At 68.9% G+C, this 225,725-nt stretch carries 214 protein-coding genes and 2 pseudogenes (2 of these 216 only partly in view); 135 read left to right on the forward strand and 81 right to left on the reverse strand.

Features of this window, described 5'->3' with window-relative positions; translation table 11 throughout:
* The 20 genes from ABMQ42_RS01695 to ABMQ42_RS01790 all read left to right on the forward strand — a co-directional run.
* Positions 1-156 carry the 3' portion of a hypothetical protein gene (locus ABMQ42_RS01695; protein ID WP_349720945.1) on the forward strand. The gene continues 36 nt to the left of window position 1, outside the view, so the window shows 156 of its 192 coding nt (coding positions 37-192); its start codon lies beyond the left edge, outside the window; the stop codon is at positions 154-156.
* A 101-nt stretch (positions 157-257) separates the two neighbouring features.
* Positions 258-857: a signal peptidase I gene (locus ABMQ42_RS01700; RefSeq protein WP_349720946.1), complete on the forward strand. Its 600-nt coding sequence runs from the start codon at positions 258-260 to the stop codon at positions 855-857.
* 19 nt (positions 858-876) lie between these two features.
* Entirely contained in the window at positions 877-1,356 is a 480-nt protein-coding gene (locus tag ABMQ42_RS01705; protein WP_349720948.1) for a hypothetical protein, read from the forward strand.
* 62 nt (positions 1,357-1,418) lie between these two features.
* Positions 1,419-2,288, forward strand: coding sequence for a hypothetical protein (locus tag ABMQ42_RS01710; RefSeq protein ID WP_349720949.1), 870 nt, complete (start codon positions 1,419-1,421; stop codon positions 2,286-2,288).
* Between the two features lie 211 nt (positions 2,289-2,499).
* Positions 2,500-2,649 carry a hypothetical protein gene (locus ABMQ42_RS01715; RefSeq protein WP_349720951.1) on the forward strand — a complete coding sequence of 50 codons (150 nt, stop codon included), beginning with the start codon at positions 2,500-2,502 and terminating at the stop codon, positions 2,647-2,649.
* Positions 2,639-2,863 (forward strand): hypothetical protein, encoded by a 225-nt coding sequence (locus tag ABMQ42_RS01720; protein WP_349720952.1) that lies wholly within the window; start codon positions 2,639-2,641, stop codon positions 2,861-2,863. The genes ABMQ42_RS01715 and ABMQ42_RS01720 overlap by 11 nt, the downstream gene beginning before the upstream one ends.
* A 180-nt stretch (positions 2,864-3,043) precedes the next feature.
* On the forward strand, positions 3,044-3,745 hold the full coding sequence (locus tag ABMQ42_RS01725) for a recombinase family protein (RefSeq protein WP_349720953.1): 702 nt from the start codon (positions 3,044-3,046) through the stop codon (positions 3,743-3,745).
* A 58-nt stretch (positions 3,746-3,803) separates the two neighbouring features.
* Positions 3,804-4,136 (forward strand): hypothetical protein, encoded by a 333-nt coding sequence (locus tag ABMQ42_RS01730; RefSeq protein WP_349720954.1) that lies wholly within the window; start codon positions 3,804-3,806, stop codon positions 4,134-4,136.
* Positions 4,137-4,147: 11 nt separating this feature from the next.
* Positions 4,148-4,315, forward strand: a complete 168-nt coding sequence (locus ABMQ42_RS01735) for a hypothetical protein (protein WP_349720955.1) — start codon at positions 4,148-4,150, stop codon at positions 4,313-4,315.
* 59 nt (positions 4,316-4,374) lie between these two features.
* Positions 4,375-4,536: a hypothetical protein gene (locus ABMQ42_RS01740; protein ID WP_349720956.1), complete on the forward strand. Its 162-nt coding sequence runs from the start codon at positions 4,375-4,377 to the stop codon at positions 4,534-4,536.
* Complete coding sequence (locus tag ABMQ42_RS01745; protein ID WP_349720957.1) at positions 4,533-4,733, forward strand: hypothetical protein; 201 nt, start codon at positions 4,533-4,535, stop codon at positions 4,731-4,733. The genes ABMQ42_RS01740 and ABMQ42_RS01745 overlap by 4 nt, the downstream gene beginning before the upstream one ends.
* 517 nt (positions 4,734-5,250) lie before the next feature.
* Positions 5,251-5,943, forward strand: coding sequence for a S24/S26 family peptidase (locus ABMQ42_RS01750; protein WP_349720958.1), 693 nt, complete (start codon positions 5,251-5,253; stop codon positions 5,941-5,943).
* Between the two features lie 49 nt (positions 5,944-5,992).
* Complete coding sequence (locus ABMQ42_RS01755; protein ID WP_349720959.1) at positions 5,993-6,709, forward strand: hypothetical protein; 717 nt, start codon at positions 5,993-5,995, stop codon at positions 6,707-6,709.
* Between the two features lie 26 nt (positions 6,710-6,735).
* A complete protein-coding gene (locus tag ABMQ42_RS01760; protein WP_349720960.1) occupies positions 6,736-7,461 on the forward strand; it encodes a hypothetical protein in 726 nt (241 codons plus the stop codon).
* A gap of 17 nt (positions 7,462-7,478) precedes the next feature.
* Complete coding sequence (locus ABMQ42_RS01765) at positions 7,479-8,216, forward strand: hypothetical protein (protein ID WP_349720961.1); 738 nt, start codon at positions 7,479-7,481, stop codon at positions 8,214-8,216.
* Between the two features lie 275 nt (positions 8,217-8,491).
* A complete protein-coding gene (locus tag ABMQ42_RS01770) occupies positions 8,492-10,315 on the forward strand; it encodes a hypothetical protein (RefSeq protein WP_349720962.1) in 1,824 nt (607 codons plus the stop codon).
* A gap of 101 nt (positions 10,316-10,416) precedes the next feature.
* Positions 10,417-11,124, forward strand: a complete 708-nt coding sequence (locus tag ABMQ42_RS01775) for a hypothetical protein (protein WP_349720963.1) — start codon at positions 10,417-10,419, stop codon at positions 11,122-11,124.
* Between the two features lie 106 nt (positions 11,125-11,230).
* Positions 11,231-12,358 carry a S24/S26 family peptidase gene (locus ABMQ42_RS01780; protein WP_349720964.1) on the forward strand — a complete coding sequence of 376 codons (1,128 nt, stop codon included), beginning with the start codon at positions 11,231-11,233 and terminating at the stop codon, positions 12,356-12,358.
* A 61-nt stretch (positions 12,359-12,419) separates the two neighbouring features.
* Positions 12,420-13,079 carry a hypothetical protein gene (locus ABMQ42_RS01785; protein WP_349720965.1) on the forward strand — a complete coding sequence of 220 codons (660 nt, stop codon included), beginning with the start codon at positions 12,420-12,422 and terminating at the stop codon, positions 13,077-13,079.
* Positions 13,079-13,513 (forward strand): hypothetical protein, encoded by a 435-nt coding sequence (locus ABMQ42_RS01790; protein WP_349720966.1) that lies wholly within the window; start codon positions 13,079-13,081, stop codon positions 13,511-13,513. Before ABMQ42_RS01785 ends, ABMQ42_RS01790 begins: the two co-directional genes overlap by 1 nt.
* Positions 13,514-13,683: 170 nt before the next feature.
* Here the strand turns inward: ABMQ42_RS01790 and ABMQ42_RS01795 are convergent, their stop codons facing one another.
* A complete protein-coding gene (locus ABMQ42_RS01795; RefSeq protein WP_349720967.1) occupies positions 13,684-13,977 on the reverse strand; it encodes a hypothetical protein in 294 nt (97 codons plus the stop codon).
* 149 nt (positions 13,978-14,126) lie between these two features.
* On the opposite strand from ABMQ42_RS01795, the gene ABMQ42_RS01800 reads away from it, so the two are divergent.
* From ABMQ42_RS01800 to ABMQ42_RS01810, 3 genes are all read left to right on the forward strand, one after another.
* Complete coding sequence (locus tag ABMQ42_RS01800; protein WP_349720968.1) at positions 14,127-14,381, forward strand: hypothetical protein; 255 nt, start codon at positions 14,127-14,129, stop codon at positions 14,379-14,381.
* 85 nt (positions 14,382-14,466) lie between these two features.
* The gene (locus ABMQ42_RS01805; protein ID WP_349720969.1) at positions 14,467-14,664 is read left to right on the forward strand and encodes a DUF4314 domain-containing protein; all 198 of its coding nucleotides are present in this window, start codon (positions 14,467-14,469) and stop codon (positions 14,662-14,664) included.
* Positions 14,665-14,720: 56 nt separating this feature from the next.
* The gene (locus ABMQ42_RS01810; RefSeq protein WP_349720970.1) at positions 14,721-15,521 is read left to right on the forward strand and encodes a hypothetical protein; all 801 of its coding nucleotides are present in this window, start codon (positions 14,721-14,723) and stop codon (positions 15,519-15,521) included.
* 2 nt (positions 15,522-15,523) lie between these two features.
* Here ABMQ42_RS01810 and ABMQ42_RS01815 read toward each other — a convergent pair whose 3' ends face one another.
* The 3 genes from ABMQ42_RS01815 to ABMQ42_RS01825 all read right to left on the reverse strand — a co-directional run bounded on the left by ABMQ42_RS01815 (position 15,524) and on the right by ABMQ42_RS01825 (position 16,995).
* Positions 15,524-15,805: a hypothetical protein gene (locus ABMQ42_RS01815; protein ID WP_349720971.1), complete on the reverse strand. Its 282-nt coding sequence runs from the start codon at positions 15,803-15,805 to the stop codon at positions 15,524-15,526.
* Positions 15,806-15,838: 33 nt separating this feature from the next.
* Positions 15,839-16,321 carry a hypothetical protein gene (locus ABMQ42_RS01820; protein ID WP_349720972.1) on the reverse strand — a complete coding sequence of 161 codons (483 nt, stop codon included), beginning with the start codon at positions 16,319-16,321 and terminating at the stop codon, positions 15,839-15,841.
* 287 nt (positions 16,322-16,608) lie between these two features.
* Positions 16,609-16,995: an Lsr2 dimerization domain-containing protein gene (locus ABMQ42_RS01825; RefSeq protein WP_349720973.1), complete on the reverse strand. Its 387-nt coding sequence runs from the start codon at positions 16,993-16,995 to the stop codon at positions 16,609-16,611.
* Positions 16,996-17,360: 365 nt separating this feature from the next.
* Here ABMQ42_RS01825 and ABMQ42_RS01830 point away from each other — a divergent pair, with 365 nt between their 5' ends.
* Entirely contained in the window at positions 17,361-17,789 is a 429-nt protein-coding gene (locus ABMQ42_RS01830; RefSeq protein WP_349720974.1) for a hypothetical protein, read from the forward strand.
* 328 nt (positions 17,790-18,117) lie between these two features.
* Positions 18,118-18,444 carry a hypothetical protein gene (locus ABMQ42_RS01835; RefSeq protein ID WP_349720975.1) on the forward strand — a complete coding sequence of 109 codons (327 nt, stop codon included), beginning with the start codon at positions 18,118-18,120 and terminating at the stop codon, positions 18,442-18,444.
* 76 nt (positions 18,445-18,520) lie between these two features.
* Here ABMQ42_RS01835 and ABMQ42_RS01840 read toward each other — a convergent pair whose 3' ends face one another.
* Together ABMQ42_RS01840 and ABMQ42_RS01845 are read right to left on the reverse strand one after the other, a co-directional pair.
* Positions 18,521-19,621, reverse strand: coding sequence for an HNH endonuclease family protein (locus ABMQ42_RS01840; protein WP_349720976.1), 1,101 nt, complete (start codon positions 19,619-19,621; stop codon positions 18,521-18,523).
* A gap of 2 nt (positions 19,622-19,623) precedes the next feature.
* Positions 19,624-20,649, reverse strand: coding sequence for an adenine-specific methyltransferase EcoRI family protein (locus ABMQ42_RS01845; RefSeq protein WP_349720977.1), 1,026 nt, complete (start codon positions 20,647-20,649; stop codon positions 19,624-19,626).
* Between the two features lie 124 nt (positions 20,650-20,773).
* Between ABMQ42_RS01845 and ABMQ42_RS01850 the strand changes: the two genes are divergently transcribed.
* Complete coding sequence (locus ABMQ42_RS01850; RefSeq protein WP_349720978.1) at positions 20,774-22,981, forward strand: AAA family ATPase; 2,208 nt, start codon at positions 20,774-20,776, stop codon at positions 22,979-22,981.
* A gap of 23 nt (positions 22,982-23,004) precedes the next feature.
* Here ABMQ42_RS01850 and nucS read toward each other — a convergent pair whose 3' ends face one another.
* Together nucS and ABMQ42_RS01860 are read right to left on the reverse strand one after the other, a co-directional pair.
* Positions 23,005-23,694 (reverse strand): endonuclease NucS, encoded by a 690-nt coding sequence (gene nucS / locus ABMQ42_RS01855; protein WP_349720979.1) that lies wholly within the window; start codon positions 23,692-23,694, stop codon positions 23,005-23,007.
* A 203-nt stretch (positions 23,695-23,897) separates the two neighbouring features.
* Positions 23,898-24,047: pseudogene (locus tag ABMQ42_RS01860) on the reverse strand (endonuclease NucS); the annotation flags it as partial.
* Between the two features lie 83 nt (positions 24,048-24,130).
* Between ABMQ42_RS01860 and ABMQ42_RS01865 the strand changes: the two are divergent.
* Positions 24,131-25,525 carry an MFS transporter gene (locus ABMQ42_RS01865; protein WP_349720980.1) on the forward strand — a complete coding sequence of 465 codons (1,395 nt, stop codon included), beginning with the start codon at positions 24,131-24,133 and terminating at the stop codon, positions 25,523-25,525.
* A gap of 199 nt (positions 25,526-25,724) precedes the next feature.
* On the opposite strand, the gene ABMQ42_RS01870 is transcribed toward ABMQ42_RS01865, so the two are convergent.
* Entirely contained in the window at positions 25,725-26,993 is a 1,269-nt protein-coding gene (locus ABMQ42_RS01870; RefSeq protein WP_349720981.1) for an MFS transporter, read from the reverse strand.
* A gap of 59 nt (positions 26,994-27,052) precedes the next feature.
* Between ABMQ42_RS01870 and ABMQ42_RS01875 the strand changes: the two genes are divergently transcribed.
* From ABMQ42_RS01875 to mnhG, 7 genes are all read left to right on the forward strand, one after another.
* On the forward strand, positions 27,053-28,093 hold the full coding sequence (locus tag ABMQ42_RS01875) for a LacI family DNA-binding transcriptional regulator (RefSeq protein WP_349720983.1): 1,041 nt from the start codon (positions 27,053-27,055) through the stop codon (positions 28,091-28,093).
* Between the two features lie 591 nt (positions 28,094-28,684).
* Entirely contained in the window at positions 28,685-31,573 is a 2,889-nt protein-coding gene (locus ABMQ42_RS01880; RefSeq protein ID WP_349720985.1) for a Na+/H+ antiporter subunit A, read from the forward strand.
* Entirely contained in the window at positions 31,570-32,136 is a 567-nt protein-coding gene (locus ABMQ42_RS01885; protein WP_349720986.1) for a Na(+)/H(+) antiporter subunit C, read from the forward strand. The genes ABMQ42_RS01880 and ABMQ42_RS01885 overlap by 4 nt, the downstream gene beginning before the upstream one ends.
* Positions 32,133-33,701: a Na+/H+ antiporter subunit D gene (locus tag ABMQ42_RS01890; RefSeq protein ID WP_349720988.1), complete on the forward strand. Its 1,569-nt coding sequence runs from the start codon at positions 32,133-32,135 to the stop codon at positions 33,699-33,701. The genes ABMQ42_RS01885 and ABMQ42_RS01890 overlap by 4 nt, the downstream gene beginning before the upstream one ends.
* On the forward strand, positions 33,698-34,303 hold the full coding sequence (locus tag ABMQ42_RS01895) for a Na+/H+ antiporter subunit E (protein ID WP_349720989.1): 606 nt from the start codon (positions 33,698-33,700) through the stop codon (positions 34,301-34,303). Before ABMQ42_RS01890 ends, ABMQ42_RS01895 begins: the two co-directional genes overlap by 4 nt.
* Positions 34,300-34,563 carry an MrpF/PhaF family protein gene (locus ABMQ42_RS01900; protein ID WP_349720990.1) on the forward strand — a complete coding sequence of 88 codons (264 nt, stop codon included), beginning with the start codon at positions 34,300-34,302 and terminating at the stop codon, positions 34,561-34,563. Before ABMQ42_RS01895 ends, ABMQ42_RS01900 begins: the two co-directional genes overlap by 4 nt.
* Positions 34,563-34,940 carry a monovalent cation/H(+) antiporter subunit G gene (gene mnhG / locus ABMQ42_RS01905; protein WP_349721504.1) on the forward strand — a complete coding sequence of 126 codons (378 nt, stop codon included), beginning with the start codon at positions 34,563-34,565 and terminating at the stop codon, positions 34,938-34,940. Before ABMQ42_RS01900 ends, mnhG begins: the two co-directional genes overlap by 1 nt.
* Before the next feature lie 126 nt (positions 34,941-35,066).
* On the opposite strand, the gene ABMQ42_RS01910 is transcribed toward mnhG, so the two are convergent.
* Positions 35,067-35,894, reverse strand: coding sequence for an aggregation-promoting factor C-terminal-like domain-containing protein (locus tag ABMQ42_RS01910; protein WP_349720991.1), 828 nt, complete (start codon positions 35,892-35,894; stop codon positions 35,067-35,069).
* A gap of 354 nt (positions 35,895-36,248) precedes the next feature.
* On the opposite strand from ABMQ42_RS01910, the gene ABMQ42_RS01915 reads away from it, so the two are divergent.
* From ABMQ42_RS01915 to ABMQ42_RS01935, 5 genes are all read left to right on the forward strand, one after another.
* On the forward strand, positions 36,249-36,737 hold the full coding sequence (locus tag ABMQ42_RS01915) for a hypothetical protein (RefSeq protein ID WP_349720993.1): 489 nt from the start codon (positions 36,249-36,251) through the stop codon (positions 36,735-36,737).
* Between the two features lie 217 nt (positions 36,738-36,954).
* The gene (locus tag ABMQ42_RS01920) at positions 36,955-37,485 is read left to right on the forward strand and encodes an RNA polymerase sigma factor (RefSeq protein WP_349720994.1); all 531 of its coding nucleotides are present in this window, start codon (positions 36,955-36,957) and stop codon (positions 37,483-37,485) included.
* A complete protein-coding gene (locus tag ABMQ42_RS01925; protein WP_349720996.1) occupies positions 37,482-38,111 on the forward strand; it encodes a hypothetical protein in 630 nt (209 codons plus the stop codon). Before ABMQ42_RS01920 ends, ABMQ42_RS01925 begins: the two co-directional genes overlap by 4 nt.
* Positions 38,108-40,948 carry a hypothetical protein gene (locus tag ABMQ42_RS01930; protein WP_349720997.1) on the forward strand — a complete coding sequence of 947 codons (2,841 nt, stop codon included), beginning with the start codon at positions 38,108-38,110 and terminating at the stop codon, positions 40,946-40,948. Before ABMQ42_RS01925 ends, ABMQ42_RS01930 begins: the two co-directional genes overlap by 4 nt.
* A complete protein-coding gene (locus tag ABMQ42_RS01935; RefSeq protein WP_349720998.1) occupies positions 40,945-41,643 on the forward strand; it encodes an ABC transporter ATP-binding protein in 699 nt (232 codons plus the stop codon). Before ABMQ42_RS01930 ends, ABMQ42_RS01935 begins: the two co-directional genes overlap by 4 nt.
* A gap of 97 nt (positions 41,644-41,740) precedes the next feature.
* On the opposite strand, the gene ABMQ42_RS01940 is transcribed toward ABMQ42_RS01935, so the two are convergent.
* Positions 41,741-44,383: a penicillin acylase family protein gene (locus ABMQ42_RS01940; RefSeq protein WP_349720999.1), complete on the reverse strand. Its 2,643-nt coding sequence runs from the start codon at positions 44,381-44,383 to the stop codon at positions 41,741-41,743.
* A gap of 300 nt (positions 44,384-44,683) precedes the next feature.
* Here ABMQ42_RS01940 and ABMQ42_RS01945 point away from each other — a divergent pair, with 300 nt between their 5' ends.
* From ABMQ42_RS01945 to ABMQ42_RS01955, 3 genes are all read left to right on the forward strand, one after another.
* Positions 44,684-44,926: a PLD nuclease N-terminal domain-containing protein gene (locus tag ABMQ42_RS01945; RefSeq protein WP_349721001.1), complete on the forward strand. Its 243-nt coding sequence runs from the start codon at positions 44,684-44,686 to the stop codon at positions 44,924-44,926.
* A gap of 187 nt (positions 44,927-45,113) precedes the next feature.
* Positions 45,114-45,473 carry a hypothetical protein gene (locus ABMQ42_RS01950; protein WP_349721002.1) on the forward strand — a complete coding sequence of 120 codons (360 nt, stop codon included), beginning with the start codon at positions 45,114-45,116 and terminating at the stop codon, positions 45,471-45,473.
* Positions 45,474-45,502: 29 nt separating this feature from the next.
* Complete coding sequence (locus ABMQ42_RS01955; protein WP_349721003.1) at positions 45,503-45,931, forward strand: hypothetical protein; 429 nt, start codon at positions 45,503-45,505, stop codon at positions 45,929-45,931.
* A gap of 125 nt (positions 45,932-46,056) precedes the next feature.
* Here ABMQ42_RS01955 and argG read toward each other — a convergent pair whose 3' ends face one another.
* From argG to ABMQ42_RS01970, 3 genes are read right to left on the reverse strand one after another with little or no spacing between them, the layout of a single operon-like run.
* Entirely contained in the window at positions 46,057-47,487 is a 1,431-nt protein-coding gene (gene argG / locus ABMQ42_RS01960) for an argininosuccinate synthase (RefSeq protein ID WP_349721004.1), read from the reverse strand.
* 60 nt (positions 47,488-47,547) lie between these two features.
* Complete coding sequence (locus ABMQ42_RS01965) at positions 47,548-47,886, reverse strand: DUF202 domain-containing protein (RefSeq protein ID WP_349721005.1); 339 nt, start codon at positions 47,884-47,886, stop codon at positions 47,548-47,550.
* A complete protein-coding gene (locus ABMQ42_RS01970; RefSeq protein WP_349721006.1) occupies positions 47,883-48,263 on the reverse strand; it encodes a YidH family protein in 381 nt (126 codons plus the stop codon). The genes ABMQ42_RS01965 and ABMQ42_RS01970 overlap by 4 nt, the downstream gene beginning before the upstream one ends.
* 88 nt (positions 48,264-48,351) lie before the next feature.
* On the opposite strand from ABMQ42_RS01970, the gene ABMQ42_RS01975 reads away from it, so the two are divergent.
* Both ABMQ42_RS01975 and ABMQ42_RS01980 read left to right on the forward strand, forming a co-directional pair.
* A complete protein-coding gene (locus ABMQ42_RS01975; RefSeq protein ID WP_349721008.1) occupies positions 48,352-49,635 on the forward strand; it encodes an adenylosuccinate synthase in 1,284 nt (427 codons plus the stop codon).
* Positions 49,636-49,682: 47 nt separating this feature from the next.
* Positions 49,683-50,927 carry a lactonase family protein gene (locus ABMQ42_RS01980; RefSeq protein WP_349721009.1) on the forward strand — a complete coding sequence of 415 codons (1,245 nt, stop codon included), beginning with the start codon at positions 49,683-49,685 and terminating at the stop codon, positions 50,925-50,927.
* A gap of 40 nt (positions 50,928-50,967) precedes the next feature.
* Here the strand turns inward: ABMQ42_RS01980 and ABMQ42_RS01985 are convergent, their stop codons facing one another.
* Positions 50,968-51,714 carry a hypothetical protein gene (locus tag ABMQ42_RS01985; protein ID WP_349721011.1) on the reverse strand — a complete coding sequence of 249 codons (747 nt, stop codon included), beginning with the start codon at positions 51,712-51,714 and terminating at the stop codon, positions 50,968-50,970.
* Between the two features lie 164 nt (positions 51,715-51,878).
* On the reverse strand, positions 51,879-53,075 hold the full coding sequence (locus ABMQ42_RS01990) for an AI-2E family transporter (RefSeq protein WP_349721012.1): 1,197 nt from the start codon (positions 53,073-53,075) through the stop codon (positions 51,879-51,881).
* A 97-nt stretch (positions 53,076-53,172) separates the two neighbouring features.
* Here ABMQ42_RS01990 and ABMQ42_RS01995 point away from each other — a divergent pair, with 97 nt between their 5' ends.
* Complete coding sequence (locus ABMQ42_RS01995; RefSeq protein WP_349721014.1) at positions 53,173-53,475, forward strand: chorismate mutase; 303 nt, start codon at positions 53,173-53,175, stop codon at positions 53,473-53,475.
* 55 nt (positions 53,476-53,530) lie between these two features.
* Here ABMQ42_RS01995 and ABMQ42_RS02000 read toward each other — a convergent pair whose 3' ends face one another.
* Genes ABMQ42_RS02000 through ABMQ42_RS02010 form a run of 3 tightly spaced genes read right to left on the reverse strand, consistent with a single transcriptional unit; the run spans position 53,531 to position 55,538 of the window.
* Positions 53,531-54,253, reverse strand: a complete 723-nt coding sequence (locus ABMQ42_RS02000; protein WP_349721016.1) for a hypothetical protein — start codon at positions 54,251-54,253, stop codon at positions 53,531-53,533.
* On the reverse strand, positions 54,250-55,155 hold the full coding sequence (locus ABMQ42_RS02005) for an ABC transporter ATP-binding protein (protein WP_349721018.1): 906 nt from the start codon (positions 55,153-55,155) through the stop codon (positions 54,250-54,252). The genes ABMQ42_RS02000 and ABMQ42_RS02005 overlap by 4 nt, the downstream gene beginning before the upstream one ends.
* Positions 55,152-55,538, reverse strand: a complete 387-nt coding sequence (locus tag ABMQ42_RS02010) for a GntR family transcriptional regulator (protein ID WP_349721020.1) — start codon at positions 55,536-55,538, stop codon at positions 55,152-55,154. The genes ABMQ42_RS02005 and ABMQ42_RS02010 overlap by 4 nt, the downstream gene beginning before the upstream one ends.
* Before the next feature lie 578 nt (positions 55,539-56,116).
* On the opposite strand from ABMQ42_RS02010, the gene ABMQ42_RS02015 reads away from it, so the two are divergent.
* The 3 genes from ABMQ42_RS02015 (at position 56,117) to ABMQ42_RS02025 (ending at position 59,353) form a co-directional block, all read left to right on the forward strand.
* Positions 56,117-57,436 carry a quaternary amine ABC transporter ATP-binding protein gene (locus ABMQ42_RS02015; RefSeq protein ID WP_349721022.1) on the forward strand — a complete coding sequence of 440 codons (1,320 nt, stop codon included), beginning with the start codon at positions 56,117-56,119 and terminating at the stop codon, positions 57,434-57,436.
* Entirely contained in the window at positions 57,436-58,347 is a 912-nt protein-coding gene (locus ABMQ42_RS02020) for an ABC transporter permease (protein ID WP_349721024.1), read from the forward strand. The genes ABMQ42_RS02015 and ABMQ42_RS02020 overlap by 1 nt, the downstream gene beginning before the upstream one ends.
* Positions 58,348-58,447: 100 nt before the next feature.
* Positions 58,448-59,353 carry a glycine betaine ABC transporter substrate-binding protein gene (locus tag ABMQ42_RS02025; protein ID WP_349721026.1) on the forward strand — a complete coding sequence of 302 codons (906 nt, stop codon included), beginning with the start codon at positions 58,448-58,450 and terminating at the stop codon, positions 59,351-59,353.
* A 99-nt stretch (positions 59,354-59,452) separates the two neighbouring features.
* Here the strand turns inward: ABMQ42_RS02025 and ABMQ42_RS02030 are convergent, their stop codons facing one another.
* Positions 59,453-60,079, reverse strand: a complete 627-nt coding sequence (locus ABMQ42_RS02030; RefSeq protein ID WP_349721028.1) for a TetR/AcrR family transcriptional regulator — start codon at positions 60,077-60,079, stop codon at positions 59,453-59,455.
* Positions 60,080-60,199: 120 nt separating this feature from the next.
* On the opposite strand from ABMQ42_RS02030, the gene ABMQ42_RS02035 reads away from it, so the two are divergent.
* From ABMQ42_RS02035 to ABMQ42_RS02065, 7 genes are all read left to right on the forward strand, one after another.
* Complete coding sequence (locus ABMQ42_RS02035) at positions 60,200-61,165, forward strand: phosphotriesterase family protein (RefSeq protein WP_349721030.1); 966 nt, start codon at positions 60,200-60,202, stop codon at positions 61,163-61,165.
* A 1-nt stretch (position 61,166) separates the two neighbouring features.
* On the forward strand, positions 61,167-62,120 hold the full coding sequence (locus ABMQ42_RS02040) for a phosphotriesterase family protein (protein WP_349721032.1): 954 nt from the start codon (positions 61,167-61,169) through the stop codon (positions 62,118-62,120).
* A 99-nt stretch (positions 62,121-62,219) separates the two neighbouring features.
* Positions 62,220-63,335, forward strand: coding sequence for an FAD-dependent oxidoreductase (locus tag ABMQ42_RS02045; protein WP_349721034.1), 1,116 nt, complete (start codon positions 62,220-62,222; stop codon positions 63,333-63,335).
* Positions 63,336-63,337: 2 nt separating this feature from the next.
* Positions 63,338-64,258: an alpha/beta hydrolase gene (locus ABMQ42_RS02050; protein WP_349721035.1), complete on the forward strand. Its 921-nt coding sequence runs from the start codon at positions 63,338-63,340 to the stop codon at positions 64,256-64,258.
* Complete coding sequence (locus ABMQ42_RS02055; RefSeq protein WP_349721037.1) at positions 64,255-65,166, forward strand: MBL fold metallo-hydrolase; 912 nt, start codon at positions 64,255-64,257, stop codon at positions 65,164-65,166. The genes ABMQ42_RS02050 and ABMQ42_RS02055 overlap by 4 nt, the downstream gene beginning before the upstream one ends.
* Positions 65,163-66,881, forward strand: coding sequence for a CocE/NonD family hydrolase (locus tag ABMQ42_RS02060; RefSeq protein WP_349721038.1), 1,719 nt, complete (start codon positions 65,163-65,165; stop codon positions 66,879-66,881). Before ABMQ42_RS02055 ends, ABMQ42_RS02060 begins: the two co-directional genes overlap by 4 nt.
* Before the next feature lie 3 nt (positions 66,882-66,884).
* Positions 66,885-67,895, forward strand: a complete 1,011-nt coding sequence (locus ABMQ42_RS02065) for an AraC family transcriptional regulator (protein ID WP_349721040.1) — start codon at positions 66,885-66,887, stop codon at positions 67,893-67,895.
* Here the strand turns inward: ABMQ42_RS02065 and ABMQ42_RS02070 are convergent.
* Positions 67,828-69,684, reverse strand: coding sequence for an FAD-dependent oxidoreductase (locus ABMQ42_RS02070; protein WP_349721042.1), 1,857 nt, complete (start codon positions 69,682-69,684; stop codon positions 67,828-67,830). The genes ABMQ42_RS02065 and ABMQ42_RS02070 overlap by 68 nt on opposite strands.
* A 247-nt stretch (positions 69,685-69,931) precedes the next feature.
* Here ABMQ42_RS02070 and ABMQ42_RS02075 point away from each other — a divergent pair, with 247 nt between their 5' ends.
* Positions 69,932-71,647, forward strand: coding sequence for an MFS transporter (locus ABMQ42_RS02075; protein ID WP_349721044.1), 1,716 nt, complete (start codon positions 69,932-69,934; stop codon positions 71,645-71,647).
* A 393-nt stretch (positions 71,648-72,040) separates the two neighbouring features.
* On the opposite strand, the gene ABMQ42_RS02080 is transcribed toward ABMQ42_RS02075, so the two are convergent.
* Genes ABMQ42_RS02080 through purL form a run of 3 tightly spaced genes read right to left on the reverse strand, consistent with a single transcriptional unit; the run spans position 72,041 to position 75,280 of the window.
* Entirely contained in the window at positions 72,041-72,769 is a 729-nt protein-coding gene (locus ABMQ42_RS02080) for a hypothetical protein (protein ID WP_349721045.1), read from the reverse strand.
* A gap of 42 nt (positions 72,770-72,811) precedes the next feature.
* Positions 72,812-72,946, reverse strand: coding sequence for a hypothetical protein (locus ABMQ42_RS02085; protein WP_349721046.1), 135 nt, complete (start codon positions 72,944-72,946; stop codon positions 72,812-72,814).
* A 27-nt stretch (positions 72,947-72,973) separates the two neighbouring features.
* On the reverse strand, positions 72,974-75,280 hold the full coding sequence (gene purL / locus ABMQ42_RS02090) for a phosphoribosylformylglycinamidine synthase subunit PurL (protein ID WP_349721047.1): 2,307 nt from the start codon (positions 75,278-75,280) through the stop codon (positions 72,974-72,976).
* Positions 75,281-75,440: 160 nt separating this feature from the next.
* Here purL and ABMQ42_RS02095 point away from each other — a divergent pair, with 160 nt between their 5' ends.
* Positions 75,441-75,998, forward strand: a complete 558-nt coding sequence (locus ABMQ42_RS02095) for a hypothetical protein (protein ID WP_349721049.1) — start codon at positions 75,441-75,443, stop codon at positions 75,996-75,998.
* 59 nt (positions 75,999-76,057) lie between these two features.
* Here the strand turns inward: ABMQ42_RS02095 and sufU are convergent, their stop codons facing one another.
* Complete coding sequence (gene sufU, locus ABMQ42_RS02100; RefSeq protein ID WP_349721051.1) at positions 76,058-76,504, reverse strand: Fe-S cluster assembly sulfur transfer protein SufU; 447 nt, start codon at positions 76,502-76,504, stop codon at positions 76,058-76,060.
* Positions 76,501-77,769 carry an aminotransferase class V-fold PLP-dependent enzyme gene (locus ABMQ42_RS02105; protein WP_349721052.1) on the reverse strand — a complete coding sequence of 423 codons (1,269 nt, stop codon included), beginning with the start codon at positions 77,767-77,769 and terminating at the stop codon, positions 76,501-76,503. Before ABMQ42_RS02105 ends, sufU begins: the two co-directional genes overlap by 4 nt.
* 105 nt (positions 77,770-77,874) lie before the next feature.
* Here ABMQ42_RS02105 and ABMQ42_RS02110 point away from each other — a divergent pair, with 105 nt between their 5' ends.
* The 6 genes from ABMQ42_RS02110 to ABMQ42_RS02135 all read left to right on the forward strand — a co-directional run bounded on the left by ABMQ42_RS02110 (position 77,875) and on the right by ABMQ42_RS02135 (position 81,853).
* Positions 77,875-78,801, forward strand: a complete 927-nt coding sequence (locus tag ABMQ42_RS02110; protein ID WP_349721054.1) for an alpha/beta hydrolase — start codon at positions 77,875-77,877, stop codon at positions 78,799-78,801.
* Between the two features lie 129 nt (positions 78,802-78,930).
* Positions 78,931-79,293 (forward strand): YbaB/EbfC family nucleoid-associated protein, encoded by a 363-nt coding sequence (locus ABMQ42_RS02115; protein ID WP_349721055.1) that lies wholly within the window; start codon positions 78,931-78,933, stop codon positions 79,291-79,293.
* Entirely contained in the window at positions 79,290-79,604 is a 315-nt protein-coding gene (locus tag ABMQ42_RS02120; RefSeq protein WP_349721056.1) for a hypothetical protein, read from the forward strand. The genes ABMQ42_RS02115 and ABMQ42_RS02120 overlap by 4 nt, the downstream gene beginning before the upstream one ends.
* On the forward strand, positions 79,601-80,887 hold the full coding sequence (locus tag ABMQ42_RS02125) for a hypothetical protein (protein WP_349721057.1): 1,287 nt from the start codon (positions 79,601-79,603) through the stop codon (positions 80,885-80,887). The genes ABMQ42_RS02120 and ABMQ42_RS02125 overlap by 4 nt, the downstream gene beginning before the upstream one ends.
* A 32-nt stretch (positions 80,888-80,919) precedes the next feature.
* A complete protein-coding gene (locus tag ABMQ42_RS02130) occupies positions 80,920-81,318 on the forward strand; it encodes a hypothetical protein (RefSeq protein WP_349721058.1) in 399 nt (132 codons plus the stop codon).
* Complete coding sequence (locus tag ABMQ42_RS02135; protein ID WP_349721059.1) at positions 81,311-81,853, forward strand: RNA 2'-phosphotransferase; 543 nt, start codon at positions 81,311-81,313, stop codon at positions 81,851-81,853. Before ABMQ42_RS02130 ends, ABMQ42_RS02135 begins: the two co-directional genes overlap by 8 nt.
* On the opposite strand, the gene ABMQ42_RS02140 is transcribed toward ABMQ42_RS02135, so the two are convergent.
* Complete coding sequence (locus ABMQ42_RS02140; RefSeq protein WP_349721061.1) at positions 81,837-82,322, reverse strand: GNAT family N-acetyltransferase; 486 nt, start codon at positions 82,320-82,322, stop codon at positions 81,837-81,839. The two genes, ABMQ42_RS02135 and ABMQ42_RS02140, sit on opposite strands and share 17 nt — an antisense overlap.
* A gap of 270 nt (positions 82,323-82,592) precedes the next feature.
* Between ABMQ42_RS02140 and ABMQ42_RS02145 the strand changes: the two genes are divergently transcribed.
* The 6 genes from ABMQ42_RS02145 to ABMQ42_RS02170 all read left to right on the forward strand — a co-directional run bounded on the left by ABMQ42_RS02145 (position 82,593) and on the right by ABMQ42_RS02170 (position 89,873).
* Positions 82,593-84,050, forward strand: a complete 1,458-nt coding sequence (locus tag ABMQ42_RS02145) for an HNH endonuclease (protein ID WP_349721063.1) — start codon at positions 82,593-82,595, stop codon at positions 84,048-84,050.
* 448 nt (positions 84,051-84,498) lie between these two features.
* Positions 84,499-84,837: an ArsR/SmtB family transcription factor gene (locus ABMQ42_RS02150; protein WP_349721065.1), complete on the forward strand. Its 339-nt coding sequence runs from the start codon at positions 84,499-84,501 to the stop codon at positions 84,835-84,837.
* A gap of 27 nt (positions 84,838-84,864) precedes the next feature.
* Positions 84,865-85,836, forward strand: a complete 972-nt coding sequence (locus tag ABMQ42_RS02155; protein WP_349721067.1) for an SRPBCC family protein — start codon at positions 84,865-84,867, stop codon at positions 85,834-85,836.
* Between the two features lie 43 nt (positions 85,837-85,879).
* Positions 85,880-86,758, forward strand: a complete 879-nt coding sequence (locus ABMQ42_RS02160; RefSeq protein WP_349721069.1) for an alpha/beta fold hydrolase — start codon at positions 85,880-85,882, stop codon at positions 86,756-86,758.
* Between the two features lie 114 nt (positions 86,759-86,872).
* Complete coding sequence (locus ABMQ42_RS02165) at positions 86,873-88,774, forward strand: glycerophosphodiester phosphodiesterase family protein (protein ID WP_349721070.1); 1,902 nt, start codon at positions 86,873-86,875, stop codon at positions 88,772-88,774.
* 28 nt (positions 88,775-88,802) lie between these two features.
* The gene (locus tag ABMQ42_RS02170) at positions 88,803-89,873 is read left to right on the forward strand and encodes a VanZ family protein (RefSeq protein ID WP_349721072.1); all 1,071 of its coding nucleotides are present in this window, start codon (positions 88,803-88,805) and stop codon (positions 89,871-89,873) included.
* Positions 89,874-89,913: 40 nt separating this feature from the next.
* Here the strand turns inward: ABMQ42_RS02170 and ABMQ42_RS02175 are convergent, their stop codons facing one another.
* Together ABMQ42_RS02175 and ABMQ42_RS02180 are read right to left on the reverse strand one after the other, a co-directional pair.
* The gene (locus ABMQ42_RS02175) at positions 89,914-90,882 is read right to left on the reverse strand and encodes a hypothetical protein (RefSeq protein WP_349721073.1); all 969 of its coding nucleotides are present in this window, start codon (positions 90,880-90,882) and stop codon (positions 89,914-89,916) included.
* A gap of 159 nt (positions 90,883-91,041) precedes the next feature.
* Positions 91,042-91,998, reverse strand: coding sequence for an NADP-dependent oxidoreductase (locus ABMQ42_RS02180; RefSeq protein ID WP_349721074.1), 957 nt, complete (start codon positions 91,996-91,998; stop codon positions 91,042-91,044).
* A gap of 111 nt (positions 91,999-92,109) precedes the next feature.
* On the opposite strand from ABMQ42_RS02180, the gene ABMQ42_RS02185 reads away from it, so the two are divergent.
* Positions 92,110-92,505, forward strand: coding sequence for a winged helix-turn-helix transcriptional regulator (locus ABMQ42_RS02185; RefSeq protein ID WP_349721075.1), 396 nt, complete (start codon positions 92,110-92,112; stop codon positions 92,503-92,505).
* A gap of 79 nt (positions 92,506-92,584) precedes the next feature.
* Here ABMQ42_RS02185 and ABMQ42_RS02190 read toward each other — a convergent pair whose 3' ends face one another.
* Positions 92,585-93,595 carry a LacI family DNA-binding transcriptional regulator gene (locus tag ABMQ42_RS02190; RefSeq protein ID WP_349721076.1) on the reverse strand — a complete coding sequence of 337 codons (1,011 nt, stop codon included), beginning with the start codon at positions 93,593-93,595 and terminating at the stop codon, positions 92,585-92,587.
* Positions 93,596-93,634: 39 nt separating this feature from the next.
* Positions 93,635-95,314, reverse strand: coding sequence for a glycoside hydrolase family 13 protein (locus ABMQ42_RS02195; protein WP_349721078.1), 1,680 nt, complete (start codon positions 95,312-95,314; stop codon positions 93,635-93,637).
* 79 nt (positions 95,315-95,393) lie between these two features.
* Between ABMQ42_RS02195 and ABMQ42_RS02200 the strand changes: the two genes are divergently transcribed.
* Complete coding sequence (locus tag ABMQ42_RS02200; RefSeq protein ID WP_349721079.1) at positions 95,394-95,912, forward strand: adenine phosphoribosyltransferase; 519 nt, start codon at positions 95,394-95,396, stop codon at positions 95,910-95,912.
* Positions 95,913-95,928: 16 nt separating this feature from the next.
* On the opposite strand, the gene ABMQ42_RS02205 is transcribed toward ABMQ42_RS02200, so the two are convergent.
* The 4 genes from ABMQ42_RS02205 to purS form a co-directional block, all read right to left on the reverse strand.
* On the reverse strand, positions 95,929-96,852 hold the full coding sequence (locus tag ABMQ42_RS02205; RefSeq protein WP_349721081.1) for a 2-hydroxyacid dehydrogenase: 924 nt from the start codon (positions 96,850-96,852) through the stop codon (positions 95,929-95,931).
* Between the two features lie 16 nt (positions 96,853-96,868).
* The gene (locus ABMQ42_RS02210) at positions 96,869-97,204 is read right to left on the reverse strand and encodes a cupin domain-containing protein (RefSeq protein ID WP_349721082.1); all 336 of its coding nucleotides are present in this window, start codon (positions 97,202-97,204) and stop codon (positions 96,869-96,871) included.
* A gap of 192 nt (positions 97,205-97,396) precedes the next feature.
* On the reverse strand, positions 97,397-98,104 hold the full coding sequence (gene purQ, locus ABMQ42_RS02215; RefSeq protein WP_349721084.1) for a phosphoribosylformylglycinamidine synthase subunit PurQ: 708 nt from the start codon (positions 98,102-98,104) through the stop codon (positions 97,397-97,399).
* Entirely contained in the window at positions 98,101-98,349 is a 249-nt protein-coding gene (gene purS, locus ABMQ42_RS02220) for a phosphoribosylformylglycinamidine synthase subunit PurS (protein ID WP_349721086.1), read from the reverse strand. Before purS ends, purQ begins: the two co-directional genes overlap by 4 nt.
* 518 nt (positions 98,350-98,867) lie before the next feature.
* Between purS and ABMQ42_RS02225 the strand changes: the two genes are divergently transcribed.
* From ABMQ42_RS02225 to ABMQ42_RS02245, 5 genes are all read left to right on the forward strand, one after another.
* Positions 98,868-100,139 carry an ABC transporter substrate-binding protein gene (locus ABMQ42_RS02225; RefSeq protein ID WP_502884596.1) on the forward strand — a complete coding sequence of 424 codons (1,272 nt, stop codon included), beginning with the start codon at positions 98,868-98,870 and terminating at the stop codon, positions 100,137-100,139.
* A gap of 84 nt (positions 100,140-100,223) precedes the next feature.
* The gene (locus ABMQ42_RS02230) at positions 100,224-101,309 is read left to right on the forward strand and encodes a carbohydrate ABC transporter permease (RefSeq protein ID WP_349721088.1); all 1,086 of its coding nucleotides are present in this window, start codon (positions 100,224-100,226) and stop codon (positions 101,307-101,309) included.
* Positions 101,306-102,199 (forward strand): carbohydrate ABC transporter permease, encoded by an 894-nt coding sequence (locus tag ABMQ42_RS02235; RefSeq protein ID WP_349721089.1) that lies wholly within the window; start codon positions 101,306-101,308, stop codon positions 102,197-102,199. Before ABMQ42_RS02230 ends, ABMQ42_RS02235 begins: the two co-directional genes overlap by 4 nt.
* A gap of 48 nt (positions 102,200-102,247) precedes the next feature.
* The gene (locus ABMQ42_RS02240; RefSeq protein WP_349721090.1) at positions 102,248-103,702 is read left to right on the forward strand and encodes a GH1 family beta-glucosidase; all 1,455 of its coding nucleotides are present in this window, start codon (positions 102,248-102,250) and stop codon (positions 103,700-103,702) included.
* A 22-nt stretch (positions 103,703-103,724) separates the two neighbouring features.
* A complete protein-coding gene (locus ABMQ42_RS02245; RefSeq protein WP_349721505.1) occupies positions 103,725-104,726 on the forward strand; it encodes a LacI family DNA-binding transcriptional regulator in 1,002 nt (333 codons plus the stop codon).
* A 236-nt stretch (positions 104,727-104,962) separates the two neighbouring features.
* On the opposite strand, the gene ABMQ42_RS02250 is transcribed toward ABMQ42_RS02245, so the two are convergent.
* Entirely contained in the window at positions 104,963-105,415 is a 453-nt protein-coding gene (locus ABMQ42_RS02250) for a DUF1801 domain-containing protein (protein ID WP_349721091.1), read from the reverse strand.
* Positions 105,416-105,420: 5 nt separating this feature from the next.
* The gene (locus ABMQ42_RS02255) at positions 105,421-106,359 is read right to left on the reverse strand and encodes a LysR family transcriptional regulator (protein ID WP_349721092.1); all 939 of its coding nucleotides are present in this window, start codon (positions 106,357-106,359) and stop codon (positions 105,421-105,423) included.
* A 127-nt stretch (positions 106,360-106,486) separates the two neighbouring features.
* Here ABMQ42_RS02255 and ABMQ42_RS02260 point away from each other — a divergent pair, with 127 nt between their 5' ends.
* The 3 genes from ABMQ42_RS02260 to ABMQ42_RS02270 are packed head-to-tail and all read left to right on the forward strand — an operon-like array spanning position 106,487 to position 107,734.
* Positions 106,487-106,963, forward strand: coding sequence for a carboxymuconolactone decarboxylase family protein (locus tag ABMQ42_RS02260; RefSeq protein ID WP_349721093.1), 477 nt, complete (start codon positions 106,487-106,489; stop codon positions 106,961-106,963).
* Between the two features lie 46 nt (positions 106,964-107,009).
* Positions 107,010-107,300 (forward strand): hypothetical protein, encoded by a 291-nt coding sequence (locus ABMQ42_RS02265; protein WP_349721095.1) that lies wholly within the window; start codon positions 107,010-107,012, stop codon positions 107,298-107,300.
* 38 nt (positions 107,301-107,338) lie between these two features.
* Positions 107,339-107,734, forward strand: coding sequence for a DUF1801 domain-containing protein (locus ABMQ42_RS02270; RefSeq protein ID WP_349721096.1), 396 nt, complete (start codon positions 107,339-107,341; stop codon positions 107,732-107,734).
* A gap of 51 nt (positions 107,735-107,785) precedes the next feature.
* Here the strand turns inward: ABMQ42_RS02270 and ABMQ42_RS02275 are convergent, their stop codons facing one another.
* The gene (locus ABMQ42_RS02275; protein WP_349721097.1) at positions 107,786-108,985 is read right to left on the reverse strand and encodes a Bcr/CflA family efflux MFS transporter; all 1,200 of its coding nucleotides are present in this window, start codon (positions 108,983-108,985) and stop codon (positions 107,786-107,788) included.
* Positions 108,986-109,094: 109 nt separating this feature from the next.
* On the opposite strand from ABMQ42_RS02275, the gene ABMQ42_RS02280 reads away from it, so the two are divergent.
* Positions 109,095-110,831, forward strand: a complete 1,737-nt coding sequence (locus ABMQ42_RS02280) for an FAD-dependent monooxygenase (RefSeq protein ID WP_349721098.1) — start codon at positions 109,095-109,097, stop codon at positions 110,829-110,831.
* Positions 110,832-110,861: 30 nt separating this feature from the next.
* Here ABMQ42_RS02280 and ABMQ42_RS02285 read toward each other — a convergent pair whose 3' ends face one another.
* On the reverse strand, positions 110,862-111,788 hold the full coding sequence (locus ABMQ42_RS02285) for an AraC family transcriptional regulator (protein ID WP_349721099.1): 927 nt from the start codon (positions 111,786-111,788) through the stop codon (positions 110,862-110,864).
* Between the two features lie 106 nt (positions 111,789-111,894).
* Here ABMQ42_RS02285 and ABMQ42_RS02290 point away from each other — a divergent pair, with 106 nt between their 5' ends.
* Positions 111,895-113,637, forward strand: coding sequence for an FAD-dependent monooxygenase (locus tag ABMQ42_RS02290; protein ID WP_349721101.1), 1,743 nt, complete (start codon positions 111,895-111,897; stop codon positions 113,635-113,637).
* Between the two features lie 11 nt (positions 113,638-113,648).
* Here ABMQ42_RS02290 and ABMQ42_RS02295 read toward each other — a convergent pair whose 3' ends face one another.
* The 5 genes from ABMQ42_RS02295 to ABMQ42_RS02315 are packed head-to-tail and all read right to left on the reverse strand — an operon-like array spanning position 113,649 to position 117,430.
* Positions 113,649-114,038: a RidA family protein gene (locus tag ABMQ42_RS02295; RefSeq protein WP_349721102.1), complete on the reverse strand. Its 390-nt coding sequence runs from the start codon at positions 114,036-114,038 to the stop codon at positions 113,649-113,651.
* A gap of 5 nt (positions 114,039-114,043) precedes the next feature.
* Entirely contained in the window at positions 114,044-114,901 is an 858-nt protein-coding gene (locus ABMQ42_RS02300; RefSeq protein WP_349721103.1) for a fumarylacetoacetate hydrolase family protein, read from the reverse strand.
* A complete protein-coding gene (locus ABMQ42_RS02305; RefSeq protein ID WP_349721104.1) occupies positions 114,898-115,353 on the reverse strand; it encodes a YybH family protein in 456 nt (151 codons plus the stop codon). Before ABMQ42_RS02305 ends, ABMQ42_RS02300 begins: the two co-directional genes overlap by 4 nt.
* The gene (locus ABMQ42_RS02310; RefSeq protein WP_349721105.1) at positions 115,350-116,648 is read right to left on the reverse strand and encodes an FAD-dependent monooxygenase; all 1,299 of its coding nucleotides are present in this window, start codon (positions 116,646-116,648) and stop codon (positions 115,350-115,352) included. Before ABMQ42_RS02310 ends, ABMQ42_RS02305 begins: the two co-directional genes overlap by 4 nt.
* A gap of 41 nt (positions 116,649-116,689) precedes the next feature.
* Positions 116,690-117,430: a dienelactone hydrolase family protein gene (locus ABMQ42_RS02315; RefSeq protein ID WP_349721106.1), complete on the reverse strand. Its 741-nt coding sequence runs from the start codon at positions 117,428-117,430 to the stop codon at positions 116,690-116,692.
* Positions 117,431-117,720: 290 nt separating this feature from the next.
* On the opposite strand from ABMQ42_RS02315, the gene ABMQ42_RS02320 reads away from it, so the two are divergent.
* The 6 genes from ABMQ42_RS02320 to ABMQ42_RS02345 all read left to right on the forward strand — a co-directional run bounded on the left by ABMQ42_RS02320 (position 117,721) and on the right by ABMQ42_RS02345 (position 125,244).
* The gene (locus tag ABMQ42_RS02320) at positions 117,721-118,764 is read left to right on the forward strand and encodes an ABC transporter permease (RefSeq protein ID WP_349721108.1); all 1,044 of its coding nucleotides are present in this window, start codon (positions 117,721-117,723) and stop codon (positions 118,762-118,764) included.
* 48 nt (positions 118,765-118,812) lie between these two features.
* On the forward strand, positions 118,813-119,976 hold the full coding sequence (locus ABMQ42_RS02325) for a sugar ABC transporter substrate-binding protein (protein ID WP_349721109.1): 1,164 nt from the start codon (positions 118,813-118,815) through the stop codon (positions 119,974-119,976).
* Entirely contained in the window at positions 119,973-121,571 is a 1,599-nt protein-coding gene (locus ABMQ42_RS02330) for a sugar ABC transporter ATP-binding protein (RefSeq protein WP_349721110.1), read from the forward strand. Before ABMQ42_RS02325 ends, ABMQ42_RS02330 begins: the two co-directional genes overlap by 4 nt.
* A gap of 30 nt (positions 121,572-121,601) precedes the next feature.
* Complete coding sequence (locus ABMQ42_RS02335; protein WP_349721111.1) at positions 121,602-122,648, forward strand: amidohydrolase family protein; 1,047 nt, start codon at positions 121,602-121,604, stop codon at positions 122,646-122,648.
* Positions 122,649-122,650: 2 nt separating this feature from the next.
* A complete protein-coding gene (locus ABMQ42_RS02340; protein WP_349721112.1) occupies positions 122,651-123,961 on the forward strand; it encodes a DUF3500 domain-containing protein in 1,311 nt (436 codons plus the stop codon).
* Positions 123,962-124,068: 107 nt separating this feature from the next.
* Positions 124,069-125,244: a sugar ABC transporter substrate-binding protein gene (locus tag ABMQ42_RS02345; protein WP_349721114.1), complete on the forward strand. Its 1,176-nt coding sequence runs from the start codon at positions 124,069-124,071 to the stop codon at positions 125,242-125,244.
* Positions 125,245-125,583: 339 nt separating this feature from the next.
* Here the strand turns inward: ABMQ42_RS02345 and ABMQ42_RS02350 are convergent, their stop codons facing one another.
* Together ABMQ42_RS02350 and ABMQ42_RS02355 are read right to left on the reverse strand one after the other, a co-directional pair.
* Complete coding sequence (locus ABMQ42_RS02350) at positions 125,584-126,243, reverse strand: GntR family transcriptional regulator (RefSeq protein WP_349721116.1); 660 nt, start codon at positions 126,241-126,243, stop codon at positions 125,584-125,586.
* Between the two features lie 34 nt (positions 126,244-126,277).
* A complete protein-coding gene (locus ABMQ42_RS02355) occupies positions 126,278-127,219 on the reverse strand; it encodes a LysR family transcriptional regulator (protein WP_349721117.1) in 942 nt (313 codons plus the stop codon).
* A gap of 121 nt (positions 127,220-127,340) precedes the next feature.
* On the opposite strand from ABMQ42_RS02355, the gene hpaD reads away from it, so the two are divergent.
* Positions 127,341-128,336, forward strand: coding sequence for a 3,4-dihydroxyphenylacetate 2,3-dioxygenase (hpaD, locus tag ABMQ42_RS02360; protein WP_349721119.1), 996 nt, complete (start codon positions 127,341-127,343; stop codon positions 128,334-128,336).
* Positions 128,337-128,638: 302 nt separating this feature from the next.
* On the opposite strand, the gene ABMQ42_RS02365 is transcribed toward hpaD, so the two are convergent.
* Positions 128,639-129,994: a uracil-xanthine permease family protein gene (locus tag ABMQ42_RS02365; protein WP_349721121.1), complete on the reverse strand. Its 1,356-nt coding sequence runs from the start codon at positions 129,992-129,994 to the stop codon at positions 128,639-128,641.
* Between the two features lie 186 nt (positions 129,995-130,180).
* Between ABMQ42_RS02365 and ABMQ42_RS02370 the strand changes: the two genes are divergently transcribed.
* A complete protein-coding gene (locus ABMQ42_RS02370) occupies positions 130,181-130,420 on the forward strand; it encodes a DUF2249 domain-containing protein (RefSeq protein WP_349721123.1) in 240 nt (79 codons plus the stop codon).
* 49 nt (positions 130,421-130,469) lie between these two features.
* Here ABMQ42_RS02370 and ABMQ42_RS02375 read toward each other — a convergent pair whose 3' ends face one another.
* The 3 genes from ABMQ42_RS02375 to ABMQ42_RS02385 form a co-directional block, all read right to left on the reverse strand.
* Positions 130,470-131,255 carry an anaerobic ribonucleoside-triphosphate reductase activating protein gene (locus tag ABMQ42_RS02375; RefSeq protein WP_349721125.1) on the reverse strand — a complete coding sequence of 262 codons (786 nt, stop codon included), beginning with the start codon at positions 131,253-131,255 and terminating at the stop codon, positions 130,470-130,472.
* Entirely contained in the window at positions 131,252-133,072 is a 1,821-nt protein-coding gene (locus tag ABMQ42_RS02380; RefSeq protein WP_349721127.1) for a ribonucleoside triphosphate reductase, read from the reverse strand. Before ABMQ42_RS02380 ends, ABMQ42_RS02375 begins: the two co-directional genes overlap by 4 nt.
* A gap of 194 nt (positions 133,073-133,266) precedes the next feature.
* Positions 133,267-133,881 (reverse strand): TetR/AcrR family transcriptional regulator, encoded by a 615-nt coding sequence (locus ABMQ42_RS02385; protein ID WP_349721128.1) that lies wholly within the window; start codon positions 133,879-133,881, stop codon positions 133,267-133,269.
* A 102-nt stretch (positions 133,882-133,983) separates the two neighbouring features.
* Between ABMQ42_RS02385 and ABMQ42_RS02390 the strand changes: the two genes are divergently transcribed.
* Both ABMQ42_RS02390 and ABMQ42_RS02395 read left to right on the forward strand, forming a co-directional pair.
* Positions 133,984-134,964 carry an ABC transporter ATP-binding protein gene (locus tag ABMQ42_RS02390; protein ID WP_349721129.1) on the forward strand — a complete coding sequence of 327 codons (981 nt, stop codon included), beginning with the start codon at positions 133,984-133,986 and terminating at the stop codon, positions 134,962-134,964.
* A complete protein-coding gene (locus ABMQ42_RS02395) occupies positions 134,961-136,556 on the forward strand; it encodes an ABC transporter permease (protein ID WP_349721130.1) in 1,596 nt (531 codons plus the stop codon). The genes ABMQ42_RS02390 and ABMQ42_RS02395 overlap by 4 nt, the downstream gene beginning before the upstream one ends.
* A gap of 6 nt (positions 136,557-136,562) precedes the next feature.
* Here the strand turns inward: ABMQ42_RS02395 and ABMQ42_RS02400 are convergent, their stop codons facing one another.
* Complete coding sequence (locus tag ABMQ42_RS02400) at positions 136,563-137,462, reverse strand: phosphoribosylaminoimidazolesuccinocarboxamide synthase (protein WP_349721131.1); 900 nt, start codon at positions 137,460-137,462, stop codon at positions 136,563-136,565.
* Positions 137,463-137,579: 117 nt separating this feature from the next.
* Here ABMQ42_RS02400 and ABMQ42_RS02405 point away from each other — a divergent pair, with 117 nt between their 5' ends.
* Entirely contained in the window at positions 137,580-138,203 is a 624-nt protein-coding gene (locus ABMQ42_RS02405; protein WP_349721133.1) for a PadR family transcriptional regulator, read from the forward strand.
* A gap of 83 nt (positions 138,204-138,286) precedes the next feature.
* The gene (locus ABMQ42_RS02410; RefSeq protein WP_349721507.1) at positions 138,287-139,726 is read left to right on the forward strand and encodes a DHA2 family efflux MFS transporter permease subunit; all 1,440 of its coding nucleotides are present in this window, start codon (positions 138,287-138,289) and stop codon (positions 139,724-139,726) included.
* Positions 139,727-140,010: 284 nt separating this feature from the next.
* Here the strand turns inward: ABMQ42_RS02410 and ABMQ42_RS02415 are convergent, their stop codons facing one another.
* Together ABMQ42_RS02415 and ABMQ42_RS02420 are read right to left on the reverse strand one after the other, a co-directional pair.
* Positions 140,011-140,856 carry a siderophore-interacting protein gene (locus tag ABMQ42_RS02415; RefSeq protein WP_349721135.1) on the reverse strand — a complete coding sequence of 282 codons (846 nt, stop codon included), beginning with the start codon at positions 140,854-140,856 and terminating at the stop codon, positions 140,011-140,013.
* 74 nt (positions 140,857-140,930) lie between these two features.
* The gene (locus ABMQ42_RS02420; RefSeq protein ID WP_349721136.1) at positions 140,931-143,453 is read right to left on the reverse strand and encodes a CDP-glycerol glycerophosphotransferase family protein; all 2,523 of its coding nucleotides are present in this window, start codon (positions 143,451-143,453) and stop codon (positions 140,931-140,933) included.
* A gap of 136 nt (positions 143,454-143,589) precedes the next feature.
* Here ABMQ42_RS02420 and ABMQ42_RS02425 point away from each other — a divergent pair, with 136 nt between their 5' ends.
* Positions 143,590-144,423, forward strand: coding sequence for an LLM class F420-dependent oxidoreductase (locus ABMQ42_RS02425; RefSeq protein WP_349721138.1), 834 nt, complete (start codon positions 143,590-143,592; stop codon positions 144,421-144,423).
* Positions 144,424-144,440: 17 nt separating this feature from the next.
* Here the strand turns inward: ABMQ42_RS02425 and purD are convergent, their stop codons facing one another.
* The 3 genes from purD to ABMQ42_RS02440 all read right to left on the reverse strand — a co-directional run bounded on the left by purD (position 144,441) and on the right by ABMQ42_RS02440 (position 148,163).
* Positions 144,441-145,712 carry a phosphoribosylamine--glycine ligase gene (purD, locus tag ABMQ42_RS02430; protein ID WP_349721140.1) on the reverse strand — a complete coding sequence of 424 codons (1,272 nt, stop codon included), beginning with the start codon at positions 145,710-145,712 and terminating at the stop codon, positions 144,441-144,443.
* 22 nt (positions 145,713-145,734) lie between these two features.
* Positions 145,735-146,469 (reverse strand): hypothetical protein, encoded by a 735-nt coding sequence (locus tag ABMQ42_RS02435; protein ID WP_349721141.1) that lies wholly within the window; start codon positions 146,467-146,469, stop codon positions 145,735-145,737.
* A gap of 113 nt (positions 146,470-146,582) precedes the next feature.
* Positions 146,583-148,163, reverse strand: coding sequence for an HD domain-containing phosphohydrolase (locus ABMQ42_RS02440; protein WP_349721142.1), 1,581 nt, complete (start codon positions 148,161-148,163; stop codon positions 146,583-146,585).
* A gap of 183 nt (positions 148,164-148,346) precedes the next feature.
* Between ABMQ42_RS02440 and ABMQ42_RS02445 the strand changes: the two genes are divergently transcribed.
* Positions 148,347-149,426: a class I SAM-dependent methyltransferase gene (locus ABMQ42_RS02445; RefSeq protein ID WP_349721143.1), complete on the forward strand. Its 1,080-nt coding sequence runs from the start codon at positions 148,347-148,349 to the stop codon at positions 149,424-149,426.
* 60 nt (positions 149,427-149,486) lie between these two features.
* Here ABMQ42_RS02445 and ABMQ42_RS02450 read toward each other — a convergent pair whose 3' ends face one another.
* Entirely contained in the window at positions 149,487-149,843 is a 357-nt protein-coding gene (locus ABMQ42_RS02450) for a nuclear transport factor 2 family protein (protein ID WP_349721145.1), read from the reverse strand.
* Between the two features lie 116 nt (positions 149,844-149,959).
* Between ABMQ42_RS02450 and ABMQ42_RS02455 the strand changes: the two genes are divergently transcribed.
* A complete protein-coding gene (locus ABMQ42_RS02455; protein ID WP_349721146.1) occupies positions 149,960-150,313 on the forward strand; it encodes a sterol carrier family protein in 354 nt (117 codons plus the stop codon).
* 253 nt (positions 150,314-150,566) lie between these two features.
* On the opposite strand, the gene ABMQ42_RS02460 is transcribed toward ABMQ42_RS02455, so the two are convergent.
* Entirely contained in the window at positions 150,567-151,256 is a 690-nt protein-coding gene (locus ABMQ42_RS02460; protein WP_349721148.1) for a class F sortase, read from the reverse strand.
* A 168-nt stretch (positions 151,257-151,424) separates the two neighbouring features.
* Here ABMQ42_RS02460 and ABMQ42_RS02465 point away from each other — a divergent pair, with 168 nt between their 5' ends.
* The 5 genes from ABMQ42_RS02465 (at position 151,425) to ABMQ42_RS02485 (ending at position 157,510) form a co-directional block, all read left to right on the forward strand.
* A complete protein-coding gene (locus tag ABMQ42_RS02465) occupies positions 151,425-153,935 on the forward strand; it encodes an HtaA domain-containing protein (protein WP_349721149.1) in 2,511 nt (836 codons plus the stop codon).
* 64 nt (positions 153,936-153,999) lie between these two features.
* Positions 154,000-155,073, forward strand: coding sequence for a heme/hemin ABC transporter substrate-binding protein (locus ABMQ42_RS02470; RefSeq protein ID WP_349721150.1), 1,074 nt, complete (start codon positions 154,000-154,002; stop codon positions 155,071-155,073).
* Complete coding sequence (locus tag ABMQ42_RS02475) at positions 155,070-156,212, forward strand: FecCD family ABC transporter permease (protein ID WP_349721152.1); 1,143 nt, start codon at positions 155,070-155,072, stop codon at positions 156,210-156,212. Before ABMQ42_RS02470 ends, ABMQ42_RS02475 begins: the two co-directional genes overlap by 4 nt.
* Positions 156,209-157,063, forward strand: a complete 855-nt coding sequence (locus tag ABMQ42_RS02480; protein WP_349721154.1) for a heme ABC transporter ATP-binding protein — start codon at positions 156,209-156,211, stop codon at positions 157,061-157,063. The genes ABMQ42_RS02475 and ABMQ42_RS02480 overlap by 4 nt, the downstream gene beginning before the upstream one ends.
* 78 nt (positions 157,064-157,141) lie before the next feature.
* Positions 157,142-157,510 carry a potassium transporter Trk gene (locus ABMQ42_RS02485; protein WP_349721156.1) on the forward strand — a complete coding sequence of 123 codons (369 nt, stop codon included), beginning with the start codon at positions 157,142-157,144 and terminating at the stop codon, positions 157,508-157,510.
* Positions 157,511-157,546: 36 nt separating this feature from the next.
* Here ABMQ42_RS02485 and ABMQ42_RS02490 read toward each other — a convergent pair whose 3' ends face one another.
* The gene (locus ABMQ42_RS02490; RefSeq protein WP_349721158.1) at positions 157,547-158,152 is read right to left on the reverse strand and encodes a zinc-binding alcohol dehydrogenase; all 606 of its coding nucleotides are present in this window, start codon (positions 158,150-158,152) and stop codon (positions 157,547-157,549) included.
* A 118-nt stretch (positions 158,153-158,270) separates the two neighbouring features.
* Between ABMQ42_RS02490 and purM the strand changes: the two genes are divergently transcribed.
* From purM to ABMQ42_RS02505, 3 genes are all read left to right on the forward strand, one after another.
* The gene (gene purM, locus ABMQ42_RS02495; protein ID WP_349721159.1) at positions 158,271-159,392 is read left to right on the forward strand and encodes a phosphoribosylformylglycinamidine cyclo-ligase; all 1,122 of its coding nucleotides are present in this window, start codon (positions 158,271-158,273) and stop codon (positions 159,390-159,392) included.
* A gap of 6 nt (positions 159,393-159,398) precedes the next feature.
* Positions 159,399-160,859 (forward strand): amidophosphoribosyltransferase, encoded by a 1,461-nt coding sequence (purF, locus tag ABMQ42_RS02500; protein ID WP_349721160.1) that lies wholly within the window; start codon positions 159,399-159,401, stop codon positions 160,857-160,859.
* A gap of 106 nt (positions 160,860-160,965) precedes the next feature.
* The gene (locus ABMQ42_RS02505) at positions 160,966-161,352 is read left to right on the forward strand and encodes a TIGR02611 family protein (protein ID WP_349721162.1); all 387 of its coding nucleotides are present in this window, start codon (positions 160,966-160,968) and stop codon (positions 161,350-161,352) included.
* A 3-nt stretch (positions 161,353-161,355) separates the two neighbouring features.
* Here ABMQ42_RS02505 and ABMQ42_RS02510 read toward each other — a convergent pair whose 3' ends face one another.
* On the reverse strand, positions 161,356-161,916 hold the full coding sequence (locus tag ABMQ42_RS02510; RefSeq protein ID WP_349721163.1) for a DJ-1/PfpI family protein: 561 nt from the start codon (positions 161,914-161,916) through the stop codon (positions 161,356-161,358).
* Positions 161,917-162,041: 125 nt separating this feature from the next.
* On the opposite strand from ABMQ42_RS02510, the gene ABMQ42_RS02515 reads away from it, so the two are divergent.
* Positions 162,042-162,809, forward strand: a complete 768-nt coding sequence (locus tag ABMQ42_RS02515) for an IclR family transcriptional regulator (RefSeq protein WP_349721165.1) — start codon at positions 162,042-162,044, stop codon at positions 162,807-162,809.
* Between the two features lie 5 nt (positions 162,810-162,814).
* On the opposite strand, the gene ABMQ42_RS02520 is transcribed toward ABMQ42_RS02515, so the two are convergent.
* A complete protein-coding gene (locus tag ABMQ42_RS02520) occupies positions 162,815-163,027 on the reverse strand; it encodes a DUF3073 domain-containing protein (protein ID WP_349721166.1) in 213 nt (70 codons plus the stop codon).
* A gap of 163 nt (positions 163,028-163,190) precedes the next feature.
* Here ABMQ42_RS02520 and ABMQ42_RS02525 point away from each other — a divergent pair, with 163 nt between their 5' ends.
* On the forward strand, positions 163,191-163,727 hold the full coding sequence (locus ABMQ42_RS02525; protein ID WP_349721168.1) for a universal stress protein: 537 nt from the start codon (positions 163,191-163,193) through the stop codon (positions 163,725-163,727).
* Between the two features lie 3 nt (positions 163,728-163,730).
* On the opposite strand, the gene ABMQ42_RS02530 is transcribed toward ABMQ42_RS02525, so the two are convergent.
* Positions 163,731-164,342: a PadR family transcriptional regulator gene (locus ABMQ42_RS02530; protein WP_349721169.1), complete on the reverse strand. Its 612-nt coding sequence runs from the start codon at positions 164,340-164,342 to the stop codon at positions 163,731-163,733.
* Positions 164,342-165,223, reverse strand: a complete 882-nt coding sequence (locus ABMQ42_RS02535) for a DUF4097 family beta strand repeat-containing protein (RefSeq protein ID WP_349721170.1) — start codon at positions 165,221-165,223, stop codon at positions 164,342-164,344. The genes ABMQ42_RS02530 and ABMQ42_RS02535 overlap by 1 nt, the downstream gene beginning before the upstream one ends.
* 287 nt (positions 165,224-165,510) lie before the next feature.
* Here ABMQ42_RS02535 and ABMQ42_RS02540 point away from each other — a divergent pair, with 287 nt between their 5' ends.
* Positions 165,511-166,269 (forward strand): MerR family transcriptional regulator, encoded by a 759-nt coding sequence (locus tag ABMQ42_RS02540; RefSeq protein ID WP_349721172.1) that lies wholly within the window; start codon positions 165,511-165,513, stop codon positions 166,267-166,269.
* Between the two features lie 38 nt (positions 166,270-166,307).
* A complete protein-coding gene (locus tag ABMQ42_RS02545) occupies positions 166,308-166,529 on the forward strand; it encodes a hypothetical protein (protein WP_349721173.1) in 222 nt (73 codons plus the stop codon).
* Between the two features lie 62 nt (positions 166,530-166,591).
* Here ABMQ42_RS02545 and ABMQ42_RS02550 read toward each other — a convergent pair whose 3' ends face one another.
* The 3 genes from ABMQ42_RS02550 to ABMQ42_RS02560 are packed head-to-tail and all read right to left on the reverse strand — an operon-like array spanning position 166,592 to position 170,057.
* Positions 166,592-167,833: a CynX/NimT family MFS transporter gene (locus ABMQ42_RS02550; RefSeq protein ID WP_349721174.1), complete on the reverse strand. Its 1,242-nt coding sequence runs from the start codon at positions 167,831-167,833 to the stop codon at positions 166,592-166,594.
* A 37-nt stretch (positions 167,834-167,870) separates the two neighbouring features.
* Entirely contained in the window at positions 167,871-169,883 is a 2,013-nt protein-coding gene (locus ABMQ42_RS02555; protein WP_349721176.1) for a potassium transporter Kup, read from the reverse strand.
* A 9-nt stretch (positions 169,884-169,892) separates the two neighbouring features.
* Positions 169,893-170,057 (reverse strand): hypothetical protein, encoded by a 165-nt coding sequence (locus ABMQ42_RS02560; protein WP_349721177.1) that lies wholly within the window; start codon positions 170,055-170,057, stop codon positions 169,893-169,895.
* A 110-nt stretch (positions 170,058-170,167) separates the two neighbouring features.
* On the opposite strand from ABMQ42_RS02560, the gene ABMQ42_RS02565 reads away from it, so the two are divergent.
* Together ABMQ42_RS02565 and ABMQ42_RS02570 are read left to right on the forward strand one after the other, a co-directional pair.
* The gene (locus ABMQ42_RS02565) at positions 170,168-170,437 is read left to right on the forward strand and encodes a DUF7218 family protein (protein WP_349721178.1); all 270 of its coding nucleotides are present in this window, start codon (positions 170,168-170,170) and stop codon (positions 170,435-170,437) included.
* A gap of 108 nt (positions 170,438-170,545) precedes the next feature.
* The gene (locus ABMQ42_RS02570; protein WP_349721179.1) at positions 170,546-173,803 is read left to right on the forward strand and encodes an efflux RND transporter permease subunit; all 3,258 of its coding nucleotides are present in this window, start codon (positions 170,546-170,548) and stop codon (positions 173,801-173,803) included.
* Positions 173,804-173,973: 170 nt separating this feature from the next.
* On the opposite strand, the pseudogene ABMQ42_RS18165 reads toward ABMQ42_RS02570, so the two are convergent.
* A pseudogene (locus ABMQ42_RS18165) lies at positions 173,974-174,552 on the reverse strand (DUF998 domain-containing protein); the annotation flags it as partial.
* A gap of 397 nt (positions 174,553-174,949) precedes the next feature.
* On the opposite strand from ABMQ42_RS18165, the gene ABMQ42_RS02580 reads away from it, so the two are divergent.
* Entirely contained in the window at positions 174,950-177,148 is a 2,199-nt protein-coding gene (locus tag ABMQ42_RS02580) for a DEAD/DEAH box helicase (protein ID WP_349721181.1), read from the forward strand.
* On the opposite strand, the gene ABMQ42_RS02585 is transcribed toward ABMQ42_RS02580, so the two are convergent.
* The gene (locus ABMQ42_RS02585) at positions 177,127-178,434 is read right to left on the reverse strand and encodes a glycosyltransferase (RefSeq protein ID WP_349721183.1); all 1,308 of its coding nucleotides are present in this window, start codon (positions 178,432-178,434) and stop codon (positions 177,127-177,129) included. The genes ABMQ42_RS02580 and ABMQ42_RS02585 overlap by 22 nt on opposite strands.
* Positions 178,435-178,631: 197 nt before the next feature.
* Between ABMQ42_RS02585 and ABMQ42_RS02590 the strand changes: the two genes are divergently transcribed.
* The gene (locus tag ABMQ42_RS02590) at positions 178,632-180,437 is read left to right on the forward strand and encodes a glycosyl hydrolase family 18 protein (RefSeq protein WP_349721185.1); all 1,806 of its coding nucleotides are present in this window, start codon (positions 178,632-178,634) and stop codon (positions 180,435-180,437) included.
* Positions 180,438-180,562: 125 nt separating this feature from the next.
* Here the strand turns inward: ABMQ42_RS02590 and ABMQ42_RS02595 are convergent, their stop codons facing one another.
* Positions 180,563-182,371, reverse strand: coding sequence for an HNH endonuclease signature motif containing protein (locus tag ABMQ42_RS02595; protein ID WP_349721186.1), 1,809 nt, complete (start codon positions 182,369-182,371; stop codon positions 180,563-180,565).
* Positions 182,372-182,396: 25 nt separating this feature from the next.
* On the opposite strand from ABMQ42_RS02595, the gene ABMQ42_RS02600 reads away from it, so the two are divergent.
* Positions 182,397-182,702 carry a hypothetical protein gene (locus ABMQ42_RS02600; RefSeq protein ID WP_349721187.1) on the forward strand — a complete coding sequence of 102 codons (306 nt, stop codon included), beginning with the start codon at positions 182,397-182,399 and terminating at the stop codon, positions 182,700-182,702.
* A gap of 22 nt (positions 182,703-182,724) precedes the next feature.
* A complete protein-coding gene (locus ABMQ42_RS02605) occupies positions 182,725-183,477 on the forward strand; it encodes a phosphotransferase (protein ID WP_349721188.1) in 753 nt (250 codons plus the stop codon).
* Between the two features lie 13 nt (positions 183,478-183,490).
* Here ABMQ42_RS02605 and ABMQ42_RS02610 read toward each other — a convergent pair whose 3' ends face one another.
* Positions 183,491-184,615, reverse strand: a complete 1,125-nt coding sequence (locus ABMQ42_RS02610) for an Rv2578c family radical SAM protein (RefSeq protein WP_349721189.1) — start codon at positions 184,613-184,615, stop codon at positions 183,491-183,493.
* A 108-nt stretch (positions 184,616-184,723) separates the two neighbouring features.
* On the opposite strand from ABMQ42_RS02610, the gene ABMQ42_RS02615 reads away from it, so the two are divergent.
* From ABMQ42_RS02615 to ABMQ42_RS02650, 8 genes are all read left to right on the forward strand, one after another.
* Positions 184,724-186,079: a M15 family metallopeptidase gene (locus tag ABMQ42_RS02615; RefSeq protein ID WP_349721190.1), complete on the forward strand. Its 1,356-nt coding sequence runs from the start codon at positions 184,724-184,726 to the stop codon at positions 186,077-186,079.
* A 194-nt stretch (positions 186,080-186,273) separates the two neighbouring features.
* Positions 186,274-187,437, forward strand: a complete 1,164-nt coding sequence (locus tag ABMQ42_RS02620) for an acyl-CoA dehydrogenase family protein (RefSeq protein ID WP_349721192.1) — start codon at positions 186,274-186,276, stop codon at positions 187,435-187,437.
* Between the two features lie 187 nt (positions 187,438-187,624).
* Positions 187,625-190,303, forward strand: a complete 2,679-nt coding sequence (locus ABMQ42_RS02625; protein ID WP_349721193.1) for a helix-turn-helix transcriptional regulator — start codon at positions 187,625-187,627, stop codon at positions 190,301-190,303.
* Positions 190,304-190,400: 97 nt separating this feature from the next.
* Positions 190,401-190,712: a hypothetical protein gene (locus tag ABMQ42_RS02630; RefSeq protein WP_349721194.1), complete on the forward strand. Its 312-nt coding sequence runs from the start codon at positions 190,401-190,403 to the stop codon at positions 190,710-190,712.
* Between the two features lie 156 nt (positions 190,713-190,868).
* Positions 190,869-192,728 carry an ABC transporter substrate-binding protein gene (locus ABMQ42_RS02635; protein ID WP_349721195.1) on the forward strand — a complete coding sequence of 620 codons (1,860 nt, stop codon included), beginning with the start codon at positions 190,869-190,871 and terminating at the stop codon, positions 192,726-192,728.
* Between the two features lie 65 nt (positions 192,729-192,793).
* Entirely contained in the window at positions 192,794-193,738 is a 945-nt protein-coding gene (locus ABMQ42_RS02640; RefSeq protein WP_349721196.1) for an ABC transporter permease, read from the forward strand.
* A complete protein-coding gene (locus tag ABMQ42_RS02645; RefSeq protein WP_349721197.1) occupies positions 193,735-194,688 on the forward strand; it encodes an ABC transporter permease in 954 nt (317 codons plus the stop codon). The genes ABMQ42_RS02640 and ABMQ42_RS02645 overlap by 4 nt, the downstream gene beginning before the upstream one ends.
* A gap of 12 nt (positions 194,689-194,700) precedes the next feature.
* Positions 194,701-196,977, forward strand: coding sequence for an ABC transporter ATP-binding protein (locus ABMQ42_RS02650; RefSeq protein WP_349721198.1), 2,277 nt, complete (start codon positions 194,701-194,703; stop codon positions 196,975-196,977).
* Positions 196,978-197,152: 175 nt separating this feature from the next.
* Here ABMQ42_RS02650 and ABMQ42_RS02655 read toward each other — a convergent pair whose 3' ends face one another.
* The 6 genes from ABMQ42_RS02655 to ABMQ42_RS02680 are packed head-to-tail and all read right to left on the reverse strand — an operon-like array spanning position 197,153 to position 202,176.
* Complete coding sequence (locus ABMQ42_RS02655; RefSeq protein WP_349721199.1) at positions 197,153-197,941, reverse strand: energy-coupling factor transporter transmembrane component T family protein; 789 nt, start codon at positions 197,939-197,941, stop codon at positions 197,153-197,155.
* Positions 197,938-199,722, reverse strand: a complete 1,785-nt coding sequence (locus ABMQ42_RS02660; protein WP_349721200.1) for an ABC transporter ATP-binding protein — start codon at positions 199,720-199,722, stop codon at positions 197,938-197,940. Before ABMQ42_RS02660 ends, ABMQ42_RS02655 begins: the two co-directional genes overlap by 4 nt.
* Before the next feature lies 1 nt (position 199,723).
* Positions 199,724-200,278: an ECF transporter S component gene (locus ABMQ42_RS02665; RefSeq protein WP_349721201.1), complete on the reverse strand. Its 555-nt coding sequence runs from the start codon at positions 200,276-200,278 to the stop codon at positions 199,724-199,726.
* Between the two features lie 33 nt (positions 200,279-200,311).
* Positions 200,312-200,626, reverse strand: a complete 315-nt coding sequence (locus ABMQ42_RS02670) for a GNAT family N-acetyltransferase (RefSeq protein WP_349721202.1) — start codon at positions 200,624-200,626, stop codon at positions 200,312-200,314.
* On the reverse strand, positions 200,619-200,972 hold the full coding sequence (locus ABMQ42_RS02675) for a GNAT family N-acetyltransferase (protein WP_349721509.1): 354 nt from the start codon (positions 200,970-200,972) through the stop codon (positions 200,619-200,621). Before ABMQ42_RS02675 ends, ABMQ42_RS02670 begins: the two co-directional genes overlap by 8 nt.
* A gap of 34 nt (positions 200,973-201,006) precedes the next feature.
* On the reverse strand, positions 201,007-202,176 hold the full coding sequence (locus tag ABMQ42_RS02680) for a phosphoribosylaminoimidazolecarboxamide formyltransferase (RefSeq protein ID WP_349721203.1): 1,170 nt from the start codon (positions 202,174-202,176) through the stop codon (positions 201,007-201,009).
* A 115-nt stretch (positions 202,177-202,291) separates the two neighbouring features.
* Between ABMQ42_RS02680 and ABMQ42_RS02685 the strand changes: the two genes are divergently transcribed.
* Entirely contained in the window at positions 202,292-204,799 is a 2,508-nt protein-coding gene (locus ABMQ42_RS02685) for a DEAD/DEAH box helicase (RefSeq protein WP_349721205.1), read from the forward strand.
* 8 nt (positions 204,800-204,807) lie between these two features.
* On the opposite strand, the gene ABMQ42_RS02690 is transcribed toward ABMQ42_RS02685, so the two are convergent.
* Together ABMQ42_RS02690 and ABMQ42_RS02695 are read right to left on the reverse strand one after the other, a co-directional pair.
* Positions 204,808-205,329, reverse strand: a complete 522-nt coding sequence (locus ABMQ42_RS02690) for a DUF4262 domain-containing protein (protein ID WP_349721207.1) — start codon at positions 205,327-205,329, stop codon at positions 204,808-204,810.
* Positions 205,330-205,739: 410 nt separating this feature from the next.
* The gene (locus ABMQ42_RS02695; protein WP_349721208.1) at positions 205,740-206,609 is read right to left on the reverse strand and encodes an SDR family oxidoreductase; all 870 of its coding nucleotides are present in this window, start codon (positions 206,607-206,609) and stop codon (positions 205,740-205,742) included.
* Positions 206,610-206,753: 144 nt separating this feature from the next.
* Here ABMQ42_RS02695 and ABMQ42_RS02700 point away from each other — a divergent pair, with 144 nt between their 5' ends.
* A complete protein-coding gene (locus ABMQ42_RS02700) occupies positions 206,754-207,671 on the forward strand; it encodes a cation efflux transmembrane domain-containing protein (RefSeq protein ID WP_349721209.1) in 918 nt (305 codons plus the stop codon).
* A 92-nt stretch (positions 207,672-207,763) separates the two neighbouring features.
* Here the strand turns inward: ABMQ42_RS02700 and ABMQ42_RS02705 are convergent, their stop codons facing one another.
* Both ABMQ42_RS02705 and ABMQ42_RS02710 read right to left on the reverse strand, forming a co-directional pair.
* Positions 207,764-208,168, reverse strand: coding sequence for a VOC family protein (locus ABMQ42_RS02705; protein WP_349721210.1), 405 nt, complete (start codon positions 208,166-208,168; stop codon positions 207,764-207,766).
* 10 nt (positions 208,169-208,178) lie between these two features.
* Positions 208,179-208,592 carry a VOC family protein gene (locus tag ABMQ42_RS02710; RefSeq protein WP_349721212.1) on the reverse strand — a complete coding sequence of 138 codons (414 nt, stop codon included), beginning with the start codon at positions 208,590-208,592 and terminating at the stop codon, positions 208,179-208,181.
* 160 nt (positions 208,593-208,752) lie between these two features.
* Here ABMQ42_RS02710 and recQ point away from each other — a divergent pair, with 160 nt between their 5' ends.
* On the forward strand, positions 208,753-210,675 hold the full coding sequence (recQ, locus tag ABMQ42_RS02715; protein ID WP_502884598.1) for a DNA helicase RecQ: 1,923 nt from the start codon (positions 208,753-208,755) through the stop codon (positions 210,673-210,675).
* A 31-nt stretch (positions 210,676-210,706) separates the two neighbouring features.
* Here the strand turns inward: recQ and ABMQ42_RS02720 are convergent, their stop codons facing one another.
* Positions 210,707-212,299, reverse strand: coding sequence for an OmpA family protein (locus ABMQ42_RS02720; protein WP_349721216.1), 1,593 nt, complete (start codon positions 212,297-212,299; stop codon positions 210,707-210,709).
* Between the two features lie 196 nt (positions 212,300-212,495).
* Between ABMQ42_RS02720 and uxaC the strand changes: the two genes are divergently transcribed.
* The 10 genes from uxaC to ABMQ42_RS02770 all read left to right on the forward strand — a co-directional run.
* Positions 212,496-213,899 carry a glucuronate isomerase gene (uxaC, locus tag ABMQ42_RS02725; protein WP_349721218.1) on the forward strand — a complete coding sequence of 468 codons (1,404 nt, stop codon included), beginning with the start codon at positions 212,496-212,498 and terminating at the stop codon, positions 213,897-213,899.
* The gene (locus tag ABMQ42_RS02730; protein ID WP_502884580.1) at positions 213,896-215,479 is read left to right on the forward strand and encodes a mannitol dehydrogenase family protein; all 1,584 of its coding nucleotides are present in this window, start codon (positions 213,896-213,898) and stop codon (positions 215,477-215,479) included. The genes uxaC and ABMQ42_RS02730 overlap by 4 nt, the downstream gene beginning before the upstream one ends.
* Before the next feature lie 11 nt (positions 215,480-215,490).
* Positions 215,491-217,269, forward strand: coding sequence for a beta-glucuronidase (uidA, locus tag ABMQ42_RS02735; RefSeq protein WP_349721219.1), 1,779 nt, complete (start codon positions 215,491-215,493; stop codon positions 217,267-217,269).
* Between the two features lie 38 nt (positions 217,270-217,307).
* Complete coding sequence (uidB, locus tag ABMQ42_RS02740; protein ID WP_349721221.1) at positions 217,308-218,822, forward strand: glucuronide transporter; 1,515 nt, start codon at positions 217,308-217,310, stop codon at positions 218,820-218,822.
* A 24-nt stretch (positions 218,823-218,846) separates the two neighbouring features.
* Positions 218,847-220,085 carry a D-mannonate dehydratase ManD gene (gene manD / locus ABMQ42_RS02745; RefSeq protein WP_349721222.1) on the forward strand — a complete coding sequence of 413 codons (1,239 nt, stop codon included), beginning with the start codon at positions 218,847-218,849 and terminating at the stop codon, positions 220,083-220,085.
* The gene (locus ABMQ42_RS02750; protein WP_349721223.1) at positions 220,075-220,569 is read left to right on the forward strand and encodes a gluconokinase; all 495 of its coding nucleotides are present in this window, start codon (positions 220,075-220,077) and stop codon (positions 220,567-220,569) included. The genes manD and ABMQ42_RS02750 overlap by 11 nt, the downstream gene beginning before the upstream one ends.
* Positions 220,566-221,609: a LacI family DNA-binding transcriptional regulator gene (locus ABMQ42_RS02755; RefSeq protein ID WP_349721224.1), complete on the forward strand. Its 1,044-nt coding sequence runs from the start codon at positions 220,566-220,568 to the stop codon at positions 221,607-221,609. The genes ABMQ42_RS02750 and ABMQ42_RS02755 overlap by 4 nt, the downstream gene beginning before the upstream one ends.
* 311 nt (positions 221,610-221,920) lie before the next feature.
* Positions 221,921-223,450, forward strand: a complete 1,530-nt coding sequence (locus ABMQ42_RS02760; RefSeq protein ID WP_349721226.1) for an ABC transporter substrate-binding protein — start codon at positions 221,921-221,923, stop codon at positions 223,448-223,450.
* 54 nt (positions 223,451-223,504) lie between these two features.
* Positions 223,505-224,446: an ABC transporter permease gene (locus ABMQ42_RS02765; protein WP_349721227.1), complete on the forward strand. Its 942-nt coding sequence runs from the start codon at positions 223,505-223,507 to the stop codon at positions 224,444-224,446.
* Positions 224,443-225,725: the 5' portion of a dipeptide/oligopeptide/nickel ABC transporter permease/ATP-binding protein gene (locus ABMQ42_RS02770; RefSeq protein ID WP_349721228.1), read on the forward strand. 520 nt of this gene lie beyond the right edge of the window; 1,283 of the gene's 1,803 nt are visible here — the first part of the coding sequence; its start codon is at positions 224,443-224,445; the stop codon falls past the right edge of the window. Before ABMQ42_RS02765 ends, ABMQ42_RS02770 begins: the two co-directional genes overlap by 4 nt.

Below are 225,725 nucleotides of genomic sequence, written 5' to 3' on the forward strand. Positions count from 1 at the left end.
CTCGTCTCCGGCCTCGCCCTGGCACTCCTCACCAGTTTTGACTGGGACTTGGTTGCCCTAGGTACCTGGATCGTGGAGCCCATCACCGACCTGGTGACCTGGGTGGCTGACTGGCTCCTTGGGCTTCCACTCTTCCAGAAATTGGTGAGCCGCTGACCCTGGCGATATTCCAACCAGAAGCCCCGCAACGTTCGTCATAAAACTGCGGGGCTTCTTCTTTGCCCCAGCTTTCTCAGTGGCGAGTTAGAGACGCCTGTATGACGAACACAACCGCCCCTAAGCGCTTCCTTAAGAAAACGAAGTTCACCCTCTCGCTGATTCAGTGGCTCGCCCTAGGGCTGGTCGCGCTGGTGGCTATCCCCGTGGGTGCCTCAGCCGCCTTCGGGCTGGAGTTCAGCCGCGTGGTGAGTGGCTCCATGGAGCCCACCATCATGACCGACGACTTCGTAGTTCAGCGCGCCCCGGAACCAGGCGATCTTCAAGAAGGTGCCATCGTCACCTACCGCTACGGCTTCATCAGCGTTACTCACCGAGTGTTCGCAGTGCTCCCTGACGGCACCGCAATCATGAAGGGCGACAACAACCCCACCGCGGACAGAGCGCCGATCACTCAGGACGATCTGGTCGGCGTCGTCGTGACGCACATTCCTCAGCCGGCCGCTGGGTTCCTCCAGCAGTTCCTCAGCACCGATGAGTGGCGCGCTGACACCACCAAGGCGTTCATGGGTGACTGGAGTGAATTACCGAAGCAAGCGGAGGACGCACCGTGGGCTGCGATCATCGCTGCGCTGGTGCTCATCCTCTGTTGGACCATCGAGGGTTTCATCTCTCTCATCGAGCGGTGTCGTCGTGCGTGAGCTTCGTGCCGTGCCCTCCGTGGCACCCAAGCTCCTCGGCCTCGGCTTCTTCCTGGTGCTTGCGCTGGTGGGCTTCGGGCTGCTTCAGGGCGCTCAGGTTTCCACCGATGCTGCTGTCCCCACCCTCGCCGTCACCATCACCGGTGATGATGCGCTCATAGGCGACCTCGCCGCCCCCGCTCCGACTGTGAGCGAGTTCGTGGTGACCAACAGCGGCGACGTGCCTGGGGAGCTCGTCTTCTCAGTCGATCAGGCACGCCTGCCTGTCCTCGAGGCGAAGGAAACCCTCTGGGATGAGAGCACCGCCACCGTCCGCAGCGGCGACGAGAGCTGGAGCGGAACCGTTCGCGAAGTCCTCACCGGCAGCTTTCCCCTGGGGAACCTCGCACCGAACGAAAGCACTGAAGTTTCGGTAGAAGTACGTGGTCCGCAGAACCCCACGCACCGCATCGAGTTCAGCTTCCCGGTGAGCGTCACCGCAGATCAGCTCATCGAGTGACACCCCGATATTACAAACAAGCAGTCGGCGTCAGAAGAGACACCGACGAAGGAGAAGAAAAGATGGCAAAGTTCCATGTAACCAAGAACGGTAAGACTGAACCCTGTGGTGCGAGCGTGCGCGCTTGCCCGCTCGGAGAGGCGAACCACTTTGACTCGCTCGCTGATGCAGTCACCGCCTCCATGGCTGAGGAGACGCAGAGCCTCGTGGTCGATGCGGGGGCGGTTAAGGCCTCGCAGCGCGTGATGCTCAAAAGCCTGCTGAATCGCAACAAGGATCGTAAGCGCGCCGCAGCGATTCTCACCCCAGAGAACATCACGGTCAACGCTCACCGAATCTACGAGTTCCTGGAGGAAAACGACCTCGACGACGACAGCGCTGTGCGGGAGTCCGCTTTCCAGTACGCAATGGAAGCAACCGGGCGCGATTACGACGAGTTCTACGACGCTTGGCTTGAACAGAAGCCCCTCAACTCAGCTCCCGCCAACACAGCACTTGAGGAAGAGAAGAGCCGAGCTCGCGCCAACGCTATCGCGTGGCAAGGCTTCAGTGAAGAGCGCAAGGGTCGCGAGGACTTCTCCGCGGAAGCCCTCTCTGAGGGACTCAAGGGCTTCTATGATCCACAGGGTGGCCAGGGCCGAGGCGCTTTCGCCTCTCACGAAGCAGCGGACTGGCTGGAGCAGCAAGCCAGTCCGAAGCTTCCCGAAGGCGTATCAACGCGCTGGTTTGTCCAAGTCCCGCCCGCAGTTCGCGGCGACGTGCACTCCGCGCTCGAATCTCTGTATGACCCGAGGGAAGAGGAAGACCTTCGCGAGGTCAGAGAGTACAACTACTGGCAAACCGCACGCAGCTTCTACCCCGAGCTCTTCGGCCACATCGAGAGCAAGCTCGACGCGGTGGGCAACGACCGCCAGAAGTTCCTGAATAGCTGACAGGCCCGAAAGCCCCCGATGACACCTATCCCATCGGGGGCTCTCTTGTGCCCGTGAGCGGCGCTGGCTGCGAGTCTGAGCGAGTTGTAGGGGTGAGACGCACAATCACCAACCACTGCGAGCTGAACGCGGGGAGCGTCTCCTACCGAAAATGCGAGCTTCTGAGCTGAGCGTTTTAGAAACCCTTTCGCCTGACCAAGGAGAAGAACTCATGGCGAAGAGAACGTTCACCCAAACCCGCACACTAAAGCGCCTCTACCTCTACGACGACATGGAAGCCGTAGTCCTGGAGGACGCCGACCGCTACTTCCGGAAAGCAGAACGCTTCCGCCGAAACAAGGAGAACATCAATGATTACTGACGCCTGGTTCCACATAGACCCCAACAACGGAGACCCTCGGCTTTGCCGCGATCCTGAAACCTGCGGGTGGGCCGAAACAAAGGACCATCGCCGCACCGCTGTAGAGGCGAGCCGCCTTTACGAGGAGATGATGACTACGTTCAAGTGGGTGCGTTTCCACAAGAGAGGACCAGGCCGCCGCATCACCAAGGAAGTGCTGAAGCCGTTCCAGTGACTTTCAGCAGCGATTCTCAAAGGAGCCCCACTCGTGTTCACCACGCGAGTGGGGCTTTTTCGCGGCTTTCTGCGGCTCCCACGCGGTGATCTAAATCCATGAGTTCGTCATGACCTTTCGAGCATGACCTATACCGATATTCCATCGTGACGTAAATCAAACTTCACGAAGGAGCATCTAATGAACCCACTTCGCATCGGCTATCTGCGCCTATCTCGCGACGACGGCAAGGGTCAGAGCATCGAAAACCAAAAGAAGGCGTTGCTCGCCTACGACGACTCCATGACGCTTTTCACGGACAACGGCGTCAGTGGTGAGACGAACCTGACCGATCCGAACTCGGCGTGGTCGACGAAGCTCATTCCGTTCCTTCAGCAACACCCCACCGCTGAGCTTTGTGTCTACTCGCTTGACCGCCTGGGACGCAAGAAGGGCAAGGTCCTCTCCGCCATCGAAGACCTCATCGACAACGGCGGAACTTTGTATGTGGTCCGCGACAGGAAGCTTTACGACGACCCCGAGGACTTTTCACAGGGCGTCCAGCTCACCTTCGAGAGTCTTTCCAACGAGGCCTACCGCGTGGAGATTCAGAAGAAGACTAAACGGGCGCTCAGTGAACTACAAAAGGCAGGTGTCACTTTGGGACGTCGGCCAACCCTCACGGAGAAGGACATTGTCGAGATTCAAAAGCTTCGAGCTCGGGGACTCGGCTACACGAGCATCGGCAAAGTCGTTCGTACCAAGCGTGTGAAGGACGGCAAGGAACAGGACACGGCCCCTCGCACCATCAAAGCAGTGCTCACCGGGAGCTACATCAGCCGCGAAGAGTGGGAGCTAAAGAATGCTGAGGCTCGCCGTTCCATGAGAAGGCGACGAGCATGAGCTTTTCTCACGAGCGAGATAGAGAGAGAACCAGCAGCAGAAACAAGGAGAACTGACCATGACTTTGACTGTGACTCACGAAGTGACCTTCACCCAGAACGGCACCACCTACTACTTGAGGAAGGGGGTCGTCCACCTCGGTGGTGGCAAGTACAGCCGCAAGGTGGTCTACGAGCTCACCGGCTCAACCTCCCTCCACGGAGCCACCCGCGAAGACATTTCCGTGGTGCTTCAGAAAAAGTTCGAGCTGACCCGCCACGGAGCGGAGCGGATCCTCGATGCGCTGGACAACGCGGGCATGACGGAAGAAGCGCCTCGCCGTCGCGTGGACCCTGGAGCGCCGAAGATCGCCGGTGGCGGTCTCCCCACAAGACGACCCGGCACCAACTAAAGGAGAAGACCATGGCTGAGAAAAACGACCCCATCAAGAGCACCGGCAGCCGCAACGGCATGGCGGACTTACTCATCGCGCAGTTCGGCATGACACCCGGGGAGGCCTACGAGCTACTGGATCGACTCGACAACTCCCCCGTTCCCGGTTCCGTTCCTGGTTCTTCGTTCAAGAAGTGAGGGCTGCGAGCAGAGCCGTTTAGAGAGGTGTACAACCTCTCAACCAAGGAGCAGAGAAGATGACAAACCAACTCATTTCAATCGACCGGGAAGAGCAGTTGCGGCAGCTCGCTGAGGCGAAGCGTCAGTGGAACCACGGACTCCTCCGACACATCATGGCGACCTACGACCTGAGCTTCGAGGACGTCAACGAGTTCCTCCTCGAGGAGGCAGGGCGATGACCGTCGACAAGCTCTTCAGGAGCACCCTTCGCGGCGTCTACGGCTTCTCTGCTGGTGCCGTCCTCGGTTTCGCGCTGTTCTTCATCGCGTGTTTCGCCATGGGCTACTACTCCGCTGCTCATGGGCTCGCTGTGCCCCAGGTGAGCCAGCCCGAGCTTCAGTCCTTCCCCATAGTTGGAGGGCTGATCCATGAGTGACCTACTCTCCCCCGCTGAGGAGCTCTCCCTCACCAATCGCCTCCGCGGTGAGCTTCTGAGTGGTGAGGCGGATTGGCGCGCCGTACAGTTCATCGCGCTGCTCGAACGCTCGTTCTTCGCCTCTCACCCAGCCGACCCGGATCACTGCTTCCTCTGCCCCGAGCAGCACAGCACATCCACGCACTTTGCCTGGGCGCGCTCACGCTGATCTGACCAACCGCAAACAAGCCCCGCATCCTTTCGAGCGATGCGGGGCTTGTTCTTTGCCTCGGCACTATGTGCGACACGAAGCAGTTGGCGTCAGCAGCACCACTGAGAGCCGAAGCGGTAGCTGACAGTCTCCGCTTCAGAAACCAGGTGGTTGGTGATTATGCGTCTCGCCGCTACAACTCGCCCAGAAGCGCAGCTATGACCTCCTACGTGGCACCCCTCCTGAATCTCATCGAACAGGTCTCAACGGAAGCGCGAGCTTTTCTCAAAACGTTGTTAGAAACCTCTTCGAACCAAGGAGAAGGCAATGCTTGAAGCAACAACCGAAACAATCGCCGCTGAGAAGGAGTCTTCCGGCAGCTTCATCAAGGACGTGCTCAAGAGCACCGGCGAGCTCCTTCTCTCGGTCTTCCAGTTCGCCACCGTGGCGCTGGTGATCTTCTCGCTCATCCCGCTGCTCTTCAGCTTCTTCATGGGCGTGAGCTTCAACAAGGTGCTCACCGGCTCCATGGAACCCACCTACATGGTGGGCGATGTGCTGGTCACCGCACCTGCTGTCGGAGGAGACCTCGTAACGGGGAGTGTGGTCGGGGTGAACCTCGACGGGATTCGCTACACCCACCGCGTGAAAGAAGTTCACGAGGACGGGACCGCCACCACTCAGGGTGACGCCAACAATGTGGCTGACCTTTTCAAGCCGTCACAGAAGGACCTCTTCGGCGTGGTCGTAAACCACATTCCTCAGCCGTTCGCTTCCACCATCACCCTCTTCACCATCAACACGGAGTGGTGGGTCGATGCTTCCGAACTGGTGAGCGCTGGAGATTGGGGCAACCTCTCCAAGCTTCAGGCCGATGCGCCTTGGGGATTCTTCGTACTTCTCGGAGCAGTGCTCCTCCTCTTCTGGCTCATCCCTGATCTGGTCGCCTTCGCGGAGAAGCGCGCTGAGAGCAAGAAGAGCAAGCGTTCTTCGGCAGCAGTCGAAGAGCCGGCTAGCTGACGCTGGTCGATATTCCAATCAACAACCCCCAACTATCAAGGAGATAGCCATGACACAGAGCAATACCAAGAAGAAAGCACTAGCCGTAGGGCTAGCAGGAACGCTGGTGGCCGGTGGTCTTGTGCTTGGTGGCACGTTCGCCAACCTCGGGCAGACCATCACCGACCAGAACACCCACACCGTGAAGGTGGACAGCTTCAACTTCGCCTACAGCGAGAGCAGCGGCACCCTGAACGCGGACCTCACCCCAGGTGCCGATGCGTCCCACACCAAGCTCGAAGTGAACAACCTGGGAGCGCTTCCTGCGACCTTCGCTTTCACCATCACGGACCTCACCGGCAGCGATCTGCTCGCGCATCCAGTGGCGAAGGACACTCAGGTGACCATCGAGGTGAAGAACATGGCCGCACAGCAGATCCTCAAGTGGTCCGGAACCCTCGGAGACCTGCTCACCCACAGCATCGTGTCAAGCCAGCCGATCACGCCTTATGACCTCCTCACGGTGGACATCACCATGGAGACCCCGGTGGACGTGGACCCTGCCGAGTGGGAGCCCTTCATGGCGACCGCCGTGAACACATCCTTTAAGACCGCCTTCACCTTCAGCGCGTACCAGGACGGCACTTCGCCGCTCCTCGCCTTCGCACAGGCGAACACCGTGGCTGGCGAGACCGCCTTCGCTGGGGAGTCCGAGAACGGCGACAACTGGGACTACACCACCTACCTAATCCCGAACGCCGACGTCGCCACCGCGGCTGGGCTTTGAACAACTAACCGTCAAGGAGACAAACCATGAAAAACAACAACAAGAAGAAAGGGCTTGCCCTCGCGCTCAGCGGCTGCGTTGTCACCGTCGGACTACTGGTTGGTGGAGCAACTCTCGCCAACCTCGCCACAGTGATTCACGACCCGAACACGCACAGCATGTACAGCCAGACGTTCGAGTTCACCTGGCTCACCAGCGGTGAAACCCTGAGCTACAACCTCACCCCTGGAAACGGTGGCGAGAACGAGTTCAGCATCGAGAACACCGGTGAGCTCCCCGCACAGTGGGCGCTGGTTCCTCGCGTGGAGAACCCCGCACTCCTACAAGATCACCCGGTGCTCACCGACGCACTCGTGGAGCTCACCGTGGGAAAGAAGGGCGAGTCAGCAGCGTTCAAGTGGAAGGGCACTTTCGGTGACTTCCTGAATCACGCTTTCGTACCGTTCAACGGGCAGTCGAGCATCGTGGACGCCGGAAAGGAGCTCGTGACGGAGCTCTCCATCGCCACGCCGGTCGGCGTGGATGGTGAGAAGTGGGAGGAGGCCATCAAGAACACAGTCTCCGCCGACTTCCACGTGGACTACATCTTCAGCCACTCCACCGGCCCTGGTGATGACTCCCCGCTCGACGTATTCGCTCAGGCGAACGGTGAGCAGATCATCAACGACGAAACCTACTGGCCTGAGGGCTGGATGAACAGCGACGGCTACATTCTGCCCGCGACCGGACTACTCGAAGCCGCTGGCTTCTGAACCAAGGAGAAACAGACATGACAAACACAAACACCAAGAAGAAAGGACTTGCCTTCGGTCTCACCGCAGTGCTCGTCGCCGGTGGCCTCGCCCTCGGTGGAACTTTCGCAAACCTGGTTCAGACCATCACGGATCCGAACACCCACACGGTAGCCACAAAGAGCCTGGACTTCAGGCTGAGCTCTGGCCCGGTCACCGCGGTGAACCTGAGCCCTTCCAGCGACTACCGTCCTGGTGAATCAAACCAGGTGATGACCAACATCATCAACAGCGGGCAGCTCCCGGCTCACACGGCGTTCCGACCGGTACTGAGTGAGGGAGCGGAAACTCTCGCAGCTCACCCGGTGCTGAACGACGCGGTGGTTTCGCTGAAGATCGACAACGGACTGGCATGGCGAGGCACCCTCGGGAAGTTCCTCTCCAGCGCGTTCGTCTCAGCGAACCCCATCGCTGAGAACGGCTGGGCCACTGTGGTCTACGAGATTCAGACACCGATGAACGTAGACCCCGTGGAGTGGGAAGCCTGGAGGACCACAAAGCTGGACGTGAAGTTCTCCAACGACGTGGCGATTAGCCAGGTAGTGAAGGGTGACTCCCCTCTCCTCAGCTACGCGAAGTCCAACGGAGAGAAGATCACGCAGCTTGCTGCTGATGCTCCTCAGCTTCCGTGGCCTAATGGGACCATGAACTCCACCGATGGCGCGGGCTACATCATCCCCGCTTCTTCATTGGAGGCGGTTGTCGGCCTTTCCTGATATTCCCTGACCAGAAGCCCCTGAACTCCCTAAGTCGGTTCGGGGGCTTCTTCTTTGCCTCGGCGCTATGTGACGCACGAAGCAGTTGGCGTCAGGAGCGCCACTGAGAACCGAAACGGTAGCTGACAGTCTCTGCCTCAGCTCTGTGGTGGTTGGTGATTATGCGTCTCACCGCTACAACTCCCGCAGAAACGCAGCTATGACCTCCTACATGGTGCTCCTGCCTTTTCTGCGCAGCGCGTTAGAGATAACTGTGTCCGTCGAGGAGAACCCCCATGAGAAAGTTTCTGAAAACCCGCATCCAGGCCTACCGCACCAAAACAGAAGAAGGAGTCGCGCTGCTGAGCGTGGTGATGGTTTCACTGGTGATCTTCATCCTCCTCGCAACCATCGCAGGAACCGTGCTCAGCTCCACCCTCACCCTTGCCAATGATCGAGGCACCACTGCGGCGGTCTCGAAGGTGGATTCTGGTCTTGACGCCGCGCTGGCGTCCGCGGTGATGAACCGCTGCGTGCGACACCGAGAAAGCACAGAGGTGGGGTACAGCTACAACATCTACAGGAGCGCTTCCGACGAGAAGCCCACCTCGGTGACAGCTCCAGGAGTGATGCCCGGCTGTCCACAGACTGGGGATAAGTATCTGGTGGTGGAAGCTTCCACCGACGACGGCGCACACCTCACGGTGGTGAACTCCTATCTCTGGGTGACTCGTGACCTCTCAGGTAGGGATGGGGCTGTCGTCTCCGGAGGCGGCACCTCCTTCAGCACCTCCGCTCTGGCGGTGCTCGGAGCGGACGGTGACCTCTTCCTGGCAGAGGGCAACCTGAACTGTAACAACTCCAGCACCTTCGACGGGGACGTCTTCGTTCTCCAGGGAAATGTCACGCTCTCCAACGCCTGCTTTATTGGTGGCTCTCTCTACGCCTCCGGCAGCGTCGCCATCTCCAACAACGCGGTGGGGGTGGCGGGTGATGTTTACAGTCTCGGAAACTTCTCCATGAGCACGGGCGCCACCATCGGTCGAGACGTGCGAACCAGGGGAACTCTCACTGTGAACAGCGGTGCGAAGATCAACGGCAGCGCCACCGGAACCAGAACAACCCTCGGGAACACCATCATCGGCGGGTCTGTGAGTGCCAGTGGTCCCCTCAGCTTGAACGTGGACACACGCATCCACGGGAGCGTGCTCACCAGCGACGGCGGCGCAGTACAGGTCTACGGGAGCACCATCGGTGGCGATCTCTTCGTGAACGGGTACTTCTCGCAGCTCCAGGTGAGCTCCGTTGGCGGCAACGTCACGGCGGCTGCTACGGGGCGCAGCAACTCCGTCGCGCCGAACGTCACCATCGGCGGGAACCTCACGCTCGCTGGAACCGTCTCCACTTGGGGCGCTGGTCCCTCGGTGACCGGCACGAGCCGTTACAACCGCTCGGTGACCTCGATCCTTCCCCCAAGCTTTGAGCTTCCAGAGCAGTTCGATGAGGGCTTCTTCGCCTGGCGGGACTACGACTACAAGGAAAGCGATTGGGTTTCCGCTGGCTACGAGCTGAAGACGCTCACCAGCTGCGACTTCCAGAACAACGCGCTACTCGTGGCGGAGGTGAACTCCCGAACCAGCCCCACCCTCTACGACCTGCGCGGCTGCTCTCCTCGTTTCTTCGCGGTGACCTTCGCGCTGCGCACCAACGTGGCTTTCATCTCCAATGGGTTCACGGACAGCAACAGACTCACCGTGAACAGCGCCGATGGCGAAGAGCACCAGATCAACTTCCTCACACCGGACGCCGTGAAGGATGGCGCACCCACCTGTGGCGTGGGGCAAGGGACGTCCAATTTGTACGAGTTCACCATGGGCGACGGCATAAGCGGTTCCCTCTACACCCCCTGTGTTCTCACCTTCGGTGGGAAGTCCACCATCAACGGGCAGCTCTACGCCGGAGCGGCCTCCTACTCAGGAAGCCAGAAGACTTCCCTCAACTACAGACCGATCTTCACTCCGGGCTTCCCCGTTGAGCTGGCAGCTCCTGTGAAGGCCGCCTACAACGCTGAGGACACGCACCGCGCGGTGCCGCTGCTTGTTCATCGCGAAGAGAGCTGATCCGGCTAGAGACCGCTCACTGATATTTGAAACGTCCCCGAACCATCGCGGTTCTGCCACCGGGAACACATAGAGGGGAAACCCAAACAAGGAGAAACAAAATGACATTTTACAACGTTCCTAAGAACAGAAAGCGTGTGATCGTGGTGGGCGCTATGGCGGCCATCCTCTCCACCGCACTCGTTGGTGGCACCTTCGCGGGGCTGAACGCCTCCGTGGAGCAGGAAGGCCACCAGATCCACGGTGACGCTATCTTCGGTCTTGAGTTCCTGGAGGGCTCTGGACTCATCAACGCCAACGTCTCACCGAACGCCGAGGAGCAAACCTTCGAGCTTCGCCTCAAGAACGGTGGAAACCTTCCTGGGACCGTCGCCTTCAAGGTGATCGACGGTGACAAGTTCGAGTTCTCTGACGCCATGCTCGATGAGACAAAGGTGACCATCCAGTTCAACGAGAGCTATGGCCAGATCGACACCACGCTTCGCGACTTCCTCACTACCGGCTACGTGGGCGTGGGTGAGGGGTACGTAATCACCCCTGGAACAGAGATGAACGTCGTCATCAAGTTCACTCCAACCAAGGACGCTACCGACTGGGACTCCGATGACCTCGGTGAGTTCTCAAACACCTTCCGCACGAAGTTCACGCTCTCGGCTTCCAACAGCGAAGGCGTCTCTGACCTCGCCGCTGCGGCCAAGGCGAACGGCACGCTGGTCTTCGATTACAGGGAGAACAAGCAGGTCTACGCCATCCCGGCTGCGGACATTGAGACCTACGCCGAAACAGGGATCACCGGCACCGCCGAATAACCCCTCAAAAAGCCCCCGATGACACCTATCCCATCGGGGGCTTTTTCGTGCCCGAAGTTTCTGAACGCTCTGTTTAGAGAGGAATACGACTAACAAGGAGCCAGCCATGATCGACACAGAAGCGGAACAGAGCACCGAAGGGTTCACCACCACCAGGGAGGAGGGCGATAGCGCGGAGCTGAAGTCCTTCAAGCGAAGGATCTTTTGGAAGCGTTCAGCATTCCGCGCAGGAGGGTTCGCACTTCTCGTGGCACAGATCGCCACCGTGATCGTCGCTGTGTTCGCAGCCATCCCCTTCGTGCTTTCCACCTTCTTGGGCTACAACTTCTCCACCGTGCTCACCGGCTCCATGAGCGGCACCGTGGAGGTGGGCGATGTAGTGGTGACTCAGGACTACCTCGGGCAGCAGCTCACCGTGGGCCAGGTGGTCGGTGTGGAGAACCCCGCTGGTCGCTTCCTCCACCGCATTGTCAGCGTGAACGAGGACGGGACGTACACCACCAAGGGTGACGCCAACGAGTCGGCGGACCTCTTCAAGCCAACAGGGGACGACTTCTGGGGCTTGCCGGTCACCTACTTCCATCAGCCCATGGCCACCTACCTCACCGCGTTCTCCCTGGACACCGTGTGGATGGACAGTTTCGGAAAGGCGCTCTCTGGCGGAAACATGGGCGCTGCGTTCTCCATGCTCGCCAGCGCGCCCTGGGGCTTCCTCGCGCTTCTCGGAGCGGTGATCTTCTTCTGGTGGCTTATCCCCGACTTCATCACATTCCTGCGCAACCGCGCGGAGATGAAGGACGAACTCGCACTCGAAACTCTGAAGCTGGCTGTAGCGGCCCACGAGGAGACCATCAGCACCCACGATGAGTCACTCGAAGAGATTGAGCCAGTTGTGGAAGAGCTCAAGCATGAGCACGAAGCGGCCAAGGCGGAAAAGGAGGCGGAGGTGGCCAGCGCCGTGGAGAAGCAGGAAGCATTCTTCAGCGCGCTCGCATCCATTGACCCGGAGAACCTCTACGACGAGGAGCCCACAACGGAAGAGGCGGTCACCGTTTCGAAGCCTCTGCTTCTCGCCAGCAACCCGTTCCTCAAGCTCAAGGAGACCACCGCGCCAGAGGCGCTACCGGCGCTTCTGAGCGAGTCTTCTGCACCTCAGGCACGAACACGCACCAAGGCGGCTCCAGTACAGAGAGTGACGGAGAGCGCCTTCGATCTGAGTGCGATTGACGACTGAGCTGAACAGTTCGTTCCGATATTCGGTATAAGACAGTTGGCGTCAGCAGAAGGAGAAGATGATGAAGTTTCATAAGACAGGAGACGGCTTTTGGCAGCGATGCCAGGCCACGGTGCGCGTCGGTCAAGGCGTCACCGATTGCCCCATCGAACTAGAAGGTGTGCCGCTTCGCCACACCATTGGGTTTCACGGGGTCGCGGAGGCCGGTGGTGGTGTGATCCGCCGTGCTGTGGAGGATGGCTACCGCGAAACGAAGATCATTCCCAACGGCGACGACACCTTCACCGCGGACACCGGAAAGCTGAAGCGCGTCTATGGCATGGACGGGAAACTCCTGAAGCTGAAGGACCGCAAGGAACTTGAGAAGCGCATCGCCCGTGACAACGACCTCCCGCAGCTTGACCGCCGTGAACTTCTTCGCGTGGATGAGGAGCTCGCACGGCTGGATGCTGAGGTGGCCAGCGCCTTGAAGAACTGGGACAAGAAGAGCGGCGCGGAGTTCCGCTCCAAACTTCTCGCTTTCGGTGAAGGCGTAAAGCATCACATCCACACGGAGGAGGGGATTGCTCTCATGCTCGTCGTCTCCGGTCACCAGTACCCGAAGGAGCTCGTACCCGTGATGGCTGGGTTCCGTGAGCAGATCACCGAGGACGCTGACCCCCGCAGCTTCCTGATCCAGCGCGCTCGGGAGAAGAAGGCGGCTGAGAAGGGTGGCTACTGATGGAGAAGGAGCTCACTGAGTATCTGGCACGCCAAGCCAAAGAGAAGCAGCAGCGTCGAGCACACAAGGTGGCCATGGCGGCAGCGAAGGAGTATCGAAAGGCTGACTATTGGGCCTACCGCTCTAGTGGACGCCTTCCGCTTGTTCACCCGGAGCTGGACCTCTCCAATGTGCTGGAGGACTTCTGGAGGAACGCCGAGGCGCTCCGAACAGCTTTGGTGCTCTCCATCATGACTCTGGTGGAGGCGAGCCCAGCGATCACCCTCGCGCTCCTCGAGGAAGACGAGTTCCTGAAACAGCTTGACGGTAAGCGGTTCACGTACATCCTGAGGTCTTTGCGAAGGCTGGACAAGCTCAGCGAAGAGCAAGAGCTGGAGCGATGGAAGCACTTCGAGCAACTCCAGGAGCAAGAGCCCGAGGAAGAGATTGACTGACGTTTCTGATATTCCTTTCAGCCCTTTCATGAATGAAGCTCCCTGTGTTGGACCGTCCAACACAGGGAGCTTTGCTTTGCCCTAGGAGGTCATAGCTGCGAGTCTGAGCGAGTTTCTCAGGCAGGACGAGTGATCGTGCGCCCTCCGTCCTGAGAAGCAGAGACTGTCAGCTACCGCGCCAAGAAGGCGTTCCCGCGGTAGAGGTCTCCCTCCACGTGGCTGATCACTTCTCCTGTTTTGGAGGTTCCCAACCAGAGGTAGTCACCTTCGCGGTACTCGATGTGCCAGCCAGCAGCCCTGAGGGATTCACCGAGTGTCTCATCGGCACCGCCAGGGAAGAAAGCATCTCCTGAGGAGGGCGGCTCGAACTCATCCAGGATCGCTTTCAACCCATCGAAGGTCTGTGGCTTTTCGCTCTCGATGCGCTTGAGAGTTCGGTCATATTTCTTCCAGTAGGCGTCCATGGCGATGACAATATCCTGAGCTCGTTTCGAAGGGAAATAGCTGGTCAGAAGAGATATTTGACTTTTGCTAGCTTCCCGTCATGATCGATCCAACGCCACATCCACAGAGGCTCAAAGCTCCACCGCCTCACTGAAAGAAAGGTGCCATCATGGCAACCCCGACGAAGAACATCGAGACCACCGCTGCTCCCAAGGAGGAGACCGCCGCTTCCAAGGAGGAGCGCTTCGAGCTCGACTCGAAGGAAGTGAGCCGAGTCCTCAGCGTGATTCGGTACCGCCTGAACGAAGCTGTGCGAGACGCCAATCGTCGTGCTCCCTTCCTCTCCAACAGCAAGAGTGAGGCACGCGCGAAGGCGACCGCAGCCTTCACCGTTCTCCGTGAGTTCTCGGAGCAGACGTTCTGACTCCCCCCAAGAGCCCCTGCTGATTCACCTCCAGTAGGGGCTCTTCTTCTCTCATCCCTTTCCTCATTCCAGAAAGCAGAACCCCATGGCCACCACCGTTCCCTCCATCGCTGTCGGCTCCCGTGTGCGACTGATCCAGACCTCCGACCCGCACACGCGCCTTCAGCCCGGAGAAGAAGGCACCGTCGCCTTCATCGACTCCCTCGGAACGTTCTTCATCGACTGGGAGAACGGTTCGTCGCTGGGGCTCATCCCTGGGGAAGACAGCTTCGAAGCGATCTGACCCGATATTCCGTAGGCAGTCGGCGTCAGAAGAGACACTGACGAAGGAGAAGGATCATGGCCAAGTTCCACGTCACCAAAGCTGGTAAGACCGAACCTTGCGGAGCCACAGTGCGCGCGTGCCCGCTCGGAGAGGCGAACCACTTCGCCTCTCTGGAAGAGGCGGTGGCACATTCCATGGCGGGAGAAGCGTCTTCCCCCTACAGCGAGTGGGATGTGGCGAACGCGCAGCAGCTCGTGAACGACTACGGCCTCTACGAGAATCGTCCGATTAGTGAGGAGCGCGTGATAGCTGTGGCTGGTCTTCACGGCGTTCCAGCTGAGCTCCTCCTCTCCGAGGTGGCGCGAGCCCAGGAAGCGGAGGCACGGGAGAGTCAAGAGTTTCAGGAACGCTACGACGAGCGCGTTGCGGAGGTGACGGCCACGACACCGGCGAAGCTGCGTCGCGGACTCGTGGTGGCTGTGAAGGACGGGGACAGCGCGCGACTCATGAAGATCGAGAGCGCACGAGCTGGCCATCTCTACGGTCCCTCCGTAGGCGATGGTGACCGCTTCGAGCCGATCTACTTCGACGGTGTTCCTGCGAGCAGCGTGCTTCGACCTGAACCGCAGCTCACCATGGACGAAAACTGGCACCGTGAGCCAGGGGAAGCACCGCTCAAGAAGCTTCGAGACAGCGAGGGCACGATCCGCGGCTCCGTTCAGCTTCGCGAAGGCGTCTACATTCTCGGGGCACGGGTGGAGTCCACTCGTCGGCTCATCCTCTTCGAGAAGAGCAACTTCGACACGGTGGAGGAAGCCATGAGCTACTTCCAGGCATGGAGTAAGGAGAACCCCACCGTGGTCACCACGGCCTGAGCTCAGCGCCGAGAAGACTTTGAGGAGCGCTTGGGCTCAGGTAGGTACCGGATTCGTTCTCGCTCACGGGACGCACGAGCCACCATGGCCTCATAGAGGAAGCGGTCGTACTCAGCCTCATCGTGGTACTCCTGAGGAGCATCTTCCGGTACCTCGTAGACGTCCGGCACCCGCTCCAGATAAAGCCCCCATCGGTCCTCATGGAGTCGGTCTAACTCGTCGTCGTCGCCGAGTGAGTAGGGATCACCATACTCCCGGGTGAGAGTCTTTATCTCTTCCGTCAAGTGACGCCAGGGTTGGCTACGCGAGACTTCTCTTCAGGTGTGCGCGGCGCTCGCAGCGGCCTTAGTTTGAGCGGTGCGAGCAGTTGCTTCTTTCGCCTCCTCGGCGAGAAGCTTCATGATTGCGTCCGGCACCGTAACCTCGGGGACACTCTCCACCCATTTTCCGAGCGCGCGGTAGGAGGTTGGGCTCACGAGCGCCTGAATCTCACTCACCCGCTCCTTGGAGTCCGCTTGGGCGAGGAGCTCAACCACGACGAGCTTGCGCGCGTCGAAAGTGTTGTTCCGCCAAGCATCGAAGTCTCGAAGGAGGCCAGTCATCTCCTGAACCAACTCGTCCGATGCTGAGGTTTTGTTCTTCGGGGAGGAAAGGTTCGCAACGATCTTCTGCTGAGTGTCCGTGTCCAGAGTGGCCCAACCTGGAGTCTGCTTCGCCTTCTCCTCGGCCGCAGCGTCCGTAGCAGTGGTCTTGTAGAGATGTTTCGGAGCGTTCTCGATGGCTTCCTTGAACACGGGCATGGTGGCTCCTTAGTGAGTGACTCTTCGGCGATAATAACGCACGCAAGTATGCTCTTCACCATGGACGACCTGGAGCGGCAACGAGAGCTTCGCCGTCTGCGCGATGAAGCGCTCAGCGTGCCGAACTGTCAGAACTGTCTTCACTCCATGGAAGCAGTAGAGGAGTCTGGAGACTACCTCTGGCGATGTGCGCAGTGTGGCCAGGAGCGGCGATAGCTGCGAGTCTGAGCGAGTTCCAGCGGCAAGACGGGTGATCGTTCGCCTGGTGACTCTCAGAGCAGAGAGCGTCAGCTGCTGAAGCCGTTGGCTTCCTCAAAGATCTTCAGGAAGTGCTCCTGGATCGGCCCACGCTTCGAAACGTCGTGCCCGTTTGCCGCGAGCCAACGCCGCGCGTCCCGCAGTTCGTAGGGGCGGTCCGCCACCATGGTCTTCAGTTCGTTAGTGGCCAGAGTGCTGTAAGACACTGCCGGTCCCTTGACGGGAGTCGGCACCACATCAGTCTTGCGCGCCACCGCGATGAACGGGGCAAGAGCCTGCGCGAGCTTCTCCTCATTCCGGCTGGAGAGTTCAAGGGCGTAGGCCTGCCCACGGAAGACGAACTCCACGGTGTCTCCCTCACCAGGGGCGACCGCGGTGCCGTCCAGGTCGTCAATCATCGTGCGTTCGAAGGCCATAAACACACCGTATCACTGTTTCAAACAGTTTGGGCGGTAGTTCGACACGCCCGGGAAACAAAGTTCGCAAAGATCTGCACAAACTTTTATTTGTGCTCTGATCTGGGAGTATCGCTTCTGAACCAAACTAGTTTTGGAAACGAGCTTGCGAAGTTAGTTTGATCGGAGTAACTTAGTTCTTGTCGGAAGGGAGCCGGAAGGGTTCAGAAAGTTTGAACCGCGCCGAGCGGAGCTATGGGCACTGATCCTTGAAAATCTAACAGTGTAGACAGAAAAACCTAGTGCAATCATGCCTAAGAAGTTTAACGAGAACTCAGCCAGAGTTTCGCCAACAACATCACATCAACCAAAACAAAGGAAGAACTATGAGCAGCAAGAACAAGACCAACAACAACAACAAGCGGCGCACATTGCTGTGGGTGGTGAGCTTCGCAGCCACGAACGTCGCGGCCCTGCTGACCGATGACGAGAGCGAGCGGGATGCGCTGTTGCCCACGATGACGGAGGTGACCCACATCGCGTATCAGGTGATCAAGCGTCATCGAACCACGATGGTCAGGGTCAACGCCATGGAGCTGCTGGAGGAAGCACTGCTCGTGGAGCTGCGGGATTTGGAGGGCAACGACTCATTGATTCGCGTGCCGTTCGCAGAAATTCCGCTGACCAAAGCTCGGCTGGAACGATGCGCGGACTTCCCGATGGAGGCGCTCATGAACCTCTGCGATTTGACCGACATGGTCGCTTTGTTTGCGTACAACCTCCTCACAATTGACCACTACAACCTCGCAGCTTGACACCAGACGCGGCAACCTGTGGCGCCTGGCCACATAGCAATACAACCAACCAACCAACGCTCTACGGAGCAGCGGGACGTCACCCGCGCCTGTTCTAGTAGTCAACGCAGAGGGACTCTGAACTGAAGTGTTCAACCGTACTGAGATAGGTGTCCGAAACCACCGACAAAGGGCCAAGATCAGAGGCCACTAGCTTGATAGCTAGTGGCCTCTTTTCGTTTTCCGCTCAAGCTTCAGAAAACGAGTCTGACCTGGTATTTGACTTCTACTAGCTTCCCGTGATGATTGTGCCATCGCCGCTCTCACCACCGGATCTAAGGAAACTGAAATGACTACGGACTTCGCCACATTCATCGCCAGCAGCATCAAGTCGCACCCCGCGGAAGCCACCATCGTTCGGAAGGTCTTCAAGGCGCTGAAGGAAGCAGGTAAGCCGGTCACCTCCGTTTGGGACGGCGAAGAGAACACCAAGGTAACCTCGCTCCAGGAAACAATGGAGCTCGTGTTCAACCTCGATGAAGCTTTCCTGAAGACCAGCGACGGAAGCTGGGTGCGCATCATCCTCGGCAACGAGTGGGACGCGCTCTCCGACTACACCGTGAACCTCGAAGATGCACTCGCGTCCGTGAACTCCTACATCGACACCAAGGGCTGAACCAGACAGAAGCCTCCTGATCCTGTGTCAGGAGGCTTCTTCTATGTGCGACACGAAGCAGTTGGCGTCAGCAGCGCTACTTGTTGCCCTTGCTGTTGTTGTCGAAGGAGCACAGCATCTGGAGGTTCTCAGGTACCGTCTTGCCGCCCTTACTCCAGGCCACGATGTGGTCGCCAGCCATCTCCTCGTAGGTGAAGGTCTTCTCGCAGACAGGACACACGCCGTTCTGTTTCTCAAACTGCGCACGCTTCTGGTTCTCAGTGAAGACGCGCAGCCCGAGGAACCGCTCGTCGCCGGTGAGCAGGTAGGCGTATATCCCCGGCTTCTTCTGAACCTCGTCGTCCTTCATGAGCGTGCTCACGCTGGCTTCTAGGTCTACCGAGTTTAGAGGCGCATCTTTGAACTGGTTATAGAGCAGTCCCCACTTCACCGACTTCATGGTGCTGCGGTAGTTCGGGAACACAGCCTTGACCCACGCGATCACTGCCTGGAAGTACTGCCAGAGCGGGGCGGCGTTCGCATCCTCCTGGTGGAGGCCCATGTACCCTTCCACGTCACCGTCATTGATCCACTGAATCACCTTCTCCAGGTAGTCCTGGCGGATCGGAGAACCAGTCACGTAGTCGGAACCGAGCTGATAGGCAGGGCAACCAGTCTTACTGAAGTAGCGCTTGGCGTCAGAGACCCAAGGTCCCGAGTAGATCGCGTTGAGGAGCTCTTGATCCGTGAGCTTCTCCCCTGCGGTGTTGATGACCTTGAACCAGTCGAGCTTCTCACTGGGTGTCCCCTCGCAGAGGTAGACCGTCACCTTATAGTTGCGCAGTCGCTCCTTCTCATCCTGCTGAAGGTTGTGGAAGTAGCGTTGCTCAGGCTTACCGAAGAGTGCCAGAGAGAACTCACCAGTGAGGTACTGACAGAGAGATATGGTGCGCTGCTGCCCGTCGATCACCTCGAAGTCGTCTTCGCCGTTCACCGCCCAGTACATGACATTGAGCGGGAAGTCCTTCGACGCGGTCTCGATCACAGCCTGACGCTGCTTACCGGTGTAGACGAACTCGCGCTGATACGGCGGCCTAATGTCGAGCTTGCCCCCGTAGGCACGCGCACCAAGCTCTGCGCTGTCCTCGAAGCTGTCCGCCAGGTCAGCTACCGTCAGCTGTAAGGGAGTGATCTTCACGGTTACTTCTTTCTGATGAGGAGTCGCGCGAAGGTGGACTTGAGCTTGCCATCGACCAGCAACGCGCCTCGACGGTTCAGGTCACCAGCGTTGGGGACCTCCGCTCGCGAGTAGGTCTTCGTCTTCAGGCCAGAGTTGTTGTCGCGGTCGGTGATACCAAGAATCTCGAACTGGTCAGGGTTGTAGCTATCCATGAACGTGATCGGCACCCCCATGGCTCCATCCCAATCCACCGGAATGTCTTTGAGACGGGCAATCTCGATAGCGTCGTAGTTGTCGTAATGCCTGTGAACCTCAGGATCGTAGGGCTTCCAGAGGATCAGCTCTTCGTGACGCTTCGCAATGTCGAGGTTCGTGAACCAGCTCACGTTGCGAAACTTCACAAGCCCCGTCTGGTCGTCGTAGACCCCCTTCGCGTACTCGCCGCTCTCGTGAGTGGTGGCGAAGTAGGCGTTGCCAGCCTGGAAGCCGTTCCCGAGCCAGATCTTGTTCTCACGGAACAGCGGGAAGAGCTCTTTGTAGGTGACAGCACCGGTAGGCCCGATGATGATGAACTTCTTCTCGTACTCCATGAGCTGTGCGACATACTCACGGAAGAGGGAGAACGGAGGGTTCGTCACCACAATGTCGGCCTGCTTGAGAAGCTCGATGCTCTCTGCGCTCCGGAAGTCGCCGTTCCCCTTGAAGTGGTTCACTCCAATCTCTTCGAGCTCAGGGACGCCGCTGCCGTTCTTGTCCCCCTCATACTCCAGCCAGACCGCCTGCTCGCTGTCCTCAGTGCTGAAGAGGTCAACTTCCTGACTCTTGTAGCAAGCAGCGATGAGCTTCTTGAGCCCGATTGCTTCGAAGTTGTAGCTGAAGTAGTGGAAGAAGTTTGAGACACGAGGGTCGTCACAGTTGAGGTAGACGGTCTTACCCTCGAAGTGCTTCCGGTAGTGGCGCATCTCTCGCTCAATGTCCGAGAGCTGAGTGTAGAACTCGTCAGACTTAGCGGCACGTGCCGCTACGAGGTTGCTGTTTTTCGCCATGAGTCTGACCCTATCGGGCGCCACGGACTCGCTGGACGTGTGACACAAAGCAGTTGGCGTCAGCAGCGCAGGGAGCACCGCATCGCGCCGGGCCATGTCCCACCGCACCACTATGGTTTGAGTCATGGAGACACTTAGAGTCGAGCTCACCAACTGCCATGGCGTGCGGGAGCTGAGTCACACCTTCTCGTTCGAGCGGGGAAACGCGCTTGCGATCTACGCGCCGAACGGGACGATGAAGTCGTCGTTTGCGCGAACGCTCTCGGACTTCGCCAAGGGCGAAGAGTCCAGGGACCACGTCTTTCCCGACCGCACGAGTAGCCGCTCGATTCTCGATCAGGACGGCAACGAGCCAGCCCAAGACGACGTTGCTGTGTTCCTCGCTTACGACGAGGAGTACGCCTCAAGCGAGTTTGCATCCACGCTCTTAGTCAACGCGGAGCTACGAACCGAGTTTGAGAAGATCCAAAAGCGGCTCATCGGGCTGGAACAGGGTCTGGTCAAGGCGCTGAAGACGACGGCTCGCACCAGAGTAGACGTGGCCTCGCTAATCTCCCAGATCGTCACTCAACAGGACGCGAACTTCTTCGGCGCGCTTGTGCGACTCGAATACGAGGTCAGCCAGCTTGAGGATGCGCCGTTCGCTGAGGTGCCGCACGATCTTCTGTTCAACTCAAGCGTGGACAAGGTTATACGCAACCCAGCGCTCCAAGCCGTTCTCGCAGAGTACGTGGTGCGTCTGAATGAGCTGCTCGATGACTCCACTTTCTTCAGTCGTGAGTCGTTCACCTACTACAACGCCGAGACAGTCAACAAGAGTCTGGCCAGCCAGGGCTTCTTCGAAGCCAACCACTCTCTACTACTGTCGGGCGACAGCACACCGCGACAGGTGACGAGCAAGGAAGAGCTCGAAGAGCTCATCACCGAAGAGAAGCAGCGCATCACAGAAGATCCAGCGTTGAGTAAGAAGCTGACGGCGCTAGAGAAGGCGATCACCAGCAATCAGGCGACGCGGGACTTCTTTGCGTACATTTCTGAGCATCAGGAGTTGCTCCCGCGCCTTGCGAACTTGGATCAGTTCCATCAGGAGGTCTGGAAGTCATATCTCAAGGTCAATGAAGACCTCTTCCTGCAAGCAGTCGAGGGTTACAAGGGTTCCGAGCAGCGCGAGAAAGAGATTAAGCAGCAGGCGGCTGCGGAGAAGACGAAGTGGGAGGGAGTCATCGACCTCTTCAACTCCCGTTTTCACGTTCCGTTCACGCTCGTACCTCGCAACCGAGAGAAGGTGGTGGTCGCTCAAGATGAGTTCCTGACGCTCGACTTCGAGTTCAAGGAGGGCGGCGAATCGAACCAGGTGGACCGGGAGCACCTCCTTAAGGTTCTCAGCACCGGGGAGAAGAAGGCTCTCTACATCCTCAACGTGCTGTTCGAAGTGGAGGCGCGGAGAGGCTCAGGCAAGAAGACTCTCTTCGTCATTGATGACATCGCCGATTCGTTCGATTACAAGAACAAGTACGCCATCATCCAGTACTTGAAAGAGATACGGGAACACGAGGAGTTTCGGCTCATCATCCTGACTCACAACTTCGATTTTCTGCGCACGATCTTTGGTCGTCAGGTCGTGGGCCACGGTTGCTGCTTCATGGCTGAGAAGAGTAAGGAACGAGTCAGCCTCAGCCCCATGGACGGGAGCACCATCACGAATCCGTTCACGAGGGACTTCCGGAAACACATCTTCAGCGATGGGATGAAGCGGATCGCGGCTATCCCGTTCGTTCGCAACCTTGTCGAGTACACCAAGGACACCTCCGACCCTGGTTACCAGACGCTGACCTCGCTCATTCATTGGAAGAAGGAGTCGCGAGCAATCACGCACGGCGACTTGGACGCTATTTTCACCGCCACCGTTGGTGGGACGACCGGATCGGCGTGGGATGACTCAACCGGTAGCGTTCTCGATCTGATCTTCAGTGAAGCTGATGCGGCCATCGACGCGGACGAAGGGGTCAACTTCGCGAACAAGATCGTCTTGTCCATCGCGATCCGCCTACTGGCCGAGTCCTACATGGTGAGTGCCATAGGGGACTCAACGTTCACCGACGCGATCACTTCGCATCAGACTCCGAAACTCTATAAGGAGCTGAAGAGGCGAGGAGTCGGAGACACCGCCTCGCACGAAACGCTCGACACCGTTCTGCTGATGACGCCTGAGAACATCCACATCAACTCCTTCATGTACGAGCCCATCCTCGATATGTCGGACGCTTCTCTGCGGGACCTGTACAAGCGCGTGAAGGCGTTGTCGGTCGAGCCAGAAGCGAGCATCGCGTAGAGGTCTGGTAGCGCAGCCCCAGCTCAGAAGAGGGTGTTCAGCCGTTCCATGCCACGCATCGCGTCGTAGTCGAGAACCACGCAACGAATACCGCGATCCTCCGCAAGCGTCCGAGCCTGCGGCTTAATCTCCTGCGCGGCGAGGACGCCTTGAACCGGAGCAAGCGCGGGGTTCCGATTCATGAGGTCGAGGTAGCGAGTGAGCTGTTCAACACCGTCAATGTCGCCACGGCGCTTCAGCTCCACGGCCACCGATGCTCCGTTCTCGTCGCGAGCGAGAATGTCCACCGGCCCAATCGCGGTCATGTACTCGCGGCGCACCAGCGAATAGCCCTCACCAAGAAGCTCGATCTGCTCTGCAAGCAGTTCCTGAAGGTGAGCCTCCACGCCGTCCTTCACTAGCCCAGGATCCACTCCGAGCTCATGGGAGGTGTCATGGAGTACCTCATAGATCGAGACCATGAGCCGGTCGTCGGTCTTAGCGTGGGTGACCTGCCACAGCTCTTGAATGCCAGCTTCCTGCTGCTCTTCGTCTGGCTCCAGAGAGGTCAGCGCGCAAGGAGGGCTCATCCAATTCAGCGATGAGTGCTTGGTGTCCGAGTGGACGAGAACCGTTCCATCGGCTTTGAGCATGAGGAGACGGGTGGCAAGCGGCAAGTGCGCAGAGAGTCGTCCGGCGTAGTCCACCGAACAGCGAGCGATCACGAGTCTCATTCAAACCAGCCTAACGGCGAGGGGTGGGGCATGGAACGTACGGAGCAGGTGGCCAGCGACGGCGTGTGCGAGCTTCCGGTGAAGGACGTATCGATGCGCGAGTTCAGCGCTGAGGGCGTCAGACCGTCAGCCAGCGCCGCGCCAGCACGCGGAATGACGCGGGCTGACCGCGATCCTCGCGACTTATTACGCTAAGCACTACACATCCAGTTCAGCGGCTTGTACGAGCCCCCGTCGGAGTGGATGAGCAGACTGCCGTCGCCCTTGTGCACGAGCAGGCGCAGGGCCGGGTCGAGATGGGCATTGAGCCGGCCGTGATAGTCGACGGCGCAGCGGGCGATGACGAGACGCACCCGAAGAGCCTACCTGCGGCGGAGGGATGCCGCGGTGCGCCGCCCGGTGCGACCGAGCCCCGCGCCGGTGCGAGGATCGAGGGGTGAGTTCAGAGGGAGTGGATGCCGCGCGCCGGCGCGTCGGCCTCACGGTCGCCGCTCTCTGCCTGGGCACGACCCTGAACCCGCTGAACTCGTCGATGATCGCGGTCGCGCTGCTGTCGCTGCAGCACGACTTCGCCCTGACGACCGCGCAGGTGACGTGGGTGATCACCCTCTTCTACATCGCCTCGACGGTGGGACAACCGCTGATGGGTCGGGTCATCGACGCACTCGGCGCGCGCCGCGTGTTCGTGGCGGGCATGGCCGTCGTGATCGTCGCCGGTGTCATAGCGCCGCTGGGCGGCTTCGCCCTCGTGCTCGTCTCGCGGGGCATCATGGCGCTGGGCACGTCGGTGGCCTTTCCCGCAGCGGTGGCGCTGGTCGGTCCGCTCGCCCGCGCGGGCGGGATGAGTCCGCCGCGGCTGCTCGCGCGCATCCAGATCGCGAACACGACCGCCGCCGCCCTCGGCCCGGTCGTCGGAGGTCTGCTGATCGCGGTGGCGGGGTGGCCGGCGATCTTCCTGGTGAATGTGCCGCTGGGCACCGCGGGGCTGGTCAGCGTGTGGATCCTCGCGCCGCGCGACAACCCGCGCGAAGCCGTGACCGGGCGGGCCATCGTGCGCGTGCTCGACCCGGCCGGCGTCATCTCGTTCGCGATCGCGGCGGTGGCGCTGCTGGTCGTGCTGCTCGACGCGGGTGGTGACGCGACCTGGCTGCTGGTGGGCGTCGGCATCGTGGCGCTGGGACTGTTCGTGTGGCGCGAGCTGCGCGCCCGCGCGCCGTTCATCGACGTGCGGATGCTCGCCGCCAACCGCGCCCTCACCCTCTCGTACCTCGGCTTCACGGTGTTCAGCGCACTGTATTACCTGGCGTTCTTCGGGCTGCCGCAGTTCCTCGAGGCGCACGCCGGGTACTCGACCGCGATCGTCGGCCTGCTGATGCTGCCGCTGTCGGGCATGACGATCGCCATCGCGCCGGTCGTCGCCCGCGCCATCGACCGGCGCGGGCTCGTGCCGGTGCTGCTGACCATGGCGGTCGTGCTGCTGATCTCGGCGGGGATGCTGGGCATCGGCGTCGTCACGACGAACCCGGTGTGGATGCTGCTCATGGCGGCGGTCATGGGCATCCCCTATTGCATGGGATCGCTCGTGATGACCGAGGCCGTGCGGCGCGCAGCCCCGCCCGATGCGGTGGGTGTGGCATCCGGCCTGCTGCAGTCGACCCGCTACCTCGGCGCCATCGTCGCGACCGTGGTGCTCGGGCGCCTCTTGGCGAGCGGGGTGGATGCCGCCGCCTGGGGTGCCGTCGTCATCGCCGCGGTCGCCACCGGCGTGGTGCATCTGACCGTGGCGCTGTTTCAGGCCGGCGCGCTGCGGCGCGCGGAGGCGCAGGGCTGACCGGGTGGCGGGTCTGGCCCGGCTGGCATCGCGCTTGCAGGTGCTCCGGCCGGCCAGGACCTTTTGTCGTGGCATCCCTGTTCAGAACTCCGTCGATCTGCGTGTGGGGCGCGCGGATCGGGCTGTTTTTGGCCTCGAGGGCGCCGGAATTGCGGAGTTCTGAACGGCGGTAGGTGGCGTCGCGCGGCGCCCGGCGGCCTCAGTCGCGCTCGGCGTGGGTCGGTTCGGCGCCGGCCGGCACGGGCTTGCCCGCACCGACCGTCGAGCCCGCGATGGGGCGGGCCGCGCCCGAGGCGAAGCCCGACAGCACGATCAGACCCAGGATGATGTACAGCGTGTTGAGCAGCCCGATGTGGTCGCTGATGAAGCCGAGCGCGGGCGGTCCGGCGAGGAACGCCACGTAGCCGATCGTCGAGGCGGCGCTCACGCGGGCCGCGGCCTTGGCGGGGTCGTCGGCGGCCGCCGACATCCCGAGCGGGAAGCCCAGTGACGCGCCGAGACCCCAGAGGGCCGCGCCCACGAAGACGAGCGGCAGGTTCGGCGCGAGGATGAACAGCAGCAGCCCGGCCCCGGCCAGCACCGACAGCACGCGCAGGGTGGCCACGCGTCCGAACCGGTCGACCAGCGGTCCGCCGAAGATGCGCGCCAGCGTCATGCACACCGAGAACGTCGCCAGAGCAGCGGCACCCATCGTCTCGGGGGCGGCGTGCCCGTCGACCACGCCCAGTGCGAGCCAGTCGTTCGCGCCCCCCTCGGCGAACGCCATGCCGAGCATGATCAGACCCAGTGCGTACGTGCGCGGCTCGCGCCAGGCCGACAGCGCGACGTGCAGCCGCTCGCGCCAGCCCTCCCGTTCTTCGGCGGGTGTGGCATCCATCGCCGTCTCACGGTTCGGCACAAACGCGATGCTGATCGCGCCGACGACGACGATGAGCACGGCCATGATCGGCAGGTGGATGCCGGGCACGAGGCCGAGCGTGATCGCGACGGCTCCCAGCCCCGCGCCGATGACGGTGCCGAAGCTGAAGAACGCGTGGAACAGCGGCATGATCGTCTTGCCGATCTGCTTTTCGATCGCCGCCGCCTCGACGTTCATGGTGACGTCGAGGCATCCGTTTCCGAAGCCCCACAGCACGAGCCCGGCAGTGACCAGCGGCCATGAACCGAACACGTCGGTGCCCAGGCCGATCACCGCGATCCCCGCGGCGAAGATCACCATGAGTGCGAGCATCGAGCGACGCGCGCCGAAGCGGGCCAGGATGACCGAGCTGACCGACAGGCCGATGATCGAGGCGATGCCGCCGATGAACAGCATGAGACCGACGTCGGTGCGGCTGATGCCGAGGGTGTCTCGGATCGCCGGAACCCGCGCCGACCAGGTGGCGATGCTCAGGCCGCTCGCGAGGAAGATCGCGAAGACGGCGTTGCGCCACCGGGTGACCTGGGTGCGGGTGAGGACGGGATCCATCCCGACAGCATATCGAATCGATTCGAAACGCGCATCGACGGGACAGGTAGCATCGAGGCGTGAGCGAGCGCAGAGCCACCATCGCCGATGTCGCCCGGGCGGCCGGCGTCGCGGCGTCGACCGCGTCGGTGGTCTTCAGCGGCAAGACCCCGGTGTCGGACGCCACCCGCGACCGCGTTCTGGCCGCCGCGGCCGAGCTGGGCTACACCGGTCCCGACCCGCGCGCAGCCTCGCTGCGGCGCGGGCGCAGCGGCATCGTCGGCGTGGTGTTCCAGGGGCAGCTGCGCACGGTCTTCCTGGACCCTGTGACCCGCATCATGATGGATGGCATCGCCGACGGCGTCGCCGATCTGGGCGCGGCGCTCCTGCTGCTGCGCGATGACGACGACCGCGAGCCCACGCTGACGACCGCCCCGCTGGATGCCGCGGTGCTCGTCGGCTGCAACGCGCAGATGCGCGACTCGCTCGCGGTGCTGCGCTCGCGCGGCATCCCGGTCGTGGTGATCGAGGGCGACGCCGGGGCCGGCGTGCCGCAGATCGACCTCGACAATCGCGACGCGCAACGCGAGATGGCGCAGCACGTGCGCACGCTCGGGCACGAACGTGTCGCTGCGGTGACCCTGTCTGCCGATGCGACGCGGCGGCGCGAGTGGATCCCCGCCGACCAGGTCTTCACGGTCGACGTCACGCGTGATCGCCTGGCGGGATTCCGCGACATCTTCCCCGATGCGGGTGCGCTCGCCGCCGCCGGCAGCTCGATCGACGAGGGGCTCATCGCCGGCCGCACGCTGTTCGCCGACCCCGCGCGCCGGCCCACCGCCGTGATCGCGCAGAGCGACATGCTCGCCGCCGGTGTGATCCGCGCCGCCGAGGAGGCGGGGCTGCGCGTCCCGCACGATGTCACCGTCACCGGGTTCGACGGAGTCAGCGTCGACGGGCTGGCGCCGTATCAGCTCACGACGATGGTGCAGCCGGCGGCCGACAAGGGGCGTGCGGCCGGGCAAGCCGTGACCGCGATGCTGCAGGGGCGGGATGCCGCATCCTTCCGCTTCACCTGCACCTTCCGTGCCGGCAACACGGCGGCCCCGCCCGCGGGCTGAGCCGCGGCATCCCGTCCCGTCCGCTCGCGGCATCCCGCCCGGCGCCCGCGGCATTCCGCGGCATCCCGCCCCGCCGTCCGCGTCCGCCCCGGCAAACTCACATGAACCCGTCCCGTGCACACCATTCCGCCGCCGGTTCGATGTGTGATGTCTCAGGACTTCGGTGACGGAACTGTGTCAGGACTTCGGTGACACTTCATGTGTCAGGACATCGGTAACAATCGGCTTGGTTGTGCGCGGAAGTGTATGGATCTGGACGGTAGCGAAGCGTCTTCCTGCCGGCGCGTCAGGTCCCTTTCGGAAGCTGCCGCGGGCGGGCAACGCCCGCCCTTGCCCTCGTCGACGTGGATGGCCTCGAAGGACGCTCCCCTGCTCGTTCGCTCCCTCAGAGAGAGCTGCGGTTTCACGGCAGAAGTGTCACCACCAAGACGCCCCGAAGCGTTACCGATGTCCTGAGGTAGAACTGTTACCGATGTCCTGCGACATAACAGCCGCCGGTTCGATGTGCACGAGACAAACTCATATGAATTTGGCGGACCCGCGGGAAAGTAGGATGGACGGCAGACCCCCGACCCGGTGAGGAGGCCGTTCGTGCTCATCCTCCTGGCGGCGTTCGCCCTGGTGCCGTTGCTGCTGCCGTGGGTGGTCCGCCTGGTCAGGGCTCGTGCGTTCTATGTCGCAGCGCTTCTGCCCGCGGTCGCGTTCGTGCACACCGTGCTGCAGGCGCCGGCGGTCTTCGGCGGACATATTCCGTTCGAGACATACGCCTGGATCCCGAGCCTCGAGATCCACCTGTCGATGCGGATGGACGTGCTCAGCTGGGTGCTGACACTCATCGTCACCGGCATCGGCGCCATCGTGCTGCTCTACTGCCGCTGGTACTTCGTCGGCCATCTCGAGGGCGTCGGCCAGTTCTCTGCCGTGCTGCTGGGCTTCGCCGGCGCGATGTACGGTCTCGTGCTCACCGACGACATCGTCGTGCTCGTGATGCTGTGGGAGGTCACGAGCGTCCTCAGCTACCTGCTCATCGGCTACTACCACCGCCGCGGCGCCAGCCGCCGTTCGGCGCTGCAGGCGCTGCTGGTCACTACGATCGGCGGCCTGGTCATGCTGATCGGCGTGGTGCTGCTGGTCATCCAGGCGGGCACGACGAGTCTCTCGGGCATCATCGCGCATCCGCCCACCGGCTCGGTCGTCGACGCGGCCGTCGTGCTGATCCTGGTCGGGGCGCTCAGCAAGTCGGCGATCTTCCCCTTCCACTTCTGGCTGCCGGGCGCCATGGCCGCGCCCACCCCGGTCAGCGCCTACCTGCACGCGGCGGCGATGGTCAAGGCCGGCATCTACCTCATCGCGCGCCTCGCACCCGCCTTCGCGACCGTCGGGCCGTGGCGGCCGATCCTGCTGGGACTCGGCGCCTTCACAATGCTGCTGGGCGGCTTCCAGGCACTGCGCGAGACCGACCTCAAGCGCATCCTCGCGTACGGCACGGTCAGCCAGCTCGGATTCCTCACCGTCGTGCTCGGCTACGGCACGCGCGACGCGGCCCTGGCGGGCATGGCGCTGCTCATCAGCCACGCGCTGTTCAAGTCGTGCCTGTTCCTCGTCGTGGGCGTCATCGACCGGCAGCTGGGCACGCGCGACATCCGCGAGCTGTCGGGGGTGGGCCGGCAGGCGCCCATCCTTGCCACGGCGTCGATCATCGCCGTGTGCTCGATGGCGGGCGTCATCCCGACGATGGGCTTCGTCGCGAAGGAGAGCGTGATCGGCGCCCTCCTGCACCCCGCCGACGGATGGGACACCGTCGGCCTCGTCGGCGTCGTCGTGGGCTCGGCCCTCACCGCCGCCTACGCGATCCGCTTCATCTGGGGTGCGTTCTGGCGCAAGAAGAACACCCCGGTCACGCCATGGCCGGTTCCCCGTGCGGGGTTCGCGGCGGCGCCGGTCGTGCTGGCGGCACTGTCACTGGGCGCCGGCTTCGCCGCGCCGGTGATGGATGCCGCGCTCGCCCGCTACGCCGACACGGTGCCGGGCGCGGGCCACGCGCACCTGGCCCTCTGGCACGGCTGGGCAGAGGCGGCCCTGTGGATCTCGCTGGCCACCCTTGTCACGGGCGCCGTGCTGTTCGCGATCGCCCGGGCGATCCGCTGGGACGAGCTGCGCCGCGTGCTGCCGTTCGGCGCCGGCGACGTGTACAACGGCGTGCTGCGCGGCATCGCGCGCCTGTCGGTGGCGGTCACCCGGGTCACCCAGCGCGGCTCGCTGCCGATCTACGTCGGCACGATCTTCGTGGTGTTCGTCGTCGCCGAGGGCACCGTGCTGCTGGCGACCCCGGAGTGGCGCGCCCAGCTGGAGGCCTGGCAGTCGCCCATGCAGCTGTTCGTGGCGCCCCTCATGATCATCGCGGGCCTGATCGCGGTGCGTGCGCGCAAGCGGTACACCGGCGTCGTGCTGGTCTCGGTCACCGGCCTCGGCATGATCCTGCTGTTCGCGACCAGCGGCGCCCCCGACCTCGCCCTCACCCAGGTGCTCGTCGAGACGGTGACGATGGTCGCGTTCGCTCTCGTGCTGCGGCGCATCCCCTCGCGCATGGGCACGCACAACGACTCGGTGTGGCCGGTCACCCGGGCGGCCATCGGCGGCGCCGTCGGCATCGTCATGGCGGCCGTGGCGATCATCGCGACGGGCGCGCGCGAGGCGGTGCCGATCTCGAAGGAGTTCCCCGAGCTCGCCTATCAACTCGGTCACGGCAAGAACGTCGTCAACGTCGCGCTGGTCGACCTGCGCGGGTGGGACACGATGGGCGAACTGTCGGTGCTGATCCTCGCGGCCACGGGCGTGGCATCCCTCGTCTTCGTCACCCACCGTGCCGATCTGCTCTCTTCCCTGTCGGCGCTGCCCGTGGGCGTGGGGCGCAGCCGCGAGGTGCTCATCGAGACCGCCGACGGGCTGCAGCGTCAGTCGGGCGAGGCGCAGGGGCAGCGTGCGTGGCTGGTCGGCGGTCGCCGCGTGCGGCCGGCGGAGCGCTCGATCATGCTCGAGGTGATCGTGCGCATCCTGTTCCACACGATCATGGTCGCGTCGATCTATCTGCTGTTCGCCGGCCACAACCTGCCCGGCGGCGGCTTCGCCGGGGGCCTGGTCGCCGGCATGGCCCTCGTGATGCGATACGTCGCCGGCGGACGCTACGAGCTCGGCGCCGCCGCCCCCGCCGACGCGGGCCGTCTGCTGGGCGCCGGCATGGTGCTCGCCGTGGTCACGGCCCTGGTGCCGCTGCTGTTCGGCGCGGCACCGTTGACCAGCGCGGTCTTCGAGGCCGACATCCCCGTGCTCGGGCACATCGAGTTCGTCACCTCGACGGTCTTCGACATCGGCGTGTACCTGGTGGTGATCGGGCTCGTCCTCGACGTGCTGCGCAGCCTCGGGGCCGAGGTCGACCGCCAGATGGCCGAGCAGGCCGAAGCCGCGGAGGTCGCCTCATGACCGCCAGCGGGGTGCTCATCGTCATCATGGCCGTGCTGTTCGCGTGCGGCGTCTACGCGATGCTCGAGCGCAGCCTCACCCGGGTGCTCATCGGCTTTCTGCTGCTGGGCAACGCCGCGAACCTGCTGCTGCTGATCGTCATGGGCGAGCCGGGACTGCCGGCGTTCTTCGGCGATGCGGACAAGGACGAGTTCAGCGACCCGCTGCCCCAGGCGCTGACCCTCACCGCGATCGTCATCACATTCGCGGTGTCGACGTTCCTGCTCGCGCTCATCTACCGCACCTGGCAGCTCGGTCAGGCCGACACCGTCGCCGACGACGAGGACGACGTCGCTCTGCGCGCCCCCGACCACGCCGCCGAAGAGGACGCCCTCGACGACGAGGTCGAGGTCGAAGACGCCGACGACGAGATCTCGTCGGACTTCATCGACGTCTCCACCTCGCCGATCACGGTGCTGCACCATGTCGACCACCCCGCGATCGACGACGACGCGCCGACCGACGCACCCGACGCACCCGACGCGCCCGGTGACGGCCCGAACGACAAGGGGACCGACGCATGAGCGCGCTGATCCCGCTCCTGGTGATGCTGCCCCTGCTGGGCGCGGCGGTGGCGCTCGTGGCCGGCCGCCGCCGACGCGTGCAGATCGCGGCATCCGTCACCACCCTCACGGCGGTCGTCGTGATCGCCTCGATCCTGCTGGGAGCGGTGGATGCCTCGGGCACACCCGTCGCCGTCTCGGTAGGCGGCTGGCCCATACCGTTCGGCATCGTGCTGTACGTCGACAGGCTCTCGGCGCTGCTCGTGGGCGTCTCGGCCGTCGTCCTGTTGGCGGTGCTGCTGTTCTCGGTCGGGCAGGGGTACGCCGACGGCGACGATGACACGCCGGTGACGATCTTCCACCCGACGTACCTGATCCTGTCGGCGGGCATCTTCACGGCGTTCATCGCCGGCGACCTGTTCAACATGTATGTCGGGTTCGAGATCCTGCTGGTCGCGTCGTACGTGCTGATCACGCTCGGCGGCACCGAGTCGCGCATCCGCACGGGCGTCGTGTACATCGTCGTGTCGCTGGTCTCGTCGATCCTGTTCCTGGCCGCGATCGCCATGATCTACGCCGCCGTCGGCACCGTGAACATGGCGCAGATCGCCGAGCGGATGGCGCAGCTGCCGGCATCCACTCAACTCGTCCTGCACCTCATGCTGCTGATCGCGTTCGCGATCAAGGCCGCCGTGTTCCCGCTGTCGTTCTGGCTGCCCGACTCGTACCCGACCGCGCCCGCGCCGGTCACCGCCGTGTTCGCGGGACTTCTGACGAAGGTCGGCGTGTACGCGATGATCCGCACCGAGACGCAGCTGTTCCCCTCGAGCGATGTGAACACGCTGCTGCTGATCGTGGGTCTGGCGACGATGATCATCGGCATCCTCGGCGCGCTGGCGCAGGCCGAGCTCAAGCGCATCCTGTCGTTCACGCTGGTCAGCCACATCGGCTACATGGTCTTCGGCCTGGCGATCGCCACGCCCGCGGGGCTCGGCGCCGTCGCGTACTACATCGTGCACCACATCGTCGTGCAGACGACGCTGTTCCTGGCGATCGGGCTCATCGAACGGCGTGCGGGGTCGACGTCGATCCTGAAGGTCAAGGGACTCATGCGGGCGGCACCGGTACTGGCCGTGCTGTTCTTCATCCCGGCGATCAACCTGGGCGGACTGCCGCCGTTCTCGGGCTTCATCGGCAAGTACGCGCTGTTCGACGCGGCGGCGCAGGTGGGCACGCCGCTCATGATCACGCTCATCGTCGGCGGCATCATCACGTCGCTGCTGACGCTCTACGTGCTCATGCGCGCCTGGAACCTCTCCTTCTGGCGCGAGGACGACGAGCCCGACGAGGCCGAGCTCGAGACGCTCGACCGGGTCGCGTATCTGAAGGGCGCGCCGGCGGCGGCCGTTCAGACCGAGCGCCGCGCGATACCCAAGATCATGACCGCCGCGACCGCCGGCATGGTCGCGGTCACCCTCGCGCTCACGGTGTTCGCCGGTCCGCTGTACGACCTGTGCGCGCGCATCGGCGAGGGCATCTCGCACCCGGTGCACCTCTCGCAGCTCGACGAGGAGGCCGGCCAGTGAACGCGCTGAAGACCGCCTGGCGTCAGCTGCCCTTCTTCGTCTGGCTGATCGCACTGTGGATGCTGCTGTGGGGCCAGTTCACGGTGCTCTCGGCCCTCACGGGCCTGGTCATCGCGCTGTTCGTCACGCGGGTGTTCCGCCTGCCGCCCGTCGAGCTGTCGGGGCGGGTGAACCTCTGGTGGGGGCTCGTGTACATCGTGACGTTCCTCGGAAACGTCGTGTGGGGCTCGCTCCTGGTCGCGTGGCAGACGGTCGACTGGCGCAGACAGCCCGAGACAGCGATCATCGCCGTCCCGCTGCGGACGGACGACGACCTGATCATGACGCACGTCGGGGTCACGGCATCCCTCATCCCCGGATCGCTGGTCGTGCACACCGATCGCGACCGGCGCATCATCTACCTGCACTTCATCGGCGTGCACTCGCTCGCCGACGTCGAGAAGCAGCGCCGCGGCGTGCAGCGCTGGGAGGCGCGCATCGTGCGCGCCGTCGGCTCGCGCGCGCAGGTCGAGGCGCTGAAGAGCCCGGCGCCCGAGTGGCCCGCCGCCGCGCGGGGCTCGGACGGCGCGGCGGGGCGCGCGTCGGGAGGGGACGACCGATGACCATCCTGATGTGGACGATCTACCTCGTGTTCGCGGCCGCGGCCATCGTGACGCTGTGGCGCATCGTGCGCGGGCCGTCGATCCTCGATCGCGCCGTGGCCGCCGACGTCCTGCTGACCGAGGTGCTCTGCGTGCTGGGCGCCGACATGGTGCTGAACCACCACACGCGCACGCTGCCGGTGCTGCTGATCATCGCGGCCGTCGGGGCGTTCGGGTCGATCACGATCGCCCGGTTCGTGGCGCGGAAGGACGGCCGATGATGGGTGCCGTGCTGGATGTCATCGCCGCGGTGCTGGTGCTCATCGGCGCGCTGCTGTGCCTGACCGCGGCGATCGGCGTGGTGCGGTTCAAGGACGTGCCGACCCGCCTGCACGCGGCGACGAAGCCCCAGGTGCTCGGCCTGATGATCATCTGCGTGGCGATCGCACTGGCGCTGCGCGCGTGGCCGGTCACGGCGTTCCTCGTGCCGGTGGTGTTCATCCAGCTCGCGACCGCGCCGCTGTCGGCGCACATGGTGGGCCGACAGGCCTACCGCAACGGCCGCATCGCCCGCGAGGACATGCTCGTGGACGAGCTCGGCGACGCCGGCGACGACCCGGCGCCGGACAGCCCGGACTCGCAGCCCCCGAAACGGTAAGACTGCAACTGCGCGGTGAGGGAGAGGGAAGTACCCGCTCTCTCACCGCGCAGTTGCAGTCTCACCGGTCGGAGAGGCCGACTCAGGCGTGCGAGGGGCGGGATGCCGCGGCATCCCGCCACCGCATCAGTACCAGCCGGTCGACTGCGAGTGGCTCCACGCACCGCACGGCGTGCCGTAGCGGCTCTTGATGTAGCCGAGGCCCCAGTTGACCTGGACGGTCGCGCTGCTCTGCCAGCCCGAGCCCATCTTCGAGCCGGGCAGGGCCTGCGGAATGCCGTAGGCACCCGAGGCGTTGGCGGCGTTCACGCGCCAGCCCGACTCGCGGTTCCACAGGTTGTTCAGGCAGGTGAACTGGTCGCTGCCCCAGCCGTACTTGCTGGCCATGACGCTGCGCGCATATGCACGGGCGGCCGACGGCGAATTGCCTCCCGACGCCGAGACGCTGGCGGCCTGCGGCTGCGACGACGAGCTGCTCGAGCTGCTCGAGGCGGCCTGCTCCTGCGCGGCCTGCTCCTGTGCGGCGCGCTCGGCGGCCTCCTTGCGGGCCTTCTCTTCGGCGGCCTTGCGGGCGGCCTCCTTGCGGGCCTGCTCCTTGTCGTACGCGACGACCTTGGTGGCCACCGACGCCGTCGTGGTGCGCAGTTCGGCGGTCATGGCCCGGACGGTGGCGGGCGAGGCGTCGGCCGACTCTTGGATGTCGGAGATCTGCGCCTTCAGCGAGGCGGTGCTGACCTTGCCGTGCGCGGCGTCTGCGGCGGCACGGGCGACGTTCGCGTAGTACGCGGCGTTCTCGTCGACGGGGCGCGGTCCGGTCTCTGCGACGACCGGGGTGTTGTCACGCGGCGGGGCACCCGCGGCACTTGCGGGCACTGCCACGACGCCGAGTGCGGCCGCTGCGGTGACGGCCAGGAGGAGGGACTTCTTCGGGTGGGTGAGAGTGCGAAGGCGCACGGGGCTCCGATGTTCATGCTGTCCCGTCGTGCGTGGCGCGACCCCTCTCAGGGCCGCGGGCTACGGGTGGCGTGTTCAGCGTGACGCCGCCCGGACGGGCTGGTCGCTCCGGCCTGGCATGTGCTCTGCGGCGCGGGCGTCGCGGGTCACGATCCGGCGCTGTGCCGGGGTACTGAGCCGTCGGCCGAGTGGCCGAACCGGGGCATCCATCGCCTCGATCGGGTGCCGGGGCGGGGACCGGACCACGCTAAGGGCGGATTCTGGACGCTTTCTGGGAAAACCCTGGCCGCAGCATCCATCGCTTTCGTATAACGATCGGGATGCCGCGGCTTGTGCGCCCCCGAGAATGAGGGCATGATGCGGCGCGTTCTGGGGGCCCTTGCGGTGTGCGCACTGGGATCGGCGGCGCTCGCCGGATGCGCGGGCGGCCCGTTCGGCGGAGGAGGGACGTGCGTCGACTGGGTCACCTTTTCGACACCCGCAGACGCGCTCGAAGATGCGTCATACGCGGTCATCGGCACGATCGCGGGGCAGGACGGCACCGCCGACCTGTACAGCTACGAGGTCAATGCGTGGACCGTACAGGTCGATCAGTGGGTCAAGGGCGCGGGCGACGACGAGCTGCGGGTGCTGTCGGCGCCCGAGACCTGCAGTGAGGGGTCGCCGTATCCGACCGGAGACCCCTTCGGCGCGGCATCCGGTCCGCAACTGATCCTGCTCACCGACATGGACGGCACGTGGACCTCGATCACCCCGTGGCAGGGGGTCGTGGCGGCACCCGGCGGCGCCGTGCCCGAGGCGTGGCCGCCCGGCACGATGGGGAGCCCCGAGGCTGAGGGGTAGTGGCCGGTTGCGCCCGCGGGGCGCCGTGCACGGTGTAGGGGATCGGCCGCGACATGCCGTGGGGATCGCGCGCGCCGCGGCGTGTCGGGGCGATTCCCCGACCGTGTGCACGGCGGGGGCGCGGCGGCGCAGCGCGGAGCATCGAAATCGCGTGTGTCATGATCGCCGCGCCCGCGACACTAGAGGGTGAAGGCACTTCCGCACACGACGAGGACGCATGTACGAGAACGACACCGACGGCGAGCTGATCCGGCTCGCGCTGCGCGGTGATCGCGGTGCGTTCAGCGCGATGTTCGCGCGGCACGGCAAAGCCGTGTACCTGTACGCGTGGGGCATGACCCGCGACGACCGCGATGCCGAAGACCTCACCCAAGACACGTTCGTGGTGGCGTGGCGGCGGCTGCGGGGCATCCGGTTGGTCGACGCGTCGGCGCTGCCCTGGCTGCTCGTGACCTGTCGCAACCTCACCCGCAATGCGTTGCGGGCGCGGCGCGGGCACCTCGCGCTCGACGAGTCGCTGCTTCCGGGTGATCGTACCCGGCAGGAGCGGGTCGAAGAGCTGACCTGGGTCCGCGAGGCGATCGGGCGGCTGGGCGGCATGGACCAGCGCGTCGTGCACCTCTGCCTGGTCGAGGGCTACTCGTACTCGGAGGCCGCCGAGCACCTGGGGCTGTCGACCTCGGCCGTGGCCAAGCGTCTCGAGCGGGCGCGCGCGAGTGTGCGCCGCGCGGTGCGGGGGGACGCATGAGCGCGCAGCCGAAGGAAGGGGCATATCTGGATGCTGCGCTCGCCGTCGTCGGCGAGCAGGTCGACGAACGCATCGATGAGCTGAGCCGTCGCCGGCACCGCCGCCGCGCCTGGGGGGTCGCGGGGCTGGTGTCGGCGACCGTGCTCAGCGGATCGGTCGCGGCCTACGCGTTGACGGCGGCGGGGACGAGCGGCGAGGCGTCGGCGCCCCCGGTCACGATGACCGCGCACAGCGTCGCGTGCGTCGACGGCTCCGACGCCGCCGCGGCGGCCTACTTCACCGCGCGGTACCGGGTGGCTGCGGGCGTCGAGGTCTCGCCCACCGCGATCTGCACGGCCGCGCGTGCGGTGGCAGACGCCGACGTGCGCGCGCTCAGCCCCGACGCGGCGCGTGCCCTCGCAGGGCGCCTCATCGCCGGCGCGGGCGATGAGCCGACCACTGCGGACGTGCGGGTGGATGCCGCGTCCTTCGCCGTCGCGTCGTCGCAGGCGGTCGGGGGTGTCGGCGTGTGCGAGGGCGATGACGGGTCGCTCATCGTGCTCGCCACCGGCGCGAAGGCCGATCGGGGCACCTGGGCGCTGCGCTGCGCGCGCGCCGGCTTGCAGCTGGCGGGAGCCGGGCGGTGACCCGCGTGGTTCCGGGGCCGCTGCGGCGCCTGGCGCGGCAGCCGCTGCGGGCGGTGGCCGTGATGCTTCTCGCCGGCGTCGCGCTCGCGGCATCCGGAATCCAATCCGCCGCCGCGACCGCGCTGCAATCGACGCTCGACGCGAACTGGAGGGGCGCCTACGACATCCTGGTGACCCCGCGCGACGGAATGCATGCCGTGAACGGAATGCTTCCGCCGAACACGCTGAACAGCACGCTGAGTGGCATGACTCTTGACGACCTGAAGAAGGTGCGCGCGGTCGCCGACGTCGACGTGGCGGCACCCATCGGGACGGTCCTCGTGCCCGGGCTCAAAGACAGCACCGTCACCCTGCATGTACCGGGCGACCTGGTGGGTGCATCGCGCGAACCGCAAGCCTTCCGCCTGACGGCGACGTACACGACGGACGACGGCCTGGGTGAGCGGGTCGTGTGGCGCGAGAGCATGCCCTTCGTGCTCGATGAGTCGCATCCCGACGACGCGGCCGCCTGCCCCGATGAGCAGGCGTACGGCGACTACACGTTCCGTTCGAGCGACTATCCGGCACTGGCAGCCTCACTCTGCGACGCATCATCGGGCAGCCGGCTGGTGTCGTACTGGGATGACATGCAGCTCGGGTACGCGGCAGACGGCGACGGGTACGGCCTGGCGCTGCCGGCGACGGCGCTGTCGAGCACACGCATCACCCTCGTTGACCCCGTAGCCGAGAAGGCGCTCTTGGGCGACTCCGGCGACTTTCTCGATCCACTCATCGCGCTGAAGCCCACCGGGGCAACCCGCGTCGCCGACATCGAGAAATGGGCGACTCGGGTGTCGGCCGGTGATGTGGTGTCGCAGATCGACCGCTACACGAGCGGTCTGGCCGGTGCGACGCCCGAGGCGCTGGCCGAGCTCAAGAAGCTCTATGCCGACAACGGGGCGGACTGGTCCGCGTCGATGGCGTCTTCCTGGGGCGGCGCCGTGCCCCTCATCGTCTCCCAGGCGCCCACCGCGGCGCTCTCGGTGAAGGTCGACATTGCCGCATTCGGTGCCGCAGGCGTCAACAGCGATCCCGACGACTTCCGTGACTACACGCTGCCGGCTGCGCTCACGTCCGGTGATGCGGGCACGTCTGTCGGATCGGTGTCGACCGATGTCTCGTCGGTGCTCAACCCGTTCGTGTCGTCGGGGGGAGAGTTGGCATGGCCGGGTCAGGAACAGTCCGCGCAGACCGACGTGGACGAAATGCCGCTCGAGCTGCGAGCAACCGGCCGCGCGGCGAGTACGGGCTACACGACCGCGGACGGGGTCGGTGTACGGCTTGACGCCGACGGGTATCGCAGCCCCGTGAGCCTCGCGGGGGACGGAGTGGCGCCGCTGACGGACGACGGCGACGCGATGAAGGTCGGCAGCGAGGCTTCGTATCAGCGATTACAGCAGACGTGGGCGGCAGGTGACGCTGCGGCGCCGATCGCGGTTCCGGTGGGTTCGTTCTCGGCGGATGCGGTCGACACGGGGCGGGGCGCTGTCGGCAGCGTCCCTCTCGGCGCGTACGACGCGGTGGATGCCACGGTCTCCGACGGCCCGCACGCAGGGGCCACGATGCAGCCGGCGATCAGCGGCACGGGCTTGGTGAGCACCCGCACTGCGGCCATCGCCTCGATCGCGAGCTCCTCGCTCTGGGAGGACGACGCGCCCATCGACGCGATCCGCGTGCGGGTGGCCGACGTCGGCGGGTACTCCCTCGCAGCGCAGAAGAAGATCATCGCGGTCGCTCAGGCGATCGAGAAGCTCGGGTTCGAGGCCACGGTCGTGGCGGGCTCGTCACCCACAGACGTGGCGTTCGACGTGACCGGCTATGCGTTCGGCACGATGGACCCGAACGGCACCCAGACCGTCGGCGACCTCGGCACCGTTACGCAGCGCTGGTCAGAGCTCGGCGCCGCGGCCCGCGTCGACCTCTCGGTGTCGACGGCGACGTATGCCATGCTCGGCATAGGCCTGGTCGCTGTGCTTCTGCTCATGGGCACGGTGCAGCTCGCGGCGATCCCCGGCCGTCGGATGCAGGCGCGCGCGATGCGCGACATCGGCTTCACCCGCGCGCGCATAGCGCGCTGGTATGCGGCGGAAGAGGTTCCGGGCTGGCTGATCGTCGCGCTCGTCGGGGGCGCGGCCATCGTGCTGGCGGCCGACCGCTTGCTCGCCGCGCTCGTCGTCGGTGCGGCGCTCGTCGTGATCGCCGTGGTCGGTGCCATATCGGTGACGGCGGGCTCGCGCTCGCGTATCGCCACGCGCCCTCGCGGCGCCACCTCGCGGCGTGTGGGCGCAGCATCCATCGTCGGATTCGGCGCGCGACAGGCACGCATCCACCCGCTGTCGTCGGTCGCGCACACGGTGGCGATCGTCGTGGTCGGTGTCGCCTGTGCGGGGCTCGTTGCCGTCGCGCTCACCGCGCGGACCGAGGCGGGTGACAGCCTGCTCGCCGGTCTGACCTGGGTGCGTATGCTGTGGCCGAAGCTCGCCCTGGGCATCGCCGGTGTCGGCGGTGGGCTACTGCTGGCGCGGCTTGTGCGACGCATCGACCTCGACCGCCGCGCAGGGCAATGGCGGGTGCTGCGCGCGGCCGGTTGGACGGCGGGCCAGCTGGCCGCCGCCCAGCGCGCCGAGGGGACCGTGGTCGCGCTGCCGGCGATCGTCCTCGCGGCGCTGGCGGCATGGGGCGGTGCCGTTGCGCTCGGTGTCGAACCCACCTGGCTCAGCGCGGTGATCGCGGCGGGTGCGGGCCTGGTCTGCGCCCTGCTCACTTTCACCGCCCGCGGAAGGGGACGTGACGCATGACCGACACGACGACGATGCAGGATGCCGCGGCAGCCGCATACGGCGGTGCTGCGGTCGAGCTGCAGTCGGTGACGATCCAGTTCGAGCGGCCCGGCGCCGACCCGCTGCAGATCGTCGACGACTACGACCTGACGCTCGAGCGCGGGCAGATGCACTGCCTCGCCGGGCGCAGCGGGTCGGGCAAGACGAGCATCCTGCGGGTGGCTGCGGGGCTCGTCCCGCCCGCGGCCGGCGCCGTGCGCTGGGAAGGGCTGGAGATCACCGGCCTGGCCGACGACGTCGTCACCGCGCGTCGCCGCACGCACATCGGCTACCTCGACCAGCGCGGCAGCCTCGTGCCCGGGCTCACGGCGCTGGAGAACGTGCTGCTGCCCGCGGTGCCCGACCGGCGCACCCGCGAGCTGTCGCGCCGCGCGCGCGACCTGCTGCACGGGCTCGGCGTGGGCGCGCGTGCCACGCACTACCCCGAGCGCCTGTCGGGCGGCGAGCGTCAGCGGGTCGCCTTCGCGCGGGCACTGCTGCTCGAGCCCGCGATCGTCATGGCCGACGAGCCGACGGCCAGCCTCGACCGCGAGACGGCGGATCAGCTGATCGGGCTGCTGGGCGAGCTCGTCGGCGACGGCATCGCCGTGCTCGTGGCATCCCACGATCCGCACCTCATCGCGGCTGCGGGGTCGCGCACGACGCTGAGCTGAGGCGCGTCGTTTCGTCTCGCTGCGCTCGCTCAACGACCGGGCGAGGGGTCGCCGGTCGCCCCGCGAGGCGGCGCAGCCGCCGAGTCGAAACGAGCCGCTACGGCGTCAGCACGAGCGTGTGCGTCGCGGCGGCCTTGACCGCTTTCGGCGAGAACGCCCAGGGGAGCGCCTCGACGTGCTGCCAAGCATCCACCTGATCGTTGTAGTTCGGGTGGAACGCGTGCCCGCTCTCGCCGGTGAGGTTGGTCCAGGTCGAGCGGTCGAAGTCCGACAGGTCGACGACCATCCGCATCGACGGAACCGTGTTCACATCGAAGCCGTCGCCGATCGACCAGCCCGTGGCATCCACCACACTCGATCCGCCGCCGACCGAGAACGGTCCCCGGTTGAAGAGCCACTCGATCGGGGCGATTCCGCTCGAGCCGAATGTCGAGCTGGTCAGCGTGAGGGTGTGCAGGCCGCCCCACGACCAGTTCTCGGGGTTCGATCCCTGCAGCTTCGACAGGCGATCGTACGCCTGCGTCGCGGCCTTCACGAGCATCGCGCGCTGTCCGCTCACGCCGATCTTGCCGTTGGTCCACCAGTCGGAGTCGGGGTTCTCGAGCAGGTTGTCGGCCACGAGGAAGACGCGGCTCTGGCTGCCCGTGGGCGCGGGCGCGTCGCGACGGGTGAACAGGTCTTGCGCGAGCTCGTCCCACACGACGTTGGCGTATGCCGCCGCGGCGGAGTCCGCGGAGTTCTGCCCGTCCCACAGATCGAAGAGGTCGAGCGCCTTCTGCACGTCTTCGTCGTCGACGGTGATGTCGGAGTAGGCGGTGATGAGCTTCTTGCCGATCCAGAAATCGGTGTCGGCCTGGATGTCGCGCATGTCCTGAACGGTCAGCTTGTGGTCCGCCGACTTGCGCGATATCAGGTCGGTGATGCGGGCCGCGCGCCACCCGTAGTCCCAGTCGTTCGTGAGGAAGTACTTGTAGTCGTCGTCGACGATCGCGTTGTTGGCGGTGACGATGTAGCCGCTGTCGGGGTTGTAGAGCACGGGCAGATCCTTGAACGGGATGAAGCCCTTCCAGTCGTAGCTCGAGTCCCAGCCGGGCTGGGGCATCGATCCGTCGCCCGCGCCGCGGATCGGCAGCTTCCCCGGCGCCTGGTAGCCGATGTTGCCCTCGACGTCGGCGTAGATGAGGTTCTGCGCGGGCACGTCGAACTGCGACGCCGCCGCGCGGAAGCCGGCGAAGTCGCGTGCGGTGTCGAGCGTGAAGATCGCCTCGGCCGTCGTGCCCGGGGTCAGGGCCGTCCATTTCAGGGCCACCGCGGTCTCGCCCTCGGGCATGTCGCCGGGCTCGGTCACCTTGTCGGTGCTGCCGGTTGCGGGTGTCTCGGCGATGGCTGCGTCGTCGTCGTTCACGCTCGAGATGATCGGACCGTTGTTCGTCGAGCGGATCTCGAGGTCGACATCCTTGCCGCCGGCGACCTTGATGGTCTCGTGCGAGATCTCGAGCGGCTCCAGCTTGCCGTCGCGCCAGTACTCGTCGCCCTTGACGCGCTCGAGATACAGGTCGGTCACGTCGGTGGTGAGGTTCGTGAAACCCCACGCGATCTTCTCGTTGTGTCCGATGACCACGCCCGGAACGCCCGAGAACCCGAAGCCGGCGACGTCGAACGGGCAGGCGTCCGAGACCTTCGTGCAGCGCAGCGTGATCTGGTGCCAGATGCTGGGCATCGCGGCGCCCAGGTGCGGGTCGTTCGACAGAAGCGGCAGACCGGTCTCGGTGAGGTCGCCCGAGACGACCCATGAGTTCGAGCCCACGCCCTCGCCGACCGGGCCGATCAGGGCGCTCGCCGCCTCGATGACGCCGTCGACCTGCTTCCAGTGGATGGACGACGATGGCTTCGTTTCGGCGCCCTTGTCGCTGTCGGCGGCGCCGTCGGTCGTGTCGCCACCGGTGTCGGTGCCCTTCTCATCGCCGACCGTCGACGCCTTTGCATCGGGCACGTCGGTGGAGATCTCAGGCACGATCACGGGGTTCTGGTCGAACGGGTACTTCGGGTACAGGTCGCTGATCTGGTCCTGCGTGTACCCCTCGCCGGCGAGCAGCGCACGGTCGGTCTCGTCTTCGAGGTTCGACCGGAGATCCCAGGCCATGGCCTTCAGCCAGGCCAGCGAGTCGGCGATGGTCCATTTCTCGATCTGGTAGTCGGGGTTCTGGAGCTTGAGGATGCCGTACTCCAACGACACCGCGGCGCCCTGGTGATCCTTCAGATAGGCGTTCACCCCGTCGGCGTAGGCCTGGTAGTAGGCCTTGGCGTCGTCGGAGAGCAGATCGACCTCCTGCTCGGCGACCTTGCGCCAGCCGAGCGTGCGCAGGAACTTGTCAGTCGCCAGCTGCGACTCGCCGAACAGCTCCGAGAGACGACCGCTGGTCACGTGCCGGCGGAAGTCCATCTCCCAGAACCGGTCCTGCGCGTGCACGTAGCCCTGCGCGAAGAACAGGTCGTGCGTGTTGTCGGCCTCGATGGTCGGGATGCCGAGATCGTCGCGTCTGACGGTGACGCTGTCTTCGAGCCCGGTGGCGGTGATCTGGCCGTCGACCGTGGGGAACGACCGCTGGATCGTGAACACGACGAAGCCGGCGGCGACCACGGCGATCACCACGACTCCGGCGAGCACGCTGAACAGGGTGATGCCGATCTTGCGACCGACGGACATCTTGGGCTTTGCGGGGTGGGGAGTTTCAGACACGTATGACTCTTCGGCGGTGAACGTCTTGCGGTGGTCGGTCCGTGCTTCGGGTGCGCGGACGTCCTCGCATCGTATCGCCCGGCGCGTGAAGAGCCGAACTCCCTTCGGTTTTCCGGTGCCCGCCTCCGCGATGAGGGGTGGATGCTTCGGCCTCGCCCGCGTGTTCGGCAGTCGCCTTCTGCGGCTCTTGGTTACCGGCGCCTGCAGTTTGCGACTGCTGAACGGCCTGCACGGGTCGGGATGTCGCGGCCGCATCGGGGCGGGCCGCTAGGGTGAGAACGATCAGGGGAGGTGACCGGGGTGGATCCGAATCCGCTTGTTCCCACGGGCTTCGACGTCGCGGCATCCCTTATCGTCGTCATCGTGATCGCGGCCACGATCGTCGCGCTGGTGTCGATCGTGCGCGCCGGCCGGGGCATCCGGCCCGCGGCCGCGCTGGTCTGGGCACTCATCGTGCTGTTCGTGCCCATGCTCGGCGCAGTGGCCTGGTTCGTCGCCGGCAAGCCGGCGAGGGCGCGGTCTGACGCCGGGGACCCTGCGTAGCCCGGGTTCGGTCGTCGCGGATGACGATTTCTGCGCCGTCGAACGGTCATACGTGACGACTGAACGACAGAGTGGATACCGCGGGCCGCGGCATCTCGCGTCTGCGGATGCCACTCGATACGGTGTTCATCACGAGCCCGAAGCACGACTGCGCGACAGGAGGCAGCATATGGTCAAGCAGGTATCCGTGTTCGCTGCGGACAGTGTGCCGACCGATCCCGACCAGCATCCCCGACTGAGCGAAGAACGACTGACGGCCGACGAGGCCGCGCGTGTCGCGGCCTACCTTGAGGCCGGCACCGTGGTGATGCACACGACAGCACGGGGGATCGACGTGCTGGACGAGAATCGACGGGTCGTGCCGCTCACGATCCGCACCGATGGTGACTATGTCTGGACCGGCCCCGTCGCCTATTACGTCAAGGCGTACGGCGTCGCGCCGGACGCCGAGTTCCTCGCCCACCTGCGCGCGCGCGATTTCCGGATGCGCGTGCCGACGGATGATGAGGTGCGCGAGGCGGCCGAGATGTTCGCGCCGCACGAGTGACGCGGGCGTCTACGGAAAGATAGTCTTCTGTGATCGTCTTCTCGGGTGTGCTGACGGTGCTGGCGGCGGTCCTCACCGCGGTGGGCTGGTCATCCCATGGGGTGGCGCTGGTGGTGGGGCCTTCGGTCGCCGGGCGATCTGTGCGGGGGAGAGCCCTGGCGGTGTCGGGCGACGCGAAGCTCGTCTGGGCGTGGGTGCTGCTGCTCGCGGTCGCCGGCGGGCTCTTCGCGTCAGAGCTCGGCACCGCGCCGAGCACTGTCATCGCCGTCTCGCTCGTCGCTGCGTACGCGTTCGTCTGGTGCGCCGGTGCGGCTCTGGTCGCCGCCGTGCGCAGCGCCCGCGGCGCCGGGGGCCGTTCGTATCGTCGGCGCACGTTGCTCGGTCGGCTCGGCGTCATGGCGGTGGCGCTGGCGGTCGGCGTGCTGCTGCTGGCATGGTGGATGTCGCTCGCGTGCTGAGCGCTGCGGCGCCGGTGCGTGGCGCGCGCTGAGCGCTGCGGCATCCCGCACCGCACGATCTCGTGAGAAAGCGTGCGACCTCGCGAGGAGGCGTGCGACCTCGCGAGGAGGCGTGCGACCTCGGCTCAGTCGGTGCCGGAGTCGAACGCGGCGCCCTCGCTGGCCTCGTCGACGGCGGCGGCCTCTTCGCGGGTCGCCTGTGAGCCCTCGGAGATCTCGTCGGCGGCACCCTGCTCGAGGGCGCCCACGAGATCCGCTGTCGCGCCGCCGATCAGGCCCATGCCGGCGTACTGCTCGAGGCGTCCGCGCGAGTCGGCGATGTCGAGGTTGCGCATGGTGAGCTGGCCGATGCGGTCGGTCGGGCCGAAGGCGGCGTCGCCGACGCGCTCCATCGAAAGCTTCTCGGGCGCATAGGAGAGGTGCGGGCTCGTCGTGTCGAGGATCGTGTAGTCCTCGCCGCGGCGCAGGCGCAGCGCGACCTCGCCGGTGATGGCCGACCCGACCCAGCGCTGGATCGACTCGCGCAGCATGAGCGACTGCGGCTCGAGCCAGCGGCCCTCGTACATCAGGCGACCCAGGCGCCGACCCTGCTCGTGGTAGGTCGCCAGGGTGTCTTCGTTCAGGATGCCGTTGACCAGGCGCTCGTACGCGATGAACAGCAGCGCCATGCCCGGAGCCTCGTAGATGCCGCGCGACTTGGCCTCGATGATGCGGTTCTCGATCTGGTCGCTCATGCCCAGACCGTGCCGGCCGCCGATGCGGTTGGCCTCGAACACGAGCTGCACCGGGTCGTCGAACGAGACGCCGTTGAGCGCGACCGGACGGCCGGCCTCGAAGGTGACGGTGACGTCTTCGGTCTCGATGGCGACCGACGGGTCCCAGAAGCGCACGCCCATGATCGGGTCGACGGTCTCGAGCGACACGTCGAGGTGCTCGAGGGTCTTGGCCTCGTGCGTCGCACCCCAGATGTTGGCGTCGGTCGAGTAGGCCTTCTCCGCCGAGTCGCGGTAGGGGAAGCCGTGGGCGACGAGCCACTCGCTCATCTCCTGACGGCCGCCGAGCTCGCCGACGAAGTCGGGGTCGAGCCACGGCTTGTAGATGCGCAGCGCGGGGTTGGCCAGCAGCCCGTAGCGGTAGAACCGCTCGATGTCATTGCCCTTGTAGGTCGAGCCGTCACCCCAGATGTCGACGCCGTCCTCCTTCATGGCGCGCACGAGCAGCGTGCCGGTGACGGCGCGGCCGATGGGCGTGGTGTTGAAGTAGGTGCGTCCGCCACTGCGGATGTGGAACGCGCCGCACGCCAGGGCGCCGAGTCCCTCTTCCACGAGCGCCCGCTTGCAGTCGACCAGGCGCGACACCTCGGCGCCGTACTGCGCGGCGCGACCGGGGATGGCGTCGATGTCGGTCTCGTCGGGCTGACCGAGGTCGCCGGTGTAGGTGCAGGGGATGGCGCCCTTATCGCGCATCCAGGCGACCGCGACGGAGGTGTCGAGCCCCCCGGAGAAGGCGATGCCGACGCGCTCGCCGACGGGGAGGGACTGCAGAACCTTCGTCATACCCCCAAGTCTACAAAGCGGCGGGATGCCGCACCCGCCGCGTGACCGCGGCGACCGGCCTCAGCCCACGACGATCGCGAGGACGAGCCCGAACAGGCCGATCGCCGCACTGCCGACCGCGATCGCGCAGAGGGGGCCGGCGCCGCCGATGCGCGGCGAGCCCGAAGCGGCGGCCCGCTCGACGAACGCATGGTGCCGGCGCCGCGACATCCACCACATCCACAGCGAAGCGAGCACACCCACGGCACCTGGAATCGCCCAGGCGAGCCCGCCCATGAGCTCGGGCAGCAGCCGCATCGCCACGAGCGAGCCGACGGCGATCGCGAGCCCCGTGCGGCGCCATGCGAGCGTCGTGCGTTCGATCTGCAGGCCGACGTCGACGGGACCCGGTGCGGTCATCGCAGCAGCACCGCCAACAGCACGAGAACGCCGGCCACCGTCAGCGTGACCGCAAGAACGGCCCCGACCGGCGGATGCGGCAGATGGCGGCCCTCGCGCATCGCGCGTTCAGTGTGCGCCCAGGCGACCCACGCGGCCAGCGGGAGCAGCGCGCCGACGACGATCAGGACGAGGGATGCCGCGAGCCGCAGCTGCGGCTGCAGATCGAGCCCGAGCGCCTCGAGGGCGACGCCGCCGGCGATCAGGGCGAGTGAGGTGCGGGTCCACGCGAGGAAGGTCCGCTCGTTGGCCAGCGAGAACCGCGCGTCGGGCTCGGTTCCGCGGGAGAAGACGGCCCGCGGGAAGCGGCGATCGACGGTGTCGCGGGACGGGACCATGACGTCATCGTACGGGCGACTGGGGCCGCGACGCGTGTCTCGATAGGATGGGGTGCAACCCGTCCTTCCATCACACCGGGGGTCACTCATGCCGGGAATCGTCATCGTCGGAGTGCAATGGGGTGACGAGGGCAAGGGCAAGGCCACTGATCTCCTCGCCGACCGCACCGACTGGGTCGTCAAGTTCAACGGCGGCAACAACGCCGGCCACACGGTGGTGGTGGGCGACGAGAAGTACGCGCTGCACCTGCTGCCCAGCGGCATCCTGACTCCCGGCGTCACCCCGGTGATCGGCAACGGCGTCGTCATCGACCTCGAGGTGCTCTTCAGCGAGCTCGAGGCGCTGACCGCCCGCGGCGTCGACGTGTCGCGACTGAAGGTGAGCGCGAACGCGCACATCATCACCCAGTACCACCGCACGCTCGACAAGGTGACCGAGCGCTTCCTCGGCAAGCGGCAGATCGGCACGACCGGTCGCGGCATCGGCCCGACCTACGCCGATAAGATCAACCGCGTCGGCATCCGCGTGCAGGATCTCTTCGACGAGGGCATCCTGCGGCAGAAGATCGAGGGCGCGCTCGACCAGAAGAACCATCTGCTGCTCAAGGTCTACAACCGCCGCGCGATCACGTGCGACGAGGTGCTCGAAGACCTGCTCTCGTACGCCGACCGGCTGCGCCCGATGGTCGCCGACACCGCGCTGCTGCTCGACCAGGCGCTCGACGCCGGCGACGTCGTCGTGTTCGAGGGCGGCCAGGCCACGATGCTCGACATCGACCACGGCACCTACCCGTTCGTGACCTCGTCGTCGGCCACGGCCGGCGGAGCGGCCACCGGCTCGGGCGTCGGTCCGAACCGCCTCGACCGCATCGTCGGCATCGTCAAGGCGTACACCACCCGCGTGGGCGCCGGTCCGTTCCCGACCGAGCTGTTCGACGAGTCGGGCGACTGGCTGCGCTCGCGGGGCTTCGAGTTCGGCACCACGACCGGTCGGCCCCGCCGCGTCGGCTGGTACGACGCGCCGGTCACCCGCTACGCCACGCGCATCAACGGCATCACCGACCTGGTGATGACCAAGCTCGACATCCTCACCGGGCTCGAGCAGATCCCCGTGTGCGTCGCGTACGACGTGGACGGACAGCGCTTCGACGAGGTGCCGGTCAACCAGACCGACTTCCACCACGCGACGCCGATCTACGAGTACTTCCCGGGCTGGAGCGAAGACATCTCGGGCGCCCGCACGTTCGACGAGCTGCCGCAGACCGCGCAGGACTATGTGCTCGCCCTCGAGAAGATGAGCAACACGCGCATCTCGGTGATCGGCGTGGGCGCGGCGCGCGACGCCGTCGTCGTGCGCCACGACCTCGTCTGACCCAGGGCGCCGAACGCCCGGCGGCGACGCCGCAGAAAGGGACCCCCATGCGCTTCTTCACCGGTGGTTACACCGCCGACATGGACGGCTCGGCCACCGGTATCGGCACGCTGCTCGCCGGCGGTGCGGATGACGCGCTCGCCGGCGGCCCGCTGGGCTTCGCGGGCGACGCCGTCGCCACCGGCGGATCGCCGTCGTGGATCGCCTGGCACCCGACCCGCGACGTGCTGTACGCGGCGCTCGAGGCGGACGGCGCCGTGCAGGCGTTCGCGCGCACGGGCGAGGCATCCTTCACCCGGCTCGGCGGGCCGGTCGCCGCAGGCGCGCTGACCTGTCACGTGGCGGTGGCGCCCGACGGCGCGTCGCTGCTGGCGGCGTGCTGGGGCGATGGACGCATCGTGCGGATGACGCTGGATGCCGCGGGCCGCCCGGGTTCGCCGGCGCTGGCCCCGGCGGCGGTCGACCCCTATGCCGAGCCCGACCTGGCCGCCGCGCTTGCCGCGGGCGAGGGCGTCGGCGCGGTCGACCTGACGGCCGCCGCCGACCTCTCCCGCCTCCTTTCGCCGAGAGAACAGCTGCTCGCCGAGGATGCGGGTATTACCCGTGCTCTCGGCGAGCAGCTGTTCTCTCGCGGTCAGGGAGAAGCCGGTGGTGCGACCGCGGAGGGTACGAGCAGCGAGTCCGAGCCCGACGCCCGGGTTTCGCGCACGCACCAGAGCGCGTATCTGCCGGGCGGTGTGATCGCGACGACCGACATGGGCCTCGACCTGGTCCGGTTCTGGCGGGATGCCGCAACCGGCCTCCGCGCGATCGGCCAGGTCGTGCTGCCGCGGGGGAGCGGCCCGCGCCACATGCGCTGGCACCCGAGCGGGCACCTCTACGTCATCACCGAGCTCTCGCGCGAGGTCTTCGTGCTCGCTCCCGAAGACTCGGGCGCCTGGCGGATCGTGGCGGGCACGCCGCTGGCCGCGGGACTGCTCGACGACGACACGGCCGCCGAGCTCGCGGCATCCCGCGACGGCGAGTTCCTCTACGCGGGCGTGCGCGGCTCGAACACGATCGCCGCGCTGCGCGTGCGGGGCGACGGCTCGGAGCTGCAGCCGGTCGCGCTCGTCGAGTCGGGCGTGAACTGGCCGCGCCATCACGTCGTCGTGCGCGACACGCTGCTGGTCGCCGGACAGCTCGGCGACGAGGTCGCCTCGCTCGGGCTCGACCCGCGCACCGGGGTGCCGGGCACGGTGCGTCACCGCACGGCTGTGCCGGCGCCGACCTGCCTGCTGCCCGCGCGCTGACCGTCGCCGGCAGACCCCGTCGCGCGCGGAACCGGCGCGCTCAGCCCTGCGAGGGCAGCGTCGACACCGTGAAGTCGACGTTCGCGTCGGCGGTCGGCAGGGCGGCCACCGTCACGGCATCGGCCGATCCGGCGAGGAGCGCCGTGTCGAACCCTGCGCTCACCGTGTAGACGCCCGGGTAGACGAGGTAGGTCAGCGGCCCCGTTCGCGGGTCGGGGTCGATGGGCTCCGTGAGCCCCCGGAGCGAGAACGCAGCCAGCTCGGTCTCGGCCTTCGACCGTGACGCGGTCACCGACAGTGCGACGGTGAGCGACTGCTGCAGCACCCACGTGTCGGCCTTGTCGTCCCAGTGCACGACCAGCGACGATGTGTGCCGCTTGCCGTCGAGGGCGAAGGAGAATCCGACGCGGCGCGTGTCGGCATCCGCCCCCGGCTCGGCCTCATCGCCGTCATCCGCGACGGGATCGGTGATCCGGCTGTCGGCGCCGGTGAGAACGGCGTCGGTGCGCAGCGTCGTGAGGTCGGGCGGGGTGTCCTTGCCCGTGGTGTCGTTCTCCGTCGCGACCGCGGCCGCATCCAGGGCTGTCGCCGTCGACGCGTCGCCGTCGGCGATGGCGTCGAGATACTGCTCCACCACCGTCTGCGGAGCGGGACGGCTGTCGTCGCCCGACGACGTAGAACAGCCGCTCAGCGCCGCCGCCGAAGCGATCAGTGCGACGGCGAGGCCGCCGACGGCGGCGCGGCTGACGTGGCGGGTGGGTTTCAGGGTCGTCGTGTCTGCGGGCACCGGGTCACCCTAACAGCGCACCGGTCTGCACCGGGCGCCGGTGTGCCGCGCCGCCGCGTCTGACGGTTGTTTTCGGTGTTCAATGCGCTTTTGAGATGCCCTCCGCCGAGGCGAGTGACGAGACGACCGCCGAGGCGACCGTCGAGATGCGCGGTGCGCGCCCGCTACACCTTCGCGTCTTGGCGGGGGATCACGACCTGTTTGATGATAAGCAGGACCGACGCCGTCACCGGAATCGCCACGAGCGCCCCGAGCAACCCGAGCAGGGTGCCTCCCACGAGAGCGCCGATGACGACGAGCGATCCGGGCACCGACACCGCCTTGTTCATGACGCGCGGCGTGAGCACGTACGCCTCGATCTGCATGTAGATGATGTAGACGATGGCGAAGATCAGCGCGGCGATCGGGCTGGAGAAGAGGGCCACGATCGAGCCGATGAACCAGAACAGCACCGAGCCGACCAGCGGGATCAGGGTGATCACGAACGAGACCACCGCGAGAAGCAGCGGGAAGGGCAGCCCGAGGATCAGGTAGAGGATGAACGTCACCACCGCGTTGAAGAACGCCAGCACGACCATGCCGCCCAGGTAGCCGCCGATCGAACTGGTGATCTGCTCGGTGAGCGAGGCGACCTTCGGCCGGTTGCGCGCGGGGGCCAGCGAGGTGAACGCCACCTTCACCGTGGGCAGCGACGCGAGGAAGTACAGGCTCAGCACAAGGATGATGATCAGGCCCGAGATCGTGGTGCCGATCGTCACGCCGACCTGCACCACGCCGCCGCCGATCGCCGCGATGTTGGCGGGATCGGAGAGGAACTTCTGGATCTGACCCAGAAGGTCGCCGACCTGATCGCCGAAGTTGCCCTGCAGCCACGCATAGAGGTCGGACGCCTGGAAGTCCGTCACCAGCTGCGGCACGTTCTTCACGAACGCGGTGATCTGCTCGATGACCGTCGGAATGATCAGCCAGAGGATCCCCACCAGCACCAGGGCGAACACGGTGTAGACGATGACGATCGACCACGAGCGCTGCACGTTGTGCCGCTCGAGCATGCTGACGAGCGGATTGAGTCCGAGGGCGGCGAACATCGCGAACACGACGTAGATGATCACCGTCGACAGGTTCGAGATCGCCAGCCCCAGCACAATCGCGACGAGGGCGCCGGCCGTGACGAAGAACCCGACCGCGAACGGGTGGTTCAGGCTCGCCCAAAAGGTGCGCGACGGCACGGCTTCGCCCGACTGCAGGGCGATGGCGTCGGTCGCGGGTCCGTCGGAGGTCGACGTGGATGCCGCGGCTGCGGCATCCACGGATTCCGTCCCCGTGCCGGCGTCGGGGGCATCGCCCGTCGTGTCTGTCATGGAGCACACTCTATGGGCACCGGGTCGTCACACGCAGCAGGCTCGCACATGCCGGGCGATAGGGTCGAAACGCACTGCACGCAGACGGAGAACCACCATGACCGAGGCCGAAGACCCCACCGAGACGCTGCGCCGCTTCCGTCACAGCATCGACAACATCGACGCCGCGCTCATCTATCTGCTGGCCGAGCGGTTCAAGTGCACGAAGCAGGTCGGCCGGCTCAAGGCCGAGTACAAGATGCCGCCGTCGGATCCCGCCCGCGAAGAGCAGCAGATCGCACGCCTGCGTGCGCTCGCCGAGCAGGCCGACCTCGATCCCGAGTTCGCGCACAAGTGGTTCTCGTTCGTGGTCGCCGAGGTCATCCGGCACCACGAGGCCGCCGCCGACGACGCCTCCTGACGCGACGATCCCCCCGCGCGCCGCGCGCACAGGGGGATCGGTGAGCGTCCCCCGGTCAGGGGACCAGGCGCCGCAGCATCCAGAACTCGGTCGCGCCGAGCACGACCACGATGCCCAGCACCACCAGTGACAGCGGCACCACGCCGAGGCTCGCGAGCCAGCCGAACACGGCGACCCACGCGTTCAGCCGTCCGATGACCCACAGCCCGGCGATCAGCAGGGCGCCGATGCCGACCAGCACGAGGGTCAGCCCCAGACCGCCGAAGCGCTTGTAGATCGTCGCGCCCCAGAACCCGGCGGTGAACGTGAGCATCGCCAGCGCGAGCACCGAGAGTGCCGCGCCCAGCGGGCCCGAGGCCCACGTCCAGGCGGTGTAGAACATCCAGCCGTTCAGACCCCAGCCGCCGGTCGCCGACTCGATGAAGCCGCCGACGGTCGTCACAACGGCCAGCAGCGCCGCGGTGGTCGCCGCCGTCAGATAGGTGCCGAAGAAGAACTCGCGGCGCGTCACGCTCATCGCCTGTGAGAACGGGAAGGTCAGCGTGAGCGACTGGATTCCGACGGCCAGCAGGTACCAGATGAGGGCCTGCGAACCTGCGGAGTACTTCGGTCCGCCGTAGGGGATCATCAGCCAGATGACCACCGAGAACACGAGCACCGCGCCGAGGATGAGCAGCGGGATCCACACGAAGGTCATCCGGTTGACGTACTGCATGCGGACGACGTTGAGAATGCGGCCGCGCGGCGTGGCGGGTGCGGCCGGCGAGATGGCGGTCATCGCAGGGCTCCTTCGTTCTGCGTGCGGCCGTCGGCCGCACGCTGCGTCATGCGCACGATCAGCTGCTGCAGCGAGACGGGCGCGACATCGAGGCCGGATGCCGCGAGCAGGCGCCGATCGTCGTCGGTGAGCGCGCCCAGCACGGTGGCCGAGACGACCCGCCCGAGCGACTCGCGGTGGATGACCTCGCGGCCGGCGGCGAACGACTCGACCGCGGTGGCATCACCGACGACGGTCGTGGCGCGGCCCCGCACCTCGTCGGTGGTCTCGTCCATGATGATGCGGCCCTGATCGATGACCAGCACGCGCTCGATGAGGTTGGCGACCTCGTCGATCAGGTGACTGGACAGGATGATGGTGCGCGGGTGCTCGGCGTAGTCCTCGATGAGTCTGTCGTAGAAGACCTGCCGGGCCACGGCATCCAACCCCAGATAGGGCTCGTCGAAGAACGTGATCTCGGCACGCGAGGCGAGGCCGATGATCACACCGACGGCCGACAGCTGGCCGCGCGAGAGCTTCTTGATGCGCCGGTTCATCGGCAGCTGGAAGTCGGCGACGAGCCGATCGCACAGCTCCTGATCCCAGTTCGGGAAGAAGAGGCTCGCGGTGCGGAACGCATGCGGCGCCTTCGCGTCGTCGGGGTACTTCTGGCTCTCGCGCACGAAGCACATGCGCGGCAGCACGCGGGCGTTCTCGTACGGGGCCTCGCCGAACACGCGCACCCGGCCGCGGGTGGCGAAGTTCTGCGCGGTGAGAATCGACATGACGGTGGTCTTGCCGGCGCCGTTGCGGCCGAGCAGGCCGTAGATGACGTCCTTCTCGATCTGGAATCCGACATCGTCGACGGCGATGACATCGCCGTAGCGCTTGGTGAGGTTCTCCACCTCGATGACGCTGGTCACAGCGTGCTCCCTCCGGTGGTGGTGTGTGCGGACGCGCGCTCGCGGATGAGTGCGCGCAGGTCGTCGGCGTCGAGGCCGATCTTGGCCGCTTCGGCCAGGAGCGGTTCGACGTAGCGGTCGGCGAACGCCGTGCGCCGCTCATCGAGCAGCAGACGGCGGGCGCCTTCGGCGACGAACATGCCGATGCCGCGCCGCTTGTACAGCACGCCCTTGTCGACGAGCATGTTCACTCCCTTCGCCGCGGTGGCGGGGTTGATGCGATGGAACGAGGCGAGCTCGTTCGTCGACGGTGCCTGCGCCTCCTCGGCGAGACTGCCGTCGATGATGGCGTCTTCGACGCTCTCTGCGATCTGCAGGAAGAGCGCTCTGCCGTCGTCGATCACATCGTCCCCTGGGTTGGTTGGTTAGTTACTCGACTAATGAACCACCAAACCCGGGAGATGTCAAGAGGGTGGATGCCGCGGCCCGGCCACTCCGCGGCATCCACCCCGCTGGATCCACCCCGCGGCGTCCACCGCGCTGGATCCACCCCGCTGGAGATCCACCCCGCTGCGCGGCATCCACCCGCTTCTGGATGCCCGCGCCACCTCCGCCGAACTCATGTGAATTTGTCCCACGGACACCGAACTGCCCGCCTGTTTCACGTGCATGGGACAGACTCATGTGATTCCGGCGAAACGGCGGTCGGGTTGCGAAGCTCTATAGATTGACATAACGTCGATAGAAGGGCCGCACCGCTGTGTGCCGAGCCCTGACGACCAGTCCGCGGCCGCGTCGCCTGCCCCTGGGGCGTTCTGATGCGGGCGTATGGTCGACGGTCTGGGCGACGGACCCGATGTGTGTCGCCGACGTGTTTCCGCTGTCCAGGCATCCGATGATGCATGCCGGGAGGAACGCCGAAGATCGTCACCCGGGCGTAACCGATGCAGTCGAGTGGCAGCGACTGCGGAGGCCAAGCAACGTGACCATCCCACCAGCAGTCGAGGCCAAGGGCCTCTACAAAGTCTTCGGGCGCAACCCGAAAGACGTCGTGCGCCGGCTCAAGGCCGGCGAGACGCGCGCCCAGGTGGCGGATGCCGGAACGGCCGCCGTCATCGATGCGAGCTTCACCGTGCAGCCCGGCGAGATCTTCGTGATCATGGGCCTGTCGGGGTCGGGCAAGTCGACCATCATCCGCATGCTCAACGGCCTGCTGCAGCCCACCGCGGGCGAGGTGCTCGTGCAGGGCTCGAACGTCACCACGGCGAGCCCAGGCGAGCTGCGCGGCATCCGTCGCCGGTCGATGTCGATGGTGTTCCAGCACTTCGCGCTGCTGCCGCACCGCACCGTGCTCGACAACGCCGCCTACGGGCTTGAGATCCAGGGCGTCGGCAAGGCCGAGCGTCGCGAGCGTGCTCGCGACATCCTCACGAAGGTGGGGCTCGGCGACCGCGTCGACGCCATGCCCGACGAGCTGTCGGGCGGCATGAAGCAGCGCGTGGGTCTGGCCCGCGGCCTCGCCGCCGGCACCGACATCCTGCTCATGGACGAGGCGTTCTCGGCGCTCGACCCGTTGATCCGCCGCGAGCTGCAGGAGCAGCTCGTCGAGCTGCAGCAGGAACTCGGCCGCACCATCATCTTCATCACGCACGACCTGAACGAGGCCATGTTCCTCGGCGACCGGATCGCGGTCATGCGCGACGGCCGCATCGTGCAGAACGGCACGCCCGAAGAGATCCTCACCGACCCGGCCAACGACTACGTGGCCCAGTTCGTGCAGGACGTCGACCGTGCCCGCGTGCTCACCGCCAGCGCCGTCATGGAGCGCCCGCTGGCCGTGCCGGTCTCCGCCGGCATCCGCGGCGCGCTGCGCGTCATGCGCGAGGAGCAGGTCGGCGAGGTCTACGTCGTCGAGAACCGCCGGCTCGTCGGTGTGGTCACCGACCGCGCGGTGATCCACGCGGTCAAGGGCGGCACCACCGACCTGCGCACCATCGCCGACCGATCGGTGCACGGCGTCGGTCCCGACGAGCTGCTCACCGACATCGTCGAGCAGGCCGTCGGCAGCCCGGTGCCGCTGCCGGTCGTCGGCGAGAGTGGGCGCCTGCTCGGCGTCATCCCGCGCATCACCCTGCTCGCCGCGCTCGGCAATGTGCCGGCCACGACGCAGTCGATGCCGATCATCCCGGCCACGGCCCTCGAGCTGGCGGCCGAGATCGGCCGGCTCGAGCCCGGCGCGCTCGCCCATGCGGCCGGAGCCGCCGACGGCGCTGCGGCCGCGACGGAAGGAGGCGAGCACTGATGGACATCCCCCGCATTCCGCTCGGCGACTGGGTCGAGACCTTCATCAACTGGGTCATCGACGTGCTCGGCGGCTTCTTCGACGTCGTCTCGACGATCTTCTCCGGCTTCTACGACGGCGTCGCATGGCTGCTGGCCACCCCGCCGTTCTGGGTCATCATCCTCGTCATCGCCGCGATCGGCTGGCTCGCCAAGGGCTGGAAGCTCGCCGTCGGCGCGATCGTCGGCCTGCTGCTGATCGCCGTGCTCGACCAGTGGGAGAACGCGATGGACACCCTCGCGCTCACCATCGTGGCCGTGGTCATCGCGCTCATCATCGCGATTCCACTCGGCATCTGGGCCGCCAAATCGCAGACCGTCTCGACGATCGTGCGGCCGATCCTCGACTTCCTGCAGACGATGCCCGCCTTCGTCTACCTGATCCCCGCGATCTTCCTGTTCGGCGTGGGCGTCGTGCCCGGCATGGTTGCCACGATCCTGTTCGCGGTGGCGCCGGGCGTGCGCCTCACCGAGCTCGGCATCCGCGGCGTCGACCCCGAGGTCGTCGAGGCCGGCAACGCGTTCGGCGCGACGCCGGGCCGCATCCTGCGCCAGATCCAGCTGCCGCTGGCGATGCCCTCGATCATGGCCGGTGTCAACCAGGTCATCATGCTCGCCCTCTCGATGGCGGTCATCGCCAGCATGGTCGGCGGGCCCGGCCTGGGCAAGGACATCATCCAGGCCCTCAGCCGCACCGACATCTCGCTCGGCTTCGAGGCGGGCCTCGCGGTCGTCATCATCGCGATGATCCTCGACCGGATCACCAGCGGATTCGGCAACGCGAAGCGCGGGCGCAAGCGCACGAACCTCGCCGCCGCGAAGGACGAGGCGCCAGACACGGACGCCCCGACCGTCGTCGTGCACGCCGGCTAGCGGCATCCCCACTTCGGCGCTCCGCGCCGACATGCCCGCGGTCCGCGCGGGCCTCCCCAACACCCGTGCCACAGCACACGGGAGGAAAGGAATCGATCACATGAAGAAGCGCACACTGCTCGGCGCCCTCGCCATGGGCGTCGCGGCCAGCGTGGCCCTCGTGGGCTGCGCGAGCGGCACCGGCGACAACGGTGGCTCCGGCTCGGGCGACGCCCAGAGCAAGGAGATCACGGTCGGCGTGTTCAACGGCTGGCCCGAGGGCGAGGCCGTCTCGTACCTGTGGCAGGCCGTGCTCGAGAAGCAGGGCTACAAGGTCGACCTCGAGTACGCCGATGCCGGCCCGGTCTTCGCGGGCCTGGCCAAGGGCGACTACGACGTGACGTTCGACGCCTGGCTGCCCACCACGCACGCCAGCTACTTCGACAAGTACGGCGACGACCTGGTCAAGGTCGGCGACTGGAACGACGACGCCAAGCTGACCCTCACGGTGAACGCCGACGCGCCGATCGACTCGATCGACCAGCTCGCGGCGAACGCCGACAAGTTCGGCAACCGCATCATCGGCATCGAGCCGGGCGCTGGCCTGACCGAGGCGATGGAGAAGAAGGTCATCCCCGAGTACGGGCTGGACAAGATGGACTTCATCACCTCGTCTACGCCGGCCATGCTCGCCGAGCTGAAGAAGGCGATCGACGCCGACCAGGACATCGTCGTGACCCTCTGGCGCCCGCACTGGGCGTACGACGCCTACGACCTGAAGGACCTCAAGGACCCGAAGGGCGCGCTGGGCGCGGCCGAGTCGATCAACACGGTGACCCGCACGGGTTTCGCCGATGACCAGCCCGAGGCGAACAAGTGGTTCACGGCGTTCAAGATGGACTCCGACCTGCTGTTCTCGCTCGAGAACGTGATGTTCCGCGAGGACCACAAGCAGAGCGAGTACCCCGGGATCGTCAAGAAGTGGATGGCCGACAACCAGGACTTCGTCGACTCGTTGACCCAGTAGGTCATTCGAGAGCGCAAGGGCCGGTATCCCGTTTGGGCGGGGTGCCGGCCCTTCGTCGTGCGCGACCGTAGGAGGGGGTGGATGCCGCTGCCCGCGGCGTCAGCGCAGGCCGCCGGTGCCCACCAGACGCCACCATGCCTCGACCATCACGTCGAACTCGGGGGCGGTGTCGATGTCGAAGCCGCCGCCTCGCATCCAGTACAGGGCGGTCTGGTCGAGGTTCGCGAACGCGAGCTCGCCGCGGAAGTGGCGCCCGGCCGCATCGAACCGGTCCGCGGCATCCAACCCCTCCACGACGTCGGCGACGACGTCTTCGATCCATTCGTGGAACAGCGAGCGGATGTCGGGGTCGACCGCGGAAGCCTCGGTCGCCGACAGGATGTAGGGGCGGATGCGCGGCCACTGCCGTGCCTGGTTGCGCAGCCAGTCGGCCAGAAGCTCGCGCGAGCCCACCCGCACGGCCTCGACCAGCGGACTCGCCGTCGACCCACCGGTGTCGGGGCGCGTGTGCCGCCCGAGGATCTCGTTCAGCTCGCCCATCAGCGCGCGCATCAGATCCTTGCGCGACTCGAAATGCGCATAGAACGTGACGCGGGTCGTCCCGGCGGCGCTCGCGATGTCGTCGATCGTCGTGGCGACGTAGCCGCGGGTCACGAAGAGGTCGAGGGCGACCTCGAGCAGACGTTTGCGCGTCGATTCCTTCTGCCGTTGTCGCAGGTTCGCCATGACAGCGAGCCTAATCGCCTTCGATCACAATGCTCGTTCACTTGACATCATGTAAAGTGAATGCGATGCTGGGTCGCGATCCACGACGGATCCCACAGCGACTCGATGGAGAGGAATCCAGTGAACGGCACAGTCCACACGGTGCTCGGCGACATCCCCGCCGACCAGCTGGGCGTCGTCGCGGTGCACGAAGCGCTGCTGTCGGTCGTCCCGGGCGCGCAGTATGCCTATGACATCCCGTTCGATCGCGCCGAGATCTTCGCCGAGCTCGCCACGAAGCTGCGTGCGTTCGCGGCGGCCGGGGGCGGCACGCTCGTCGACGCGACCGGCATGTTCCACGGCCGCGACCTGCCGCTGTACGAGACGCTCTCACGGGCGACCGGCGTGCACATCGTCGCGTCGACGGGCCAGGGTCCCGAAGCCGAGCTGGGCGGGTACTTCCTCACTCCGCAGACCAACCCGCCTACGCCGTGGCCGGCAGAGCGCTTCGCCGAGCTGTATGCCCGCGAGGTCTCCGAGGGCATGGTGGTGCCGCGCGTCGAGCGACGCGGAGCAGCGGGGCTCATCGCCACCGGCGCGACCCGCGCCGGCATGACGCCCACCGAGGAGAGCCAGTTCCGCGGCTGCGCCCGCGCCGCGGCGATCACGGGCGTCGCCCTGTCGATCCGCTACGGCGCCGATGCGCGGCACGACCTGGGGGTCGTGCTCGACGCGGCACTGCCCGCCGAACGCATCGTCGTCGGAGGCCTCGACCGCGCCGACGCGATCGCCGCCGGCGCCCCGGCCGCCGTCGCCGAGGCCGGCGCGTACGTCGCCATCGACCACATCGGCCAGGCGGGTGAGGTCGACGACGCGACCCGCGCCGCACTGGTCGCCGACCTCATCGCCGCCGGGCACGGCGACCGCGTCATCCTCTCCTCGTCGGCCACCGGCGTCGCGAAGGGCCACCCCGACGCGGGCGTTTCATTCACCCACGTTCTCGAGGCCTTCGTGCCGCTCCTGCGGGATGCGGGAGTGCCGGATGACGGCATCCATCGTCTTCTCGTCGACAACCCCGCCCGGCTTCTCGCCGTGAAGGAGGGCTGACATGCCCCGTGTGAACACCGTTCTGGGGGCCATCGCCCCCGAAGAGCTCGGCTTCGTCGCCGTGCACGAGCACATCGGATACGGGATGCCGGGATCCGAGCTCGACACGCAGTGGTGGAAGTCGCCCGAGCAGCGGTATGAGGAGACGGTCCCCAAGTTGCGCCTCTTCCACGAGAACGGGGGCGGCACGTTCGTCGACGCCACCGGCATCTGCAACGGCCGCGACATCCCGTATTACCAGTCCCTGTCGGAGAAGACCGGCGTGCACATCGTCGCCTGCACGGGATTCGTCGGCGGCGACACCGCGCTGAAGTTCTTCGCCGAGGCGAGCGTCGACCACCTGCGGCGCCAGTTCGTGCACGAGATCACGGTCGGTATCCAGGGGAGTGCGGCCAAGGCCGGCATCATCAAGGTCGGCGTGAGCCGCGGGTTCCGCATGAAGGAGCTCGACCTGCGCATCTACCGGGCCGCCGCCCAGGCGTCGCTCGAGACCGGGGTGCCGATCTTCACGCACCTGGCCGTCGACGTCGAGCCGGCGCTGACCATCTTCGCTGAGGAGGGGCTGCCGCTCGACCGCGTGCTGTTCGGGCACGCCGACGACGGCGTGAGCCAGGGCAAGGTCAACCAGCAGGCGATCCTCGCCGCGGGCGGGCGCCTCGGCTTCGACACCTTCGGCTACGACCTCGAACTGCCCGACCCGCCCTTCTGGGGGCGGCACCGCGACGAGCGGCTCGAGCACTTCCTCTCGCTCGTACGGGCAGGTCATGTCGACCAGCTGCTCGCCTCGGCCGACGCCAACTGCAGTCCGCTCGGCTGGCCCGGTGTGAAGGGCCACACCGTCAACTACCTGTTCGAGCAACTCATCCCCGCGCTGCGCGACGCCGGCGTCGACGACGCGACGATCCACCGGATCTTCGTGACGAACCCCGCGGGCTTCCTCACCATCGGCGACTGACTCCGCCCGATACCCGCAACCGGCCCGGCCGGCGGCATCCACCCGCACCACCCGCACGACAGCACCACCCGCACGACCCCAGAACGACAAGGACGCGTCATGGACCTGAAGAACCTCGACATCGCCATCGTCGGCGCCGGCTACGCCGGAGCCGCCACCGCCAAGGCGCTCAGCCGCCTGGGGGCGAGGGTCAACGTGTATGAGAAGGCGCGCGAGATCCACGAGGTGGGCGCCGGCATCGGCCTGCGCCCGTCGTCGCTCGACGCGTTCCGCACCTGGGGCATCCTCGACGCGATCGAGGCGGTGACCAGCCCCAGCGAAAGCTTCGAGATCCTCACCGCGACCGGCCAGCGCATCGCCGAGGAGGAGTGGCCCGAGAAGGAGGCCTTCGGCCTGACCACCCGCTTCGTGCACCGCGGCGACTTCATCGACGCGCTCATCGGCGTGCTGCCCGAGGGCATGGTGCACACCTCGCGCCGGCTGGTCGGCATCGACGACGCGGGTGAGCGACCCGTGCTGACCTTCGACGACGGCTCGACCGTGACCGCCGACCTCGTGGTCGGAGCCGACGGCATCCGCTCGCGGGTGCGCCGCGAACTGTTCAGCGATGCCGAGCCGGTCTTCGCCGGCGAGCACGCCTACCGCGCCGTCATCGATGTCGACGCATGGCACGGCCTGCCCTTCGACGACAAGCTGCGCATGTACCTCGGACACGGCACGAAGATCTACGCGCTGCCGCTGCAGCACCGCGGGCAGATCTCGTTCGACATCACCGCGCTGAACGCCGACCCGACGCCCAACCCGCTCGACACCAAGCAGATGATCATCGACACCGTCGAGGGATTCGACGAGGCCATCGTGGCCGCGACCCGCGACCTCGACATGGACATCGTCAACATCCGCTCGGTGTACGACATCGACCCCATCGACGTGTGGCACTCCGACGACGTCGTGCTCGTCGGCGACGCGGCGCACGCGATGTGCCACCACCAGGGGCAGGGCGCCAACTCGGCGATCCTCGACGCGGCGGTGCTCGCCGACTGCTTGGCCGCGGCCGACACCGTCGCCGAGGCGCTCACCCGGTACCAGGCGCTACGCAAGCCCGTCACCGACGGGCTGCAGAAGGTGTCGCGCGAGGGGTGGAGCGAAGACGAGATCGACACGGTGTTCCCGGGCCAGAAGCCCGGTGAGCTCGCCGCGACGACGAAGGAGTGAGGATGCCGCAGCCCACCGCCCTGCACCCTGACATCGCGGGCTTCCTGGCCACGCTGCCGGCGCCCGAGCCCGGCCCGATCGACCCGGCCGTGCTGCGCGCCGCCGAGCAGGCGCACCTGGCCCCGGTCTCGTCGCGCCCGCACGTCGCGCGCGTCGAAGACCGCGTCGCGCACACCGTGCACGGCGACGTGCCGGTGCGGCTGTACCGCGACGGCACCCGTGACCGCGGCATCCTGGTCTACCTCCACGGCGGCGCGTTCTTCCTCGGCAGTCTCGAGACGCACGACCATGTGGCGCGGGCGCTCGCCGCGGCGACCGGGCTCGACGTCGTCTCGGTCGGCTACCGGCTCGCGCCGGAGAGCGCGTTCCCCGCCGGGCTCGACGACGCCTGCGGTGTCGTGCGCTGGGCCGCCGAGCTCGACGGCGGGCCGATCTTGGCCGTCGCCGGCGACAGCTCGGGAGGCACCTTCGCCGCCGCCGTCGCCGCGCGCCTGCACGACGAGGGATTCGACCGGATCACGCACCAGGTGCTGCTGTATCCGTCGCTCGATCTCGACTTCGATCAGAGCCGCTACCCGTCGCTCGTCGAGAACGCGACGGGATACGGGCTCGAGTACGCGGGCCTGAAGCCGTTCAACGGCTTCTATATCGAGTCCGGTGCCGACCCCGCCGACCCGCTCGTCTCGCCGATCAAGCGCGCAGACCTCGCCGGCCTGCCGCCGGCGCTCATCGTGACGGCCGCGTTCGACCCGCTGCGCGACGAGGGTGAGGCCTACGGGCAGCGGCTGCGCGATGCGGGGGTCGCGGCGGAGGTGGTGCGGATGCCGCGGGTCAACCACGGCTTCGTGCAGAACTTCCCGCACCTGGATGAGAGCCGTGAGGCCATCGCACGGGTGGCGGCGTTCGTCGGGGAGCCGCGGTGAGCGTTCTCGTTCATCCGATCGCCGCGCCGTGGGGGCGGTTCCACCTCTACAGCTTCCTCATCGACGCGCCCGAGCTCGCCCTGGTCGACACCGGCGTGACCGCATCGGCGGCGGGCGTGCCCGCCGAGCTCGAACGCATCGGCCGGCGGATCGAAGACGTGCGGTGGATCCTGCTCACGCACGGGCACATCGACCACGTCGGCGGCGCGCACGCGCTCTGGGAGGCCACCGGCCGCCGGGCCGAGGTCGTGATCGGCGCCGACGATGCGGAGTTCGTCCGTTCGCGCCGTGCGCACGTCGACGAGGCGCTCGCCCTGCGCGGCGACCTCGTCGGGCGCGAGAGGCTCGAGGCGGCCAAGACCGCCGAGGCGGCGGACGCCATCTCGGGCGAGTTCGAGCCCACGCGCCTCGTGCGTGACGGCGACGCGCTCGACCTGGGCGGCGTCACCGTCGACGTGCACGCGGTGCCCGGACACACGGCGGGCGCCGTCGCCTATGCCGTCGACGGGCACGTGTTCGCCGGCGACGCCGTGCAGTGCTTCGGGGCGGCGAGCGGGTTCCCGGGCTTCGAGGACCCGGACGCCTACCGTTCCAGCCTTGAGCGGCTGCGCGCCCTGGCACCGGAGCACCTCTATCTCGGGCATCCCTATCGCCGCGCCGACGGGACCCCGTTCCCCGTCGCCCTCGACGCCGCCCAGGCGGCCGAGGCACTGGAGGGCAGCCTGGCACGCGAGGCGCAGGTCCGCGCCGCCGTGCACGCGCACCCTGCCGCGGCATCCGACTCGGTGTACTCGCCGTATGCCGCGGTCGCGGCATCCCTCGACTACTCGGGAGATCCGACGCTCGAGCCGTCGCCCTTCTTCACCACGATGCGCGGCTACGCCGCGCAGCACGCAGGAGCATCATGACCCACATCACCACCGTGACCGCCGGCACCCGCGAGATCACGGTCCGCAAAGACCTTGCCATCCCCGTGCGCGACGGCGTGACGCTCGTCGCCGACGCGTACCACGCCGCCGACGAGAAGCCGCGCCCGGCGCTGATCGCCCTCTCGCCGTACGGCAAGGAGTTGCAGGCGCTCGCGCTGACGATGCCGCCGCAGCGCCGCCCCTCGCCCATGTGGGACGGCTGCATCGAGGCAGGCGACATCGCGCGCGTCATCGACGAGGGCTATGTGCACGTGATCGGCGACCTGCGCGGATCGGGCGGATCCGAGGGGGAGCACGTCGGCAACTACAACGCCGGCGGAGTGCCGCTCGGGCAGGACGCCTACGACGTCATCGAGTGGGTCGCCGCGCAGCCCTGGTGCGACGGCAACGTCGGCATGATCGGCATCTCGTACTACGGCTCGATGCAGGTGCTGGCCGCCGCCGAACGGCCGCCTCACCTCAAGGCGATCTTCGTCTCGGGTGGGCACTACGACTTCTACGAGACCACGTACCACGGCGGCGTCATGTGGTTCATGCCGCGCGCGGCGCGCGAAGGACGCGGCGGAGACTCGGGCTGGGCGTTCACCGACCGGATCACCTCGCGCATGCTCGAGAACGTCGACCCCGCCGAGGTGTCGGCGCGGGTCGCCGAGCGGCTTGCCGACCCGGATGTCGCGGCCTGGCCGAACCTCGTGCACACCCTGCACTACCCGAAGCACCACGAGGCCTGGTTCGACATCATCACGAACGACCTCGACGGCGACTGGTACGAGGAGCGCAACCCCATCACGCTCGCGCCGAACATCGACATCCCGGTGTGGCTGCAGATCGACCAGGGCCGCGGCTGGACCATGGACGGCACGATCGAGCTGTTCCAGAGCCTGCGCTCGGCGAACAAGCGCCTGTCGATCGGCTCGTACCCTCCGATGCAGTCGCGCCCGTGGATCGAGGAGCACGACAAGATGTTCCGCTGGTACGACAAGTGGATCAAGGGCATCGACAACGGCGTGGACCGCGAGCCGGCCGTTGAGGTCTTCGTCGAGGGGTCGCGCGAGACCGTGACCGCCGAGCAGTGGCCGCCCAAGCCCGTCGAGCATCGCGAGCTGTACCTGCGCCCGCGGCGCAAGCTCTCGTTCGAACCCGAGATCTTCGGGCCCGAGGCCGCGGCGCCCGACGGATTCTTCCAGGCGCCGTTGACCGTGACCGACAAGGTCGAGATCCTGTCGTGGTCGACCGAGCCGTTCACCGAGCCGGCCGAGATGATCGGCACGGGCGCATTCCATCTGTTCGCCGCGATCGACCAGGACGACACGAACTTCATCCTCCGGTTGTGGGATGCCGCTCCCGGCGGCACCCGCCAGCTGCTGACCACCGCGTACCTGAAGGCGTCGCAGCGCGAGCTCGACCCGGTGCGCTCGGAACCGGGAAGCCCCGTGCACCCGCACACCCGCAAGGTGCCGGTCACCCCCGGGGAGATCGAGGAGTACGTGCTGCGCGTGTACCCGTTCGCCGCCACGATCCTGCCCGGGCACCGGGTGGTCGCCGAGCTGAGCTGCGACGAGCCGCTGACCGACGAGCACAACTCGCTGCTGCCGCCGGACGCCTTCCACCTGCCGGTCGGGCGCCCGGTCACGCACACGATCTACCGCGACGCGCTGCACCCGTCACGGCTCGTGCTGCCGTTCACGGTGTGAGTCATGTCACGGGCCGTCGCGGCGCGCCGCCTGCTCCCGCCCGCGCGGGCGGAGCGCCGCCGCGTCGACGGGCGTGACCTCGGCGCGGCGCTCGACGGCTGGGGGCGTTTCGTCGGCCGCGACGGCCACCGACGTGCGCGCGGCGAGTGGGTGTCGGCCGACGGCGGACTCGTGCGCGGGATGCTGGACCGCACGGCGCTCGACCTGCTGGAGGTGGATGCGCCGCAGCTGCAGGTCGTGCGTGCTCCCGACGATGTCGCACGCACATCGGACACCCGGCACATCGTCGTCGTGCAGCTGGCCGGCAGCAGCATCCTGACTCCCGCCGACGGCCACCCGCCGGTGCGCCTGGAGGCGGGCATGGTCAGCTACGGCGACCCCACCGTCCCCTACCGCTGGACGTTCGACGGACCGTTCCGGCTGCTCATGCTGCGCACGCCGCGCGCGGCGCTGCCGCTCGCCCCGGCTGCACTGCGCCCGGTACTGGGCCGGCCGTTCGCGGCCGACGGCGGCTATGCGCGCATCGCCGTGCGCTTCGCGACCGACGTGCTCGACGACCCGGGGCTGCTGGCCGGTCCGTCCGGGCCGCGGATCGTGCAGGACGTCGTCGGCGTCTTCGCCACCATGCTCGCCGAGAGGCTGGCCGCCGCCGACGAGTGCTCGCCGACCGAACCCGCATTCCGCCGTGCCGTCACCTACATCGCCGCGCGGCTCGCCGACGCCTCACCCGACGACGACGCGCTGCGCGTGGCGTCGATCGCCGAGGCGATCGACGTGTCGCCACGCTACCTGCAGGAGCTGTTCCACGAGCGGGGGATGTCGGTCACCGGTTGGATCCGCGAGCGGCGTCTGCAGCTGGCACGCCAGGCGCTGGTCGACCCGGCGTGGTCGCACGCCGACATCCTGCAGATCGCGCTCGCGCACGGCTTCGCGGATCATTCGCATTTCACGCGGGCGTTCCGAGCGGCGTTCGGCGAGACGCCGAGCGCGTGGCGCTCGCGCGCGGCGGCGTGATCCCGCGGTCGAGGATCTGCGCGAGCGCCGTCCGCAGCACGTCGGCCGGGTCGTCGACCGCGCTCGGGCAGCGCAGCGCGACGTGCTGGTCGGGGCGCACGAGCAGGCAGCCCGACTCGCCGATGCCTGAGCGCCGGCCGACGTCGCCGTAGAGATCCTGCACGTCGCCGTCCTGGCCGATCATCACGGTGGCGAGCTCGATGCCGAACTCGCCGCTGACGGCGGCTGCGGCATCCACCCACTCCCGTCCTCGATCGCGCACGACGAGGGTGAACCGCTCTCGACCCACGATGTCGAGTGTCGAGACCGTGCGGGTCGCGTCTCCCACCCATGCGTGCGGGATGCGCGCGCCGGGGTGACTCGTCGGCTGGATGTACAGCTGCGCATCGCGCTCGTAGGCGGGCTCGGTGCCGTCGTCGACCACCGCGGCCGAGCGGTAGACGTGGTTCATCTCGACGCCGTGCGCCTCGAAGATGTACGACTCCGAGTCGAGCACGCGGCGCAGCTCGGCGCGGCGTCGCTCGCCGGCGTCGGTCGCTGCGCCGAGCTCCGCGAACCGTGCCGCGCGCTCCTCGTAGGGCAGCGCCGGGTCCAGACCCATCGCCGGGAGGAGGTCGGCGCCGAGCACCCAGCTGTCGACCGCGCGGTTCACGACCTGGCGCCCGACGGGCTGCCGTTCGGCGGAGTAGGTCTCGAGCAGGCCGGGTCCGGCGATCCCCTTGATGACGAACGCGAGCTTCCAGGCCAGGTTGAATGCGTCCTGGATGCACGTGTTCGCGCCGAGGCCGTTGGTCGGGGGATGCCGGTGGGCGGCGTCGCCGGCGATGAACACGCGCCCCCGGCCGTAGCTCTCGGCCACGATCCTGTTGATCCGCCAGGGGTACAGCCCGGTGATGGTGACGTCGATGTCGTCGTCGCCGATGGCCTGACGGATCTCGTACTCGGCCTCCTCGGCGGTCAGCCGGGAGTCGCGCTCGCCGAAGTAGACGAGCGATGCGGACCACTCGTGCCACGGCTTGACCATGCGGATCATGGCGCGGGTCGGTCCCTCCGGGCGGTTCTGGAAGATCTCGTAGAGCGACCCCGGCCGGTGCGCGACATACCGCGAGAGGTCGGCCTCGAAGCTGATGTTCATCGCCCCGGCGATGCCCGCGTCGCCCTCGAAGGCGATGCCGAGCGCCGCGGCGACCGGGCTCTGTCCGCCGTCCGCTCCCACGACATACGCCGCGCGCAGCGACTCGGCGCGGCCGGTGACGCCGTCCACGACGTGCACGGTGACGCCGTCATCGTCCTGGTCGAGTCCGGTGAAGGATGTCTGGAACCGCACGCGCACGCCGAGCCGCGCCGCCTCGCCGAGCAGCAGGGGCTCGAGCCGGGTCTGCGGCATGTCGCATCCTTCGGTCGGGCTTGCCGTCAGGTACTCGCCCTGCCGGCCGGGGTTGTTGCCCCACGACCACGCGCGCCCCAGTTCGACGCCGGTGAAGGCCGTTGCGACCACCTGGCTCGCCATCGCCGCGCGCGGCGAGGCCTGCGCCTTCACGGCGTCTTCGAGCCCGAGCTGACGGATGATCTCCATCGTGCGCTGGTTCGTGATGTGCGCACGCGGAGAATCGGCGACCCAGGTCTCGCGAGTGACGACGGTGACCTGCACGCCGTGGCGTGCGAGCATGACGGCGGTCGCCAGCCCGGTGGGGCCGCTGCCGACGACGATCACATCATTGTGCGCGGCCTCGCCCTCGATGTGCTGACGTGCCTTCGACCACGTGCGGTGGGTGAGGTTCTCGACCATGAGACGTCCCTTCCTTCTCCTGCGGGCCCGCTTCCGTGCGAGCACCGGATCAGTCTCCGTCGCATCGTGCGCGCCCCGCTGGTACCAGCGCGCAGGCCGACTGGCCCCTGCGCGCCGAGGCGGCCGCACCTTGTAGACCAGACACCGTGAAAATTCACTTGACACAGTGTAAAGATGCGTGTTCAATCAACAGAGCACGCAACCCACGTGCATGCTCGATGTCCGGAACGAAGGGGTTCCTGAAGCCATGACCAGTCCACAGACCACGACGATCATCGCCACCCGCGGTTCGGTGCGCGCGACGTTCGCCGCCGCATTCCTCTCCGTCGCGCTGGCGCAGACCGCCTACGCGATCCCGGGCGCGCTGAACGGCACGTTCGCCGCCGAGTTCCAGACCTCCGGCGCCGGACTCACCTGGATCACCGCCATCTTCGAGATCGGCATCGTCGCGTTCGAGCTCACCTTCGGCCTGCTCGGCGACCTGTTCGGACGCAAGAAGCTGCTCGTCGCCGGAGGCGTCTTCGTGGTGCTCGGCGCCGCGCTGTCGGCGGTGGCGAACTCGACCGGGTTCATGATCGCCGCACAGGCCGTGATCGGCATCGGAGCGGGCCTCCTGTTCCCGATCGGGCTCGCGATGGTCTCCGCGCTCACGCCCGACCCCGCCAAGCGCGCGCGGGTCATCGCGACCTGGGCCGGCTTCCTGTCCCTGGGCGCCGTCATCTCTCCCGTCATGGCGGGGCTCACCGATCAGTTCCTCTCGATCCCCGGAGTCTTCAGCGGGTGGCGTGTGTCGTACTGGATCATCGTCGCGGTCGCCATCGTGCTCGTCGGCATCTCGCTGACCACGCGCGACTCGTCGGCCCCGGCCGGACGCAAGCTCGACATCCCCGGCCAGGTCACGTTCGCGCTCGGCCTCATCAGCGTGCTCTACGCAACCGTCACGGCGGTCGACGCGGGCTGGGCCGCACCGCAGGTGATCGCCGGATACATCGTCGGCGCCGGGCTGCTGGTGGCGTTCATCGTCATCGAGCTGAAGTCGAAGGCGCCGCTGCTGCACCTGTCGCTGTTCAAGAACCCGGCGTTCTCGATCGGCAGCATCGTGGCCGTCATCGGCATGTTCGCCTTCCTGTCGATCTGCTTCGCGACGTCGATCTCCGAGGGCGCGCTCGCACAGAGCCCGGTGTGGGTGCTCGGCGTTCTGTTCGTGTGCATCCAGCTGCCGGCGTTCGTGCTCGCACCTGTCGTCGGCCGGCTCATCCACTCGGTCTCGCCGCGCTGGATCCTCACCGTCGGCTTCGCCCTCATCGCGGCGAGCGGATACTGGCTGTCGACGTTCACCGTCGGCGTGCCCGCGCAGTTCGGCGGCACCCCCTGGCAGGAGTTCGTCGTGCCGCTCCTGCTGCTCGGTGTCGGATTCGCCCTGACGATCGGCTCGATCACCGCGGTCGCCATCAACACCGTGCAGCCGCACGAGATCGGCATGGCCTCGGCCACGACGAGCCTGATGCGCGACCTCGGCTTCACCCTCGGACCCGTCGTCGGCTCGGCGATCGCGTTCGGTCTCGGTGCCGCGGCGTTCGCGGCTCCGATCGCCGGAGTGCTGACCGGTGCGGGTCTGCCGACCGACGCCGTGGCGGGACTCTCACAGGTGCCGCCGCTGGCCTGGCTGTCGGGATGGGACGGTGTCGTCGCCACGTTCATGGGCCAGCTCACCGCCTCGGGCGCGCCCCAGGCGACCATCGACGGCGCCGTCTCGGCGCTCACGGCCTCGCAGGGCGACATCATGGGCCTGGCCGGCGCGTCGCTGGGCTCGGGCTTCCAGGTCGTCTACCTCGTGGGCGGGATCGCCGCGACGGTCTCGGCCGTGCTGACCCTGTTCATGCCAGGCAAGAAGGCCGACGCACCGGTCACCGCCGAAGACCTCGCCAAGACGGTGAAGGTCGAGGCCGCCGACGTCGCCTGATCCCGGTCGGCACGTCGAGCGTCTTCGCCGTGCCCCGTGGAGGAGGGGGTGGATGCCGCGGCCCGCGGCATCCACCCCCTCCCGTTCGGCAGTCAGCTTCTGCGGATCCGGCCGCGTATGACCCGCAGTTCGTGACTGTTGAACTGCGGGTCGGGCGCGGTCTCCTTGTTCGGCAGTCAGCTTCTGCGGATCCGGCCGCGTATGACCCGCAGTTCGTGACTGTTGAACTGCGGGTCGGGCGCGGTCTCCTTGTTCGGCAGTCGGCTTCTGCGGGTCCGGGCGCGTATGACCCGCAGTTCGTGACTGTTGAACCTCGGGGTTGAACATCGGGGCGCGGCAGCATCCAATGCCGGTCAGTTACCGGCATTCCCAGAGGGGCGCGTCACCGCGCGCTCACGACCCCGGGTTCGCCGGCAGCTCGAGCGCGACCTTCTTCTCGAGGACCTCGACGGCCTCGTCGGAGATCGAGATGAGCCCGTCGAGCTCTTCGCGCACGCGCTTGTAGGCGATCTGCCGCTCGGCGGGCGTCGCGGCCTGGTCGATCGCGACGGTCAGCAGCTGCTTCGCGGTGTCGAGGCGCTTGCGCTCGGCGTCGGTGAACGTCGAATCGCGCAGCCGGCGGGCATCGCGCTCGGCGACGTCGAACGCCACCTCGAAGTCGGTGACCGCGTTGCGATATTCGTCGAGCTGCTCCTTGGTGAGCTTCACCTTCGGCGAGGCAGGGCGCAGCCGGTCGGCGACCTTCTTCGCCCGCAGGAACGCCGCGGTCAGCGGCTGGCGCCCGTCACTCATCGCCGGGAAGGCGATGAGCTTCGCGACGTCGAGCTCATAGTCGAGCCAGCGCTTCGTGACGGCGTCGTGCGCGGCGAAGAGCTTCTCGAGCTGCTGCTCGTGGGACTCTTCGACGGGGGTGGATGCCGCTGCCACGACCTTCTGCCGGCCGGTGTTGCGCGCCTCGGCCTGTGCGGCCTTGAGCTCGGCCTTCGCGTGCAGCGTCTCGAGCTTGCGCTGGTGCCGCGACTTCGCGCTCCGCTCCCACGACCGCGCGAGGCCCCCGGCCACTCCCATCAGAGGGAAGACCAGCCACCAGTAGCTGCCGGCGAACGTCCAGAACTCATGCACCCTGTCATCGTAGGCCCCGGGCCCCGACGGGTGACGAGACTGTCAGCCGAACAACAGGGCGAAGACCGTGGCGCCGCCCGCCGTGAGGATGAGCGCGACGATGACCACCCACGCGGTGATCTTGATGCGCCGCTGGCGTCGCTCGCTGAGCGTACTGAGGTCGTCGTCGTCGGCCATGGTCTCAATCCTAGATTGCGGGTTCGCCTACTCCGTGACGGTCGGGCCGAACGCGGCCGGCAGGGTCGCGCTGGATGTCGCACGCAGCTCGGATGCGGGCACCGTGAACAGCCCCTGCACCTCGAGCGCGGCATCCGGGCCCGCCTGGTCGGTCACGCCGATGCGCAGCACCGGGTAGTTGCGGCCCTCGCACAGCCCGCGGAACTTGACGTCCTCCTCGCGGGGCACGGTCACGATGACACGGCCGGTGGACTCGGAGAAGAGGGCGGATGCGGCATCCACCCCGTCCCGGTCGATGATCTCGTCGAGCCACACCCGTGCGCCCACGCCGAACCGCAGCACGCCGTCAGTGAGGCTCTGGGCGAGCCCGCCCTCGCTGAGGTCGTGCGCGCTGGAGATGAGGTTCTCGTCGTTCGCGGCGCGGATGAGCTCGGCGAGGCGCATCTCGGCGGCCAGGTCCACGGCCGGTGGGCGACCGCCCAGGTGCTGGTGCACGGTGGCGGCCCAGGCCGAGCCGCTCAGCTCGGTCGCCGTCACGCCGAGCAGGTAGATGTTCTCGCCCTCGTCCTGCCAGCCGCTGGGCACGCGGTGTGCGACGTCGTCGATGATGCCCATGACGCCCACGACCGGGGTCGGGTGGATGGGGGTGTCGCCGGTCTGGTTGTAGAAGCTGACGTTGCCGCCGGTGACGGGGATGCCGAGCTCGAGGCATCCGTCCGCGAGACCGTCGACGGCCTGCGAGAACTGCCACATGACCTCGGGGTTCTCGGGGCTGCCGAAGTTCAGGCAGTCGGTGACCGCGGCCGGCACCGCACCAGTCACCGCGACGTTGCGGAACGCCTCGGCCAGGGCCAGCTTCGCGCCCTGATACGGGTCGAGCTGGCAGTAGCGGCCATTCGCGTCGGTCGCGATGGCGAAGCCCAGGCCGCTGTTCTCATCGACGCGGATCATGCCGGCGTCGTCGGGGAAGGCGAGGGCCGTATTGCCCATGACGTAGTAGTCGTACTGGTTGGTGATCCAGCTGGTGTCGGCCTGGTTGGGGCTCGAGACCAGTTGCAGGAACTGCGTGCGCAGCACGTCGGGGTCGGCCGAACGGGGCAGGGCCGCGGCGGGCTCCTGCTGCAGGGCGTCGATCCAGGTCGGGTAGGCGACGGGGCGCTCGTACACGGGGCCGTCGACCGCGACGGTCGAGGGGTCGACGTCGACGATCTGCTCGCCGTGCCAGTAGATCTTCAGGCGGCCGTCGCCGGTGACCTCGCCGAGAACGCTGGTCTCGACATCCCACTTCTTCGTCACCTCGAGGAAGGCGTCGAGCTTCTCGGGAGCGACGATGGCCATCATGCGCTCCTGGCTCTCGCTCATGAGGATCTCCTCGGGCGTGAGCGTGGGGTCGCGCAGCAGCACGTTCTCGAGGTCGACGCGCATGCCCGACCCGCCGTTGGCAGCCAGCTCGCTGGTCGCGCACGAGATGCCGGCGGCGCCGAGGTCTTGGATGGCCTCGACCAGTTCGCCCTTGTACAGCTCGAGGCAGCACTCGATGAGCACCTTCTCGGCGAAGGGGTCGCCGACCTGCACCGCGGGGCGCTTGGTCGGGCCGCCGTCGGCGAAGGTGTCGGAGGCGAGAATGGATGCCCCGCCGATGCCGTCACCGCCGGTACGGGCTCCGAACAGCACGACCTTGTTGCCGGTGCCCGACGCGTTGGCGAGCTTCAGGTCCTCGTGGCGCAGCACGCCGACTGCGAGCGCGTTGACGAGCGGGTTGCCCTGGTACACCTGGTCGAACACCGTCTCGCCGCCGATGTTGGGCAGGCCGAGGCAGTTGCCGTAGAAGCTGATGCCGCTGGTCACACCGTGCACGACGCGGGCGGTGTCGGGGTGGTCGATGGCGCCGAAGCGCAGCTGGTCCATGACCGCGACCGGACGCGCACCCATCGAGATGATGTCGCGCACGATGCCGCCGACGCCGGTGGCCGCACCCTGGAACGGCTCGACGTAGCTGGGGTGGTTGTGGCTCTCGACCTTGAAGGTGACAGCCCAGCCCTCGCCGATGTCGACGACGCCGGCGTTCTGGCCCATGCCGACCATGAGCCGCTTCTTCATCTCATCGGTGACCTTCTGGCCGAACCGCTTGAGGTAGATCTTGGAGCTCTTGTACGAGCAGTGCTCGCTCCACATGACGGAGTACATCGCCAGCTCGCCGCCGGTGGGCCGCCGGCCGAGGATCTGCTTGATCTGCTCGTACTCGTCGGGCTTGAGCCCGAGCGCGGCGTACGGCTGCTCCTTCTCGGGTGTCGCGGCGGCGTTGTCGACGGTGTCGATGAGAGGGGTGGTCATGCGGCTGAGCTCCAGGGATCGCGGGCGCCGGACCCTTCGATTCTAGTTGGGGTCGCTGTGAGCGCCGCGCGGGGTTGCCGGGCGGGGATGCGGCGGCATCCGCTCGCGCCCGTCGCACCCGCCCAGTAGGGTGGGCAGGATCGACGGAACGGAGCCTCCCATGCTCGAACTCGATTACCCGCGTGATCTGGTGATGATCGGCGCCGTCTTCGGGCTGGCGACGATCATGTGGGCGGGATGGGCTCAGGAGCAACCACCAGCCCACGTCGCGTGGCGCGTCGTGCTGGCCGTGCTGTCGGTCCTGGGGCTGGCGCTGATGGCGCTGAGCATTCCGCTCGCGATCAAGAACTGGGGCACTCCGTCGGCGATCAACCCGCACACCACGGGCTTCGTCGTCTACGTCATCGTCTTCTGGGTCGAGGTCGTCATCGCCGTCGTGCTGGCGATCATCGCGACGAGGGCCGGCCGCTCGGACCTCATCGCCCCGTTGATCATGCTGATCGTCGGCATTCACTTCTTCGCGCTCGCCCTCGTGTTCCACCAGCCCGTGCTGCATCTGGCCGGCGCGCTCATCACCGCGATCGCGATCGTCGCGGCGTTCCTGCCGCGCGAGGTCGCCGCACCGAGCTTCTGGTGCGGAGTGCTCGGCGCGCCGGTCTTCATCGCGATCGGCGCGTGGTGCTTCATCGCCGGGCGCGGGGCGCTCGCGGCGGGCTGATGCGGGTCGCGGCGGGCTGATGCGGGTTGCGGCGGCGGCCGCGGCATCCCGCCCCGTCGTCACACCTGGGCGAGTGCGTTCTCGAGCGTGACCCAGGCGAGCATCGCGCACTTCACACGTGCGCTGAACTTCGAGGCGCCGGAGAGGGCGGCGGCGTCGCCGAACGTCTCCTCGTCGAGAGGGATCTGTCCGCGTGAGCGCATCGCCTCGCGGAACGCATCGATGAGGGTGGATGCCGCGGCCCGCGGCATCCCGCCTTCCTCTTCGATCAGCGACACGAGCATCGATGCCGATGCCTGCGAGATCGAGCAGCCGGAGCCCTCCCACGTCACATCGCGGATGCGGTCGCCGTCCAGGCGCACGCGCACCGTGATCTCGTCGCCGCACACGGGGTTGCGTTCGTGCGCTGTGGCGGTCACGCCCTCCTCGGGTGCCAGCCCGGTGCCGTGCGGGTGCTTGGAATGGTCGAGGATGAGGTCCTGGTACAGCGATTCGAGCCCGCTCATCGGCCCACCCCGAAGAACGCGCGCACGCCGGAGAGGGCGTCGAGGAACGTGTCGATCTCGGCCTCGGTCGTGAACACCGACGCGCTCGCCCGTACGGTTGCGGTCATGTCGAAGCGGCGGTGCAGCGGCTGGGCGCAGTGGTGTCCGACACGCACCGCGATGCCGCGGGCGTCGAGCACCTGGCCGACGTCATGGGCGTGGACGCCGTCGACGTCGAACGCGCACAGCGCGACGCGATCGTCGGCGTCGGTGTCGCCGAGCAGGCGGATGCCGGGGATCGAGCGCACCCCATCGCGCAGGCGCTTCTCGAGCACCCGCTCGCGCTCATGCACGGCCGGCATGCCGAGACCCTCGAGGTAGCGCACGGCGGCGGCGAGGCCGATGGCTTGCGACACCGGCTGGGTGCCCGCCTCGAACTTCTGCGGTGCGGGAAGGAACTCGGCACGGTCGAGTGTGACGGTCGTGACCATCGAGCCGCCGGTGAGCACGGGCGGCAGTGCATCGAGCACCTCGCGGCGCCCGTAGAGCACACCGATGCCGTAGGGGCCGAGCATCTTGTGTCCCGAGAACGCGGCGAGGTCGACGCCGAGGGCGGGCAGGTCGAGGGGCAGATGCGGGGCCGACTGGCAGGCGTCGAGCACGCTGAGCGCGCCGACGCGCCGGGCGAGCGCGACGAGGTCCGCGACCGGGTTGACGATGCCGAGCACGTTCGACACGTGCGCGAACGCGACGATCTTCGTGCGCTCGCCGATGAGGTCGGCGGCCGCGGCCAGATCGAGTGTGCCGTCATCGTGCACGGGAATGTGGCGCAGCGTCGCGCCGGTGCGTGCGGCCAGCTGCTGCCAGGGGATGAGATTCGCGTGGTGCTCGGCCTCGGTGACGACGATCACGTCGCCGGGCTGGAGCGCGAGCGGGCCGTAGGCGATCGACGCATTGCCGATCGCGTAGGCGATGAGATTGAGGGCGGCGGTGGCACCCGACGTCCAGACGATCGACTCGGGATCGGCACCGACGAACGCGGCGACGGCGGCACGGGCATCCTCGAACGACTCCGTCGCTTCGGCCGCGAGCGTGTGCGCACCGCGGTGCACGGCGGCGTTCTCGTGCTCGAGGAACGTCCGTTCGGCGTCGAGCACGACGCGCGGTTTCTGGCTGGTCGCGGCCGAATCGAGGTAGACGAGCGGCTCGCCGTTCACCGACTCGGAGAGGATCGGGAAGTCGGCTCGGACGGCGGTCACGTCGAAGGTGCCGGCGAGTGTTGTCACGCCTTCAAGGCTACGCGCCGTGGGACTTCCGGGGGTCGGAGTCCCGGTCGCCCCGCGAGCGAAGCGAGTCGAAGCGAACTGACACGCCTTCACTACGCTTGCCGCATGAGAGGCAGACCCGAGCCGTTCCATCCCGATCTGCGCGCCGCGCGCTGGATCCCCAATGTGGGCGTGTCACGCACGACGCTCAATCTGTTCCGCACGAGCCCGCGCGGCGCCGACTCGACGCCTGAGGTCGAGATCAGCACCGTGGCACCGGCCGACGGGCACCAGGGGTTCCGCGTATATATGCCGCGCGCGGCATCCACTTCCGTTCCGGGTCTTTTCTGGATCCACGGCGGCGGTCTCGTCATCGGCACGCCGCAGCAGGACGATGCTCTCAGCATCCGTCTCGCACGAACTCTCGGCATCGTCGTGGTCGCGGCGGCGTACCGGCTGGCGCCCGCGCATCCGGCTCCGGCGGCGATCGACGACCTCACGGCAGCGTGGCGCGCGGTGCTGGGTGCTCCGGAGCGGTACGGGATCGACCCCGGCCGCATGGCGGTCGGGGGAGGCAGCGCGGGCGGTGGGCTCGCCGCCGCGCTCGCGCAGCGTCTGCACGATGAGGGTGGGCCCGAGCCGGTGTTCCAGCTGCTCGTCTATCCGATGCTGGACGACCGCACCGTGCTGCGCACCGACATCGACACGCGGCATCACCGATTCTGGCCGCGGTCGAGCAACCGCTTCGGGTGGGAGTCGTACACGGGGGTGCCCGCGGGCAGCGCCGAGGTGCCGCCGTACTCGGTGCCCGCCCGGCGTGAGGACCTCTCCGGCCTCCCGCCGGCGTGGATCGGGGTCGGCACGCTCGACCTGTTCCACGACGAGGATGCCGCGTACGCCGATCGGCTGCGGGCCGCCGGTGTCGCGTGCGAGTTCGTCGAGGTGCCCGGTGTGTTCCACGGGTTCGACGCGATCTTCCGGCGTGCCGGGGTGACGGACGAGTTCCACACCACGGTGGCCGAGGCGCTGCGGCGAGGGCTCGGGGGTCTGTGACCCCTGGTCGTTGAGCGAGCGAAGCGAGTCGAACCGACCACCTGTGGATAACTTTCGCGGGGTGTCGGCGATATCGGGAAACATGGGGGACCACCGGCTGACAGGGTCCGGTGGATCACGGAGGTTCCCATGTTCGACGACGCGGATGCGGCGATCGCCAAGGTGCAGGACGACATGCGCCGCGCGCGGCGGCGTGCGGAGCGGATGGGTGATCTGCAGCGCGCGACGGCGACGGCGCGGGGCACGGCGATCTCACGCGGACGCGAACTCGCCGTGCAGGTCGATCACTCCGGGTGGCTCACCGAGCTGCGCCTGACCGAGGCGGCGATGCGGCGTGGGCCGGCCGGGGTCGCGCGGCTGATCCTCGACACGGCGCGGCTCGCCCGACGCGATCTCGAGCAGAAGCTGATGGCGGCGGCATCCGACATCCTCGGTGAGGACGATCCGGCACTCGACGGTCTGCGCGCGCAGCTCGAGGGGACGGACCGGTGAGGCACGTTGCGTGGGACTTCGATGTGCTGCGCGAGCACGCGCGACGGGTCGAACAGGTGGGGGATGACGTGGGGGAGGCCGCATCGGCCGTGCGGTCTCTGCGGCTTGGAGACGGGGCGTTCGGCCTGCTGTGCTCGTTCCTTGTGGCGCCCGCCGGCGTCATTACGTCGGCCGCGGCGGAGATGATCGGCGACTCCGACGCGCTGCTGCAGCGCACCGGTCGGCAGCTGCGGGAGACGGCTCGCGACGGCGAGGAGTTCGAGAACGCGGTGGTCGACACGCTGAGGGCCATGAACGGGGAGTTCGAGTGAGTCTTGTGGCGTCGCCGGTCGAGACGACGAGCCCGTTCTCGGGCGCGTTCCTCATCGAAGACGGTCAGTGTCTGGTGGATGCTGTCCGGTCGGGCGACTGGCTCGAGGGCGGGGCCGCGGCGTTCTCGGCGCTCGTCGACACGGCGGCGGCCGTCATCGATCCGATCGGGACGCTCATCGCCAATGGGCTCGGATGGGTGCTCGACCACCTCGAGCCGTTGAAGGGATGGCTGAACGACTTCACCGGCAGTCCGGCCGAGGTTGCGGCGTTCGCCCAGACGTGGGAGAACGCGGCCGAGCGACTGCGCGATTCGGGTGCGGAGCTGCTGCGCCGCACCGCGGACGTGAGCGATCTGTCGGGCGCGGCCGTCGACGCCTACCTCGACTATGCCGCCGACGCGTCGCGGCACCTCGCGGCGACGGGGGACTGGGCGGCCGCGATCGCCACAGGCATGCGCGTGGCGTCGCAGCTCGTGCAGGTGGTGCACGACGTAGTGCGGGATGCCGTCGCCCAAGTCGTCGGCACGGCGCTCGCCGTCGCGGCTGAGACAGCGCTGACGCTCGGGATCGCGGCGCCGTTCGCGATCGGCCAGGTCACGGCGCGGGTCGCGTCGGTGGCCGACACGGTCGGGCGGGCGATCGTGCGGCTGCAGCGGGGCTTCGGAGAGCTGGTGCGGCTCATCGGCGAGCTGCGTGAGCTGTTCGCGCGCGGCGGCAAGATGCTCGGCCGGATGCTGCGGGGCGACGGTGGGCGGGTGGCGCTGGCTGGAGAGGCCGGGGGTGCCGTGCCCGGGATGTGGGCGATGGGGGAGGCGCGCGGGGGTGTGGCCGCTGCTGGAGGCAGTGATTCGCCAGCGCCCGGACATCTTCTGATGCCTACGTCTTCGCAAGACGTCCGCTTCTCTCAGAAGACGGTCTCGTACAAGAAGGTGCGCGGTGACGTGGAGTACACGTACGACGACATTCTGGAGAGTATGGCGGCGAAGGGGTGGGACGGTGAACCGATCGATGTCGTACGGATGCAGGATGGCATGTTGACCAGCGTTGACAACACTCGATTGCGTGCGGCGTGCGAGACGGACACGCTCATCGATGCGAATGTCCATAGTGCTGACGAAGTACTTACTCCTGCAGAGGTGGAGCGCTTGTCTTGGAGGAACATGACACCAACCACGTGGGAAGAAGCGGTGCTCGCTCGGGTCGCGAAGCAGGGAAACACATGGGCGAGAGAAAACCCACTCGGCACTTTCGAGTTGCCTCGAATCACGGGAAGACCAGAATGAAATATAGGGAACGTTCAACGGTAGAACAACGGGTGGAGGCCTTCACATCGCTTCTTCCACTGGGTTTCGTTGAGCCGCAACGATTTGAGACGATCCTTCGCCAGGACGACCTTCCAGACATCGATCCTTGGTGGTGGCTCTTCGAATACCACGAGTCCGTGCTGTGGTGGGCGCAGACGATCAAGGAGCAATATCCCTCTCGACCGCCACTCGTCCCGTTCGCAAAGCATGGGGCAACGGACGACGTCTTCTGCTTCGACGGAGCTGATGGTTCTGGTAACCCGCGGGTGTTCATCGTGCATACGTTTGCATCACCCGGCTATGAAAACCGCGGCTACTGGGACAACTTCGACGTGTTCATGGAAGCAGCCGAAGAGGAGCACGCGGAGTGGCTTCGCGAAGAGGCAGAAGAAGAGGGCCCCGATGAATGACGTCTCGATCAGCAAGACCATGTCGCACGCATTGCGCCATGCGCCCGAAGAGTACGGACTGACATTGGACGCCGCGGGCTGGACTGACCTCGAAAAGGTGCGCGACGCAGTCTCAAAGGCTCTGCGCGCGCCAGTCACCCTTGACGACATCGAGCGTGTCGTCGCCGAGTCGCCGAAGCGGCGGTTCGAGACCGACGGCGTCTCTATCCGCGCCGTCTATGGGCATTCGATCGAGGGGCGGATCGAGCATCCACTCGCCTCCGCACCACCGGATCGGCTCTTCCACGCGACGGCGCCGAGCGCGCTGCCGGCGATTCGCGCCGAGGGGCTGCGCGCCATGGCCAGGCAGTACGTGCATCTCGCCGTCGAACCCGAGGTGGCTGTGCGTGTCGGGCGCCGCAAGGACGCACACCCGGTTCTGCTGTCGGTCGATGTCGCGCGCTTCCGCGCCGACGGGCACGAGTTGTTCGCGGCCGGGCCGTACATCTACCTTGCTGACGGCGTGCCGGCGGAGTACCTCACCGTCGAGGACTAGATCGTCGAGCTGTCTGATCGGCGAGTGGGCGCGACCAGGCGACTTCGCGGTCCAGTTGGCCGGTCTGCCGGAAGAGGCGCACCTGATGCGTATCGGCGAGGGCGTCTGCAAGTTCGTTTCGGTCTGCGGAGTCGAAGCCGAGGCTCTGCCAGAACGGGCCGGAGCGACGGCTGAACAGCCATGCCATCGTCGCTCCCTCCGCCGCGGCACGGTCGAGTGCGAAACGCGCGAGCGCGCTGCCTTGGCCGCGGGAGCGGTGCGTAGAGCTCACCGCGACGCTCCTTATGAGCGCGTGTTTCCCGTCGCCGCTGATCTCGTAGCCCGTGCTGCCGATGATCTCGCCGTCGCCGCTGCGGGTGATCCACAGTCGGACGGTTGGCGCGTCCAAACCGCTGAGCGTGAGATCGACCTCACGCAAGAACGTGGTCAACGCCGTTACGTCCGCGGGCTCAGGAGGCTTCAGTTCCACGTCGATCAGTCAATCACTGACACCACGGTGCAGCGTTGCCGGGTCGTGGCCGATCGCTCCTGGGGATAAGGACGGCCTGACTCCTGTGGATAACTGTGAAACACGGGTTGAGGAGGCCGCCTGTGGAGGAACAGATGTTCTATATGCGGATGTCGGAAGATCGTGGTATGACGTAGGAGACCCCGTGATTACGGGGAAGGCAATGAATAAATAGAAGAAATATTTGACACTATGCGGTCATGTGGGTAGCATGGATGTATGGACACACCGATGGCGGGACTGGTCGCGGCGGCAGCCGCGGTCCAGGGCGCCTGGTGTATGGAGGACCCGGCCGGGTTCACCGACGAGCAGCTGCTGAAGGTGAACGCGGCACTGGGGGTGCTGCGGCGGCGTACCGAGGCGGCCCAGGCGCAGGTCGCAGCCCAGCTGGCGTCGCGGTCCCGCCCGGGATCGGGTCCGGAGTCCCTGGCTCGAAAGAGTGGGCATACCTCGGTGGTGGATCTGATCTCGACGACCACGGGTGCCACCACCGCAGAAGCTGCCCGGCTGGTGAGGGTCGGGCAGGCCACCGCCCCGCGTCCCACCTTCGGGGACACCCCGGCCCCGCCCGCACACCGGCACGTGGCCGACGCGGTCGCCTCCCACGTGCTGGCGGTCGCCGCGGCCGAGCAAATCATCCGGATGCTGGACCGGCTGCCGGCCACCATCCCTGCCGAACGCAAGCGTGAGGCCGAGCAGCGGCTGGTCGGCGAGCTCGCCGGGCTGCCCTCGGACCGGTGGCACCGGATCCTCGCCGAAGCCCACACCGCCCTGGACCCGGAAGGGCTTGCGAAGCGGGAAGCGGAGGTACACGCGAAACGGTACCTGCGCATCTGGGAGAAGGACCAGGCCGTACACATCGACGGAGTCGTGGACGCCCCCACCGGGGCACCCCTGATCATCACCCTGGACGCCCTGGTCACCGCATCCTTCCGCACCGGCACCACCAGCGGCGGCGGTGGTGACAGTGAAGGCGAGACCGGTCATGTTGGCGATGCCGGCGATGCAGGGACTGCCGATTGTGAAGGTCAGGGTGACGATGCGGCCGAGCAGGCCGTGGCTGCGGCGATGGTCGATGAGCGCACGGTCGGGCAGCGGCGGATGGACGCGCTGCTGATCCTGTGCCGGCACTACCTGGACTGCGGGCACACCGACCAGCCCACCGGGGGAGCCACCGTGATCGTCCGGGTCAACGCGGAAGACCTCACCGAGGGGACCGGCGCCGGGACCATCGACGGGATCGACCAGCCCATCAGCATCGACGCCGTCCGTCACATCGGTGGCACCGGGCCGGTGATCCCCATGTATCTCGGCCCGCACAAGGAGGTCTTGGACCTGGGACGGGCGCAACGCCTGTTCACCCCACAGCAGAAACTCGTCCTCTTCGAGCGAGACGGCGGGTGCGCGTTCTGCGGGGCCCCACCCGGACACACCCGCGCCCACCACATCTCCTGGTGGGCCCGGGACAAGGGCCGCACCGATCTTGCCAACGGTGTTCTGCTGTGCGAGACGTGCCACCACCGCATCCACGAGAACGGGTGGGAGATCCGGATAGACCCGGCCCCCGGTGCCCGCCGCAACCCCACCACCGGCCCCGGCGCGAGAGTCTGGTTCATCCCACCCGCCAGCATCGATCCCGCCCGCACACCACGACCCGGCGGCAAAGCACGACACGCCTACGCCGCATGAACACCGTCCGCCCTTCCTCAGAGCCCGACCTGTCGTGGACCGACACCTGCCGCGGACGGAGACCTGCCGCGGAATGGGGCGGCCGAGGTGCCGCCCGACGCGCTGTCAGAGCAGTATTGAACTTCCCGTTCACACAGGGGAGCACGCCGCTCACGCACGGGCGTGCCCTGTCCGTGCGGAGAGCGCGCGCGTACCCGCTGATCAGGCCGGCTGGCTGTGCGAGCGGGGAGTCTGCTCAGGCCGGGTGATGAACGGGGAGTCTGCTCAGGCCGGCTGGCTGTGCGAGCGGGGAGTCTGATCAGGCCGGCGGGCTGTGTGAACGGGAAGTTCAATACGTATACGCGATGTGCTGCAGCCCCGCGCCTCCGTCGGCGTCCGCCGCGACCTCGGCCCGCGGCATCCACCCACCCCTTGACACCACCGCGACCGACGCCTAATCTACAACCAAATGGTTGTACAAGACGAACTCAGCGACGACGACGTGGACCGGATCTTCCGAGCCCTCGCCGATGCGACCCGACGCGACATCTTGCGACGAACCGTCACCGACGAACAATCGGTGTCGACTCTCGCCGCCGATTACGACATGTCGTTCGCCGCGGTGCAGAAGCACGTCGCCGTCCTCGAAGCGGCACACCTCATCATCAAACGTGCCGAAGGACGCGAACGGCTCGTACGAGCCGATCCCGCCGTCATCGCCCGCGCACAGCACCTGCTGCAGCGCTACCAGGACCTGTGGCGCGGCCGCATCGATCGCATCGACGCGCTGCTGGCCGAAGACACCTGACAGAAGACACCTCACAAAGGAACCGAAATGCCTGTCACCGACATCTCCGCAGACGCCGACACCCTGACGGTGAACATCACCGCCGACTTCGACGCACCTCTCGACCGCGTCTGGAGGGTCTTCACCGACCCGCGCCAGCTCGAACGCTTCTGGGGGCCTCCCGGATGGCCCGCCACCTTCACCCGCTTCGACTTCGCACCCGGGGGACTCGCCCAGTACCAGATGACCGGTCCGCGCGGAGAGACATCCCGAGGTCGGTGGGAGTTCCTCAGCATCGACGAACCGCGCTCCTTCGAAGTGCTCGACGGCTTCGCCGACGAAGACGGCGACCTCACCGGTGATCACGAACCGATGCGCATGGTCTTCGCCTTCGAAGAGACCGCCACCGGCACCCGCCTGACCGGCAAGACCTACTTCACCTCCGCCGACTCGCTCGAACAGATGGTGCAGATGGGCATGGTCGAAGGCACGCGCCTCGCCATGGGCCAGCTCGACGCCGTGCTGCAGGACCTGCGCGCCTACGCCGCGGGCAAGGGCACCCGCCTCGAAGTGCTCGACGACCAGCACGTGCGCATCACCCGCCTCATCGACGGCCCCCGCGACCTCGTCTGGCGCGCACATCACGAGCCCGATCTGATCCGACAGTGGATGCTGGGACCCGACGGCTGGCGAATGACCGACTGCGAGATCACCGACACCCGCTACCGCAACGCCTGGGCACCCGAACCAGGTACCGAAGGACAGGCCTTCGGCTTCGAGGGCGACGTCCTCTACAGCGAACCGCAACGCCGCACCGTGATGACCGAACGCATGAGCGGCACCGATGGGCCCGAATCGATCAACGACCTGCAGCTCTACGAAGAGGACGGCGCGACGCTGCTGACGATGCTGATCGAGTATCCCGACGCAGCGACCCGCGACGCGATCCTCGCCACCGGCATGATCGACGGCATGGAAGACAGCTACGCCCGCCTCGAACGCGAGTTGCTCGCGGCGTGAACGACCACCCGCACGACCATCCCACAAGGCAAGGACGACAGACATGAGCAACGACGCCACGACCCCGACCATCGAGACACGTACCGTCGGCACCGGCGATGACGCGATCGCCTACGACATCCGCGGTGACCTCACCACCGCCACCCCAGAGCTGCCCCCGCTGTTCCTCTTCGGAGCACCGATGGATGCCGCGGGCTTCACGGCCCTCGCGAGCTTCTTCACCGACCGACCCGTGATCACCTATGACCCGCGGGGCGCGGGACGCAACCCGCTCGGCACCACCGACATCACCGTCGAGCAGCACGTCGACGATCTGCACCGGGTCATCTCAGCGCTCGACATCGGACCGGTGGACGCCTTCGGCAACAGCGGCGGCGGAGTGACGCTGCTCGCCCTCGCCGCCGCTCACCCCGACGACCTGCGCCGCATCGTCGCGCACGAACCCGCCACCGGCGCCGTGCTCCCCGACGCCGACGTCATCGGCGCCGTCATCGACGACATGAAGCGCACCTATGCCGAGAAGGGTGAAGGGGCGGCGATGGCGAAGTTCGTGCAGCTCGTGATGCTGCAGGGTGAGCTTCCAGCCGACTATCTCGACCAGCCCGCACCCGATCCGGCGATGTTCGGGATGCCGGCGGTCGATGACGGCGCCCGCACCAACCCGTTGCTGCGCAACATGCCTTCGGTCACCTCCTACCGCCCCGACATCGACGCGCTCCGCGCACTCGGCGACCGCCTCACGATCGGGTTCGGCGTCGAATCCGGTGCCACGATGGCGGCTCGCGCAGCGCATGCGGTCGCCTCGACCGTCGGCATCCCGCCTGTCGAATTCCCCAGCCACCACGGCGGGTTCACAGACCAGCCCGGCATGCCGGGCGACCCGGCGGGTGTCGCCGCACGATTGCGTGAGCTGATCGGGTAGCCCCGCGCCCGCGCCCGCTACCCGCGCCCGCCGACCGCCGCAGGGGCCGTCGGCGGGCCCCCGACACTCAGGATCGACAACGGGCGGGCCGATATCCTGTCGTGCCGTGAGCGCATGTTGAGACAAGCGCCGCGCGCCGCGCGTCTCGGCTTCCGGATGCGCCTCTCCCTCGTCTGGCGCGCGGTCCGCGGTGGATTCGCCGAGAGCATCTGGAGCATCGTGCTCGTCCAGGCGCTCAGCGCCGGCGTCGCGGTGCCCACGATCGCGTTCCTGTTCGCCCGAGCGCTCGCGCACGCCGGTCTCATCAACGTCACCGATCACAACCTCGGCGTTCTGTTGGCCGACCCTGTCGCCGACCTGGTGCTGGTGGTCGTCCTCGTCGTCATGCTCGCGGCCGTGCTGCTGCAACTCGCGGCGCTGTTCGCGATCTCGGCGAGACAGCAGCGCGGACGCGCCCTGACACTGCGCGGAATGGTCCACGACACCGTCCGCAACCTGCGCGTCGTCCTCCATCCTCAGGCTGCCGTGCTGTTCGTCTACCTGCTCGTCCTGGCACCGGTCACCGGGCTCGGGCTGTTCTCGGCGGTCACCCAGGGAGTCGCCATACCGCCCTTCGTCACCCGCGAATATCTGAAATCGGGGCTGGGAGCGGCCATCTACCTCGCTGCTGCGGCCGCCGTCGTCTTCGTGAACGCGCGGCTGATCTACACCGTGCCGATCATGTTCCTGCGCCGGATCCCGCCGCTGACCGCCATGCGCGAGAGCCTGCGGATGACCGCCCGCTGGCGCGTGCTGCGCGTCGTGGTCATGGTCGGCGTACCGGCGGGGTTCGCGTGGCTGATGTCGTCGGGCCTGGCCGAACTCGTCGTGGGAGTCGCGCATCTCGACTCCGCAAGAATCGCGCTGGTGAGCGTCGCGACCGGTGTGGTGAAGTGCCTCGCGCTCACCCTCCTCGCCGGCGCGACGGTCGCCACCACCAACGTGTTCGTCGCCGACACCCTGAGGACGCCGCACACGGTTCCGGCCGCCCGCGGTCTCGCCCCGACCCGCGGTCTCGCCCCGACCCGCGGTCTCGCCCCGACCCGCGGTCTCGCCCCGACCCGCGGTCTCGCCCCGCTGCCCAGGGTCGCGCCGACACCCGCCCACCGGTCTCACGCCCGCCGACGGTGGGCCTCACTGATCGCTGTCGCCGCCGTGTTCACGGTCGCGACATCCACCTCCGTGTCGGCCGCGCTCGCGAGCTCCGCCGAACCCAGCGACACGATCGTGATCGCGCACCGGGGCTTCTCCGGCGGGGGCGTCGAGAACACGCTCAGCGCTTTGGACGCGGCCGCGGCCGCACACGCCGACGCGGTCGAGATGGATGTGCAGCAGACGAAGGACGGCGTCTTCGTCGCCTCACACGACACCAATCTGCTGATGGTCGCCGGACGCAACGAGAACATCTACGAGATGACCGCCGACGAGGTCACCTCGACGGTCGTGCGCGAGGGCGGGTTCGAAGACACCATTCCGACGATGGAGCAGTACGTGAGCCATGCGGTGGAGTTGGGGATGCCGCTGCTGATCGAACTGAAGGTGACGGGGCACGAACAGCCCGACTTCGTCGAGGACTTCCTCGCCGTGCTCGATGACCTGGGGGTCACCGATGATGAGACGTATCACTCGCTCGACCCCGAGACCGTCGAGACGTTGAAGACGCTGCGACCGGAGCTGCGCGTCGGCCTCACCATCGCCGTGAGCCGCGGTGGGGTGCCCGACAGCCCGTGCGACTTCTACGTCATCGAGCAGGCGTCGTACACGAGCGAGTTCCTGCAGGAGGCGCATCGGCGCGGCAAGGCCGTCTACGTGTGGACGGTCAACGACGACGACGGTCTGCGTCGTTACCTCGCATCACGGGTCGACGGCATCGTCACCGACCATCCCGACCGGGCGCTCGGGTTCCGGTCAGAGCTGTCGGGCACCGACGCCGTCGCCTTCACCGTCGAGGACGAGCTGGGGCGGCTCGTCCCGTAGGGCACGGGTCAGCCCGTAGGCTCGATCCGTGTCGGATCAGGTCATGCTCGGAGCGATCGCCGTCGGGATCGGGGCGTTCGTCGGCCTCATCCTGTTCGTGCCGTTCGTCGCACTGAGCTATCGGCGTCGCGGACAACTCAGCGCCGGCCGCCTCGTGCTCTGGGCCGCGGCGCTCGTCTACTTCTGGGCGATCTGGACGTACACGCTGCTGCCGCTGCCCGACCCCGAGACCATCCGCTGCGCGGGCGTCAACCTCAACCTGCTGCAGTTCGTCGACGACATCCGCGGCGCGCTCGCCGGTCCCGGCAATCCGCTGCTGAACAGCGGCATCCTGCAGCTCGGACTCAACGTGGTGCTGTTCGTGCCGCTGGGGTTCTTCCTGCGGGTGCTCGCCGGCCGCGGCATCCTCGTCGCCGGTCTCGTGGGACTGGGCACCTCGCTCATCATCGAGTTCACCCAGCTAACCGGCGTCTGGGGTCTGTACCCGTGCGCGTACCGGGTGTTCGACGTCGACGACCTGCTGACGAACACACTGGGCGCGCTCGCCGGATCGCTCATCGCCCTGCTCGTTCCGCGTCGTCATCGGGGGATGCCGCAGCTCGACACCGCGGACGACCCGCGCCCCGTCACCCGGGGGCGCCGCGCGCTCGCGATGCTCTGCGACCTCCTCGCGATCACCCTCGTCGAAGCCGCAGTGACCCTGACGACCCAGCTCGGCCTGCACACGCTCGGCTACGACGAGCTCGTGCGCGGCGGTACCGCGGCCTCGCTGACCGGCAGCATCACGGCGCTGGCGATCTGGCTCATCGCGGTGATGACGACGGGCGGCATGATCGGCGACCTCACCGTGCAGCTGCGTTACACGGGCGGGCCGGTCCCGATACCGCTCGCCCGCCTGCTGCGCTTCGTCGGCGGCATCGGCGGTTACGCGCTGCTCGGCATGATCCCCGGGTGGGGCTGGCTCGTGTGGCTGTTCGGCCTGGCCAGCATCGTCCTGTTCTTCACGACAGGTCGAGGCCGCGGTCTGCCGGGCGTGGTCAGCGGGCAGCAGCTCGTCGACGCGCGCTCGCTGAGGGTGACCGCCGGCGAGGCCGGATGACGAGTGGATGCCCCGGCCCGCGGCATCCACTCGTCACTCGTCACTCGGCGCTCGACCGCCGATCGCTGTCGGTGCGCAGGCGCAACCGTTGCACGACGCCGTCGTGGAACAGCCAGATGAACCAGGGGTCTTCGGTCACCGGATGAGCCGCAGCGAGCTCACCGACCGCGACCTCGACCAGTTCTGAGTCGTGTGCGAATCGTCGGCCGAGGATGACGAGGTTTCCCTCACCCGCGGCGAGTTCGGCGGGAGCGAGCTGCAGCCAATCTGCGAGCTGGTGAGCGGCCGGCGAGAAGGCCATTCCACCCGTCGGAGAGGGATCCGGCGACAGCGCCGTCTCCCGAGCCATCTCGATCGCGATCAGCTGTGCCCAGCGTTCGGCGAAGATGACCTCGCACGTCTCCAGATCGGCACGCACCTGTCGCACGGCATCGACCGCGTCAGCGGAGGCGAGGACACCCGCAGAGCTGAACGATTCCGCTTCGTGGAAGGGGAAGCACGAGCGCCGGCGGACACCGCCGAGAAGCTTGTTCTCACGCACCGACGGTGACGGGAGTGCGGCTTGCAGAGCATCCGCCACGTCACTGAGTGTGAGCGGGGAGATGGCGGGCACGACGTCTGTGAGGCCGAGAGCGCGGAGAGCATCGTCCAGAAGACGCTGTGCAGGGCCGGGTGCGGATGGCGTCGTCGGGATCTCATCTACGGAGGCGACGCGCATGCCTGTCGTGACCCTGGTCAGACACTGCTCCTGCAGGACGATGACGTGCCCATCCACCGTCGCCGCCACGAACGGCCCACGGCCGGTCGTCGACTCGGCATGGATGCCGCTCTCCATGAGAGCTGCGGCGTATGCGGCCGCTGCGGTCTCATGCTGTCGGTTCTGCTCGGCGAGCACCCAGCGACCGTCGACCGCGGAGATGAGCCTCGCTCGCTCATCACGCTCAGCGAGAAGCGACAGGGCGACCGCCGCGTCTTCCGCGTCTTCCCACGGGCGCGTGTCGGTGCTCATGCAAGCGACCTCTTCATCTGTCTCCTATCGATGTGTCACGACCGAACTGCCGGGTGCCCATGAGCAGGCCCAGACTATTGGAATCACGCCCCGGCGGGAGTCGGGCGTTCGGGGGACATACCTTGCTCGCGTGCGCCCGTGCCCGCGGCATCCCCCCTCTCACACCACTTCGATCACGATCTTGCCCTGCGTGCGCCCGGTCGCCACGGCGTCTTGCGCGGCGGCGGCCTGCGCGAGCGGGAACGTGCGCTCGACCGCGACACGCAGCGCGCCGGTGTCGACGAGCTCGGCGATCTGTGTCAGGGCTGCGCCGTCGGGCTCGACGAGGAAGCCTGTGGTGCGCACGCCGCGGGCCTCGGCCGCAGCAGCGACCTCGGCGCTGATGCCCGACGGGACGCCCACGTAGAGTCCGCCCGGCCGCACGATCGAGACCGAACGGAGTCCGGTCTGCTCCGCCTCGCCGATCAGATCGATGACGACGTCGACGGGCTCGAGCTGCTCCTCGAAGCGCGTCGAGCGGTAGTCGATGAACTGGGCGGCGCCCAGTGAGCGCACGAACTCCTCACGCGCGGCGCTGCCGGTACCGATCACGTGGGCGCCGCGGGACGCTGCGATCTGCACGGCGAGGTGGCCCACGCCACCGGCCGCGGCATGGATGAGCACGCGCTGCCCGGCCTCGACGTGTGCGGTGTCGACGAGCGCCTGCCAGGCGGTCAGCGCCGCGAGCGGCAGCGCCGCCGCCTCGACATGCCCGATCGAGCGCGGCTTGCGGGCGAACTGGCGCGACGGCGCCGTGGCGTACTCGGCGTAGGCGCCGGCCTCGCGCGGGAACCACGGCATGCCGTACACCTCGTCGCCCGGAGCGAGGGTTGTCACGCCGAAGCCCACGGCGTCCACGACGCCCGAGACATCCCAGCCGACGCCGAACGGCGGCTCGCCTTGGATCGCGGCCATACCCTGCCCCGCCCGCGTCTTGCCGTCGACCGGGTTCACGCCCGCGGCATGCACCCGCACCCGCACCTCGGTGGGCAGCGGCTCGGGCACCGGCACCTCGACGAGCTCGAGCACCGACGAGTCGCCGAAGGCCGTCTGGCGGATCGCCCGCATCGTGTTCATCCTGATCTCCCTCCGGGCGGCGTCTCCGCCCGCGGGTTCGACCGTATGCTTCGGATAGTGGTTACCCGCAAGGGCTATCAGTAACTTTCGGGAACCATGAGAGGAGCATCCGTGGAATCCTGCCCGACCGGCCGGCACGACCATCACAACGTGTACGAGGCCGGTTGCCCCTGCCGATCGCTGCTCGACCTGCTCGCGAACAAGTGGACCGCGCTGGCGATCGGCGCGCTCGAAGACGGGCCGATGCGCTTCGGTGCGCTCAAGCAGCTGCTGGGCGGTGTGAGCCCCAAGATGCTCGCGCAGACGCTGCGGCGACTCGAGGCGTCAGACCTCGTCTCGCGTACCGTCTATCCGGCCGTCCCCGCGCACGTCGAGTATGCGCTCACCGACCTCGGGCGCAGCGTCGCCGAGCCGCTGCGCGGCCTGCGCGTCTGGGTCGAGCACCACCTCGACGACGTGCTCGGCCCCGACCGCCCGCGCGACGAGGTGCTGCAACCACAGAAGTGACCTCGGCCCGCGCGATGAGCCGCGGCCACTGGCAGACCCGGGGCCCGCGCGATGAGCCGCGGCCCGCGGCATCCACTCGTCAGTCGACGGCCGGTCGCGCGGTCGTCCCGCGCACGATGAGCTCGAACGGCAGCGGCGACGGCTCGGGCGCCTGGCCGCCGCGCAGCGCGGTGAGCATCGCGGTCGCCGCCCGCGCGCCCTGCCGCAGCGGGAACTGATCGACCGTGGTCAGGCGGAAGAACTCGCCGAGTTCGTGACCGTCGACGCCCACGATCGACAGGTCGTGCGGCACGCTGTAGCCGAGCTCGCGCGACGCCAGCAGCGCGCCGATCGCCATCTCGTCGGAGGCCGCGAAGATCGCCGTCGGCTGCTCACCTGGCCGCCCCAGCAGCTGCTTCGCAGCGCGGAAGCCGCCCTCGATCGTGAAGTCGGCCGGCTCGAACAGCGTCGGGTTGACGTCGATGCCCGCCTCGTCGAGCGCCTGCTCGAAGCCCTGCCGCCGCTGCGTCGGGATGTGGAAGTCGAGGTCGAACTCGGGGCTCGCGCCGATGTGCGCGATGCGGCGATGGCCCAGGGCCAGCAGATGCTGCGTCGCCAGCCGCGCGACGCCCACATCGTCGACGGTCAGGGTGCTCAGCCGCGGGTTCGGGCCGCCGATCGCGATCACCGGGATCCCGAGCGCCAGCAGCCCGTCGATCTCGTCGTCCTCGAGCTCGAGCGAGACCGCGATCACACCGTCCACCCGCCGCCGGCGCAGCAGCGTGTCGAACACGTTGCGGCGCAGATCGCGGTCCTCGGCGAGGCTGTAGAGCGTCGTGTCGAACCCCTGTCGCATGAGCTCGGTCGCCGTGCCCGACAGCACGGTGCTGAAGAACCAGCGCTCGAGGAACGGCACGAGCAGCCCGATGTTGCGGTTGCGCCCCGAGGCGAGACTCGACGCGGACGCCGACACGACATAGCCGAGCTCGTCGGCCGCCGCGCGCACGCGCGTCTTGGCCGCGTCCGACACGTGACCACGGCCGCTGAGCGCCCGCGACACGGTCGCGGTGGACACGCCCGCGAGCCGGGCGACCTCGTCGATGCTCACCATTGCGCGTCCCTTTCGGCCTGTGGCCTTCTCAGCAGTGCGTCAGTCGGTCTCGACCCACACGGTGGTGTCGGTGGGCAGACCGGCATCGCCGACCGGCCCGCTGGCGACGATCACACGTCCCGTCGGCAGCGCCACCGGCTCGGCGCCGAGGTTCGCGACGACGGTGATATTCCCGTTGCGGAATGCCACGATATCGGCGCCGTAGCCCTCGACCCATTCCAGTGTGCCCGTTGCGAGGCCGCGCGCGCGACGTTCGGCCAGCAGCGTCTTGTAGAGGGAGAGGGTGGATGCCGCATCCGCCGCCTCCACATCACGCGCGAGGTGCGCCCACTGGGCCGGCTGCGGCAGCCACGACGCACCGGTCGTGTTGAAGCCGTATGCGGGGGCGTCGGCGACCCAGGGCAGCGGCACGCGGCAGCCGTCGCGACCGTAGCGCTCGCCGTTCGTGCGGAACCAGGTCGGGTCCTGCCGCGCCTCATCGGGGATGTCGATGACCTCGGGCAGTCCGAGCTCCTCGCCCTGGTAGACGTAGGCCGAGCCGGGCAGCGCCAGCATGAGCGTGGTGGCGGCGCGGGCGCGACGCAGGCCGATCACCGGGTCGGGCTTGCCGGGCGAGTTCGGCCCGATGCCCTCGCCCTGCGGGCTGTCGGCGGTCAGCGCCAGGCGCGACGCGTGCCGGATGACGTCGTGGTTGGAGAGCACCCAGGTGCTGGGAGCGCCCACGGCGTGGTACTCGCGGATCGACTCGGCGATGACGGCGCGGAGCTTCGCCGGGTCCCACTCGGTCATCATGTAGTCGAAGTTGAACGCCTGGTGCATCTCGTCGGAGCGCACCCACATCGCGATCTCGGCGACCGTCGGCATCCAGGCCTCCGCGCACAGCGCGCGGTCGCCGTCGTACTCGGCGAGCACGTCGTGCCACTCGCGGTACACGTCGTGCACCTCGGGCTGGCCCCAGTACGGCACGCCGACCGAGTCGCCGCCCATCGAGCCGGCGTCGGACGCGGGCGTGTAGTCGGGCAGGCCGTCCTTCTTCATGAGGCCGTGCGCGACGTCGACGCGGAAGCCGTCGACACCGCGGTCGAGCCAGAAGCGCAGGACGCGGCGGAACTCGGCGCGCACCTCGGGGTTCGTCCAGTCGAAGTCGGGCTGCGACGTGTCGAACAGGTGCAGGTACCACTGGCCGGGGGTGCCGTCGGCTTCGGTGACGCGGGTCCAGGCGGGGCCGCCGAACACTGACTGCCAGTTGTTCGGCGGCAGCTCGCCGCCCTCGCCCTTGCCGTCGCGGAAGAGGTAGCGGGCGCGCTCGGGGCTGCCGGGGGCGGCCGCCAGCGCCTGCTGGAACCAGACGTGCTGGTCGGACGAATGGTTCGGCACCAGGTCGACGATCAGCCGGATCCCGTTGCGGTGGGCCTCGGACAGCATGGCGTCGAAGTCATCGAGCGTGCCGAAGAGCGGATCGACGTCGCAGTAGTCGGCGACGTCGTAGCCGGCGTCCTTCTGCGGACTCGTCATGAACGGGCTCAGCCAGACCGCGTCGATGCCGAGGTCGGCGAGATCGGCGAGGTGCGCGGTGATGCCGGGCAGGTCGCCCATGCCGTCGCCGTTGCTGTCGGCGAACGAACGCGGATAGATCTGATAGATGACGGCGGAGCGCCACCATTCGGCTCCGGGGGAGGTGGGCAGAGCGTGCGCGGCGTCGAGCGCGGTCGAAGTCATGAGGCCATGCTAGTGCAAGCGCTTACATTTCTGTGAGCGGGCACAGTCGGCGCCGAAAAGCGCCGCGTAAGGTTGATGAGTGCCCGACGACAGACTTGCCCGTGCGGAGAGCTTGATCCGCAGCATCCCGGACTATCCCGAACCCGGTGTGCTCTTCCGTGACATCACCCCGCTGCTCGCCGACGCCGACGCCCTGCGCGCGACGATCGACGCGATGATCGAGCCGTTCGCCGGCACGTTCGACGTGGTCGCGGGGATCGAGGCCCGCGGGTTCCTGCTCGCGGGCGCCGTGGCGATCGCGGCAGGGGTCGGCCTGGTGCCGATCCGCAAGGCCGGCAAGTTGCCGCGACCCGCGGCATCCGTCGACTACGCCCTCGAGTACGGCACTGCCACGATCGAGGCGCACGACGACATCCGGCCCGGCATGCGACTGCTGCTCGTCGACGATGTGCTGGCCACCGGCGGCACGCTTCAGGCCGCGCACACCCTGGTCCGCGAGCTCGGCGGCGAGGTCGTCGGCACGTCGGTGCTCATGGAGCTCGAGGGCCTCGGCGGTCGCGCGCTCGTCGGCGACGTGCACACGATCTTCCGCGGCTGACGCGGGGGACACCGGGTCAGGATGCCGGCAGCACCACGTTCAGCGGAGGCTCACCGGCCAGCATCCTGTCGATCTGCGTGCGGATGAGCTTTGCGATCCGCGGACGCATCGCCGTCGACGCGCCGCCCACGTGCGGCGCGATCAGCACGCCCGGCAGCGTCCACAGCGGGTGATCGGACGGCAACGGCTCGGGATCGGTGACGTCCAGTGCCGCGCGGATCCGCCCGCGACGCGCGTGCTCGACGAGTGCGTCGGTGTCGACCAGCGGCCCGCGCCCGACGTTGACCACCAGCGCGCCCTCGGGCAGCAGTGACAGCGCCGCGTCGTCGATGATGTGCCGCGTCGCATCGCCGCCCGGCAGCGTGAGGATCACGATCTCGGCCTCCGGCAGCAGCGCCGGCAGCTCGTCGACGCCGTGCACGACCAGCGCGCCCTCGGTGCGCGCGCGGTGCGCGACCACGGTCAGCGCGACCTCGAACGGCGCCAGACGCTCGGCCACGGCCTTGCCCACGCCGCCGTACCCGAGCAGCAGCACACGGCGGTCGGCGAGGCTCGCGGCGAACACCGGGGCCCACTGCCTGTGCTCCTGCGCACGCACGAAGTCGGGCAGATGGCGCTGCGCCGCCAGGGTCAGGGCGACTGTGAGCTCGGCCGTCGAGGTCTCATGCACGCTCGCGGCATTGGCGAACACGTGCCCGGCCGGCAGCACGTCGGCGATGCCGTCATAGCCGATCGACTGGCTCTGCACGAGCCGGGTGCGCACGCCCTGCAGCCACGGGTAGACCTTGCCGGCGTTCATGTAGGGCGGCACGACGATGTCGATCGCGTCGCGCGGGGCCGCGGCATCCATCCCCCACTCGATCACCTCGACGCCGTCGGGCACCGGCTGAAGATCGGCGGCGAGCTGCGGAGTGGGAACGGAGACGACGAGACCTGCCATACCCTCCACGGTACGGTCAGACCGACTTGACGACCGTCAGCACGAACGCCGAGTCGTCGACGGCCTCGACGGCGTGGCGCCCGTCGGGCACGATGAGCAGGTCGCCGGGCAGCCCCTCCCAGACGACGTCGCCCGAGCGCAGCCGGATGTGCCCGCTGATCACGTGCACCGTCGCCTCGCCGGGGTTGTTGTGCTCTTCGAGGTCGCGCCCTGCCCGCAGGCCGATGACGGTCTGACGCAGGGCCTTCTCATGACCGCCGTACACGGTCTTCGCGCTCCGCCCGCTGGGGGCGTCGGCGGCGAGCTTGAGTTCCTGTCGCGCCTGTGCGACGAGGGAGATCTTCTGCGACACGGTCACCTCCGCTTCCGCGCCCAGTCAACCACTGTTCTGCGCGCGCCGGGCCGTGCCGCGCGCGCCCTTTGCCGTTGAGAGTGCAACTGGTCGACGAGAGATAGGGAAGCAACCGCTCCCTCGTCCACCCGCTGCACTCTCACTGCTGAGAGAGGGTGCGAGGACGGGGATGGGAGAGGGGATGCCGCGGGCTCAGGCCGCGACCGCGGCGACGGCCGCGATCGCCGAGGCGAAGAAGCCGAGGCCGTCGACACCCGAGCGCATCGCGGCGGCGGTGTCGGGTCCGAAGCCCGGCTCGGTCGCGTGCTCGGGGTGCGGCATGAGACCCACCACGTTGCCGCGCTCGTTCGTCACGCCGGCGATGTCGTTCAGCGAGCCGTTCGGGTTGACGCCCAGGTAACGGAACGCGACCTGGCCCTCGCCCTCGATGCGCGCCAGCGTCTCGGTGTCGGCGATGTACCCGCCCTCGCCGTTCTTCAGCGGGATGACGATCTCCTGGCCGGACTCGAAGGCGCTGGTCCAGGCGGTGTCGGCGTTCTCGACGCGCAGCCTCTGGTCGCGGCGGATGAACTGCTGATTGGCGTTGCGGATCAGGCCGCCCGGCAGCAGGTGTGCCTCGACGAGCATCTGGAAGCCGTTGCAGATGCCCAGCACGGGCATGCCGGCGGCCGCGGCGTCCTTCACCTCCGCCATGATCGGCGAGAGCGCGGCGATCGCGCCCGAGCGCAGGTAGTCGCCGTAGCTGAAGCCACCCGGCAGCACGAGCGCGTCGACGCCATCGAGGTCGTGCGAACCGTGCCACAGGGCGACCGGCTCGGCACCCGCGATGCGCACGGCGCGCTGCGCGTCGCCGTCGTCGAGCGAGCCCGGGAAGGTGATGACCCCGATACGGACGGTCATTCCACGACCTCGATGCCCACGACGTCTTCGATCACGGCGTTCGAGAGAACCTCGTCGGCCACGCGCTTGGCCTCGGCGAGCACGGCGTCGGTGACCTCGCCCTCGACGGTGAGCTCGAAGCGCTTGCCGATGCGCACCGCGCTGAACGCGCTGTCGCCGATGCGGTTCAGGGCGCCGGCGACGGCCTTCCCCTGCGGATCGAGCAGTTCGGCCTTGGGCATGACGTCGACGACGATGGTGGGCATTGAGGGCTCCGGATGTCGCGGAAAAGGGTGCCCCACCAGTCTACGGGCCCGCGCCGCGCCGTTTCGCTGGGAGCCGTGGGCCCCTCGTCGCTGCCGGCGCGGCCCGGGTCCGCGGCATCCACCCCCCACCCCACGTCCGCGGCATCCACCCCCACCCCCACCCACCCCCACCCTCCACGTCCGCGAGAGAACAACTGCAGGCCGAGGATGCGGGCAATACCCGTTCTCTCGGCGAGCAGATGTTCTCTCGCGGATCGCGGCGAGGGTGCAGCGGGGTCCGTTATCGAACCGTGATGCAATCTGTGGGAGCGCTCCCTTGACGTGCGTGGGAGCGTTCCCATACTCTGGATCGCACCGTGAGTGGGAGCGCTCCCACAAGGATGCTCGCAGGCCGACGCGCTCCCGCCCACTCCTCCGCATCACCCGAAGAAATCCGCACACCACAAAGGAGTGACATCGTGAAATCACGTGCACTGCGGCGCACCGTCATCGTGACGGCAGCCGTGTCCACCGCCGCCATGGCCCTCGCCGGCTGCGCCAGCAGCAGCGGCAGCTCGGGCTCCGGCGACTCGAACGAGAAGATCACGCTCACCGTGACCACGTTCGGCACCATGGGGCTCGACTCGCTGTACAAGAAGTACGAGGACTCGCACCCGAACATCACCATCAAGGCCACGAACATCGACACCGGTGACAACGCGCTCACCGACTGGCAGACCAAGCAGGCCGCCGGTTCCGGGCTTCCCGACGTGCAGGCGGTCGAAGAGGGTTGGCTCGCCAAGGTGATGCAGGTCAGCGACTCGTTCACCGATCTGCGCGACTACGGCGCCGACAAGATCTCCGACAACTGGGTCGACTGGAAGGTCAAGCAGGCCACGGACGCCAACGGGCGCATCATCGGCTACGGCACCGACATCGGTCCCGAGGGCCTCTGCTACAACAGCAAGCTCTTCGCCGCGGCGGGCCTGCCCACCGACCGCGACGACGTCGCCAAGCTCTTCGGCGGCGACGACGCGACCTGGGAGGACTTCTTCAAGATCGGTGAGGAGTACCACGAGAAGACCGGCAAGGCCTGGTACGACCAGTCGGGCTTCATCTGGAACTCGATGGTCAACCAGCTCCCCGAGGGGTACTACACCTCTGACGGTCAGCTGAACGTCGAGAACAACGCGGAACTCAAGGCCCGCTGGGCGCTGCTCGCGCAGGGTGCGGCCGACGGCCTGTCGAGCAACCAGACCCAGTGGGACTGGGGCGGGGGCAAGGCCTTCGTCGACGGCTCGTTCGCGACCTTCGTGTGCCCGGGCTGGATGCTCGGAAACCTCAAGGGCAGCACCGAGGCCGCGGGCGGCGACGCGAGCTCCGGGTGGGACTTCGCCGACGTGTTCCCCGGCGGCCCCGCGAACTGGGGCGGGTCGTTCCTGACCGTGCCGACCACGTCGAAGCACCCGAAGGAGGCCGCGGAACTCGCCCAGTACCTCACCAGCGAGCAGTCGCAGGTGACCGCGTTCCAGGCGGCCGGTGCCTTCCCGAGCAACATCAAGGCGCAGAGCGACTCCGGTGTGACCGGTGCCAGTGAGCTGACGGCGTTCTTCAACGATGCGCCGATCGGCAAGATCCTCGCCAAGCGCGCCGAGGGCGTCGTCGCCCAGTACAAGGGTCCGGATGACTCGGTCATCCAGTCTCAGGTGTTCGGCCCGAGTGTCCAGCTGCTCGATGCGGGCAAGGCTGACGGCACCAAGGCGTGGAACAACGCGATCAAGCTGCTCAACCAGCTCGTGGTCAACAAGTAGCGGACCGGTTCCGCAAGCCGCCGGCGGCCCCTGCGCCCCCCCACAGGGGCCGCCGGCACCCCCTTCTCGTCAGGTGCATTCGTCATGACTTCCACACTCTCTTCGCCGCCGCGACGGCAGACGCGCCCGAACGCGCCGCAGCCCGCGGCATCCAACTCCCGGCTCACTCTCCGCCAGCGTCTGAACCGCTGGGATGTGCGGTACTCGCCCTACTTCTACGTGGCGCCGTTCTTCATCCTGTTCGGCCTGGTCGGTCTGTTCCCGCTGCTGTACACGTTCGTCGTGTCGCTCAACGACTGGAACCTGCTCACCGGCCCCGGGGACTGGGTGGGCTTCCACAACTTCGCGGCCGAGCTGACCGATCCGCTGTTCTGGAACTCGGTCTTCAACACCTTCAGCATCTTCTTCCTGTCGGCGATCCCCCAGCTGATCGCCGCGACCGTCATCGCCGCCGTGCTCGATCAGAACCTGCGCGCCAAGACGTTCTGGCGCATCTCGGTGATCCTGCCCTACGTGGTCACGCCCGTGGCCGTGACGCTCATCTTCTCGAACATGTTCGGCGAGAAGTACGGCCTGATCAACAACCTCCTCGAGGCCTTCCACCTGCCCGGAGTCATGTGGAAGAGCGACACCCTCCCCGCCCACATCGCCATCGCCACGATGGTGAACTGGCGCTGGACCGGGTACAACGCGCTCATCCTGCTTGCCGCCATGCAGGCGGTTCCGCGTGACCTGCACGAATCCGCCGCGATCGACGGCGCCGGCGCTGCACGCCGGTTCTTCTCGATCACGATCCCGAGCATCAAGCCCACGTTCATCTTCGTCATCATCACCGCGACGATCGGCGGACTGCAGATCTTCACCGAACCGAAGCTCTTCAACGCCGCGAGCGCGATACCCGGCGGCGCGCAACGCCAGTATCAGACGACCGTGCTGTATCTGTGGGACCTCGCGTTCAACCGGCAGCAGTTCGGCAAGGCCGCCGCCGTCGCATGGATCCTGTTCCTGATCATCGTCATCGTCGGGCTCGTGAACTTCCTGCTCACACGCAGCATCTCGGGTGCCGAGACCAAGGCGATCTCACGACGCAAGGCGCGCCGTCTGGCGCGGGTGCGCGAGCGTGAAGCCGCGTCCGTCGCGTCGATGCGCGCAGAAGGGAGCATCGAATGACCGCGCAGACCCTCACCCCACCGGTCTCGACCACCGCCCCGCGGGCCGCGCGCCATCGACGCGGCGGGCACGGCATCGAGCGCCGCCCGGGTTGGTTCAGCTACACGCTCGTCGTCGTGTTCTTCGTCGCCGGTGCCTACCCCCTGTACTGGTCGTTCGTCATGGGCTCGCGCGACAACGCCGCGATGACGCAGACGTGGCCTCCGCTGCTGCCCGGCGGGCAGTTCTGGAAGAACGTCGCCGTCGTGTTCGACACGATCGACTTCTGGAAGGCCCTGGGCAACTCCATCGTCGTGGCCGCCGTCATCACGGCCTCGGTCATCCTGTTCTCGACCCTGGCCGGATACGCCTTCGCGAAGCTGCGCTTCCGGGGCCGCGAGGGGCTGATGGTCTTCGTCATCGCGACACTCGCGGTGCCGACGCAGCTGGGCATCATCCCGATGTTCATGGTCATGAAGCAGTTCGGCTGGACCGGCACGCTCGGCGCGGTGATCATCCCGACGCTGGTCACGGCGTTCGGTGTGTTCTTCATGCGGCAGTACCTCGTCGACGTCATCCCCGATGAACTCATCGAGGCGGCCCGCATCGACGGTGCGAGCATGATCCGCACGTTCTGGCACGTCGGTGTTCCGGCGGCACGTCCGGCCATGGGAATCCTCGGCATGTTCACGTTCATGACCGCCTGGACCGACTACCTGTGGCCGATGCTCGTCGTCCCGCAGAATCCGACGCTGCAGGTGGCGCTGAGCCAGTTGCAGAGCGCGAAGTACGTGGACTACTCGGTCGTCCTCGCCGGCGCGGTGCTGGCGACCATCCCGCTGATCATCGTCCTCGTCGTCGCCGGCAAGCAGCTGGTCAGCGGCATCATGGCCGGTGCTGTGAAAGGCTGACTCTTGACGACACCTCGTTCGACCCTTCTGAGAGAGGACTCCGCCCATATGAGCACGATCGGCCGGCCGTTCCCGCAGGACTTCCTCTTCGGGGCGGCGACCGCTGCCTATCAGATCGAAGGCGCGGCCCATGAAGACGGGCGACGCGACTCGATCTGGGACGTGTTCTGCCGCGAGCCGGGCGCCGTCATCGGCGGCGACAACGGCGACGTGGCGTGCGACCACTACCACCGCTATCGCGACGACGTCGCGCTCATGAAGCGCCTGGGCCTGCAGACCTACCGTTTCTCAGTGTCGTGGTCGCGGGTGCGTCCCGACGGCGGTGCGCTGAACCCCGCCGGACTCGACTTCTACAAGCGCCTGGTCGACGAGCTGCGCGAGGCCGACATCCTGCCCTGGCTGACCCTGTACCACTGGGATCTGCCGCAGGCCCTGCAGGATCGCGGCGGCTGGACGGCGCGTTCCACGGCCGATCTGTTCACCGAGTACGCGCTCGACATGCACGACGCGCTGGGCGACCGGGTGCCCGTGTGGACGACGCTCAACGAGCCGTGGTGCGCCTCGTTCCTCAGCTACACCGGCGGCGAGCACGCCCCGGGCCACCACAGCATCGAGGAGGGCCTGATCGCCTCGCACCACCTGCTGCTCGGCCACGGGCAGACCGTGCGCGAGCTGCGGGCCCGCGATGCGTCTCTCGACCTCGGCATCACGCTGAACCACACGGTCGCCGATCCCGCCGACCCGCAGAACCCGGCCGACGTCGATGCCGCGCGGCGCGTCGACGGCCAGTTCAACCGGTGGTTCCTCGACCCGATCCACCGGGCGTCGTACCCCGCCGACATCGTCGAGGACATCCGGAAGGTGGATGCCGCGGCCGTGGCCTCGTTCGAAGCGGCCGTGCACGACGGCGACCTGGCGGTCATCGCGCAGCCGATCGACACGCAGGGTGTCAACTACTACCACGGCGACCTGCTCTCGGGCACCGCTCCCGAGCACCCGCCCGTGTCGGGCGCACCGGCCACCACGCGCCCCGGACGCAGCCCGTACCCGTCGGATGCCGGTATCCACGCCGTCGAACGAGGCCTGCCGCGCACGAGCCAGAACTGGGAGGTGCAGCCCGAGGGCCTCACCCGCCTGCTGCGCCGCGTGCACGACGAGTACACCGGTGAGAAGGGGGTGCGCCTGTTCGTCACCGAGAACGGCGCGGCGTACGACGACGTCGTGACCGATGGCGCCGTGCACGACGCCGACCGTGTGGAGTACGTGCGCGCCCACCTGGGCGCGGTGCTGGACGCGGTGGATGCCGGAGTCGACGTCCGCGGCTACTTCTACTGGTCGCTGCTCGACAACTTCGAATGGGCGTGGGGCTACGCGAAGCGGTTCGGCATCGTGCGCGTCGACTACGACACGCAGGAGCGCACGCCCAAGGACAGCGCGCTGGAGTACGCCCGGATCATCGCCGAGCGCCGGCTCGATGACGTCTCGACCGCGGGTGCCCGGTAGCATCCCGCATGTGAAGCAAGCGATGAACCATGCGGCCGTGACGATCGAGGAGGTGGCCGCTGCGGCGGGCGTCTCGCGCTCGACCGTGTCGCGCGTGGTCAACGGGTCGACGGCGGTGAGCCCGGCGGCGCTCGACGCCGTGCAGAAGGCCATCGCCGATCTGAAGTACGTGCCCAACCGCGCGGCGCGGTCACTGGCGAGCCGGCAGACGCTGGCGATCGGGCTGGTCGTGCCCGAGGACACGACGCGGTTCTTCGGAGACCCGTTCTTCGCGTCGATCGTGTCGGGCATCAACGAACGCCTCGTGCGGTCGGACTACGTGCTGAACCTCTTCATCGCCAGCGACGACCCCGGCCACAAGATGACCAGCTACATGCGCGGCGGCAACGTCGACGGCGCGATCATCGTGTCGCACCACACGAGCGACACCTTCGTCGATCGCATCGCCGCGACCATGCCGGTCGTGTACGGCGGGCGCCCGGTGCGCCACCGCGAGGGCGACTACTACGTCGACATCGACAACATCGCCGCGAGTCGGGATGCCACGCAGTACCTCATCTCGACGGGCCGCCGCCGCATCGCGACGATCACCGGGCCCCTCACGATGGCGAGTGCCGTCGACCGTCTGCAGGGCTTCCATTCGGCGCTGCGCGACGCCGGTCTGCCCGAGGGGCTGAACGTCGACGGCGAGTACACGTCGGACGGGGGAGCCGAGGCGATGCGGCAGATCCTGGCTGCGGGCGATCCGCCCGACGCCGTCTTCGTGGCCAGCGACCTGATGGCCCGCGGGGCGATCGAGGTGCTGCAGGGCGCCGGCCTGCGCGTGCCCGAGGACGTGGCCGTCGTCGGGGTCGACGACTCGCCGGTGGCGACCTCGGCCGCCCCCGCCCTCACGACGATGCGTCAGCCGTCGTTCGAGCAGGGGCAGACGATGGCCGGGCTGCTGCTGGACATCCTCTCGGGCCAGAACCCGCCGCACGGCACCATCCTGGAGGCCGAGCTCGTGGTGCGCGCCTCGGCGTAGTCGCCCCGCGCCCGCCCGCGAGGTCGCACGGGTTTTCGCGAGGTCGCATGCGTTTTCGTGAGGTCGCACGGGTTTTCGCGATGTCGCACGCGCGCCGTGTTCATCTCGCAGGACGGAAGTGGGATCCCGGGCGTGTCGCGCGGCGTGTCGTGGGGGTTCGGCGAATTCTTCCTGCGAGATGAACACTCGCTGTCCGGTCGGCGGACGGGCGGACCGGCAGACGGCGCGGCCGCGGCTCAGCCGGCCGCGCGGCGCACCAGCTCGGCGATGCGCTCCTTGTCGGCATCGGTCAGCGACAGGATCGCGTACGACGTCGGCCACATCTGCCCGTCGTCGAGCAGCGCACTGGTCTCAAAGCCGAGGGTGGCGTAGCGGTCCTTGAACTTGGCGGCCGGCTTGAAGAACAGCACGACCTTGCCGCCGCGCGTGTAGGCGGGGAAGCCGTACCAGGTCTTCGACGCCAGCTGCGGGGCGACCTCGGTGACGATGTCGTCGATCCCCTCGGCGATCGCCCGGTCGCTGTCGTCCATGCCGGCGATGGCGTCGACGAGGTCCTGCCGGTCGATCGCGGCCTTCTCCTCGGAGGATTTGCCCTTGCGCTGCTGTGCCCGCAGCTCTGCAGCGCGCTGCCGCATCGCCGCGCGCTCTTCCGCGGTGAAGCCGGACTTGGTCGATGACTCGGTGCTCATGTGATTCACGATACGGATGCCGCATCCCGCGCGCTTCTCGAATCCTGCTCGAGCTCGAGCGACAGCTCTAGCGGGCCGAGCTCGTCGGCGATGCCGATGAGCTCGCGCGCCCCGCGCCCCAGCGGGCCGGCGCGATGCACCAGACCCCACCGCAGCATCGGCTGCTCGACGATCGGGATGTAGGCGGCCACGCCGCGGTCGTAGTACTTCAGGGCCTGCCCGCACGCGAAGGCGACGGCCTGGTTGTCGCTCGTGAGGGAGAAGAGCATCTCCTCACGGGAGGGCGTCGGGCGGTCGGGCTCGTCGCCGTGGCGCGCGACGGGGAAGATCGCCGACTCCCAATACTCGGGCACCGGCAGTCCCGACGGGAGCACGTCGTAGGCACCGAGCTCGTCCAACGACACGGAGGCGCGGCCGGCGAGCTCGTGATGAGGCCCCACCATCAGCACGATCGGCTCGGTGAACGTCGTCGGCCCGACGTGGAGGTCGGGTTCGTCGACCGGCAGCCAGAGCAGTGCGACGTCGACGTCGCCGCTGCGGACCGGGGTGAACGGGTCGTCGATGCGGATCTCGCGCAGACGCAGATCCACCTGGGGGAAGCGGCTGCGGAACAGGGCGGTCAGCGGTGCGAGGTCTTGCCACATCGGACCCATCACGCCGAGCGCGACCGCTTCGGGGCCGCCCCGCGCGGAGTTCGTCGCCGCCTCGACGCCCTCGAGGATGCGCCGGTACCCGGCCTCGAGGTCGTCGCGCAGCTGGACGCCGAGCGGAGTCAGCGTCACCCTGCGGCTCGTGCGCTCGAACAGGGGCGCGCCGATCCGCTTCTCCTGCTTGGCGATGGCCTGACTCACGCGCGGCGGTGAGATGTACAGCCTCTCCGCGGTGCGGCCGAAGTGCAGCTCCTCGGCGAGCGTCAGGAAGATCTCGATGTCACGCAGCTCCACCCCCGTCATCCTTCCCGATCGTTAACCCTCGGCGCAACGGGCGTTTCGCGACTGGACATTGTTCGGGATCTTCGCGCCGACGAGGCTTTTCTCATCAGCAAGAACCATTCGGACAAGGAGAGATGACATGACTTCGACGATGACCATGACCCCGCGGATGTCGAACCCGGCCGCCGTCCTCGACGGTGCGTCGAGCGCGATCTTCGCGCTGATGAAGGCCGCGCAGCAGACCGATCTTGCGCACGCGACGCTCGAGCTCGTGCACCTGCGGGTCAGCCAGATCAACGGGTGCAGCGCGTGCGTGGACGCGGGCGTGAAGTCCGCGAAGCAGGCGGGCGAGACCGACGAGCGGCTGCACGCGGTCGTCGCCTGGCGCGAGATGCCGTACTTCACCGACGAGGAGCGCGCGGCGCTCGCCCTGGCCGAGAGCGCGACGCGCCTGGCCGACCGGCCCGACGCCGTCTCGGACGAGGTGTGGGAAGAGGCGGCGAGCTTCTTCGACGAGCGGCAGCTGGCCGCCCTCGTCCTCTACATCGCGACGACGAACCTGTTCAACCGGCTGAACGCGACCACGCGTCAGATCGCCGGCGCCTCCTGGTCGTGAACCGGGCCGGCGACAGCACCACGAACGACGAACGAAAGGCACGATGATGGCAACCGTACGAACCCACAGATACACCGTCGAGACCGGCAACCTCGCCGCGATGCTCGAGAAGCGCACGAACCTGATCCGCGGCATCCGCTCGGCCAACCCGGCCTTCACCGCCGCGACCCTCATCAAGATGGATGACGGCTCGTACCTCGACATCTGGCGCTGGGACTCCGCCGACGACATGCAGCGCGCCGCGCAGGCCGCGGCGGCGTTCCCCCTGGTCGGCGACACGCTGTCGTTGACGGCGGACCACACGATCATCGACGGTGAGATCCTCGACGAACGATAGGCCGCACGGCGGCCGACGACGGAAGGGATGATGTGACCATGAGCACTCACGAGGCGTCTGCAGGAGAAGAGATCGACGCGATCATTACCGCCGTCGGCGGGTGGCGGGCGGAGGTGCTCGCCGCCCTCCGCCGCGTCGTCGTCGGCGCCGATCCCGAGATCGTCGAGGAGATCAAATGGCGCAAGCCCTCCAAGCCCGAGGGCGTCGCCACCTGGACCTGCCGTGGGAACGTCTGCATGGCCGATGTGCTGAAGAAGGCCGTGCGCCTCACCTTCCCGCAGGGCGCACGGCTGGACGATTCTGCCGGCCTCTTCAACGCCCGGCTGGACGGCAGCACGGTCAGGGCGATCGACGTCTTCGAGGGTGCGCAGGTCGACGAAGACGGGTTGCGGGAGCTGGTGCGTCAGGCGGTCGCGCAGAACCGGAAGGGGTGAGGATGCCGCGGCCGCCGTCTGCGAACGGTGCGAGCCGTGGCATCCCGCCATTCACCGCCGCCGCGCGGTGCGACCCAGCGCCCAGGCGCCGGCGGCCAGCACGCACGCCACCGCGATCAGTCCGCCCAAGTGCGCGGCCGTGGTGCCGATCACGCCGGTCACCGGCGAGCCGAGCACACCGCCGAAGAACTGGAACGCTCCGGTCAGGGCGGAGGCCGCACCGCTGGCGACCGCGGTCGCCTGCCCCCAGCTGTGGGCGGCCGGCAGCACGAAGCCGGCGCCCGCCGCGAAGACGGCGGAGAGCATCCACACGGCCCACTGCGGCCCGCCGACTCCGGCGACGACGAGGAGGGCGAGGCCGTTGCATCCACTCACCGCCAACCCGATGCCCAGCGGCACCGACGCGTGCGCATGACGTACGACCACGCGGAACACCAGCGTCGCCCCGAGCATTGCGGCCGCGTTCGTCGCGAACACCGCGCCGAAGACGGCGGGGGAGTGCCCGTACTCGGTCTCGACGATGAACGCCGACGTCGCGATGTAGGCGTAGAACCCGATCGAGAACAGCCCGATCGACACCGCGGCTCCGAGCAGTTCGCGATCGCGCAGCGCCGCCGCCAGCGCGCGCACCGCGCCGGATGACGTCGAGCGGGCGGCCAGCGTCTCGGGCACGAACAGTGCGAACGCCGCCGTCGTGAGCGCGCCCAGCACGGCCAGGGTGGCGAAGTCGCCGCGCCAGGTGAACACGTGCGCGATGGCCGCGCCGATCGTCGGGGCGATCACCGGGGCGATGCCGGTGACCACCGACAGCATGCCGATGCGCGACCCGGTGAGCCGGTCGTCGTCGGAGATGTCGCGCACGATGCTGCGCGCGACGACGATGCCGGCGGCACCGCACAGTCCGACCGCGACACGCACCGCCAGCAGCACCGCCGGTGTCGTCGCGGCGGCGCTGGCCGCCGAGGCGAGGGTCCAGCCGATCGCTCCGATGAGCACGATGGGGCGCCGCCCGTACCGGTCGCTGAGCGGCCCCCAGATCAGCTGCCCGATCGCGATGCCGAGCAGGCACGTCGTGACGCTGCCCTCGGCGAGCCAGGCGCCGCCGCCGAGCTCGTCCTGGATCTGCGGCAGCGACGGCGTATAGATGTCGACCGACAGGGGAGCGGCGGCCGTCAACAGCGCGAGGATCACGAGCGTGCGGATCGTGCGCGCGCGACTGCCGCTCACGGCGGACAGCGCATCGATGGGCACCCGCCGACTCTAGCCGACCTGGGGAGATCGTGTGCAGGATCGTGTGCGATCAAGGTTACGATATCGGCAGGCCGGCGCGATCGGCAGCTCGAGGAGGAGTGGGGTTCCCGTGGAGACTTTGCACCAGGACGTGTTCATCGTGGGTGCCGGACCCACCGGCCTCGCCTGCGCGGCGCTGTTGGCGCGTGACGGGATCGGCGTGACGGCGATCACCCGCTACCCGGGCTTCGCCAATTCGCCCCGCGCGCACATCATCAACCAGCGCACGATGGAGGTCTTCCGTGACCTCGGCATCGAGCAGCGGATCGTGGATGCCGCGATGCCCGCGTCGTTCATGGGCCAGGTCGTGTGGGCGGAGACGCTCGCCGGCCGCGAGATCGCGCGCCGACGCGGCTGGGGTGCGGGCGCCGACCGGCTCTCGGACTATGCGAAGGCCAGCCCGTGCGCGGTCGCGAACATCCCGCAGCACGTGCTCGAGCCGATCGTGAGCGACGCGGCGCAGGAGTTCGGCGCCGACATCCGCTTCAACCTCGAGCTCGTGCGCATGCGGCAGGAGCCCGACCGCGTCATCTCGCTGTGCCGTGACCGGGTCACCGGCGACGAGGTCGAGGTGATCTCGCGGTACGCGGTGGGGGCCGACGGCGACAACAGCGTGGTGTGCCGCGAGATCGGGTTCGACGTGGTCGGCCAGGCGGGCCTCGGACACATGGTCAACTACTGGGTTGAGACCGACCTGGCCGCCTACACCGCCCACCGGCCGGGATCGCTGTACCAGGTGTTCCGCCCGGGCGGTGCGGCGTTCACCGACAACGCGATGTTCGTGAACGTGAAGCCGTGGAACGAATGGGTCGTCGCCGTGCCCTACGACCCGGCCGTCGGCCCCGACCGCAGCGAAGAGGCGGCGAACGCCCTCGTACGCCGCTACGTCGGCGCCGACGTGCGGGTGCGCCTGATCGGCGCGTCGACCTGGACGATCAACGAGGTCCACGCCGAGCTGCTGAACAAGGGGCGCGTGATCATCGCCGGCAATGCGGCGCACCGGCACCCGCCGGCCGGGGGCCTGGGTGCCAACACGTGCGTGCAGGACTCCTTCGCCCTCGCCTACAAGCTCGCGGCCCTCGTGCGCGGCACGGCGGGACCCGGCATCCTCGACGACTACACCCGCGAGCGCGTGCCGGTGGCCCGCCAGATCGTCGCCCGTGCGAACCGCTCGCTCGAGGCGCTGATGGCGATCCCCGCGGCACTGGGCCTCGAGCCCGGGCTCAGCGCCAAGGAGGGCGACGCGCGCATGCACACGCGCTTCACCGACACCGCGGCCGGTGCCGTGCAGCGCGCGAAGCTCGATGACGCGCTGTACCTGCAGGACTACAACTTCAACGCCTCGGGCCTCGAGCTCGGGCATCACTACGTGTCCGACGGCATCACCCCCGACGGGGCGACCCCGCCCGCCGAGCACGACGCCGAACTGTACTACGAGCCCTCGACGACGCCCGGTTCGCCGCTGCCGCACGCGTGGGTCGCGCGCCCCGGCCAGGCTCAGATCTCCACGCTCGACCTGGTGGGACGCGGGCGGTTCACCCTGCTGACCGGCATCGGCGGGGAGGGATGGGCTGATGCCGCAGCCGGCCTCGACGTCGACGTCGTCGTCATCGGCCCCGGATGCGCGGTCGAAGACCCCTACGGAGACTGGGCGTCGCTGCGCGGTACCGACGAGGCCGGGTGCGTGCTCGTGCGTCCGGATCACCACATCGCCTACCGCTCGTCGGGGGCGCCGGGGGCGGATGCGGCATCCACCCTCTCCTCCGCGCTCGACCGCGCCCTCGGGCGCGCCGTCGTGCGCGTGTGAGGCCGCAGCACCTCACGCGCGCGCAGCACCTCACCCGGGTGTGACACCGCCCGCGCGTTCGCGCCACTGCGTGGGCGACTCGCCGTACGCGGCGCGGAACGCGCGCGCAAAATGCGCCTGATCGGCGAACCCGCACGAGGCCGCCAGCTGCCCGACCCCGATGCCCGTCAGCGTGGGGTCGGCCAGCGCCTGGCGGGCGCGCTCGAGCCGCCGCATCCTGATCCACTCCGACACCGACGTGCCGCGCTCGTGAAACAGCGTCTGCACGTATCGCACCGACATGTCGTTGTCTGCCGCGATGCGGCGCAGATCCAGCGGCTCGGGCAGGTGCGCGGCGATGTGCTCGATCACCCGCAGGAACGCCGGCGCGGAGCGATCCTGCGCCGCGGCGAGGTCGAGCGCCCCCGCGAGCATCGTCGTGAACAGCCCCACGACGTTCTGCACGATGCGGGTTCCACTCTGCCCCGCCAACAGTGCCGGATCGGCCAGCACCTCCTCGACGAACGGCACCACGAGCCGGGCGATTCCGCTGTCGGACGGCAGCGCGTGCCCGATGAGCGGCCGCAGCGCGGCGGGCGAGAGGTCGACGGCCGCGAACGGCGCGCGCACCATGAGCAGCTCGAAGGGGCCCGTGAACTCCCAGCGGTAGAGCAGCTCACTGGTCCAGTAGCCGATGTCGCCGGGTTCGAACACGAACGGGTCGGATCCGTCGGACGGATGCAGGATGCTGCGGCCGCCGTGCTGCACGAACATGATGTGCATCGGCGCGGGCATGCGCGCCACGTGCGCCGCGGTGCGCACCACGACGTGCCGTGGCGCGTCGATGCGGATGTGGTCGAGCTGGGTGCGATCGAGCTCGCCGCGCACGAGCCGGCCGCCGGGCGCGCCGGTGTCGAAGCGCCCCCAGGTGTCGAAGCTCTCGTCGAGCCGGTCGTCGTGCTCATGCCGCCGGGCCATGTGCGCCTCCCGTCAAAGAGCCCTGCGCGTGCAGGCAAGCACGCCGCCCGGCGTGCGGCGAAGCTGGAGGGGACCCCGACCCGGCGCGATGATGAGGAGAACACGGATGAACGAGACCCCGATGACCACCGATGTGCTCGTGGTGGGCAGCGGCCCGGCCGGTGCCACGACGGCGCTGCTGCTGGCGCGCCACGGCCTCGACGTCACGATGGTGACGCGTTCCCGCTGGGTCGCCGACTCGCCGCGAGCCCACATCACCAACCAGCGCACCATGGAGGTCATGCGCGCGGCGGGGCTCGGCCCCGCCGTCCGTGCGGCGTCGACGGCCGGCGCGCAGATGGCCAACCACGTGCTCTGCACGGCGCTGAACGGCACCGAGTGCGGGCGCGTCTGGTCGTGGGGCGGCGACCCCGCCCGCCGCGGCGAGTACCTGACCGCGAGCCCCGAGCTGGGCTGCGACATCCCGCAGGAGCGCCTCGAGCCGATCCTCGTCGGCGAGGCCGCGCGCCGCGGCGTGCACGTGCGCTTCGAGACGAAGTTCACCGGGCTGACGCAAGACGACGAGGGTGTCGACGTCACGCTCGAAGACCAGCGCGACGGCCGGGCCTTCACCCTGCGCGCGAAGTATGTCGTGGGCGCCGACGGCGGGCAGAGCCGCGTCGCCGAGGCCATCGGGCTGCCGCTGCGCGGCGAGGCGGGCGTCGGCAACGCCATGAACGTGCGCTTCACCGCCGACCTGTCGCGCTACGTCGCGGATCGTCCCGGTTCGCTGTTCGAGGTCATCCAGCCCGAGCGCGAGGGCGAACTCGGCCATGGCATGCTGCGCATGGTGCAGCCCTGGCACGACTGGGTGGCCGGCTTCGTGCACCTGGGCGAGCGCAACGCGACGCTGACGGACGAGGAGGCGATCGCCGAGGTGCGGGCACTGGTGGGCGATGCCGACCTCGACGTGCAGATCACCGGGCTGTTCCCCTGGCGCATCAACCACGTCGTCGCCGACCACTACCGCGTCGGGCGCGTGCTGTGCGCGGGCGACGCCGTGCACCGGCATCCCCCCATGAACGGACTCGGCGCGAACACCTGCATCCAGGACGGATTCAATCTGGCGTGGAAGCTCGCTTTCGTCCTCAAGGGGCTGGCCGGCGACGGACTGCTCGACACCTACAGTGCCGAACGGCAGCCGGTGGGCGCGCAGATCGTCGATCGTGCCATAGCGAGCTGGCACCAGGGCCGCGAGCTGCTGCAGGCGCTGCACGTGCATCCGGGCATGCCGGCCGACGAACGCCGGGCGCAGTTCGCCGTGCTGTCGGCGCTCACCGACGAGGGTGCCGCGCGCCGTGCCGAGGTCGCCGATGTGCTCGAGCGCAAGGCGTACATCTTCGCCGCGCACGGTGTCGAGATGAACCAGCGCTACGCCTCGAGCGCGGTCATCGCCGACGGCACGGACGACGACTTCGCGCGCGACCCCGAGCTGTACATCCAGCCGTCGGCGCGCCCCGGCGCGCGGGTGCCGCACGCCTGGGTCGAGCGGGGCGGTCGCACGGTGTCGACCCTCGACCTGGTCTCGCCCGAGTCGTTCACGCTGATCGCGGGAGTGCGTGGCGGGGAGTGGGTGGATGCCGCAGCCGCCGTCGCCGCCGAGCTCGGCGTGCCGGTGGTCGCCGTGCGGCTGGGCTTCGGCGGCGACGTCGCCGACCCGTACCGTGAGGCCGTAGCCCGCCTTCAGCTCGGCGAGCAGGGCGCCCTGCTGGTGCGGCCCGACCAGCACATCGCGTGGCGCGGTGAGGGCGACGACACGGACCCGCGGGCGGCCCTGCGCGAGGTGCTCGCGCAGGTGCTCGCCCGCTGAGGCCGGAGGGGTCAGGGCAGCACCGCCACCAGATCGACCTGGATGCGGGTCGCGCCGTCGAAGGTCGCCGCCATCACCTGGCGGGCGGGCCGCGACGCGGCATCCGGGAACATCTCCTGCCAGTGCGCGTTCAGCGCCTCCCGATCGCGGTAGTCCTCGGCGCGCAGCCACACCGTCAGCTTGGCGACGTCGTCGACCGATCCGCCCGCGGCGGCCATCAGCTCGCGCACGTGCGCGAACGCGTTCGCGACCTGCGCATCGAGCGAGGCGGGCATCTCCTTGGTCTGCGGATCGCGCCCGGTGAGCACGCCCGAGAACAGGAACGGACCGATGCGGCTGGCCGCGGGCACCGGGTTCGCATGCGCGAACCCGTCGATGTGGATGCTCTGACGAGAGGCCATGCCTCTTATCCTTCCGCGACCACGCGGTTCTCGATCGCCCCGAGTCCGGAGATCTCGGCGCGCACCACATCGCCCACCTTCAGGAAGCGGCCGGTGGGCGCCCCGATGCCGGCGGGCGTGCCGGTGGCGAGGATGTCACCGGGCATGAGCGTCATCACCTGCGTCAGATACGCGATCTGCTCGTAGATGTCGTAGATCATGTCGTTGGTGTCGAAGTCCTGCCGCACCTGGCCGTTCACCGTCAGCTGCATGTGCAGATCGAGCGGGTCGGCGATCTCATCGTCGGTCGTCAGCCACGGCCCGATCGGCCCGTGCGTGTCGAACGACTTGCCCAGTGTGAACGTGGGCGAGCGCTTCTGCAGCCAGTCGCGCACCGACACGTCGTTCGTCACCAGATACCCGGCGATGACCGAGCGCGCGTCCTCGACGCTCACGTGCCGGCACTTCTCGCCGATCACGACGCCCAGCTCGATCTCGTAGTCGAGCTCGTCCGAGATGGCGGGCTTGACGATGTCGTCGGTCGGGCCCGTGATGCACGAGACCTGCTTGTTGAACCACAGCTGGCTCGTCGGGGTCGGGATGCCGGCGGCCGCCGCCTCGGCGGCGTGCTCCTTGTAGTTCATCCCGATGCCCAGATACTTCTGCGGGTCGTCGATCGGCGCGTGCAGGTGCACGTCGGCCAGGGCGTGACGGGGGCCGGATGCCGCCTCCAGCGCCTCCCGCAGCTCGGGCAGCTGCGGGATCAGCGCGCGCAGCGAGGTGCTGACGCCGGGAACGCCCGACAGCTCGACGATCTCGTCGCCCTCGACGCGTCCGATGCGGACGACACCGCCGGCGGCGGGGCTGAAGCGTGCGAGTTTCATGCGGACTCCTGCTGCGCGGCGTCCCGCGACTCACTGGGCAGCCTGCCCCAGACCTCTTCGCCGTGCGGCGTCATCTGGAAGCTCACGTACCGCCATTGCCCGTCGTCGCCGCGATGCAGCACCTGGGTGACGGGGCCGGCGAGCGTGCGCTCGCCGCCGCCCGGGGCGCGCATGCGGTTGGTCAGCTCGCCGGTGACGATGGCGATGTCGCCCGACACGCGCATGTTCAGTTCGCCGCGCCACATGTCCAGATAGGCGCGACGTGCGGCGACGTGCTCGAGCAGATGTGCCTTGTCGTGCACGAGCCCGGGGGCGTGGATGTGCACGAGGGAGTCCTCGAACAGCTCGTCGAGCGCGTCGAGATCGCCGTCGATGAGCGCTTCGCGTCGCCGGGCCTCGACGGCGAGCAGCGCGGCGCGGGTGGCCTCGTCGGCCGGTGCGAGCCCCGTCATCGGGCGGCCTCGGCACCGGCCTTCGCGCCGGTGAGGGCGTCGTCGGTGCGGAAGCCGGTGGCCTCGTCCTGCGCGAAGCCGATGCGCTTCTGGCCGACCATCGCGTGGTAGCCGCTGAAGATCGCGTTGGCCTCTTCGAGCGGCAGCACCTTCTCGATGTCGTCGAACGGCTGTCCCTCGGTGCGCTCCTCGACCATGCGGCGGATGACCTCGTAGCCCTCGCCGCGGTGCGACATGACGATGGCGTTGACCATCTTCAGGCGCTCGCCCTCGAAGGCCTTGAGAGCCTCGGCCGGGTCGGCGATCTCGGCGAGCTTGGTCGCCAGTGTGTTGCCGTCGACGATCGACTGGCAGGCGCCGTTGCCGCCGCGCGGATACATCGCGTGCGCGGCGTCGCCGATGAGCACGACGCGGCCGTCGGTCCAGCTGTCGAGCGGGTCGTGCCGGATGAGCGGGAAGAGGTAGACCTCGCGGTTGTCGCGCAGCATCTGCTGCACGTCCAGGAAGGGGATCTTGCACTGGTCGTAGTAGTGCATGACCTCGTCGATCGAGCCGAGCTGGTTCCAGTCCTCGATCGACTCGTCGCGGGTGGCCTCGACGACCCAGTTGACCAGGGACTTGCCCGATCCCTCGAAGTCGTCGGCGATCGGGTAGACGATCATGCTCGAGATGTCGGGCGCGCCGATGTGCAGAATGGTGTGTCCGTCGCGGAAGGGCTCCATGAGCGTGGTGCCGCGCCACATCGTGATGCCCGAGTACACCGGCTCGGCGCTCTCGGGGTGCATCTGCCGGCGCACGACCGACTTGATGCCGTCGGCGGCGACGAGCACGTCGGCGGTGACGTCTTCGGTGCGGCCGTCGGCGTGCTGCAGGTGCAGCGTGACCTTGTCGGCGTCCTGGTCATACGAGGTCAGGCGCGCGCCCTGCACCACGGCGTCGTCGCCGAGCCGCTCGATCACGGTGCGGTACAGCAGCATCTGCAGGATGCCGCGGTGCACGAAGCGCTGCTCGTACTCGTAGCCGGCGGCCTTGCCGCACAGCTCGGCGTAGATCTCCTGGCCGTACTTGTTGTAGAAGATCGACTCGCGCGCCTCGACCGAGATCGACCGGAACTCGTCGAGCAGGCCCAGCTGGTCGAACTCCTCGGCCGCGTAGGTCTTGACGTCGAGGCCGACGCCGAGGGGCTTCAGCTCGGGGACGGTCTCGTAGATGCGCGGGCTGAAGCCCTTCTGGTGCAGGCGGAGGGCGGCCGCAAGTCCCGCCGGGCCGGCGCCGATGATGGCGATGTCGAGCATGGTGTTCCTGTTCTGTTCTGGAGAGGGAAGGTCGGTGACGCTCACGCGACGGGAACGCTGACGGGCAGCACCTCGTCGAGGAAGCGGAGAGTGGATGCCCGGGCTCGGGCGGCGCTGCGCGGGTTGTACGCCGCGAACGGGTTGGGAGGATCGGCGTGCGGGCTCGTGAACGCGTGCTTCGTATCGCTGTACAGGTCGACCTGCCAGTCGACCCCGGCCGACGACATCCCGCCCTGCAGGGCCGCGCGTTGCTCGGCGGTGGCCATCGGATCGTCGGCGCCCGTGCAGACCAGTACGTGCAGGTCGTCGGCAGCGGCAGCCCAGTCGAATGCGAGCAGGTCGAGCCCGCCGTGGATGCTGATCGCGGTGGTCGCCGCGCCTCCGGTCCGCAGGTATTCCAGTGCGGTCGAGCCGCCGAAGCAGTATCCGATCAGGCCGGTGCGCGCGGCGTCGACCTCGGGGCGGGCGCGCAGCAGGTCGTGGGCGGCGCCGATGCGCCGCATCCACCGCCCCCTATCGGCGACCGTACCGCCGATGAGCGGGCCGATCTCGTCCTGGCTCTGCGGGGTCGCGCGGTCGCCCCACATGTCGGCGGCGAACACCGCATAGCCGCGGGCGGCCCAGTCCTGCGCCTCGCGGACGACGTCGGCCGTGAGACCGAAAGCATCGTGCACGAGCGTGAGACCGGGTGCGGAGGCGGCGCCGGCGGGTGCGCAGAAGCAGCCCACCATGCGCTCGCCGTCGCAGTGGTACTCGACGTCGATGGTCACCAGGTCGTTCATGTGCTCCCTTGCACGGGTTCTCAGCTGTCGGGCGGGAAGTGTGGTGTGAGCGTATGGCAGATCGCACACGATTTCAAGCGCGATTGATTTCCTGGCAAAACATGCGTAAGAATGGATGGGTCGTGATTGCAGGAATTTTTATACATCTGATCAGGCATTCAAGCTTCAGCTTTGCGAAGGGGCCCCAATCGGGGCTACCTTTGGTCGACAAAGTTGCATAGGATTTCGCACACGATCCTCGATGACCGCGCCGTAGCGGTGCCCGTACCCGACGTTGGGGGAAGAGCTCGATGACCAATACCCGTCTTCCGGAGACCGGAACGACCTCACCAGACCCGTACACCGGTCTCGTCCTGCACGAGCGCAGGACGGTCGGCGAGCGCTTCCGGCATGCCCTCGGCTGGGGCTCGGCGCGCTTCTCGGTGATCGGCGTGTGGATCCTCTTCGTGATCCTCTACGCGATCCTGGTGCCCGACACCTTCCTGACCGCGGGCGCGTTCCGCACGATCTTCGGCAGCCAGCAGTCGCTGGTCTTCCTCACCGCATCGCTGCTGTGCACGATCATCGTCGGCGAGTTCGTCGACATGTCCGTCGCATCGAACTTCGGCCTGGCGGCCACCCTGGTGACGGTGCTCAACGTCAACCACGGCGTCAACGTGTGGGTCGCCGCGGTCATCGCCATCGCCGCCACGACCGTCGTTGGGCTGGTCAACGCCCTGCTCATCGTGAAGGTCGGCGTCAACACGATCGTGGTCACCCTCGGCATGGGCACCTTCCTGCTGGGCATCGGCCTGTGGCTGAGCAACCTCATGCCGGTCAGCGGCCTGCCGTCGGAATTCGCGCAGATCGCGCTGTTCGAGATCCTCGGGCTGCCGCTGAGCTTCTACATCGGGCTCGTGCTCATGCTCGGCTTCGCGTACGTGCTCGCGTTCACCCCGCTCGGCCGCAACATGCGCTTCGTCGGTGAGAACCGCGAGGTCAGCCGCCTTGCCGGTGTGCGTGTCACCCGCGTGCGCATGGGCGCCTTCATCTTCGCGGGCCTCATCGCCGGCATCGGCGGCGTGATCTCGGCAGCCGGCACCGGGGGCTTCGACCCGGCCAGCTCGCAGGCGTACCTGCTGCCGATGTTCGCGGCCACGTTCCTGGGCACCGCGGTGCTCTTCCCCGGCCGCTTCAACCCGATCGGCACGCTCATCGCGATCTACTTCCTGGCCACCGGCGTCCTGGGTCTCCAGCTGCTGGGCGCCACCTCGTGGGTCTCGAGCGTGTTCTACGGCGGCGTGCTGGTGATCGCCGTGACTCTGTCCACCATCCTCAACAAGAAGTCGCGCTGACCCGGGCGCGCACCTGCATCACAGCACCACCCACGAAGGAGTGAACCGATGACCTCTTCCCCCCGCATGCGTCTCATGCGCGCCGTGACCGCCGGTGCGGCGGTCGCCACCGTCGCGCTGAGTCTCGCCGCGTGCAGCTCGACGAGCGACGACAAGGCCGCCTCGTCACCGGCCGCGTCGGCCGAGAACACCGCTTCGTCGGCGCTGGCCGCTCTGCAGAAGCCTCTCGACGCATACCCGGTGCCCACCGAGCCCGTGACCGGTGCGACCGACCTGGCCGGCGGCACGCTGTACTACATCCCGATCACCTCGCAGTCGCCCGAGTTCGCGGTCGACCAGGCGGGCGTCAAGGCCGCGGCGGACGCCCTCGGCATGAAGGTGCAGGTCTGCGACGGCAAGGGCACGCCCACCGAGGTCAGCTCGTGCATCGACAACGCCACGAACGCGAAGGCGACGGGCATCATCCTCGACGCGGTGCCCTACGACATGGCCGCCAACTCGATCGCCGCGGCGCAGAAGGCCGGCATCCCCGTCGTGATCGGCAACCAGGTCGCCGACGACCGCCACCCCACCACGGCCACGTTCACCTACACCGCGGTCAGCGGGTCGGCGCAGCAGCAGGCGCTGGCACGCTGGATCATCGCCGACTCCGACGGCAAGGCCAATGTCCTGATCAACGAGACGACCGACGGCCACTCGCAGATCCAGTACGTCGAAGACGCGCTGTCGGTCTTCAAAGACGAGTGCCCGGGCTGCACCGTGGCCACCAACGAGATCTCGTCGGCCAACTTCTCGCAGGTGCCCAGCTCGACCAGCTCGGCGCTGCTGAAGAACTCCGACACCGACTACCTGATGGTCGAGTTCTCGCAGTTCCTGCAGGCGAGCCAGGCAGGCGTGCAGAACGCGGGTGCGAGCGGTCGTCTCACCGTCGTGACGGGCTCTGCGACCCTGAACGACATCAAGTCCGTCGCCGCGGGCACGATCGGCGCCGCCACCGCGCAGGCCTCGGCCTTCGTCGGCTGGATGTACGTCGACGCCACGCTGCGGCTGATCGCCGGCCAGGAGGTGCCCGAGTACACCATCCCGATCCGCCTGTTCACGAAGGACACCATGTCGGACGTGCAGCTGACCGACGCCGCCCAGGCCTCGGGCGAGTGGTTCGGCCCGGCCGACTTCACCGACCAGTTCAAGAAGCTGTGGGGTCTGGCGTGACGGATCTCGCCACCGCGACGAGCCAGGGCGGGGCTTCGACCTCGCCCCGGCTCGACGTGCAGAACCTCTGGATGACCTTCGGCGACAACCGCGTGCTGCGCGACGTCGCCATCGAGGTGCAGCCGGGCGAGATCCACGGCCTCGTCGGGCAGAACGGCTCGGGCAAGTCGACGCTCGCGAAGGTGCTGACGGGGCTCTACCACCCCGACGCGGGCACCCGGGTGAGCGTCGACGGGGCCGAGCTGAAGCTGCCCGTGCAGCCGCTCGAGGCCCGCGAGCGCGGCGTCGCCGTCGTGCACCAGAGCCTCGGCCTGTTCGATGACGACACGGTCCTCGAGAACCTGCGCATCGGCCGGCACCGTGCCAGCCGCTTCCTGCGGCGCATCGACTGGACCCACGAGCGCGCCGAGGCCGAGGCTGTGTTCGAGCGCCTGGGTCGCGACATCCCGCTCGATGCCAAGGTCGGCACGCTGCGTGAAGAGCAGCGCGCCACCGTGGCGATCGCGCGGGCGCTGCAGGATGCGACCCCGGGCCGCGGGCTCATCATCTTCGACGAGTCGACCCGTGCGCTGGGCCGCCCGTCGCTCGAGCACTTCTTCCGCATCCTCGACGACATCGTCTCGACCGGCACCTCGGTGCTGCTGATCACCCACCGCCTCGAGGAGATCGTCGACGCGGCCGACCGGGTCACGGTGCTGCGCGACGGCCGGATCGTCGAGATGGGGCATCCGGTCGAGGGCCTCGACGAGGCGAAGCTGGCCGAGCTCATGCTGGGCAAGACGCTGAAGCAGGAGGTGCGCGGGCATTCGTCGACGGTGGATGCCGCGGCCCGCCCTCTGACGGTCACCGGCCTCCACGGCGCCGATGTGGTCGACGCGTCGCTCGACGTGCGCCCCGGCGAGGTGCTGGGCCTGACCGGCATCGCCGGCTCGGGCTACGACGACGTGCCGTATCTGCTCAGCGGCGTCACCCCGCCCGACGGCGGCACGCTCGGGCTCGCCGAGCGCGAGCTGGGGCTCGGCAGGCTGACCCCGGCCGACGCGATCGCCGCGGGTGTCGTGCTGGTGCCCGAGGGGCGCGAGCACGCGGGTCTGGCGATGGGGATGTCAGTGGAGGAGAACACCGTCTTCCCGCAGACGAGCCGCTCGCGCGCGCAGCTGAAGCCGTTCTCGCGCAGCGGTGAGCGCGCACAGGTCGCCGACTGGATCGACCGCCTCGACGTGCGCCCGCCCGACCCGAAGGCCATCGTGGGCAACCTCTCCGGCGGCAACCAGCAGAAGGTGCTGCTGGCCAAGTGGCTGGCGATGGACCCCGAGCTGCTGCTGCTGCACGAGCCGACCCAGGCCGTCGACGTCGGTGCACGCCAGACGATCGTCGCGGCAGTCCGGGCGGCCGCGGCATCCGGCCGTGCCGTCATCGTCGCCGGCGGCGACGAGAACGAGCTGTCGCTGCTGTGCGATCGCGTGCTCGTGTTCGAAGACGGCAAGGTCGCCCGCGAGCTGCGCGACGACCTCAGCCCCGAGAGCATCGTGCGCTCGATCTACACCCAGCAGGGGCGCGGCCGACTGCGCACCCGCGCCGCCGAGAAGAACTGACAGAACAGAAGAGAACGAGGAGCGGCATCCATGACCGTCGTCGACATCAACATCCACCACCTCCCCGAGGACCTTTTCACCAACGAGAAGATCCTGAACGGCTTCCTGAACTCCGCGCCGCGCGGGTTCGGCGAGATCGCCTATGTGACCGAGACCGAGCAGGGCAAGAAGCACCTCGTGCTCGAGAAGCCCGCCGGGCACCAGAACCTCAACTACGTCGAGGGCGACTACTCGGCCGAGGCGAAGCTCGCCGTCATGGACGACGCCGGCGTCGACTACGGCATCATGCGCGTGCCGGTCTGGCAGGAGTGGCTGGACCTCGAGACCTGCAAGGCCGTCAACGACAACGCCGCCGACATCGTGAAGCGCTCGAACGGCCGGCTCTTCTTCACCGCGGCGGTGCCGCCGTGGGGCGGCAAGGAGAACATCGACGAGCTCAAGCGCTGCATCGACCTGGGCGCCGTCGGCGTGCAGCTGGCGTGCCACTACGGGCAGCTCTACCTCGACGACCCGGTGTTCGAGCCGTACTTCCGCGAGATCGAGAAGCTGAACATCCCGGTCATCGCGCATCACACGCCGCTGCCGGTCGAGTGGCACTCGGTCATCGACTACACGAACCTGCGCCGCGAGTACGGCCGGGTCATCGACCAGGGCATCGCCGTGGGCCGCGAGCTGTTCAGCGGCATGTTCGACCGCATGCCGGGCCTGAAGATGATCCACACGATGATGGGCGGCAACTGGTTCGCCAGCACCGAGCTGCTGACCCCGCACGCCTCGACGAAGAAGGAGTCGCTCACGCGCCTGGACTCGACCAGCGGCGAGAAGATCAAGAGCTACCTCGAGAACAACATCTTCTTCGACATGACCCATCCGCACTCGTGGGGCAAGACGCAGGTCGAAGCGGCGCTCGAGATCAACGGCGCCGACCACTACATGTTCGGCTCGTCGTTCCCCGTGTTCTACAGCTGGATGAGCCAGGGCGTCGACTTCCTGCAGAACGAGATCGAAGTCAGCGACGCCGACCGTGAGGCGGTGCTCTCGGGCAACGCCAAGCGCCTGTTCAACCTGCCGATCTGACCATGACGATGACCGACCTGACCGATCACGACATCGACGGATCGTTCTCCACCGCGCGCATCACCGCACGCGGGGAGGACATCCTCCTCACCTCCGACAGCTACCGCGAGTTCATCTACCCGCATGACGAGCCCTCGATCGCGAAGTACCGCGGCATGGACTACGAGCAGTTCGCCGATGAGAAGAAGAGCCCGTCGTTCGTGCAGGACCTGCTGAACTCATGGCAGGCGCTGTACGACGAGCCGTTCCGCGGGATCACCAACGACGGTGTGGTGAAGGAGGGGCTGTACCCCCTCCCGGCGAAGACCGAGCCGAACGACGAGGGCATGGTCACCGCGGCGTTCCGGTTCCTGGCCGCGCTCACCCCCGAGCAGCGCACCGCGGTGAACCACCCGGTCGACGCGCCCGAGTGGCGTGCGTGGAGCAACCCCGAGTTCGTGATCCACCGCGTCGGCGTCCGTCTCGAAGAACTGGGGGAGGATGCCGCGGGCGCGGCGCTCGCGCTGGTCGCGGCATCCCTCAGCCCCGCCGGATACGAGCGGGTCGTCGAAGCGATGGAGCTGAACGGGTACCTCGGCGACCTCGTCGATCTGCCGCAGATCATGAACGACCGCAGCTACTGGTTCTCGCTGTTCGGCACGCCGTCGAGCACCGAGCCCTGGGGCTGGCAGCTGTTCGGGCACCATGTCGCGCTCAACGTCGTCGTCGTGGGCGGCCGTCAGGTCGTGGCTCCCGTGTTCCTGGGTGCGGAGCCCGCGCTGTCGGACGAGCGCGCACCCCTGTTCGCCGCGCGCGAGGCGCTGGCGATCCGCCTGGGGCAGTCGTTCACCGACGCGCAGCGGGCGAAGGCGGTCGTCTATCGTTCGGTGCTCGACCCCGAGATGCCCGACGGCCGGGTGCACCCGGCCGACGAGCGACATGTCGCCGGGGCCTTCCGCGACAACCGCGTCGTGCCGTACGAGGGCGTGTGCGTGCGGGACTTCGACGACGCGCAGCGCAAGCTGCTGCACGAGATCGTCGACGACTTCCTGCTCCTGCTGCCCGACCACCAGCGTGCGCTGACGATGCAGCTGATCGGCGCGCACCTCATGGAGACCTGGGTGAGCTGGTACGGCGCGACCGACGGTTCGCAGCCGTTCTACCTGCGCGTCCAGAGCCCGGTCGTCATCGCCGAGATGGACCACCACGCCGGCGTCTGGCTGAACAACCGGCTGCCCGCACGGTTCCACGTGCACACCACGCTGCGTCTGCCCAACGGAAACGACTACGCGAAGGCGTATCTCGCGCAGTGGCAGGACCGCCACCGGCCCTGAGCCGGCCCCGACTCGCGTGACGGGCGGCCGCCGGACCCGAAGCGGCGGCCGCGCGTCTCGCGCAGCATCCCCCATCCCTTGCCAAAGCAGTCAAGAAGGAGAATCACATGTCGTACCCATTCCGAGCAGCCCGCAGCCGGGCGCTCGCCGTTCTCGCCGTCGGGGCCGCGCTGACCGCGGGCCTGGCCGCGTGCAGTTCCAGCAGCAGCGGCGGTGACGACGCGGGCAAGGCCACGGCGTCGTCGGGCGGTTCGACCGACTCCGCGCTGTCGCAGACCGTGGCGTCGCTCGAGAAGGAGCTCGATGCCTTCCCGGTGCCGACCGATTCGGTCGACGGCGTGGCGGACCTTGCCGGAGGCACGGTCTACTACATCCCGATCACCTCACGGGCGCCGCAGTTCGCGGTGACGCAGCAGGGGCTCACCGCCGCGGCGAAGGCCGCGGGGCTCAAGGTGCAGCTGTGCGACGGCGAGGGCACGCCGACCGCGATCTCGGCGTGCGTCACGCAGGCGCAGCACGCGAAGGCCGCCGGCATCGTCCTCGACGGCCTCGCCTACGACATGGCGGCCAACGCGATCGACGCCGCGCAGAAGGCGGGTGTGCCGGTCGTGCTCTCCAACCAGCTGCCCAGCGACCGGCATCCCGTCTCGGCGACGTTCGCGTACGCCGGCACGGCCGGCTCGCCGCAGATGGTGGCGCTCGCCGACTGGATCGCGCTCGACTCCGACGGCAAGGCCAACGTCCTCATCAACGAGGCCACCGACGGCGAGTCGCAGATCGCGTACGTCGACGCCGGCATCGCGGAGTTCAAGAAGGTGTGCCCCGGCTGCACCGTCACGGTCAACAAGATCTCGTCGGCATCGTTCCAGCAGATCCCGTCGTCGACGAGCTCGGCCCTGCTGAAGAACCCCGACATCGACTACGTGATCTCGGAGTTCGCCGAGTTCCTGCAGCCGACGCAGCAGGGCGTGCAGCAGGCCAGCGCGAAGGTCACGATGACCACCGGTGCGTCGGCCCTGTCGACGCTCAAGGAGCTCAAGGGCGGCGCGACGCTCGCCGCCGCCACAGCGCAGGCCGCGGGCTACCAGGGCTGGGTCGACCTCGACGCGATCCTGCGCCTGCACGCGGGGCAGACGGTGCCCGACTACGAGATCCCGTCGCGACTGTTCACCCCCGAGTCCGCGGGCAGCCTGACGCTCACGAGCGACGCCGAGGTCAGCGGCGAGTGGTTCGCGCCCACGACCTACACGAGCGACTTCCAGAAGCTCTGGGGCATGCAGTAGGCGATCGCGTCTGAGGAGCGGGTCGGGGCTGTGCGCCCCGGCCCGCCCCCTCTTTCAGCGAGACCGGGGCTTCCCCGCGATACCCAGGGCGTCGCCGTCGGTCTCGCGGAGAATCCCTTGATTCGGCGCCGGCCCTTCGCCTCGGGCTTTGCCCTCGCTCAGGGACCCGTCTTAGCGTGTTGGGCAGTCACTATCGGCAACCGTCGCCGAGCTTAGGCTGCAGAAATCGCCTGCTGAACCGTGCGGAGGGCCCGACAGGTCCCCGAGCGAGCGCAGCGAGACGGGGGGGGGAAGGGGACGGCCACCCGGCGGAGACACCGGTCATCCGATGCCTCGACCTCAGTGCCCGTCGCGCTCCGCGTCGTACTTGAGCACGGCATCCACCGTCTTGATCTCGTGGCGGCGCGCCGCGGTCTCGATCATCTCCGGGTCGGCGCCGCCCTCGATCAGGTCGATGAGCGACTCGTGCTCGGTCAGCGACGCGAGCGCGCGGCCCGGGGCGTACCAGAACGCCGAGCGCCGGATGACCTCGGCGCGCGCCCACTCCGAGATCACCATGTCGTTGAGCCGCGCGTCGGCGCAGCGCGAGCACAGCAGCTCGTGGAACTCGCGGTTCAACTGCCCGAAGCGGCCGGTGTCGAAGTTCGCGAGGGCGTCGCCCATCTCCTTGTTGAGGCTGCGGGCGTGGGTGATGTCGTCGGCGGTGAGGTGCTCGCTCGACAGGGCGGTCGCGTAGCCCTCGATGCGAGCGAGCAGCAGCATCGTGTGCTTCCACGCGTCGGTGTCGAACGTCTTGACGATCGCACCGACGTTGGGGATGATCTCGACCCAGCCCTCGGCCTCGAGACGGCGCAACGACTCGCGCCAGGGCACCGAACTGATGTTGAACTCGCGCCCGAGCTGGTCGATCACGAGACGCCGGCCGGGGCCGAACGTGCCGTCCATGATGCGCTCTTTGAGGGTCAGGTAGGCCTGTTCCGCCTTGCTCGCAGCAGCCACGTGCATTCTCCGCCGAGTCGAATTTTCGTACACGTCATCGTACAGGATCACCCGGCGAACCCGGGGGCTTCGCGGGCGCGTCCGCCAGGCACGCGAGCAGGCGGGCGATGACGGGATGCTGCGCCGCCCCCGGTCGCATGAGCACGAGCGCGCGCAGCGGACGCGGCGCGGGCGCGAGCTCGCGCACGACGAGATCGAAGCGGCGCAGGCTCGCCCGGTCGGGATCGGGGAGGACCCCCCAGGCTGTGCCGGCTTCGATGAACGGGATGCTGGTCTGGATCGTCTCGGCCGTGTGCACGGACGCCGGGGTCACGTGGTGCGCGCGCAGCGCGTCGTCGACGGCCTCGGGCAGGCTTGGCACGGCGGCGGTGCGCTGCGGCAGCACCAGGGTGCGCCCTTCGAACGTCGGCAGCGGCAGCGGGTCGGGCGCGTCGCTCTGGTCGGGCGGGAGCGCCGCCACGAGCGGCACGTCGCCGGCGTCGACGATGTCGAACTGGCCGCGGTGGCGCGCCGCGAAGCGCGGCCCGTCGGCGACCATGATCATCGCGACGTCGACGGTCCGGCGGCTGAGCAGGTCGATGGCCGTCCACGGCGGCGGGTCGGTGAGGCGCACTTCGACGTCGGGCGCGGCGTCGGCGAACGCACGCAGCAGGTGGGGGAGCCGGTGCCACAGCAGCGTGGGCACCACGGCGAGCGAGAGGCGCCCGGTCGTGCCGGCGCCGAATCGGCCCAGGGTCTCGACGATCTCGTCGGCCTCGCCGATCAGGCCGGCCGCGGCATCCAGCAGGTATCTCCCCGCACTCGTGGGCTCGACGCCGCGCGGCGATCGCACGAGCAGCGCGACGCCGACGGAGGCCTCGAGCTTGCCGATCGCGACGCTCAGTGAGGGCTGCGCCATGTGCAGCGCCTCGGCGGCGGCCGAGAACGAGCCCGCTTCGACCACGGCGCTGAAGTAGCGGAGGTGGCGCAGTTCCATGATCCTGATGATATCGACGGCACTGGTATAGGGCGAGGCTATGACGACCAGAGTCAAGAGGGGGCTTCTGTCGCGGCGCCGAGCGCCCGAGCATTGAAGCACCGACCCGAAGGAGATGGCGATGCTGCCCACCTGGAACCAGAACCCCCCGTTCACGCTCACGCGCGCGAGCCATGTGCGCCTCGCCGTGACCGACCTCGATGCGAGCCGCGACTTCTACCGCGACACCGTGGGCCTCGTCGTCACCGAAGAGGGCGACGACGTCGTCTACATGCGCGGGCTCGAAGAGTCGGCGCACCACAGCCTGGTGCTCGAGAAGGGCGATGTCGCGCAGGCGCTGCAGATCGGGCTGCGCGTGCGCACCGATGACGACATCGTCGCCGCCGAGAAGTACTTCGCCGCCAACGGCATCGAGCACGAGCGCGTCGAGGTGCCGCATCAGGGACCGACGCTGCGCTTCCGCGACCCGGTGGGCACCCACATGGAGCTCACCAGCTCGATGTCGCTCGTCGAGCGCAAGATGCAGAACTTCGACGAGTTCGTCGCAGGTGCCCCGCAGCGCCTCGACCACTACCAGTGCGTGACCTACGACGTGCAGGCGGCGACCGACTTCTGGTCGGGGCTGGGCATGCGCATGAGCGAGTACACGGCCAAGGACGACACCGACGAGCTGTGGGGCACGTGGATGGAGGTCAAGGGCAACACCCATGACCTCGTCTTCACCAACGGCCGCGGACCGCGCCTGCACCACTTCGCCTACACGGTGCCCGATGTCTCGTCACTCATGCGCGCGGCCGACGTCGCGGGCGCGACCGGCTTCGGCGAGGAGATCGACCGGGGCCCGGGCCGTCACGGCATCAGCAACGCGGTGTTCCTGTATCTGCGCGACCCCGACCAGCACCGCATCGAGCTGTTCACGACGCACTACCAGTTCATCGACCTCGAGGAAGAGCCCATCCGCTGGGACGTCAGCAACCGCCGCCGCGCCCAGCTGTGGGGCATGCCGGCGTCGCGCCGCTGGTTCTTCGAGGCGAGCGAATTCCCTGGCGAGCAGGTGCACGAGCCGCTGCTGACCGCGACGCCCGCCACGCTCGAGGACTTCCTCGGCGTGCACTGAGCTGAAGAGCGGATGCCGCGGGCCGTGCGCGCCGGCGGTCGGCGGCGACCGGGGGTCGGTGGCCACCGGGGCCCGGCGTGCGTGCCGCGGCCCGCGGCATCCACTTCAGCAGTCGGCTTCTGCAAGGGAGAGCGTGGAGTCACTGCAGAAGCTGACTGCTGAAAAGTCGCGTCACCCGTTCAACAGTCAACTTCTGCAGCCGCGGGCGGCATAGAGCGGAAAGAACTGACTGCTGAAGGTGGGATGCCGCGGCCCGGCCGCGGCCGCGCCCGCCCGCGTCGGGCCCTCGCGGGCCCCGCGCGCTACCGCGCCTCGGCGTCGAGCGGATCGCCGCCCAGCTGGCCGACCGCGGGGATCGGTCCGCCGTCGTCCGCGCCGGTCTTGCGCACGCGGGCGATGAAGTTGCCGAGGTGGTAGATCACCAGTGCCGCGACCGTCCCGATGACGATCGCGCCGAGCTGGAAGTTGCCCCAGCCCATCGCGAAGCCGGCGATCGCGATCACGAACGACACGGCCACCGTGTACTGGTTGACCGGGCGCGAGAAGTCCACGCGGTTGTCGACCCAGATCTTGATGCCGATCACGCCGATGAGGCCGTACAGCGCGGTGGTCACGCCGCCGAGCACCCCCGGCGGGATGGTGTTGAACAGCGCGCCGATCTTCGGCGAGAACGCGAGCAGGATCGCCACGAGGCCGGCCACCCAGTACGCGGCCGTCGAGTAGACGCGGGTCGCGGCCATGACGCCGATGTTCTCGCCGTAGGTCGTCGTGCCCGATCCGCCGAACGCGCCGGCGAGGGTCGTCGAGACGCCGTCGGCGATCAGCGCCCTGCCGGTGTGCTTGTTGATCGAGGGGTCTTCGGTCATGGTCGCGACGCCGCGCACGTGCCCGACGTTCTCGGCGATGAGCACGAGCACGACCGGCAGGAACATCGGCACGGCCGCCCAGGCGAGACCGTCGCCGATACCCGCGAGGTGGAACTGCGGCAGGCCGATCCAGGCGGCCTTGGCCACCGCGTCGAACGACACCTGGTTGGTGAGAGCCGCCACGATGTAGCCGACCACCACGCCGAGGAAGATCGAGATGCGGCCGAGGAACCCGCGGAACAGCACGCTGAACAGGATGACGGCCACGAGCGTCACTGTGGCCAGCTCCGGCTGCTGGTTGAAGTTGTTCCACGCGGCGGGCGCCAGGTTGAAGCCGATGAGCGCGACGATCGATCCTGCGACCACCGGCGGCATGAGCTTGTCGATCCAGCGCACGCCGGCCTTCTGCACGATGAAGCCGACGATCGCGAGCAGCACGCCCGCGGCGACGATGCCGAGCAGCGCCTGCGTGATCTGCAGCGGCGTCTCGAGCGCCTTGCCGGCGTTAAGCGCCGTGATCGGCGCGATGAACGCGAACGACGAGCCGAGGTAGCTGGGCAGCTTGTTGCGGGTGATGACCAGGAACAGCAGCGTTCCGAGGCCTGAGAACAGCAGGGTCGTCGAGACGGGGAATCCGGTGAGGATCGGCACGAGGAACGTCGCGCCGAACATCGCGACGACGTGCTGCGCGCCGATGGCGATCGTGGCGCCCCAGCTGAGCCGTTCGCTCGGGTGCACCACCTTTCCGGGTTCGACGGTGCGGCCGTTGCCGTGCAGGGTCCAGAGGGGCATGCGGTCTCCAGGGGTGAGGGGGCGGGGGTGGATGCCGCCTCCAGAACTTTACCTGGGAGAGCCCTGTGAGCGGGAGATGCGGCGGGAATCGGGCCCTGCACCGCCGTCCGGCATTGATCCGGCCGGAACGGAGCCACCCCCCTCCGGGCGGGTCTAGCGTCGAATCTGTATCCAGAAGGGAGCTCCATGAGCGAGTCCGAAATCCTTGATGTCCGCGAACTGATCCCGGCCCAGCGGCACGTGATCATCTTCGAGAAGTACAACGCCCTCGAGCCGGGGCAGGCCTACATCCTGGTGAACGACCACGACCCGAAGCCGCTGTACTACCAGTTCGCGGCCGAGCATGAGGGCCAGTTCACGTGGCAGTACCTCGAAGAGGGCCCGACGACGTGGCGCGTCGAGATCGGACGCCCCGAGTCCCACTGACGAAGACCCCCGCCGCGCGGGTGGTCTACGCGCGGCGGGGGCGGTCTCGTCAGCGGATGATCACCCGCTCGAACCTCTCCGGGTCGACGACTCCGAGGTCGACCGAGCGGCTGGGGCCGTCGACCCGCGGCATCCCGTCTCTCGTTCCCGTCGTGCGGAATCGCTGCAGCGCCCACGTGCCCACTCCGGCGCCGGCCAGCCGGTCGGCGAGCGTGCAGAGCCCGGCCTCGTCGATCGCGTCGGAGTGCACCGTCGTGCGCACTTCGTAGTCGAGTGGATGCCGCGAGCCGGCGCGTCGCGCGTGCTCGTGCAGGACCAGCTCGAGAGCCCGCCAGGCGCGGTCGGCTCCGCCTCCCCGGCCCACGACGTGGTCGTAGCCGGCGTCGGTCGCCTTGATGTCGAGACCCACCCAGTCGAGGCGGGGCAGCAGACGTTCCAGCCGCCGCGGGTATGCGCCCGAGGTATGCAGCCCCACCCCGAACCCGAGGGCCCGGACCTCGTCGACGGCGTCTTCGAGCGCCGCGTGCAGGGTCGGCTCGCCGCCCGAGAAGACGACGCCGTCCAGCATCCCGCGCCGTCGTTCCAGGAACGAGACGACCTCGGACCAGGCGATCCGCCCCGGTGCGCGCGGGTCGATGAGCGCCGGGTTGTGGCAGTAGAAGCAGTCCCACGGGCAGCCCTGCAGGAAGACGGTGGCCACGAGGTGCTCGGGCCAGTCCACCGACGAGAGCCGGGTCATGCCCGCCACGCGCAGGCGGCGGGGCGTGACGGGCCCGGCCGCGGGTGCGGCATCCCGCGCCGCGCCCGCACGCCCGCCCCCGACGTTCTCGCTCACGCCGGCGCTCCCGCCAGCGCGGCCTCGGGACCGGCGACCTCCTGCGAGAAGTACAGCCGCTCGGCGGCCTCGCCCTTCTTGCCGATGTTGAACGACGAGATCGGGCGGAAGTAGCCCATCACCCGCGTCCACACCTCGCAGCCGGCGCCGCACTCGGGGCACTGCTCGTGGTGGCCCGAGACGTACCCGTGCGCGGGGCAGATCGAGAACGTCGGGGTGACCGTGATGTACGGCAGGCGGAAGCGCTCGAGCGACCGGCGCACGAGGTTCTTGCACGCCGTCGGCGAGACCAGCGCCTCGCCCATGTAGAGGTGCAGCACGGTGCCGCCCGTGTACTTCGCCTGCAGCTCCTCCTGCTGCTCGAGCGCCTCGAACGGGTCGTCGGTCCATCCGACCGGCAGCTGCGAGCTGTTCGTGTAGTACGGGTTCGCGTCGGTACCGGCGTGGATGATCCCCGGGAAGCGGGCGATGTCCTCCTTGGCGAAGCGGTACGTCGCACCCTCGGCGGGGCTCGCCTCGAGGTTGTACATGTTGCCGGTGGAGGTCTGGAAGTCGACCATCCGCGCGCGCACGTGGTCGAGCAGTCGCAGCACGAGCGCGCGCCCGCGCTCGGTCGTGATGTCGTCGCTGTCGCCCGTGAAGTTGCGCACGTACTCGTTGAGTCCGTTCACGCCGATCGTCGAGAAGTGGTTCGCCAGGCTCCCCAGGTACCGCTTCGTGTAGGGGAACAGCCCGCCGGCGATGTGCCCGTCGATGACCGCGCGCTTGATCTCGAGCGTGTCGCGGGCGATCTCGAGCAGTTCGTCGAGGCGGTCGATGACGGCATCCTCGTCTCCCGCATGCTCGAAGCCGAGGCGCGCGCAGTTCACGGTCACGACCCCCAGCGACCCGGTCTGCTCGGCCGAGCCGAACAGGCCGTTGCCGCGCTTGAGCAGCTCGGTGACGTCGAGCTGCAGCCGGCAGCACATCGAGCGGATCATGTGCGGGTCGAGGTCGGAGTTCACGAAGTTCTGGAAGTACGGCAGCCCGTACTTCGCCGTCATCGCGAAGAGTGCTTCGACGTTCGGGCCGTCCCAGTCGAAGCCGCGGGTGATGTTGTACGTCGGGATCGGGAAGGTGAAGGCGCGGCCCGCGGCATCCCCTCCGCTCATCACCTCGATGAACGCGCGGTTGATCACCCCCATCTCGTCGGTCAGCTCGCCGTAGCTGAACGGCTGCACGACGCCGCCGATGAGGGGATGCTGCTCGGCCAGGTCGTCGGGCACGGTCCAGTCGAACGTGAGATTGGTGAACGGCGTCTGCGTGCCCCAGCGCGAGGGCACGTTGAGGTTGTAGACGAACTCCTGCATCGTCTGCAGCACGGCGTCGTAGTCGAGGCCGTCGAGGCGCACGAAGGGCGCGAGGTAGGTGTCGAACGAGCTGAACGCCTGGGCGCCGGCCCATTCGTTCTGCAGCGTGCCGAGGAAGTTCACCATCTGCCCGAGGGCGCTGGTCAGGTGCTTCGGCGGAGCCGAGGCGATCTTGCCGGGGGCGCCGTTGAAGCCCTCTTCGAGCAGCATGCGCAGCGACCAGCCCGCGCAGTACCCGGCGAACACGTCGAGGTCGTGGATGTGGATGTCGCCGGCGCGATGCGCCTTTCCCGCCTCGGGCGCGTACACCTCGTTCAGCCAGTAGTTGGCGATGAGCTTGCCCGAGGCGTTCAGGATGAGGCCGCCCAGCGAGTATCCCTGGTTGGCGTTGGCGTTCACCCGCCAGTCGGAGCGATCGAGGTACTCCTCGACGGTCGATGAGACGGTGACGGTGTCCGGTGCGTGCATGGTTGCTCCCGTGTTGCGTGTCTGTGCGCCCTTTCGACCACCGGAACGCGTGACCACTATATGTGGGAGTTGTTGGGGATGCGGCCACTATATGTCGTGGTCGACAAGCGGAGTCGCGGCGAACTCCGGTGCAATTGCCGAGGTGTTCAGACACGCCTGCGGCTCCCGCGGTTTTGCGCGGATGGGTGTAGGAGTCAGGCGCTCTCGGCCAGGTAGCCCTCGATCGTGGGCGCCACCAGGTCGACGAGCTCGTCGAATGGGAGTGCGGCCAGCATCGGCACCTTCAGCACGTGCCGTGCGACCGAGGTTCCGAACAGGTGGGATGCCGCGAGCGAGAAGCCGCGGGCGGCGGGACTGTCGATGAGCGGAACCGGCGCGTCCTGTCGCGCGCGTGCGGTGAGGGCTTCGATAAGCATCATGACGCCGTGGCCGCTCGTCATCGCCGAGCGCACGAGCCCGAGCAGGATGGGGCGCATCTCGTCGTCTTCCCAGAGCCCGAAATAGGCCGCGGTCAGGCGGCGGCCCCGTTCTTCGGGGGGACCGGCGAACGCGGCCGCCAGACGCTGCGGGATCGCCGTGCGGTCGGCCATCGTGGCGGCGAAGAGCGTCTGCTTGTCGGTGAAGAAGTGGCGCACCAGCGCCGGGTCGACCCCGGCCCGCGCCGCGATCGCGCGCATCGATGCACCGTCGTATCCCTTGTCGGCGAAAAGGTCGCGGGCGGCGTCCAGGATCGCGTCACGGGTGCCGCTGTCACCGGCTCTGCGGCCCGACGGTCGACGACGAGCGGGGGGATGCTGCGCGTCGACCATGTCCTCATCTTATAACTCCACGCATGGGGATTTCCCCGGTTGGGGAGTTCTGGATATGCTGACCGCAGGCCGCCCGACGCGCGGCAGGAGGAGAGGGCCGCCATGGTCGACGCGGTGATCGAGGTCTCTGGCCTCACGAAGTCGTTCGGACGCTTCCCCGCACTGCGCGGACTCGACCTGAGCGTCCAGAAGGGCGAGGTGCACGGTTTCCTCGGCCCGAACGGCGCGGGCAAGTCGACGACCATCCGCGTGCTGCTCGGGCTGCTGCGCGCCGACGGCGGCACCGCCCGGGTGCTCGGCGGCGACCCGTGGAAGGACGTCGTCTCGCTGCATCGCCGACTGGCGTACGTGCCCGGCGATGTCTCGCTGTGGCCCGGCATGACCGGCGGCGAGGCCATCGACCTGCTCGGTTCGCTGCGCGGCGGCCTCGACGAGGCCCGGCGCAAGGACCTCGTCGAGCGCTTCGAGCTCGACCCGACCAAGCGCGGGCGCCAGTACTCCAAGGGCAACCGGCAGAAGGTGGCGATCGTGGCGGCGCTGGCGTCCGACGTCGAGCTGTTGATCCTCGACGAGCCGACGAGCGGCCTCGACCCGCTGATGGAGAACGTGTTCCAAGAGGTCATCGGCGAGGCGAAGGAGCGCGGAGCCAGCGTGCTGCTGTCGAGCCACATCCTCGCCGAGGTGGAGTCGCTCGCCGACCGGCTCTCGATCATCCGCGACGGACGCATCGTCGAGACCGGCACCCTGGCTGAGCTGCGCGGGCAGACGCGCACGACCATCCACGCCGGGCTGCGGCATCCCCTCCCTGATGAGGTGCTCGCGACCCTGCACGACGTGCACGTCGACGGCGACAAACTCTGGGCCACCGTCGAGTCGTCGCGCATCGGCGAGGCGATGAGCGCGCTCGCCCCGCAGGGGATCACCTCGTTGACCGTCGAGCCGCCCTCGCTCGAGTCGCTGTTCCTGCGGCTGTACGAGCCGACCGAGGCCGCGGCATCCGACTCCACCCCCGACGACCCGGCGGACCACCCGGCCACACGCCGGGCCGCGCGGCAGGCCGCAGGCGACGAGGCCGCGCGATGAGCACGGCCATCGCCGGCACACCGCCGCTGCTGCGGGCGTCGCTGCGGCATGACGGGCGCCTCTTCGCGCCGTGGATCCTCATCGCGACCGCCCTGTCGGTCTCGTCGGTGCTGGTGTACCCGTGGATCTTCCCCGACGAGCAGGAGCGCGCCGCGCTGGCGGCGACGATCGGCGCGAACCCGGCGCTCGGCCTCATCTTCGGTCCGGCGTTCGACATCTCGACGACCGACGGGTTCAACGCGTGGCGCTCGCTCGCGCTCGGCGGCTTTCTCACAGCGCTCGGCGTGATCTTCGCGGTCACGCGCGCGACGCGTGCGCAGGAGGATTCCGGCCAGGCCGAGCTGCTCGCCTCCGGGGTGATGGGGCGGGCGGCCCGGCTCATGGCCGGGGTGTGGATGTGCCTGGTGCTCTCGCTCGTGCTCGGCGTGGTCGTCGGCGTCGCGACGGCCCTGTGCGGCGGCGCATGGAACGCCTCGATGCTGCTCGGAGCGACGATGGCCGCGACCGGGTGGATGTTCACCGGCGTCGCCGCGATCACGGCGCAGCTCGGCTCGGAGGCGCGCACCGCCAACTCGCTGGCCGTCGGCACCCTCGGCGTGCTGTTCGTGCTCCGCGGGGTCGCCTACGCGATGGAGGCGCCGGAGTGGACGATCTGGATCAACCCGCTGGGATGGATGACGCAGACCAAACCGGCGATCGAGGACGACTGGTGGCCGCTGCTGCTCGCCGTCGCGTTGACCGCCGTGCTGCTCGCGGTCGCCTTCGTGCTGCAGGCGCGCCGTGACTTCGGGGGCGGTGCGCTGGCACCCCGCCCGGGCCCCGCGCGCGGCAGGGACCGCTCGACCTGGCGGCTCGCGCTGCGTGTGAACCGGGCGCCGGCGATCACCTGGGCGATCGCCTTCCTCGGTCTCGGGTTCGTGTTCGGCTACTTCACGACCTCGATCAAGGGCCTCCTCGAAGACAACCCCGCGGTGCAGCAGGTGCTCGCGGCCGGTGCCGCGTCGTCGGACGAGCTGATCTCGGCGTTCGTGGTCACGATCCTGTCGCTGGTCGGCATCGTCGCCGCGATCCCCGGCATCCAGATCATGCTCAAGGTGCGCGCCGAAGAGCTCGCCGACCGGGTCGAGCCGGTGCTGGCCGGCAGCGTGCCGCGGGCCCGCTACTACGGCAGCAACGTCGTCATCGCGCTGCTCGCGCCCGCCGTGTACGTGCTGCTCGCGGGGCTGCTGATCGCGACGCTGGCGAGCACCGCAGACATCGGCGTGCACTTCGGTGACGTCATCCTGCAGGCGGTGGCCACGGTGCCCGCGGTCTGGACGGTCGTCGCATTCTCGGTGTTCGTGATCGGCGCGCGCCCGCAGGTGGTGCTCGCCGCGTGGCTGGGCGTGCTGGCGTCGTTCGTGCTGACGATCCTCGGCCCGACGTTCAAGCTCTGGGACTGGATCCTCGCGATCAGCCCGTTCTGGCATGTGCCGAACGTCACCGACGCGTCGCCGGACTGGATGGGCCTGGTCTGGATCAGCCTGGTGACCCTGCTCTTCCTCGTGGTCGGCTTCGCCGGGTTCCGGCGCCGCGACCTCGCGGTCTCGTGATGGTGCCTACGCCGTCAGGCGCTCGATGAGCTCGCGGTAGCGCGCGGCGGTGCGCTCGACGATCTCGTCGGGCAGCACCGGCGGCTCGCCCTGCTTGCCGGGCCAGTTCGCGGTGAGCCAGTCGCGCACGATCTGCTTGTCGAAGCTCGCCATGCGCTCGGCCGGGGTCGTGCCGGTGCGCCAGGCCTCGGCATCCCAGTACCGTGACGAATCCGCGGTGAGCACCTCGTCGGCGAGCGTCATCGTGCCCGCGGCATCCACCCCGAACTCGAACTTCGTGTCCGCGAGGATCAGCCCGCGCTCTTCCGCCGTGGCCGCCGCGCGATTGTAGATGTCGAGCGAGAGGGACCGTGCCTTCTCGGCGTGCTCGGCGCCGACGAGCTCAACGGCGCGCTCGAACGAGATGTTCTCGTCGTGCTCGCCCTGCGGCGCCTTGTAAGCGGGGGTGAAGATCGGGGCGGGCAGCCGGTCGCCGTTCTGCAGGCCGTCGGGAAGATGGATGCCGCAGACAGTCTGGCTCGCCTGGTATTCGCTCCAGCCCGAGCCGGTGAGATAGCCGCGCACCACGCACTCGATCGGCAGCATGTCGAGCGCCTGCACGATCATGGCGCGCGCCGCGACCTCGGCCGGGGCCTCGGCGCCGGCGATGAGGTGGTTGGCGATCGGCTCTCCGCCGTCGGAGCCCGCGAGCCGGTCGAACCACCACAGGCTCAGGGTCGTGAGCAGCTCGCCCTTGCCGGGGATCGGCGGCTCGAGCATGAAATCGAAAGAGCTCACCCGATCGCTGGCCACGACCAGCAGTCGCGCGGGCTTCGCGCCCTCGGGGGTCCCGGCGGGCACGTACAGGTCGCGCACCTTTCCGGAGTAGATGTGCGTCCAGCCGGCGAGTTGTTGAGGGGTGCTCACGTGTTCATCCTCCCACGGGTGTGCGCGTGTGCCCGGGGCGTTTCGGCACGCCTTCCGTTCGCGCGGCGACCTTCCGTAGGTGTATAGTCCATGTGGACTAATCGATATGGAGTGATCATGACGAAGGATGCTGCGCTCACGCCCCTCGGCGTGATGGTGCTCGCGCTGCTGCGCGAAGGCGACATGCATCCCTACGAGATGATCCGGCTGCTGCGGCACCGGCGCGAAGACCGCATGGTCAAGATCACGAACGGCACGTTCTATCACACGGTCGCCCGGCTCGAGCAGCAGGGGCTCCTGGCCGAGGCGGGCGTCGACCGCGACGGCAACCGCCCCGAGCGCACGACGTACACACTCACCGAGGCAGGTCAGCCGGCGATCGAGCACTGGGTGCGCGAGCATCTGGCCGGCGATGGTGTGCAGAACTTCCGCGTAGCGCTCGCCGAGGCGCACAATCTGCCCCGCGCCGAGGTCGCGGCTCTCCTGTCGATGCGACGCGAGGCGCTCGCCGTGGAATACACGGTGGTCGAGGCGGGGTTGCACTCTGCACACGAACGCGGCGTCTCCGATCAGTACATCGTCGAACTCGATCGGCACATCGCCCTGTTGCGTGCCGACATCGATTGGACGGACTCCCTTCTCGCGCGTCTGGAGCGCGAGGACTATCCCTGGGGCGACGAGGGACTCACTCCCGAGAACATCGAAGCCCGTGACGCCATGCGAAAGGCAGCTCAACAGTGACCGAAACCACTTCCGCGGCGCAGGCCGCGGCATCCACCCCGCACGGCCACCAGCCGCGCAGCCCGTGGCCTGCCCTCTGGGCCATGGTCATCGGCTTTTTCATGATCCTCGTCGACACGACCATCGTGTCGGTGGCGAACCCGGCCATCAAGGCCGCCCTCGACCCGAACACCGCGAACCTCGACAACGTCGTGTGGGTCACGAGCGCCTACCTGCTCGGCTACGCGGTGCCGCTGCTGATCACCGGGCGTCTCGGCGACCGGTTCGGGCCCAAGAACCTCTACCTGGTAGGTCTGGCGCTGTTCACGCTCTGCTCGCTGGGCTGCGGCCTGTCGTCGACCCTGACGATGCTCATCGTGTTCCGCGCGATCCAGGGTGTCGGCGCCTCGATGCTGACCCCGCAGACGATGGCGGTCATCACGCGCACCTTCCCGCCCACCCAGCGCGGTGCGGCGATGGGCCTGTGGGGCGCCACCTCGGGCGTCGCCATGCTCGTCGGCCCGCTGGCCGGCGGCCTGCTGGTCGACGGCTTCGGCTGGGAATGGATCTTCTTCGTCAACCTGCCCGTCGGCGTGATCGCTTTCGTGCTCGCGTGGATCCTCGTGCCGAAGCTGCCCACCCACGACCACAAGTTCGACATGGTCGGTGTCGTGCTGTCGGCGGCGGCGCTCTTCTTCATCGTGTTCGGCCTGCAGGAGGGCGAGAAGTACGACTGGGGCGAGATCTGGGGCCCCATCACGGTCTGGCAGCTGATCGCGTTCGGCGTGGTGCTGCTGGGCGTGTTCATCTGGCAGCAGGCCAGGACCCGCAGCGAGGCGCTCGTTCCGCTGAAGCTGTTCCTCGACCGCAACTTCTCGGTGTCGAACCTCGGCATCGCGATCGTCGGGTTCACCGTCACGAGCATGACGCTGCCGATGATGTTCTTCATCCAGCTCGCCCGTGGACTCACCCCGACCGAGTCGGCGCTGCTGCAGATCCCGATGGCGGTGCTGGCGGGCGTGCTCGCGCCGTTCGCCGGCAAGCTGCTCGACCGCACCGACTCGCGGTTCCTGCTGGTGCCGGGCCTCGCGCTGTTCGCCGGGTCTCTGTTCTGGTACGTCGCGCTGACGAACATGGACACCCCGATCTGGATGTTCCTGCTGCCCTCCGCCATGATGGGCATCGGCAGCGCCGGGGTCTGGGGCCCGCTGGCCACGACCGCGACGCGCAACCTGCCGCCGCGCCAGGCCGGTGCCGGATCGGGCATCTACAACACCACGCGCACCATGGGGTCGGTGCTCGGCTCGTCGGCGATCGCGGCGTTCATGCAGGGGCGCCTCGAGGCCAATCTGCCGGGTGCGTCCGATTCGACCGGAGGCTTCGGTGCGAGCGGACAGCTGCCCGACGTCATCGCGGGGCCCTTCTCCGACGCGATGGCGCAGACCATGCTGCTGCCGGCGATCGTCGTCGCAGTCGGCGTGATCGTGGTGCTGTTCATGAAGGACGCGCGGGCGTCCAAGGCTGCGGAGTGGGAGCACCACTAGACACCTGATGCGGAGAGTGGATGCCGCGGCCCGGGGTTCGGGGTCGCGGCATCCACTCTGTGCGTGCTCGGCGTTTGCCACGGGGCATTCGGTCGTCACGCCGTGTTCAGCAGTCAGTTTCTGGGGGTCGCGCGGCGCGGTGGCTGCAGAAGCTGACTTGTGAAATCGGCCCTCACGGTTCGGCAGTCGACTTCTGCAAGCCTGACGGTGCGGAGGCTGCAGATACCGACTGCCGAACGCGCGGGGTCGGGTGCGCGGGCGGGCCTGCGACCCGCGCCCGCGCCTCAGTCCGGGTCGGCGGGGTCGATCGGCGCGTGGTGGTCCCAGGCCTCGACGCCGTGGCGCCAGTATCCGCTGACCGAGAACTGCTCGCGCGGCAGGTTCAGCGTGTGGCGCAGGTGGCGGCGCAGGGGAACGAGGGCGGATGCCTCGCCCGCCGCGAACACGTAGGTGCCGGCATCCACACCCACCGTCGTCAGCGCGGCCACGAGGTCATCGTCGGCGGCGTGCACACCGACCGGTCGGTTAGCGAAGCCCGCCAGGTACGCAGCGGCCAGATCCGGCGAGGTCGACGTGATCACCTCGACCGCGGTCGTCGCGGGCACGTCGGCGAGCCATCGCCCGGCGGCGGGCAGCGAGGTCCCGTCGACGACGAGCACGACGCGCGGCGCGTTCTGCGTCGCCTGGCGCGAGCCGCGCGGGCCGACGAGCACGAGCTTGTCGCCGACCTGCGCCTTCGCGCCGAACTGCGCGGCGGGGCCCGGGCTGTCGTGCCGCAGGATGTCGATGTCGACCACGCGGCGCCCGTCTTCGTCGCGCACGTTCAGCGGTGTGAAATCGCGGCCGAACGAGGCGCGGTCGGGGCGCACGATGCCTTCGCCGCCCTCGGCGGCCACCGGGGCGACGAGCTCGCCGGTCGTCGGGTCGGGGAAGAACGTGCGCACGTGATCGCTGGGTCCCGCGGCGGGGAAGTCCCCGAAGTCGGGACCGGTGAGCGTCACGCGCACGTATTCGTCGGTCGGGTGCGAGACGGCGACGACGGTCGCCTCGCGCGCGGTGAAGCGGTTGCGTCCGCCGGCGCGGTGGAACAGTCCCTGCTCGGGCGGCGTGGTGGTTGCGGCATCCGTCATCGAATCCTCCTCGGCATGCGTATCGATCCTATCGCGCACGATTTCGTGTGCGATCGTGCACTCCGCTGCGCCGCTCAGCGTGCGGCGCGCACCGTCCGCACCGGCGCGGTCATCGGAGCGCGCCGGCCCGAGGCGATCAGCGCATCCAGCTCGGCGCGCACGTCGTCGGTGTACGTCGGAGCGTCGAGCGTGCTGGTCTCCACCTCGCCCTCGAGGTAGGCGAGCATGCCGTCGCGCAGCGCCGCGTCGGTCTGCTCCACGACGTGGATCGTGTCGCCCGGCAGCGCGTCGCGCACCGACCCGAACGCGGTCGAGACGACCGGCAGGCGGCACAGCGCGGCCTCGAGCAGCACCATCGGCTGGCCCTCGTAGGTGCTCGAGAGCACGAAGCAGTCGGCGGCGGCCATGATCGCGAACGGATTGCGCCGCAGCCCCGCGAGGAAGGCGGCGTGCTCGAGCCCGGCATCCCGGATCTGGTTCTCCAGCTCGGCGGCCAGCGGCCCGCCGCCGACGATGACCAGCCGCGCCTCGGGGTGCAGCGCGTGCACCTTCGCGAACGCGCGGATCAGGCGCGCGTGGTTCTTCTCCGTCGACAGGCGACCGACCGAGACGAACCAGCGGGACTCGTGATCGGGATGCCGCAGCTCGGCCATCCACTCGGGTTCGTGCTCGCCCTCGTCGAGCAGTGTCTCGAGAGGCTGCGCCATGCCGGTGACGACGCGGTCGACGTCGGGCAGGTTGCGCACGGTCGTGAACCGGTCGGCGGGGGCGTATTCGGCGAGGGCGGCGCGGTTGAGCTCGGTCAGCCGTGGCGACACCGACACGAGGTGGTCGAACGCGCTGTACTGGCTGAACACGAGCTGCAGCTTGTGACGCAGGGGCTGCCGCCCACCCACGGTGCGCTGCTGGTCGGACGCCATCTCGTTGTGCAGCCAGATCGCGCGCGGCGCGTACGGGGAGTGCAGCAGCAGGTTCGTCCAGATCGGGCTGTATCCGCTGAAGTCGGCGACCCAGTCGAACGTCGCCGATCCGAACACGCGGGACCACTCGGCGTCCCACAGCTGTGCGTGCCAGCGCTCATCGCGCGGGGCCGGCGGCAGGCCGCGGCGGTCGCGGGTGTGGCGGCGCAGCTGCAGCGCCTTCGACCCGTTCATGCCGCCGATGCGCATCACCTGCCGCACGGCCGGGTGGATGAGCGCCTGGTTCGCGAGCGTGTCGGACGCCCGGAACTTCGCCATGAGCGCCGTCACGTCGTATTTGTCGTGGTCGATGGCCGCGAGCAGGTTGAGGATCGAACTCGTGATGCCGTTCGAATGCATGCCGCCCAGGTAGAACAGCAGACGGATGCGGCCGTCGTTGACAGCCGGACGCACTCGGCGCCCGGTCGTGCGGCCGCGGAACACGATGTCGATGACCCGCCGGGTGACGTCGCCGTCCTCCCACGGGGTGAAGCGCTCGGCCCACTGCGTATAGCGCTCGTGCTGGTGGCCCTCCAGCAGGTCGGCGACGTGGGTGCCGGCCTCGAACGGATCGCTGGTCACGGGCCCGGGCAGCTCGTCGAGCGGAAGATAGGTGCCGCGGCCGGCGGAGTAGTCGTCGGCGTCGGGCGTGAAGAACACGATGGGCCGGCCGGTGGCGAGATAGTCGAAGAAGATCGACGAGTAGTCGGTGACCAGCGCCGACGCCGCGCCCAGCAGCACGTTGGTCGGGATCGTGTTGGGGGCCAGGATGCTGCGCAGCTCGGGTCTGCCGGATGCTGCCGCGTGCACGACCTGGTGCGTCTTGAGCAGCACGACCCGGTCGTCGCCGACCCGCGACTGCAGCGCGTCGACCTGCGCGGCCAGCGCGTTCAGATCGTCGTCGGGGTCGCTGAAGGAGGTGCCGCGCCAGGTCGGCGCGAACAGCACGATCTTGCGGCCGTTCAGGGCGATGCCGCGCTGCGCGAGCTCGGTGCGCACGTCGGCCTCCTGCGCGGGGGTGAGCCGCTGGCGGTCGATGCGCGGATAGCCTTCTTCGATGATCTGACCCTGGTACACGTTGCGCAGCCGATACGCGTTCTCGTACATGGTCTCGGCCATGAACGGGTTGGCCGCGAGCACGTAGTCGGCCGACAGCAGGTTGCGCAGGGTGTTGGCCGACTCGACGGCGCCGTTCGGCATGTCGAAGCCCATCAGCTTCAGCGGCGTTCCGTGCCAGGTGTTCAGGTACACCTGGCCGGGACGCTTGCCGAACGCCGGCGGGAAGGTCGCGTTGTTGATCAGATAGCCGGCGGTCGAGAGCACGCGCCAGTAGTCGAAGGAGCTCCGGCGCACGAACGAGACCCGGGGGTGGGCGGCGAACTCGGCCTCGAACCGGGCGATCGCCTCGTCACCGTCCAGCGCCCAGACATGCCAGAGGTGGTCGAAATCGGGCCTGTTGAGCAGTTGGCGGAAGATCGCCTCGGGATTGCAGAGCATGCCGTTGCCGGCGAACGACTCGTAGAGCACCACGTCGGCCTGCACCGGCTTGGACCGCGCATAGGCGATGCGCTCGGCCTGCGCGGCCTTCTCGGCACGCGAGACGTAGCGGTTCAGTCGTTTCGGCAGGCGCGGTCTCACGACAACCGAGCGTAGACCGCGCTCCTTGTGAACCGCCTTGGGGTGTTATCGGGCTGTTATGTGAGGGGTGGATGCCGCGGGCGTACGGGCATACCCTGACCCCATGCACGCGGGACTTCACTTCTGGAATTACACGATGCCCGGGCAACCGGCATCCCTCCCCTCGACGATCTCGCAGGTCGCCCGCGCCGCCGAGGACGGCGGCGTCGATCAGTTCACGGTGATGGACCACTGGTTTCAGATGGAGACCGCCGGTGACCCCGCCCAGCCCATGTTGGAGGCGTTCTCGACGCTCGCGTTCGTCGCCGCGCAGACGAGCAGGATGCGGCTCGCGCCGCTCGTCGCGGGCGTGACGTATCGCCATCCGGCCCTGCTGGCCAAGACGGTCACCACGCTCGACGTGCTCAGCGCGGGCCGTGCCGTGCTCGGTATCGGTGCGGCCTGGTACGAGCGCGAGCACCACGCGCTGGGTGTGCCGTATCCGGCGCTCGCCGAGCGGTTCGAACGGCTCGAAGAGGCCGTGCAGATCGCGCTGCAGATGTTCGGCGACGACAACGGACCGTACGAGGGACGCCACTACTCGCCGGCAGAGACGCTCAACTCGCCGCCGGCGGTGAGTTCGCCGCATCCGCCGATCATGATCGGCGGAAAGGGTGAGCGCAAGACGCTGCGGCTCGCCGCGCAGTACGCGCAGATCGTGAACCTCACGGCGTCCGACCCCGATGAGGTCGCGCACCTGCTCGAGGTGCTGCGCGGGCACTGCGACACCGTCGGCACCGACTACGACGCGATCGAGAAGCAGGTGATGTGCGGCCCACGGAGCCCTGATGACGAGACGTTCTGGCCCACGATGCAGCGCCTGTCGGACCTCGGCATCGACCTTGTCGTGTTCGGCGTGCGCCCGAACCACCAGTTGGAATCGGTCGAGGCACTGGTCGCAGATGTGGTGCCGCGGCTGGCCGACTTGTAGGCGCGCGGCCCGCCCGCTCAGTCCTCGATGACCCGCGCGGCGATGTCCGTGCGGTACTGGCCGCCCTCCAGGCCGATCTTCGCGATGGCCTCGTAGGCGCGCGCGGTCGACTCGGCGAAGGTCGTGCCCAGCGCGACGACGTTGAGCACGCGGCCGCCGGTGGTGACCAGGCCCTCGTCGGTGCGTCCGGTCGCGGCATGGGCGACGTGCACGCCCGGGACGGCGGCTGCGGCATCCAGCCCCGACAGCACCCGCCCGGTGATCGGCTTCGCCGGATACCCCTCGCTGGCGAGCACCACCGTGACGGCGGTCGCCTCGGCGAAGGCCGGCTTCGGGTGGTCTTCGAGGTGGCCGGATGCCGCGGACAGCAGCAGCGCGGACAGTGGATCGACGAGCCGGGGCAGCACCACCTGGGTCTCGGGGTCGCCGAAGCGCGCGTTGAACTCGATGACCTTGACGCCCTGCTCGGTGAGGATGAGGCCGGCGTAGAGCAGCCCGATGAACGGCGTTCCCTCGGCATCGAGCCGGCGGATCACCGGCTCGGCGATCGTGTCGGTGACGAGGTCGACGAAGGCGTCCTCCCCGCCGAAGCGCTCGAGCAGCCAGGGGAGGGGCGAGTAGGCGCCCATGCCGCCGGTGTTCGGGCCCTCGTCGCCGTCGAGCAGGCGCTTGTAGTCCTGCGCGGGACTCAGCGGCAGCACGTGATCGCCGTCGCAGAGGAAGAACAGCGACACCTCCGGGCCGGCCAGGTGCTCCTCGATCAGCACCGGCGCCTCGGCGAGGTACTGCTCGGCGTGCGCGAGGGCGGCGTCGCGGTCCTCGGTGACGATGACGCCCTTGCCCGCCGCCAGGCCGTCGGCCTTGACCACGTACGGGGCGCCGAACTCGTCGAGGGCGGCGGCGACGTCGGGCAGGGTGCGCGCGTGCACCGCGCGGCCGGTCGGCACACCCGCGGCATCCATCACCCGCTTCGCAAAGGTCTTCGATCCCTCGAGCTGCGCGGCCGCCTTGCCCGGGCCGAACACCGGGATGCCGCGCTCGCGCAGCGCGTCGGCGACGCCGGCGACCAGCGGAGCCTCGGGCCCGACGACGACGAGGTCGATGTGCTCGTCGTTCGCGTAGGTCGTGACGGCGGCGGGGTCGTTCGCGTCGAGCGCGACGACGACCGCGTCCTGCGCGATGCCGGCATTGCCGGGCGCGGCGAAGATCTCGTGCGGCGTGCTCTCCTCGCGCAACGCGAGGATGATGGCGTGCTCACGGGCGCCCGCGCCCAGGACCAGGATTCTCACGCGTCCAGACTAACCGGGGCGGTCACGCCGCGGTGTCGACGGGGCGCAGATGACGGGCGGGATCGAGTCGGTCGAAGGTCGCGGTGCCCACATAGAACAGGCCCCGCTGTGGCAGCCAGATGTCACCGAGGTGCGTCTGCGGCCGCAGGGGGCCGATCCTGCCGAGCTCGGTGCCGTGCCACGTCGCCTGCGCGTCGGAGATCGGCCAGACGAGGCTCGGCACGGCCTGAAACCACTGCCCGTTGGGGGCGAGGCCGCGCAGCCGCACGCGGCCCGCGCGCAGCATGAGCCCGGCGGCGGCGCCCATGCCGGCCAGAAAACCGTTGTCGGCCCACATCCGGTCGGGGACCACTGCGGCCATGGCGCGCATCAGGCGCGTCGCGGGGCGGTCGCCCAGCGTGATCGTCCACTCGAGCTCGCCGGCGATGCCGACGTGGATCGTCTCGGCATCGAGCCACTGTGCGTCGATGCGCTGCGGGGCCGGAATCTCGGCGGCGGCCGACGACAGATAACGGGGGCAGCTCTGGTCGGGCGGGGCCGTGGTCTGGATCGTCCACTGTCCCGACGGCGCGCGTACGTAGACGGCGCGGTAGGGCGGCCCGATGGTGGTCGCCGCCCAGCATCGCAGCGCCAGGCACCAGCCGCTGCGGAACGGCAGGCCCATGACCCCCCATCCGACGAAGCGCTCCTGATCGCCGGGAGGCAGCTGGGGGAGAAGTTCTGCGGCGCTCGCGGCCGCGCGTGCGCTCCAGTGCATGATGATCGACCTCCTGCGGCGCGCACGGTGCGCGCCGTCTGAGAACAGAATCGGTCGGATGCCGCGGGCACGGCATGGGGCGGATGCCCCGGGTTCCCTGTTCGTCGGCCGCGTCACTCGCGGGTGTGCGGGAACTCCTCGGCCAGACCGTGATGCACGGCGTACAGGCCCGCGCCGACGCGATTGGTCACGCCGAGCTTCAGGTAGATGTGCTCGACGTGGTTGCGCACGGTCTTCTCCGAGAGGTGCAGTCGTGCGGCGATCTGCCGGTTCGAGAACGCGCGTGCCATGAGTCGCAGAATCTCGACCTCGCGGCCGGTCAGGCCGTCCGGCCACGGCGAGCGGCGGTGCACGGGTTGACCGAGCGCCGCGATGACGGCGTCCACCGCCTGCGGATCGAGGCGCCCCGCCCTCGCCTGCTCGCGCAGACTCTCGGCGATCGCCGCGTCGGAGAGGGGTGCGCGGTGCGGTCTGCCTTCGCGCCAGGTGTGCGCGCAGTCGGCGGTGGCGAGGATGCGCTGCGCGGTGGTCAGCTGCTCGCCGCTCAGCCCGTGTGGATAGCCGGAGCCGTCGAGCCGCTCGCGGTGCGCCGCGGCCAGGGCAGCCTCGGTCTCGAGCCCGGGCACCCGCCGCAGCACGCGCTCGGACAGGTAGGGGTAGAGCCGAAGGCGCTCCCACTCCGAGGCAGAGAGGGCCGTCTTCTTCTCCCAGATGGCGTTGCTCACACCGATGCGACCGAGATCGTGCAGGTGCCCCGCGCGTCGGAGGTGCTCGATGGCCGTTCGGTCGAGGCCGCTGCGCCGGCCCGCATCCACGGCCAGACCGGCGACGCCGCGCGAATGCCCGAGCGTGAACGGGCATTTCGCATCGGCGAAGTCGCCCGCGGCCGTCACCAGGTGATCGAGCTGCTCGGCGTCGAGGATGCGATCGCCGTCCGGGGCCTGATCGAGCGCGGCCGTCCACACATCGTCGATGGCTGTGATTCCGGTCCAGTGGTCGGCCTCCGCCAGGAACGCATCGGCGATCCGGGGGTCGAACTGGGTGCCCCGCCGCGTCCGCACCATGTTCCGGCAGGCGTCCGGTCCGTGCACGCGCAGCCACACCTCGGCGATATCGGCCACCTGGGCGACCCGCATCTCGATCGCCAGGTCCGTGCCGTGGATGCCGCGCGGCGCGCCCTTGCCGTCCCAGCGCTCGAAGGTGTCGCGCAGTGCGGTGGCGACGCGCGCGGACAGCCCGATCTCGGCGGCCAGCGCCGTGGCCGAGCGGCAGTGCGAGCGGATGACCGCGACCAGTTCGCGCCCCGACGTCGCGAACAGCGTGGTGAGGCCCCATGCGCGTTCGACGGGGGGACGACCCCGGCCCACCTGCCGCAGCAGCAGCCGCGCGAACGGAAGCCCCGTCCACTCCACCGCGTAGCTGGCGGCGCGGGCTTCGATGTCGTCGCCGAAGATGCCGGCGTACTCGTGCGAGTCGGCGTGGCATCCGATCCATGACACGAGCGTCGCGTAGTACACGGTGGCGCGTTCGGTTGCGTCGAGGCCGATGCGGTCGGCCAGGGTCGTGGCGATCAGCGCTGCGCGCAGCATGTGGTCCATGGGCTGCCCCAGGCCGATGTCGATCGCGGTCGAGAGGGCGGCGAGCATCTCTGCCCGTCGCAATCGTGTGCGTGGTGCCGCGGGTTCGATGTCCATGGCTTCCCGCCGAGGTGGCGAACGGAATCGCTTCATTGTCTCAGCATCGACATCGTCTGCGCAGGGCTCCTGCGTTCTTGCTCGCGGAATCTGGGGCGCTTGCCCCACGAACGCGCCCCGGTGAGCGCCGCAGAATCGGGGTGCGGCGGCCCCGTGGGGGACCGCCTCGAAGAGGAGGCGATCATGAGCACGACGACGACGGTGGATGCCGTCGATGAAGAGGCACTGATGGAGTTCGTGTTCCGTGCAGTCGGTGAGGTGGGGGCGGCGATGAACTGCACCCTCGTCGTGATGGGGGACAAGCTGGGGTGGTATCGCGCCCTCGCCGAGGTTGGCGCGATGACCGCTGCCGAACTCGCCGACCGGTGCGATACCGAGCCGCACATCACGAGGGAGTGGTTGAACGCCCAGGCCGCAGGCGGCTTCGTCGCCTTCGATGCCGCGACCGCGCGCTACACGCTGCCGCCGGAGCAGCGTGTGGCGCTCGCCGACGAGACCAGTCCGTTGTTCCTGCCGGGACTGTTCCAGATCGCCGACGGCACGATGCGCGGTGCGCCCGAGGTCATCGCCGCGGTCCGCGACGGCGGTGGCGTCGGATGGGACGAACGCAACGTCGACGTGCACGAGGGATGCGAGCGCTTCTTCCGCCCGACCTATCGCGCGCACCTGATCCGTGACTGGTTGCCGGCCCTGGGCGCGGTCGTCCCGAAACTGCAGTGGGGTGTCCGCGCCGCCGATATCGGATGCGGATACGGCGCGTCGACGATCCTGATGGCGCAGGCCTTCCCGGCATCCCGGTTCACAGGAACCGACTTCCACGCGGCATCCATCGATGTCGCGCGTGGGCGCGCGGAGGCTGCGGGTGTCGGTGATCGCATCACGTTCGAGGTGCGCGCGGCCGATGAGTCACCGGGAACGGACTTCGATCTGATCACGATGTTCGACTGCCTGCATGACATGGGCGACCCGTCTGCGGCGGCGAGGGCCGTGCGGGCGAGCCTGGCCGAGCACGGCACGTGGATGATCGTCGAGCCCGCCGCGGGCGATCGTGTCGAAGACAACCTGAACCCGGTGGGACGCGCCTACTACGGATTCAGCACGCTCCTGTGCACGCCGTCGTCGCTGGCACAACCGGGCGCGGCGGCGCTGGGTACGCAGGCCGGGCCGGCGCGCATCCGCGAGATCACCGAGGCCGCCGGGTTCACCGGGTTCCGTCTCGCGGCGCAGACGCCCTTCAACAACGTCTTCGCGGTCACGGTGTGAGGGGCATCCTGGCCCGCTCCGGTGGGGCCGTGAGTGGATGCCGCGGATTGCGGCGCCCGCTCACCCCTGGGGCGGGCCGTACGAGAGGCGGTCGAAGATGAGCACGTTCTCGGCGATCAGGCCGTCGCGCACGGTGAACAGCTCGGCGGCGGGCGTCGTGGCGGTGGCTGCGGTCTGCGGATAGTAGAAGAGCGCGACCCGGTCGCCGTCGGCGAGGGCGGCGATGTCGCCGATGCCGGTCAACCGTGGGGCGAACCCGGCGAGGAACGCGCGGTAGGCGTCTTTGCCGTGCAGGTCGCCGCCGGGCGCCCGGCACGAGATGTCGTCGGCGACCAGGGCCATGGCGGTCTCGATGTCGCCGGTGGTCCAGGCTCGGTGGTACTGCTGCACGATCTCGGACGGGGATGCTGCGGACATGACGTCTCCTTCGTCGGATGCGGTGATCGGAGGCTAGTGCACAGACCTCGCCGCGCATAGGGGTTTCTGTGCTCTGACGGGTGCCGTTGCGCCCGCCGCCGGGGTAGCGTGGCCGCATGGCCCGCAAGATCTCCACGGAGGATGGCAGAGCCGCGCTCGCCGGCGTCCGCAGCGGCGACCCCGAGCGGACGGACCTGGCCACGTCCGTCCGTTACCTGCTGCAGCTGCTCGCCGAGAAGGCGCCCGGGCACACGGTCGAGGTGCGCGTGCCGCCGTTCGGCGCCGTGCAGATCATCGAGGGGCCGCGGCATACCCGCGGAACGCCGCCGAACGTCGTCGAGACCGACCCCATGACGTGGATCTCCCTCGCCCTCGGCACCCAGCAGTGGCAGGATGCCGAGGCATCCGGCCGCGTCCTCGCCTCCGGCGTGCGCGCCGACATCTCGGACCTGCTGCCGCTGCGGCCCTGAGCGCACGCTCCGGTGCGCGGAGCCCCGCTTCAGCAGTCGAGAACTGCAAGCCGTGGCGTCGTCTGGCCGCAGAAATTGACTGCTCAACGGAGTGATCAGAGTTCAGCAGGCGCTTTCTGCGACGCGTCGCGCAGGGGAACTGCAGAAGCCGACTGCTGAACGAGGGGACGCGGACCGGGATGCCGCGGCCCGGCCATGCGCAGAACGCCGAGGCTGCGGCATCCCGACCTCCGACCGCGGGGCGGCCAGGCGGTCAGCCCTCCACGCGCTGCGCGGTGATCACGACGTTGTCGTACGACGGGCCGCCGCCGGGGCGTTGCAGACAGGTGATGACGACGAGGCGGCCGGGCTCATCGGCCCAGACCGCGGCGTCGTCGGCGATGTCGGGCTTGGTGATCTCGCGGGAACCGGTGACCGCGTACGTCGTGCCGCCCACCTCGATCTCGTCGCCGGTGTGCACGCGCGCCGACGCCTCGGCGACGTCGATCAGGTAATTGCCCGGACCCACCGCGCCGTCGCGCAGCGAGTGCATGACCACGAACACGGTGCCCTCGGTCGCCGCCTCAGGCGTGACACCGAGGTCGCGCACCACGTACGCCGAGGTGAAACCCGGCGGGGTGATCTGGCCGTCGGCCGGAGTCATCGTGCCCAGGGGCACGTCGAGTCCGACGGCGGGCACGGCGAAGCGCGCGCCTGTGTCGTCGACGGGATCCATGGTCGCGCGCTGCGCGGGTGCGGGCGCGGTGCCGGGCTCGAGTGCGACGGCGTTGCCGGCGAGGTCGTGCAGGGCGCCGGCTGACGCATCGTGCGGCCAGGCGAGCGCGACGACGCCTGCGGCGACGAGTGCGACGCCGGCGACCGCGACGGCCCAGCGCGCGCCGCGGGGGAGCGTGCCGGGTCGGGATGCCGCGGCATCCGTCGTCCGCCGATCGTTCGTCGTCATCGGGCCTCGACCATCCGTCTTTCGCCGCCGCTTTGCCAATTCACTTAGGTAAGGCTAGCCTTAACCGCTGTTGGGCTCAGCGCTTACTCAGGTAAGGCTAACCTCAGTCCCAGTTTCCCGCGAATCGCCCGGCCCTGCGGAGACGGTTCCACAGCGAAGGAGTACTCGATGCGACACCACTCGAGCTGGTGGCGAAAGGCGGCTGCGGGCGTTTCCGCCGCCGCGCTGGCGCTCGCCGGCATCGCCCTGACAGCGCCGGCCTACGCCGACGACGGACCGACCCGCGTGACCACCGTCAGCGTGACGTCGGCATCCCAGGCCGACGGCCTGACGCTGCACGTCAGCGGATCGGGCTACACCGATCTGCCGGCCGCGGTGGGTGGCCCGAGCGTCGGGAGCGTGTATGTCGCGTTGCGTGACGTGACCACGACCAACGACGACATCAACAACGACAACGGCGAGGCCCTCGGCACGACCTTTGTGCGTTCGATGGTCGACGGCGTCTTCGCGATCGACATGACGATCGCGACCAGCGCGCTGGACCCTGACGCGAAGTACGAGATCATCGCGTGGTCGGCGCACGGCATCGTCACCGATGCATCGCTCGTCGCGACCGAGCCGTTGACCCTGAGCGCAGCGCAGCGCGAGGCGCTGTTCCCGACGCCGGAGCCCGAGCCGACACCGGAGCCGACGCAGACGCAGACGCCGAAGCCGCAGCCGGTCACGACGGTCGCGGTCACCGCTGCGACCGCCGACGACGGCCTGAAGCTGCACGTCACCGGCACCGGCTACACGGACCTGCCGAACGCGTCGACCGGGGCACCGGCCGCGGGGCTGTACGTGGCGTTGCGCGACGTGACGACGACGGATGAACAGGTCAACGCGAACCCGATGGGCGGTCCGGCGACGGCGTTCGTCCCGAGCGCCCTGATCAGGGGCGGCGCCTGGTCGGCGGACCTGACCGCGGCCGTTGCGAAGCTTGACGCGAAGGCCGAGTATGAGGTGGTCGTGTGGGTCGCCCATGGCAACCTGACAGCCGACACTCTGCTCGACACGAAGGCCGTGGCGCTCTCCGACGCGCAGCTGGACGCGCTCTTCCCGTCCGACCCTGAGACGAACCCGGGCGAGACCGACCCCGGAACGACGGAGCCCGGCGAGACCGACCCCGGCCAGCCGTGGAACACGACGGCGACGGTCACCTCGGCTGCGGCCGACGGCCTGACGCTGCACGTCACCGGCACCGGCTACACGGACCTGCCCGCGGCATCCACCGGCAAGGCGTCCGCCGGTGTCTACGTCGCGCTGCGTGACGTGACGACGACGGATGCCGCGATCAACGCGGACCAGTCGCTCGCACCCGCTGTCGGCTACATCTGGAGCGGTCTCATCAAGGACGGCGCCTGGTCGACCGACCTGACCGCACCGGTCTCGAAGCTCGACGCGAACGCCGAGTACGAGGTCATCGTGTGGGTCGCGCACGGCACGATCACCGCCGACACCCTGCTCGACACGAAGCGCGTCGCACTCAGCGACGCGCAGCGCACGGCGCTGTTCGGCTCCGGCTCTACCGAACCCGGCACCACCGACCCCGGCACGTCCACGCCGGGCACCACGACGCCGGGCACCACGACGCCGGGCACCACGACGCCGGGCACCGGCGGCCCGACGGCGTCGATCTCGGGCGGGTCGACCGTCACGGCCGGCGGCACGCTCGTCGTGAAGGCGACCGGGTTCGCCGCGGGCGAGCGCGTGCGCGGCACCGTCCACTCCGACCCGGTGTCGCTCGGCACGAAGACGGCGTCGGCGGCGGGCGCGGTGACCTTCCGCTGGACGGTTCCGGCCGGCTTCGCCGCCGGCGCCCACACGGTGGTCCTCACCGCCGCGAGCGGCACCGTGACGGTGCCCTTCACGGTGAAGGCGGCCGCGGCATCCACCACCCTCACTCCCACCGCGCAGGTGACCTGCACGGTGCAGAAGGTGCCGGCGACGACCGGCACCCCGCACCTGAGCTGGGGCGTGAAGTCGTCGTTCGTGAGCTACATCGGCGGCGGCATCGCCAACGGCACGGTCACGACGGCGAACGGTGCGGCGCGCAGCGGCGGCACGTTCACGTGGGGTGCGGGCTCGGGCAGCGTGAGCGGAACCCTGAGCTTCCCGGGATCGGTGCACTTCACCGGCCACGACGGCGCGCTCGACACCACGCTCTCGAACCCGCGCGTGCGCATCACCGGCTCGAACACCGGGGTGCTGGTGCTCGCGGTGAACTCCAAGAGCATGGAGGGTGGCACGGTCACGGGCAGCGCGATCGAGTTCGCGACGGTGCGGTTCTCGTCGCTGTCGTCCAGCGGCGGCACGGCCTCGGTGACGCTGACCGCGGCGGGCGCGAAGGCCTTCGCCGGCTTCTACTCGGCCGGTGAGTCGATGGACGCGCTGACGGTCTCGTTCTCGGGTGCCCGCGCCGCGACCACGCAGCAGGTCTGCGTCGACGCCGACGGCAACCGGGTCAACCCGGACGGCACGCCGTACACCGGTCCGTCGCTGACGGCAGCCGGCTACGCCGTGAACACCGGCGGGATGCCGGTGGCCGAGGCGGGCGCCGGACAGTGGGGGTGGATCCCGCTCGTAGCGGGCCTGCTGCTGCTGACCGTGGTGATCCGCCGCACGGCGGCACGTCGATAGAACGCCGAGGCGGGGCACCGGTGATCCCGGTGCCCCGCCTGCGGCATGGTGCACGGAGGTGCTCATGAAGAGAGTGCGCGCGACCGCGCTGATCCTGACCGCGGCACTGCTGACCGCCGGGTGCGCGGCGGCGCCCGGGGCGCCGGCGGAGACCGTCTCGCCCGCGTCGACCGCGACGGCTGCGGCATCCGGCGCCGTCGACGCGCTGTCGCTGACGGGCCCGGTCGAGGCCGAGACCATCGCCGACATGCACGCCCTCGTCACCGACGCGGCACCGCAGCTGCCCGCGGCCGTCACCGACGCGGAGGGCGCGAAGATCACGGTCGCGAAGGCCGACCGGGTCATCGCCCTCGACCTCTACGGAACCCTCACCGACACCGTCATCGGCCTCGGACTCGAAGACCGGCTCGTGGGCCGGGCCATGTCTGACACGCAGGCCGCGCTCGAGGACCTCCCCGTCGTCAGCCGCGACGGCATCGATCTGAACGTCGAGGCGGTGCTCGACCTGCACCCCGATGTGGTGCTGACCAACACGACGATCGGCTCGGCCGCCTCGTACCGGCAGCTCGAGGCGGCGGGCGTGACCGTCGTGCGGTTCGCGCAGGCGCCGCACCTGAACGACATCGACGCCGCCATCGCGCAGGTGGGCGCGACGTTCGGAATGGGGGATGCCGCGCAGCAGCTGATCGACGCGACCGATGCCGCCCTCGCCGACGCGCGCGCCCGCATCGCCGAGCTGAAGGCGGCCACGCCGCGCGCCCCGCGTGCCGCCGTGCTGTACGTGCGCGGCACCGGCGGCGTGTTCTTCATCATGGGTTCGGACTACGGGGCGAGCGACGTCATCGAGGCGCTCGGACTGGATGACGCGGCCGGCGATGCCGGGATCACGAGCCTGAAGCCCGCGAACGCCGAGTCGCTCGTCACGCTCGACCCCGAGATCATCCTCGCGATGAGCGCCGGCGTCGAGTCGGCCGGGGGAGTCGACACGTTCCTGAAGCGCCCCGGCCTGTCGGCGACGACGGCGGGGGCGAACCGGCGGCTCGTCATGGCCGCCGACAGTCAGCTGCTCTCGTACGGGCCGCGCACGCCGCAGAACCTCGTCGCGCTCGCCGAGGCGATCTACACGGACGCACCGTGAGCCGCCTCGAGACACCGGTCGCTCCGCGAGCGCAGCGAGACGAAACGAGCCCCGCGGGCGCGCAGAACGCCGTGCCCGCGGCATCCACCCCTCTCCCGCGTCGGTCGAAACGGGCGGTGCGCGCGGCGATCGCGGCGGCGGTGCTGGGCGTCGCCGTGCTCGGCGTCGTGCTGCTGTCGGCGACCGTCGGCCAGTTCGCCGCGACGCCGGGCGAGGTGATCGACGCGTTCGTCGGTGTCGTGTTCGGCGGCGCCGACCCGAACGCCACCCGCGCCGGAGCGGTGCTCTGGCAGATCCGCTTCCCGCGCGCGGCGCTCGGGCTGCTGGCTGGCGCGTGCCTCGCCGTCGCCGGCGCCGTGATGCAGGGCGTGTTCGCGAACCCGCTGGCCGAGCCCAGCATCATCGGCGTGAACTCCGGCGCTTCGATCGGGGCGACGACGGTCATCGTCTTCGGGTTCGCGGCGGCGGCGCCGTGGATGCTGCCGATCGCGGCCTTCGCCGGAGCCATCGTGGTCACGCTCGTCGTGTGGGCCCTCGCGCGCACCGGGGGCAAGGCGGCCGTGCTCACGCTCGTGCTGACCGGCATCGCGATCAACGCGATCTCGACGGCGGTCACGAGCTTCCTCATCTTCCTCGGCGACACCTCGTCGCGCGAGCAGGTCATCTTCTGGCAGCTGGGCACGCTCGCCGACGCGAACTGGCCGGCGGTCGCGATGATCGCGGGGGTCTTCGTGCTCGGGTTCGCCGGATGCCTGGCGATCCGCCGCCCACTCGACGTGCTGGCGCTCGGCGACACGTCGGCGGCGGCCAGCGGCGTGCACGTCGAGCGCGTGCGGATCGCCGCCATCCTGCTCTCGTGCCTGCTGACCGGCGTCGCCGTGGCCTTCGGCGGCATGATCGCGTTCGTGGGCCTGATCGTGCCCCACGCGCTGCGCCTGATCGTGGGCCCGTCGCACCGCCACCTCGTGCCGCTGTCGGCGCTGGGCGGTGCGGTGCTGCTGGGCCTGGCCGACATCGCCGCGCGCACGCTCGTGCCGTTCGCCGACCTGCCGATCGGCATCTTCACCGCGCTCGTCGGCGGGCCGCTGTTCCTCGTCCTGCTGCGGCGCACGCTGCGCGGGCAGGGGGCACGCGCATGACGAACCTCGTCCTCGACCACGTCTCGGTGCGCATCGGCGGGCGGCCGATCGTCGACGATGTGACGCTGGATGCGGCATCCGGCCGCGTCACCGCCATCATCGGGCCCAACGGTGCCGGCAAATCGACGCTTCTGGGCGCGGCGGCCGGCCACCATCGGCCGCACAGCGGTCGTGTGCTGCTCGCGGGGCGCGAGCTCGGCCGCATCCCGGTGCGCGAGGCGGCCCGGATGCGTGCGGTCATGGCGCAGGACAGTGCCGTGGCCTTCCCGTTCACGGTGCGTGAGGTCGTCGCGCTGGGCCGCACGGCATGGCCGAGCGACCCGGCGGCCGACGACCGGATCGTCGCGGGGGCTTTGGAACAGGTCGGCCTCGTGCACCTCGCCGAGCGCGAGATCACGACCCTGTCGGGCGGCGAGCGGCAGCTGGCGGCCCTCGCGCGCGTGATCGCGCAGGCGACGCCTGTCGGCTCCGAGTCGGTGATCCTGCTCGACGAGCCCACGGCGGCGATGGATGTCGCGCACGCCGAGGCCACGCTCGGCCTGCTTCGCGCCCTTGCGGCCGCCGGCGCGGCGGTGGTCGTCGTGCTGCACGATCTCGACGCGGCCGCCGCCTATGCGGATCGGCTCGCGCTTGTGCAGCACGGCCGCATCCGCCTCACCGGCGCGGTGGACGAGGTGTGCACCGCGGAACTGCTGAGCGAGGCGTACCGCACCCCGATCGAGGTGTTCGAGTACGGCGGGAGGCTGCGCGTCGCGCCGGCGCGCGGGGCGTCCGTCGTCTCGGCGACGGGGTTCTCGGATCTCAGCAGTCGAGAACTGCAGGTCGGGTCGCCGTCGGGCCGCAGAAACTGACTGCTCAACACCGGGCCCCGATGTTCAGGCCCGCGGCATCCCGACCCCGCTCACAACCAGCGGTGAGACAATAGGCGCATGGCCGAAGAGGCGGACAAGCCCGCACACTCCGCTCCCACCGAACTGATCGAGGAGAGCACCGAGACCGTCAGCGTGCGCCGTGCACCGAAGATGCTCGTGTTCCTCGTGCTGGGGGCGGCCGTCGGCGTGCTCGCGGCGCTGATCCTCACCTACGGCTTCGGCGTGTTCGACGAGACCGGCGCCGAGCAGAGCGCCTACAGCGCGGTCAGCTACACGAGCGGCCAGGTCTTCGGCTTCCTCGTGCTGGTGTGCGGCGTCGTCGGCGTCGCCCTCGGCGGTGTCGTCGCCCTCATCCTCGAGCGCACGGTCGGGCGTCGCACCCGTCAGGTGCAGGTCGGCCGGGAACGCGTCACGACCGTCGACTGACGCGCGCTGCGTCACGCCCCCGCGTCACGCCAGGCGTCACGCCAGGTCGGCGATGATCGGGTGGATCGCGGTATCGAAGGCCGCGACATCCTGCCGCAGTCCGTCGGTGACCGCGACGGTGAGCGCGCCGATCCACCACACGCCGCGCTGCGTGAGCGGCAGCACCTGCACGTTCAGCTCGAACGGGTGCGCGCGCCGGCCCACCTGACGCTCGTGCTCAGCGATGGCGCTCGCATAGCCGCGGTAGGAGATGCCCGGGTTGGCGATCTCGGCCTTTTTATACCGGGCGATCATGTCGGCCGACAGGGCCAGGGCCTCTTCGGCGTGCGGCGCGATCGCCCGTCGCAGCTCGGTGAAGCCGGCCGGCAGCGCCACGAGCGTGTCGAAGCCGTCGACGAGCTCGAGCGGCACCTCCGACGGGTGCGCCTGCGGCTCGACGGTCATCTTCCAGTACGACGTCCACTGGCGTTCGAGCGCATCCTGGGCATCCGGGCTGCGATCGTTCTCCCGGGGAGGGATGCCGCGCAGGTACGGCAGCTCGGCGGGCGCGCGCACACCGGCGAGCTGACGCAGGCACAGCGCGAGCAGGACGGGGCGGTCCGCGCTCTCGCGGATCACCCACCCGGGGTCGTCGCTGTGCATGCCGCCATTGTAGGGCGGGCGCGCGCTCCAGGACCGGGCTGATCGGGCCTTCTCGTCCGCGGGGAGGCGCCCTGGTCATCCGGCGTCTGCACAGGCACCGCCCGGGTAGGCTTGTGCCGTGGCAGCGACCCCTTCCGCCAACCCCTACGCCCGAGCCGGAGTCGACACCGCCGCGGGTGATCTCGCGGTCGAGTTGATGAAGTCGGCCGTCAAGCGCACCCATGGGCCCGAAGTGCTCGGTGGCGTGGGCGGATTCGCGGGCCTCTTCGACGCCTCCGCACTGCTCGGGTACACGCGTCCGCTGCTCGCGTCGAGCACCGACGGCGTGGGCACGAAGGTCGCCATCGCGCAGGCGATCGACAAGCACGACACCATCGGCGAAGACCTCGTCGGCATGGTCGTCGACGACATCGTCGTGGTGGGCGCCAAGCCCCTCTTCATGACCGACTACATCGCCTGCGGCAAGGTCGTGCCCGAGCGTATCGCCGACATCGTCGCGGGCATCGCTCGCGGCTGCGAGCTGACCGGCACGGCCCTGCTCGGCGGCGAGACCGCCGAGCACCCGGGCCTGCTCGGCCCCAACGACTACGACGTCGCGGGGGCGGCGACCGGCGTGGTCGAGGCCGACCGCATCCTGGGCGCCGAGCGCGTGCGTCCGGGTGACGCGGTGCTCGCCCTGGCCTCCAGCGGACTGCACTCCAACGGCTACTCGCTCGTGCGCCACATCGTCTCGGGCGCGGGCATCGCCTACGGCGATCACAGCGCCGAGCTGGGCGCGACCTGGGGCGAGGCCCTGCTCGAGCCCACCCGCCTCTACACGACGCCGCTCCTGAAGCTCGTCGAGAAGTACGGCCGCGGCATCCATTCGCTCAGCCACGTCACCGGCGGTGGCATCGCGGCCAACCTCGCGCGCGTGCTGCCTCAGGGCACCTGGGTCGACCTCGACCGCGCGACGTGGTCGCCGGCACCGGTGTTCCGCGTGCTCGCCGATCTCGGCGGACTCGACCTCGTCGACACGGAGGGCACCTGGAACCTCGGGATCGGGTTCCTCGCGGTCGTCGACCAGGCCGTGGCGACGGATGCGGCATCCACCCTCGCCTCTGCCGGGATCGACACGTGGCAGGTCGGGGTCGTCGCCGACGGTGAGCGGCCGACCGGAGACTTCGAGCAAGGCGCCAAGGGCGTCGACGGCGGCGCGGTGCGCCTCGTCGGCGCGTATCAGGAAGACGGGGCGAAGTAAGACCAGATGTGCGGCATCGTCGGCATGGTCGGGCGCGGCCCGGTCAACCAGGACATCTACGACTCCCTCCTCCTGCTGCAGCATCGCGGGCAGGATGCCACGGGCATCGCCACGACCGAACCCAACGGCGTCATCCACATGAGCAAGGGCCAGGGGATGGTGCGCGAGAGCTTCCGCACCCGCGACATGCGCTCGCTGCTCGGCAACGTGGGCCTCGGCCACGTGCGCTATGCGACGCGCGGCGCCGCCTCGAGCGAAGAGGAGGCGCAGCCCTTCTACGTGAACTCGCCGTACGGCATCGTGCTCATCCACAACGGCAACCTCACCAACACGCGTGAGCTCGCCGACGAGATGGCGCACCGCGACCGCCGGCACCTCAACTCGTCGAGCGACACCGAGCTGCTGCTGAACGCGCTGGCCAGCGAGCTGCAGGAGACCACGAGCCCCGTCGACCTCGAGCCCGAGCGCATCTTCGACGCCGTGGCCCGCACGCACGCGCGCATCGAGGGCGCCTACGCCGTGATCGCGCTGATCGCAGGCTATGGACTGCTCGCGTTCCGCGACCCGTTCGGCATCCGTCCGCTCGTGCTGGGCCGCCGCAGCGCGGGCCTGGCCGGCGACGAGTGGGTCGTGGCCAGCGAGTCGCTCGTGCTCGAGAACGCCGACTACGAGATCGTGCGCGAGATCGAGCCCGGCGAGGCCGTGTTCATCACGAACGACGGCGAGCTGCACTCGCGCCAGTGCGCCGCCGACCCGCAGCTGGTGCCCTGCTCGTTCGAGTACGTGTACCTGGCGCGGCCCGACTCGGTGATGAACGGCGTCTCGGTCTACGACGCGCGGCTGCGGATGGGCGCGAAGCTCGCCGCCACGATCGCCAAGCACACCCCAGTCGACGAGATCGACGTCGTCATGCCGATCCCCGACTCGTCGCGGCCCGCGGCGATGGAGGTCGCGCGCGTGCTCGGCATCGAGTACCGCGAGGGCTTCTACAAGAACCACTACATCGGCCGCACGTTCATCATGCCCGGGCAGGCCGTGCGCAAGAAGTCGGTGCGACAGAAGCTCAACGCGATGTCGAGCGAGTTCGTCGGCAAGAACGTGCTGCTCATCGACGACTCGATCGTGCGCGGCACGACGAGCAAGCAGATCATCCAGATGGCACGGGATGCCGGAGCCGCCTCGGTCACGTTCGCATCGGCCGCGCCTCCCGTGCGTTATCCGCACGTGTACGGCATCAACATGCCCTCGGCGCGCGAGCTCATCGCGCACGGCCGCACGATCCCCGAGATCGCGCTCGAACTGGGCTGCGACCACCTCGTGTATCAGGAGGTCGACGACCTCAAGGACGCCATCATCGACAGCTCGGACCTCACCGATCTCGACATGAGCTGCTTCGACGGCCGCTACATCACCGGCACGGTGACCCCCGAGTACCTCGCTTGGGTCGAGGGCGCGCAGGAGAGCTGAGCCGGGCAGCCGGCCACCCTCGGGCCCGGCCCGCGGCATCCCGACTCTCCGCTCGCGCCCCGCGGACTCACAGCCCACGTTCGAGGTCGGTTGTTAGCGTCGGCTCATGTCGGCTGCTTCCGCTCCCACCGGAGAACTCACCCGGATCGTGCGGACGGATGTCGTGGCCGTCGAGAGACCCGCAGGTCCCGTGCGCCGCGGTCTGCGTCGTGCTCGCCGGTGGCTCTCGCGTCACCCGCAGCTCGAGCGCGGCTACCGCATCGGCATCGCGGTGATCGGCACGCTGCTCGTCCTCGGCGGACTCGTGCTCGTGCCGCTGCCCGGCCCGGGATGGCTCGTCGTCTTCGCCGGTCTCGCGCTGCTGGGCACCGAGTTCGTGTGGGCGCACCGCTTCTCGGGCTGGCTGAAGCGACAGCTCGCCCGGTTCTGGGCGTGGTGGAACGCACGCCGCGACGCCCGGCGCGCACGCCGGGCCGCGACGGCCGCGCGCTGACGCTCAGCCGCGCCGTTCGTCGAGCAGCTTGAGGAACGCCTTCATCCACGTGCCGTTGTCGGGCCATGCGCGCGCCGAGACGAGGTTGCCGTCGACGACGGCGCCGCCGTCTTCGAAGACCCCGCCCGCGGTCGTGACGTCGATCGCGAGCTCGGGATAGGCCGAGGTCGTGCGACCGTTCAGCACGCCCGACGCCGCCAGCAGCAGCGGGCCGTGGCAGGTCGCGGCGACCGGGGCGTCCTTCTCGAAGAAGTGGCGCACGATGCGCTGCGCGTCGGGGTTGTTGCGGATGTACTCGGGCGCCCGGCCACCGGGCACGACGATGGCCACGTAGTCGTCGGGGTCGACGTCGGCGAAGGCCACATCGGCGTCCCAGGTGTGGCCGGGCTTCTCGGTGTAGGTGTCGAAGCCGTCGACGAAGTCGTGCACGACGAACTGCAGCTTGCGCTTCTCGGGGGCGCCGATGTGCACCTCGTAACCGGCCTCCTGTAGGCGATGGTACGGGTAGAACACCTCGAGGGTCTCGGCGGCGTCACCGGTGAGGATGAGGATCTTGTCGGCCATGACGGCTCCTTTCGGACGACGATGTCTGCCTCCAGGATGCGCGGGTCGCGGCATCCCGGCACCCGTCCGTTCTCACCCTGTGCGAAACGGCGCCGACACCGTGCACGGGGCCTACGATGTGGAACATGTCCACGCGCGGCGACGACGCTCCGATCCGCTCTGCGGACCGCGTCCTGCGGATCCTTGACGTGGTCGGCGCACGCCCCGACGGCATGACCGCCGGCGAGCTCGCCGAAGAGCTGGAGCTGTCGACGGCGACGACGTACCGGCTGCTCGGCACGCTCGTGGGGCACGACTACCTCGTGCGCACGGCCTCGGCGCGCTATATCCTCGGCCGCGCGGTGGACGATCTCGGCCGTGCCGTACGGGCTCAGCTGGTCGTGACGCCGGAGGTCCGGGGCGTCCTCGCGGCCATGCGCGACAGCGCGCGCGCACCCGCATACCTGACGGTCTTCCGTGGCGACGACATCGCGATCGCGCACGTCGCGGACTCGCCGGCGCATCCGCGCATCGGGCAGCTGCACGTCGGGTTCGCCGAGGCGGCGCACGTGACGGCCTTCGGCAAGATCATGCTCGCCGAGCGCGACGACGCGGCGCTGACGCGCTACCTCGACCGGCACGGCGCCGCGCGCCTCACGCCGGGCTCGGTCACGAGCGAGGCGCGGCTGCGCGCACAGCTCGACGACGTGCGCGCTCAGCAGGTCGCGGTGGAGGTGGAGGAGTACATGCCGCACCTCGCGTGCATCGCGGCGCCGGTGCGCTCGCGCACGGGTCGCACGATCGGCGCGGTGTCGCTCTCGACGACGGCCGACGACTTCACGTCACGCGCGCACGAACTCGAGAAGGCCGTGCGCAGAGGAGCCTGGCACGTCTCGAGCGGGATGCCGGTGTAGACGGTCTACGCCTGCAGACGCTGTTGGTACGAGCCCGCGCTCTCGTCGTCTTCGTCGTCGGCGGGGTACTTGTCCGCCCACTTGTCGACGTACTCGTCTTCGCTGGACTCGGGATGACCCAGCTCACGCTCGAGCGACGCGAAGTTCACGTTGTACGTGTCGTACTTGAGCTCGCGAGCGATCTTGGTGTGCTTCGCCTTCTGACGGCCACGCCCCATGCGAGACCCCCTTATGGTCAAGTCGCGGGCGGTGTCTGGCCCGACTGTTCACGATGTCCGGTATCAACCGGCAAGAGTAGCATTCAGGATATCACGCGGGGTGGTGAACGGCCCGATTGCGGGTCGCCACCCGGCCGGTCGCGAACGAGAGGCGTCGAGATATATGTCCCAGGAGGCATCTGACCCCGCACCCGAGCCCGAGTCGGCCGCCGATGTCACCGGAGCGGTGATCGTCGGCATCGTCGCAGGCCAGTCGCCGCGTGTGCTGAAGGAGGCCGCGCGGTATGCGAAGGCCTTCGGTGCGCCGCTGGTCGTGGCGAACGTCGACGTCACGCGGTTCGTCGCGTACGAAGACCCCGACGGCTCGGTGCAGACGGCCGCCATCGACCTCGCGGCGGTCGGCCGCGAGACCGAGGTGCGGCAGATCACCGGCGAGACGAACGCGGCACTGGAGGGATGCGGCATCGCATGGACGATGCGCTGGCTCGTGGGCGACCCGGCTCTGGCGATGAAGAAGCTCGCCGACGAGCTGCACGCGCGCGTCATCGTCGTCGGGACCCGCAAGCAGGGGCTCGGCGAGTCGATCCGCGAGTTCTTCACGGGCTCGGTCGCCGTGCGCCTCGCGCACCGGCAGACGCGGCCGGTCCTGGTCGTGCCGATCGGCGAGACGCTCGCGGACGACCAGGACTTCGACTGGTGACGCTCACCCGTGCAGGGCACGGGTGACGTCCTTCGCGGCCTCGTCGAGCGCGCGCACGAGCTGGTCGACGGTGGATGCCGCGACCGCCCCTCCGCGCGCCACATGTGAGCGCAGGTCGGTGCGCACCTGCGCGCGGAACGCGTTGATGGCCGTGTCGGCGCGCTGCAGCTGCTCGCGGCTGCGCACCCGCGGGTCGTCGTCGCGCGGGATGCGGGTGGGCGCGGCCCGGCGCTCTTCGTGCGCGGCGGCGGCCAGGTCGGCGCGCAGGCTCTTCATCGCCTCGCGCACGCTGCCGCGCACCTCGTCGGCGATCAGCCGCACCGAATCGGCCAGGCCCGCCTCGATCCCGTCGAACTCCTCGGCGCGGGCGGCCACCTCGTCGCGCCCGGCCTCGGTGATCGCGTAGATCGTCTTGCGGCCGTCGACGGTCTTGGTGACCAGGCCCTCCTCCTCGAGCTTGGCCAGCCGGGGATAGATCGTGCCGGCGCTCGGTGTGTACGTGCCGCCCGTGCGATCGGTGAGCGCCTGGATGAGGTCGTAGCCGTGCCGCGGCTGCTCGTCGAGCAGCTTCAGCAGGTACAGGCGCAGGTCGCCGTGCGAGAAGACCGGGGCCATCACCACTCCTCCTCGTCTGTCGCGTCGGTGTGGCCGGAGGCGTCGGCCGCGGCATCCGCCCCGTCCGTTGCCCGGCGCAGCACCGAGAGGTTGCCCGACACGGAGTTCGTGCGCACGTCGGCGAAGCTGCCCGCGAGCTGCCCGGTCGTGCCGGTGTAGCTCGTGCCGGGGCCGTTGCCCTGCCCCGAGCGCACGGTGCCGTCGATGAGCACCTGGCCGCTCACGCTGCGGACGACGTAGTTGGCGGCCAGCCCCTCGTCGAGGCGGATGGTCGCGTCGCCCGACACGGTGTTCAGCGTGATGCGGTCGACCGTGCCGGTGGTGTCGATGAGCACGGCGCCCGACACCGTGTCGACGACGGTCTTGACGATCGCGCCCGAGGCGGTGACATCACCCGACACGCTGTTGGCGAGCAGCGCGCCCGACAGGCCGCGGACCTGCACGTCGCCCGAGACGGCGTTGAGCGTGAGGTCGCCGGTCAGTCCGTCGACGAGCAGGTCGCCCGAGACGGTGTTCAGGCGCGCGTCGGTGCGCAGGCCGCTGATCAGCGCGCTGGCGCTGACGACGCCGAGCGTGACGGCCACGGCGCGGGGGACTGCGACGCTGATCTCGGCCTTCGGGCCGTTGGCGCCGAAGTGGCGGAAGACGTCGAGGAAGTTGTCCCACCCGAGCTGCGGATGGTCGATCTCGACGGCGCCGTCGATCGCCTCGATGCGCAGATCGCGCCCCGAGACCGCGTGCACCTCGATGCGCAGGCCCGGTTCGTCGTGGGCGACGACGTCGATCTGCCCGCCGACGAGCCCGATCTTGAGTCTGGTCACGTCGTCGATGTCGATGACGCGTGTCTGGCCCGGCTGGATGAGCCACTTCTCGTTGGTCATGGGGACTCCCGTGTGTGATTCGAGATATATCGTGTCTACGACGATAAACGCGATATAGCTCGAGCGCAACCCGGTTCAGCAGATTCACACCCGCCGAGTTCACCCGGCCGAGTTCACCCCGGCCGAGTTCACCCCCGGCGGATTCACATGAGTCTGTCCCACGCACGTCGAACTGCCGCCGGTTCGATGTGCACAAGACAGACTCATGTGAATTTGCCGCACCGGCTTGAGGTTGACGCAACGTCAAGGTCTAGCGTGGGGCTCGAGAGGACGGAAGGACGCGCGGGATGGACAGATCGATCCACGAGATCGCGACCCTCGCGGGCACGACGAGCAGAACGCTGCGCCACTACGACGCCATCGGGCTGCTCGCCCCGACCCGCATCGGAGCGAACGGCTATCGCCGGTATGACGAGGCCGCGCTCGTGCGGCTGCAGCGCATCCTGCTGCTGCGCGAGCTCGGGCTGCCGCTGCCGCAGATCGCCGACGTGCTCGCCCGCGAGACGAGCGAGGTGCGCGCCCTGCGCACGCACCTCGACCTGCTGCGGCAGGAGAAGGAGCGACTCGACCGGCGGATCGCCGCCGTCACGTCCACCATCGACGCCCTGCAGAAAGGGGAGGAACCCATGGCCGAGAAGATGTTCGACGGATTCGACAACACGCAGTACCAGGAGGAGGTCACCGAGCGCTGGGGCGCCGACGCATACGCGCGCAGCAACGACTGGTGGCAGGGGATGAGCCCCGACCAGCGCACGGCATGGCAGCAGCAGGTCGCGGACCTGAACGAGCAGTGGCGGGATGCCGCGGGCCGCGGCATCGCTCCCGACAGCGCCGAGGCGCACGGGCTCGCCGAACGCCACGTGCAGTGGCTGCGGGGGATCCCGGGGACGCCGGCCGCGGCATCCGACGGCGACATCGCCGGGTACGTGCGGGGTCTCGGCGACATGTATGTCGCCGACCCGCGGTTCGCGGCCAACTACGGCGGCGTCGACGGTGCGACCTTCGTGCGCGACGCGTTGCGGGCCTACGCCGACGTCGAGCTGTAGCGCTCCGCGACCCGTGCGGCCGACCGTAAGCTGACGGTATGAGCGGCCCCGTCGACTTCCTGCGCGCGTGCGAGCCCGGCACCCGGGTCACCGTGCGCCGCCGGATCGACGGCGGCTGGTCGGATGCGCTCGGCTACCTGCGCGAGATCACGCCCGAGGCCTGCGTCGTCGAGACGCGCCGCGGCATGGTGACGGTGCCGTTGGATGCCGTGACCCACGCCGTCCGCGTGCCCGAGCCGCCGGCGCGCCGGGCGCGCTGAGCAGCACCCTGCCGACCGAGCGCGCCGAGCCGTACCTGCCGACCGGGGCCCGCCGACCGCGCTCAGGCCCGCTCGCCCACGAACCGGGCCCGCCCGGCGAGGATGCCCGTGATGAAGATGCCCACGCTCACCATGAGCAGCGCGAACAGGGGCCACTCCCACGAGCCCGTGGCGTCGTGCAGTGCCCCCACGAGGATCGGTCCGAAGGCGGCGATCAGATAGCCGACCGACTGGCCCATGCCCGAGAGGGCGGCGGCCTGGTGGTGGTTGCGTGTGCGCAGCCCGAACAGCGAGAGCGCGACGGTGATGGATGCCCCGCCCGACACCCCCAGCATGGCGACCCAGACCACGCCCGCGGCCGGGAACAGCATCTGCCCGCCCACTCCGACGAACACCACGACCGCCGCGATGGCGGCGAGGCCGCTCTGCGCGCGCAGTCGGTGGAGCAGCGCCGCGGCGGTGAGGCTGCCGACGATGCCGAAGCACTGGAACACGAACTGGTGCCATCCGGCGCCGACGATCGACAGGCCGCTGTCGTGCTCGACGGTCGGCCACCAGGTGATGGCCGTGTAGTAGATGGTCGACTGCAGGCCGAGGTAGAACGTCACCGCCCACGCGAGCGGAGAGCGCCACATGGGCCCCACGTGGGCCGGGTCGGCCGGGGCGTCCGCGTCTTCGGCGGCCGCGGCATCCATCGCCTTCTCGGCCGCGGTGTGCCGGGCGCGCAGCTGCGGCAGGAACACCGCGAACGCGATCAGTGCCAGTGCGGCCCAGATGCCCAGCGACAGCCGCCACCCCGCATCGGTCATGCCGGCGATCGGCACCGCCAGGCCGGCGGCGACGGCCGCGACACCGCTCTGCAGCGCCGAGTAGATGCCGGTCATCGGGCCCACGCGGTCGGGATACTCGCGCTTGATGAGCGCCGGCAGCAGCACGTTGATCATCGCGATGGCGCCGCCCAGGATCGCCGTGCCCACCCAGATCGCGCCGGGCAGCGGCACCGAGCGCAGCACGACCGCCGCGGCCAGCACCAGCAGCGAGCCGCCGAGAGCCCGCTCGAGCCCGACCTTGCGGGCGATCCCGGGGGCGATGGGCGAGACGACCGCGAATCCGATCACGGGCAGCGCGACGAGGAACGACGCCGCCGTGCCGCCGATGCCGAGGTCGGCGCGGATGTCGCCGAGCACCGGCCCCACCGACGTGATGCCCGCGCGCAGGTTGGCGGCCAGCAGCAGCACGCCGGCCAGCATGAGGCCCGCGCGGGCGGCGCCGTCGCGGTGGGCAGGCGGCGGCGCAGAAGTCATGCGCTCAGGCTATGCCCCGCCTGTGCGCAGCAACGAATCAGATGCGCACCCGCAGGCCCATGTCGACGATGCGGTCGGCGGGTATGCCGTAGCCGGTGGTGGGGTCGGGACAGTTGCGCTTCAGGAAGGCGAACACGTGCTCGCGCCAGGCGGCCACGCCCCGCAGCCGCCCGCTGCCGTGCTGCGGGTACTCATGCTCGATGTAGTAGGTCGCGGCGGCGGGGTCGACGTGCAGACCCTCGCAGCGCGCGAGCTCGGCCGGCACGTCCACGTGCTCGAGGTAGCCGCAGTGGAGGCGGACCCGGACGAACCCGTGTCGCAGCTTCTCGACCTCGCGGCGCTCGCCGCCCGTGGTGTGCGGCACGTCTTCGACGAGCACGTTCAGGAGGATCACGCGACGGTGCAGGCTGCCGTTGCGCTCGACCTGGTGCGTGAGGGACGGCGGGGTGTCATCGAGCCACGGCGTGACGAACACCGCCGTCCCCCGCACGCGCGCCGCGCGGGTGCGGCGCAGCAGGGCGAAGACGTCCGTGAGGGGGAGCGCGTCGTCATCGGTGCGCCGGGCGAGCAGCTCGCCGCCGCGCCGCCAGGTCGACATGACGACGAACAGCGCCGCCCCGATCACGATCGGGAACCAGCCGCCATAGGGCACGCGCAGCAGATTCGACGCGAGATAGGTGAGGTCGATCGCGAGGAACACGATCATGAGCGGCAGTGCGACCCGACGCGGCCAGCGACCCCGCTCGCGTGCGACCACGTAGGCGAGCACGGTCGTGGCCACCATCGTGGCGTTGACGCTCACCCCGTAGGTGCTCGCCAGCTGCTCGGAGCTGCGGAAGAGCAGTACCAGCACGACGGCGGCGATCATGAGCACGAGGTTGATCGCCGGCACGTAGACCTGCCCGGCGCTCTGCTCGGAGGTCTGCACGACCCGGAAGGGCGGCATCATGCCGAGCCGACTCGCCTGCCGGGTCATCGAGAACGCGCCGGTGATCGCCGCCTGCGACGCGATCACGGTCGCGAGCGTCGCGAGCACGACCATCGGATACAGCAGCGGCCGCGGCACCAGGTTGTAGAAGGGCTGGGCGCCGGACGCCGGGTGGGCCAGCAGCGCGGCGCCCTGGCCGAAGTAGCTGAGCAGGAGGGCCGGGAGGACGAAGCAGAACCACACCCACCGGATCGTCCGCCGGCCGAAGTGCCCGATGTCGGCGTACAGCGCTTCGACGCCGGTCGTCACCAGGAAGACCGCGAACAGCACGAGGAACCCGACCAGCCCGTTGCGGGCGAAGAACGTCACGGCGTACGCCGGGTTCAGAGCCGCCAGCACTCCGGGTTCGAGGGCGATGCCGTACACGCCCAGTGCGGCGATGGCGACGAACCAGACCGCCATCACGGGGCCGAACGCCGCACCGACCTTGGCCGTGCCGAACCGCTGCACCGCGAACAGCAGCACGATGATCACGAGCGTCACCGGGATCACGAAGGGCTGCATGTGCGGCGAGGCCTCGCGCAGGCCCTCGACGGCGCTGAGGATCGAGATCGCGGGGGTGATCATGACGCCCGCGTACAGCATCGCGGCGCCGGCCAGCCCGACGAGCACGAGCGCGCGCCGTGACCGCCGCCGGAGCGCGCGCCACGGTCGCAGCAGGGCGACCAGGGCGAAGACGCCGCCCTCACCCCGGTTGTCGGCCCGCAGCACGAGGGTCATGTACTTCACCGAGACGACGAGGATGAGCGTCCAGAAGACGAGGGAGAGGATGCCGAGCACGTCGACACGGTCGGGTGCGAGGTGGGCGGATCCACCGTTGAACACGGCGTGCAGCGCGTAGATCGTGCTCGTGCCGAGGTCGCCGTAGACGACGCCCAGCACCGCGAGCGCGACCAGCGCTACCTGACCGGCGCCCTGCCGCCGCGCCCGCTCCTCGGCGGGCACCGCGGCGGGGCGGTCGCGGCGCTCCTCGCTGGCGACGTCGGCCGGCTCGGCGTCAGGGTGCCCGGCCGTGCGGTCGTCCGAGCCCGCGGTCGACTCGTCGCCGCGCGCCGTCGACATCGCCGTCGATCAGGTGCGGTTGCGCCCGCTGATGACGCGGAGCAGGAAGGCGATCAGGGCGATGACGGCGACCACGAGCGCGACCCAGAGCAGCCAGTGCAGGGCGGCGTTCAGACCGCTGAAGATCGCGACGATCACGGCGATGATCAGGATGATGACGAGTGCGGCGTTCATGAGTGAGACCCCCTTGCCTTCGTCCCACCTGAGCATGTCCAGGTGTCCACGTCAACCCCTCGACCGGCGCCGCGCACGTGGCTACCGTGGGCGGGGCGAGAGGAGACATCATGCCCCGAGGACGAGCCTCGAACAGCCTGAAGAATCCCGATATGTACGAGGAGCTGCGCAAGCAGGGAGACTCCGAGGAGAAGGCGGCGCGCATCTCGAACGCCGCCGCCCGGGACGGCAAGAAGAAGATCGGTCAGCGCGGCGGCAAGGCCGAGAACTATGAGGACCGGACGGTCGACGAGCTGAAGGCACGGGCGAAGGAGCTGGGCCTGCACGGATACTCCGGCAAGCGCAAGAGCGAACTCATCGACCTGCTGCGCCATCACTGACTGTTCGGCGCCTGCGCACTGCACGGCATACATTCACCGCACCCGTGGAATAATCGCGCCCGGGCGGTCGCGCGCGGCCGCCCTCCATCTTCTGCTCGAAGGGCCCCCGTGTCGAAGCTCGCCGTCCTCAGCCTGCGCAACCGCGCGCTGATCGCGCTCATCACGATCATCGCCGCGGTCTTCGGATCGATCGCGCTGGTGAATCTCAAGCAGGAGCTCATCCCGTCGATCGAGTTCCCGCAGCTGATCGTCGTCTCCACCTACCCGGGCGCCTCGCCCGAGGTCGTGTCGCACGACGTGTCCGACCCGATCGAACAGGCGATCCAGGGCGTGCCGGGGCTGGAGGAGACCAGCGCCACCAGCACGACGAACTCGTCGATCGTGCAGGCGCAGTTCACCTACGGCACCGACCTCGCCACCGCCGAGCAGAAGATCAGCGTCGCGATCAACCGCATCAAGAGCACGCTGCCCGACGGAGTGGACCCCAACGTCATCTCCGCGTCGATCGACGACTTCCCGGTGATCCAGCTCGCGGTCACCGGCTTCGACGATGAGCAGACCGTGCAGTCACGGCTGGAGAGCACGGTCGTCCCCGACCTCGAAGACATCGACGGCGTCAACGCCGCGCAGATCGTCGGCGGACGCGGGCAGCGCGTGACCATCACTCCCGACACCGACGAGCTCGCGGCATCCGGCTTCACCACCCAGTCGATCACCGACGCGCTCAGCCAGAACGGGCTGCTCTTCCCGGGCGGCGACATCACCGACGGCGACCAGACCCTCACCGTGCAGACCGGCGCGAAGCTCGACGCCGTGAAGGAGATCGAGCAGCTGCCGCTCGTGCCGAGCGCGCAGGCGCTGGCGCAGCAGCAGGTGCAGGCCCAGGCCGGTGCCGCGGCGGGTGCTGCCGCCGGCACGAAGACCTCGTCGAGCACCGAGACGACGACGATCGCGGATGTCGCGACCGTGAAGCTCGAGCGCGATCCGGTGACGACCATCTCGCGCGTCAACGGCGAGAACGCCCTCACCCTGGCCATCACGAAGCTGCCGGCGGCCAACACCGTCGACGTGTCGACGGCCGTGCGCGATGCGCTGCCGAACCTGCAGAAGCAGCTCGACGGCGCGCACTTCACCGTCGTCTTCGATCAGGCGCCGTACATCCAGCAGTCGATCGACTCGCTCGCGCAGGAGGGTCTGCTCGGCCTGCTGTTCGCCGTGATCATCATCCTGATCTTCCTGCTGTCGGTGCGCTCGACGCTGGTCACGGCCATCTCGATCCCGACGAGCGTGCTCATCACGTTCATCGGCATCCAGGCGTTCGGGTACTCGCTGAACATCCTCACGCTGGGCGCCCTGACGATCGCGATCGGGCGCGTCGTCGACGACTCGATCGTCGTCATCGAGAACATCAAACGACATTACGTCGAGGGCGCCGACAAGCTGCAGGCCATCACCCGCGCGGTGCGCGAGGTGGCAACGGCCGTGGCGGCATCCACCCTGACGACCGTCGCCGTGTTCCTGCCGATCGCGTTCGTCGGCGACATGACGGGCGAGCTGTTCCGTCCGTTCGCCCTGACCGTCACGATCGCCATGGTCGCCTCGCTCGTCGTGGCCCTCACCATCGTGCCGGTGCTGGCGTACTGGTTCCTCAAGCCCGGCAGGCAGCTGCTCGATGCCGACGGCGAACCGATCGACCCCGAGGCGCCCGAGGCCCCGCCGTCGCGCCTGCAGAAGGGCTACCTGCCGATCCTGCACTGGACGCTCAAGCACTCCGGCGTCACCGTCGTCATCGCGGTGCTCGTGCTCGGCGGCACCCTGGCGCTCGCGCCGCTGATGAAGACGAACTTCCTCGGCGACTCGGGCCAGAACACGTTCACGATGACGCAGGACCTGGGGCCCGCGGCATCCCTCGATTCACAGGACGCCGCGGCGAAGAAGGTCGAAGCCGCCATCAAGGACGTCGACGGGATCGACACCGTGCAGACCTCGATCGGATCGAGCGGCTCCGCGCTGCGCGACGCGTTCTCGGGCGGCGGCAGCGGTGTGACCTACTCGATCACCACCGACACCGATGCCGACCAGGCGCAGGTGCGGGCCGACGTCGAAGACGCCGTGGCAGACCTGAAGGACGTCGGAACCGTGACCGTCGCGGCCGCCGAGGGCGGCTTCGGCTCGAGCGACGTCGAGATCGACGTGACCGCCCCCGACGGCAAGACCCTGCAGACGGCGACCGACGCGGTCGTCGATGCCGTGAAGGGCAAGGACGGCATCGGCCAGGTCGCCACGAACCTGTCGGCATCGCTGCCGTACATCTCCGTGTCGGTCGACCGCACCAAGGCCGCCGAGCACGGGCTGAGCGAGGCCGCGGTGGGCGGCATCGTGTCGAGCACGATGCGTCCGCAGCAGATCGGCACCGTCGAGATCGACGAGTCGAGCGTCACGGTGTATCTGGACGCGGCCGATGTGCCCGATTCCATCGACGCGTTGAAGAAGATGGATGTCGCGACCGCGACGGGGATCGTCGAGCTCGGTGACATCGCGACCGTGGAGAAGAGCAACGGTCCCACGTCGATCTCGACGCAGCGCGGCGTGCGCACCGCGACGGTGACGGTCACGCCGTCGACGGACGACCTGACCGCGGCATCCGCCACCATCGACGAAGCGCTGAAGAACGCCGACCTGCCGGAGGCGGCCGATGCGTCGATCGGCGGCGTGCTCTCGCAGCAGGGCACCGCGTTCTCGCAGCTGGGGCTGGCGATGCTCGCGGCGATCCTGATCGTCTACGTCGTGATGGTGGCGACCTTCAAGTCGCTGCGCCAGCCGCTGCTGCTGCTCGTGTCGATCCCGTTCGCGGCGACCGGAGCGATCCTGCTGCAGCTGATCACCGGCGTGCCGCTGGGCGTGGCATCGCTCATCGGCGTGCTGATGCTCATCGGCATCGTGGTGACGAACGCCATCGTGCTCGTCGACCTCGTCAACCAGTACCGGGCCAAGGGCCTGTCGACCCACGACGCGGTGATGGCGGGCGGGTCGAGGCGCCTCCGGCCGATCCTCATGACGGCGCTGGCGACCATCTTCGCGCTGACGCCCATGGCGCTCGGCATCACCGGGCACGGCGGGTTCATCTCGCAGCCGCTGGCGATCGTCGTCATCGGCGGCCTCGTGTCATCGACCCTGCTGACGCTGCTCGTGCTGCCCACGCTGTACAACCTCGTCGAGGGCGCGCGCGAGCGGCGGGAGGCGAGGCGCGGTGCGAAGACGGACGGTGCGGTCAGCGTCGATGAGGCCGAGACCGTCGGGGCGCTGCCGCAGGCTTCGGCGATCCACCAGGTGGAGTCGTCGCGCCGGTCGCGTCGCGAGCACTGAGACCGTGCGTCGGCGAGTTGGCGCTCAGCCTCGCGCTCGGCGGCGAGTTCGCGCTCGACCTCGTGCCGGGGGTGCTGCCGTGTCTCGGCGAGCATGCGGTGCAGGCGGCCGGCGAACACGCCGATCCACGTGAAGATGAGCGCGAACGCGATGAGCTCGAACGCCGCCAGCGTCATGAGCTTGAAGAGGTAGACGACCGTCGTCGTGACGAGCGTGCCGCCGAGGATGTACGTGAAGACCATCAGCGGACGCGTGTAGTGCCGGCGACGCACGACCACCGTGATGAGCACGCCGAGGAACGAGAAGATGATGCCGTCGGCGGCCCGCTCGTGCATGAACTGGTTGACGTTCATCGGGAAGAACCCCACCGCGGCCAGATGGGCGCCCGAGCACGCGAGCAGCACGCTCACCTTGCCGGAGCGCTTCGCTCCGCGCAGGTCCTGCAGGGCGTGCATGTCGCGGCGCACCTGCAGCGAGAACCCGAGGAACAGCATCCCGACCACGATCATCGTGGCGTTGAACGTGTGTCCCGAGAAGTCGTGGAACGTGCCCAGTTCGCTGAACTGCGAACGCCACCAGTCACTGTCGGTGGTCGTGAGCATCGACACGGCCGTGCCCGCGACGAGCATCACCGTGACCAGCGCCGCCCAGCGCGGCGCCGTGGGCCGCAGCAGAATGGGCAGTCGCGTCGGATCGAAGCGCAGTGCCGGCATCGGCCTGAAATAGAAGGTCGGTTCCCCGGTCGACATCAGTCCCCCTCGAGGCGCACCACTCGCCCGAGTCCCCAGACCTGATCCGTGTGTCGCGCCGGATGCAGTTTTCTCCAGCCCCCAGCGTGACGGCGTCAGCCGTCCTGATCGATGCTATTAGGCTCGGCGGCCGATCGCACGGGCGGAAGCCGGGGTTGACAGGGGTTTTTCGGAGTGGCAGGGGTGGATGCCGCGGCCGGGCGGTCTCCCAGGTGCGACCGATAGGCTGATTCGGTCGGCTCAGGGCGAAGTGTGGGTTTGTGTGCCCAGGGGGCCGATGATGGGCGCCGCTCGGCGTGCATGACCATCATCAGAATGGCCCCGGCCGACGAATGTCCGGGTTGCCCGAGCGTGCGCGCTCGGGCGCTGTTCTCGTGCAAGAGAACCCAGAAGGACCATGCCCAAGAACAAGAAGCCGGCCGGAGGCCGGCCCGCTCGCAATTTCGATCCCCACTACGCCGCGAAGACCAAGCACCGCCCGGGGGACTCGTCCGCCGGCAAGCCCGGCAGCCGCAGCCCGGGGCACCGCGGATACCGCGCCCCCGAGGCCGAGGCGTCGGCGCCCAAGCGTCGCTGGACCGCGCAGGAGAAGGCCGGCCGCGACGAGTCGCGCGCCATCCGCGACGGACGCGGCCACCGCGATGGCGGCTACGAGCGTCGCGACGGCGGCTACCGTCAGGACCGCGGGTTCCGCGACGACCGTCAGGACCGTGGATACCGTCAGGATCGCGACAACCGTGGCTTCGGTCAGGATCGCGCCCCGCGTCGCGACGACCGAGATGACCGCGGCTACCGTGGCGCTCGCCGCGATGACGGCGCTCCGCGTCGCGACGACCGCGGTTCGCGTCCGTCGTACCGCGACGACCGGAACCAGCGTCCGTCGTACCGTGACGACCGTGCCCCGCGTCGCGACGAGCGCGGTTCGCGTCCGTCCTACCGTGATGCCCAGGGCTCGCGTCCGTCGTATCGTGACGCCGAAGGTTCGCGTCCGTCTCATCGGGATGACCGCGCTCCTCGCCGCGACGACCGCTTCGGCCACCGCGACGACCGCGGCCAGCGACCGCCGTACCGTGATGACCGCCGCGACGACCGCGGGTACGGCTCCGACCGCGGCGCCCGATCGGACCGCACGATGGACCGGAGCGGCGACCGCGCGCAGCGCCCCGCATACCGCGACGACCGCGGCCCTCGCCGCGACGACCGCGCGCAGCGTCCGTCCTCCCGCGATGACCGCGGCGCTCGTCCGTCGTATCGTGACAGCGATCGCCGCTCGTTCGACCGCAACGATCGCCGCGACTCCGGTCGCCGCGACGTCGACCACCGAGACCAGCACGCCTCTGCGCAGCACGAGGAGCACATCGACGTCGTCCACGAGAAGCTGCAGGCGGAGGCCGTCCAGGCGGATGCCGGAGCCACGGCATCCTTCGCCGATCTCGGTCTCGGCGACAACATCGTCCGCGCGCTCGCGGGTCTGGGTGCCGAGCACCCGTTCCCCATCCAGGCGGCGACGATCGGCCCGATCCTCGCGGGCAAGGACGTGCTCGGCCGCGGCCGCACCGGTTCGGGCAAGACGATCGCCTTCGGCGCACCGCTGGTCGAGTCGATCCTGCGTTCCAAGGCGGGGGTCAAGCGCGAGTTCGGTCGCGCTCCGGTGGCGCTGATCCTCGCGCCGACGCGCGAGCTCGCACTGCAGATCGACCGCACCGTGCAGCCGATCGCGCGCAGTGTGGGCCTGTTCACGACGCAGATCTACGGCGGCGTGCCGCAGGCGCGCCAGGTCGGTGCGCTCAAGAAGGGCGTCGACATCATCATCGGCACCCCCGGGCGCATCGAAGACCTGCACGAGCAGGGCAAGCTCGACCTCTCGCAGGTGCGCGTGGTCGTGCTCGACGAGGCCGATCACATGTCGGAGCTCGGGTTCCTCGAGCCGATGCAGCGCATCCTGCGCCTCGTCGCCGACGGTGCGCAGAAGCTGCTGTTCTCGGCCACGCTCGACCGTGAGGTCGCGGCCCTCGTCGACGAGTTCCTCGTCGAGCCCGCCGTCTACGAGGTCGCCGGCGAAGACCAGGATTCGGGCACGATCGACCACCGCGTGCTGGTGATCGACCACCGCGACAAGCCCGAGATCCTCAACTCGCTCGTCGACCGCGACGGCAAGACGCTCGTGTTCTCGCGCACCCGTGCGTACACCGAGATGCTCGCCGAGCAGTTCGAAGAGGCGGGCATCCGCGCGGTCGCGCTGCACGGTGACCTGAACCAGGCCAAGCGCTCGCGCAATCTGCAGCGGCTGACCGACGGCAAGGTGAACGTGCTGGTGGCGACGGATGTCGCGGCCCGCGGCATCCACGTCGACGACATCGACCTGGTCGTGCAGGCTGATGCGCCCAGCGAGTACAAGACGTATCTGCACCGTTCGGGTCGCACCGGTCGCGCCGGACGCCCGGGCACGGTCGTGACGCTCGTGCCGCGCCAGCGTCAGCGCCGCATGTCGGAGCTGCTCGAGCGTGCCGAGATCGACGCGCCGTTCACGCCGGCACGGCCGGGCGACGACCTCCTCGAGGAGCTCAGCGGCCGTCAGGTCGACCCGATGGCCTGATCCGCTTCGGCATCGGGCGCGGCGTCGTCGGCGAGACCGGCGATGAGCGCGGCCGCCCGTGTGGGGCCGCCGAGTGATCGGAGCTCGGCGCCCACGCGGGCTGCGGCATCCCGAACCGACACGTCGTCGCGAGCGCGGCGATAGCCCTCGGCGACCTGCGCGCTGGTGGGCGTGCCGGTGCGCAGGTTCACGCCGGCGCCCGACCACGCGACCCGCGCCGCGACCTCGGGCTTGTCGAGATCGCCGCCGGCGATGACCAGCGGCACGCCGTGGCTCAGCCCGGCGAGCGTGCCTCCCCAGCCGCCGTTCGTGATCATGACGTCGGTGCGGGGGAGCAGCAGCGCGAACGGCACGAAGTCGGCGACCCGTGCGTTCGCGGGCACGGCGAAGTCGAAGTCATTGCGCCCGGGCAGACCCGTGGTCGCGACGACGAGCGCGTCCTCGTCGGCGAGCGCGTCGAGCGCCGGACGGACGAGGTCGGACGGATCGACGTTCTGCGTACCCTGCGTCACGACGATGACGCGGCGGTCGTCGAGGTCGCTCCACCATTCGGGCACGGGACGGGATGCCGCATCCGCCGTGAGTGCGCCGACGAAGTGCAGGTGCGGTGGCCGGTCGGTCCGGCCGAAGTCGAGCGCGGGGGACCCGTTCGCGACGATGAGTCGCCGCGAGAGCACGATCTCGTTGAAGTGCAGGCGCGACGTGGGCAGCCCGAGTTCGCGACGCAGCCGCTTGAACGGCCGGTCGAGCGGGCCGGCCATGAGCGGCACCGCGCTGCGCAGGGCCGCGTCGCGCAGCCGTGTGAGTGCGTTCGTGCCCGGGGTCAGTCCCAGTCCACTGGGTGGGCCCTGCCGGCTCGGCATATGCAGCGGCAGCACCGCGATCGTCGCGAGGGGGACATCGTGCCGCTCGGCGAAGAGCCCCGGGCCCAGCGCCATCTCGTCGCAGGCGGTGACGTCCCAGGGCTCGCGCCGCCACTCGGCTTCGAGGTCTGCCACCTGTCCGCCCGCGGTGCCGATCATGCAGTCTTCGAGGTTGACCATCGTCTGGCGCAGGCCCTTCTTGCCGACGAGGCGCGGAAAGGTCGCCTGCAGATCGTTCTCGTCGAAGTCGGTGGCTTCGCGCCACGGGACGAATCGGGCTCCGGATGCCGCGACCCGGGCAGCGAACGCCGACCCGGTGTACACGCGGACGTCGTGACCGGCGGCGACGAGTTCGTGCGCGACGGTGAGCACCGGAGCGACGTGTCCGGTGAACGACATTGCGGCGACCAGGATGCGCGCCATGGAGACAGCATGGCCGAACCCGGCGCGTCTGTCACCCCTCGAACGGCGGGCTCGTGGACCCCGGGCGGGTATTCCCTTCGTGCAGAGTCTCTGCCAGGATGGGGCGCACGTGTTTGTAAGGCGCACTGCCTAACGCCGGCCGGGCACGGCTCGACATCCCGTATCGAGCGCACTCCCCGATCGAAGGAGCTTGTGAAGTGATCCCCCGCGCTTCGCTGCTGGCCACCGCGCTGGCGGGAGCCGTGCTCATCGTCGTGGCCGCGGCATCCCCTGCCACCGCCGCATCGCCCGCTTCGGCGGCATCCGAGATCGACGCATCGCCCGCTCCCACGACGAACATCAACGGCTACCGCAACGTCGGATACTACGGCGGCTGGCAGGCCTCCGGCGACGCGAAGGCGACGCTGAAGAAGCTGTTCGTCGATCAGTCGACGGGCGAGAACATCACGCACCTGAACTACTCGTTCGGCAACATCGCCGGGTCGCAGGAGGCGATCGACGCCGCGCGGGCCGACGGCGGCCAAGGGCTCGACGGCGTCGAGCCCTACACGTGCTTCATCTCGGATGTGGTCGCCCCCGCCGCGGGAGAGACGGAAGCGGCCGGCTCTGCGCAGGACGACTTCGTGCGGGCATACTCCGCGAAGGACGCGGTGCTGGGGGTCGCCGACGCGAAGGAGCAGAAGCTCGCGGGCAATTTCAACCAGCTGCGCGAGCTCAAGAAGCTGTACCCTGACCTGAAGGTGAGCATCTCGCTCGGCGGCTGGTCGTGGTCGAAGTCGTTCTCGAAGGCAGTGGCGACCCCCGAGAGCCGGGCAGCGTTGGCCTCGAGCTGCATCGATCTGTACATCAAGGGCAACCTTCCGGAGATCGACGGCCGCGGTGGCAACGGTTCGGCCGCCGGCATCTTCGACGGCTTCGACATCGACTGGGAGTGGCCGGGCGCCCCCGACTGGGCGCAGGAAGTCGGCAACTCCGTCGACCCGGAGAACGATGCCGCGAACATGCTCGCGTTCGTGAAGGAACTGCGGACGCAGCTCGACAAGCTGTCGGGCAAGACCGGGCGGGACTATGAGCTGTCGGCGTTCCTGCCCGCCAGCCCGACGGTGATCACGGCGGGCGGATGGAACGTGCCCGAGCTCTTCCAGTACCTCGACTACGGGAACCTTCAGGGATACGACCTGTGGGGCACGTGGTCGGCGACCACCGGTCATCAGGCGAACATCTACGGCGACCCGGCGCAGAACTGGGGGCTGGGGCTGGACACGATCGTCGCGTCGTACAAGGACGCCGGAGTGGACCCTGCGCAGTTGAACCTCGGCGTTCCCGCCTATGGGCAGGGGTGGAAGGATGCCGCGGCCGAGCCGTGGACGCCCGCCACCGGAATCGGACAGCAGTCGTATGACCAGTTGAAGGCGCGCAACCTGGAGATCCATCACGACTATGCCGCGAACGGGCACTACAACGCGACGTGGGGCTATGACGCCGCAGCGGACGAGTTCTGGTCGTTCGATGACACGTTCTCTGTGGCGGAGAAGACCAAGTGGGCGATTCGTCAAGGACTGGGCGGCGTCGACTTCTGGGAGCTGAGTCAGGATCTCGACGGCGACCTGTCGGCCGCGTCGGCCGCGGTGATGCGCAAGGCTGACGGTGGGCCGGTCGCCGGGGATGCGCTGACCTCGTGCGCGCGCACGCCGAACGCGACGGCGACCGCGTGGAACGCCCAGACCAAGTACGACACGGGCGACCAGGTGTACCTCCGCGGCCACGTGTATCAGGCGCTCTGGTACGCGAAGGGCAGGGCGCAGGAGCCGGGTGCGTCGAACGTCGGGCCGTGGAGCACGCTCACGGCGTGCGGCGTGGATCCGTCGACGGTGCAGGCCTGGGCTGCCGACCGCGTGTACGAGCGCGGCGACCAGGTCACCTACAAGGGCGTGACCTACACAGCGCAGTGGTGGACGCGCAATCAGAAGCCCGGTCATCAGTGGGGTCCGTGGCAGCGCTGATCTGCAACGGAGTCGTAGCACTCTGATTCGCAGCACGCTGAGTCGCAGTACGCTGGGGCGGCCATCCTTCGGGATGGCCGCTCTTGCGTTGGCGGTGACAGCGCGAGTGTGTGTCATGTCGATTCTCAGAAGGGCGGTTGTTCGGTGGTGTGGGTGGTGATGGGGTCGGGGATGAAGGTGAGGGTGCCGATGGGGGTGTCGGTGTAGTGGCGTCCGGTGGGGCTGGTCCATTGGAGGATGCCGTGGCCGAGTTGTTTCACGCGCCAGAGGGTGTGGTGTTTGACGATGTGGTGGGGTCGGCAGGAGTCGCCGAGGTTCTCTTTGCTGGTGGGTCCGCCCAGGGCGGCGTCGATCGTGTGGTCTTGGTCGCAGGTCCAGGGGGGTCTGGTGCAGCCGGGGAAGCGGCAGTGTTCGTCTCTGACGTGCAGGAAGCGTTTGAGTTCGGCGGTGGGCCGGTACCGGTCGACGGCGACCGGTTCGCCGGTGGAGGGGTGGGTGAGGACTCTGTCCCAGCCGGGGGCGCCGGCGGCGAGGTGTTTGGCGGTTGCCAGGTCGATGGGTCCGTGGCCGGCGAGGAGGGCGGGTTGTTTGGAGTGGCCGAGGAGGGTGAGGGCGGGGATGGTGATCTGCACGGTCGCCTTGATCGCGTCCAGGGCGTCGCCGTGGCCGGTGGGGGCACCGGTGAGGAGGATGTCGGCGAGGATGTCGGCACGCTTCTGATCCATGGTGCGCGGGTCACTGTCCTCGTCAGCGGTGGGATCGTCGCTGGTGCAGGCGTCGGCGTGGGGCCCGGTGATCAGCGTGAACCACGGCTCGCCGTCACCCTCGGTCGCCGCCGTGCCCGTCTCGCCCGCGTCAGCGGTGCCCGACTCCGCGGTGCCCGCGTCCGCGCCGCTCGCGTCTGCGTCGCTCGCGTCTGCGTCGCTCGCGTCGGCAGTGCCCGCGTCGGCAGTGCTTGCGTCGGCGGTGCTCGCGTCGGCGGTGCTCGCGTCGCCCGTGCTCGTGCCGGCCGCGTTCGTGTCGCAGGTCGGATCACCCGTGGTGACCTCGCCGCCGGCTACGTTGCCGTCTGCGGTGCCGGTGTCGCTCGCGCCCACGCCCGTGTCGCCCGCGTCACTCGCGCCCGTGTCCGTCGCCGTGGCGGGCGTCTTCTTTCTCGTGGTGCGGGTGAGGGTGTGGGCGGCGGCGGTGAGCCGGTCGTAGATCGCGTGGGCGAGCACGGCGGGGCCCTCGAACACGATCCGTCCGCGCCCGTGGGGCAGATCGATCAGCTGCACGAACCGTTCTTCTTTGGAGCGTTCGATCTCCGCGGCCACACTGTCGGGGTCGATCCGGGCGGCGAGGACCTTCACGATCTTGCTCAGCCGGTACGGAGTCTCACTTGCTGCGGCGACCAACGCCCGGTGCTCATAGTCGGCCCGCTTGTCGGCGTCGGCGATCAGGGTGCCCGCGTCCACGATCGTATGCGCGTGCGCGAGATCGATCTCCCCCTTGCCCAGCGCGGTGTGGGTCTCGGGGAACATCTGAACCAGCAGCGACGCGGTCCCCATCCGCGACTGCACCGAACGGTCGGACAGCCGCATCGCCGCGGCCAGCTCGGCGGAGATCTCCCGCAACGGCAGATCATGGGTGACCCGCAGGCCACGCTCGCGCCGATCGCGTTCCCGCTCGATCACGACATCGACCGCCTGCGCGAGCAGCTCCGACTCATGCGCCTGCAGCGCGGCGATCTGCTGACGCGTATCGACCAGATCCGACACGAGAGCATCCAGCGTGCCCCACAACCCCGAACGCGTGACCGGGCCCGACAACGCGTCGGGACCAGCCGTGAAGTCGCCGGCGGGCGCGGGCCCGTGACCGAGCTCAGGCTCAGGAGCGCGCGGGTCACCCGGCTCCGGCTCTACCGGATCAGGGGACTGCGGAACAGAAGACACGAGAACAAGCTCCAGACGAACGCCAATGACGATGGGCGTGCCCGCGGCGTCTGAACGAAAGGAACCGACAGATGAGTCGACCCCGCGTGATGATCTCGGTCTCAGTGCTACTTCACGAATCGCGGACCTGCGATATACATCCATAGTAGCAGATATAAACGATATTGCAACCATTGATAACGAAGCAGAAGCAAATATTTATCCGATTCAGCGGAGAGGTGCGGACGACCATGCGCGTATTGCGTGCGGCATCCATCGCGACCGTCGCCCGGTGCATCACATCGTTGCAGCCATCTCCGACATGCACTTCGTGAATCGACCTCAGCAGTGAGACCGGTCACTACTCTGAGGAGATGCAGCCGGAGATCCCGCTGTCGGGCGGCAATGCGAGTGTGGGCGTGGTTCGAGTCGGCTCAACCGTCAGAAAGCCGTGGACGGAGAACTCGGCGGGCGTCGCCGCATACATGCGCGCGCTGCGCGCGCGGGGCATCGACCTTCCCGAGCCGCGCGGCCGAGATGACCAGGGCCGTATGGTCACCGAGTACGTCCGCGGGACTCTTGCGATGGACTCGCCCCCTCTGAATCGAGACGAGCTCACCCGGGTGGGCGCGATGATCCGCGCGATCCACGACGCGAGTGTCGGGCTCGATCCCGAAGAGCTCGGTCTGGGCCCGGCGCTCCTTCCCGTGGCCGATCCGAATTTGGTCTGCCACGGCGACCTGACTCCGTGGAACCTTGTCATCGGTGACCGTTGGGTATTCATCGACTGGGACGGCTCCGCCGCCAGCACTCGCGTGTGGGACCTCGCCTATTCCGCCCAGGCGTTCACGCTCAACGACGTCACCGAGGACCCCACGGCGGCGGCGCAGAGGCTGCGTGCCTTCGTCAGCGGCTATGGGGCGGACGCCATGCTTCGCGCCCAACTGACTTCGGCGCTCGCAGGTCGCGCGTGGGCGATGCACGACATGCTCGAGCGTGCGCATCACGACGGCCGCGAACCCTGGGGTTCGATGTATACAGAGGGCCACGGCGCGCACTGGCGGGCCGTCGCGCGATACCTGGAACAGCACGCTGGGGTCTGGCAGGCGGCTCTCACTGCCGCGTGACGGAAACCGGCCCTCAGAACAGTCGGTCGGCCGCGGCATCCACTCGTCTCGGCAAAGCCGCACCCCTCGGCGACGCCACACCCCTTGTCGAAGCCGCGCTCCGCGAAGCCGCACTCCGTGCCCCGGCGAGCGACGTCGTCATGACCGGTCCGGCCACCGCGCGCCTCGGCTGATCGTCTTCGAGCCGGCCGTCGAGGCCGTGCACGCGCAGCAGTGGACGCACACGCTTGCCGAGCCAAGCGCGATATCCCTTCGGCGCATACGCCGAGACGCCCGGATACAGTCCGCGATACGACGACAGGAGCTCGGGATGCTGCCGCTCAAGCCACTGCAGGAACCACCCCTTCGCTCCCGGCCGCAGATGCAGCGCCCCGAACACCACGCGCACCGCGCCGGCGGCCTTGATGCGGGCCAGCGCGTCGTCGAGCATCGGGATCGAATCGGTCAGATGCGGCAGGATCGGCATGAGGAACACCGTCACCGCGAATCCCGCATCGGTCGCCGCGCGCACGGTCTGCAGCCGCGCCGCCGTCGACGGCGTACCGGGTTCGACCGAGTGCTGCAGCGCGTCATCGAACATGGCGATCGACATCGCGAGCGAGACGGGGACGTGGGATGCCGCCTCCACCAGCAGCGGCAGATCCCGGCGCAGCAGCGTGCCCTTCGTGAGGACCGAGAACGGCGTGGCCGATTCGGTGAGGGCCTCGATGATGCCGGGCATGAGCCCGTAGCGTCCCTCCGCGCGCTGATACGGATCGGTGTTGGTGCCCAGCGCCACGGGTTCGCGCCCCCACGTTCCGCGCGAGAGCTCGCGGCGCAGCACCTCGGCGACGTTCACCTTCACGACCACCTGCGAGTCAAAGTCGTGCCCGGCGTCCAGGTCGAGGTACTCGTGCGTGCCGCGGGCGAAACAATAACTGCAAGCATGACTGCACCCCCGATACGGGTTCACGGTCCAGTCGAACGGCATCGCCGACGATCCCGGCACGCGGTTCAGCGCGCTCTTGCTCATCACCTCGTGGAACGTCACGCCCGCGAACTCGGGCGTCGTCACCGACCGGACGAAGCCGCTCAGCCGTTCCATGCCGGGCAGGGCCGCGGCATCCGTCGCCCCCACATCCTGCCCCTGCCATCGCATCACACCATGGGAACAGATCTACGAGAGAATGTCAACAGTGAAGAGGGGAGTGTCGAATCCTGGGAGCGCTCTCGACCTGGAGCGAATCGAAGGGGCAGAATAGATCAGGTGACGGCCCCCGACCCGCACGATCCCCTCGTGGTGCACGCCCCCCTCACGCGGCGTGCGCTCCGTGAGGCGCGCGCTCGGGCCGACGCCGAGCAGCGGGCCCGGAGCACCGCGCGGCCGGTGCAGGACGAGGCGATGGATGCCGCGGCCGCCGCCAGCTCCACGATCGACGTGGACGCATCCACGGTCGCCGATCGCGCCGACACCGCCACCGTCCAGACGCTGCCGATCCCGGTCATCGAGCCCGACGAAGACGGGCCCTCGCACCCGCCGATCTTCAAGCCGCCGCCACCGCCGCTGCCCGAGGGCGGACTGCGCCCGGTGCCGCGCCCCTTGACCACCGAGCACGCGCACGCGCGTCACGCGCGCAAGCCGCGCGTCGGCGTCACCGCGCGGATCAGCCTCGCGGCCGCGTCGGCGCTCGTGCTCGCCGGCGGCGGATCGGCGTTCGCGCTCTCGCAGCTGCCCGAGCAGAACGTGTCGGTGACGGCGGAGAGCACGCTCGTCGCCGACATCACCGGCTCGAAGGTCGGGCCGCGCATGGTCGATCCGACGATGGAGCCCACCACGACGCCGACAGCCGCGCGCGACGAGACCGTGCCGTCGTTCGACCAATCGCTCGCCTCCATCGCCCTGTGCGACACCGACGACTTCACCCGTGCGCTGAAGAACGGCGACGACGCCGCGGCGATCCGCGCGGCGGGCGGCGCCGAGCAGTTCCGCGACGCGGTGGCCGACGGTCAGGCGCCGTGCGTTCCGCTCACCGACCCGACGCACGTGTGGGTCGTCGTCGACAAGACGCACGCCCTCGACCCGAAGGACTACGCCCCCTCGCCGCGTCAGCAGCCGAGCGGCATGGAGAGCCTGGACGGCAGCGGCCTGCGCAGCGATGCCGCCGATGCCCTCACGGCGCTCGACAAGGCCGCGCGCAAGGCCGGCGCCGGGCAGATCGCCCTGAACAGCGGCTACCGCTCGTACAAGACGCAGATCGGCAACTACGGCACGCAGAAGGCCGACCGCGGCACGAAGGGCGCCGACGCCGTCAGCGCGCGCCCCGGCTACAGCGAGCACCAGACGGGCTTGGCCGCCGACGTCGTGCCGTGCACCGACGGCTCGTGCGCCACGCTCGACGACGTCGCCGGCAGCCCGCAGGGCGACTGGATCGTCAAGAACGCGTGGAAGTACGGCTGGATCGTCCGCTATGAGAAGGGCGAGACCGACGTCACCGGCTACGAGCCCGAGCCCTGGCACCTGCGCTACATCGGCCGCGACCTCGCCGGGGCCTACCACGACGGCGGCTATCGCACCCTCGAGCAGTTCTTCGGGCTGCCGGCCTCTCCCGACTACGCCGACTGAGCACTCGCGCGACGCCGCTCGGGCCGTGAGAATGCTCTCTTGTGCAGTCCGGCAACGCCTGCCGCGGCATCCCGTCTTTCCTTGTAGGCGGCACTGAATGCCATAGGTCGTGAGACTGGATGCCGCGTAGGATCAAGGTGCCGCGACAGCGAATCCGCGTCGCGAGCTCGACGAAGAGAGAGGTTCCGCCCGCCATGGAACGGGAGATCTACGACGAAGACCACGAGGCGTTCCGCGACGTCGTCAAGGAGTTCCTCAAGCGCTACGCGACCAACGACAAGCGCGAGCAGTGGGACAGAGACGGCGAGATCGACCGTGAGACCATGCTCGCCGCGGGCGAGGCCGGCATCATCGGCCTGTCCGTTCCGGAGGAGTTCGGCGGCGCCGGGATGCTGCAGGACTACCGCTTCCGCTCGATCGTGCTTGAGGAGACCATCCAGTCCGGCAACGGCTCGCTGGCCGGCGCCTTCGGCATCCAGGACGACCTGGCCGTGCCGTACCTGGTGCACATGGGCACGCCCGAGCAGAAGCAGAAGTGGCTGCCGAGGATGGCGACCGGTGAGATCCTCGGCGCGCTCGCGATGACCGAGCCCGGTGCCGGATCCGACCTGCGCGGCATCAAGACCACCGCGAAGAAGGTCGACGGCGGCTACATCGTCAACGGGGCGAAGACGTTCATCTCGAGCGGCAAGACCGCCGATGTCGTCGTCACGTTCGTCAAGACCGGCGAGGGCAACCGCCCCGACGCGTTCAGCCTCGTGCTCATCGAGGACGGCATGGAGGGCTTCGAGCACGGCAAGAAGCTCAACAAGGTCGGCTTCCACGGGTGGGACACCGCTGAGCTCAGCTTCACCGACGTGTTCGTGCCCGACGAGAACCTCATCGGCGGTGCCGAGGGCAAGGGCTTCATCCAGCTGATGATGAACCTGCCGCTCGAGCGCCTGTCGATCGGCGTCGCCGCGGCGGCCGCCGGCGAAGCCGCGTTCAAGTGGACGCTCGACTACACGCTGAGCCGCGACGCGTTCGGGCAGCCGGTCGCCGACTTCCAGAACACGCGCTTCTCGCTGGCCGACATGGCCACGACGGTCGACGTGATGTGGACCTACGTCGACCGCGCGATGATGCTCTACAAGGACCGCAAGCTCAGCGCCGAAGAGGCCGCGAAGGTCAAGTTCTGGGCGACCGAGCGCGAGTGGGAGCTTCTCGACCTCGGTGTGCAGCTGCACGGCGGGTACGGCTACATGCTGGAATACCCGATCGCCCGTGCGTGGACCGACGCCCGTGTGCACCGCATCTACGGTGGCACGAACGAGATCATGCGCGACATCGTGTCGCGCCAGTTGGTCGGTCGCAAGTAGCCGACGGTTCGGGATGCCGCGGCCCCGCGCTCATGCAACGCTCGGGGCCGCGGCATCCGTCAGTCTGTGTGATGTCGTCACAGCGGTGCTCGTCCGCTCGGTCGGGGCCACCGCGCGCTGACGCCGCCCACCCCACAGCGTGCCCGCACGTCGCTAGCATCGGGTGCGGAGTGCGAAAGGGGAGCGCATGGCCGACGACCCCGAGCGGGAGTGGCCCTTCGTCGCCCGCGATGCCGAGCTCGACATGCTCACCGCCGTCGTCGAGGCGGGCCGTGACGACCCCGATGCGCCGGCCGGTGCGGTCATCGTCGCTGCTGCCGGGGTGGGCAAGACCCGGCTCGCGCGTGCCGTGGCCGACGCGGCGCGGACCCGCGGCATCCCGGTCCTGCGCACGGTCGGCACGCGCGCGACCGGACGCACGCCGTACGCGGCGGTCGCGCATCTCACCCCCGACGTCGTGCCCGAGGGCGATGCCGCGGCGCACTATCGCGCGGTCGCGCAGGCGCTGCCGGCTGGCCCTCGGCCCCTGCTCGTCGTGGACGACGCGCACCTTCTCGACGAAGGCAGCGCCGCGCTCGTGCTTCACCTCGCGCTGACCGGCGCGATCACACCGCTGGTCACGGCGCGCCGCGGCACCGCCGTGCCGGATCCCATCACAACGCTGTGGGCCGACGGCTTGGCCGCCCGTGTCGACCTGCAGCCGCTGTCGGCGCACGAGACGGGGCTGCTGCTGCGCGCCGCCCTGGGCGGGCACGTCACCGCCGTCACGGTGCATCGCCTCGCGCAGATCTCGGCCGGCAACGCGCTCTACCTGCGCGAGCTGGTGCGCGCCGCCACCGAGTCGGGTGCGCTGCGCGAGAGCGACGGCGTCTGGACATGGGACGGGACGGTGGTCGTCGGGGATCGGCTGGTGGATGCCGTCGGCCGGCGCCTGGGCGAGCTCTCGGCCGACGAGCGCACCGCGCTGACGCGCCTGGCCGTCGGCGAGCCGTTGCCGATCGCGCTCGCCGAGGACGTCGCGGAAGACGCCGCCGGATCCGACGCGCTCTGCCGGCTGGAGTCGCAGGGACTCGTGCGGATCGACGACGGCGTGTGCCGACTCGAGCATCCGCTCTTCGGCGACGTCCTGCTCGCGGAGCAGGGCAGGGCGGCCACCCGCACGGCGCTGCGCGCGGTCGTGGACGCGGCCGAGCGGCTCGCGCCCGGCGACGACCTGCTGCGCCGCACCACCTGGCGGCTCGACGCCGGCGCGCCCGCGCCCGCGGCGGACCTTCTCGCGGCGGCGCGCCTCGCCCTGGCGGCGTTCGATGCCGAGCGCGCCGGGCACCTGGCTGAGGCGGCGGTGGCGGCGGGGTTCGCGCCCGAGGCCGAGGCGCGCGTGGTGCTGGCGACCGCCTGGATCCGCCGGATGCGCTTCGCCGAGGCCGCCGCCGAGCTGGAGCGCGCCGAACCCGAGGTGCTCGCGCACGGGTCGCCGGCGCTGCGCCGCGAATGGCTGGACGCGAGCATCGTCGTGCTGCACCAGGGGCTCGGACGCAGCGGCGACGCCGAGCGCCTGCTCGTGCGCACCGAGAGTGCACCCACGGCCACCGACGCCGACCGGCGCCTGGCCCGCGCACTGCGGGCGAACATCCTCGTCGACGATGGGCGGCTCGCCGAGGCGATCGCACTGACCCGGGCGATCCTCGCCGACGACGCGCCGCCCGATTACGCGGCGGTGCTCGCGGCATCCTCCCTCGGCGAAGCCGAAGCGCTGAGCGGGCTGACGCGCAGCGCCCGGCGCACGCACCAGCTGCTGTACGGACTGCGCGACGCAGGGGTCCCCGAGGCGCAGCGCGCCGGCGACTACGCGGGGCTGCAGGAGCTCATGTGCCGCACCCTCGAGGGCCACGCCGACAGCGCGGCCGCGGTCGCCGAGGACATCTACCGCATGATGGTCGCCGGCCACGAGCACACCACCGTGGGGCTCTGCGCCCTCGTCGCCGGCAAGGCGCAGCTGCTGCAGGGGCGTGTCGCGGTGGCCGTTCAGACCCTGCGCGAAGCGGTCGACCTGCTGCGCCGCACCGACCTCGACGGAGCGCTGCCCTGGGCCCTGTCGATGCTGGCGCAGGCCGAAGCGCTGTCAGGGCGCCTGCCCGACGCCCGCGCGGCACTCGCCGAGGCCCGCGCGCTGCACCGTGATCCGGTGCCGGCGCGCTCGCGGTTCGACCTCGCGCTCGCCGAGGTGCGGGTACGGGCGGCCGGGGGAGAGCTGAGCGCCGCGGCGGACCTCGCGCTCGCGGCGGCGAACGGACCGGACCTCGCCGAGTTCGCCGTGTACCGCGCCCAGCTGCTGCACCTGGCCGCGCAGTTCGGCATCGACGACGCCGCAGTGCTGCCACAGCTGAAGGCATTGGCGGAGCAGGCGGAGTCCGATCTGGTGCCGCTGCTATGCGAGGTCGTGGCCGGGGGCGCGGCATCCGACCCCGTCCGCCTCGCGCGGGCGAGTGAGCAGCTCGAAGAGCGCGGACTGCGACTGAAGGCGCTCGCGGCGGCGGCCGACGCCGCGCGACTGCTGACGGCGGAGGGGGCGGACGCCGCGGCCGCGCGCCAGCGCGCGCGGGCGGCGCGTCTGCAGCAGCAGTGCGGTGCCACTCCCGTGGCCGAGGTCGTCGGCGCGAAGCAGCTCAGCCGGCGCGAGCGCGACGTGGCGCTGCTCGCCGCCCGCGGCTTGACGAACGCGGCCATCGCCGAGCGGCTCGTCGTATCGGTGCGCACGGTCGAATCGCATCTGTACCAGGTGTTCGGCAAGCTCGGCGTGCAGCATCGCGACGAGTTGGCGCGGGCGCTGGAGCGCGTCACCGGAAAACCAGTGGTCGACTACTGAGGCATTCGGCGGCGCGGCGACCTACCGTGGATGCGAACACCGGTGGCCGCGCGGTGGGGAACGACGGCACGCCACGGCGGGAACCAGGGAGGGTGCGATGTCGGCAGACGATGGCGACGCGGCCCGGGGCTCCGAGCGGGGGACGGGACGGGACGGACGGCGCGCCGCTCAAGGAGGCGGTCGCGGTGCGGGGGATGCTGGGGATCCGGCCACCGCGGCGCCGTCCGCTTCCGCACCCGACGCGGCGCTGATCGCAGAGCTGCCCGCCGAATCGGCGGTCGCCCTGCGGCTGCGCCGGGCGAGGCATCCCGACAGCACCATCGCGGTCGCGCTGGGGATTCCCGTGCAGGCGGTGCCGGTCACGCTGAAGATCGCGCAGGGCAAGCTCGACGCCCTCGCCCGCGAGTAGGGGCGGGATGCCGCGGGTCCGCCGCGGCTCAGCAGACTCTCAGTGCGGTCACGGCGGTCTTTGTCATTGCGCGGCGCTTACTGAGGGGAGGAAGTCCCGCGCAACGCCGCCGGAACCCGGAGTGCGGTCGCGCGAGCTCAAGCCGGGAGGCTCAGCATGATTCGTCATTCCTCCGGCGCGATGCGCCGGTTCCTCTTGCCCGGGGTCCTGATCGCCGCGGCATCCCTGTCTCTCGTGGGGTGCGCGGCGTCGTCGTCTTCGGGCTCGACGCCCGCCGCGAACGCCAATGCGCCCGGCAAGGCGTCCGACACGATCTCGTGGGCGCTGCCCCCGGCGACCACCCCGAACTGGATCTGGCCGTTCTCGCCGATCGCAGACTTCTCGGTCACCAACTCCGACATGCAGCTGATGATGTACCGCACGCTCTACTGGTACGGCGACAACGGCAAGACCGGCGTCGACTACTCGCTGAGCCTCGCGAAGAAGCCGGTGTTCAGCGACGGAGGCAAGACGGTCACGATCTCGCTCAACCCGTACAAGTGGTCGAACGGCGAGAGCGTCACCGCCCAGGACGTGATCTTCTGGATCAACATGGACAAGGCCGAGAAGGCCAACTACGCCGCGTACTCGCCGGGCCAGTTCCCCGACAACATCGTCACGGCGACGGCGAAGGACTCGTCCACGGTCGTCCTGACCACCGACAAGGCGTACAGCCAGGAGTGGTTCCTGATGAACCAGCTCAGCCAGATCACGCCGATGCCGATGGCGTGGGACATGACCAGCGCCACCACCAAGGGTGACTGCGCGACCGACGTCAGCGGCTGCAAGGCCGTGTACGCGTACCTGAACGCGCAGTCGAAGGACCTGCCGTCGTATGCGACCAGCAAGATCTGGTCGGTCGTCGACGGGCCGTGGAAGCTGTCGAGCTTCAGCTCCGACGGGCACGTGACGTTCGTGCCGAACGCCGACTACTCGGGTCCGCAGAAGGCGCAGGTCAAGGAGTTCAAGATGGTGCCGTTCACCACCGACTCCGCGGAGTTCAACGTTCTGCGCAGCGGGTCGACCATCGACGTGGGCTACATCCCCACGCAGGACATCGCGAAGGCCAAGTCGGCCTCCACGGCGCCGGACGCGGCCGGACCCAATCCGCTGAGTGAGAACTACACGCTGCTGCCGTGGTTCCTGTACGGGTTCAACTACTTCCCGATCAACTACAACAACCCCACCGTGGGGCCGATCTTCCAGCAGCTGTACTTCCGCCAGGCGCTCCAGTCGGTCGTCGATCAGAAGGGCATCATCAGCTCGACTGCGAAGAACTACGGCGTCGAGACCACCGGGCCCGTCCCGCTGTTCCCCGACAGCCCGCTGGTGTCACAGACCGAGAAGAGCAACCCGTATCCGTTCAGCATCGACAACGCGACGAAGTACCTGACCGACAACGGATGGAAGGTCGTGCCGAAGGGCACGTCCACCTGCGTGAAGCCGGGCACCGGGGCCGGTGAGTGCGGCGCGGGCATCACGGCCGGCGAGGCGCTGACGTTCTCGCTGCCGTATGCCAGCGGCAACGCCACCATCGACACCGCGATGGCGTCGCTGAAGTCGAACGCCGCGCAGGTGGGCATCACGCTCAACCTGAAGCCCGAGCCGTTCAACTCCGTCACCTCGACGGCCGTCCCCTGCAGCGGCAAGACCTGCACGTGGGAGATGGGCAACTGGGGCGGCGGCTGGGTGTACGCGCCCGACTACTACCCGACCGGTGAGCTGCTGTTCGCGACGGGCGCCGGGTCGAACTCGGGCAGCTACTCCAACGCCACGCTCGACAAGCTGATCGCCGCCACCAACACGCAGAGCGGCACGGCCGTAATGCAGGCGTACGAGGACTTCATGGCCAAGAACGTGCCGGTCATCTACCAGCCCAACTACACCTACTCGCTGACCGAGATCGCCAACGGGCTGAAGGGCTACACGGCCAACAACCCATACGGCTCGATCAAGCCGGAGGACTGGCACTACTGACGCGAGGGTAGAACCGCTCGCGGCAGGGCCGCGACGAGCACGGGCAGGTCAGGGAGGCGAAGCCGATGGTCGGGTACATCGTCCGCCGCCTGCTGCAGTCCGTGCTCGTCGTGCTCGTGGTCACGGTGATCGTGTTCATCCTGCTGCACTCGCTGCCCGGCGGGCCGGCGCGGGCCATCCTCGGCCCGCGTGCCACACCGTTGCAGATCGCGCAGTTCAACAGCGACAACGGCCTCGACCGCCCCCTGATCGTGCAGTACGCGACGAGCGTGGCCGGTTGGTTCACCGGGAACTTCGGGTTCTCGTACGTGCTCAACCAGTCGGTCGGGTCGCTTCTGGCCGAGCGACTGCCCAAGACGATCATCCTCGCCGCGCTCTCGCTCGTGCTGACGGTGATCGTCGCGGTGCCCGTGGGCATCTGGCAGGCCGTGCGCCGCAACCGCCTCTTCGACTACATCGCGACGGGACTCTCGTTCATCTTCTATGCGGCGCCGACCTTCTTCCTCGGACTGATCCTCATCGAGGTGTTCTCATCGTGGCTGGGGTGGCTGCCGCCCGAGGCGCCCCAGTCGAACGGCGTCGTGCCGATCTTCCAGCAGTTCCCGGCCATGATCCTGCCGATCGTGACGCTGGCGCTGCTGTCGATCGCGGGGTTCTCGCGCTACATGCGCTCGTCGGTGCTCGACAACGTCAGCCAGGACTACGTGCGCACCGCGCGGGCGAAGGGCGCCTCGCCGTCACGCGTGCTGTGGCGGCATGTGCTGCGCAACGCCCTGATCCCGATCATCACGCTGCTCGGGCTGTCGCTGCCGGCGCTGTTCGCCGGCGCCCTCGTGACAGAGTCGATCTTCAACTTCCCCGGCATGGGGCTGCTGTTCTGGCAGGCGGCCCAGCAGTCCGACTACCCGGTGGAGCTGGGGGTGGTGATCGTCACGGCGTTCGCGACGGTCATCGGCAACCTGCTGGCCGACGTCGGGCTGGCCGTGATCGATCCACGGGTGACGCTGTGAGCGTGCAGCCGGGCGGCCAGATCGCGGGAGGGGTGGATGCCCCGGCCGCCGGGCCCGCGGCATCCACCCCCGGCACTCCCGCGGTGTCGCGCGGTGGCCCTGCGAAGAGCCTGTTCCGGCTCGGCTTCGAGGTCTTCATCCAGAACCGCCTCGCGATCGTGGGGATCGTCGTGGTCGCGCTGGCGATCCTGTTCTGCTTCGTCGGCCCCCTGATCTACCGCACCGACCAGGTCACCGTCGACCTCACCCTCGCGAACCTGCCGCCGGGGCCCGGGCATCCACTCGGCACCGACGGTTCGGGGTACGACGTGCTGGGTCGGCTCATGGTGGGCGGGCAGACCTCGCTCATCGTCGGGCTCGCCGCCGCCGCGATCGCGACGATCGTCGGCACGGTGTGGGGTGCGGTCGCGGGCTTCTTCGGCGGCTGGGTCGACGGGGTCATGATGCGCATCGTGGACGCGATCCTCGCGATCCCGATCCTGTTCCTGCTGCTGTTCCTCGTGACGATCGTGCGGCCGTCGCTGCCGGTGATGATCTTCGTCATCGGGCTGACCGCCTGGCTCGTGCCCGCACGGCTCGTGCGCGGCGAGTCGCTGACGCTGCGGGTGCGCGAGTATGTGCAGGCGGTGCGGGTGATGGGCGGCTCGTCGTGGCGCAGCGTCAGCCGGCACATCATGCCCAACGTGATCGGCACGGTCATCGTGAATGCGACGTTCCAGGTGGCCGACGCGATCCTGCTCGTCGCCTACCTCGGATACCTGGGCCTCGGCATCTCCCCGCCGGCGACCGACTGGGGCGGCATGCTCAGCAACGGCACGCAGTACGTGTTCTTGAACTACTGGTGGCTCATCTACCCGGCGGGGCTGGCCATCATCGTCGTCGTGGTCGCCGTCAACCTCGTCGGCGACGGGCTGCGCGACGCGGTCGAGGTGCGGCTGCAGCGCCGCTGAACGGGGTGGGAGATGGCGCTTCTCGAAGTCGCGGGCCTGTCGACCGACATCCGCCTGAGCAAGACCGTGGTGCACGCGCTCGACGACGTGTCGTTCACCGTCGAGGCGGGTCAGACCGTGGGACTCGTCGGCGAGTCGGGATGCGGCAAGACCATGACCGCGATGTCGATCGAGCGGCTGCTGCCGCCGGGCGGGCACATCACCGGCGGTCGGGTGCTCTTCGACGGGATGGACCTCGTCGCGCTGCCCGAGAAGCGCATGCGCGCGGTGCGCGGCGGCGACATCGGCATGATCTTCCAGGACCCGATGACGAGCCTGAACCCCGTGCAGACGATCGGCGAGCAGGTCGCCGAGCCCCTGCTGCTGCACCGTGGGCTCAGCCGCGCGCAGGCGCGCGAGCCGGTGCTCGAGATGCTGCGCCTGGTGGGCATTCCGCACCCCGAGCAGCGCGTCGACAGCTATCCGCACCAGCTGTCGGGCGGGCAGCGGCAGCGCGTGATGATCGCGATGGCGCTCATCTGCCACCCCAAGCTGCTCATCGCCGACGAGCCGACGACCGCGCTCGACGTGACCGTGCAGAAGCAGATCCTCGAGCTCATCGACGCGCTGCGCGAAGAGCTCGGGATGGCCGTGATCCTCATCACGCACGACCTCGGAGTGATCGCCGGCCGTGCCGACCGCGTCGTCGTGATGTACGCGGGCCGGGTCGCCGAGACCGCCGAGACGCACACCCTGTTCGAGCGGCCGCGCCACCGCTACACCGAGGCGCTGTTCGAGGCGCTGCCCGAGCGCGCCGCCGACACCGGCGAGCGGCTGTACTCGATCCCCGGGCTGCCGCCCGAGCTGACCGAGCGGGCGACCGCGTGTCCGTTCGCGCCGCGCTGCCGCTTCGCGACCGAGCAGTGCCGCACCGAGCTGCCGCTCCTGGAGCCCGCCGACGACGGCGACCCCACGCACGGGTTCGCCTGCTTCGTGCCGCGCGACGAGCCGATGCCCGCGCAGCAGGGGCTGCCCGCGGCATCCCCCGCCTCCCGCGACACCGCGGACGCGGCATCTCCCGCCCCGCGCGAGGCGGCGGCCGCGGCATCCCTCGACGAGCGCGACTGGGTTGCGCCCACCCGGTTCATCCCCGCCGACGGCGCCCCGCTGCTCGCGCTCGATGGGCTGGTCAAGGACTTCCCGGTCACCCGCGGCGGGCTGCTGCGCACCCGGGTCGGCACGGTCAGCGCCGTCGCCGGCGCGACGCTCGAGATCGCGCGCGGGCAGACGCTGGGCCTGGTCGGCGAGTCGGGTTGCGGAAAGACGACGCTCGGGCGGCTCGTGGTGGGGCTCGACCTGCCGACGGCGGGACGCATCCTTTTCCGCGGGCGCCCGCTCGCCCACCGGCATCGCCGCGACCTGCGCGAAGACCGGCGCAACGTGCAGTTCATGTTCCAGGACGCGTACGCCTCGCTGGACCCCCGCATGCGGGTGCGGGCGATCCTGCGTGAGCCGCTCGAGATCCAGCACGTGGGCACCGCGCACGACCGCGACCGGCGCGTCGACGAGCTGCTCGAGGACGTCGGGCTGCCCCGGCACGCCGCCGACCGCTACCCGCACGAGTTCTCCGGCGGGCAGCGGCAGCGGATCGGCCTGGCCCGCGCACTCGCGCTGCAGCCGGCGCTCATCGTCGCCGACGAGCCGGTCTCGGCGCTCGACGTATCGGTGCAGGCGCAGGTGCTCAACCTCATGAAGCAGCTGCAGCGCGAGCGCGAGCTGACCTACCTGTTCATCAGCCACGACCTCTCGGTGGTGCGCTATCTGTCCGACGTGATCGCCGTCATGTACCTGGGCAAGGTGGTCGAGATCGGTCCGGCGGCCGAGGTCTACGCGGCGCCGCAGCACCACTACACGCGCGGGCTGATCGACGCGATCCCGGTGGCCGATCCGGTCGCCGAGCGCGCGAAGGCCAAGCTGGGCGTGAGCGGCGAGCTGCCGAGCGCGATGGATCCGCCCAGCGGCTGCCGCTTCCGCACCCGGTGCCCCGCCGCGCAGGAGATCTGCGCGCAGGTCGAGCCGGTGCTGCGGGTCGGCGGCGGATCGGCGCAGGACGCCGGACCGGAGACGGCGGGGGTGGATGCCGCGGGCCGTGTCGTGCACCGGGTGGCCTGCCACTTCCCGCTGCGGGGCGATACCGTCGCGGCCGCGATGTCGCAGGGCGGCTTGGCGGTCGGCGGGCCGGAAGCCGCGCCGCGCGCGGGCATGGGGCCCGTCCACACGACGAGCCGCGGACGGCGCGAGGGGGTGTGAGCGGCGGCGGCGCGGCATCCCGCCGGCGCATCGTGTTCAGAACTCAGCATGTCTTCGCGTTCCCGGGCGTGCCGCTCGGCGTGTCGGGGGTTGGTCGTTCCGTTCTTGCGGAGAACCGAACAGGCGAGAGCAGATGCCGCGGCTCGGGATGCCGCGGCTCGGTTGATCCGCGGGCTCAGAGCCCCCAGGGCCAGAACACGGCGAACAGCGCCGCCGACGCGGCGAGCAGGAGCACGACGAACACCGTGTCGCGGGCACGGAACGGCACCTCGTGGCGTTCGGTGCGGTCGGGGTACGCGCCGAAGGCGCGGGCATCCATCGCCAGGGCGACGCGCTCGGCGTGCCGGATGGCCCCCGCCAGCAGCGGCACCATATAGCCGAAGCCGCGGCCGAGCGCGGCCAGCGGGCCGCGTGCCTGCCCGCGCACGCGATGCGCCTGCCGGATCACCTCGAGCTCGCGCCGGAAGCGCGGCACGAACCGGAACGCCGCGATCGCCGTGTAGCCCACCCGGTACGGCACGCGCAGCTGCTGCACGAGGGAGCGGGCGAGGTCCTGCCCGGTCGTGGTCAGCCCCGCGATGAGTGCCAGCGCGACGATCGCGGCCAGGCGCAGGCCGGTCGCGAGTCCGATCAGCACCGCCGCGCCGTACAGCGTCCATCCGCCGATGCGCAGCACGACGACATCGTGCGCGATGCCGGCGGGATCGGTCCACAGGGAGAAGCCGACGGTCATGATCACGATGAGTGCGGGAACGACGAGCAGCAGCATGACCGCCGTGCGCACGGTCAGGCGTGCGCCCACGAGCAGCACGGCGTAGGCCAGCACGAGAAAGGCCAGCGGTGTCGCGAGATCACGCACGAAGATCAGCAGCAGCATCGCCGGCAGCGGTGCGAGCAGCTTGGCGAGCGGGTTCAGCCCGTGCAGGAAGTGTGTGGAGGCCGGCTGCGCGGCGGATGCACTCATGCGTGCGCTCCGGGCAGGTCGGACAGGCGCACGACGCCGTCGAGTTCGGGATGCCGCGCCAGCCCCCGCAGCGCGGCGCGCAGCGGCGGGGGCCGCAGTCCGGTGCGCGCGATGAGCGCATCATCGGCGAAGACGGTGGGGGTCGGCCCGTCGGCGAGCACGCGCCCCTCGTCGAGCAGGATCGTGCGGCTCGCGTGCTCGGCGACGAGCTGCATGTCGTGCGTGACGATGATGATCGTGGTGCCGTCGCGGTTGAGGTCGGTGAGCAGGCCGAGCAGCTCATCGGCGCGGGCGCGGTCCTGCCCGAAGGTCGGCTCGTCGAGGGCGAGCACCGGGGCGCCCGCGACGAGCGCGGTGCCCACCGAGAGGCGCCGCTTCTGCCCGCCCGACAGCAGGAACGGGTGCACATCGGCACGGTCTTCGAGGCCGAAGCGGCGCAGCACGTCGTCGATGCGCGCGTCGGTCTCGTCGGCGGGAAGGTGCCGCAGCCCGTAGGCGAGTTCGTCTCGGACGGTGTGCGTGACGAACTGGTGCTCGGGGTTCTGGAAGACGAAGCCGATGCGGCTCGTCAGATCGCGGATGCGCCGGAGATCGACGCCGCCGACCGACACCGTGCCGCGGGGAGCGCGCACGACACCGGCGAGTGCCTGCAGCAGGCTCGTCTTGCCGGCGCCGTTCGGGCCGACCACGGCGACGAACTCGCCGGGACGGATGTCGAGGCTCACGTCGCGCAGCACCTCGGTCGTGCCGCGGTGCAGGGTGAGGTGGCGGGCGGTCACTGCTCCGGTCGCGGTCGCCCCGCGAGCGAAGCGAGTCGAAACGACATGCGGCTGTCGGGGTGTTGCGACTCGCGGCTGCGCCGCTCGCGGGGCGAGCGGAGGTATATCGACACCGGTCGCCCCGTGAGCGAAGCGAGTCGAAACGCCCGGGGGCCGGCGCTCGCCCTCGAGCGCCGCGCGCAGCTCGGCCGGCGTCAGTGGCAGCGGGTCGAGCGCGTACCCGGCCCGGCGCAGCCGAAGAGCGGCCAAGGCCGCCGTCGGCAGCCAGACACCCAGCGCGTGCAGCTCGGCGGCGCGGGTGCGCAGGATGTCGGCGGCAGGGCCATCGGCGATCGTGCGGCCCGCGGCATCCATCACCACCACCCGATCGACGAAGCCGATCGTCTGATCGAGGTTGTGCTCGATGAGCACGACCGCACAGTCGCCCGTCTTCACGATCTCGGCGAGGGTCACGAAGACCTCGTCGACGCCGCGCGGATCGAGGTTCGCGGTGGGCTCGTCGAGTACGAGCAGCGGCGAGCCCAGCGCCAGCGCCGCGGCGATCGCGAGGCGCTGCCGTCCGCCGCCCGAGAGGGCGTCGGGGCTGTCGGCACGGTGCTCCCACAGGCCGACGCGCCGCAGTGCGTCTTCGCTGCGCTGCAGCACCTCGCTCACCGGCAGTCGCAGGTTCTCGGGTCCGAACGCGACCTCGTCGAGCACCGTGCCGGTGACCAGCTGCGCGTCGGGGTCCTGGAACACCATGCCGATCCGGGTGGCGAGGCGGGCGATGGGGGTGGATGCCGCATCCATGCCGTCGACCGTCACGCTGCCGCTCACCTCGGCCTCGATGTCGTGGGGGATGAGGCCGTTCAGCGTCAGGGCGAGGGTGGACTTGCCCGATCCGCTCGGGCCGAGCAGCAGCACGACCTCGCCCGGCCGCACGGTGAACGACGCGCCGGCGGGTGCGAACACGGTCTCGCCGTCGTGGCGCACGGCGAGGTCCTGCACGCGCAGGAGCGGCATGTCAGCGCCGGCCCGTGCGGCGTCCGATGCCGGCCTGGCGCAGCTTCGTCCCGACGAGAAGGCCCAGCGCCGTCCAGGCGACGGGGCCGAGCACCGCGCACACGAGGTAGGAGATCTGCGCCCAGAGCGGGAAGGTGGCGAGGTCGACGACCATCCAGACGACGACCGCGACGATGACGCCGATGATCACGGCGGAGACGAAGAAGCGCCACGCGCGCCACTCGCGGTAGCGGGTGACGGCGGCCACGAGCTCTTGGATGCCGCCGAACAACAGCGCGGTGCCGAGGAACCGCGCTGCCCACTGCGGAGCCGCGGCGCTGGCGACGAGGGCCGCGAGAACGTGCGTGAGCAGGGCGACCCAGGGCAGGCGCAGGACCTCTTGCGCGATGATGCCGGGGAGCACGTGCACGCCGAGCACGAAGCCGTACACGATCGGCAGCGTCACGACGATGACGGGCGTGACCCACCCCGCGATGCCGCCGAGGATGCCGGTGGCGACGCCGATCGCCGCGCACACGAGCAGTGTGCGGGTCGACAGGACGGCGCGGGCGGGCATCGAGTCATTCTATCGGCGCGGGTGAGGCGAACCTCAGACCGGGTCGATGCCCGGAGGCCACTGGAGCCGCAGCCCCGGTACCTCGTGATCGCGGAGGAAACTCCGGACGAACGGACACAGCGGCACGACCGTCTGGCCGCGGGCCGCGGCATCCCGCAGCGCCTCCTCGATCAGCCGGGTGCCGAGGCCCTTCTCGCGGAACGCCGGGTCGATCACCGTCTCGGGGAATCGCACGATCCCCGGCGCGATCGGCTCGACGACGGCGTAGCCGCCGAGCACGCCGTCGAGGTCGATCTCATAGCGGCTGCGCGCGTCGTTGAAGGTCACGGTCGGCGCCGGGTCAGGCATCCGGCCACTCCACGCGCAGGCCCTCGACCGTGTTCTCGCGCAGATACTTCTGCACGACCGGGCACAGCGGCACGACCGTCTCGCCGCGCGCGGCGATGTCGGCGAGAGCGCCGCCGACGAGCGTTCCCGCGAGTCCCTGCCCGCGATACGACGGGATGATCACCGTGTGCGGCAGGCGTAGGCGCCCGTCGGCGTCGGGATGGATCTCGGTGAAACCGGCCAGCTCGCCGTCCACGGCGATCGTGTAGCGGGCGTTCTCGTCGTCGCGCTCGACGCTCGTCTCGGCCATCGGAGGCTCCTCTCGTCGCTGGCTCCAACGTACGGAGGGCGACGGGTGTTCCGCCAGGGGTGTGCCGGCGTGCCGAGGCGTCGTGCGCGGGTCAGTGGTGGAAGAGGCGCAGCCCCGTCTGCACGCGGGCGATGCCCAGCTGGATGCAGGCTTCCTCGACCTCGTCGGAGCGCGTCGACCCGCCCGGCTCGACGATCGTGGTCACGCCGAACTCGGCGGCGTGGTCGACGTTGTCGCGGAAGGGCAGGAACCCGTCCGACACCATGGTCACGCCGCTCAGCTCGCCGACCCACGCGTCGCGCCACAGCGGCTCGTCGTACGCGGCCTTGGCCTGCTCGCCGAACAGGCGCCCGAACTCCTCGAGCTGCAGGTGGGTCATCTCGTGGCCCGCGAAGCGGATCTGCCAGTTCAGGCGGTCCTGGCGCTTCATCCCGTTCACGGTCGGCAGGTCGCGCACGAGCGGGTGCCGGCGCAGCCACCACACCCGCGCCTTCGACCCGGCCAGGCGCACGCAGTCGACACGGTTCTGCTGCCCCGCGCCGATGCCGATCGCCGCGCCGTCCTTGACGAACACGACCGAGTTCGACTGCGTGTAGCGCGCCGCGGCCATGCCGATCAGGGCGTCTTCGCGCACGCGCGGCTCGAGGTTGTCGGGCAGAGTGGCCGCCAGGTCTGCGGCATCCCGATCCTGCACCAGGGTGGCGCCCATCACGTCGCGGCGCTCGCGGGCTGGCAGCTCGACGGCGGGGTCGACCTCGAAGACGAGGAACTTTCCGCCGCGCTTGGCGCTGAGCACCTCGAGGGTGCCCTCCTCGAACCCGGGGGCGATGAGCGCGTCGCAGATCATCGTGCGCAGGAACTCGGCGGTGGCCGCATCGACCGGACGCGACAGCGCGATCACGTCGCCGAACGACGACTTGGGGTCCGCGTCGCGCGCCCGCACGTAGGCGGAGAGCAGGCCGTCGGCGCCCTCGAGGTTCCAGGTCTCGCGCGCGGTGTCGTCCACGGGGCCGGCGATGGCGGCACCCGCGGGGGAGACATGCTTGAAGGATGCCGCGGCCGGCCGACCCGTGACGTCATCGGCCTCGCGCACCAGCGCGTAGGCGTTCAGGGCGTCGAGGTAGTTGATCATCGACGGGGCCCCGTTGCGGATCGTAGGGCCACCGGTGACCTCGGCGGACTGGTGCGGGTTCATTCCGTAGCGCATGCGCGTGCTCCAGGTCGGTCGACGCCGTGCGTCGACGTCGGTTTCGATGGGCACCCAGGCGGGCGATGCCGGTCTTGCTGCGCTCCCTGCCGGTGAATCCGGCCACGCCAGTCGCGTCTTCCAGGGTACTCGCCCCGGTGGGGACGCACATGTGAGGCAGACTCGAGGGGTGACTCCCTCTCTGCTCGACCGCGTGCGCGGTGCCGACGACGACGCCGTCTACGACGGGTTCGTCGCCTGGGCGGGCGAGCGGGGCCTGGTCCTGTACCCCGCGCAGGACGAGGCGGTGATCGAGCTGGTGTCGGGCGCGCACGTCATCCTGTCGACGCCCACCGGGACGGGCAAGTCGCTCGTCGCGATCGCGGCGCACGCGGCGGCCGTGGCATCCGGCCGTCGTTCCTTCTACACGGCCCCCATCAAGGCGCTCGTGAGCGAGAAGTTCTTCGCGCTCGTCGAGATCTTCGGCGCCGAGAACGTCGGCATGGTCACCGGCGACTCGTCGGTCAACCCCGACGCGCCCATCGTGTGCTGCACGGCCGAGATCCTCGCGAACATGGCGCTGCGGCACGGCGACTCTACGCCCGTGGACCAGGTCGTCATGGACGAGTTCCACTTCTACGGCGACCCCGATCGCGGGTGGGCGTGGCAGGTGCCGCTGCTGCTCATGCCGCACGCGCAGTTCCTGCTGATGTCGGCGACCCTGGGCGACGTCACGACGCTTGCCGACGACCTCGAGCGCCGCACCGGGCGCCCGGTCGCGCAGGTCACCGGCGTCGAGCGTCCGGTGCCGCTGCACTTCTCGTACGAGATCCGGCCGGTGCACGAGGTGCTCGAGCTGCTGCTCGGCGACCGCGAGGTGCCGGTCTACATCGTGCACTTCTCGCAGGCGGCCGCCGTCGAGCGCGCGCAGGCGCTGTCGAGCATGAAGATCGCCTCGCGCGAGCAGCGGGACCAGATCGCCGAGGCACTCGGCGACTTCCGCTTCTCGACCGGGTTCGGCAAGACCCTGTCGCGACTCGTGCGCGCCGGCATCGGCATCCACCATGCCGGCATGCTGCCGCGGTACCGGCGCCTCGTCGAGACGCTCGCGCAGCGCGGACTGCTGCGCGTCATCTGCGGCACCGACACTCTCGGCGTCGGCATCAACGTGCCGATCCGCACGGTCGTGGTCACCGAGCTCGCCAAGTTCGACGGCACGCGGATGCGGCAGCTGTCCGCCCGCGAGTTCCACCAGGTCGCCGGGCGCGCGGGGCGTGCGGGGTACGACCCCTACGGCAACGTGGTGGTGATGGCGCCGGAGTGGGAGATCGAGAACGCCGCGGCCCTCGCGAAGGCCGCCGACAATCCGGCCAAGCGCAAGAAGATCGTGCGCAAGAAGGCTCCGACGGGTGCCGTCAACTGGGGCAAGGGCTCGTTCGAACGGCTGGTGGATGCCGCGCCCGAGGCGCTCGTGCCGCAGTTGCAGCTGTCGGCGGCCATGCTCATCAACGTGATCGCGCGCGGCGGGGACGTGTTCGCGCACGTCCGCTCGCTCGTGTTCGACAACCACCAGACCCGTGCGCAGCAGTTCGCGCTCGCGCGGCGGGCACTGGCGATCTTCCGCACGCTGCGGGATGCCGGGATCGTCGAGGTCGGGCCGGATGACGGCATCCACCTCACCGTCGACCTGCAGCCGAACTTCGCGCTGAACCAGCCGCTGTCCCCGTTCGCGCTCGCCGCGATTGAGTTGCTCGATCCGTCGGACGAGCAGGACTCGGCGGGGTCGGGGCACTACGCGCTCGACGTCGTGAGCGTCATCGAGGCGACGCTCGACGATCCGCGCGCCATCCTCTCGCAGCAGGAGTACAAGGCGCGCGGCGAAGCCGTGGCCGCGATGAAGGCCGACGGGCTCGACTACGACCAGCGCATGGATGCGCTGGAGGAGGTCACGTATCCGAAGCCGCTCGACGAGCTGCTGCACCAGTCGTTCGAGGTGTTCGCGTCGAGTCAGCCGTGGGTGCGCGACTTCGACCTCTCGCCCAAGTCGGTCGTGCGCGACATGTTCGAGCGCGCGATGTCGTTCTCCGAGTTCGTGTCGTTCTACCAGCTCGCCCGCAGCGAGGGACTCGTACTGCGCTACCTTTCGGACGCGTACCGGGCCATTCGGCAGACCGTGCCGCGGGAGGCCCGCACGTCCGAGCTGCTCGATGTGATCGAGTGGTTGGGCGAGCTGGTGCGTCAGGTCGACTCGAGCCTCGTCGACGAGTGGGAGCAGCTGGTGCATCCTTCGGCGTCGGGGCCGGACGAGGCCGTGGTGCCGCCCGCGCCGCCGTCGGTCGTCGCGAACCACCGTGCGTTCACGGTGCTCGTGCGCAACGAGCTGTTCCGGCGCGTGCAGCTGGCCGCCCTGCAGCGCGACGACGAGCTCGTCGAGCTCGACCCCGACGTCTCATGGCCGGCGGTCTTGGATGAGTACTTCGCCGAGCATGATGCGATGGGCGTCGGCGGGCCCGCGCGCTCGCCCCGGCTGTGCGAGATCGATGAGTCCGACGCGGCGTCGGGGACGTGGCGCGTCGAGCAGACGATCGACGACCCGGAGGGCGACCACGACTGGCGCATCCGCGCGGTCGTCGACCTCGAAGAGTCGGCCGAGGTCGGCGCCGCCGTCGTACGCGTGACCGAGGTCGTGCGGCTCTAAGGCCGGCCTCAGTGCGCGTCCCATTCGCCGGGCCGCGGTTGGCGGCGGCGCGCTCCGGTGTACCTCGGATCCCACGGGAAACGCCCGCGTCGGTCGGTGTAGGTCAATTGAAGCAGGGGCACCGATGCCTCGGCCGGGCGCTGGTAATGCCGGTTGGCGCCGAAGGCGATGTCGCCGGGGTTCGGTACCTCCTCGATGAGGATCTGCCTGTCCCAGCAGGGAAGCTCGAGATTCTCGCCCGGGGTGAGGTGAGCGCCGTCGAGCACGAGTCGCGCGGCGGAGTTGAGGACGGACGAGACCAGCGGCATCCCGACGCCGACGATGACGAGCTCGGGATGGGCGATGCCGAACAGCCCGATCGTGTAGGCGAACGGTCGTTCTGACTCGGCCGAGCAGGTGCAGCCGGGAGCGGAGCATGTTCCTATGCCGATGAGCTGCAGGCAGACGCCGTGGCGGCGGACCTTGTCGGCGATGCGCGCGTCGTCTTGATCGAGCCAGGCGCTCTGCTGGGGTGTGGGGGTGGGTGACATGAGGGCGTTCCTCTCGCAAGGCATGGATGGTGTTGCGGGCACATGCCGAGCACGATAACGAGGGTCACGGACAACGCGTCGGAGTTATCCACAGGGTGCGCCGCGCGTACCGCAACCATGGGCGCGGCTCAGGTCGCCCCGCGCGACAGAGCGACGGTCCGTCCGAGGAGGGGCGTGCCGATTCCCTCACCAGTTGATGTCTGAGGAACATCAACTGGTGAGCGAATCGGGAGGGGGTGTCGGGGCCCTCACCAGTTGATAACCCAGACGTATCAAGTGGTGAGGGAATCAGGATGCCGCGCCCGGCGCCTCATCGAAACATTTCGATACCGCGGAACGTCGCGCGAGCCGCGCGCTGCGACTCGCAGGCCCGTCGAACCGCGCCGCGGCGCAGCTCGCATCCCGCCCCGTCACCTCAGCGACAGACCGCCGTCCGTCGTCAGGACCTGCCCGACCACCCACGCGCCCGCCGGCGTCGCGAGCCAGCCGATGAGCCGGGCCGGGTCGGCCGGTTCGCCGTAGCGCCCGAACGGCGTCGCGCGCATCCACGCCGCGATCTCGTCGAGCGGCCGGTCGGTCGTCTCGGGGTCGAGGTAGCCGGTGTTCACGGGTCCGGGATTGATCGTGTTGAGGATGATTCCGAGGTCCAGCAGGTCGGCGGCGACCGTCTTGGTGACGCCGGCCAGCGCCGCCTTGCTCGCGGCGTAGGCGACCTCTCCGGGCATCGGCCCGTCCTGCTGGCCCGAGGTCATCCAGAAGATGCGTCCGGTCGGTGTGGCGAACGGCTCGGCGCGCCCTGCGCGCTCGCCGGGGCGCGCGGCAGCGCCGGCCTCGGGCCGCGCGTGCCGCGCCGCGAACGCGCGCGTGAGCAGCAGCGTCGAGCGCGTGTTCGTCTCCCAGAAGGCGTCGAGGGATGCCGCGGTCTGGTCGAGCAGCGAGCCGTCGCCGCCGCTGCGCGCGTGGTTGCAGACGAGGATGTCGAGGCGCCCGGTCAGCTCGTGCGCGCCGGCGACGAGCGGCCCGATCGTGTCGGCGTCACGCAGGTCGGCGGAGGCGTCGCCGAGCCGGGCGCCGGGCTGCAGCATCCCGCTCAGCTCTGCACGGAGCGCGGCGAGGTCGTCGCCTCCCCACGGCTGATCCGCGTCGTGCGGGGCGAAGTGGTGGAAGAACACGCTCGCGCCGAGACGGGCGAACTCGGCCGCGATCGCGAAGCCGATGCCTCGACGGCGCGAGACGCCGGTGACCAGGGCCGTCTGGCCGAGCAGAGGAAGTGCGGACATGGCAATGCCTTTCTCGGATGCCGCGGCATCCGTTCGATCGAAGGGTCGGACGCTGATCACCGGCATTGCATGCGCACGACGATACCCGGGTCTCATGGCGCGCGGCGCTCGCGCGCGCGGCCGATCACCGGCAGGATGAGCGTTGTGAGCGATTCCGGCGTCGCGCTGGCCCGGCAGCGAGAGCGGCGCGCTCTGCGCCTCTCGATCATCGTGTCGTGCGGGTTCGCGCTGGTCGCGATCGTCTGGGGTCTGATCACCGGGTCGCAGGTCATGCTGCTCGACGCGATTTTCACGCCGGTGAGCCTGCTGGCCACGTGGGCGGGACTGGTCGTCTCGAAGGTGGCGTCGGAGGCTCCGACGCGGCGCTTCCCGTTCGGGCGTGACGCGCTGATCCCGCTGTTCGTGCTCGCGCAGGCGCTCGTGATGTTCGCGGGCCTTCTCTACGCGATGGTCGAGGCGGTGCGGGTGATCCTCGAGGGAGGTTCCGACGTCTCGGGCCTGTCGCTCGCGCTGTACGGCGCGTTCGGCACGATCGTGTGCACGGGAGCGTGGTGGATGCTGCGTCGCATGGCCCATGGACAGTCGCTGATCATCGCGGAAGCCGCCGGATGGCTGTCGTCGATCGGCAGCAGCGTCGTGATCGTGGTCGGCGGCATCGCGGTTCTGCTGCTCGAGCGGGCGGGGTGGTACGACGTGACGCCGTTCGCCGACTCGGTGCTCGTGCTCGTGAGCGGCATCGCGCTGGCGGTGGTGCCGATCTCGCTGGTGCGTCGCGGGGTGCGCGAACTGCAGACGCCGCGCCCCGATGCCGCCGTGGTCGCGCAGATCGACGCGGTCGTCGACGAGGTGCGGCGGCGCGAGGGACTTCCCGTGCCGCGCTCGCGGCTCGGGCGGCTGGGCAACACGATCATGGTGGAGCTGGCGTTCGTGCTGCCGGAGGGCGCCGGCGACATCGACGGCGAAGACCGCGTGCGCCGGGGCGTGACGGAGGGACTCGCAGAGCTGCCGCTGCAGCTGTGGCTGCTCGTCGAGTTCACGCACGACGCCCGGCTCGTGGACTGAGGGCGCGCGCCCTGCCCGTCGAGGCGCGGCGCGCGCAGCCGGCGGCGCACCGCTGGCCGACCCGCGACATCGAGGCTGACACCGCCCGCACGCTACTCGGCTGACCGCGGCGGGTTGTTCATGAACTCGAGGCGGATGCCGTTGTCGTCCTCGACGAACGACGCGTAGTAGCGGTCGGTGAAGCGCGGGTAGAGCTTGGGGTCGCGTACGACGGTCCAGCCGGCATCGGTCGCTATCGCGTGCAGGCGGTCGACCTCGGCGCGCGATCCGACCTCGAAGGCGAGATGTTGCCAGCCCACCCGGCCGTGCACGTGCGGGCCGCTGTCGGGCTCGCGCGCGGGCAGAAGGATGAACTCCGGTTCGCCGTCCCGAGACCAGCTCACGTCGTTCTCGCGGTCGAAGCGGTCGAAGCCCAGCGCCCTCATGATGGGGTCGAACTGTTCCCGCGCGCGATCGACGTCGGCCACGGACAGTCCCAGGTGATCGAAGATGAGCATGCGGGCGAGTCTAGGGGTGCTCTTCGCGTGCCCGCGGCGGGTTGTACATGAACTCGAGGCGGATGCCGTTGTCGTCCTCGACGAACGACGCGTAGTAGCGCTCGGTGAAGCGCGGGTACTCCTTGGGCTCGCGCACCGCCGTCCACCCGGCATCCATCGCGATCTCGTGCAGCCGGTCGACCTCGGCGCGTGAGGCGATGTCGAACGCGAGATGCTGCCAGCCGACCCGGCCGTGCACGTGCGGTCCGGTGCCGGCCTCGCGAGCGCGATACAGGAGCAGCTCGGTCTCGCCGTCGCGCGTCCACGAGGTGCCGCGGTCGTAATCGCTGCGGTCGTAGCCGAGCGCCGTCATGATCGGATCGAACTGTGCGCGGCTGCGGTCGAGGTCGTCGACGGTGATTCCCAGGTGATCGAAAACAGGCATGCCGCGAGTGTAGGGGCGGGTGCCGACATCGGTGTCGGCGGGCGCCGCTAACGTTGAAGGGGTGAGCACTCCCGCCGGCGACCCGTACGCAGACATCGTCTGGAGCGATGCCGACGCACCGCCCGACGAGTGGGCGCCCCCGCCGGAGGACGACGGGTGGATGCCGCCGGCAGAGGTCTCTGAGCGAGCGAAGCAAGACGCAGGGCCGTCGCGCGCGGCCGGACCCGCGGCATCCCGAACCTTCGCGCCGCGCCGCGACTTCACCGGAGCCGACCCGCTGCACGTGCTGCACGAGGTCTACGGGTACGACGCGTTCCGCGGTGACCAGGCCGAGATCGTCGCGCAGGTCATCGCCGGGGGCGACGCCGTCGTGCTCATGCCGACCGGCGGCGGCAAGTCGGTCACCTACCAGGTGCCCGCGCTCGTGCGCGAGGGCACGGGCCTGGTCGTGAGCCCTCTCATCGCGCTCATGCACGACCAGGTCGACGCGTTGATCGCCAACGGCGTGCGCGCCGCCTACCTCAACTCGACGCAGACGCCACCCGAGCGGGCCGCGGTCGAGCAGGCCTACCTCGCCGGTGAGCTCGACCTGCTGTATGTGGCGCCCGAGCGTCTCAACCTCGCGCAGACGACGGCGCTGCTGCAGCGCGGAGAGCTCAGCGTCATCGCGATCGACGAGGCGCACTGCGTGTCGCAGTGGGGCCACGACTTCCGCCCCGACTACCTCGCGCTCGGTGATCTGGGCGAGCGCTTCCCCGGCGTGCCGCGCATGGCGCTGACCGCCACCGCGACCCGCGAGACGCACCGCGAGCTGACCGAGCGCCTGCACCTGCCGAACGCGAAGCACTTCGTCGCCAGCTTCGACCGGCCGAACATCCAGTACCGCATCGAGCCGAAGGTCGATGTGCGCAAGCAGCTGGTGCAGTTCATCCGCACCCAGCCCGAGGGATCGGCCGGCATCGTCTACGCGCTGAGCCGCAAGAGCGTCGAGGCGACCGCCGAGCATCTGCGCGGCCAGGGCATCGACGCGCTGCCGTACCACGCGGGTCTGGATGCCGGGATGCGCGCCCGGCATCAGTCGCGGTTCCTGCGCGAGGACGGCGTCGTCATGGTCGCCACGATCGCGTTCGGCATGGGCATCGACAAGCCCGACGTGCGCTTCGTCGCGCACATCGACCTGCCCAAGTCGGTCGAGGGCTACTACCAGGAGACCGGCCGCGCCGGCCGCGACGGCGAGCCGTCGGTCGCCTGGATGGCCTATGGCCTGGGCGACGTCGTGCAGCAGCGCCGTCTCATCGACGCGTCGGAGGGCGACCGCACCTTCAAGATGCGCCTCGGGCAGCATCTCGACGCCATGCTGGCGCTGTGCGAGACGGTGGGATGCCGCCGCCAGAACCTGCTCGGATACTTCGGTCAGCCCTCCGAGCCGTGCGGCAACTGCGACACGTGCCTGCAGAAGCCCGACACGTGGGACGGCCTCGTGCCCGCCCAGAAGCTGCTCTCGACCATCGTGCGCCTGCAGCGTGAGCGCGGGCAGGCATACGGGGCGGGGCATCTCATCGACATCCTGCGCGGGGCGTCGACCGAGCGCATCGTGCGGTTCGGGCACGACAAGCTCGCCACCTACGGGATCGGCGCCGACCTCTCCGATCAGGACTGGCGCAGCGTCGTGCGACAGCTGCTGGCCCGCGGCATCCTCGTCGCGAAAGGGGAGTACGGCACCCTCGCGCTCGGCGAGGCCGCGGGTCCGGTGCTGCGCGGTGAGGCCGACGTGCCGCTGCGGCGCGACGTGCTCGGGCGCGGCGGATCACGGTCGAGCGGGCGTGCGCGCAAGGCCGCCGCTGCCGAGTCGCTGCAGCCCGCCGACCTCGAGCTGTTCGAGGCGCTGCGCACCTGGCGCGGATCCGTCGCACGCGAGCAGGGCGTGCCCGCATACATCGTCTTCGGCGATGCGACGCTGCGTGCCCTCGCCGAGCACCGGCCGGGCTCGCCCGAGGATCTCGACGGCATCACGGGCATCGGGGCCAAGAAGCGCGAGGCCTACGGCGACGCCGTGCTCGCGGTCATCGCCGAACACGGCTGAGGCGCCGGGCCCGACAGGGCGATGCGCGTGCTCAGTCGCCCTCGGCCGTGACCGGGATGTCGGTCAGCTGGAAGGCCGATCCGGCCCCGAAGGTGTCCAGAAGCTGAAGCGTGACCGTGTCGCCGGTGGCCATGGCCGGGTAGACGATCTCGGTGGTGCGCGTGTCGCCGCCGTCGAGCCGCTTGAAGGTCGACAGGTCGGTCAGGGGCAGGAGCGTGCCGGGGTCGGCCCCCGCAGCCTCGTGCAGGCCCGGAACCGTCGCCACCGATCCGTTCATGAGCGCGACGCCGGCCATCGACCGCAGCCGATCGAGCCCCGCGGGACCCGCGAACGACCCCTCGAACAGGGCGGGGCCGAATGCGCTGTCGACCGCATCGTCGGTGGCGGTGATCGTGATCGTGACGACCGGGTGGCCGTCGATCATCCGGGCGCTCGGCGCGGCGACGTGGTACGGACGGCCGCCGTCGATGTCGAGCCCCTCGGCCCCGGTGGCGGTGGGTCCGTCGATCGGCGGCACGGCCGCGGCATCCGTCGTCGTCTCGGTCTTCGCCGCGGTGTCGAGGGTCAGCTCCACGCGCCGGTTCGCGGCGCGCCCGGCGGCGGTGTCGTTCGAGGCCACCGGGTCCGCCTCGCCGCGGCCCGAGATCTCGAGCGGGTAGTCGTCGGTGTCGATGAGGTCCTTCAGCGCGTCGGCGACGGCCTGCGCCCGCTTCTTCGACAGCGCGAGGTTGTACGCGTCGGTGTCGACGCTGTCGGTGTAGCCGACCACCCGCACCGTGCCCGGTTCGCGGGTGGCGAGCTCCGTCGCGGCGTCGGCGATGACCGTCTTCGCGGCGGCGGTGAGCCGGGCGGAGTCGGTCGCGAACAGCACATCCGAGCCCAGGGAGATGTGCACCTTCTCCGCATTTTGCTCCTGCCGGGTCTGCGTGGCGGTGTCGGCCTGGAACGACGTGAGTGGGTACACCGGTGCGGACGCGGCGCCGGCGAGCGACGACTGGGAGCCGTCGTCGATGACCGGTGAGTCGTCGATGATCGGGGCGGCCGGGGGCTCGGCATCGATGACCGGGATGCCGCTGACCACGCCGCCCTGCGGGACGAGCAGCTGCAGGCTCTCGGCATCGGAGCCGGGGTCGCCGTACAGCACCTGGATGCGCCGGACCGGGCTCGCGGCCGGCGAGGAGGTCGCCGCCGGCGACGCGCTCGCCGCTGCCGCCGGAAGCTCGCCCAGCACGAAGACGGAATCGCCATCGGCGGTGACGGCGGGCGGCGCCACCCGGTCATGGGCGAGGTCGAGGAGGCGCAGCCCGGCGAGCGTCGGCACCTGCGCCCGAGAGCTCGACGACCAGACGGCGGTGATCTCGTAGTCCTCGACGTCGTCGGCGGGGGCGAGGTCGGAGGTGAGGTCCATCGTGAGGACCAGCCCGTCGTCGGTGCGCACGAGCGGATGGACCTCCGCGGTCAGCGTCGCCGGCCCCACCGTGACGGACACGTCGCCCACGATGTCTTCGGCGCCGAGCCCGGTCGGCGACGGTGAGGCCGTGCTGCGATCCGGGTCGGGGGAGGCGCTGCAACCGGTCAGGAGCAGCGCGGCGGCGATGATGCCGGTCAGAACGCGGCGGCGCATGGGGTGCTCGCTTCCGTCGATGGGCAGATCACGTCCACTCTACGGACACAGCGGCGCGACCGATGGGACTGTGCGCTCACCGATGTCGCCGCACCATGCAATCGGTTGTGCACGGTCTTCTTCGCAAATGCGGTCCATTCTGGAAAGTGGATGGCAATCGATTGACAAAAGCGCAGAACCGGCGCATCATGGAACCATGCACGCAACGACGCAGACCCGTGATGCCGCGCTCCTGCCAGCGGATGAGGAGACCCGCGACGTCGCCCTCGAGCTGTACGCAGAGGTCGCCGACGCGCCGATCCTCTCCCCGCACGGGCATGTCGACCCGGGCATTCTGCTGCGCGACGAGGCGTTCGCCGACCCGGCCGAGCTGCTGATCACGAAGGACCACTACGTCACCCGGCTGCTGTTCGCCTCGGGCGTTCCGCTGGACGAGCTCGGCGTCGGCCCCACCGCGAACGCCGACCCGCGCCGCATCTGGCGCCATCTCGCCGAGAACTGGCACCGCTTCGCCGGCACGGCGTCGGCGTACTGGCTCGAGTACGAGCTGCGCACGCTGTTCGGCATCGTCGACGAGCCCGGCGCCGACAACGCCGACGCGCTGTACGACACGATCGCGGCGCGCATCCAGGACCGCGACTTCCGTCCGCGCGCGCTGTTCGACCGGTTCGGCATCGAGGTGCTGGCCACCACCGACGACCCGCTCGACGACCTCGCCGCGCACGCGGCACTGGCATCCGACCCCGACTTCCGCGGTCGCGTGCTGCCCACCTTCCGTCCCGATGCGTACCTCGACCCTGAGGCCGCCGGCTTCGCCGACCGGGTCACGCGCCTCGTCGAGACCACCGGGCGCCCCGCGACCTTCGCCGGATACGTGCAGGCGCTGCGTGACCGCCGCGCGCACTTCCTCGCGCACGGGGCCGTCTCGGCCGACCACGGAGTGCTCGAGCCCTACACGACCGACCTCGATCCGGCCGCCGCGCAGGACCTGTTCGCCCACGCGCTCGCCGACAAGCTCGATGCCCGTGCCGCCCGCGAGTTCCGTGGGCACATGCTCTTCCAGATGGCGAAGATGAGCGTCGACGACGGCCTCGTGATGACCGTGCACCCCGGCGTGCGGCGCAACCACCACCGCCCGACCTTCGACGCCTTCGGCCCCGACACCGGGCACGACATCCCCGTCCGCACCGAGTACACCGAGAACCTGCGCCCCCTGCTCGAGGCCTTCGGCACCGAGAAGAACCTGCACCTCGTGCTGTTCACCGTCGATGAGACGAGCTTCTCGCGTGAGATCGCCCCGCTGGCCGGCTTCTACCCGAGCCTCTACATCGGGGCGCCGTGGTGGTTCCTCGACGCGCCCGATGCCATCCTCCGCTGGCGTTCGGCCGTGACCGAGACCGCCGGCTTCTACCGTTCCAGCGGCTTCATCGACGACACCCGGGCGTTCCTGTCGATCCCGGCGCGGCACGACACCTCACGACGGCTGGATGCCGCGTTCCTGGCCCGCCTCGTCGTCGAGGGTCGCGTCAGCCGGCCCACCGCGCGCCGCATCGCGCGCGACCTCGTCGACGCGATCCCGCGGGGGGTGTTCAAGCTGTGAGCGTTCCGACCACCCGGGCCGCGGCATCCCGCACCATCGCGCACCCCGCCGCCGTGGACCTGAACCGCGCGCACCTCGCCGCGGCCGGCATCCCGTCCGAGCCCGCCCCGGTGCGCATCGTGCACCTCGGGCTCGGCGCCTTCCACCGCGCGCACCAGGCCTGGTACACCCAGCGCGCCGGCGACGGCTGGGGCATCGCCGCCTTCACCGGTCGCTCGCCGCGTGCGGCCGAGACCCTCGCCGCGCAGGACGGCCTCTACGCCCTCGTCGCCCGCGGCGCGGCGGGTGATGCCGTCGAGGTCATCTCGAGCATCAGCGAGGCGCGCGACGGCGCCGATCTCGCGCGGCTGACCGAGCTGCTCGCCGACCCGGACGTGGGTGTCGTCACCCTCACCATCACGGAGGCCGGCTACCGCCTCGGCGCCGACGGCGCCCTCGACCGAGATGACGCCGATGTGCGCGCCGACGTCGAGGCTCTGCGCTCGGCGAGCGTGCGCCCCTCGCCTCAGGCGAGGGGAATGGACCACGCGAGGGCCGAATCGAGCGATTCGGCCCTCGGCTCGGCAGATCCCCTCGCCCCGGGCGAGGGCGGGGCAGGTGCGGCCAGCGCGGCCGACACAGGCGCGCGCGAAGCCGCAGCCCCTGAGACACCCCAGACCCCCGACGGGGTGACGGCAACAAGGGGTCCCGTCACTCCGCTCGGGCGCCTTCTGCTCGGCCTCGCGGCCCGCCGCGCCGCCGGCGCCGGGCCTGTCGCCGTCGTCTCGTGCGACAACGTCCCGGCCAACGGCTCCGTCACCCGGCGCGCCCTCACCGCGCTCGCGCACGAGGTCGACGGCGCCCTCGCCCAGTGGGTCGACGAGAACGTGTCGTTCGTGAGCACCAGCGTCGACCGCATCACGCCGGCCCACACCGGTGAGGTCGACGCCGTGGTCGAGGCCGGCTGGCACGACCGCGCCACGGTCGTGACCGAGCCGTTCGCCGACTGGGTGCTCGAGGGCGACTTCCCCGCCGGACGTCCCGCCTGGCACGCCGTCGGTGCCCGCTTCGTCGACGACATCGGCCCCTGGGAGGACCGCAAGCTCTGGCTGCTCAACGGCGCGCACACGATCCTCGCGGTCGCCGGCCCCGACCGCGGGCACGCCACCGTCGCCGACGCATTCGCCGACGACGCCTGCCACGCGCTCGTCGAGGCGTTCTGGGCCGAGGCCGTCACCTGCCTGCCCGACGACGTCGAGACCGTCGACTACCGCGCGCAGCTGGCCGAGCGCTTCGCCAACCCGCGCATCGTGCACCGGCTCGACCAGATCGCCGCCGAGACCACGACCAAGATCCGGTACCGCATCGTGCCGATCGCCGCGCGGCTGCACGAGCGGGGAGAGGATGCCGCGGCCTGCGCCGACGCGCTCGCGAGCTGGATCGCCGCCGCCGTGGCCGGCATCCCCGCCCCCGACCGTGAGGCCGAGGACGTCCGGGCCGCGGCATCCACCCCCGATCCCGTCGCGGCGCTGCTGCACCTCGTCGGGGCGGACCTCGATTCCGAATTCATCGCCCGGGTGCGCGCCCGGGCCACCGTGTGAGGACGCACGTCATGCTCAAACCGAAGATCACCGCCACCCGCGAGCTCGTCTCCCTCGACGGCCTGTGGGCGTTCGCCGTCGACGACGACGCCGTGCCCGAGCCGTGGACGGCACCGCTCGCGACCACGCGCGAGGCGCCCGTGCCCGCCAGCTACAACGACCTGTTCACCGATCCCGAGATCCGTGACCACGTCGGCTGGGTCTGGTACCAGCGCACCGTGCGCGTTCCGCGCGGCTGGGCCGGCGAGCGCGTGGTCGTGCGGGTGGATGCCGCGACCCACGCGGGCGTCGTGTACGTCGACGACCATCGGGTCGCCGCCCACGAAGGCGGGTACCTGCCGTTCGAGATCGATGTCACCGACGTCGTCTCACCCGGCGCCGAGTTCCGCCTGACGATCGGCGTGAGCAACGAGCTGACGCCGGAGACGATCCCGCCGGGGGAGATCGTCGAGCGGCCCGACGGCCGCCGCAGCCAGACCTACCTGCACGACTTCTACAACTACGCGGGCCTCGCCCGGTCGGTGTGGCTCGCGAGCCGCCCCGCGGTGCACGTCGACGACGTCACCGTCGTCACCGGCATCGACGGTGCCGACGGCATCGTGGACTATCGCGTCGATGTGGTGGGCAACGCCGCCGTGCGCGTGCGCCTTCTCGACGAGAGCGGGGTCGAGGTCGCCGCCGCGGACGGTGCCGCCGGCACCCTCCGCGTGCCCGACGCGACCCTGTGGCGGCCCGGGGCTGCCTATCTGTACACGCTCGTCGCCGAGGCCGTCGTCGCGGATGCGGTGGTCGACGAGTATCCGCAGACCGTCGGCATCCGCACCGTCGCCGTCGACGGCGGCCGCTTCCTCATCAACGGAGAGCCGTTCCACTTCACCGGCTTCGGCAAGCACGAAGACTCCGCGGTGCGCGGCAAGGGACACGACGACGCGTACCTCGTGCACGATTTCGAACTCATGCACTGGATCGGCGCGAACTCGTTCCGCACCTCGCACTATCCGTACGCCGAGGAGGTCATGGACTACGCCGACCGCCACGGCATCGTCGTCATCGACGAGACCCCCGCGGTCGGGCTGAACAAGGCCATCGGCGGCGGCATCGGCATCGTCGGAACCGACGGCACGCGGTTCCAGGATCAGTTCGGCCCCGGGCTGCAGGAGGCCCACAAGCGGGAGATCCGCGGACTCATCGCCCGTGACAAGAACCACCCGAGCGTGGTCATGTGGTCGATCGCGAATGAGCCCGACTCGATGTCGGAGGGGACCGACGAGTACTTCGCTCCGCTGTTCTCGCTCGCCCGGGAACTCGACCCGTCGCGTCCGGTCACGTTCGTGAACGTGATGCTCGCCCCGCCGGAGGTGTGCCGGGTCTCGAAGTACGCCGACGTGCTGTGCCTGAACCGCTACTACGGCTGGTACGTCGACGGCGGCGACCTCGCATCGGCCGAGGCGAACCTCGAGCGCGAGCTGCGGGCGTGGGCGGAGAAGTACGGCAAGCCCATGATCATGACCGAGTACGGCGCCGACACGATCGCCGGCTTCCACTCGGTGTGGGACCAGCCGTGGACCGAGGAGTACCAGGTGCGGCTGCTCGACGTGTACCACCGGGTCTTCGACCGCATCCCGACGATGATCGGCGAGCAGGTGTGGAACTTCGCCGATTTCCAGACGTCGTCCGGCTTCTTCCGGGTCGACGGGAACAAGAAGGGCGTCTTCACGCGCGATCGCAGGCCCAAGGCCGTCGCGCACGCCCTTCGTGCGCGCTGGACAGCCCCGCGCGCGAACGACTGATCGCGGCATCCCGCACGCGAGCGCAAGGAGGCGTCACCATGACCGCAACCGTCCCGGCGGAGCACAGGCTCCCACGGCACAGCATCATCGGCTACGGAGCCGGGGATGCCGCGAACAACCTCGCCTTCACGACGGCGACCATGTTCCTGCTGATCTACTACACCGACGTGGCCGGCATCGCCGCGGCGACGGTGGGCACGATCTTCCTGGTGCTGCGGATCGTCGACGCGTTCGCCGACATCGCCGTGGGCCGGCTCGTCGACAGGGTCAACACCCGGCGCTGGGGCAAGTTCCGGCCGTTCCTCATCTTCGGCTCGCTGCCGCTGCTGCTCCTGCTCGTGGCGACCTTCCACGTGCCGCAGATCGGCCAGACCGGGATGATCGTCTACGCCTATCTCACCTACGGCCTGCTGAACATCGCCTACTCGCTCGTGAACATCCCCTACGGCTCGCTCGCCGCGGCGATGACGCAGAGCCCGAGCGGGCGGGCGAAGCTCGCGACGGCGCGCAGCATCGGTGCGGTCGTGACCGGATCGGCCCTCGGCATCTTCATCTCGCCCCTGCTGGGGACCAAGGCCGACCTGCAGGGCGTGTTCACGACGGTGACGATCTCGTTCGTGTTCATCGGGCTCGCCCTGTACCTGTTCACGGCGTTCTCGACGAAGGAGCGCGTGCACCGCGCCGTGCCGCACGTCACCATGCGCCAGTCGTTCGCGACGCTGAAGGGCAACAAGCCGCTGCTGCTGCTGTGCGTCAGCTCGGTGCTGTTCCTGACCGGCATGATCTCGATGTCGACCGCGCAGATCTACCTCATGCGCGATGTCTTCGACAGTCTGTACCTCGTGCCGTATCTGTCGGGTGCCCAGCTGGTCGCGGTGTTCGCGATCTCGCCCTTCGTCCCTGCGATCGTGCGTCGCTTCGGCAAGCGCACCGCATACATCGCCTCTGCCGGTGTCGGCGTGGTGGGACTCGCGGTGGCCGCGTTCGCGCCGAACGGCGCCGTCGCCTTCGGCGCCCTGCTCGTGGCGATGCTCGGCGTTCTGCTCGTGAACATGCTCGTCTGGGCCATCGAGGCCGACACCGTCGAGTACGGCGAGTGGAAGACGGGCGTGCGCGCCGAAGGCATCACCTACGCACTCTTCTCGTTCACGCGCAAGACCGGTCAGGCCGTCGGCGGCGCCGTCGCCGCCTACGCGATCGGCATCGGCGGCTATGTCGCCGGCGCGTCGACCCAGAGTCCCGGCGCGGACTGGGGTATCCGCGCCGGGGCGGCAGCATTGCCCGCGGTGTGCGTCGCCGCCGCCGCGCTCGTGATGCTGGCCTATCCCCTCACCGACAAGGTGCACGCCCGGATCGTGGCCGAGATCCGCGAGCGTCGCGAGGCCGCCACGGCCGAGGACGGCCCGGTCGCGGCATCCCTCGCCCTCGCCGGCGCGGCAGCGGTGGAAGACATCGATCCTGCGACCGTGCAGGAGGACGTGGCACTGTCCACGGCGGCCTTCCGCACGGGCAAGGCCCGGCCGGGCGCCCTCGCGCATCGCAGCAAGAAGTAGACGAGACAACCCAGGAGGAATCCCATGATCATCGACAAGGCAGAGGTCATCGTCAGCAGTCCCGACCGCAACTTCGTGACGCTCAAGCTCACGACCGACGACGGTCTGACCGGCATCGGCGACGCGACGCTGAACGGCCGCGAGCTGGCGGTGGTGACCTATCTCACCGAGCACGTCGTGCCGCTGCTGATCGGCACGGACGCGTCGCGCATCGAAGACACCTGGCAGTTCCTGTACCGCTCGGCGTACTGGCGTCGCGGGCCCGTCACGATGGCGGCGATCGCCTCGGTCGACATGGCGCTGTGGGACATCAAGGGCAAGGCCGCCGGCATGCCGGTGTACCAGCTGCTGGGCGGTGCGAGCCGGCGCGGGCTGCTCACCTACGGGCACGCGTCGGGCAAGGAGATCCCCGAGCTGTTCGACTCGATCCGCGAGCATCTCGAGAAGGGGTACCGGGCGATCCGGGTGCAGACCGGTGTGCCGGGCCTGAAGGCGATCTACGGGATCGCCTCGCAGGGTGCCGACCAGGGCGAGCCCGGCGTGCGCTACGACCACGAGCCGGCGCGCCGTGGGGCGAAGCCGGTGGAAGAGGACTGGGACACCCGCGCGTACCTGCGGCACGTGCCGGGCGTGTTCGAGGCGGTCCGCAACGAGTTCGGGCCCGAGATCCCGCTGCTGCACGACGGCCACCACCGGATGACGCCGATCCAGGCCGCCAAGCTCGGAAAGTCGCTCGAGCCGTACGACCTGTTCTGGCTCGAGGACTGCACTCCCGCCGAGAACCAGGAGGCCCTGCGGCTGGTGCGTCAGCACACGACCACGCCGCTGGCGATCGGCGAGATCTTCAACACGGTGTGGGACTTCAAGGACATCATCCGCGACCAGCTCATCGACTACGTGCGCGGCGCCGTCACGCACATGGGCGGCATCTCGCCGCTGAAGAAGACGCTCGACTACGCCGCGATGTACCAGATCAAGTCGGGCATGCACGGGCCGACCGACGTGTCGCCGGTGGGCATGGCCGCCGCCATGCACCTGGGCCTCGCCATCCACAACTTCGGCATCCAGGAGTACATGCAGCACGGCGAGAAGACGAACCAGGTCTTCGAGCAGTCGTTCACGTGGGAGAACGGGATGCTGCACCCCGGCGACAAGCCCGGCCTGGGGGTGGAGCTGAACACCGACGAGGCGGGCAAGTACCCTTACGAGCAGGCTTATCTGCCCTACAACCGACTCGCCGACGGGACCGTGCATGACTGGTGACGCCCTACCGCCCCTCGTCGTGATGGGCGTGTCGGCATCGGGCAAGAGCGCGGTCGGCGAGCAGCTCGCCGACCGGCTCGGAGTCGCCTACGTCGACGCCGACGATCTGCACCCGCAGGCCAACGTCGACAAGATGTCGGCGGGGATCCCGCTGGATGACGCGGACCGGTGGCCGTGGCTGGATGCCGTGGCTGCACGCCTCGCCGGAGGGCCCGTCGTCATCGCCTGTTCGGCGCTGAAGCGCGCCTATCGGGACCGGCTGCGACAGGCGGCGCCCGAGACCGTGTTCGTGCATCTGACCGGCGATCGCGCGGTGCTCGAAGACCGCATCGCCGACCGGGAGGGGCACTTCATGCCGGCGAGCCTGCTGCAGTCGCAGCTCGACACACTCGAAGACCTAAGCTCGGACGAGGCGGGGTTCACCCTGGACTTCGCCGAGCCGGTCGACGCCCTGGTCGACGAGGCGGTGGAACGGATCCGATGAGCACGCAGACGACGACGGGCGACGACCCGGCCGAGGCGATCCTCGCGCGCATCCACGCGCGCGGGGGAGCGCCGACCATCTACGACATCGCCGAGCTCGCCGGCGTCAACCCCTCCACCGTCTCGCGTGCGCTCGGCAAGCCGGGGCGGATCAGCGCCGCGACCGCCGCGAAGGTGCGTGCGGCCGCCGAGCGACTTGACTTCCGCGTCAACCCGATGGCGCGCGCCCTGCAGACCGGCAAGACGAAGATGATCGGTCTGGTGCTGGCCGACATCACCAACCCGGTCGTGTTCGGCATCGTGCGCGGCGCGGAGCATGCCGCCGCCGAGGCGGGCTACACCCTGGTCATCGCCGAGTCGCAGGAGTCGGGCGAGAACGAGGCCGAGGCGATCGAGCGACTGCTGCCGAGCGTCGATGCGCTCGTGCTGGCCACCACGCGCCTGGCCGCGGGACGCATCACCGAACTCGCCGACCGCAAGCCCGTCATCCTCATCAATCGTGCCGTCGACGGCGTCGACAGCGTGCTCCCCGACATCGACGCCGGCGTGGTCGAGCTGATCGACCACCTGGCATCGCTCGGGCACCGCTCGGTCGCGTTCCTCGCCGGTCCCGACACGTCGTGGATCAGCGCACGTCGCTGGTCGAGCATCCTGGCGGCGGCCGAGGCGCGCGACATGGCGATCGTCGAGATCGGCCCGAATGCGCCCACGATCACCGGCGGGCGCGAGGCGCTGCGGCGCGTGAGCGCATCACGGGTGACGGCCGTGATCGCGTACAACGACCTGATGGCCCTCGGGCTCATGCAGGAGGCCGCGGCCGCCGGCATCCCGGTCCCCGATCGACTGAGCGTCGTGGGCTTCGACGACATCTTCGGCAGCGAGCTGATCTCGCCCACGCTCACCACGGTGGGGACCGATCTGATGGCCGCCGGGCGGCAGGCCGTCGAGCGGCTGCTCGCGGAGGACGACGCGGACTGCGATCTCGAGCCGCTGCCGACCCGCCTGATCGTGCGCGGCTCGACGGGCTCTGCCGCCGTCTGACATCTGCGCGGCGTCGTGTCGGCGCCGGGCGCATTCCGCGCGCCGGCGCTCGCCGCCGCGCATGTTCCACGCCCCGGGAGTGATGCGGCCCGCGCCCCGGGAGTGACGCGGTCCGCGCCCCGGGAGTGACGGCGCCCACGCCCCGGGAGTGACGGGGCCCGCGCCGTGGGACCGGTCACAAAGGTAACGATTTTGACAATCGGTTGCCATGCGGTGACGGGTGCCCTATAGTTGCCGATGTCGAGTGGGTTTCCGGGACTGGCTGGCAACCGATTGACACTCAGCGTGGAGCACCCGAAGGAGAAGACACGATGAAGTTTCGTCCACTGGCGGCGGGTATCGCCGTCCTGACAGCGGCGACCGTCGCGCTCGCCGGTTGCGCCGGCGGCGGTGGCGCCGCGACCGGCGGCACGACCGCGGGGAAGACCCTGACACTCGGCTCGCTGAGCAATGTCACCTCGTTCGACCCCGCCCAGGCCCACCTCGGGCATCTCATGCCGACGTATCAGGCGGCCTACGACACGCTGATCCTGCGTGAGCCCGACGGTACGCTGGCGCCGATGCTCGCCACCAAGTGGGAGTACAACGACGACCAGACGCAGCTGACCCTCGACCTGCGCGACGACGTCACCTTCACCGACGGGGCGAAGTTCGACGCAGCGGCGGCCAAGGCGAACCTCGACCACTTCAAGTCCGCGAACGGCCCCGACGCCAACGAGGCGAAGTCCATCAAGGACGTCCAGGTCGTCGACGACGACACGGTCCGCGTCGACCTCACCGAGGCGGACCCGGCCATGCTCTACTACCTGAGCCAGGCCGCAGGCTTCATGGGCAGCCCGAAGGCGCTCGGCACCGAGGCCATCAAGACCGATCCGGTCGGCAGCGGCCCCTACGTGCTCGACAAGGCGGCGAGCGTCAACGGTTCGCAGTTCACGTTCACGAAGAACCCGAAGTACTGGAACAAGGATCTGCAGAAGTACGACAAGGTCGTCGTCAAGATCCTCCCCGACGTCACCGCGCGGTTGAACGCCATCGTGTCGGGCCAGGTCGACGCCGTGCTGCTCGATCCCAAGACGGCTCCGAAGGCGGAGCAGGCGGGGCTCACCCAGACCAAGTGGACCAACGACTGGTCGGGTCTGCTGCTGTTCGATCGTGACGGCAAGATCGTGCCGGCGCTCAAGGACGTCAAGGTGCGCCAGGCCATCAACTACGCGTTCGACCGCAAGACCATGCTCAAAGAGGTCATGGGCGGTGAGGGCGAGGTCACCTCGCAGGTGTTCGGGAAGTCGAACGATGCCTACATCCCGGCGCTCGACGACGCCTACCCGTACGACCCGGCGAAGGCCAAGCAGCTGCTCAGCGAGGCGGGTTACCCCGACGGCTTCTCGATGAACGTGCCCCTTCTGCCCGGCACCGAGAGCATCATGGCCGTGGTCAAGCAGCAGCTCGCCGACGTCGGCATCACGATCAAGCTGAGCTCGGTCCCGCAGACGAGCTACGTGAGCGACATCATCGCCGGCAAGTTCCCGCTCGCGTGGTTCCAGATCTTCCAGGGCGAGCCGTGGGTGGCGATCCGGCAGATGATCACGACGGATGCCGCGTACAACCCGTTCCACACCACGAGCGACGAGCTGCAGGCCGACATCGACGCCGTGCAGACCGGCGGCGACAAGGCCGGCGAGCTCGCCAAGAAGGTCAATCAGTACGTGACCGACAACGCGTGGTTCGCGCCCTGGTTCCGCGTGAACCAGCAGTACTTCACCAACGCCAAGAAGGTCAAGGTCGAGGTGCAGATCCAGCAGGCCGTGCCGAACCTCTACAACTACTCGCCGGCATCCTGACCACGGTGCGGGGGAGCACGGCTCCCCCGCACCCCCACCCCACGGATTGACATCATGCTCATCTTCATCATCCGGCGCCTCGTATCGGGGGTGACCGTCCTCGTCGCGCTCTGCTGCGTCACGTTCTTCCTCCTGTACTACTCGGGGTCGAACATCGCGCAGAACATCCTCGGTGAGTTCGCCACCTCCGACCAGATCGCGGCGAAGGAGCACGAGCTGGGGCTCGACCAGCCGCTCATCGTGCGCATGCTGAACTGGTTCGGCGGCGCACTGCACGGCGACCTCGGCACCTCCTGGTTCACGAACGAGCCCGTCACCCAGTCGCTGCTCAGCCGGCTCCCGGTGACGCTCGCGCTCATCGTCACGGCCACGATCGGGATCGCGATCCTCGCCTCCGGATTCGGCATCGCCGCGGCGGTCAAGCGCGGCGGGGTCGACCGGCTGCTGCAGACCGGCGCGGTCGTCGGGCAGGCGATCCCCGAGTTCGTCTTCGCCATCATCCTCGTCACCGTCTTCGCGATCGGTCTCGGCTGGTTCCCCGCCACGGGCAGCATCGCGCCGGGCGCCGGCGGCGCCGCGTGGATCGCCTCGCTCGCCCTGCCCGTCATCGCGCTCGTCATCAACGGGCTCACCAGCACCGCGCAGCAGATCCGCAGCGCCGTCATCGGCGAGCTCGAGCGCGACTACGTGCGCACTCTGCGCAGCCGTGGCACCCCCGAGCCGGTCATCCTCTTCAAACACGTCATGCGCAGCGCCGCGCCGGCGGGGCTGACGGTGCTCAGCCTGCACTTCATCGGCATGCTCGGCGGGGTCGTCATCATCGAGCAGATCTTCGCCCTCCCGGGCATGGGCGCGCTCGCCGTGCAGTCGACGACGCTCGGCGACACCCCGCTCGTCATGGGTGTGGTCGTCTACACCGTCGTCATCGTCATCATCGTCAACCTGCTCGTGGATCTCGCGAACGGGTGGCTGAACCCCAAGGTGCGTGTCTCATGAGTCAGGAAACCGCCTTCGAAGTCGAGGCTCCCGCGCCCGACCAGGTATCGCGCACGCACGTGGTCAAGCGCGTGCTGCGCAACCCGCTCGGCCTGACCGCCCTCATCATCCTCGCGGTCCTGCTGGTCGTCGCGGTGTGTGCGCAGTGGATCGCCCCGTTCGATGCGAATCACGCCGACATCGCCAAGACGCTGGCCGGTCCCGATGCGACGAACATCCTGGGGACCGACAGCGCCGGTCGCGACACCTTCAGCCGGCTCGTGCTGGCCACCCAGACGACGCTGCTGGCCGCCCTGCTGTGTGCGGCGGTCGCCATCGCGCTCGGACTGCCGTCCGGTCTGATCGCAGGGTACTACTCGGGCTGGTTCGACTCGGTCGCCGGCTGGATCGTGAACATGTTCATGGCGGTGCCCGGCATCATCCTGCTGCTGACCATCCGCGCCGCGTTCGGGCCGAGCGTCTGGATCTCGATGATCGCGTTCGGCATCCTCATCAGCCCCGGCTATTTCCGACTGACCCGCACCGCGGTCCAGTCCGTGCGCAACGAGCTGTACGTCGACGCGGCGCGCGTGTCGGGACTGAGCGACGCCCGCATCATCTCGCGGCACATCTTCGCCGTGGTCCGCGCCCCGATCATCATCCAGACCGCGATCGTGTGCGGCATCGCGATCAGCATCCAATCCGGACTGGAGTTCCTCGGACTCGGCGATCCCGCGGTGGCGACCTGGGGTGTGATGGTCAGCGAGGGGTTCACGAATGTGTACCTCGCGCCGATGCTGCTGGTGTGGCCCGTGGCCGCGATCGGCATCACCATCGGGGCGCTCGTGCTGCTGGGCAACGCGATCCGCGATGCCCTCGAGGACCGCGAGAAGGTGCCCCGGTCGAAGGCGGTGCCCACGATCGCGCTGGCGTCCACCAACCGCGTCGTGATCCCCGCCGACTCCGATGAGGAGCACCTGCTGGCGGTGGAGAACCTCGCCGTCGGCTACCCGCAGCGCGGCGGGGCGATCAAGCGCGTCGTCAACGACGTGTCGTTCACCGTCGATCGCGGCGAAGTGCTCGGGATCGTCGGCGAGTCCGGCTCGGGCAAGTCGCAGACGGCCTTCTCGATCCTCGGTCTGCTGCCGGCCGAAGCGCGGATCCTCGGCGGCAGCATCGAGTTCGACGGCCAGTACACGGTCGCTCCGGGTGAGACCACGGTGAGTCAGTCGCGGCTCGCGAAGCTGCGCGGCAAGCGCATCTCGTACATTCCCCAGGAGCCCATGTCGAACCTCGACCC

This window comes from Microbacterium sp. KR10-403 (genome assembly GCF_040196215.1).
Classification (GTDB): Bacteria; Actinomycetota; Actinomycetes; order Actinomycetales; family Microbacteriaceae; genus Microbacterium.

Bases quoted from the DNA above. Each gene is read 5' to 3' on its own strand.
- ABMQ42_RS01700 (WP_349720946.1), top strand. From the start codon at position 258: ATGACGAACACAACCGCCCCTAAGCGCTTCCTTAAGAAAACGAAGTTC.
- ABMQ42_RS01710 (WP_349720949.1), top strand. From the start codon at position 1,419: ATGGCAAAGTTCCATGTAACCAAGAACGGTAAGACTGAACCCTGTGGT.
- ABMQ42_RS01715 (WP_349720951.1), top strand. From the start codon at position 2,500: ATGGCGAAGAGAACGTTCACCCAAACCCGCACACTAAAGCGCCTCTAC.
- ABMQ42_RS01720 (WP_349720952.1), top strand. From the start codon at position 2,639: ATGATTACTGACGCCTGGTTCCACATAGACCCCAACAACGGAGACCCT.
- ABMQ42_RS01725 (WP_349720953.1), top strand. From the start codon at position 3,044: ATGAACCCACTTCGCATCGGCTATCTGCGCCTATCTCGCGACGACGGC.
- ABMQ42_RS01730 (WP_349720954.1), top strand. From the start codon at position 3,804: ATGACTTTGACTGTGACTCACGAAGTGACCTTCACCCAGAACGGCACC.
- ABMQ42_RS01735 (WP_349720955.1), top strand. From the start codon at position 4,148: ATGGCTGAGAAAAACGACCCCATCAAGAGCACCGGCAGCCGCAACGGC.
- ABMQ42_RS01740 (WP_349720956.1), top strand. From the start codon at position 4,375: ATGACAAACCAACTCATTTCAATCGACCGGGAAGAGCAGTTGCGGCAG.
- ABMQ42_RS01745 (WP_349720957.1), top strand. From the start codon at position 4,533: ATGACCGTCGACAAGCTCTTCAGGAGCACCCTTCGCGGCGTCTACGGC.
- ABMQ42_RS01750 (WP_349720958.1), top strand. From the start codon at position 5,251: ATGCTTGAAGCAACAACCGAAACAATCGCCGCTGAGAAGGAGTCTTCC.
- ABMQ42_RS01755 (WP_349720959.1), top strand. From the start codon at position 5,993: ATGACACAGAGCAATACCAAGAAGAAAGCACTAGCCGTAGGGCTAGCA.
- ABMQ42_RS01760 (WP_349720960.1), top strand. From the start codon at position 6,736: ATGAAAAACAACAACAAGAAGAAAGGGCTTGCCCTCGCGCTCAGCGGC.
- ABMQ42_RS01765 (WP_349720961.1), top strand. From the start codon at position 7,479: ATGACAAACACAAACACCAAGAAGAAAGGACTTGCCTTCGGTCTCACC.
- ABMQ42_RS01770 (WP_349720962.1), top strand. From the start codon at position 8,492: ATGAGAAAGTTTCTGAAAACCCGCATCCAGGCCTACCGCACCAAAACA.
- ABMQ42_RS01775 (WP_349720963.1), top strand. From the start codon at position 10,417: ATGACATTTTACAACGTTCCTAAGAACAGAAAGCGTGTGATCGTGGTG.
- ABMQ42_RS01780 (WP_349720964.1), top strand. From the start codon at position 11,231: ATGATCGACACAGAAGCGGAACAGAGCACCGAAGGGTTCACCACCACC.
- ABMQ42_RS01785 (WP_349720965.1), top strand. From the start codon at position 12,420: ATGAAGTTTCATAAGACAGGAGACGGCTTTTGGCAGCGATGCCAGGCC.
- ABMQ42_RS01790 (WP_349720966.1), top strand. From the start codon at position 13,079: ATGGAGAAGGAGCTCACTGAGTATCTGGCACGCCAAGCCAAAGAGAAG.
- ABMQ42_RS01795 (WP_349720967.1), bottom strand. From the start codon at position 13,977: ATGGACGCCTACTGGAAGAAATATGACCGAACTCTCAAGCGCATCGAG.
- ABMQ42_RS01800 (WP_349720968.1), top strand. From the start codon at position 14,127: ATGGCAACCCCGACGAAGAACATCGAGACCACCGCTGCTCCCAAGGAG.
- ABMQ42_RS01805 (WP_349720969.1), top strand. From the start codon at position 14,467: ATGGCCACCACCGTTCCCTCCATCGCTGTCGGCTCCCGTGTGCGACTG.
- ABMQ42_RS01810 (WP_349720970.1), top strand. From the start codon at position 14,721: ATGGCCAAGTTCCACGTCACCAAAGCTGGTAAGACCGAACCTTGCGGA.
- ABMQ42_RS01820 (WP_349720972.1), bottom strand. From the start codon at position 16,321: ATGCCCGTGTTCAAGGAAGCCATCGAGAACGCTCCGAAACATCTCTAC.
- ABMQ42_RS01825 (WP_349720973.1), bottom strand. From the start codon at position 16,995: ATGGCCTTCGAACGCACGATGATTGACGACCTGGACGGCACCGCGGTC.
- ABMQ42_RS01830 (WP_349720974.1), top strand. From the start codon at position 17,361: ATGAGCAGCAAGAACAAGACCAACAACAACAACAAGCGGCGCACATTG.
- ABMQ42_RS01835 (WP_349720975.1), top strand. From the start codon at position 18,118: ATGACTACGGACTTCGCCACATTCATCGCCAGCAGCATCAAGTCGCAC.
- ABMQ42_RS01845 (WP_349720977.1), bottom strand. From the start codon at position 20,649: ATGGCGAAAAACAGCAACCTCGTAGCGGCACGTGCCGCTAAGTCTGAC.
- ABMQ42_RS01850 (WP_349720978.1), top strand. From the start codon at position 20,774: ATGGAGACACTTAGAGTCGAGCTCACCAACTGCCATGGCGTGCGGGAG.
- nucS (WP_349720979.1), bottom strand. From the start codon at position 23,694: ATGAGACTCGTGATCGCTCGCTGTTCGGTGGACTACGCCGGACGACTC.
- ABMQ42_RS01870 (WP_349720981.1), bottom strand. From the start codon at position 26,993: ATGGATCCCGTCCTCACCCGCACCCAGGTCACCCGGTGGCGCAACGCC.
- ABMQ42_RS01885 (WP_349720986.1), top strand. From the start codon at position 31,570: ATGACCGCCAGCGGGGTGCTCATCGTCATCATGGCCGTGCTGTTCGCG.
- ABMQ42_RS01890 (WP_349720988.1), top strand. From the start codon at position 32,133: ATGAGCGCGCTGATCCCGCTCCTGGTGATGCTGCCCCTGCTGGGCGCG.
- ABMQ42_RS01900 (WP_349720990.1), top strand. From the start codon at position 34,300: ATGACCATCCTGATGTGGACGATCTACCTCGTGTTCGCGGCCGCGGCC.
- mnhG (WP_349721504.1), top strand. From the start codon at position 34,563: ATGGGTGCCGTGCTGGATGTCATCGCCGCGGTGCTGGTGCTCATCGGC.
- ABMQ42_RS01915 (WP_349720993.1), top strand. From the start codon at position 36,249: ATGATGCGGCGCGTTCTGGGGGCCCTTGCGGTGTGCGCACTGGGATCG.
- ABMQ42_RS01920 (WP_349720994.1), top strand. From the start codon at position 36,955: ATGTACGAGAACGACACCGACGGCGAGCTGATCCGGCTCGCGCTGCGC.
- ABMQ42_RS01925 (WP_349720996.1), top strand. From the start codon at position 37,482: ATGAGCGCGCAGCCGAAGGAAGGGGCATATCTGGATGCTGCGCTCGCC.
- ABMQ42_RS01935 (WP_349720998.1), top strand. From the start codon at position 40,945: ATGACCGACACGACGACGATGCAGGATGCCGCGGCAGCCGCATACGGC.
- argG (WP_349721004.1), bottom strand. From the start codon at position 47,487: ATGACGAAGGTTCTGCAGTCCCTCCCCGTCGGCGAGCGCGTCGGCATC.
- ABMQ42_RS01965 (WP_349721005.1), bottom strand. From the start codon at position 47,886: ATGACCGCACCGGGTCCCGTCGACGTCGGCCTGCAGATCGAACGCACG.
- ABMQ42_RS01970 (WP_349721006.1), bottom strand. From the start codon at position 48,263: ATGGTCCCGTCCCGCGACACCGTCGATCGCCGCTTCCCGCGGGCCGTC.
- ABMQ42_RS01975 (WP_349721008.1), top strand. From the start codon at position 48,352: ATGCCGGGAATCGTCATCGTCGGAGTGCAATGGGGTGACGAGGGCAAG.
- ABMQ42_RS01980 (WP_349721009.1), top strand. From the start codon at position 49,683: ATGCGCTTCTTCACCGGTGGTTACACCGCCGACATGGACGGCTCGGCC.
- ABMQ42_RS01990 (WP_349721012.1), bottom strand. From the start codon at position 53,075: ATGACAGACACGACGGGCGATGCCCCCGACGCCGGCACGGGGACGGAA.
- ABMQ42_RS01995 (WP_349721014.1), top strand. From the start codon at position 53,173: ATGACCGAGGCCGAAGACCCCACCGAGACGCTGCGCCGCTTCCGTCAC.
- ABMQ42_RS02000 (WP_349721016.1), bottom strand. From the start codon at position 54,253: ATGACCGCCATCTCGCCGGCCGCACCCGCCACGCCGCGCGGCCGCATT.
- ABMQ42_RS02020 (WP_349721024.1), top strand. From the start codon at position 57,436: ATGGACATCCCCCGCATTCCGCTCGGCGACTGGGTCGAGACCTTCATC.
- ABMQ42_RS02025 (WP_349721026.1), top strand. From the start codon at position 58,448: ATGAAGAAGCGCACACTGCTCGGCGCCCTCGCCATGGGCGTCGCGGCC.
- ABMQ42_RS02030 (WP_349721028.1), bottom strand. From the start codon at position 60,079: ATGGCGAACCTGCGACAACGGCAGAAGGAATCGACGCGCAAACGTCTG.
- ABMQ42_RS02040 (WP_349721032.1), top strand. From the start codon at position 61,167: ATGCCCCGTGTGAACACCGTTCTGGGGGCCATCGCCCCCGAAGAGCTC.
- ABMQ42_RS02045 (WP_349721034.1), top strand. From the start codon at position 62,220: ATGGACCTGAAGAACCTCGACATCGCCATCGTCGGCGCCGGCTACGCC.
- ABMQ42_RS02050 (WP_349721035.1), top strand. From the start codon at position 63,338: ATGCCGCAGCCCACCGCCCTGCACCCTGACATCGCGGGCTTCCTGGCC.
- ABMQ42_RS02060 (WP_349721038.1), top strand. From the start codon at position 65,163: ATGACCCACATCACCACCGTGACCGCCGGCACCCGCGAGATCACGGTC.
- ABMQ42_RS02065 (WP_349721040.1), top strand. From the start codon at position 66,885: ATGTCACGGGCCGTCGCGGCGCGCCGCCTGCTCCCGCCCGCGCGGGCG.
- ABMQ42_RS02070 (WP_349721042.1), bottom strand. From the start codon at position 69,684: ATGGTCGAGAACCTCACCCACCGCACGTGGTCGAAGGCACGTCAGCAC.
- ABMQ42_RS02075 (WP_349721044.1), top strand. From the start codon at position 69,932: ATGACCAGTCCACAGACCACGACGATCATCGCCACCCGCGGTTCGGTG.
- ABMQ42_RS02085 (WP_349721046.1), bottom strand. From the start codon at position 72,946: ATGGCCGACGACGACGACCTCAGTACGCTCAGCGAGCGACGCCAGCGG.
- purL (WP_349721047.1), bottom strand. From the start codon at position 75,280: ATGACCACCCCTCTCATCGACACCGTCGACAACGCCGCCGCGACACCC.
- ABMQ42_RS02095 (WP_349721049.1), top strand. From the start codon at position 75,441: ATGCTCGAACTCGATTACCCGCGTGATCTGGTGATGATCGGCGCCGTC.
- sufU (WP_349721051.1), bottom strand. From the start codon at position 76,504: ATGAGCGGGCTCGAATCGCTGTACCAGGACCTCATCCTCGACCATTCC.
- ABMQ42_RS02110 (WP_349721054.1), top strand. From the start codon at position 77,875: ATGAGAGGCAGACCCGAGCCGTTCCATCCCGATCTGCGCGCCGCGCGC.
- ABMQ42_RS02115 (WP_349721055.1), top strand. From the start codon at position 78,931: ATGTTCGACGACGCGGATGCGGCGATCGCCAAGGTGCAGGACGACATG.
- ABMQ42_RS02135 (WP_349721059.1), top strand. From the start codon at position 81,311: ATGAATGACGTCTCGATCAGCAAGACCATGTCGCACGCATTGCGCCAT.
- ABMQ42_RS02145 (WP_349721063.1), top strand. From the start codon at position 82,593: ATGGCGGGACTGGTCGCGGCGGCAGCCGCGGTCCAGGGCGCCTGGTGT.
- ABMQ42_RS02150 (WP_349721065.1), top strand. From the start codon at position 84,499: ATGGTTGTACAAGACGAACTCAGCGACGACGACGTGGACCGGATCTTC.
- ABMQ42_RS02155 (WP_349721067.1), top strand. From the start codon at position 84,865: ATGCCTGTCACCGACATCTCCGCAGACGCCGACACCCTGACGGTGAAC.
- ABMQ42_RS02160 (WP_349721069.1), top strand. From the start codon at position 85,880: ATGAGCAACGACGCCACGACCCCGACCATCGAGACACGTACCGTCGGC.
- ABMQ42_RS02165 (WP_349721070.1), top strand. From the start codon at position 86,873: ATGTTGAGACAAGCGCCGCGCGCCGCGCGTCTCGGCTTCCGGATGCGC.
- ABMQ42_RS02175 (WP_349721073.1), bottom strand. From the start codon at position 90,882: ATGAGCACCGACACGCGCCCGTGGGAAGACGCGGAAGACGCGGCGGTC.
- ABMQ42_RS02180 (WP_349721074.1), bottom strand. From the start codon at position 91,998: ATGAACACGATGCGGGCGATCCGCCAGACGGCCTTCGGCGACTCGTCG.
- ABMQ42_RS02190 (WP_349721076.1), bottom strand. From the start codon at position 93,595: ATGGTGAGCATCGACGAGGTCGCCCGGCTCGCGGGCGTGTCCACCGCG.
- ABMQ42_RS02195 (WP_349721078.1), bottom strand. From the start codon at position 95,314: ATGACTTCGACCGCGCTCGACGCCGCGCACGCTCTGCCCACCTCCCCC.
- ABMQ42_RS02205 (WP_349721081.1), bottom strand. From the start codon at position 96,852: ATGGCAGGTCTCGTCGTCTCCGTTCCCACTCCGCAGCTCGCCGCCGAT.
- purQ (WP_349721084.1), bottom strand. From the start codon at position 98,104: ATGACCGTCCGTATCGGGGTCATCACCTTCCCGGGCTCGCTCGACGAC.
- purS (WP_349721086.1), bottom strand. From the start codon at position 98,349: ATGCCCACCATCGTCGTCGACGTCATGCCCAAGGCCGAACTGCTCGAT.
- ABMQ42_RS02225 (WP_502884596.1), top strand. From the start codon at position 98,868: ATGGCCCTCGCCGGCTGCGCCAGCAGCAGCGGCAGCTCGGGCTCCGGC.
- ABMQ42_RS02230 (WP_349721088.1), top strand. From the start codon at position 100,224: ATGACTTCCACACTCTCTTCGCCGCCGCGACGGCAGACGCGCCCGAAC.
- ABMQ42_RS02235 (WP_349721089.1), top strand. From the start codon at position 101,306: ATGACCGCGCAGACCCTCACCCCACCGGTCTCGACCACCGCCCCGCGG.
- ABMQ42_RS02240 (WP_349721090.1), top strand. From the start codon at position 102,248: ATGAGCACGATCGGCCGGCCGTTCCCGCAGGACTTCCTCTTCGGGGCG.
- ABMQ42_RS02245 (WP_349721505.1), top strand. From the start codon at position 103,725: ATGAACCATGCGGCCGTGACGATCGAGGAGGTGGCCGCTGCGGCGGGC.
- ABMQ42_RS02250 (WP_349721091.1), bottom strand. From the start codon at position 105,415: ATGAGCACCGAGTCATCGACCAAGTCCGGCTTCACCGCGGAAGAGCGC.
- ABMQ42_RS02260 (WP_349721093.1), top strand. From the start codon at position 106,487: ATGACTTCGACGATGACCATGACCCCGCGGATGTCGAACCCGGCCGCC.
- ABMQ42_RS02265 (WP_349721095.1), top strand. From the start codon at position 107,010: ATGGCAACCGTACGAACCCACAGATACACCGTCGAGACCGGCAACCTC.
- ABMQ42_RS02270 (WP_349721096.1), top strand. From the start codon at position 107,339: ATGAGCACTCACGAGGCGTCTGCAGGAGAAGAGATCGACGCGATCATT.
- ABMQ42_RS02285 (WP_349721099.1), bottom strand. From the start codon at position 111,788: ATGGCCCGGCGGCATGAGCACGACGACCGGCTCGACGAGAGCTTCGAC.
- ABMQ42_RS02290 (WP_349721101.1), top strand. From the start codon at position 111,895: ATGAACGAGACCCCGATGACCACCGATGTGCTCGTGGTGGGCAGCGGC.
- ABMQ42_RS02295 (WP_349721102.1), bottom strand. From the start codon at position 114,038: ATGGCCTCTCGTCAGAGCATCCACATCGACGGGTTCGCGCATGCGAAC.
- ABMQ42_RS02300 (WP_349721103.1), bottom strand. From the start codon at position 114,901: ATGAAACTCGCACGCTTCAGCCCCGCCGCCGGCGGTGTCGTCCGCATC.
- ABMQ42_RS02305 (WP_349721104.1), bottom strand. From the start codon at position 115,353: ATGACGGGGCTCGCACCGGCCGACGAGGCCACCCGCGCCGCGCTGCTC.
- ABMQ42_RS02310 (WP_349721105.1), bottom strand. From the start codon at position 116,648: ATGCTCGACATCGCCATCATCGGCGCCGGCCCGGCGGGACTTGCGGCC.
- ABMQ42_RS02315 (WP_349721106.1), bottom strand. From the start codon at position 117,430: ATGAACGACCTGGTGACCATCGACGTCGAGTACCACTGCGACGGCGAG.
- ABMQ42_RS02320 (WP_349721108.1), top strand. From the start codon at position 117,721: ATGACCAATACCCGTCTTCCGGAGACCGGAACGACCTCACCAGACCCG.
- ABMQ42_RS02325 (WP_349721109.1), top strand. From the start codon at position 118,813: ATGACCTCTTCCCCCCGCATGCGTCTCATGCGCGCCGTGACCGCCGGT.
- ABMQ42_RS02335 (WP_349721111.1), top strand. From the start codon at position 121,602: ATGACCGTCGTCGACATCAACATCCACCACCTCCCCGAGGACCTTTTC.
- ABMQ42_RS02340 (WP_349721112.1), top strand. From the start codon at position 122,651: ATGACGATGACCGACCTGACCGATCACGACATCGACGGATCGTTCTCC.
- ABMQ42_RS02345 (WP_349721114.1), top strand. From the start codon at position 124,069: ATGTCGTACCCATTCCGAGCAGCCCGCAGCCGGGCGCTCGCCGTTCTC.
- ABMQ42_RS02355 (WP_349721117.1), bottom strand. From the start codon at position 127,219: ATGGAACTGCGCCACCTCCGCTACTTCAGCGCCGTGGTCGAAGCGGGC.
- hpaD (WP_349721119.1), top strand. From the start codon at position 127,341: ATGCTGCCCACCTGGAACCAGAACCCCCCGTTCACGCTCACGCGCGCG.
- ABMQ42_RS02365 (WP_349721121.1), bottom strand. From the start codon at position 129,994: ATGCCCCTCTGGACCCTGCACGGCAACGGCCGCACCGTCGAACCCGGA.
- ABMQ42_RS02370 (WP_349721123.1), top strand. From the start codon at position 130,181: ATGAGCGAGTCCGAAATCCTTGATGTCCGCGAACTGATCCCGGCCCAG.
- ABMQ42_RS02380 (WP_349721127.1), bottom strand. From the start codon at position 133,072: ATGCACGCACCGGACACCGTCACCGTCTCATCGACCGTCGAGGAGTAC.
- ABMQ42_RS02385 (WP_349721128.1), bottom strand. From the start codon at position 133,881: ATGGTCGACGCGCAGCATCCCCCCGCTCGTCGTCGACCGTCGGGCCGC.
- ABMQ42_RS02390 (WP_349721129.1), top strand. From the start codon at position 133,984: ATGGTCGACGCGGTGATCGAGGTCTCTGGCCTCACGAAGTCGTTCGGA.
- ABMQ42_RS02395 (WP_349721130.1), top strand. From the start codon at position 134,961: ATGAGCACGGCCATCGCCGGCACACCGCCGCTGCTGCGGGCGTCGCTG.
- ABMQ42_RS02405 (WP_349721133.1), top strand. From the start codon at position 137,580: ATGACGAAGGATGCTGCGCTCACGCCCCTCGGCGTGATGGTGCTCGCG.
- ABMQ42_RS02410 (WP_349721507.1), top strand. From the start codon at position 138,287: ATGGTCATCGGCTTTTTCATGATCCTCGTCGACACGACCATCGTGTCG.
- ABMQ42_RS02415 (WP_349721135.1), bottom strand. From the start codon at position 140,856: ATGACGGATGCCGCAACCACCACGCCGCCCGAGCAGGGACTGTTCCAC.
- ABMQ42_RS02425 (WP_349721138.1), top strand. From the start codon at position 143,590: ATGCCCGGGCAACCGGCATCCCTCCCCTCGACGATCTCGCAGGTCGCC.
- ABMQ42_RS02435 (WP_349721141.1), bottom strand. From the start codon at position 146,469: ATGCACTGGAGCGCACGCGCGGCCGCGAGCGCCGCAGAACTTCTCCCC.
- ABMQ42_RS02440 (WP_349721142.1), bottom strand. From the start codon at position 148,163: ATGGACATCGAACCCGCGGCACCACGCACACGATTGCGACGGGCAGAG.
- ABMQ42_RS02445 (WP_349721143.1), top strand. From the start codon at position 148,347: ATGAGCACGACGACGACGGTGGATGCCGTCGATGAAGAGGCACTGATG.
- ABMQ42_RS02450 (WP_349721145.1), bottom strand. From the start codon at position 149,843: ATGTCCGCAGCATCCCCGTCCGAGATCGTGCAGCAGTACCACCGAGCC.
- ABMQ42_RS02455 (WP_349721146.1), top strand. From the start codon at position 149,960: ATGGCCCGCAAGATCTCCACGGAGGATGGCAGAGCCGCGCTCGCCGGC.
- ABMQ42_RS02460 (WP_349721148.1), bottom strand. From the start codon at position 151,256: ATGACGACGAACGATCGGCGGACGACGGATGCCGCGGCATCCCGACCC.
- ABMQ42_RS02465 (WP_349721149.1), top strand. From the start codon at position 151,425: ATGCGACACCACTCGAGCTGGTGGCGAAAGGCGGCTGCGGGCGTTTCC.
- ABMQ42_RS02470 (WP_349721150.1), top strand. From the start codon at position 154,000: ATGAAGAGAGTGCGCGCGACCGCGCTGATCCTGACCGCGGCACTGCTG.
- ABMQ42_RS02480 (WP_349721154.1), top strand. From the start codon at position 156,209: ATGACGAACCTCGTCCTCGACCACGTCTCGGTGCGCATCGGCGGGCGG.
- ABMQ42_RS02485 (WP_349721156.1), top strand. From the start codon at position 157,142: ATGGCCGAAGAGGCGGACAAGCCCGCACACTCCGCTCCCACCGAACTG.
- ABMQ42_RS02490 (WP_349721158.1), bottom strand. From the start codon at position 158,152: ATGCACAGCGACGACCCCGGGTGGGTGATCCGCGAGAGCGCGGACCGC.
- purF (WP_349721160.1), top strand. From the start codon at position 159,399: ATGTGCGGCATCGTCGGCATGGTCGGGCGCGGCCCGGTCAACCAGGAC.
- ABMQ42_RS02505 (WP_349721162.1), top strand. From the start codon at position 160,966: ATGTCGGCTGCTTCCGCTCCCACCGGAGAACTCACCCGGATCGTGCGG.
- ABMQ42_RS02510 (WP_349721163.1), bottom strand. From the start codon at position 161,916: ATGGCCGACAAGATCCTCATCCTCACCGGTGACGCCGCCGAGACCCTC.
- ABMQ42_RS02515 (WP_349721165.1), top strand. From the start codon at position 162,042: ATGTCCACGCGCGGCGACGACGCTCCGATCCGCTCTGCGGACCGCGTC.
- ABMQ42_RS02520 (WP_349721166.1), bottom strand. From the start codon at position 163,027: ATGGGGCGTGGCCGTCAGAAGGCGAAGCACACCAAGATCGCTCGCGAG.
- ABMQ42_RS02525 (WP_349721168.1), top strand. From the start codon at position 163,191: ATGTCCCAGGAGGCATCTGACCCCGCACCCGAGCCCGAGTCGGCCGCC.
- ABMQ42_RS02530 (WP_349721169.1), bottom strand. From the start codon at position 164,342: ATGGCCCCGGTCTTCTCGCACGGCGACCTGCGCCTGTACCTGCTGAAG.
- ABMQ42_RS02535 (WP_349721170.1), bottom strand. From the start codon at position 165,223: ATGACCAACGAGAAGTGGCTCATCCAGCCGGGCCAGACACGCGTCATC.
- ABMQ42_RS02540 (WP_349721172.1), top strand. From the start codon at position 165,511: ATGGACAGATCGATCCACGAGATCGCGACCCTCGCGGGCACGACGAGC.
- ABMQ42_RS02545 (WP_349721173.1), top strand. From the start codon at position 166,308: ATGAGCGGCCCCGTCGACTTCCTGCGCGCGTGCGAGCCCGGCACCCGG.
- ABMQ42_RS02550 (WP_349721174.1), bottom strand. From the start codon at position 167,833: ATGACTTCTGCGCCGCCGCCTGCCCACCGCGACGGCGCCGCCCGCGCG.
- ABMQ42_RS02555 (WP_349721176.1), bottom strand. From the start codon at position 169,883: ATGTCGACGGCGCGCGGCGACGAGTCGACCGCGGGCTCGGACGACCGC.
- ABMQ42_RS02560 (WP_349721177.1), bottom strand. From the start codon at position 170,057: ATGAACGCCGCACTCGTCATCATCCTGATCATCGCCGTGATCGTCGCG.
- ABMQ42_RS02565 (WP_349721178.1), top strand. From the start codon at position 170,168: ATGCCCCGAGGACGAGCCTCGAACAGCCTGAAGAATCCCGATATGTAC.
- ABMQ42_RS02580 (WP_349721181.1), top strand. From the start codon at position 174,950: ATGCCCAAGAACAAGAAGCCGGCCGGAGGCCGGCCCGCTCGCAATTTC.
- ABMQ42_RS02585 (WP_349721183.1), bottom strand. From the start codon at position 178,434: ATGGCGCGCATCCTGGTCGCCGCAATGTCGTTCACCGGACACGTCGCT.
- ABMQ42_RS02600 (WP_349721187.1), top strand. From the start codon at position 182,397: ATGACGATGGGCGTGCCCGCGGCGTCTGAACGAAAGGAACCGACAGAT.
- ABMQ42_RS02605 (WP_349721188.1), top strand. From the start codon at position 182,725: ATGCAGCCGGAGATCCCGCTGTCGGGCGGCAATGCGAGTGTGGGCGTG.
- ABMQ42_RS02610 (WP_349721189.1), bottom strand. From the start codon at position 184,615: ATGCGATGGCAGGGGCAGGATGTGGGGGCGACGGATGCCGCGGCCCTG.
- ABMQ42_RS02620 (WP_349721192.1), top strand. From the start codon at position 186,274: ATGGAACGGGAGATCTACGACGAAGACCACGAGGCGTTCCGCGACGTC.
- ABMQ42_RS02625 (WP_349721193.1), top strand. From the start codon at position 187,625: ATGGCCGACGACCCCGAGCGGGAGTGGCCCTTCGTCGCCCGCGATGCC.
- ABMQ42_RS02630 (WP_349721194.1), top strand. From the start codon at position 190,401: ATGTCGGCAGACGATGGCGACGCGGCCCGGGGCTCCGAGCGGGGGACG.
- ABMQ42_RS02635 (WP_349721195.1), top strand. From the start codon at position 190,869: ATGATTCGTCATTCCTCCGGCGCGATGCGCCGGTTCCTCTTGCCCGGG.
- ABMQ42_RS02640 (WP_349721196.1), top strand. From the start codon at position 192,794: ATGGTCGGGTACATCGTCCGCCGCCTGCTGCAGTCCGTGCTCGTCGTG.
- ABMQ42_RS02650 (WP_349721198.1), top strand. From the start codon at position 194,701: ATGGCGCTTCTCGAAGTCGCGGGCCTGTCGACCGACATCCGCCTGAGC.
- ABMQ42_RS02655 (WP_349721199.1), bottom strand. From the start codon at position 197,941: ATGAGTGCATCCGCCGCGCAGCCGGCCTCCACACACTTCCTGCACGGG.
- ABMQ42_RS02660 (WP_349721200.1), bottom strand. From the start codon at position 199,722: ATGCCGCTCCTGCGCGTGCAGGACCTCGCCGTGCGCCACGACGGCGAG.
- ABMQ42_RS02665 (WP_349721201.1), bottom strand. From the start codon at position 200,278: ATGCCCGCCCGCGCCGTCCTGTCGACCCGCACACTGCTCGTGTGCGCG.
- ABMQ42_RS02670 (WP_349721202.1), bottom strand. From the start codon at position 200,626: ATGCCTGACCCGGCGCCGACCGTGACCTTCAACGACGCGCGCAGCCGC.
- ABMQ42_RS02690 (WP_349721207.1), bottom strand. From the start codon at position 205,329: ATGTCACCCACCCCCACACCCCAGCAGAGCGCCTGGCTCGATCAAGAC.
- ABMQ42_RS02695 (WP_349721208.1), bottom strand. From the start codon at position 206,609: ATGTCCGCACTTCCTCTGCTCGGCCAGACGGCCCTGGTCACCGGCGTC.
- ABMQ42_RS02705 (WP_349721210.1), bottom strand. From the start codon at position 208,168: ATGCTCATCTTCGATCACCTGGGACTGTCCGTGGCCGACGTCGATCGC.
- ABMQ42_RS02710 (WP_349721212.1), bottom strand. From the start codon at position 208,592: ATGCCTGTTTTCGATCACCTGGGAATCACCGTCGACGACCTCGACCGC.
- recQ (WP_502884598.1), top strand. From the start codon at position 208,753: ATGCCGCCGGCAGAGGTCTCTGAGCGAGCGAAGCAAGACGCAGGGCCG.
- ABMQ42_RS02720 (WP_349721216.1), bottom strand. From the start codon at position 212,299: ATGCGCCGCCGCGTTCTGACCGGCATCATCGCCGCCGCGCTGCTCCTG.
- uxaC (WP_349721218.1), top strand. From the start codon at position 212,496: ATGCACGCAACGACGCAGACCCGTGATGCCGCGCTCCTGCCAGCGGAT.
- uidA (WP_349721219.1), top strand. From the start codon at position 215,491: ATGCTCAAACCGAAGATCACCGCCACCCGCGAGCTCGTCTCCCTCGAC.
- uidB (WP_349721221.1), top strand. From the start codon at position 217,308: ATGACCGCAACCGTCCCGGCGGAGCACAGGCTCCCACGGCACAGCATC.
- manD (WP_349721222.1), top strand. From the start codon at position 218,847: ATGATCATCGACAAGGCAGAGGTCATCGTCAGCAGTCCCGACCGCAAC.
- ABMQ42_RS02750 (WP_349721223.1), top strand. From the start codon at position 220,075: ATGACTGGTGACGCCCTACCGCCCCTCGTCGTGATGGGCGTGTCGGCA.
- ABMQ42_RS02755 (WP_349721224.1), top strand. From the start codon at position 220,566: ATGAGCACGCAGACGACGACGGGCGACGACCCGGCCGAGGCGATCCTC.
- ABMQ42_RS02760 (WP_349721226.1), top strand. From the start codon at position 221,921: ATGAAGTTTCGTCCACTGGCGGCGGGTATCGCCGTCCTGACAGCGGCG.
- ABMQ42_RS02765 (WP_349721227.1), top strand. From the start codon at position 223,505: ATGCTCATCTTCATCATCCGGCGCCTCGTATCGGGGGTGACCGTCCTC.